This window comes from Paraglaciecola mesophila KMM 241 (assembly GCF_000315015.1).
In the GTDB taxonomy this organism is placed as follows: Bacteria; Pseudomonadota; Gammaproteobacteria; order Enterobacterales; family Alteromonadaceae; genus Paraglaciecola; species Paraglaciecola mesophila.
The window spans coordinates 56,556-250,547 of sequence record NZ_BAEP01000004.1 but is presented as its reverse complement, the minus strand read 5'-3'; the positions used below and the strand labels follow the sequence as shown (position 1 = coordinate 250,547).

The window sequence follows — 193,992 nt, the reverse complement described above, 5'->3', positions numbered from 1 at the left end:
TATGAGCCTTTTTTCGTTTTTAAATGTAGGGTTGTTTAACAGACTATGCTTGATCCCACACCAGTTCTTTGAAGTGTTTACGGCACATAGACTCGTATCTATCGTTGCCGCCGACTTCAACTTGAGCGCCTTCTTTCGCGGCATTTCCCTGCTCATCTAAGCGCACCACAAAGGTGGCTTTTCGCCCGCAATGGCAAATGGTTTTGAGCTCGATAAGTTTGTCAGCCCAAGCCATTAAATAGCGACTGCCTTCAAATGTTTCGCCCACAAAGTCGGTTCTAAGCCCATAAGCGAGAACGGGAATGTCTAAGTCATCAACCACAGATACGAGTTGTTGTACCTGTTGTTTATTTAAAAACTGGGCTTCATCGATAAATACGCAATCTAGCTTTTTGTCGCTGTTTAACTCTGATATTTGCTGATGTAAGTCGCTGGTGCCATTGAAAAGGTGAGCACTGGCTTCTAGGCCAATCCGCGATGCGACTTTGCCAATGCCAAAGCGGTCGTCCAAAGCGGCAGTGAATATTTCAGCGCGCATGCCACGCTCTTTGTAGTTATACGCAGATTGTAATAAAGATGTGGATTTGCCTGCATTCATTGCAGAGTAGTAAAAGTAAAGCTGGGCCATGAAACGCGGGATCCTGAAGTGCACCAAAACAATTTGGCGTTCGTTATTATTTTCAGGGTATGTTAGCGGATCTCGCCATCAAAGTAAGCTATTGAAAGGCTATTTTGTCGTTACTCGGTGACGGTTACATCCGTGACTGGGTTCTGCCATTCGATAAGCTGTTCATTAGGCATGGGTTTAGCAAAATAGTAGCCTTGTAAATAATCTACCCCCATTGCTTTCAGTGCTTGGGCCTGCTCTAGCGTTTCGACCCCTTCAGCGACCGTTTTACAGTTCAGCTCGCTGGCGATAAATAAGGTCGCGCGAATAATGGCTTCGCCGTTGTTCTCTATATTATCAACAAACGATTTATCGATTTTCACTTGGTTCACAGCCAATGATTGTAGTTGTGACAATGAAGAATAGCCGGTCCCAAAATCATCAATGGACACGAGTACATTGCGTTTTTGAATGGCTTCAAGCTGCTGCTTTATCTTCACTTTGTTGTCCACAAATACAGATTCTGTGATCTCTAAATGTAATCGTTCTGGGCTGAGTCCGCTGCTACGCAGTGCGTTATCCAAAGCACGAATAAAACTGTCATCCATGAGTTGAATAACGGACACATTGACCGATACTGCAGCGTTGTGGGCATGCTGCCATTGGCTGGCATCCATGCATGCTCTGTTGAGTACCCAAGCCCCCATTTCTTTAATCAACCCCGACTTCTCGGCTAAGGGTATAAATTCATCCGGCCCAATAAATCGACCAGCAAAATCCCACCTTAACAGGGCTTCAAATGAACAAAAGGTGCTGTCTTTTGCTGACACAATAGGTTGATAGCACAAATACAGTTGGCGTCGCTCTGTGGCCTGTTGCAGGCCTTCTAGAATAACCTGCGTATCGAGCACTTTTTGCTGAAGTTCATTGCTAAACAATGCGGGCGTGCGGTTTGTACTGGCCTTTTGCTCACACATCACTAGATCTGCAAATTGGATAAGTTCAGCAGCCTCGGTGCTATGTTCGGGGCACATGGCAATCCCCACAGTTGCCCCTAAATGTACGCTGTTATTGTTAACCGTAATCACCTGTGAAATACTGGTAATGATCGCACTGGCGATGGCTTGCGCGGTTTGCGCATCACTGTAGGGTAGTGCGACTAAAAACTCATCGCCGTTCCAACGCCCCAGCTTATTTTGATCGGCAAATGCGCCTATCCGTTTTGTGACTTCCTGCAGCACGCTGTCACCCATTTGGTGGCCCATGGTGTCGTTAATTTTTTTGAAACCATCAAGATCGATAAACAACAAAGCCAACTCACTATGACTCTGTGTTGCCCTAGCGGTTAATTTACTTAAAGTTTGGGTAAAGGATTTGCGGTTCATCAATTGGGTAAGCGGGTCAAGATATGACAGCTGCGCAATTTTCTCGGTGCGCTTACTGACTTGCTCTTCAAGGGTACTATTTACTGCGTTGAGTTTATCGTAGGCTTCGCTGAGCTCACGGTTTACCTTATCCAACTGATATTTTTCTTGGCGAAGTTGCTCACTCATCGCCATATTCATATTCTTAATATTGATGGAATCAAGGGTAAATTTGACCGCCTTGGAGTAGGAAAAAACCAAACCGATGCTGAACGTTAACCCCAATGCGCCAAGAATGACGCGATAGTCTTGGTCTGACATGAGCCCAAGAATAGAAATAGGCACTAACAAAATCAGTGCATAGGAAATAGAAATACGAGCGTTGGCGGCTAATACGGACTGCCCGCCGGCAGCCATGGAAGACAAGACAACGATCATGGTCGCAAACTCAAGTAGATTAACCTGATCGAAAGTTAATATGGGTAAGAAGGCCCACACAATGGCGGTGGCGATACAGCCAAAACCAAAACGCTGTTGCGCCGTTTCGCCATCAAAATCATTTCGCGGTTTGATTTTGCGTTGCCAGTAGATGCCATCAAATAAACGAAGCAGCAATACCACTTGCATGCATGCCCACCAAATTTGCTTAATTTCGCTGACTTCAGTGCCTAGAAAAGCAAATGCAAGTACGCTACTAGCTGCGAAAGTGATGGAGCAGGCAGCTCCAGTATTGCTATACAATAGTTTTGCGGCGTCTTGACTATTCAGTGCATGTAATTCGGCAGACGTATTGCTCACTCTCATCCTAAGTATGTTGGCTAATATTGAAGACTCAGTGTGCACAGCGCAGGTTAACCAAAAAGCGGCCATGCACATGTGCTGCTTTTAGGCTAATAATCTACCGTAATTTCATTGAAATAGTAACAATTACGTTACGGCATTGTAGATAAGTACTGGACCAATTTTTCACCAGCACTACGAATGTGCTGCTTGAGGATTGTATCGGCCAGTTCATACTGTTTTTCATTAATCGCATTTAGCAAAGCTTCGTGTTCTTGTTGACTATGGGAGAAATGATCCAAAGTAGTTTCTTGAAAGCCAATGTATCTGGCACACAACAAGTGCATTTGCGCCACCGTATCAAACAACACCGGGCGGCTAGCAGGTAGATATAAACAGCGATGAAATTGCCAGTTTAACTCTCCGTTTAACAACATATCGTCGGGGGAAGTTACTTGCAGTTGTTGCAATATATCCCGAGCTTTACCTAACGTTTGGAAGTTGATATTGCCCAAAGCGTGGTCGAATAACATAGGTTCGATCTGCAAACGCATTAAATATAAGTCCTCTGCATCGTTGGCGTTAAGCGGTCGCAACATAACACTGGATTTGCCATGAGCCACTAACCAACCTTCATTTTTCAAGCGTTGTAGTGCATCGCGTATGGGAATTCGACTCACCCCATATTGCTCAGCTAGCTCGGCCTGCTTAAGAGCGGTTTTTTCAGGCAACTTGCCGCATACAATATCCTGCTTCAACTGCTGATAAAGATTTTGTGTCTTTACATTATGCATAAGTGCTCATTATTTTTGCTGCTTAGCTTGTGTGTCAGATTTAGCTTTTACACTAAAAAGTAACGTCAGCATACCCATCACTAATCCCCAAAATGCAGATGAGATATCGAAAAATGCTACGCCCGATGCGGTCACCAAAAAAGTCAATACGGCCGCGTCACGATACTTAGGATCGTATACTGAGCTCACTATGCTTGCGCCTATTGTACCCAGTAAAGCAAGGCCAGCTAAGGTTGATATTAGCGCGCCTGGAAACGCCGCAAATAAACTGACCACCACGGTGGCGCCCAATCCAGCGACTATATTGAAGACACCCGCCGATATACCAGCAATGTAGCGCTTAGCGGGGTCGATATGGGCCTCTTCACTAGTACAAATAGCGGCGGTAATCGCCGCTAGGTTAAAGCTGAAACCACCAAACGGGGCTAGTACTAAATTGAGCGCCCCGCTGGTGGTGATAATAGGAGATATCGGTTGCTCGGTGTAACCACTGGCCTTTAAAACGGCCATGCCGGGCAAATTTTGCGAGGTCATAGTGACAATAAACAAGGGCAAGCCCACACCGATTAAGAGTGATACATCGAACGTTGGGGATACCCAAGCAGGTCTGGCTGCGGATACGTCTATCGCGCTCATATCAAACATACCCGTATACAAGGCGTACAACACGCCAGTGACTAAAACCAGCAAAATACTAAAGCGAGGAGCCACTCTTTTTGCGATAAAATAACTGAGTAACATGAGGCCAACGAGCATAGGCTCGAGGGTAAAAGAGCTAAAAATGGACAAGCCAAATTGCAGTAAGATTCCAGCTAACATGGCGTTGGCTAACGGCATAGGAATGCGTTTCGTCAGATTGTCGAACCATCCTGAGATACCCGTTATTAAGGTCAATAACGCCACAAACAGAAAGATCCCAATGGCATCTTCGATACTCACTCCCGCAAGGCTCGTCGCCAGCAATGCAGCGCCAGGTGTAGACCATACTATTATGATTGGCCGCCGATAGTACCAAGATAACCCCAAGCACCCAACGCCCATACCTATACCTAGCGCCCACACCCAACTCACAATCATGTCGTGGGTGGCACCAGCGGCTTGAGCGGCTTGAAATACAATGGCTACCGCACTGGCAAATCCTACTAAGACGGCAATAAAGCCAGCGCTGATGGCGGAAAAACTCAGATCGCGGAATAAACTTTTCATTTTGTATACTTTAGTAAATTTGTATACAAATTTAGCATGAGTGAAATATAAAAGAATAGAAAAACTTCTACCACATCGTGAATACGCGCAGCGCTTGGCTGCGCTTATTGCATCATTAGCGGTATTTCTTAGCGAGCAAAACCAGTAACAATGCCCCGATATACATAGTCACGCCATATACCCCAGGAGCAACAGCATAATCAGCTCGTTGCAAAAAAGTAATCGCGATGAGGATCGCCATGGCCGAATTTTGCACGCCCACTTCAATGCCCAGCGTAATGCTATCTCTAGGTGTAAATTTGAACAATAAACCCAAACCGATGCCCGTCATGATTGCCAGCAGGTTTAAGGTCAGTGCACTCGAGAAAACCGCTGCGAAAGAAGACGTCAGGGTATCCCTTTCTTGAATAACAATAGCAACAATCATGAGGAGTAAAAAGGCACTGGCTAAGTGACGAAAGAACGGCTCACAACGAAGGGCTTTTTCAGCAAAATAATGACGAATAATAATACCGATGATCACAGGTATTAAGGTAATAAATATTAGCCCTAGGGTGGTGGTAAGAAGAGAGAAAGATTGTTCTTCTTGCTGCCCAAATTGCATGATCGCAAACTGGATAATAAGCGGGGTAGTGAGCACGCAGATGAGTGAGCTAATAGCCGTTAAACTAACCGATAAAGCTAGGTTTGCCCTGGCTAATTGACTAATAATATTCGAACTGGTGCCACCTGGGCAGGCTGCTAGAATCATAATGCCAATGGCTAAATTAGGCGCTAAATCGAACACGATCGCCAGTGCGTAAGCCAGTGCGGGTAGCAGCATCATTTGGCCGAACAAGCCAACCACTATCGGCAACGGAGCGCGCCATAACTGCTGGAAGTCATTTCTGGTTAAGCTTAAGCCCATACCAAACATGATAAATGCCAAAACGAGGGGAGCTATGTATTGTGTTAAGTAGGATTCAGTCATTATTTATGTATTTCACTATTTTAATTAGACTTTAGGTATCAATGCTATTTACTCATCGATGAGGATTAGTGGTCAGTGGGAACGCTTGGGCGTAAACGGCTGGGTCTTTGTTTCAGGGCTCCCTTATAGCTGATATTCAGCACGAAGTTGTGTCATCAGCGCTTGGTTTGACGCAATAAAGGCATTTAACTGCTCAATAACATCTCGCCGTTTGATAGTAGACAAATGAAAGGTGACTGGGCCATGGGGCAAGCTTTTGGCTAGTCTTACCTTGCTCTGTTGCCCAGACTGGGCCAGTAAGTGGCTGGCAACATGAGATTCAATATCCGCACCGTCGACTCGGTCTTTGAGTACTAAATTAAGTGCTGCAATTGGGGTATCAACTTCTAATAAATGTAGGCGCTTTTGGGCTATGACTTCAAGCCAGTGTTCAGGCGTAAACCCATGGGGGACGGCGAGTGAGCTGAATTTTTCTATTGGGTTAAACTCGCGCTTTTCTAGCACGATAGTACCGCTGCTTGCAGTTATCAATGGCTCGCTTAACAGCTTATGAGAGTCAATTTTTTGGTGCAAAGATTGCCAACCGGCGTTATCAGGATAGACGAATGCTATATTTCCATCTGCAAGTTCACGCTGCAAACGTTTAATGGGATAGGCGCGATACTCAAATTGATGGCCGCTCTGCTTAGAGAAGGCTTCTAGAACGGCCCATGCATAGCCTTTGTCATCTGCTAGGTTGAAATTATAATGAGGGTAATAGTCGATGTCTTGGCAACCGACTATTAAGGTTTCTTGCTCGGAAGCGTGACTGTACCCAATCCAAAAAAGGAAGAGTAACATCCAAGGGCATTTGGTGTTTGGCAACATGCGTATCACCCGATTACTACACAACAGCAAGCTTTTAGCATAGTAGAAAAAGCGATAGTACGGGGTAAAACTAACGTTTACTAATTGTGTCACCTGTTCTAACTCATTTTTGCCAATACGCTAAGCGGCGCAATACGAGCAATATAGCGAAATAATGCCCAAGGCCATGTTGGAACAAAACTGCTATCGACTTCTTTTTCAATGGCCTTGACCATGGCTTTACAGCCGGTCTTGGTATCGACGATAAACGGCACCGTTTTCACTTTCTCATTTATCTCACTTTGAATAAACCCAGGGTGAATCGTGGTGACTTTAATGGGGGTGTTCATAACATCGATGCGAATACCTTCGGTCATTGAGGTAAGCGCGGCTTTAGTGGCTGCGTACACCGTCATCGCTCGGCGGGCACCGCGAACGGCGCTGACAGATGAAATCGTGACTAAGTGACCCGCATTTTGTTCACGGAAAATCTCCATGCTGACTTCACACTGTGCCAGCGCGGAAACAAAGTTAGTGATAGCCGTTTGCTTATTGGCATGAAAATACCCCGTGCCTACCGAGGCACCTTTGCCCATGCCTGCGTTAACTATTACTCTGTCTAGCGAGCCCATCTCTTCGGCAAACCCTTTTATTACCTCAAACACTTGTGCGTGATCGTCCACGTCTAAAGGGCGAATGAAAACATTGATATCAGGGTTAATCGCCAGTAATTCGGCTTTTAGTTCTTCTAGGCGCTCTACGCGGCGGGCACATAGACCTAAGTTTCGGCCCATTTTAGCAAATTCAATGGCCATGCCTTTTCCTAGGCCAGAACTAGCACCTGTAATGACGATATTCTTTCTTGTCATGTTAAATGTATCTCTTTTTAGTTTTTGTTAGCTTATTATTAGAAATCGTTATCGATCGTTATCGATCGTTATCAATCGTTATTTGTACGTGATGAGATGGCGGTTATGGCCCTCAAACGCGGAATGATCATTTAAACTTGATAATACCTGCCCGTGCTTGCTGACAATGATTTTAGTTACCCCCGCATTGACCAATGTCCAGTTCAAGTCCATCAAGTTATTCGCTGGGACCTTAAGTAGCATTTGACTCAAAAGGGCAATAGGGCCGCCTGAGCTGAATACGGCAATATGCTTCGCACCCGGTGCTTGTGCAACTGTACTTTGCAAGGCTTGCTGAATACGTTTCTGATAAGCGGACCATGACTCAGTATATTGCTCGGCAAAATCATCACTTATCCATCTGGAAAACGCTTTATCCACTAGGCTTTGCAATGCCTGGTTAGGCTTTTCCTGTTGAGACAGATAGCGTTTTACGCCATTTGGGGTAGCAAAGTCTCGATCGAGTTGCGCCAGAATATCTTGGTGATCATATTCATTCCAGTCTAAATTAACTGTCATATTAGCGACAATTGGCGCCGGCGCGTGCATGGCGTGCAAACAGGCTTCAGCCGTTTGTTGATGGCGCAGCATGCCGCCACGAAAGACGTTATCGAAAGAGATACCTTTTCGGGCTAAATCCGCACCCAAGTGAGTCGCTTGTTGTTGACCGACGTCAGACAAACAATCGTAGTCATCTTTGCCAAATGAGGCTTGCCCATGGCGGATCAAATAGATACTGGCCATTTAACGTTTTCCCTTTATCGCTTTGCGGCATTGCCACATCAAATAATGCACGAAAAACCAGATGTTCTTAAAGGCCGGGTTATTGGTTTGTTTAAGATGGTAACGATAATAAATTTGCTGGGCGATGGCTGCCAATCTAAACAGTCCGTACACCTCATAAAAAGCGAAGTTATCAACTTTAAAACCGGTTTTATCCAAATAGTAGTCGATGACTTCTTGACGTGAATACATACCGGGCAGGTGGGTAGGTTGACGACGCGTTGATTTGGCAAGTTTGTCATCATCCGCTTGTACCCAGTAGGCTAAACTGTTGCCCAAATCCATCAGTGGATCACCCAGTGTGGCGAGTTCCCAATCAAGTACACCAATAATACGTGTTGGCTCTTGGGCATCGAGCACTAGGTTGTCGAAGCGAAAGTCATTATGGGTTAGGCATATATGCTCGTCACTAGGGATGTTTGCTTTTAGCCAATCACAGATATAATTCGCTTTAGGGACGTTCCACGTGCGAGCTTTTTGATAACGACCAATCCAACCGTCAATTTGGCGTTGGGTATAACCTTCGCCCTTGGCAATATGGCTTAGCTCTGCTGCCTTGTAATCAACCTGATGTAATTCAATTAGGCTGTCTAAGGCGTTTTCGCATAGCTTTCGCGTGTCACTGGTGGATAGGTGTAAATCTTTGGGCATATTTTTGCGCGGAATGATGCCGTTAAGCTTTTCCATTACATAAAATTCAGTCCCTATGATTGACTCATCTTCACAGTGAGCGAGCATTTCCGGCACATATTGATATACCGGCTTTAAGGCGGCCTGCAGTTTATGTTCCCGGCCCATATCGTGAGCACCTTTGGCTTTGGTGCCAGCAGGGCCACGGCGCAAGATTACTTCTGTATCCACGCCTGTTGGGTTGCTATAGGCCAAGCAGTATGTCCAGTTTGATGCACCGCCGGCATACTGAGTCACCTTTGGCACGCCATTTAGTCCTGCAATTTGCTTGGCAAGCCAAGGTGAGAGGGACTCAATATTGAGCTCCTCGCCTTGGCGCACGGTGCCAGCTTGATCTATTTCTGATTGGGCATTCGCGGCTTTGCTGCTTGTCGTGTCGCTCATACTAGGTGTATTTCTTCAGTTCTAAGCGAGTTACCATGCCCATATGTACTTCATCAGGACCATCGGCTAAACGCAGCGCTCGGGCGCCGGCTGCAAATCGAGCCAGTGGGAAGTCACTGCACATGCCTGCACCTCCGTGCAGTTGTACTGACATATCAACCACGTCCTGCAACATTTTAGGCACAGCCACTTTTATTGCAGAAATCTCAGTCATGGCATTTTTAACGCCCACTTCGTCGATTTTCCACGCTGCATGGAGTGTCATTAAGCGCGCTTGATGAATGGCGATACGGGCTTGAGCGATACGTTCACCGTTACCACCGAGCTTAAGTAAAGGCTTCCCAAATGCGCTGCGGCTCATACTACGTTTCATGGCAAGTTCTAAGGCTTTTTCTGCTGCGCCAATCGAACGCATACAATGGTGAATTCGGCCCGGCCCTAAGCGGCCCTGTGCGATTGCAAAACCTTGACCTAACCCTACGAGTAAGTTTTCTTTTGGTACGCGAACATCAGTGAAGTGCATTTCACCGTGACCAGACGGCGCATCAAAATCACCATAGGCACTGAGCATGCGTTTAATTTCAATGCCTGGGGTATCAAGGGGCACAATCACCATACTGTGTTGGCTGTGCTTGTTATTCTCAGGGTTTGACAACGCCATGAAAATAGTCACTTTGGCATTCGGATGGCCTAAACCTGTTGACCACCACTTTTTGCCGTTAAGCACCAATTCATCGCCATCCACTTCTACTGTGGCTTGCATGTTCGTGGCATCAGATGAGGCAACATCTGGCTCGGTCATACCAAACACTGAGCGAATTTCGCCTGCCAGTAATGGCTTAAGCCATTGGTCTTTTTGCTGCTCGTTACCAAAATGGTAAAGCACTTCCATATTGCCCGTATCGGGTGCGTTGCAGTTGAAGATTTCAGAGGCGAATAACACACGCCCCATTTCTTCAGCTAAAGGTGCGTATTCTAATGTGGTCAGGCCTTGGCCTAACTCATCGTCTGGTAAGAATAAATTCCATAAACCGGCTTGTTGCGCTTTCTTTTTGAGTGGTTCGATAAAAGGATGCATCTGCCACTTTGTCCAGTCGCCGGTGGGGTTTAGTTCTTCCGTTTCACGATACATCTGCTCTTCTACTGGGTAAACATGTTCATCCATAAATGCTTTTACGCGGGCAATATAATCTTGAGTTTTTTCACTATGAGCAAAATCCATGATTTATCCTTACTGTTCGTTAATGTCTTACATTGTATGGGTGGAGCATAACGGTATTTTTAAATTGAATGAAATGAAAAATAGTACAGGTATACTATGAATACTATTCATTTTTTCTGGTGCGATTATGGCTGACGTTCACGCTCTTAAAAAGCTCGATCTGAACTTGTTAAAAGTTTTTGAAAGTTTGTATGTAGAACAGAATATGACACGTACCGCAGACGCTCTGCACATTACCCCCTCTGCGGTGAGCCATTCCATTAAGCGTTTACGCGAATGCCTAGGAGACCCATTATTTCAACGTAGTAACAATCGTATGCTGCCCACGCCAGCATGCCAACGAATGGCCCCGCTGATCATTGATAATCTGACCCGATTACGCCAAATAATGCAGCACTGGGGAGAGTTTCAGCCGTTAACCAGTGAGCACCATTTTAGAATTGGTATGCATTACGCGTTAGAGCCGAGCATCTTGCCAGCACTCACTGAGCGACTCGCTTTACTGGCACCGAAGGTGACATTTTCTAGCGTCAGGGTCGATCGCATTACCCTGACGCGTGATCTAGGCGCTGGTCATATCGATTTAGCTTTAGACGTTGCATTGCCGATAAAATCTCCTGTATTGCACCAAAAACTGATAGACGATGAATTTTGTGTCTTGGTGCGTAAAAACCATCCTTTGGGAGAGAGCCTGACCAAGGACGCTTATTTTAATGCCGAGCACATAGGGGTATCGAATCGTTCAAGTGGCGCATCGGTTGAGGACCTACTCTTTCAACAACAAGGTTTGTCACGCAAAGTCGTGATCCGTTGTCAGAACTATTGCTCTGCGAAGGGCATGGTGGCCTGCTCTAATCATTTACTGACGGTACCGCGCAGAATTGCTGAGCATCTTAAGCAAGATGATGTGCAAATGGTCAGTTTGCCCATCAACATAGCTGATATTTCCACGCACCTTTACTGGCATAAAAACACTGAACAGGATTCTGCTCTCTCATGGCTAAGAGCGTTATTTGACGGAATTTTTATAAATTAGGTGGTGTAAATAAGCCGCCGCTATTGCAGCGGCGGGTAGGTTAAATTCAATAAGGTGGTTAGTCGTCGTTGGTTGAGCCAATACGGTGAATGGTTAAATCGGCGCCGTTGTATTCTTCTTCTTCTGTTAAACGCAGCCCCGTGATGGTGTTAATTAAACCGTAAACAATCACCCCACCTATAAGTGCGACAAGAATACCGCCTATGGTGCCAATCACTTGGGCGGTGATACTGACGCCGCCCAATCCACCTAGACTTTCGCTGCCAAAAATACCCGCTGCGATACCGCCCCATGCACCACATAGACCGTGCAATGGCCAAACACCTAGCACATCATCTAATTTTTTACTTTTTTGAACAAAAGTAAATAAGGTGACAAATAGCCAACCTGCTACCACACCAATGGCTAGCGCACCAATAGGATGCACAATATCCGAGCCCGCACAGATAGCCACTAGGCCGGCAAGGGGGCCGTTGTGAACAAAACCGGGATCATTTTTGCCAAATAACCAAGCGGCAATAATACCACCGGCCATGGCCATAAGGGAGTTCATGGCTACTAATCCGCTGATGCCATCAAGGGTTTGTGCTGACATGACATTAAAGCCAAACCAACCGATACATAAAATCCATGTTCCGAGTGCAAGAAACGGAATGTTAGACGGGGCAAAGGCGATGAGCTTTTTGTCTTTAACCCGGCCATTACGCAAACCTAAGAAATACACCGCCACTAGGGCTAACCAACCGCCGATACCGTGTACAACAACTGAGCCTGCAAAGTCATGGAATGGGGCGCCAGTCGTTTGCTCTATCCAGTCTTGCACGCCGTAATTGCCGTTCCACACTATGCCCTCAAAGAAGGGATACACCAAGGCAACGATGACGGCAGATGCGAGTAAGAAAGGGTTAAACTTGGCACGCTCAGCGATACCCCCAGAAATAATGGCGGGAATGGCAGCAGCAAACGTCATCAAGAAGAAAAACTTAACTAGGTCGTAACCATTGTTGGCGGTCAGCTCGCTTGCGCTGCTATAAAATGTGGTGTCGTACGCGACCCAATAACCAATGAAAAAGTAAGCAACACAAGACACACCAAAATCCGTGATGATCTTAACTAATGCGTTGACCTGATTTTTGTGGCGTACGGTACCAACTTCTAAAAAAGCAAAGCCTGCGTGCATGGCAAAAACCATGATGGCGCCGATGAGTAAAAAATAAGTATTAGAACTTTGCACTAATAACTCGGTGGCGCTTGTGACATCTTGCATGTGATATATCTCTGTGTGTCGAATAAATGTTACAGCGAGGTAAATTTCGCGCTCTACCTAATGTTTGCAACGGCTATTTTGTATTCGTTTTTGGTTGCTCAGCTTCGCCTTATATACCCATCTAGGACTTGCTGTGGCAGAATCATACCTTGCGTAACCTAAAGTTTGCATTCGCTATATAGAATTAAAGTACATAGCTCATAAAAATTTAACATTGTGTTTAAAACTAAAGGCTAGTTGTTATTCAAAGTGACTATGTATTACTTGGGTGACATACGAAGTTATGTTTCGAACAGCCTTGAAAGGAGGGTATTCGATAGTCTGAATTTCGATACCTTACTTCCCGAACTTAACAACACTTATAGAGTAAGATAAGTGTTTACTGCTTTGCGAGATAAATCATGAAAAATGATCTTTTAGACCGATTCACAGGCTACTTTGTGGGTTGTTTGTGTGTATTTTTTGCTGCAAACAGCGCGGCAATTGAACTGACTGAAGCTGAGCTCCAGCCTAGTGTTCTAAGCGCTAAGCAACATGAATTGCTTGTTAGCCAGTTACAAAAAGAAGACACGATTCGGGTAATAGTCGAACTTAACCTTGCGACGAACCACGGGGCATCCGCGCTACAATCTGATTCCGAAGGAGCCACCACTGAAACGTCCGCAGAGGCGCAGGAGCAGGCCAATGAGCAATTTGCCTTGCAAGCGATTGCCAGCGCACAAGCTAACTTGCAAGCAACGCTCAATCAATCAGGCGCGGTACTCAAACACAGCTTTACTCACATGCCTTTGGTTGTGTATGACATAGATACTAAAGCCCTGAGTGTGTTAGAAAAATCATCCCAAGTTAAGAGTATTCAAATAGACCAAATTCGTCAGCCTTCGTTGGCACAAAGCACCGATATTATCGGCACTGAAAACGCTTATGAAATAGGAGCAACTGGAGCGGGGCAGACGGTGGCTGTGCTTGATTCAGGTGTTGAATCTGATCACCCTTTTTTAAGCGCTAAAGTAGTGTCAGAAGCATGTTTTTCTACTAATCGCAGTTCGGGCTTTTCTGATTCAGTTTGCCCAAGTGGTAATAATGATGAAGTAGCCCAAGGCGCAGCACAAGCCTGTGATTTCAGTGGTTGTTATCACGGGACCCACGTGGCTGGTATCGTTGCAGGCAGCAGCGAAAACCTGCATGGGGTGGCAAAAGACGCTGACATTATTGCTATTCAGGTGTTCTCGAAAATATTAGACAATGATTATTGTAGCGGTAGTCCGCCTTGTTTAGGCGCTTATGACTCCGACGTTATTCAAGGGTTAGAGCGGGTTTACACCCTGCGTAACACCTATTCGATCCCTGCTGTGAACATCAGTTTAGGCGCTGGTGGCTATTTAACGCAAAGTACATGTGACTCAGCCAATCGCAGTTATGCTAGCGCGGTCAGTAAGTTGAATGATGCGGGGATCGCTGTTGTTATCGCCTCAGGTAATAACGGCTACGGCAATAAAATCAGTGCGCCAGGTTGCGTGAGTAATGCCGTTAGCGTCGGTGCCACAACTGACAGTGATGGTTTGGCTTGGTTTACCAACAAAGCTGACTTTCTTACTCTACTTGCACCAGGCACCAGTATTCAATCATCTGTTCTAGGTGGCAAATACGGTTCTGCGCAAGGCACTTCGATGGCAGCTCCCCATGTTGCGGGCGCCTTTGCAGCGCTGGCTTCTCTAGAAAATACACCAGATAAAACGCAAATTTTAAGTGCTTTATTGAACACAGCTAAAGCAGTCGATTCCGGTTCATTGACGTTTGGACGCATCGCTATTGGGGCGGCGGCCGAAAACTTAATGCCACAGCCTGAAATAGACCAGCAGCTCAGCATTCGAATCAGTGTCGATAACTCAGAAGAGCTATATTTTAATGGTGTGTTGTTAGGTGGGTCCAGCGATTGGAAAACCAGTAAGTTATATAACGTAAATGTGACTCAGGTGGATAACGTTTTAGCGGTGAAAGCGATGGATGTTGACGGCTTGGCCGCATTAATAGCCCAGTTAGATCTTGATGGACAGCCATTTTACAGTGATGAAAACTGGAAAGTGTCCACTGAATTTGTTGACGGATGGCAGCAAACTGATTTCGATGATAGTCAGTGGCAAGCGGCCAGCACCTATGGTTACTACGGCGTATGGCCATGGTATAAAAAAGTAAAATGGTGGCCAAGCAACAGCCAAGCACAGTGGCTTTGGTCAGATGCGCGTTATGACGACAACACTGTGTATTTTCGTTATCACATCACGGCAAGTGACGAACCGGCGCCTGAGCCTGTCATCATCAACGCCCAAGCATTAGTTGCAGGTCAGGTGGGTGAAGCTTACTCCGTGACTTTAAGCGCCAGTGGTGGCAGCGAATCATTCGTATGGTCTGTGGTTAGTGGGGGCTTACCCAGCGGATTGTCGCTAGATGAGCAAAGTGGCGAGTTAGCAGGCACACCCAATGCCGCAGGCGAGTTTGTATTCACGGTTGAGGCAACTGATACCACTGGAGAGCAAGCTCAGCTGGAGCTGAATTTGTCTATTGCTGCAGCGCCCATGACCTCTGAGACGGCGACGATTACTATTTCAGTTGATAATTTCGAGGATACCTATTTTAACGGGGTGTTCTTAGGCTCGTCTACAAACTGGATGTACGCTAAAAGTTATACCGTTGAACTCGTTTCTGGTCGCAATGTACTGGCTGTTAAAGCGCAAGATGTTGACGGCATAGCGGCGCTTATTGCCAAAATAGAGACTGAGCAAGGGGTTATTGTTAGTGACAGCGATTGGAAAATTTCAACTCAAACTTTAGAAGGATGGAACAGCCAAGACTTTGATGATAGTAGCTGGGATAACGCCACTGCTTACGGGGCGTATGGTGCTCAGCCTTGGCGTTCACGGGTAAGCCGGTTGAATGGCTCCGCTGGTGCCAAGTGGATTTGGTCAGCAGATAATGATCTAGATAATTTGGTGTATTTCAGACTGGTCATTGAGCGTCCGTAAATTAGCGCGGTTATCGAACTGCATCGACAAACTATTTTAACAAGCTACATTAGCAAAGCGTATAAAGCCGAACCTAGTGAAAACGAGTTCGGCTTTTTTTTGCTTAGGTGTAACAGCCTAGGTTTGATTTATCACCGTTCCCACCTTCATTCCTCTAGACTTTTTGGTTTACTGACTGCCCAAGTCAGAAAAATGACACCTGACGTTAGTGAGGTGACTTTTTATTCATCAGTCAGAATGTAACATTATGAATATAAAGAAAATTATTACCTTGGCATAATCTCTGCTGAGTAGTGCTATCTGATTCATCGTTAACTGCGCCGCAAGGCTAGCACTAGGTTCTTTCATGATAGGTTCTACCCTTATACAACTCGCCCAAAATAGCCAACAACGCGTTGAGCACACCCCTAAGTCAAAAATCGGCTCAGCCTCAATATTGCAGCGATTGTTACCTCAGTTATGCGTAACAGATGTTCGCGTACGATACCAAGCCATTACGGGTCTTGATTACTATATGCGTGAAGAGACCGAGCGCCTACTAGAGCGAATCGAAACCCACTGTGAGATGATGCAAGACACCGTAATGGCTCACGCTCCAGTGATAACGAATGAAGGTTCAGTGATAACGAATAAAGAGTCAGTGACAACAAATATCAATACCGATCATCAGCCCCATTTCACGCTTAGGTTTGTGGGTAATAAATGTCAACTTGAAGGGCAATATCCTCGCGATTTGCAGAACAAGCTTAACCAAGATACGTGGTTACTTGATGCATTTAGCTGGCTGATGCCAAACTATTTAACGTTAGTGCATTCATTGGAGTTGGTTAAATTTTCATATGCTTATCAACGCAGCCGTTCAAAAGCTGCACACGCGTACGCGCACTTTAATGATGAAAACAACGGCTTGCACCTAGAGGTGAAAGTTGAAGCCGGCAAAGCTCAGTGGCATGTTTTATCTGCGCTGCATAGGTTTCATCTGTAAGCGGCTGCAGCCCGTAAATGTGTGAGACTGTTGCCTATACAAGAAAGACTAAAATTCAAATTCTAGCGAAGCACGCAAGGTATGGTCTTTACTATCGCCATTCAAACCTGCGATAAAGCCTAATTCCCATTTGATCTGCTTTTGCGCTTCGAAACGATGTATCCCCATAAATGAGGGGCCAAGCCCAACAAAATCTTCGGCTGTGTATAACTCAATCGCCGGCTGAATTTCGGGGATAAATCGATAGCGATACTGCAATCTAAACTCAGAATGAAATGAGTTGTCTACTAAATTGCCAAACTTATACACCATCAGGTAGTTACTGGTAACGCTTGAGCGGCCAAACTCCTTTTCTACTAATATGCCTGTAGTAAATTCCCAGCTGTCTTCTTGATGTTCTTTTTCTATCTCGAACAAAGCACCCCAGTCAGCGAAGTACTTACCTTGTTCGGTAAGCATCCATCTGGCTTCTAATTCATATGCGACTAATCCGAACTCGTCTGTTTCGTCACGATCACCTACAAGGTAGGCTTGAAGCGTGAGGCGGTTGTCAATCGAATGACCGAATGACACACGCTGTACTAACGCATTACCCTCATCGTTTTGACGAGACATTATTCGCCACTCAAACTCCTGCTCTAAGGGCAGCACATAAGGGTGGTAAATCTTATCTACCACGTTATTTGATCGGCGCTCTTGAGCTGCGGCTATGCCAGATATCAGCATAGTGACAGCGAAAATGAGCAAAGACTGACGGGAGATCATGTTTGGTTCTCCAAATTTGAAATCTTATGGCGCTGAGAAGATAGTCGAATCGCCCGGCTCACAAAGGGCAGTAATAGCGCAAAAAACAAGGTTGATAAGTAGTAGCTGCTCGGTGCCGCCTCGTAACCGATTAGCACTTTCAATAAGTGCCCATATTCGCTTTCATCTGAAACAAATGCGCTCATATTCCACAGAGGGCCAGGGTCAGCCAACCAATCGATTTGCTGTAATAGCAACACCACGTTGGCCACTTGTCCGGCAATAAATAACGAAAATGAGAGTCGTACTAAGTACAGTCTTTTTACACCGCCTAAGACAACGTCTAATAATATAGCCACGCTGATGCAAATACCTAAGCCTAGGGTTGTGCCAAGTACGATAGGTATCAATGCGTCTTTTTGAAACCAGAACCCCACTACAAAAACCGAAAACTCAGCACTTCGTGGCACAACAAATATTGCTACAACCACACCCGCGAGCCAAAATGCGCCGCTGCGATTGTTGATGACTAACCAGGCTGACATCAAGTAAGCACAGATAAGCGTCAAACTCTTTAGCAATTCATAACCCGCTCCAAAAGCCCATTGACTGATGATGTGTTGATTCAACACCACCACAGCGGCCAATAAAATACCTACTGCGAAACCGAGGGACAATTGTATCCAAGGCGTTCCCACATAAACCCGCAGCAAGCTTAATAAAACAAAAATGGGCAACGCATCTCGAAGAAAAAGGATGACGGTATTAATAAGCATTTGCATACGCCTCTGGCGATATCACTATGACCTTACCCACCGCGCTTGAAGGATGAAACTCTCCGAAAAAATGGTATTCGCCTTCTTCTAAAGGACCTATGTAAACATTGGCCTTGGCATTACCAAAAACGACTTTTTCACGGTTAAGCTCGAAGCTGTCTATTTCTTCGGGAGTGGGATCTTGATTGATAAACACTAACTTTATCTTTTGACCGGAAGGGACAAGCACTTCGGATGGATAAAATAAATGATCCCGAATGGTGATGGTTATCTCAGGCAGGGCAAAAGCGGATGCCGAATAGATGAGCAGTATGATGGTTAAGCAATATCTATACTTTTGCACTGCTTACCTCTTCTTTTCGGGTTTTAGGTAGATGAACTTGCACCGATAAGCCACCTAACTCTGAACGCTGCAAATGCAAAGAGCCGTGATGTAAATTAACAATCTGCTTTACTATCGCTAAGCCTAAACCAATACCTTGCGCTTTTTGCGCCATATGTTTGTTAGAACGATAAAAACGCTCCAACACTTTGGCATATTCATTATCGTTAAGCCCACTGCCGGAGTCGTCCACTTGTATCAGCACATCATCCTCATCTTGTTGCACGATGACCTGAATTTTCCCTTTAATAGGTGCATATTTATGGGCATTACCAATCAGGTTTTGCATGAGTGTCAGCAGGGCAAATTCACTGCTTGGTATAAGTTGGGGCTTACCAATCAACTCAATGGTTTGATGTCTGTTGTCAATGCTGGTGTACATTTCTGAAATCACATTTTGCGCAATGTGATGAGCATCTATTTGCGTACTGTTTGCTTCAAAATACTCGGGATTGGTTCGACTCAGCAAGAGTATTTGATTGATCGCGTGGATCATGCGATCCGTATCTTCGTGGAGTTTGTCTATACGTTGAACATAGCTGTCGCTGGTGGTTTCTTTACGCAAATTATGTAAATTGATTTTCAGTACACTTAAAGGGGTGCGCAGTTCGTGAGCCGCATTAGACGCAAACTGCTGCTCTCGCTCAAAGGCTGCTTGTAGTCGGCTTAATAATGAATTGAGTGTATTGACCATGGGCACTAATTCAATTGCTGGTTCTTGCAAAATCAAGGGTGAAAAATTTCGAGTAGAGCGTCGCTGTAACGCATCTGATAGGCTGCGCAATGGTCTAAGGCCCCTATTGACAGCGAAATAGATAATGACCGCCAGCAACGGGATCGTCATGATAATAGGCGCCATCGCTGAAATGATCATTTTGTCAGCCAGTTCAAAGCGGTTCTGTAGCGGCTGAGCTACCATGACCCAAGTGCGCGCATCATTGAGCATGTGTGAATAGACACGCCAGCGTTTGCCAGAAAAATTCTTATCGCTAAAGCCAGACTTAAACCTGCCAATGCTATGTTGAGGGGTGTTTGTTGAACGTGTAGTCAGGTGCTTTTCTTGCCACAATTGCACTGCTATTTGCTCACCAGCATCAAATGTTTCATTGCGCTGTAATGCGAAAACATGCGTAAAACTCTTGGCTAACGCCATTAACTCGGCATCAAATAGCTCAGAGGATTTATGCATGCTCGAGCGATATCCTTGCAATGCAGCGCTGAAGCTAATCAATATTAATAAGGCGATGAGTAAAAGGGTGAGTTGACGGCGAATGGAGCGCATTAATATTAGGCGCCCACTCGGTTTGTCACGCTGTAACCTACGCCGCGAATGGTTTTAATGAAATCCTTAGGCAGCTTTTTACGCAAATTGTGAATGTGAACTTCTATTGCATTACTCGACAGCTCATCACCCCACTCATACAATTTTGTTTCAAGCTGGCTCTTAGATTGAATACGCCCGGCATTTTCCATTAATGCCTTAAGTAGCATGAATTCTCGGCGCGAGAGTTCTTTCTCATTATTGTCAGCTGTGACCAGATGAGTCGCCAAATCAAGCACTACATTGCCTATGCTAATGAGTGAGCTAGTAGCGGTACCTAGTCGTCGTTCCATCACTCGCAATCGTGCCAGTAGCTCCTGCATATCAAACGGCTTGGCAAGGTAATCATCGGCACCAGAATCTAGGCCAGTGATTTTATCTGTCATGCTGTCTCTGGCTGTGAGAATGAGCGTAGGCAAGCTGTGTTTGTTGCGATGGGCTTGGCGTAGCACTTCAAGGCCATCCATATCTGGTAAGCCTAAATCTAGGATCATTAAAGTGAATTCCCCTGTGGCCAATGCGGATAGCGCTTGGGCAGCCGTGCCGGCACCATTGACAGCATAGCCTTCGCTGCGAAGAGATTGACTTAGGGCATCGCTCAAAGAGCGATCATCTTCAACCAGTAAAATGCGCATTGTTACCACCCTATAATCAAAGTCTCAGCATAAACCTGTTAGCTTAAGTCAACATTAAGCGTCGAAGCGCTCAGTGTTGTTTTGAGGTAACCACTATTAAATCATAAAAAAGGACAATTTTAATACTGCTATCGCAACGAGCATCCTTTAGAATATAGGCCACAAATCAAGATGTTAAGCCCACGTTTTCTAGGTAAATAATTCTATGCCTGATTCTCAAGAAGCAAAAAAACTTAGCAATCAAATCGAAGAGATTAACGAGGCTTTAAACGATGGCATGATAGTGCAAGTGCGCGAAGTACTAAGCACTATGCCATCCTGTGATGTGGCGTTGCTGCTTGAGTCTAGCCGCAGTCGCACTCGCTCAGAAATCTGGCAGTTAATCGAACCCGATCAATACAGTGACGTACTAGAGGATCTCTCCGAGGACGTACGAAACGGTATTATTCGCCAAATGGTGCCTGAAATTCTGGCTGATGCGCTAGAAGAGATGGATACCGATGATTTGGTGGAAACCCTATCTGGCCTGCCTGAGGCGGTATCGCAAGATGCGCTTAGCTCCATGGACGAGCAAGACAGACAACGGGCCGAACAGGCACTCTCCTACGGTGAAGACACCGCCGGTTTCATTATGAACACCGACACGATCACATTGCGCCCTGAAGTAACCGTTGATGTGATTTTGCGATATTTGCGTCTTAAAGGAAATATCCCCAAAGGCACCGATACCTTCTATGTGGTTGACCGTAGCGACCAGCTTATTGGCAGTGTACCAGTGACGGAACTTCTGACTGCACGCCCTGCGGTAAAAGTTGAAAAGTTAATGACCCAAGACTCGGTTGCGGTGCCTGTTGATATGCACGAAAACGAGGTGGCCAGCCTGTTCGAGCGTTATGACTGGCTGTCAGCACCGGTTATTGATAAAGAAAACCGCCTTGTGGGGCGTATCACTATAGATGATGTAGTAGACATCATTCGTGAAGGCGCGGAACACTCCATGATGAGCATGGCAGGTCTTGATGATGAAGAAGATACCTTTGCACCTGTCATAAAAAGTACTAAGAAGCGGTCTGTGTGGTTGGGTGTGAATTTAGTCACGGCATTGATGGCGGCCGCTGTGAGCGATTTATTTGAGGCCACGCTAAGCCAATTGGCGGTATTAGCCATTTTAAACACCATAGTGCCCAGTATGGGCGGGGCAGCGGGTAATCAAACGTTAACCTTGGTTATTCGGGGCATGGCATTGGGCCACGTGAGTGACAGTAACGCTCGATGGCTGATTGGCAAAGAGCTGGCGATTGGATTTTTCAATGGTGTGATTTGGGCGTTGCTTATTGCATCCGTCATTGCGCTATGGAAGCAAGATTTAATGCTAGGTGGAGTCATCGCATTCGCAATGATGGTGAATATGATAGCGGCAGGCTTAGCTGGCGCCATGCTGCCGGTAATGATGAAGAAAATGAATATTGACCCTGCGCTTGCAGGTAGTGTGATCTTAACGACCATTACCGACGTGGTAGGAATTTTTGCCTTCTTAGGCACAGCAACTTGGTTACTTTTATAATTTATGTCTGTGTTATCCCTCGTTTCCTTAACGTTTATCACGCTTATCGCCTTCGCGGCCAACTCTGTGTTTTGCCGACTTGCGTTAGACGAGCAAAATATGGATCCCATGAGTTTCACAGGGTTGCGCATTGCATCTGCGGCCTTGGTACTTGGCCTCATCATGTTGCTTAAATCGCCCAACAGTTTTCGCAGCTTTACGGCGCTAAATGCGTACGGTAGCTGGCGTCAAGCGGGCTACCTTTTCGCTTATGCTGCTGGGTTTTCTTATGCTTACGTGACGCTACCAACCGCTACTGGCGCCTTGATATTATTTGCTGCGGTGCAATTTACCATGTTGTTTGTGGCCAGGTTATCGGGCAACCGCATGAATGCTATGGCCAGCGCTGGCGTAGTAATATCATTACTAGGGTTTGTGTATTTCGTTATGCCAGAGTTATCGTCACCCAGCTTGGTAGGGTTAGTTGTTATGGCATTAGCTGGTATAGCATGGGGTATGTATAGCTTAGCGGGGGCAAAATCGACCCACGCATTAGAGTCTACCGGGTCAAACTTTATTCGCTGTTTGCCATTTGGACTGATATTAATGGCAGTCTTTATGCCAACAGCACGTTTAACGTTTGAAGGTGTGAGTTATGCGTTGGCATCTGGAGCACTTGCCTCAGGCATTGGTTATGCCATTTGGTATCAAGTATTGCCCAAATTAGATAGCAGTGTGGCGGCGGTGTGTCAGCTTTGTGTGCCAATTATTGCAGCCTTTGGGGGGGTATTGTTAGTAGCAGAGCCCATCACCTCACATTTGCTGCTGTCATCGATTGCGATCTTAGGCGGCATGTTACTGGTGATAGTGGGTAAAAAGAAAAGTGTCTAGTTTGCCCATCAATTTATCATATATGTTGGCTTTGGGGTAACCGAGGCAAAGAGCTTATACCAACTCCATTAAATAATTAGCCACTCAGCGAAAATTTAAAGGGACTTAGTCAAGGCGCTTGAATGACGTAATAGTGGTTCTCTTTCGAGTTCGAGCAACGTAGAGAAAGTCCCTTTAAAATTCGCCCGGAGGGAATACCCCTGCGGGTTTTGTACTGCGTTCTCGGTATTTGAAAGGGAGCAACCATTACTATATACCGACGCCTTGTCCAAAATCCGCAGGATGAATTCTGAGAGGGCAATTATTTAATGGAATTGGTATATACATTAACAAAAGACATAAAAAAGGTAGCGAGTTATACAAGATAACCGCTACCTTTGTTGTAAGTGTAAGTGTAAGTGTAAGTGTAAGTGTAAGTGTAAGTGTAAGTGTAAGTGTAAGTGCGTTAAAAGCGTACTTCACCTGCACCATCACTGGCGCAGCAAACATAAAACGTTTCTTGATAACCCGTTTCAGCTTCATATCGCTCAGCAATTAACTGCTGGGCACCAGCGACCATTTCTCTTGGCATGAGAGCAACGATACAACCACCGAAACCGCCACCAGTCATACGTACACCGCCGTGCTCGCCTAGATACTCTGCAAGGGTCGCTACAATAAAATCAATGGGCTTAACCGTGATTTCAAAATCATCACGCATAGATGCATGTGATTCAGCCATCAAACGAGACAAGGTTTTTGCGTCACCAGAGCGCAAAGCATCAGCTGCTTGCAGTGTACGTTCGCTGTCAGACACCACATGGTGAGCACGGCGATACACTACCTCGGGCAGCTTGCCCTTTTGGGCTTGCAAGTCCACCAAGCTAATGTCACGTAGCGCTTTGATACCCAGAATACGAGCAGCTTCTTCGCACTGTTCACGGCGGGTATTGTATTCGCTGTCAACTAAGCCGCGTTTGACGTTTGAGTTGATAATAACCACATCAAGCTCTTTCGGCATGGAGATAAGTTGTGTTTCCAGTGAACGGCAATCTAGCAATAGCGCATTGTTTTGCGCGCCACACGCACTGACCATTTGATCCATAATGCCGCAGTTACAACCCACAAATTGGTTTTCAGCTTCTTGACCATTAAGCGCCACATCAGCAGAGGTAAGCGGTAAATCAAATAACTGACGAAATGTTTCACCGATGGCCACTTCAAGTGACGCAGAAGAGCTAAGGCCTGCACCCTGTGGCACATTGCCTGTTACTACCATGTCCACGCCTTTAAATTTTAAGCCGCGCATCTGCAGATGTTTGATCACGCCACGGATGTAATTACTCCATAGCTGAGTAGGGTGGGGCTCTATGTTAGAGCTTAGTGAAAATTCGTCGCGTTCGTTGCCATAATCTGCAGCGACAACACGCACTAGGTCATCTTCTCTAGGCGTTACAGCCACTAGTGTTTGGTAGTTAATAGCACAAGGTAATACAAAACCGTCGTTGTAGTCAGTGTGTTCACCAATCAAATTCACACGCCCTGGGGCTTGAAAGTGACGCGCGGGTGGTGTTTGAAACACCTCAAGATAAATGGCGTTTAGGTCGTCAATGGCTTGTTGAGAAATAATTTTCATCCCACTAGGCTCCGTTTGATTCGTTGTAATGAACATCACTCAAGGCTTGTAGCTTTTGTGCCGCTTGCTCTGGGGTAAGGTCGCGTTGTGGCTCTGCCATCATTTCATACCCCACCATAAACTTACGCACAGTGGCTGAGCGTAATAGCGGTGGATAAAAATGTGCATGCAACTGCCAATGCTCAGTGACATCAGAGTTATGTGGTGCGCCGTGCCAACCCATTGAGTAAGGGAAAGAGCACTGGAATAAATTGTCGTAGCGGCTAGTGAGTTTCTTAAGGGCTACGGCTAAGTCCGCTTGTTGTGCGTCGTTCATCTCGTCAAAACGGGCACAGCTGAATTTAGGCATTAAAAGTGTCTCGAAAGGCCAAGCTGCCCAATAAGGTACAACAGCAATCCAATGATCGGTTTCGACCACAGTACGCTCACCACTGGCTGATTCTTTCTGCGCATAGTCGAGCAAAAGTGAGCTGTTGTGCTTGTCGAAATAGGCACGTTGGTTGACATCAGCTTTACGTACTTCATTCGGTATAAAGTCATTCGCCCATACTTGGCCATGGGGATGAGGATTAGAGCAGCCCATGGCTGCGCCTTTGTTCTCAAATACTTGAACCCATGCGTGATCCTTGGATAACTCAGCCACTTGGTCACGCCACGTCTGTACGACTTTCTCAAGCGCAGGTAACGGCAGTTCAGGCAGCGACTTATTGTGCGCCGGTGAAAAACAAATAACACGACTGGTGCCGCGAGCGGCTTCTACCGTAAATAAATCATCATTTTCTTGCTCTGACGCAGGTGTGTCTTTCATTAATGCTGCAAAGTCATTGGTGAAAACGAAGGTGTCTTTATATTCAGGATTCACTTCACCATTAATGCGAGTATTACCGGCGCATAGATAACAACTGGGATCGTGCGCCGCGCTATCATTTTGTTGCGGCTTTTCCACTTGACCTTGCCAAGGGCGTTTAGCCCTATGAGGGGACACGAGCACCCAGTCATTGGTCAATGGATTACGACGGCGATGAGAGTGATCTACAGGATCGAATTTAGACATTTAGACACACCATGTTAATGATTGGTTAATTAGTACTATTATATTATTAATGGATTTTAAGATGTAAAGCGTGTTCTGTCATCCCCTAAATCCAAAATTTGTGGTCAAGAGATACAAAAAAGCCTGCATAGCAGGCTTAATAAAATCATCATGTGGGGTAATCACCCCGCAGCAATGTCTAATGTAGTGTTGTCTAGCTAGAAGTTCAAACCAGGATTTAGGCTACCTGGTAAAGTGACTTTTTCTAATTCGACAGATGCAACAGGGTATGCACAGTAGTCAGCGGCGTAATAGGCGCTGGCTCTATGGTTACCACTTTCACCGACTCCGCCAAACGGTGCTGCGCCGCTAGCGCCAGTAATAGGGCGGTTCCAATTGACGATACCCGCGCGAATACGTTGGTAGAAATACTGATATAAATCTTCACTGTCAGACAATAAGCCAGCAGATAAACCAAATTTGGTATTGTTACCCAGTGAAATCGCTCGGTCAAAATCATCGAAGCGAACCACTTTTAACAACGGGCCAAAGTGCTCTTCATCAGGCATCTGTTCAACCATGGCCGTCACGTCAATAATACCTGGGCTTACAAAGCCAGATTCAGTATCTAAGTGAGTCAGTTCTACCAGCGAGGTTGCCCCTAGATCAAGCAACTGTTGCTGCGCCGTTACCATAGCGTTAGCAGCATTTTTAGAAATCATAGCGCCCATAAAGGGTTGTTCGTCAGCGTCGTAATCGCCGACTTTAATGTTTTTAGTCACTTCGATTAGGCGAGCAAGAATGGCATCACCTTGAGCGTTGTTTTCTAAAAACAGTTTGCGAGCACAGGTGCATCGTTGCCCAGAGGTGACAAACGCAGATTGAATAATATCGTGCACTGTAGCGTCAATATCGCTTACATCTTTTACGATTAAGGGGTTATTACCGCCCATTTCTAACGCTAAAATTTTGCCAGGGTGACCAGCGTATTGCTCATGCAATATTTTACCAGTGCGAGAGCTACCGGTGAAAAATAGGCCGTCAAGGTCAGGGTGCGCCGCAAGGGCCTTACCTGTTTCTACTTCACCCTGCACTAAGTTAAGCACGCCTTTAGGTAAACCAGCTTTTTGCCATAACTGAACGGTCTTTTCAGCCACTAATGGGGTTAAGTCGCTAGGCTTGAATACGATACAGTTACCTGCTAACAAGGCAGGTACAATATGGCCGTTAGGCAAGTGACCAGGGAAGTTGTATGGGCCAAAGACTGCTACAACGCCGTGGGGCTTGTGGCGAATGAACGCTTTACCTACAGGCATTGGGTTTTCTACCAGGCCGGTACGTTCTTGGTAGGCACGTTCTGAAATACCAATTTTACCCATCATGGCGCCGACTTCCGTGGCGGTTTCCCACAGTGGCTTACCAGTTTCTTGGGCAATTGTTAAGGCCAACATATCTTTGTTTTCAGCCAGTAGTTCACCGAAACGTTTTACATAAGCGAGTCGCTCTTCAAACGTGAAGGCAGCCCAAGCTAGGGTTGCTTCTCGAGCGCTACTGACCGCTTGATTCACTTGCTCTGCTGAGGCCGATTTAGCCTGCCAAATTTGACGCTTTTTAGCCGGATCGATTGATTCGATATCATGGCCTTGTCCTGCATGCCATTGGCCTGCAATAAAATGGGTTTGCTGTGTCATACATTACACCTTAAATGTTGTCGGAGCGAAGCGGATAAACTCACCATCTTGAATACCAAGATGATCTGCTGCAGCCTGAGAGATTATGGCCTGCTCGTTTGCTTCATCAATATTGAGATACGTGGCAATGGCGCGAAATTCTGTGATTTTCGTGTTGATCACAAAATACTCGGTCTCTGTTGCTGACGCTTTGTCATCAATTCTAACGGCCATTTTACGACTTGCTTGAGCAGTGCGAATATGGGTTAGGTTTGCTTCTACTGTTGGGCCTGCGTCAAAAATATCAACGTAACCTCGACAGCTAAAGCCTTCACTTTCTAGTAGCCTTAGTGCGGGTTTTGTTTTGTCATGCACTTTGCCGATAACCGCTTGAGCTTCTTTACTGAGCAAGCTCACGTAAATAGGGTACTTGGGCATTAATTCTGCAATGAACTGTTTCTGACCTATGCCAGTAAGGTAATCCGCGGTAGGGAAGTCCATTGAGAAAAAGTGTTCCTCTAACCATTGCCAAAACGGTGACTTGCCATCTTCATCACTGATACCGCGCATTTCGGCGATAACGGTTTCTGCAAAGCGCTCTTTGTGTTCCATCATAAATAAAAAGCGCACTTTAGACAGGAAGCGGCCGCAGTTACCCTTGCGCGCAGATTCACGTAAAAACAAGGTGCATATTTCTGATACACCAGTGTAATCGTTGCACAGGGTCAGTATTTCAGCTGTATTGTAAACATCGAGTTCACGGGATGCATGGACCACTTTACTTAGGTGATAGTGATAAAATGCATCGTCAAGGCCAACACTTGAGGCAATTCCACTTGTACCGACTACCTGACCTGTGCTCGTGTCTTCCATTACGAACAAGTAACTCTCATTACCTGGTTGGCTGATGTGTGCTTGAAAAGCCGCTTCAGAATCCGTGATTTTGCTTTTTAACAAAGTTTCATTCACAGGCAAAGAGGTAAACCCTATGCCTGATTCAACAGCAATGTCGTGCAGTACAGCGTAATCGCTGTGCTGTATCGGGCGAATAATGATCATGTTCGCATTCTCTGTGGTGGATTAGGCGTTTACGACAGCGGCAACTGCGCGCTCGAAACGGGCTAAACCTTCCTGAATATCAGCATCGGTCAGGATCAATGACGGCGCGAAACGCACCACGTTAGCACCGGCGACTAAACACATAAGCTTCTCTTTTGCACTGGCAACAAGGAAGTCACGTGCGCGGCCTTGGTATTTCTCGTTTAGGGCGCAGCCTAGCAATAGGCCCTTACCACGTACTTCATCGAAAACATGGTATTTGTCGTTGATAGCCTTAAGGCCTTCGCGGAACTGTTGTTCTTTTTGTTTCACACCGTTTAACACTTCTGGCGTGTTGACAATATCCAGTACTTTTTCAGCTACGGCGCAAGCAAGTGGGTTACCGCCATAAGTGCTACCGTGAGTGCCCACTTTTAAATGAGCGGCAATAGCAGTAGTGGTAAGCATAGCGCCGATCGGGAATCCACCGCCAAGTGCTTTAGCTGAGGTGAGTATGTCTGGTGTGACGCCTAGGCCCATATAAGCGTAGAGCTCGCCAGTACGTCCTACACCTGATTGCACTTCATCAAAGATAAGAAGTGCGTTGTGCTTGTCACATAAATCACGAACACCTTCCACGAAAGACTGTGTTGGGCTGATGATACCGCCTTCGCCTTGTAAGGGCTCCATCATTACGGCGCAAGTACGCTCAGACATTATGGCCTCAAGGGCGCTTAAATCGTTATAATCAACGTGATCAATTGCACCAGGCTTTGGCCCGAAACCATCAGAATAAGCAGCTTGGCCGCCGACGGTGACAGTGAAAAATGTACGACCATGAAAACCTTGTTTGAAAGAGATAATTTGGTCTTTCTCTGGGCCATAGTTATCAAGCGCAAAGCGGCGTGCAAGTTTGAGTGCCGCTTCATTGGCTTCGGCGCCTGAATTGGCGAAATAGACTTTTTCAGCGAATGTTGCGTCAGTTAGCTTTTTCGCTAGACGTAAAACAGGCTCATTGGTCAACACGTTGCTTAAGTGCCAAAGCTTTTCACCTTGTTCTTTTAGTACGTTAACCAATTCTGGATGACAATGGCCTAAAACGTTTACTGCGATGCCACCGGCGAAATCAATATATTCGTTACCCTCTTGATCCCATACGCGCGCGCCCAAACCGCGTACCGGAATAATATCGGCAGGGTTATAGTTAGGTACCATTACTTCGTTAAATAATTCGCGGGTCACTTGCATGTAGGTTGTCTCCAAATTTAATAGCCTAGGGCATAAAATAGACAACCATTATTTCAGATTAAAGCCAGCTTGTCTGCATCGATAACCTAGCTAAGCCCTTATTTTTAAAGGGATTGAGTGAACTTGCAGGAATAGTGAATAAGTATTTAATCTAGGGATTAGGTAAAAAAACAAGAAGTGTCTTCACTTCGCGCCAGTTATCTGGCGATGTTAGTTGTTGAAGTGAATAAAATGGCTTGAATGAATATTTACACTTTTTTCAACGATTTATTCAGTAACCTCTGCTTCTAAGCCAATTGAGCGCATATCAGTGGTTTTTAATACTTCTAACGAGCCCACAGGGAACTTGTATTTACGTAGGTAATCTTTTGCTTCTTCGATGGTGACTAATTCGTGAAACTTTAATATTCGATACTTTGCGTATGCATTGCCTTGCAATAACACAGTGGTTAGAGGCAGCGGCTCTTCGCCGTTTTCTGTAATGGCAAGTTGTTCAAAAGCACCATGCAAAAATAAACGCTGAAAGTGCAAGCCCTGAATAATGCTCGCCGTGGCCTGGGGTACATATTTTTCCAGCATAGATAATAATACATCCCCAGAGGGCTCAACTTTTGTAAGTGCACCATGGCGTTGGTGTTTGAGTGTTTTCTGCGTTTCTTTTAATGCTTCAAGTTGTACTTGATCAAAAATGCGGAAATACAGCTTAACGACCGCTATCGTCCCTAGACTTTGCAGCATTCCAGCGGTGAATGCTTGGTTTTCACTGACATCATGAAAACGTGCGAGGCGCTTACTAGACATTGCCGTAGCGATACATTGTTCCCAAATTCTGCGTTTAATCTGTGGGTAGGGGTCAGTAATTTGTGGGAGGCAACGACGTAAGGTTAAAAGCGGCACAATCATCTTTAGATTTTCGAGCCCGAAAAAGCTTAATGCTACCCGAAGAGTGTCCGCTGTGAGAATTTTACCCTTGCTATCGGTACGTCGATATTTGGGTGAGTTAATCATCTTGAGTAAATCTTTATACAACCAAGGTATTTGTGCGGCTAATACTTCAATGCGCGAAACCGTGCATGCCTTAACGGACAATAGGTCTAAGATTTGTGGAATAACCGCATCGATACTCAATACTTTAGTAACAAGGGCCTCTTGATCAGCCAAAGCTTCAGATAAACGCAGCTCAATATCTCTATGTAATTTTGCCGATACTCGGCCTAAATAATCCTCAACAATTTCTTTATTGGCTTTTTTGTCCTCTCTCGCCTGCTTTTCAACCGCGAGCAATTCTCGGGTAGGAACTATTTTTTTTGAAGATGGCTTTGCGTCCTCATCAGCACGTTGCTGCTTTGCGGCTTTAAGATCTATAAAAAGCTGCTTGAAGCGAGCTTCAACGATGGGAGCTGATGTGGATGATGCAGTCATTTATTGTTCGGCGGACCTTGGTTTAAGTGTATAAATATTTTATTAAGAGTGGATTGTGCCTCACTTTTACGCCAGTTTTCTAGGCTTTAGTTAGTTTATCTGCGGATTCGGTTAGAAAGTTAGCCAAAATTTGCAAACCACTGGTGCTTAACAATGACTCTGGGTGAAATTGCACACCATAAATAGCTAATGTGCGATGTTCGATAGCCATAATCTCCCTATGACCTGCAGTTTCTTCAGGTGCTGTTTCGTCACACCATGCAGTCACTACAACATCTTCTGGTAAGGACTCGTTATCCACAAGCAATGAGTGGTAACGCGTGGCAATAAATGGATTGTCGACACCGTTAAACAAGGCGTTAGCATCGTGAGAAATATAAGAGGTTTTGCCATGCTTTATATTGTTCGCGCGCACTATTTTTGCGCCAAACACCTGAGCGATAGCCTGATGACCCAAGCACACACCCAACATAGGGATCACGCCAGCAAATTGTTTAATGGCATCAAGAGTTACACCTGATTCATTTGGGGTACAAGGGCCAGGGGATAACACTAGGTAGTCTGGTTCTAGTGCGGTTATGTCTTCACAGGTGAGCTCGTCGTTTCGCACGACTTTAACGTCTTGCCCTAGCGTAACAAAGTAACGCGCAAGGTTGTGGGTAAAAGAGTCATAGTTATCAATGATCAACAGCAAAAGAATTCAACGCTCATGTGGTGCAAGCCCTGTGATGACTGGCTCAAGTTTAAAATTTCGCGGATTGTAAAACATTTTACCTTGCTTTGCTGGCGCTTAATCGTTTCTTATCCACCACACACCTGTAGTCTATTTTGTACGGTACACGCTTTATTTAGAGACCTTTAAAGTTAATGTTGTTTTTCATGCGTCTTTGCAACCTGTACAAAATCATTAGCTACAACTATTGAATAGCATGATAATTGTCAATTATGACTAACCGATGCGCCAAGCTAAAAAGTCGATTTTTTTGTCCCTTTATGCTAATTGTTAGACTTTTTTAGATCTTGTGGAATGCCCCCGTTCATACCAAAATTGAGCCATAAGAAAACGCAAGATTATACTAGATAGTGCTGAGCTTACCTCGGCGGACATTTCCGAACTGGTCACAAACAAAGTGAGACAAATATGAAAATATTAGTAGCGGTAAAACGAGTCATTGATTACAACGTCAAGGTGCGTGTTAAAGCAGATAACACAGATGTAGATTTAACCAACGTCAAAATGGCCATGAACCCGTTTTGCGAAATCGCGGTTGAAGAGGCTGTTCGTTTAAAAGAAGCCGGTGTTGCCAGCGAAGTAGTTGTGGTGTCGATAGGAACCAAAGCCTGCCAAGAGCAAATTCGTACTGCTCTTGCCCTCGGCGCTGATCGCGGTATTCAGATTGAACTAGATACATCAGCAGATGCGCTAAGCATCGCTAAATTGTTAAAAGCAGTGGTTGACGAAGAGCAGCCGGGCCTAGTGATCCTAGGTAAGCAGTCTATTGATTCTGATAATAATCAAACCGGGCAAATGTTAGCTGCGTTACTTGACCAACCACAAGCGACTTTCGCCTCAGAAGTTAAAGTTGACGGTGATAAGGTTCAAGTCACACGTGAGATTGATGGCGGTTTACAAACCTTAGAGCTTAATATGCCCGCTATCATCACCACAGATTTACGTCTGAACGAACCTCGTTACGCTTCACTGCCGAATATCATGAAAGCCAAGCGTAAGCCTTTGGAGGTGAAAACCCCAAGTGATTTGGGTGTTGAAGTGAGAAATAACATCACCCTAGAAAGCGTTAGCGCGCCTGCTCAGCGTCAAGCTGGCATAAAAGTTGAGTCGGTGGCTGAACTAGTCGAAAAATTGAAAAACGAAGCTAAGGTACTTTAAGTAGTACGTAATAGGAGAAATGAATATGACAACTTTGGTCATTGCCGAACATGATAACCAAGAACTTAAGCCTGTTACCCTAAATACCTTAGCTGCTGCGCAGCAAATTGGTGGTGACATAGTACTGCTAGTTGCTGGCCATAACTGCCAAAGCGTAGTGGATGCAGCAAAGGCAGTCTCAGGCGTTGGGAAAGTGCTTCACGCTGATGATGCTGCCTATGAGCATCAGTTGGCTGAGAATATCGCTAAATTAGTAACAAGCCTTGCTAGCGGCTACAGCCACGTGCTTGCTCCTGCCACAACCAGTGGTAAAAACTACTTGCCGCGTGTAGCAGCCTTGCTTGATGTGAATCAGATTTCTGATGTAACAGGTGTTGTCTCTGCACAGACATTTTTGCGTCCTATCTATGCAGGTAACGCCATTGCAACTGTCACCTCAAAGGACAATATCAAGCTACTTACCATACGTGGTACTGGCTTTGACGCTGTGAGTGCACAGGGTGGTTCTGCCACTGTTGATGTTATCAGCGAGCAATGTGACAGCGGGCAGTCACGCTTTGTAAGCGAAGAGCTAGCTAAATCTGACCGCCCAGAGCTAACTGCTGCTTCAATTGTTGTATCAGGTGGTCGTGGCATGGGTAACGGCGACAATTTCGAGATCCTATACGGCTTGGCTGACAAACTCGGTGCCGCTGTTGGGGCATCTCGTGCTGCGGTTGATGCTGGATTTGTACCGAACGACATGCAAGTTGGTCAAACAGGTAAAGTGGTTGCACCTGACTTGTATATTGCCGTGGGTATTTCCGGTGCCATACAACACTTAGCCGGTATGAAAGATTCCAAAGTGATTGTGGCTATCAACAAAGATGAAGATGCGCCTATTTTCCAAGTAGCAGATTATGGCTTGGTAGCCGATTTGTTCGATGTTATTCCTGAATTAACCAACCACGTATAGAAACGCAAGCGAGTTAAATTATGAGTGATTACACACACCCTTTAGCAGATGCTGAGTTTGTCCTCAATGAACTGGTTGACTTCGATAAGCTTTGCGCTGACATGGGGCAAGAGGACATCAATGGCGAGCTGGCAAGCGTTATATTGGCTGAAGCTGGCAAACTAGGTAGCGGCGTATTAGCGCCATTGAACAAGGTCGGTGATTTACAACATCCGAGTATGATTGACAAAGACGGCGGCCCAGGTGTGCAAGAAACAGCCGGATTTGCACAAGCCTATCAAGAATACGTGGAGGGTGGTTGGGCATCGCTAACCGGTGCTGAGGAATTCGGCGGTCAGAACCTCCCGAATGTACTTGGTAGTGCAGTTAATGAGGTATGGCATACGTCTAACATGGCGTTCGCTTTATGCCCATTGTTAAGCCAAGGCGCGATTGAGTCGATTTCTCATCACGGCAGTGAGCACTTACAGCAGTCTTATTTGCCTAAAATGTTAAGCGGTGAATGGCCAGGTACCATGAATCTTACTGAGCCTGATGCTGGTACTGACTTAGCTGCGGTGAAAACCAAAGCTGTGCCAAATGATGATCATTATTTGATCACTGGCCAAAAAATTTATATCACTTGGGGCGATCACCAAATGACCGATAATATCGTGCATTTAGTGTTAGCAAGATTGCCTGATGCACCAGCCGGTGTAAAAGGTATTTCACTGTTCATCGTACCCAAATTTAATTTGGATGAAAATGGTGCTCCAGCTGAGCGCAACGATGCTTATTGTGTTTCGTTAGAGCACAAAATGGGCATTCATGGCAGCCCGACCTGTGTCATGAGCTTTGGTGACAATGGTGGCGCGAAGGGCTACTTGGTGGGCGAAGCCCATAAAGGTCTGTCTTATATGTTCACCATGATGAATCACGCCCGTCAAGGTGTCGGTTTGCAAGGTTTAGCAATATCAGAAGCGTCATATCAGCATGCTTTGGGGTACGCCAAAGAGCGTTTACAAGGCACGAATAAAGACGGCAGCCGCTTTACTATTATGAAGTTTCCTGATGTGCGTCGTATGTTGATGCAAATGAAGTCATCTACAGAGGCGATGCGCGCATTGTGCTTGGTGGCCGCAGCAGAAATTGACCGTGGCAATGGGGCTCGAAGTGAGTTGTTTACGCCAATAGTCAAAGGCTGGTGCACTGAGTTGTCTCAAGAATTGACCTACCTAGGTACGCAAATTCACGGTGGTATGGGCTTTATCGAAGAAACAGGCTCAGCGCAGTTCTATCGAGATGCCAGAATTTTAACTATCTATGAAGGCACTACAGGCGTACAGGCACTGGATTTAGTCGGGCGTAAAACCTTGGTTAATAAAGGTGAGGCTTTAGGCGCGCTTTTAGATGAAATTGCCACAGACTTAGCTAAGTTTGATGCCATGGGCGGCCAATTCACATTGGCAGCTCAGCAATGTAAAACGGCACTTGAGTGCGGTATAGCAGCTCGCCAGTGGTTGCTCGATACAGCAGCACAAGATAGAAATGCACCAGGCAGCGCCAGTGTAAACTTTATGATGTTGTTTGGTTATTTGTGTGGCGGTTGGTTAATGGCCAAAAGTGCGATGCAAGCCAAAGCGAAACTAGATGCAGGCGAGGGGAACAGGGAGTTCTTAAACGCTAAGCTGATTTCTGCTCAATTCTTCTGTGAGCATATGGTGGTGCGCACCCAGGCGTGTTTCGCATCGATTCAAGCTGGCAGCGAAAGCATCATGGCTTTACCCGAGGACGCATTTTAAGCTTTTAATTCTTTGATTGTGTTTTGAACAGCCCCCATAGAGAACCTAGGGGGCTTTTTTATGCTCGACGAGAATAATTGAGCCTATTCAACATATAAATATCCGCTTAGTATGAGAAACGATATACTTTGAAATCTAAATGCCCTGCCATATATCGAGAGCCCGTTACTTTCATGCGTCATAAACATCATTCTATTTCAGTTCATTTCGCTCAAGCTATTGTCAAAAGAGCCATTGAAGTGGGCCTGAATGAAACGCAGGTATTATCCGAATCGGGCTTGAGTAAAGCGCTGTTGAACAATAATGAGGTGCGTATCACGCCAGAGCAGTTGAGCCGTTTGATGCAATCTGTTTGGCGAAGTGCAGATGACGAATATTTGTGTTTTGGTAGTCAGCCTTCTCGCCATGGGGTATTCAATTTAATGGCAAAGCAAGTGAGCCATAGTGCAAGTTTGCGGCAAGTGTATCGTCGGGGCACTCGTTTTTATAATTTAGTCGCTGGCGCAACTAAACTAAAATTTGAAGAGCGTGAAAAATACGCTCGTTTTTATCTCGCCTTAGATAAACCCGAACTCGACCCTGAGCATGTGCTCACCGATTTTCTCTTGTTGCTGTGGCATCGCTTTCCGAGTTGGCTGATAGGCCAGCGCATTCCACTGCGTAAAATTGGCTTTATGCATGCAAAGCCCGCACATCACGAAGAATATCGCTTGATGTTCCCTTGTGAGGTGGTTTACCTGCAAGAGAGTAACTACTTTGAGTTTGAGCACGACATCCTTAGCGCTCCAGTGGTGCAAAGTCAGCAAAGTCTGAATGATTACCTTCAGCGCTGCCCACTGGATTGGTTTAAACGTCAGTCTTATTTTCCGGTTTACACCCGCAAAGTATTAAATTATCTAGAAGCGGCTGAGGATATGTCAATTATCAGTATGGCTGATATCGCTGAGCAATTGCACACAACCATTCGCACCTTACGCCGTAAGCTATTAGAAGAAGGTACAAGCTTTCAAGAGCTCAAAGACAGTGTGCGACGAGATGAAGCGATCCATTATCTTAGCCAGCCTGATATGCCTATATCGCAAGTAGGGCGCTTACTTGGTTTTACCGAGGCGGCAACCTTTGCGCGTGCTTTCAAAAGCTGGACGGGCGTTGCCCCCAGTGCTTATCGAAAATCAAAAGCACATTGAAATCATTCTTTATTGAAACTAGCGAATGTCCTCTTTCGCCTAGTATATGACTTAAACTGCCCTACATTTTCGTTCGGGCTTGTAACATACTGGATTGGTTCAAGTTAGTTTATTGGATTTCATTGAATTTCATTGGGTCTCAGTAAATTTGAATGACAGATAGTGTGCTGGACTGTTATCCCAACCTCTCAGTTCGGCGCGCTTGGCGTGCTAACCGATGCTTGATATACCTTGTGTAAGTTAAGCGTCGGTTATTTAAAACCAAAAAAAGCAGCTCTGCGCTGCTTTTTTTATGAATTGCAAATAAACAATAGGTTGAAAATAGCGCGACTGTTACCTTGCTATCAGCCCTTTACTAGCGTTTAAGTGGGCTTGCCACGAATCCAATTGCTTCATAAACTTTGTCTATCGTTTGCTGAGCACGTACTTGCGCTTTTTCAGCGCCTGCTGCCATGATACGGTTTAGCTCGGTTTGATCCTGACGTAGCTCAGTAAATTTAGCTTGAATTGGCTCTAGCATAGCAACGATGGAATCGGCTACATCTGTTTTTAAATGGCCGTACATCTTGTCTTCATATTCAGGCACTAAATCAGCAATCGGTTTGCCGGTTGCACAAGATAGCAAGCTTAACAAATTCGACACACCAGGTTTTTCACTCGTATTAAAGTAAATGCGCGCTTGCTCGTCTGAGTCAGTGACTGCGCGTTTAATCTTTTTACTTATCTTTTTCGGATCTTCCAACAAGCCAACGAAGTTATTTTGATTGTCATCGGATTTAGACATCTTTTTCAGCGGGTCTTGTAAGCTCATGATACGTGCGCCTACTTCAGGGATATACGGGTCAGGAATGGTAAACACATCACCATAGGCATTGTTAAAGCGCGTGGCAACGTCACGGGTTAATTCTAAATGCTGTTTCTGATCTTCCCCTACTGGGACTTGTTTCGCTTGGTAAAGCAGAATGTCCGCCGCCATTAGGGCAGGGTAAGTGTAAAGACCTGAATTAATGTTAGTAATATTTTTAGCAGATTTATCTTTAAACTGCGTCATGCGGTTTAATTCACCCATTTGGGTGTAGCAGTTCATTATCCAAGCTAGTTGTGCATGCTGTGGTACATGTGATTGCATGAATATGGTGCTTTTGCTCGGGTCGATGCCACAAGCCACATATAAGGCCAGACCATCAAGACAGGCATTGTGCAGTGCAGTGGGATCTTGTCGCACTGTGATGGCATGCATGTCGACCAACATATACAGACATTCGTTATCGTCTTGCATATCAACCCATTGACGAAGAGCGCCAACATAATTTCCTAGGGTAAGTTGTCCTGAAGGCTGGCAGCCGCTTAATACAATTGGTTTGCTCATAAATTATTTTCTACTGTTAGTGTCTAATTGGAATTATGTTGGAGAAACGTTGGCTAATTCAGCGCGCATAGCATCGATAACTTGACGATAATCTGGCTGATTGAAGATAGCAGAGCCCGCAACAAACATATCTGCACCTGCTTCGGCGATGGCGCGAATATTATCGACTTTTACGCCACCGTCAATTTCTATTCGGATATCACGGCCACAGGCCTGCACCATTTTCTTCACAATTTGTAGCTTATCAAGAGTTTCCGGAATAAATGCTTGGCCACCAAACCCTGGATTTACCGACATCAACAAAATGTGATGCAGTTTGTGCAGCGTGTAGTCTAAGCAGTCTAATGACGTCGCAGGATTTAACACTAAGCCTGGCTTACAGCCTGAATCGGTTATCAGTTGAATACTGCGGTCAACATGTCTTGATGCTTCTGGGTGAAAGCTGATCATGCTTGCGCCTGCTTTGGCAAAACTGACAATCATCTCATCTACCGGCTCAACCATTAAATGCACATCAATATCGGCGGTGACACCATAGTCGCGCAATGCTTTACATATCATCGGGCCGATCGTTAGGTTCGGTACGTAATGGTTATCCATTACGTCAAAATGGATGACATCAGCCCCCGCGGCTAAAACAGCGTCTACTTCTGCGCCCAGGCGGGCAAAATCAGCTGAAAGAATAGAAGGAGCAATTAAGAAAGGACGCATATAAGCCTCGATTTGCGCAAAAATGTAACTGTACCGAAAAACACGCTTTGACAAAAGTATCAACTTCGCCCCAAAAAGGGGCTTTCGCTTTTTAGTGGTGCATCTCTGCACAGTCTTATCTCATGCCTACTTTTTCCTAAATTTTACATTCTTACTAAATGACTAACAAAATCAATTGTTTAGTTAATTTATGGGTAATTTATTTCGTGTTTAATATTTAGGCATTGCTCTTGCGTAGTTGTAACAAGAATTAACGAAAAATCGAAGTTATCTCAACAAAAATTGAATTAACTAAAATCACATGGAGCACACACACACATGAAAGTATTAAAACTTACCGCATTAGCCGCAGCTGTTCTGGCCAGTTCTGCCGTTAGTCAAACCGTATTGGCAGAAGTGACCGCTAACGCTAGTGTCACCAGTAACTATATTTGGCGTGGTTTGACCCAAACCACCAACGATGCTGCAGTACAAGGCGGTATTGATTACGCAAATGAAAGTGGTTTTTATGTCGGTACTTGGGTGTCTAACGTCAACTATGGTGCAGATGATGTTTATTCCTATGAGCATGATATGTACTTCGGCTTCTCAGGTGAGTCAGGCGATATCACTTATGATGTGGGTTACCTTTATTACAATTATGACAGTGAAGCGGAATTTGATTTTGCTGAGGTATATGGTTCAGTAGGTTATGGTGGCTTAAGTGCAACGCTTTCATTGTTGGCCCACACAGAAGCTGACGAAGGTGAAGGTCGCGATTACGGTTTTGCTGAAGCATCATATATATCTGTAGACTACGGCATGCCAGTACTAAACGGCGCTGAGCTAGGATTTCACGTAGGTTATCATCAAGGTGACTTCGCAGAAGATTTTAACGGTGTACCAGACGGTTATGCTGACTGGGGTATTTCATTAGCGAAAGATGGGTTTAGTTTCGCCGTTACTGGTACCGATTTAGACGAAGTTGAAGTGCCAGGTGAAGACCCGTTCGATAACGATTCAATTAAATTTACCGTTGCTTACGGAATGGATTTTGAGCTTTAATTTCTGAGTTAATGCTTCCGGTTAATTCCGGTTAAGTTACTTCCGGTAAACAGGAAGATAAGATGTAAAAAAATCCGCTGGCCGTAAAGCCAGCGGATTTTTTGCGTTAGCGAATTTTACTAATCCAAGGGAGCATTTTGAATAAAATTTTATCTTTTTAGCGATGAATGAACTGACATTTGAGGTGAACTTTAATCTTGAGACGAAAGTATAATGTATAATGCAACAAAATATTTCGACAAGGAGAGATTATGAGTACTCATTTTAAACGACTAATCGGCTTCGGTGCCTTCGCTTTAGTAGCAATGTTGGCTGTTGGCAGAACGTCGATAAATAACGAGACATTGTTCTGCAGTTGTCCGCAATCAGTGGCGTTTGATCATGGGCTTCCAATGAGTCACCCGATTAATCGATGCGCTAAAGAGCAGGCGGATGTGATCAGCTGGTCTAGCTGGGTAAGTGGTAACTCTACTTCGTATCAAATGCATTTTATCGATTTACTTGAGCTACTTTCGCGCTATGCTGAAGAAACGGATGAGATAAAGCCAAGAGCATAATCAGTATGGATAATACAAAGAGCGGATTGTGGGATGTGTTTAAAAGCGTTGCTGCCAGCGTGTTTGGTGTGCAAAGCAGCGCGAACCGAGAGCGAGATTTTCAGCAAAAATCCTTTGTGCCTTATGTGGTCGTTGGGGTGATTTTTGTTATTGCTTTGGTTATTTCACTGGTACTGCTTGTTTCAATTGTTGTACCCAGCTAGCACGAATTCTACTCCGAACTCTTCTCTGCTAGTTAAAATTTAAGCCTCAACGTGAGGTCGGTTTAATGTACAACGCCAATAACTCACTGACTTTCTTTCTGCCATTTCCTTTTTGACTAATAAACCGACTCACTTGCAGCTCTGAAAGCTGCGCTAGCGCGTAAAGCCGGCGTGTATCGTCTGTATCATGATTACTGATAAGCACTGGAATATCACGTTCAAAAGCCGTTTTGGCAGCAATTAAGGCTAAATTACTCTGTTCTGCCATAGAAAAACCACCTTTAGCATAACTAGCAAAGTTAGCTGTTTTGCTGATGGGGGCATAAGGCGGATCGCAGTAAACCACACTACCTGCGCGGGCTCGGCTAAATGTTTTCTCATAAGATTCGCATACAAAATGTGCTTTCTTGGATTTTTCGGCAAAGAAATACAGCTCTTCCTTAGGAAAGTACGGCGCCTTGTATTTACCAAAGGGTACATTAAATTTGCCCGATAAGTTATAGCGGCATAGACCGTTGTAACCAAAACGGTTCAGGTACAAAAATAGCACCGCGCGTTCGTAGACATCTTCGCTGGCATTGAACAAAGCGCGCATTGCATAGTAAGCGTCGGAGTCGTTGTTCTGCGCTGTGAAAAGCCCTTGTGCATCTTCTATGTAACGTTCCGGCTGTTGTTGCAATATTTTGTATAGGTTTATCAGATCGGGATTTATATCGCTTAATAGGTAGCTGGAAAAGTCAGTGTTTAAAAACACCGAACCTGCACCGACGAATGGCTCGACTAATTTTTTTGCTTCTGGAAGATGATGGTTTATCTGTTCGACTAGCCTGTATTTCCCACCGGCCCATTTCAAGAAGGCTCTGTTTTTCTTATTCGTCATTAATGTGTCTTGTCAGGCCTTGATTTTGATGAAGATAACGCAAAGCAGAGATTGTAACGAGCCAATGGCAAAACAACAATTGGCATGTGGTTTTAATTGGCAGATTCAATTTCTTGATGCACTTTTTGTAACGCTTTAGGGAATGGCGTTGCTTCATGCAACCCTTTGGGCAGCGACGAAACACCGACTAATGCTGCGGCCAGAGACGGGTAATGTTTATTATACAAAAGCACATACCAGTCATTGTTATAGCGTTTGGTTTGGTACACCCATACGTGTTGTTCAATCTTGTTGTTGGTCAAATAAGTCTCAATGGCGCTGCGTACGCTAAAGCCGATCACCTGTAACACATATCCGTCTTGCGGCAGAGCTAATATAGTGGCTTCATCAAATGCATAGTCAGTTGTCGTTGATAACGCGTTAGGGGATGGTGTTTTAGCTGTATCTGCTTGAGGCGTAATATCCGCAGCGAACGGTTTTTGCAATGTGCCAGTTTGTACCATGCCATTCGTTGATTTGGGCTTGGCTGCAAGTTTAGTCGCTTTAGGTGAGCTGTTCGTATCGTCTGCCGGCAATTCATTCGATTTATTCTTGTTGGCATCAATGCGTTCACTTTCACTTTGCCAGTTTGATATGAGCGCGTCTGTTTTAGCCTCCGGCGTAACCTCGGGTTTAGCGACCGCTCTTTCTTCAGTCGCAGCGCTTTGCACAGAAGTATTCGGATTAGACGTTCCTGCTTCTTTTGTGGCAGATGGGCCCGATTCTATATTTTTTTGACTCGTCAACGTGCCTTGGGGCAGCGTATCAACTACTGAAGTTGATGCGGTTTCATCTTGCCTAGCGCCAGACTCTAATGCGCTAATTGAAGATGTTGTATCCCCAGTCTGATTATCACTGTCACTTAAAAGCTCTGGATACTGGGATAGCAAAATGCTGGCAAATATCGCAACAAAGAGCAGCGCAATAACAGGGATAAACCACGGGCGCTGCATGATACTAGGGGATTCAACAGGGGTTGCTTGGTTTCGCTGCTCTATGCGCTGAGCAAACGCTTGTCGTTTATTCGCGATTAACTGCTCTAACTCACTACCAGATATGTTCGCCTCGTGATCAGCCATTGAGCCGGCACTGGCACCGGCATCCACGACTATGACATTATTTTTATCGCCCAAGGCTTGGTAAGTTTGATTTATCCATTGGCGCTGGGCAAATACCAGCACATTGACTTGTCGGTCACTGCCTGCGTGCAAGGTTAAAACAAGCTGCTGCAACTCTTGCAACATACTGGCAGAGAGGTTCTCGCCCTTGGATATACATATCAGTAGTCCTTGCGTAGAGACCGACTGAACGTGTCCAATACCAGGCGTTAGTATCTTGGCTAGGGGAGTGTTGCCAGAATTGGGAGCTAATTTACTGGAAAGTTGTTGTGTCAGTTGTTGGCGAAAATCATTTAGCATCATATTTGGCTTAGCCGCAATGACAGCCACTTCGTCACTGTCATCTTGTTCAGCCAATAGCGCATCAACACAGGTTGATACACTAAAATCGGGTTCAGATTTTACAAAAATGAGCCCCGAAGAATACTGAATTAAATGGCTAAGCCGTTTGTGCAATTCGCTTTGCAAAGGTGTTTACTCAAATGGTTTATTAAAATGTTAGTTCAATAAATTGTTCGTTCGAAGGTACGGGTCTAAAAAGTCGCTCGTTCAAAATGTCGAGCGCTTAAATGAAACCCGTTAAATACCTTGCTAATTTAACAAAGAGCGCAACAGTGTTTCATCTAGCTCAGAGGTAACTATCGCATCGCCAATCGCTTTAGGAACGATAAAGTTGAGTTTGCCCGCTTGCACTTTTTTATCGTGTGCCATGTGCTGCATGAAGGTCTGATAACCCATGTCTGCGGGTGGCGCGATAGGTAATGAAAATGCCTCTGTTAAAGCTATAACACGCTGCACTTCTTCTTTACTCATCCAGCCTTTCATTTGGCCTGCTTTCGATGCGAGTACCATGCCTGCTGCGACCGCTTCGCCGTGTAGCCAATTGCCGTAACCTTGTTCTGCTTCGATGGCGTGGCCGAAAGTATGACCTAAATTGAGTAAGGCGCGAAGTCCTGACTCCCGCTCATCAATAGCGACAATTTCAGCTTTGATTTCACAACAGCGCGCAATGGCATATTGCAAGGCGTCAACGTCTTGAGCGATGAGTTGAGCAATGTTTTGCTCAAGCCAAGCAAAAAATGCTTTGTCGTAGATGATACCGTACTTGATCACTTCAGCCATGCCGGCAGAAAACTCTTTTGCTGGTAAGGTTTGCAGGGTTTTGGTATCGATGAACACGGCTTTGGGTTGATAAAATGCACCAATCATATTTTTACCCAAAGGATGATTAACCGCAGTTTTACCACCTACCGATGAATCGACCTGTGATAACAAGGTGGTGGGTATTTGAATAAAAGGCATGCCGCGCTGAAAACTCGCCGCGACAAATCCAGTTAAGTCACCAATAACGCCGCCACCAAGAGCAATAAGCGTGGTGTCACGCGCTGCGGACATACTAAGTAGCTGAGTGATTACATGCTCAAAGCTGGCCAGATTCTTGTGTTGTTCACCATCGGCAATGACAATTTTTTCAATTTTGATACCGGGTAAGCTGTCAATAACGGTCTGACTGTATAGCGGGTCAACTAGGTCGTTAGTCACCAGAACCGCTTTATCTGTTTTGATGTAATCTGCCAGTTGATTGCCTTGGGTTAGCAAACTCGGCTGGATAAAAATGGGGTAGCTACGCTCACCCAACTTCACTGTTAATGTTGTCATAAGCGCAGCCCTTTGGAGGTAATGTCTAGCTATTACTGATTGATTTTCTCAATGATCTGATTAGCTACAGCGCGGGCGCTTTGCTCATCAGTATCAACAATGTAATCAGCAGCATCTTCATACATTGGGTTGCGCTCTTCGGCGAGTCTGCGCAATACGGTTTCTGGATCGTCTTTTTGCAGTAATGGACGACGTTTATCACGTTGCGTACGAGCGACTTGCTTGTCAATTGTGGTTTGTAAGTAAACCACAATGCCTCTCGCTGATAGGCGATTACGCACAGCTTTACTGACGACAGAGCCACCGCCTGTTGCCAAAACAATACCTTGTTTGTCGGTTAAATCATTGATGACGGTTTCTTCACGAGCGCGAAAGCCTTCTTCACCCTCTAAATCAAAGATCCAAGCGATATCAGCGCCAGTGCGCTTTTCTATCTCTTGATCTGAATCATAAAATTCTAAATGAAGTTCGTCTGCGAGGTGTCTTCCAATCGTGCTTTTACCAGCACCCATCGGACCTATTAAAAAAATATTACGTTTTTCAGCCATTTTTGCTTAGTTCACAATTCTGTTATTTCGGGGGTAGAAATCTATATCGCGGCTACCCTTAAATGGATTAACCTGACCTCGTTGAAATTTCGAGGGCGGGATTATCTCAGCTTTACCCTGAAATTTGCAAGCTTTGTTAAGTCTAGGTGAAATTTAAATCACTCGTGGGGGTGTTTTATGGGAACGGGTACGCTGGCGTTGTTGGCTTGCAAGCCATGTAACTCGCAGAATAGCTCACTCTAGAGCCAGGTCATCAAGCAATATTTTAGGCGTGACAAAAATCAGCAATTCACGCTTTTCATTGACGGTTTGAGTGTTTTTAAACAAGTGCCCAAGGACTGGGATGTCCCCAAGCAGTGGAACTTGGCTTACATCATCAGTCGTCGTCTGCTGAAAAATACCCCCAAGCACGATAGTTTCCCCGTTATTTACTAGTACTTGAGTGCTGATTTCTTGGGTATCAATAGCGACAGCTAAACCTGTTGAAGTATTGACTGTGTCGCCTCGGGTATCTTGGGTAACGACAAGATCCAAAATTATTCTATGATCTGGGGTGATATGTGGAGTGACTTTTAAACTCAGTACCGCTTTTTTGAACTCGACCGAGGTAGCGCCGCTAGACGTGGATTGTACGTAGGGTATTTCGGTACCTTGCTCAATGTAGGCTTCACGTTGATTAGCCACTGTAATACGCGGACTGGCAATAACTTCACCTTTGTTTTCAGATTCAAGGGCGGATAATTCTAAATCTAATATAGTGCCATCCACTAGGCGGGCGACTTGAATGCCAATACTACCCGCTGGATTGGTAACGGGAAGATTCACATTTAGGCGATTATCAATAGACGGCACTACGCCGCTGCTAAGTGTGTCGGCGCCTTCGATAGAGCCAGATGTAGCCGTATCACCAGAGTTATTACTAAAACCCCAGCGCACGCCGAGTTGTTCACCGGCGTTATCGCGCACCGTGACCATGCGTGATTCGATTAATACTTGTTTAACGGGAATATCTAGGGCGGAGATGAGCTTTCTGGCTTCATCAATTGAGGTTTGCGTGTCTCTGAGTAACACTGTGTTAGTGCGTTCATCAACGGCAACACTGCCCCTTGGGCTTAAAATGCTGCTATCGGTATTCTTTAAAATACCGGCTACTTCTTTGGCTTTTGCATAGTTAATTTGCAAATTAGCTGAAATCAGCGGAGCGAGCTGAGCAACCTGTTGGCGGTTTTGCAATTGCTGGGTTTCTCTGGATGCGAGCTCTTCTGATGGGGCGATAAGTAATATGTTGCCTTCTAAGCGCTTATCTAAACCGCGAATTTTCAGAATCATATCGAGTGCTTGATCCCAAGGTACGCCATTTAGACTGACGGTTACATTGCCGCGTACAGTATCCGTAGTCACCAGATTAAAGCCATTAACTTGCGCGATGATTTGCAACACATTGCGCACTGGCACATCTTGAAAATCTAGTGAAATGGGCTCGCCGTTATACACAGAGGTGCTTTGTTGTTGCTCAGTCGCTTGGGGCTTAATGGTCAGCACCAATTGATTTTGATTTTTGCTGTGGGTGAACACAACATCTTCAAGTAAATTGAATTCTAAAACGCTGGCCCCTTTTCTTGCGAGCGTGTCTATTTCGAGAATCGGCGTGGCAAAATCCGCCACATTTAAGGTAAAGAACTGGTCAGGCGCTAGTTTTGTGTCGGGTAGAGTGAGGATCAATTTTCGCTTCGAAGCGATTAGCTGAGGAACAATTCGCTGATTGTCAAAGGTCAAGGTCGCGACGCCGTACCCTTCAATTGAGCGGGTAAACTGTATGTCATTTAGCTGATTAGTGGTCAGCTCGTTAAGGGCAGCAACAGGGTCAATTAGCACCGCATCAGATTGTGCAAGAGTAGGTAAATGCCATAAAGCGCTAAGCGCTAGGGCGAATACGCACAGCAATTTGTTGGAATGTAAAAAGTGGCGACTAGCCATTGTTCTCTCCTGCATTGTCTTTCATAGACAAGGTTGCTTGTTTTTGCTGCCAGCAACCTGTTCCATCAGGCAACATTTCAGTGTAGGTAATTTTTCCGTCTTTAATTGCTGAGACCTTGCCATAGAAAAGCCCAAGATAATCACCTTTGGTTACACGGTATAATCGGCCTTCGTTGGTTTGAATTAAGGCCCAGACTTTATTGCTTTTATTGATGGTGCCAATAAAGGCCATAGCATCTATTCCATAATGCTCTAGGGGCTGTTTAACGTGTGCCGTATTCGGTTGAGGGCAGCTGGACGTTGCTGTTGCCGTTTCTGCTTGAGGTACATTTTTCAATCGTTGAAATGGACTACGCAATTCATTCGCCGAATAGGCAAAGGCGGGTGATGTGGTAAATTCAGGGTAGGGCTCAATATTCACCGGTGTGTTGCTTTTAACATCAGCGATATAGGCGTTTAAATCTTGTTTTTGTTCTGTACAGGCTGCCAGCAAGAAGAGCATTGTAATCGCTATTAACGCTCTCATTTGCGTGCATCCGCTCGTGATTCAGTCAATTCAGCCCGATACGTTTTGGCCGCTAACTTTAGTTTTAAATTGGATAGCTCCTGACTCACTTCAAAATCATGCACGGTCACGATCCGTGGAAGAGCGGCAATATCAGAAACAAACTTGCCAAATGCATGGTAGTTGCCTGTCACTTCGATCTGAATGGGCAGCTCGGTGTAAAACTCCTTCGGGACTTCTTTTTGCCAATTGAGCAATTTAAAAGTAAGACCTGCAGAGGTGCCAACAAAGGTGATGTCATCAAGTAATCCTGGGGTTTCGTTACTGGTGGGTAATGACTTAAGCATTGAAGAAAAGTCTTTTTCTAAGCGCTTTAGTTGCTCCTGATAAGCGGGTAAGTTTACTGCTATGTTGTATTTACCTTGATAACTTGCTTTTAAATCGACCTCTTGTAGTTGGACCTTTTCAAGCAGAGGTAGCTTGTCTTTTACTAAGGTGTAGTAACCCCCGATTAACGCAATGATAGCAACAAACAAGGCAACAACGGTTTTCACCTCAAAAGGCCAAGCGGCGATCTGATCAAAATCTAATTCGTTGAGCTCTTTGAGTTTCTTAACATCAAATTGCATTTATTTTGCTTCCCCTTGTGGTTGATTAAAGTCAGGGGCGACGCTGGGGCTAATGTTAAACTTGAGTTTAAATTCACTCACGGCGTCAGCTGCTGTGGTATCAGCCACAATGGAAGACAACTCACCGTCATTGAACACTGTTGAGTCAGACACATTACGCATGAAATTCGCTAGGCGGTTGTTTGAATCACTGACGCCGTCAATTTCTACGCGGTTAATCGTGCGAGAAAAGCGCGCAAAAGATACTCCCGGGGGCACCACGCGTGCCAACTCATCGAGTACAATAGGCGCTGCATTGCGACTTACTTCCAGTTGTTCGATAAGCGTCATTCGCTGCTCGATCGCGTCTTTACTTTGTCTTATGCGTTTGATTTCGCCAATTTGTGCATCGATTTTAACCAACTCCGCAGTTAAAAACTGATTCCGCCTTTCTTGGGTAACAATAAGGCTATCCATGGCTTTACTGACGGCAAACATCAACAACACCATAGACACGCCGATAGCTACTAACATGGTTAGATAGTTTTTTTTGTGTTGTTGACGCTGGGCTTCGCGCCAAGGCAGCAGATTTATATGTGGCAAGGTGAAAAACTCCTAAATGCCAATCCGGTGGCGATGGCGAAGTTAGCACCGTGAGCGGTGATAAGCTTGGCGCTCTTTTCATCGCTTTGCATATCAGCCAAGGGATTAAAAACCTCTACATTAATACCTAAGTCTTGGGCCAGTTCATCAGCCAAAGCAGGGAATGGGCCTATCGCCCCACAAATGAAAAGGTGCTTAGGAGAAGGCTGGTGAGATGCGCTCACATACATCTGAATTGCCCGAGTGATATGCTGCTGTAAATTTGCATGGAAAAGTACGTAACATTCTTGTTGCCAATTTTCGGGTAAAGAATGGGACACTAGCTTTTGATCGTATTCAACTCGAGTTAAATTAAAGTTCGAGCAGCTGTCTTGAGTAAGCACATCAAGGCCAAAGTTATGCTCTTTGGTGTACAGAATTTTGTCATCTGTGACAGCACAAAACTGCATTTGCGATGCCCCAATGTTAATACAGCATCGAACTTCATCTTTTACTTTGCTTTGCTCATCGCTCGATATGGTATCGCTATCGTTTTCAGGCAATGCTTTATGTGAAAAGTGCATCAACGCGTTAGCAAGGGCGTATACTTCAACGTCTGAAATTTTGGGTTCAAAGCCCACTTCATTTAATAGCGTGAGCCGAGAATCAAGCATATCTTTATGAACTGCGCTGAGTAGCACTTCTACTTTTCCCGAGTAACTAGTGCTGGGGGCGAGCCTTTCAAAATCTAAATAAATTTCTTCAAGTGGGTACGGGATCAAGCTATCGGCTTCCAACTCAATTTGGCTTTCAAGTTCAACATCCGTTAAATCGTCGTCCATGTAGGCAAGTTTATTAATGACGGCTGGTCCAGATACGGCTATCACCACCTGTTTTACTTTCGTTTTCAGGCTGAGTTTTACTTTTTTCAAAGCTTGGCTAAGTGCTTCGTAGTCTTTAACTTCTCTTTCTGCAAAGGCATTGCCATTGATTGGCTCGCAAGCGATTGCTAACACAGTGGTACTTTGCTTGGTTTGCTCAAGCAATATGGCCTTAACATAGCGGGTGCCGATGTCTAGTCCAATAAGGTGCTGCGCTTTTTTAGCCAATAATTTGTTAAACACGTAAGGTTCCGATGCAAATATACAAAGCGGGATGTTAGTATTATTGCTTAATTTTTAATTATTTATGGTTCTTATAACGGTACTTAGGTATAAAATATGAGTCATTTATTGCAACTTGTCTTGGTAATATTGTTTTCGTGAAGTTTTTAAAGCCCGCATTTCTGATTCTTATCCTTGCTTTTGTCGTTGGTGTCGTCACGACTTTTGCCCTTTATTTTTATATGAAACCAGACCTTCCCAGTGTGGATATGCTCAAGGATGTGCGCCTGCAAACACCAATGCGGGTATATACTCAAGATGGCAAACTGATTTCCCAGTTTGGTGTTAAGCGCCGTATTCCGCTTACCATTGAAGACGTGCCACAGGATTTAATTAATGCTGTTTTGGCCACCGAAGACAGCCGTTTTTATCAACACCCAGGGGTTGACCCTATCGGTATGGCGCGGGCTGTGGTCAACCTTATCTTGACTGGTGAGAAAGGGCAGGGCGGTAGTACGTTAACCATGCAGTTGGCGCGAGGTTTCTTTTTAACGAGAGACAAAACATATATACGTAAAATTAAAGAAATCTTTATCGCTTGGCACATGGAGCAATTGCTCACCAAACAAGAAATATTAGAGTTGTATTTGAATAAAGTTGAATTGGGCCATCGTGCTTTTGGCTTTGGGGCTGCGGCTCAAGTTTATTACGGCAAAACGGTAAATCAGCTAACGCTTGCACAAATGGCAACCATTGCTGGGTTACCGCAAGCGCCATCAGTGCTCAACCCTATTAGTCGTCCTGATCGCTCCAAAGTTCGTCGCCGCGTGGTTTTACTGCGTATGCTGGATGAGAAATACATTACTCAAGCTCAATTTGATGAAGCGGTAAATGCACCGATTACGGCGAAAAAACATGGAGCAGAAATTGAATTCTCAGCACCTTACTTAGCGGATTTAATTTGGAATGAAATGGTCGAGTTGTATGGCAAAGAAGAAGCGGAAACCGGCGGTTATCAGGTTTACGCCACCGTACCCTCGTCCACTCAGTTAGCGGCTCAACAAGCCGTTCAGCGAAACTTACATGATTACGATGAGCGCCATGGATACCGCGGAGTTGAGCAACAACTTTGGGTTCCAGTTGATTTACCCGTCAAGCCTGAGGAAACTGCTGGGGTAGAGACCGGCCCCGCTATTTCTAGTGAGCCATGGGACGAAGAAAAAATGCTGAGCTTCCTTGAGGAGTATCAAACATTTGAGTCTATGCAGCCAGCAATCGTAGCCAAAGTGAATGACAAAGATATCACTATTTTTACTCGTGCAGGTCGCTACAGTGTTATTGACTGGGACGGGCTAGATTGGGCGCGTAAATACATAACAGATACTCGGCAGGGCAATGAGCCCGAGAAAGCCAGTGATATAGTTTCAGAAGGTTCGCTTATTCTCATTCGCCAGCGAGAAGACGACAAACATTGGCAACTTACCCAGTACCCAGATGCCAGTAGCGCCTTTATTGCTCTAAACCCTCACAATGGCGCTGCGCAGGCGGTGATCGGCGGCTACAGTTTTTACCAAAGTCAGTTTAATCGAGCGACACAAGCTAAGCGCCAAGTCGGCTCTAATATCAAACCTTTCATTTATTCTTCAGCGTTAGCCAATGGCTTTACCTTAGCTAGCATCATTAATGATGCGCCGATTAACCAATGGGAGCGTGGAACGGGGAATGCTTGGCGGCCTGAAAACTCGCCACCAGAATATGATGGGCCAATTCGATTGCGAGTTGCCTTAGGAAAATCGAAAAACGTGGTATCAGTGCGCTTAGTGCGTGCTGTGGGGCTTGAAAAAGTACGCCAGCACTTGTCGCGTTTTGGTTTTGATTTATCAGAAATACCCAAAGATGAAACTGTGTCTTTAGGTTCGGGCTCACATACTCCATTGGAAGTGGCAACTGCGCTATCCGTGATTGCCAATGGTGGCTTTTTAATACAGCCGCATTTTGTGGAACGCATCGAAGATGATTACGGAAAAGTGCTTTGGAAATCCAATCCAGTGCAAGCTTGCGATCCTTGTGGTGATGCTGATGAAAATGTAGCTGAAACTGAGCCTGAACAGATGATGGACATTGAAGCCATGCTTGCAGCTGAATTAGGCTCAGGTCAATTCGGTCAAAGTGAGGCGATGTCAGCACAAAGCAGCGACTCGGCTGATGCTCCTACACCTATCCGCTCGGCGCCAAGAGTGCTGGACGAAGACAATGCATTCCTAGTGGCAGAAATGATGCGTACAGCCGTAAAAACCAATGGTAATTGGAATAAGAAGACCTATTGGCAAGGTACGGGCTGGCGGGCAAGTAATTTGCTGCAAAGAGCGGATATAGCAGGAAAAACTGGTACCACCAATGATTCAAAGGATACTTGGTTTAGTGGCTTTACCAACGATTTGGTAGCAACAGTTTGGGTTGGGTTTGATGATATGAGTCGCAGTTTAGGCCGCGCCTCACGCAACCAAAACTTGGTTAACAAGAACCCACAGAAATTTAATTTCATTGGCAACGCCATGATAGGTGGCGAAGATGGCGCTAAAGCGGCTGAGCCCGCTTGGATCCGTTTTATGCAACAAGCGTTAGACGGCGTGCCTGAAAAGAAACGTGCTATGCCCACGGATTTGGTGACCACAAGAATTGACCTTGCCAGTGGTAAATTGACTCAGCGCACCGACCATACGTCGATGTTTGAGTATTTCATGCAAGGTACGGCCCCTACGAGCTACGTGAGCGACAGTGAATTTGTCGACCCAGCTGAAGAAAGTAGTGAACAAAGCAAACCACTTGAAGACATTTTTTGAGGCATCATAGGCTCCATCAGAAAGCGCAGGTAGCTACGCAAAGTGGTTGCTGAGTGCTTTCATTAAAAATGCTGCAAAGTGACTCGGTTTGAATTGATATTACCATTTTAGCTTTTCAGCATATTTTTAATATTTCGCGTTTAAATTTTCTGCGAAGGCTTTGTCTTCGCGCCAAACAGGACACTTTTTATGAGTAGCTCAACGCCTAAAAGTGCGTTATACATTCCTCATTCAGGCCCTTCTTTGCTTGAAACCCCTTTGCTCAATAAAGGCAGTGCATTTACCGCCCAAGAACGCGTAGCGTTTAACCTTACAGGCTTGATCCCCCCCCGTTATGAAAGTATCGAAGAACAAGTCGAACGCGCGTATATGCAATATTCAAGTTTCAACGAACCAATCAATAAGCATATTTATCTGCGTGCGATCCAAGATAATAACGAGACCCTATATTATCGCCTTATCCAGCAGCATATTGACGAAATGATGCCGATCATATACACCCCGACGGTAGGGGATGCGTGCGAGCAGTTTTCTGATATTTACCGTAGCTCTCGAGGATTGTTCATTTCCTATTCTGAGCGTCACCAAATGGATGACATTATTCGCAACGCCACTAAGCGTAAAGTAAAAGTCATAGTGGTGACGGACGGTGAGCGTATTCTTGGTTTGGGCGACCAAGGTATCGGCGGTATGGGTATTCCTATTGGAAAACTGTCTTTGTATACCGCCTGTGGTGGTATCAGCCCAGCTTATACCCTTCCTGTCATGCTGGATGTGGGAACTAATAACGAAAAATTATTAAATGACCCTATGTATATGGGAGCGCGTCATAAACGTATTGGCCAAGCTGAGTATGATGAATTTGTCGATATGTTTATCAAAGCGGTCCTAAAGCGTTGGCCTGAAGTGATGCTTCAGTTCGAAGATTTCGCCCAGCCTAATGCGATGCCATTACTTGAGCGCTACCGGGATAAAGTATGTTGTTTTAATGACGATATTCAGGGCACCGCAGCTGTCACGGTAGGGACTATTTTAGCTGCATGTAAAACCAAAAATGAAAAGCTTAGCGACCAACGCGTGGTATTCGTTGGTGCAGGCTCTGCAGGTTGTGGTATTGCTGAGCAAATCATCAAGCAAATGACGAGTGAGGGTATCACTGATGCTCAGGCCCGTAGCCAAGTCTTCATGATTGACCGGTTTGGTTTGGTCACAGACGATATGGAAGGCTTACGGGACTTCCAATTCCGACTTGCGCAGCCATTGGCTAGTCAAGCAACATGGCAAAAAGCGGCGCAATATCCGTCATTGTTCGAAACAGTGAGCCAAGTCAAACCCAGTATTTTAATAGGGGTATCAGGGCAAGCAGGTTTATTCACCGAGCAAGTCGTTAGGGAAATGAAACGCAACTGCGATTTACCGATCATCTTTCCGTTAAGTAACCCTTCACGTCAGGTAGAAGCCCGCCCTGAGAACGTCATTGAGTGGACTGACGGCGAAGTGATTATCGCTACCGGGAGCCCATTTAAGCCTGTGGAATACAAAGGCAAAACCTATCCTATCGCACAATGTAACAACAGTTATATATTCCCAGGGATTGGATTAGGCGTACTGGCAGCCAAGGCTAGTTTGATCAGTGACGAGATGCTGATGGCCACGAGTGCGGCGCTCGCTAATGCGTCACCTCTGGCGAATGGCACAGCACAAGAACTGTTACCGCCACTGACAGGCATTGCGCAGCTAAGCAAGAAGATAGCCTTTGATGTAGGTAAAGTCGCTCAGAAACAAGGGTTAGCCCTAGAAGTGAGTGATGAAATACTCAGTGAACGCATTGAAGGGAATTTTTGGCAGGCAGAATACCGCCCGTATAAACGCGTCAGTATCTAAACCGATACATAAAATGAGTGAAACGCCGCACATATTGCGCCGCATTGGTGCATAGGGTGCGGCGTTTTTTGTTTGCACTTAATCGAACCAAGAACGTCATTAAAATTCCATAGCAAACTAGATTGTAAGTCAGGCACAACCTGCGTAGAATCCGCCTCCGGAGTTGGTCAGGCAATCGCCGCTTGTTAGATATTTCATTAGGGCTTGTACCTAGAGTAATGTGTTAATAAGGGGAGGAAAGTCCGGGCTCCACAGGGCAGGGTGCCAGGTAACGCCTGGGCGGCGCAAGCCGACGACAAGTGCAGCAGAGAGGAAACCGCCTAAGCGCGCAAGCGCCGGTAAGGGTGAAAGGGTGCGGTAAGAGCGCACCGCACCACTGGTAACAGTGTGTGGCAAGGTAAACTCCACCCGGAGCAAGACCAAATAGGATCTCTTACGGCGTGGCCCACGTTGAGATCGGGTGTGTTGCTTGAGCCAGCGAGTGATTGCTGGCCTAGATGAATGGTTGCCCACGACAGAACCCGGCTTATCGACCAACTCCACCTTTATTTTTGTAAGTGAAGCGCTTGCTACACTTATCATTCACTTAAGCGTTTAGCAGCTCAAGTAAGTCATCCCAGGGCAGTGGGCGCGATAAATAATATCCCTGGGCCCAGTCACAGCCTAAATCTCTTAAGTAGGTTAGTTGCGCTTCGGTTTCAACGCCTTCGGCAATTACGCGAAGTTCATAGAGCTTGGCCAAATTTTGAATGAACATCACCATTTTGTTACGCGCCTCACGCTCTGAAAAAAGATCATTTACAAAAGAACGATCAATTTTTAAGCAATCGGCAGGATAATGTATCAGTTGAGTGAATGCGGTGTATCCTGTTCCAAAGTCATCTAAAGCTAAAGATACCCCCAGCTCATCTAACGCTCTTAGGGTCCCTAAGCAGGTTGTATCGCCAGCGACAAATGCGGTTTCAGTGACCTCAAGCTCTACATTCTCAGGTGCAATCTTATGGTGAGACAATAGGCTTTTTACCTGCGTAGGAAACTGCTCGTTGTGTAGCTCTACACCTGAGATATTAATGCAGATCTTTCCCCTAAAATGGTGTTCTGTTTGTAAGATGACGAGCGCTTGTAAGGCATTTTTGATAACCCACAAATCAATCTCTTTTATAAGGCCTGTCGCTTCCGCCACCGGAATAAACTGGTCAGGTCCATGTCCTTCCAACTCGGGGCTTTGGCAGCGAAGCAACACTTCAACGGCCACGACGGTGTTATCTTTACAGTCAAATATCGGCATATAAACCAATGAGAAAAGCTCTTGAGTTAAGGCATTCCTTAAGCCTTTCTCAATCCGCTGGCGTTCATGCAAGGTTTCTGCAATTTTCTGGGTGAAAAATCTAAAGCAATTGCGACCGTTATGTTTGGCGTCATACATCGCCATGTCAGCGTGATGAAGTAAGTTAGCAGGCTCAGTGGCATCATCAGGATAAACGGCAATGCCAATACTGGCGTAAATCATGTGGGTCACATCATCGACCTCAAAACCCCCATCAAAAATATTCAGAATGCGTGTCGCGACGGTGCTAGCATCGAGCGGCTCTTTGATGTTGGGCAGTAATACAACAAACTCGTCGCCGGCTAGCCTTGCTAGGCTTTCTGTCTGAGGCTTGAACAGCTGATCGGTAGGGCGGATAGCCTCCCAAAGTCGTTCACTAAATTTGAGTAGTAGTCGATCTCCCGCCTCATGGCCATATTGGTCATTGACCTGTTTAAAATTATCTAGGTCGATATACAACAAACCAATGCGCTGTTTGTCCTTTCCTGCCCGGGTCAGCATACGCTCTAGGTTAGTTTTAAAGCTCCAACGATTAGGCAGGCCTGTTAATGTGTCGTAATAAGCCATTTGGCGGATATCATCTTCATGCAGTTGCATAATCGTTTGATAGGCTTGTTCCTCAGAGCGCAGGGCAGCTAGACAGATGGAATTCAGTGCCAACATCGTTAGCATGAAGCGAATTGCTTCGGTGAATGAGTAGCTAGTCAACAATAAAGATGACAGAGGCGTAAATAACAACAGAATACTGGCTACGCTGAAAACACAAAACACGATCACAGCAGGCCAAAAGCGATTGATGAAAAGATTGATGGCAACAATGGGGTAAACCCAAAGTATTCCAGTATTACTTTTACCGCCGGTAATGAGTAAGCTCATTGATAAGAAGAACAGTATGCCACTTAGGATCGTGGCGGCTCGCTCGACATTGCTGGTACGCTTTAACAGATAAAGGTTTAGTAGGCCGACTAAGGCGTTAACTATCAATATAGTGCCTAGGATATAAGCACCATCTAATAAGCTAACCCCACCTAATATGAACAGGAACAAGACGCCAATTATGGTTAAAACCTGACATAGCCTGTAACGCCGACTGTGCCGTACTGCCAGCATTTCTTGTTGACCTGCTGTGATTTCACGGGTGTGAGTCATGTTTACCAAGGGATTTATTAAATGTTTATATAAAGCTAATGCTGCTTCACGGTTTTTACTAGCTTGAATTAAGAAGTAATTTTCGCGCTGAGTGGAAATAGATTAAACGACATACCTGTTCTATTCAACAGACGGTGCTTTATTAGAATTTTGTTTATCTGCTTATATTGCATATACCCTATTCTTTAATAATTCCTATTTTCTATATCCGAGAGCCAGTAAAATTGTAGACTTTAGTCTATGTTTTTCGCTTCTAAGCCCATTCCGCTAGCTAATCGCGATACAAAAGTTTACTTTTCTTATTAAGAGCCCACTGCATAGAAGTAACTTACTGTAGGTTTTTATGGTAAAAAAAATAATCGATATGTTCAAAGGAAGAAGATTGAGGGCTCCATTAATTAATTTGGAGCATAAGGATATGTTTCGTCTTGCGATGGAGCATTCAGCCATAGGTATGGCGTTAATATCACCAGACGGTACGTGGCTAAAAGTCAACAAAGCCATATGCGATATCGTGGGTTACAGCGAGAAAGAACTGCTTAAAATTGATTTTCAATCCATAACTCACCCTGACGATCTACGAGCTGATCTCACTTTTTTAGAGCAAATACTTGCCGGTGATATACAAACCTACAACATGGAAAAACGTTACTTCCATAAAAGTGGTCGACTGATTTGGGCTAATTTGACTGTTTCTTTAGTCAGAAATAGAGCACAGCAACCTCTGTATTTCATTTCACAAATTCAAGACATTACGTTGCAGAAAAAAGCCTCTGTAGATTTGTTGCAAGACAAACAAGAAATGGAGGAGTTCGCCTATCGACTTACTCATGATTTACGGTCGCCTTTGAGCTCTATGGGCTGCCTTATGAAGATGATCAGTCAACAAATTAGTAATGGTGATATACCGAGTGCTTTGAAGACAGTTCAAACCTCTTACGACGGACTGACTAAATTAAGTGATTTGGTCAGCAGCGTTTTGGATGTGAGCAAAGTTAAGCTGCAAGAGGAAAATACCCAACCCATTGATGTGTCGGTTATCGTCTGTGAAACACTAGCCGCTCTGAGTAATATGGAAAACTTCGAACGCTTAGATATTGAGACGCGTTTTGAGTACATAGGAACAATCAACACCCAGCCCTATAAATTTACCCAAATAATTGACAACTTCATTTCCAATGCGATCAAGTACCAAGACACGAGTAAGACAAATTCTTTTCTTCGGGTCTTAACTTACAAGCTGAACCAAGAGTTCATATTGGAGGTACATGATAACGGCTTGGGTATTGATGAGGTTTATCGAAAAAAACTATTTCAAATGTTTGAACGCTTCCATCCTGCGGCATCAGTGGGTACAGGGCTTGGCCTATACATGGTAAAAAAAAGTGCAGATTTACTTGGCGCTAAACTGGTTTATGCGGTTCCTGAGAATGGTAAAGGGTCAATTTTTCGTGTGACGCTGCCGCTAGATAACATACCTCCTCTTACTCTGCCTGATAGCGAGATAAAAACGTCGCAACAGTTTGTTCAATAATCTTTGTTATCGGTAAGGAATCAGGTGTTTCAAAGCCAAATAACACCGGATAAAAAACAAATGACTTTAGTTGATAAACGAATTGTTTAGCTGCAAATTCTATATCTTCTATTTGCAGTTTATTGTTAGCTACCCCCTGGCGCAAAAATGATTCAAGGTAACGCATACAACCAAATTGATTACTCGCGATATCCTCGGCTAACGCGGGCTGTTGCAGCATTTGCATAAAGGCTATTTTGGCGATACGTAAAAAGTGAACGGAATTAAGCAGTGAAACCTCTTGTTGAGCAATTTTCGTCAATTGAATATCAATCGCTATTTCGTTGCTAAAGCGCAACTCGTCATCTTGGTTAAGGTGCTCTACCATTCGGATAATAATCGCCTCAAATAGCGCATCTTTGGTCGTAAAGTGATTGTATACGGTACGCTTAGAAGCCTGTGCCGCTTTGGCGATTTGATCCATAGTGGTGTGTTCTACGCCATTTTCAAAGAATAATTGTTCAGCTGCATCTAGGATATTAACGCGTTTTTTATCAGATAACTTCATACTTTCCCTTCCTTTATGGGCTAAATACTACCTGATTAAAAGTAAACTTAATAGTTTACTTCTTGTCTTATTCTGATAAGTTACACTCTGTAGTTTACTTTTTGGTGGGTGAATGAAAACCTTTATTTTGAGCACAATCTCGATACTGATATGTAGCTTTGTAGGAGCATGCACGTTGAACAAAGAATTAGTTGCCACGATTGATAATGAAGAGCCAAGTAGCCGTCATTACTATGACGGAAAATTTCAAAATGCTGTGCACAGTGAGCCGCCGAGCTTGGGTAAAACACTAGGGATCTTCGCTCGCTACTTTACCGAGAAGAAAGTAGATGCCGTGCCCAATGAGCGCGTGCCGGTACAACCTGTTACTCGTGAGCAACTAGATGCTCTAAGTGTTGACGGTGTGCATTTAATCAAGCTTGGTCACTCGTCTATTTTGTTGAAAATGTTTGGAGAGTATTGGCTTATTGACCCAGTATTTTCTGAACGAGCATCACCTTTTTCGTTTATCGGGCCAAAACGATTTGAGCCTACGCCCATAAGCATCGAGGAATTACCGCCAATTGACAAAGTATTGATATCGCACAATCACTATGATCATTTAGATCAAGCTGCGGTCAAAGCACTAAACGCCAAAACGACCTTGTTCTTGGTGCCGTTAGGCGTTCAAGGTGACCTTAAGAAGTGGGGCGTGAGCAATGACAAAATTAAGCAGTTTGATTGGTGGCAAGAGTGGCAGACAAAACATGCCTTAATCGCATTTACCCCTACTCAACATTTCTCCGGTCGCGGCATTGGTGATGGAAATAAAACACTGTGGGGTTCTTGGGTGGTGAAAAGCGATGAAAGGAGCTTTTATTTCAGTGGGGATTCAGGTTATTTTTCGGGCTTTAAAGACATAGGTCATAAATACGGACCGTTCGATGTAACCATGATTGAAACGGGCGCATACGACAAGGATTGGGCAGATATTCATATGACACCGGAAGAGTCTGTACAAGCACATATAGACTTAGCAGGTAAGGTGATGGTGCCTATCCATAACGGTACCTTTGATTTGGCATTTCATCCCTGGTATGAGCCGCTAAACAGAGTGAGGCAAGCCGCTGCATTGAATAAAGTCGTATTGAGTACTCCTGAATTCGGCCAAGTCTTTACGCTTGACGCAGCGCCTGTTGAAACCGTGTGGTGGAAGGAGACGCCTTAGCCTTGAGCCCCCAAAATATCCTTGAGCTGACGAAACAGCCTTTAGGGGAGTAACACGCCTACCCGTGAGACATAAAAAAGCCCGCCAGAGCAATCTAAATTATTCTGGCGGGCTGATGCTCTCTAGCGATAATTACTCTCGTTCAGTCACCGGCACTCGGCCCATTTCATCCAATTTCTGACCTTTCACTAGCATTGATAGTTTACGCATTAAAACGTAAAACACGGGCGTGAATATCAAGCCAAAGAATGTCACACCTAGCATGCCGCTAAATACCGCTACGCCTAAGGCTTGGCGCATCTCTGCACCTGCTCCGGTGGCTGCGGCTAGGGGTAATACACCAAGAATAAAGGCGAATGACGTCATTAGAATAGGACGTAAACGTAGTTTGGCGGCATCGCTAGCAGCTTCATATAAGCCCGCTCCTTCGTGCTCACGGTGGCGGGCAAATTCTACGATAAGAATGGCATTCTTACTGGCAAGGCCAACAAGGACAATTAAGCCAACTTGCGTCAAGATATTGTTATCGAGCCCCATTAAATGCACGCCGACAATGGCGCTTAGCAAACACATAGGCACGATAAGAATAACGGATAACGGGAGCGTCCAGCTCTCATAGAGCGCAACTAGCAGCAAAAACACAAAGACAACCGCGAAGCCAAAAGCCAATATGCCAGTACTGCCTGACTGTTGTTCTTGATAGGCTAATTCGGTCCACTCATAGGTGATTCCGTCGGGCAATATGTCAGCCGCGAGTCGCTCCATCGTGGCAATGGCTTCCCCAGAACTAAAACCTGGCGCAGTACTGCCAATTAAATCTGCCGCTGGATATAAATTGTACCTTGGCACTCGTGAAGGACCTGAGCGATATTCAAACGTTGCCACTGAACTGAGGGGAACCATTTCACCTGACGAATTACGCACGCGAATTCGCCCTATGTCATCGGCTTCCATTCTGTAAGGCGCGTCGGCTTGAGCTGTTACCCGGAAGGTTCTGCCTAGGTAGCTAAAATCATTGACGAATGCGCTGCCCAGATAGATTTCTAGGGCGCTAAATACATCCGATACGGATACGCCTAATCGTTCGACACGTTCACGATCAATATCTGCATAAAGTTGCGGTGTGCTGGTTTCAAAGAAGCTGAATACGGCCGTGGTAGCAGGCTCTTGATTTGCTGCACCAGCTAGCTGCCACATCGCTTGTTCGAGTGCAGGTAGGCCTCGGCCACTCCTATCTTCAAGCATCATCTTGAAGCCACCGCCATTACCGATGCCGCGCACAGGTGGTGGCGGTATAACGACAACATTGGCCGAATCAATAGAGCCCATTTGTGCTCGAGCGTTGCCAAGGACGCTGTCAAATGTCGCGCCAAGTTCAGCGCGCTCATCAAACGACTTCATTATGGCAAAAATAGCCGCTGAGTTGGTTGCATTGGTAAATGTCGCACCGGAGAACCCAGCAAAGGCAACGGCATTTTCAACCCCTTCAATGCTAAGCAATTTATCTACCGCTTCTTGCACAACGGCATCTGTGCGAGACAGCGAAGCACCAGAGGGTAACTGCACGCCAACAATCAAATAGCCTTGGTCTTGTGCGGGAATAAAGCCTTTGGGTACTATGCTAAACATGTAAACCGTAAAGCCCATAAGCAACACATATATGAACGACATGATTGAACCATGGCGGACAAGCTTAGCTACCATGCGCGCGTATTTATCTGAGGTTCTGTCCATACCACGGTTAAACTTGCTCGACAGGTAATGAAACACACCGCTTTTTTCAGATTCATCTTTGTGAGGCTTAAACAACACCGCAGAGATAGCAGGGCTGAGGATCAATGACACAGACACCGAGATAATAGTGGCCACGGCGATGGTAATACCAAACTGACTATAAAATTGCCCTGAAATACCGTCTACAAATGCTGTGGGTAAGAATACCGCGACCAATACCAAGCCAATCGCCAGTACCGCTCCGCCAACTTCTGTCATGGTCTGACGAGCGGCTTTTAAGGGGCGCATACCGTCGGCCATTAAACGTTCCATGTTCTCAACCACCACGATGGCATCATCAACTACGATACCAATAGCCAATACCAGACCAAACAAGGTCAGGTTATTTAAAGAGAATCCAAGGGCGCTTAACACGGCAAACGTACCGACCAATGAAATAGGAATAGCGATGATTGGAATAAGCGCGGCGCGCCAGTTTTGTAAAAATACCATGATTACCAAAACAACAAGGGCTATCGCTTCGTAAATGGTGTGTTCAACGGCGGTAATTGACTCACTGATAAAGTTGGTTGGGTTATAAGCAATTTCATAAGTTAAATCTGGTGGGAAGCGTTTCGCAACCTCAACCATGGCAGCTTTAATGGCATCGGCGGTCTCGATAGCATTCGAGCCTGGGCGCTGGAATACCGGCATTGCTACTGCTTTTTTATCGCCTAAATAGCCACGAGTGGTGTAACTTTCAGCACCAAGTTCAACACGGCCAACATCGCGCAAGCGCACAATTTTTCCGTCTTGGTTTTTGATAATGACGTTTTCAAACTCTTCAGGCTCTATCAATTGCCCTTGGGTTTGCACGTTTAACTCAAATGCAGTTTGCCCCGCATCCACAGGCGCTTGGTTTAAGGTACCGCTGGCAACCTGAATATTTTGCCCTCGTAATGCCGTCACTACTTCGGCGGCTGTCATATCAAGAGACGCGATAATATCTGGATCTAACCAAACGCGCATCGAGTATTGGCTTGCACCAAAGGTTAAGATGTCGCCGACTCCATCGATACGAGATAATTGGTCACGAATTTGTAGCGCAGCATAGTTAGCAATGTAGGTTTGGTCATACGTACCGTTGGGTGAGTACATGTTAACCACTAACATTAAATCCGGTGAATTCTTTTTGGTGGTAATACCTAAACGGCGAACCGTTTCAGGTAATCTGGGCTCTGCGATTGCAACGCGGTTTTGTACCTGTACTTGTGCGTTATCTAAATCCGTTCCTAGTTTAAAGGTAACCGTGATGGTGACTCGCCCATCAGCCGTTGATTGAGACGAAATATATAGCATGTTTTCCACGCCGTTAATTTCTTGCTCCAATGGGGTTGCGACGGTTTTAGCCGCTATTTCAGCACTGGCGCCCGGGTAGGAAGCAACAACTTGTACTGTGGGCGGCGCTATTTGTGGGTACTGCTCAACTGGCAAACTGAAGTACGCAAGGCTACCTATGATTAATACGATAATTGCCAAGACCGAAGCAAACTTCGGTCGATCAATAAAGAAATGAGATATGTTCATTTTATGCGTCCTTTACAGCGAATATTGGCTAGAAAGGTCAACATCTTCTGCCTGAACCTGTGTACCGGGACGGGCACGCATTAAGTTGTTCAAAATAATGCGGTCATCTTGGGTTAAACCAGATTCAATGACGCGTAATTCTTTAGTGTGCAATTTACCTAAGGTAACGAATTTACGATCGACTTTACCTTCACTGTTAACCACAAAAACGAATTTGCGAGACTGGTCTGTACCGATAACAGCATCAGGGATAAGAATTTTTTCAACATTCAATTCAGACAATAAACGGATACGACCGAACAAGCCCGGCACAATAAAACCACCTGGGTTATCTAGTAATGCACGCCCGACAATGGTGCCGGTGTTTTGGTCGATTTGGTTATCGACAAAGTCCATAACACCCGAGTGAACAAAATCTTCTTCATCTTGTAAGCGCACTTTAACCGGATTGGACGCGCTGCGTGAACTTTCACGCTTGTTGGATTGGCTAAGACGAATGTATTTTAGTAAGTCACGCTCGCCAGCATCGAAGTAAAAATGAATAGGGTCAATGGATACGACATTGGTCAGCAAAGAAGCACTGGTTGCGGTGCCATTGACAAGGTTGCCTTCGTTAATTAAATCACGAGAAACCACGCCATCAATCGGTGATTTAACTTCTGTGAATTCCAAATCAAGCTTGGCCGTTTCAACGTTTGCTAAAGCGATATCATATTCATTCTGGCGACGGTCTACTTCTTCTTGAGATAACGAGTTCTTCTTACGTAAGTCTTTTCCTCGAGACAATTCTTTTTTGGCTAACGCAAATTGTGACTCTGCGCTTTGTAAGGCTATTTTAAATGGGCGTTGGTCGATGACGAAAAGCACGTCCCCTTTCTTGACCATTTGACCGTCTTTAAAGTTTACTTTGTCCAAATAGCCGCTAACCCGAGCGCGAATATCCACTTGCTGAGTGGCTTCGAAGCGACCCGTGTATTCGTCCCACTGCGTGATGATTGCTTTTATTGGCGCACTGGTTTCAACCGGCAGGACTTGCGCAGCAGGTGATTGTTGCTCTGATTGCTTTGAGCACGCGGTCACTATGGTCAAAAGTATAGTGGTCAGTAGTAAGGGCTTGAGTAAGCGCATTAAATTAAATCCTCTTTTAGCGTGAGCAACACACGCTTGATGTATAGTGGTTTCAGTTTTCATAGTATGGCTGAATTGGAGTACGTTATTGTTAAAATCGTTGCAAAATAGGTATTTCGACGCAATTTGTTGGTGAAACGCCTAAATCCAATATTTTCTTTTAGCTTGTACTGATAAAGACAGGATAAAGACTAATAAAATCTCAATACTTTGGCCTAAAGGCTAATTGACTTGGCATCCTGTAAAGCAGGTGCCGAGATGGGGACGTTAAGTAAGCAATCAAGAGCATCAGGGTAGAATTGAGTGCTATAAATTCATATTTTTAGTTATATCAATAGGGTAAGCGCTACTTTTTATGTTGTAGCCAAAAATTCTGCTGCTTTTTAAAGTGAAAGTAAGCATAGGCTGACCAATGATTAGGAAGTGTGTCTTTACCTCTAGGTTGCGCGAGTTTTTCAGCAATATTTTGAGCAAGGGTATCAAGGTGTTTTTCCGCTAACGCGCTGAACTGGTTAAAAGCGTCTTCAAAATACAAATTTTGCTGCTGGGGAATAACTGTTTGTTTGCCAGCTGGGTACTCAGGGCTTAATGAGTTGATAATGCGGCAGTGGGGGTCGTTCGCTTTTGGCGGGTTGAGCATATTAACCAAAGCGTAAGCGTAATTTTTTTCAGCCTTATCACTTATTTTCTCGTGGCAAAAAACGACGCCAAAGCCCATGGGGAAATTACCCACAACCTGTTGCAAACTTTGGGCGCTGGTTAAGGTCAATGCGCCTTTTTGAGCGGAATGTAAAACGACTTTTGTGGCTTTTGGTAGGTCTGCAAAATTAAAGTTGGGTTTGGTTGAGAGCACAATCGAAGTATAAATCTGCGCGGCTTTAAGTGCACTACCAACGGCTTCTTTAGGTTTAATCGCACCATTTAACATGCTCAGTAATAATCGTGCGCGATTAGTTTCACTTTTATCAAACCGCTCTTTACGCTCCTTAAATTGAGCAGAGTCATCATTTTCTTCGCTATACTGCCCTTCGCCTAATCCATTATTAGCATAATCAATGGTTTGTTCATGATTCATGATCAGAAGAGGTACACGTACTTCTTTTTCTAAAACACGGTAAGGGTCTTGCGAGCCATCTGAGCCCTTTAATAAGCGTTGAATTTCAGGGTGTTGCATACCGATATCTTGCAACATTGACGCACTGATCAGGGGGATGGCGACATCTTTCTGGAACAAATTCAAATTTTGGGGGGCTTTAGCTGGCTTGGAAAATCTCGACGCTTCATTGAATCGACTGACAACGTACGGGTTTTCAACCTGTTCATTTCTTAGCATTTGGTCCAATAAGCGCAAGCTCAGCACGGCCTTATAAAAAGGCTTACAGCGCTGATGCGTTTGCGCCACCGTTTTTCCCTCTGTAGGGCATGTCAGCAGTAATGTCGCTAGCACTCTAGCACTTTTTTGCTGAGTTTCTTGCCAACTCGTGCCTTCACATAGTTGAATTATCTCAGTACAGATTTGATTGAGTGAAGCAAGACGAGCATATCTTAAACGAGATTGTTTGCTTCTTTCATCGTTAAGCGCTTTTTGGGCTTTATTGTGAAACTCACGAAATTGGTTCTTCTGTATCTCATTTAGGGCTGAGTCAATTGTTCTTCGCTTTTCTTCTACATCCTGAGTGAGCTGCGTTATCGTTCGCGCTTGACTTTGGGAAGATTGAAAATAGATTTCAGCTTGCTCGAACAAAGATTCCTTTGCTTGTGTTGCATCATTTATTTTTGTCACCAACGCACTTACCGATTGAGTAAAAGCGCTATCGCTTGGTGTCGCCATAATCCTTGTCCTGTGTATTAAGTATGCTGCCTAGCTGTTATCAGTTTAGTCGAAAAAAAGAGGAGCAAGTCACTGATTTTGTTTTGCTTTAACTATTTATAACGGTTCGGTAGTAATATTACACCAAATCATAATCTCAGTAATGCCTTAACTTGAAATTTGATGCCATGTGATATTGAATACCAACGAGCTAAACGAAGGAGCCAGCCATTTTGAATCATGTTAAAAAATTTACTTTATTTATATTATTGGGTTTTGTGTTAACTGGCTGTACTCATTCAGTGGCCAGCGAGCCTGATTTAATAGGTGAGATTAGCGCAGAGCAATTATTGGCTCAATACCCAGCATTTCAAGCCGAATACAAAACGTATCAACCAAGCAAAGAGGAACTGGCTGCGGTAGCAGAACTACAAAAAGATACCTTAGTGGTTTTGTTTGGTACTTGGTGTCACGATAGTCAACGTGAAGTGCCCCGTTTATTAAAGACCTTTGACCTAAGCGGATTAGAGGTGCCTAAACTGACGTTAGTCGCCGTCGACCGGAAAAAGACAGATCCTCTGGGCTTAGCAAAGCAGTATGGGCTTAGATACACGCCCACATTTATTCTGCTGAACGATGGAAAAGAGTTAGGGCGTGTCATTGAAAGACCCAAAACCGGCTTGACTCAAGATCTAAAAGCGCTGGCTGCTGCAACTCGGTAGGACGATAGTAGGAGTTGGCCTATCAAAAGGGCAGTACTCGTTATCACTTGTATTGCAATGCTATATAAAAATTGCGATGCGAAGTTGGTAATTTTCAACTCAGTTTTAACCTTTCTGTTCACCCCGTTTCGTTAAACCCATTTTTAATCGAATAGAGTGGGGGAAACAAAAGCCGTAGGGTTGTCGTCCCCTGCGGCTTTAAGCTTGGTGAACCACCAGTGCTAGCGGCTCTTGCCATTGTCGTTTTATTTGCCACTGGCACTATATGAAACGGCTAGGCCGATAAATCGAACTCTAAGGTTATCTTGGTATCAAGCAATTTTGATACGGGGCAATTGGCTTTTGCTTCTTGCGCTATTTTGGCGAATTCGTCTTCGGATATGCCTTCTACTGTTGCGCTCAAGCTTAATGCTGATTGGCTGATTTTGAACCCATCATCTGTCTTATCCAAACTGATTTTCGCTGTAGTTTTCAATTCACCGTCTTCGTAACCTGCATCTGCTAAGGCCAAAGAAAGAGCCATGGTGAAGCAGCTTGCATGGGCAGCACCGATGAGCTCTTCCGGGTTACTGCCTTTGCCGTCTTCAAAACGTGTATTGAAGCCATAAGGGTGGCTTGATAATGCGCCAGTTTCTGTAGAAATACTGCCTTTGCCTTTCTTACCTAGTGGCTTATAGGTTGCGCTGCCAGATTTAACAATACTCATATAATTTCTCCTTCACTGATTTTATTACCAATATGTAGTGGTAACTTAATGGTCTCTAATGACGTGAATGCGATCGTCGCGTCGCTAGCGAATTTGCTATAAGCAATGCAAATGCTCTGCCGGGTTCTCAGCAAACAACAATGGCACACGCAGCGCAGGTTTTAGAGTGATACAATGAATGAAAAACAAATCTATGGGTGTGCTACGGGGTGAAGTTTACAAAGGGTTATGCAAGATTTACTTATACCAATTCCATTAAATAAATAGTCACTGAGCGAAAATTTGAAAGGACTTAATTAAGGCGCTTGAATGAGTTGGCTGCTGAGGCCGCGTTTTGCCTCGTAATAGCCGCGCAATAAACACGCAATATTAACAATGGATTAGCTGAACGGTTCCTACTACGACTTTGAATGTCTGAAATCACCCTTAAGGTTTGACGCACTCTTTAGCGACGAGCGTAACCACCGAGAAACATATCAACCGCAGCGGTGACGAATTTTTCTTGCTCTTCAAGGGGTAAGTTGACCACTTCACCTAACATGCATCGGATGTGATAATTGCCTTTAAGTGCGCCCATAAAGTGACTGGCGGCAATAAAACAATCTTGAATATCCAGCGTTTGCTTATCAACTTGGGTTTGCAAGTAATCTGCTAAGTTACGTATTGAGCGCTCGGTAGCAAGCGTTAAGAATATTTCACGCAGTTTAGGAGTACGCACCGCTTCGCCTATAAGCAGGCGATGTATCGCGCCCACCTCTGGCGAAATCACCATACTAAAAAAGCGCATGCCTATCACCTGCAATGCATCTTTTGGGGTTTTGTGCTGTAAATCACCATAGTCGATTTCACCCAGAAGCTGATCACTCTTACGTTCGATAACGGCATAAAATAACCCCTCTTTATTGCCAAATAATCGGTAAAGGGTAGCCAGTGAGCCGCCAGCTAAAGCAACGATATCTTGCAGACTCGCTGATTCAAAACCTGATTGAACGAAAACACGCGTCGCGGCTTGAATAATTTTGTCACGGCGAATAAGGCCACGTTCTCGTGGTGCATACTCAGTGGTGTTGTTAGCTAGTGGTGTCTTTGGGGGCATGGCTTAACTGTATTAATGAGACAAAATAACCATAACAAAAATTTATGTTATTTGCCTGTTATCAATTGAACGATTAGAAGTGTAGTGTAATATACATTACACTTTAATATAACGCACACAAATTTGGACTCGCCAATGAGGTTAAGAAAAGGTTTTTTGATCGTCGTTTTAGTAGTGCTCGTGGGTTGGATAGCAACTAAAGGCTACGATTGGTACGAGCATGGGCGATTTATTGAAGAAACCGATAACGCGTATATCAAATCAGACAGTATCTCCATTCGAGCTGAAATATCTGGGCGTATTGAAACCTTAGCCGTGCAAGAAAATCAACATGTGCGCCAAGGGCAACTTCTGGTCAGAATTAATGCCAGTGATTACCAAGCAAAATTAGCACAGGCTAACGCTGAGCTTAGCGTTGCCGAAGCCGCGCTTGTTAATGCTCAGCAGCAAATTAGTCTGCAAGATAAAAAAATAGATGAAGCAAAAGCCAATATTGATGCCGCTAAAGCAGAAGTAAAGCGCGGCGAGCTCAATTTAGCTCGCTTCCAAGTTCTAGATAAACAGTCTTTCGACTCCAAGCAGCAGCTACAAAATACCGAAGCTGACGTGGCGGTTGCCAAAGCTAAGCAAGCCCAAGCTGAAGCAGCTTACGCTGCTACACAACAGATGTTTGCTGTGCTAGATGCCCAGAAGCAAAGTGCTGCAGCCAATATCAGTTCAGCTGAATCACAGATTGCTTATGCGCAAAGTCAGTTGGCTAAAACTGATATTTTGGCGCCAAGCGATGGCATAGTGGGTAACTTAGGGGCTCGCACCGGGGGCTTAGTGCAACCGACCATGACACTATTGTATTTGGTGCCGCTTCCTCAAGTTTATGTGGTGGCCAATTACAAAGAAACGCAGATAGGCCACATGACAATCGGTCAGCCTGTAAAGCTCACAGTAGATGCTCAAGATGACGTAGAGTTTACCGGTGTTGTGGCGTCTATTTCCCCGGCCACGGGCTCTGAATTTAGTTTACTGCCAAAAGATAATGCCACTGGAAATTTCAATAAAATCGTACAGCGCGTACCTGTGCGCATTCAAGTCACAGGCCCAAGTGAGTATTTGCATTTACTGCGTCCCGGTTTATCTGTGGTACCTCATGTTGATACCCAAGGCTTCAATCAACAAAGTGCCTATTTGCCTAACGAAGAGGTACTAACCTCGCAACGCGATAGGCATTAACTGAACTGACTAGCACCTGCACCATCTTTCACCGGTACTGCAGAAAATGCTCGCTTGCCGCATACATCAAACCGGTACGAAATATGATAAATCGAGTGGCGTAAATGAGTGATGAAAAAGTGACCGAGATGCCATCGCTGCGTCAGAAGATTGGCTTTGTCGCTGTGATGCTCGGTATGTTTATGGCGATTTTAGATATCCAAATCGTCGCCAGCTCCTTAAATGAAATTCAAGCAGGGGTGTCTGCCACGCCTGATGAAATATCTTGGGTGCAAACGGCGTATCTCATCGCCGAAATAATCATGATCCCGCTGTCAGGTATGTTAACCCGCTGGTTATCAACTCATCTTACGTTTGTGATTTCCTGTGTGGCATTTACCATCGCCAGCGTCGGCTGCGCCTTGGCGCAAACTATTGACCAATTGATTGTTATGCGCGCCATTCAAGGTTTTGTAGGCGGGGCGATGATCCCCATTGCTTATGCTATTAGCTTCAAGCTATTCCCGCTTAGGGTCATGGGGGCAGTACAGGCGGTGATCGGTATGATAGCGACAACTGCTCCTTCAATTGGCCCTACTTTGGGTGGTTACATCACTCAGCACGCAAGCTGGCATTGGTTGTTTTTAATGAATGTGGTGCCCGGAATATTAGCCAGCGCCGGTGTGTGGTTTTACTTACGTATCGATAAACCAGATTTCTCATTGTTCAAAAAAATCGATTTTTTAGGCCTTCTTTATTTGGCGTTATTCTTAGGCCCGCTTGAATACATACTTGAAGAAGGACCAGGGGATGAATGGTTCGATAGCACGCTGATCTTAATGCTCAGTGCGGTATGCGCAATGGGCGCGTTAGGTTTTTTCTGGCGAGCCTTTCGCGTGACGCTGCCCATCGTTGACTTGCGAGTGTTTGGCGATCGCAACTTCGCCTTAGGGGCTTCATTAGGCTTTATTATCGGTATCGCTCTGTACGGCATGGTGTATCTAATGCCGCTGTTTTTAGGCACGGTGCGGGGCTTTAATAGTTTTCAAATTGGCCAGCTGATGTTTGTGACAGGGGCATCAATGTTCTTTAGTGCGCCCATAATTGGTCGGCTATCTGACAAGGTCGATGCGCGTTATATGTTAGCGGTTGGCTTAGTGATGGTGGGCACGGGCTCTATGATGAATGCCAACCTCACGGATCAAGCTGATTTTAACCAGTTTATGTGGCCGCAAATGGTGCGCGGCGTGGGCTTATTGATGTGTTTATTAACGGCCTCTCGTATTGCCATGGGCACCTTGCCAAACAGTGAGATAAGTAACGCAGCGGGTTTATTCAACGTGTTGCGTAATTTAGGCGGTGCAGTGGGCCTAGCCTTTATGGATACCATACGTGATATTCGCGTGGACTATCATTGGGCGCAGCTTATTCCTGCTATCGATAGCAACCGCGCTGTGGTGCTCGAAGAGCTTACTAAAGCTCAGTTAGCTGTCGCTGGCGCGACGAGTGATCCTGCCGCCGCAGCGATTAAGCAAATTGCGGATAGAGTTATGGTGCAAGCGCAAGTATTGGCCTTTAATGATCTATTTCTATGGATTGGCGCTATGTATGCCTGTGCCTTGCCATTGATGTTTTTTATTCGCAAGGCCAAAAACGAAGATACCGGCGGAGCGCACTGATTCAGTGATGAAAGTTGCGGGCTATTTATCGGTTCTACTTATCAAGAGCGTCACATTTCCGTGAGCGTGTTGTTGTAGCATTAAAGGGTGGTTATGAAATCTATTTTATCTGCGTTGATCCTCAGCGTATCGTTTATCTCTTTTCATGTGACTGCGGATGAAACCATCCTGGCTGGTGGCTGTTTTTGGTGTATGGAATCCGATTTTGAAAAATTAGAGGGGGTGAGCGATGTGGTATCTGGTTTTACGGGTGGAACTGCGCGTAACCCAACGTATAACGGTAATCACAAAGGCCATTATGAAGCGGTGAAAATTACCTATGACGCTGAGGTCGTGAGTTATCAGCAAATTTTAGATCATTATTGGGTGAACATTGACCCCTTTGATGCCCGCGGCCAATTTTGTGATAAAGGACATAGTTATTTAAGTGCTATTTTTGTGGCCAATGAACAGGAACGCGCCATTGCCGAGAAAACAAAGAAAGCAGTTGAGGCGCAATTTCCCAAGCAAACAGTGGTAACGCCTATTCTGGATGCTAAACGTTTTTACCCAATTAAAGGCGATGAAATCGCTCACCAAGATTTCTACAAAAAGAGCCCAGTGCGCTACAAACTATATCGCTGGAATTGCGGTCGTGACCAACGCCTTGAAGAAATCTGGGGCGATAAAGCGAGCCATTAATTGCGGTGAGGTTGGCAAAGAAAAAAGGCGTAACCCGAGTCGTCGGGTTACGCCTTGTTTGATCTTAGTAGCGCGGCTTTGACTGCTATCGTGTTAAGACAATTTATTCTTAAAGTCTTCGTACTCAAATTTACGTATCAGCTCAAATTCGCCGTTTTTACGTAAAATGCCGATAGATGGGTGTTCTACCCCATTGAAGAAAGTCGTTTTGACCATGGTGTAGTGAATCATGTCTTCGAAAATAATCCGTTCGCCAATTTGCAGCTCGTGATCAAAACTATACAAATCAATCGCATCACCGGTCAAACATGAATTACCGCCAAAGCGATAGGTAAAGGCTTTTTCATTTGCCTTACCTGCACCGCGTACTTCTGGACGATAAGGCATTTCAAGTACGTCTGGCATGTGCGCTGTGGCTGACATGTCAACGATCGCGATTTTATCGCGGTTTTCAACGATATCGATGACTTCACACACCAAGGGACCGGTTTGCCACGCTACCGCTGAGCCAGGCTCAAGTATCACGTTCAAATGAGGGTGCCGCGCTTTAAAGGCTTTTAACGTGGTAATAAGGTGCTCTACGTCATAACCTTCTTTGGTCATCAAATGGCCGCCGCCAAAATTAATCCATTTAATTTGGCCAAAGTACTGACCGAATTTTTCTTCCACCGCCAGTATAGTGCGCTCGGTGGCGAAGGAGTCACACTCGCAAAGGTTATGGATATGAAACCCTTTAAGACCGCTTAAATCAGCGCCTTTCAGGTCTTTAGCAAGAATACCAAACCGGGAGCCCGGCGCACTTGGATCATACAATTCCGTATCGGCTTCTCTGTGCTCCACGTTCAAGCGAATACCGGGAGACACGTTCGACTGTAAAATCTGTGTTTTATAGCGGTTCCACTGACCAAGGCTGTTGAATGAAATATGATCGACCAAATCCACTAACTGATCGATATCAGCAGGTTTATAAGCGGGTGAAAACGCATGCACTTGCTTGCCTATTTCTTCTTTGCCTAACCGGGCTTCCCATACTGCACTGGCAGTTGAGCCTTGCAGATATTGCTTTACCAAATCAAAAGTGGACCACATAGAAAAGCCTTTTAACGCCAGAATAATCTCGACGCCACTTTCTTGTTGTACTCGTTGCATTAACTGCAAATTGGCTTCGAGTTTGGCTTCTTCACACACATAGCAAGGTGAAGGAATATTAGGGTTTAACATTGGATCAGTCACGGGGGTCTCCGCTAAATAAGGAAAGGGCCAAATGAATGGCCCTAAAATGCAAATGATTGTTGCTATGACTTCTTGCTGAATACGACTTACTTGCTAAACGGGCTTTCGTCACATTCAATTACGTGCCAAGGCAGGCCATGCTGGTTTAGCATGTCCATGAACGGGTCTGGGTCAAACTGCTCCATGTTCCATACGCCAGGCTTCTTCCACTTGCCGCTTAGCATCAATGATGCACCGATCATGGCGGGTACACCAGTGGTGTATGACACAGCTTGTGCGCCCACTTCTGCGAAACACGCTGCGTGATCACAGTTGTTGTAAATAAAGATGGTTTTCTCTTTGCCATCTTTCATACCGGTAATGTAAGTGCCGATACACGTCATGCCTGTGTAACCATCGGCGAGTGAACCTGGGTTAGGCAGCACCGCTTTTAAGAACTCAAGAGGTACAATTTGCTGCCCTTGGAAGTCAATTGGCTCGATGCTAGTCATGCCGATGCCTTCAAGCACTTTAAGGTGTGTAAGGTAGGCATCACCAAAGGTCATCCAGAAGCGGGCACGTTTCAACGAAGGGAAGTGCTTAACGATAGACTCAAGTTCTTCATGGAACATCAAGTATGACGCGCGCACACCAATGTTTTGATAATCCAAATCTTCACGTACGCTCAGGGGATCCGTTTCTTTCCATTCACCATCTTCGAAGAAACGACCGCGCTGGGTGATTTCACGAATATTGATTTCTGGGTTGAAGTTAGTTGCAAACGCTTGACCATGATCGCCGCCATTGCAATCAACGATATCCAAGTAATGAATTTCATCAAAATAATGCTTAGCTGCATAAGCGGTGTAAACGTTGGTTACGCCCGGATCGAAACCGCTACCGAGTAACGCGGTTAAGCCTGCTTTTTCGAATTTCTCTTGATACGCCCACTGCCAAGAGTATTCAAATTTAGCCACATCTTTTGGCTCATAGTTTGCGGTATCCAAATAATGAACGCCGGTTTCAAGGCACGCGTCCATGATGGCTAAATCTTGATATGGCAAAGCAAGGTTGATAACCAGATCAGGTTTAACCTGATTAATCACTTTTACGACTTCGCTTGCGTGGTCAGCGTCAACGGCGAATACACCTTTAACACGGTCAATACCCACTTCTTGCTGTAAGGCTTCGCATTTAGAAACCGTGCGACTAGCAAGATAAATTTCATCAAATAGCTCAGGTAAACGAGCACATTTTTTTATGGTGACAGCAGCCACGCCGCCAGCACCGATAATCAGAACACGAGACATAGGGAGACCCTTATAAATAACAACATGCAATAAAACGCGAATGCTAACACCTAATCATGGGATGTAAACAAAGCGCAGTTAAAAAAAAATGACTTGTCTTTATTTAAGCATATTAAGTCTGCTACATTAATATGCAAATGAGAATTAATCGTATTTATGGATTGAAGCGATTGATTTGTTTCATTGGCTTCAAGTTGAGGTGGGGAATAATATTTATTCATCAACTTTTTATATTTACATTGATTAATTTAACGAATTACTGACGGGAACACCTATGAAAACAATCACCTTTGCCATTACTCACTTCACTGTTGCCTTTAGCGTCGCGTATCTTTTAACGGGTAGTTTTATCGTGGGTGGGCTTATCGCGCTAGTTGAACCAGCGGTAAATACAGTGGCATATATGATTCACGAGCGTATTTGGGAGAATAAACGGTTGCGCAGTGAGCGAAGTGGAACCATGACTAAGAGGTCATCTGCGGCAATGACTATTTCGCATTTCGGGCACAGTCATCAATTAGGTCAAGGTTAATGTCAAAGGCGAATAAATAAAAAGCTCGCGATCAAAAAAGCGCCTTACCCGGACAAGAATAAGACGCTTTCGTTTGAAGAGCTTTACATCGCTCGGTACTGCTTTTTTTATTATAGTTATTATTGTTCCCTGCATTAGATGATCTGGACATCTAATACACCTAAGGCATTGCAACACATAGGCCAACTTTTAAAGTCCTTATTTTTCAGGTGGTTAGAGTAATTTCGAGGGGGAGGCGCGTACAAGAAGCGCCATAACAGTGGTATACTTTAGTGCAATAAGCACCAAATTAGTGAGCAATTTCAATCGTTTACAATGTGTTAACAGAACGAGAGTGTGCTCATACTTTGTTCGGTTTGACTGTTAAGCTCATCGAGTGCAATGCGCATTTGAGCCACGCGAGATTCAATATCACCACTAACCTTTACGAATGGGATCCCGTGAGTGATTAAATATTGATTCAGAAACTGTTGGAACTCACTTCGGTTGGCATCCCCAGAGCGCTCCCACGTGTCATCATAGGGGATATCGTTATCACAGAGTACTACCAAGTCGTAACGTTGCCAGCTGTCTTCGGCGAGTTTGGTCAGTTCAGGCTGCGGGGTTGTATGGTAGTGGCAGGCAAAGTGCCATGTAGTAAAGGCGTTGGTGTCACAGAATAAATAGCCTTTGGCTTTTTGTTCTGCTTCATCTTCCCATTGGTTTTGCACTTGAGCGATATGCAATAATTGCTCAGGCGTAAGACGCCTATCGACCTGATGTTCAATCCAATACTCTCGGCCATATTCTGCAACGGAAATTGAATTAAATTGTTCAGCGAGGGTTTCACTGAGCGTTGACTTACCTGTAGAAGGCGCCCCTAAAAAAACAATTTTTTTGATCATGGAGATGTGTGCTCGTCATATCACTTTGCTTCTTTTCGGGGAAACCCAAATCAACCAAGTGCGTTATCTAAATGTGTAGAGTGCTTTTCACTATTATGGCGACGGAATTCTTTTATCCAAGTATATTGGCCAACACAAGCCATTATTAAGAAGCTGAAATACAAGGCGGAAGTTGGATATAAGCCCTTTTGCCAGTAAAGTGAAATGGCGACAATATCGACAATTATCCACACCGCCCAATTAAACAGTTTGCGGTGAGTCAGTAACCACTGGGCAATTAAGCTCGCGCAGGTGGTAAAGGCGTCAACATAAGGGAAGCTGGCATCGGTATAACTAGACATGACATAGCCAAGTAAGCCCGCACTCGCAATTGCTATTCCTGCCCAGCAGCTATATTCAGTTAAACTCCCTTGTACGGGGGATATTTTCCCTTGCTGATTTTGATTGTTACTCCATACGTACCAACCATAAAGCTGAAAGCCGATATAAATGATATGTAAGCCCATATCGGAATACAGTTTCACATCGAAAAATATCCAGCTGTAAATGCTGACTTGTACAAATCCAAAAACAAAGCTCCATCGACTACGGTTTATCAGCAGAAATACACTTAAAAACCCCGCAACCGTCGCTACCCATTCAATGGTGGACGCCCCAGCAAAACCTTGTATCCATTCTAACCAACTCATGGTGTAAATACCTGTATATCACCCATAAATGATTTTCCTTTGCCGCCATTACCGCCAATAACATACAAGCTATTACCGATCGAGGTGGTGCTAGTGTATAAAGCGCTTTGATAATTGAATGGTGCTACTTGCCAGCGCGCAGTGTCACGTTTTAAAAAGTAACTATTGTTGGTTTCATCTTCATTGCAAAATACCCACAGCGCGTTGTGCAGCCATGCTGCACTGTGGGCGCTGACAGGGTGCGGCAGTGCTGGTATGTTTTGCCATGTATTGCTAGCTACCTTATATTGCTCGACACTGGCTAGGCTATCGGTGTTTTGTTCGCCACCTACAACATAAATGTTTTGGTTATCGGTTACCACGGCTGTAGATTTTGCGCTCGGCATGTTGGCCATCTTTTGCCATTCTTGCTGCAGGATGTGATAGCGCCAAACAGACGCGCTAGGAATGAGTTGATAACCGTTTTGTGCTTGATAAGAAGTGCCACCGAGTACGTACAAGTAACCATCAAGATAAACGGCTTTATTATCTCTCAAAGGTTCAGGGATATTCCCTAAGGTGCGTATTTCATGGGTAAGGGTGTCGAACACTTCAATGCGCTGCTCAACGCGTACCTTATCTTGTTGATGGCTCACACCGCCAAGCAAATATATCGAGTGCTGCCCATCAAAGACCGCCGAAAAGTAACCTCGTGGTAGCACGCTATTTTTAAGCACAGTTACTTTGCCGGTGTTCGGATCGATAATTTCTACATCACTCAAATAGCCTTGCTTACCATATCCTGCAAATACATAAATATGTTTGCCGTCTGTAGCTGAGGCATGGGCAAAGCGCGGTGTCTTCAAGCGTAAAGTTGGGGTGGGGCTTGCCTTTTCAGGCTCGCCAGAGCGCTCAACCATAGATTCAACTCGCGACGAGGTTTTAGGTTCTACTTGCTCGGACGTTTCAAGCGTATCGCTGGTCTTAGCACGTTCTATTTTTGTCTCTACTTTTGTTTCTATTCTTGTCTGTGTGCTGGGTGATGCACCGGGGGAAACTTGAAAGGCGCATCCGGTTATAAGAACAGGCAAACTTAATAACAATAAAAATCGAATGTTAAACAACATACTCGCCATATAGTGTGGTTGAACTGATTATGGGCAGGAATATATCACCTGAGAGGTAGAATGTATCCATTCACAAACAGATGATCTACGTGAGTGCTATTCTCGGGCGCCTTGTAGCCCACCTGTATGCAATAGCAGAATTTTGCTGCCGGCTGTAAACGCCTTTTTAGCCATGAGTTCTTTCACCGCCCAAAAAAGCTTGCCGCTATACACGGGCTCAATAGGAATGCTCAATGCTTCATTGAATGTCTGGCAAAATTGATGGAGTTCAGGTGAAGCCTTTGCGTAGCCATTAAAATGAAACTGGTGGTTAATGTGCCAATCAGCGATAGGCTGAGGTGTTATAACTTGCGATGGCAACGTAGCCCGCGATGACAGTAATTTACCTACCAACTCTTCTAGGTACCCATCACCTTTGAGCACAGCGATTCCGATGATTTTGGTGTGTAATGGCTCGGGTTGATTCATCGCACCATGAATAAGACCGCCTAATGTCCCCCCGCTGCCAACAGGCGTTAATAAGTAGTCATAGCGTTGAGTGAGCTCAGTAATAATGTCCGCCACGCCAGCTAAAGCAAACTCAGAAGAGCCGCCTTCTGGGATAAACATAGCATTAGAGTATTGCTGGGCTAATGAGGCCAAGTACGTTTTGTCATCACGCAGTTGATAGGTTTTGCGATCAACAAATTGCACGTCAGCTTGCCATGCCACTAAATCTTGTAACATAGGCGTAAGATTACTATGGAAGTGACCACGTACTATCGCTGTGAGCTTTATGTTTAAGCTATTGCATGCATAGCCCAGTGCGTGTAAATGATTTGAGTGGCCACCACCAAAGCTGACGATGTGCCGAACCCCAGTGCTAACGGCTTGCTCAAGTGTGTAGCGCAATTTACGCCATTTATTCCCTGATACTATGGGGTGAATAAGATCGTCGCGTTTTACCCATAATTGGTATTCGTTCGCATACTCCCAATCAGGGAATATCTGCTGCTCAGGGGAGGGGAGGGAAATGTCCTGAATAATAGGCGTCAAGCTTAGGGTATTGATCACAAGAGGGTCACAGCTGTCATAAATGCCACAGTGTAACCTTAATCGTCCGGACTGAATAATAAGGCTCTGTTTCTACCCGCTGCTTTAGCACGATATAGCGCGGAGTCAGCCTGTTCAATTAACTCATTCGACTTTTGATTAGGGCGAGGAACAAGCGTCGCGATGCCAATGCTAACCGTGATAGGTATTTCGCCATCTTGATAGATAAATTTATGCTGCTGAATCGACTGCATAATGGCATCAGCCATTTTTTTACTCTGCTGTGGATTGCAACCAGACAGCAAAACAGCAAACTCTTCACCCCCGTAGCGCACCGCAATATCAGTTGCACGGTTAATCGGTTTGTTGATTGCATGAGCAAGGTGCACCAAGCAGGCGTCTCCGCCTAGATGACCGTAGGTATCATTGACCGATTTAAAATGATCTACATCGATGATCAGCAAAGCTATTTCTATTTTATGCCGGGTTGCGTGGTGCCAGAGGTTTTCGAAATACTGATTGAAATAACCGCGATTATAAATACTGGTTAAGGCATCTGTTTGGCTTAGAGTCTCAAGCTCTCTGCGCTGGGCTTGCAACTCAATTTCAATTTCAAAAGAGCGTTTGTATTCCTTGTTCGATCTTATTCCAATTCCAGAAATGTAGAGTAAAAACACCAGCATCATACATGCTAGAGGAAGAAACCCCTCGGTTAAAAATCCGGTTATCATCACTGGCATCATCAATAATGACAAATTCACAAACGCAAACCTGAGTCTTGGGCTAAGAGCAAAGAGGGCACTGACGCTAATACCTGCAGTGGCTAGCATGGAGACGTGAATGATAGGAGTAAAGCGCTCATCGAAGATTGCTAAAGTAAATACATAACCAAGTATGGCGGCTTGAAGTAGCGATAAAACTGCAAAAATCGCAAACCAGAGTCGGAAAGAAAGTTCGTATAACTGTTGTGAGAAAAAATAGTGAATGAGTCGCGCAACACTGATAAAAAACATGCAACCTGAGAGCACATAAGCCAATGTAGGTTGAGCTGCTAAAAAATGTAGAGGCCAAAAAATTACCGGCAATATAATTGCGTAAACGATGACGCCCATCAAAGAGCGTTTCAGTAAGTCGAAGTCTATGCGTTTTTGAATACTTGAAGTGCGAATAACGTCTCACCCCTAAAAGTTACTAATATTGAACGTATTTCACGTTAGCATAAAACCGATGAGCCCTAATGCGAACCCAAACACCCCACCCATTGGTGGAAACCAATGTTTATCGAGTTTCGCTTGTGGGGCAATATCCTGGAAAATCGAATATAAAATGCCACCTGATGCAAAAAGCATAATCGCAGACACATAATCAGGGTAGTCAGCGAGCCAAAAATAACCACTTAAACCCGCCGCGGGACCAAATAAAGCTAGCGCGCTAAAAATGACTAAAAGTCGGTTGGCGCTGAATTTGTTCCCCTCGCGCATTTCTCTAAACGCATTGAAACCCTCTGGCAAATTTTGTAGAGCGATAAGCACAGCAAGTAGAACCGCATTGCTTTTGCCAGTGGCGAAAGCTGCTCCTAAGGCAACCGATTCGGGTATAAAATCGGCCAACATAGCAGCAAGCTGACTGGCAGGGGTATCAATCTTAACCAGTAAAATATCGATAGCCATAAAGCTTAAGCTGCCAGCAATGAAAAACACCAAACTGGTGGTCAGGCTCAAATTAGCAATCCCTTCAGGGACCAGCACCAAAGCCACAGCAGAAAGCAGCGCACCCCCGCCAAATGCAATCACTAGATGACGAAATTCTTCTTCAAACCACTGAGATTGAAAATGTTCGATGCGCGCGATGACAGCGCCAGCAGGCATTGCTAAACCTGCGATTAGCGTGAACATAATGACTAACCAAACATTGTCCATAGATTGCCTTTAGTTGCCCATAAAATGATGAAACGCTAGATAACGAAAATGCATTTTCAGAATATGCGTTATTCTATAAAAATCAAAGTATTAAGATTACCACAGATGAGTTATTTTGGGTCACTAACGGACACATCAAACAGCGAAATTCGCCTTTTGATGAAATATCTAAAGACCTAAACAAGGCTAGGGAAATCGGTAAATTGCGTGATAAGGTCGTTTGGCCTGATATTTATTAATAAGCAACACATTATGACCATTATACTTCTGTGTTTACTCATCGCGGTTTTGATGCCAATTATTGCCAAAGCTCCTTTAACGATAGCGATGAATAAAGAGCAAGGCGGTTACGACAATCGCTATCCACGTGATCAGCAAAAGCAACTCAAGGGCTTTGGAGCGAGGGCGGCGGCAGCGCACGCAAATTGCTTCGAAGCACTTATTCTATTTGTACCGGGGGCGCTGGCTGTGATTGCAACACAATCTGCAGGTCATTTGGCCCAATACAGTGCGATTGTGTTTATTGCAGCTCGTTTCGGCTACTTATGTGCCTATTGGTTTGATATGCATGTTTTGCGTAGCATTTTATGGGCAATTGGCTATATTGCGTCATTGTTTCTTATTTGGTTAGCCATTCCTTAACTGGTTAGAGAATAAACGTGGATACGACAAATACCAACACCCTCACAATCGCTACTTCGCCCGTTACAGGCGCTACCTCACCTGTCGCCGACGCTGTAGCAACTAAAAACAGTGTAGTACTAGAAACGACGGGGCAGTCATTAATGCAGACGGCGCAACATTACCTAGAGGTAGCGCATCAGCATCTCTTTATGGCCGATACCTACATTCAGCTTGGCTTAATTGCTGGTATCTATTTATTAGCATATTGGCTTGGTAGTAAATTACGAAAGGCGTCTAAATTCGTCGATAATCAGCCTGATGCAAAAGACCACCCCATACGACGTATTACTTATCGTATCGACAAAATGCTGTTTCCGTTGATTGCCATTATTCTTTTGAAAGTGGTGAGCGAATTTAGTGCCAGCGTTATAGGGGCTAACTGGATCTTAGATTTAGCGTTAACCATCGCAGTGCTGTTGTTTGTTAATTCAGTGATTAACGTGTGTGTGTCACATCCTATACTCGCCAACTTATTAAAGTGGATGATGCTGCCCTTGTTATTTCTGCATATGGTGGGCTGGCTAGCGGGGATTATTGAAGTACTGCAAGGTTTGAGTCTTAACCTCGGAAATATTGAAATATCAGCCTACGGACTGGCGCGAGTGTTAATTTTTGGCACGCTGTTGTTTTGGGTGGGCCGTGCTTCGAATAATGTGGGTCAAGACATTATACGTAAACAAGAGTCCTTGGATATCCGCACCCGAGAGGTATTCGCTAAGCTGTTTGAAGTAGCTTTGGTCTGTGTTATTGCCTTGCTACTTTTAAATGTGATGGGCATCAACTTAACAGCACTAGCGGTGTTTGGTGGCGCAGTGGGCGTCGGTTTAGGCTTTGGTTTACAGTCTATCGCGTCAAACTTCATCTCTGGCATCATCATACTGCTTGACCGCTCGGTGACCATTGGCGATTACATTGAAATGGAAGACGGCCAAAAGGGCTTCGTAAGGCATTTCAAAATGCGCTACACCACCCTTGAGACCTATGATGGTAAAGACATCATGGTGCCGAATGAGAAGTTCATCTCTAGCACCTTTGTTAACTGGTCTCACAAGAACCCTAAGCAGCGATATCGTGTGGACTTCTCTGTGGCTTATCAAACTGATATTCGAGCCATGGTCGAAATAATAAAAGACGTGGTGGCTGAGCATCCGCAAGTCTTGAGTGGTGATGAATACCCCATTGAAGAGCGGCCAGATTGCGAAATTGATAGCTTCGGCGACTCAGGTGTAAACGTGTTTGTAGAATTTTGGATGGAAGGCATTGATGACGGTAAAAACCGCGTCGGCGGTGATTTAATGTTGTCAATCTTTGAAACGCTACGTGAACACAACATCTCCATACCGTTCCCGCAGCGTGAAGTGCGTGTTCTAAATACGGATTATACGGTAACCAATACCACCAAAAAAAATAACTAGTACGGGTACCTACCGCTGGTAAATAATGGGGGTAGGGCATAACACGCTACCTTGAATTGGGCGTTTTGTTAGGTGTAAGCTGTTTAATTTACGAAGCGTTTCGCTTGGTTATAGGGGATAAAATCTGGTACATCCCCTTTTAACGATTGGGCCTGCATACCTTGCCAATATTCGGCTGTCATTATTTCTCCGTGCAAGGCCTTAAGTTCTTGCTTCAAGTGCTTCTTACCCACTATAAAGTGCTCGAACTGCTCTGGGAAAACATCTGTCGGGCCCACTGAAAGGGTATCGATGGCGTAGGGGTCGTCAGATTTGGGTAAGGTTCTAAATTCACGTTCAGTCAAATAGCAAATTTCGTCATAGTCGTAAAAAATAACGCGGCCACCTCGAGTGATCCCAAAGTTCTTATGTAACATGTCGCCAGCAAATATATGCGCAGCGGCGATTTGTTTAATGCATAACCCTAAATCATTCAGGGCGCTGGTTATCAAGGCAGGGTTGGTTTGCTGTTCTAAAAAGATGTTTAGGGGCGTCATTTTACGTTCTATGTACAAATGTTTAATGATCACTTCTTCGTCGGTAAGCTCAATGCTATTGGCGCAACAATCGAGTAGTTCATCAATTAGCGCTTGCTCAATTCTATGACGAGGTAAGCGAAAATTTACGTATTCATGAGTGTCTGCCATGCGCCCCACTCGGTCCGTCATTTTGACGAGTTTATAGCAGTCTTTTACATGTTGGCGGGTAATTTTTTTACTTTCGGGAAACTCATCTTTTATGATTTTGAACACCACACCGTAGGACGGTAAGTGAAATACCGCCATAACCAACCCGCGGATCCCTGGGGCGATTGCAAACTGGTCGTTCGTCTCCTCCAGATGCGCCAAAAAGTTACGATAGAATACCGTTTTGCCGTGCTTGTACAAACCAAGGGCAATGTACAGCTCGAACTTCTTTTTGTGAGGCAGTAGCTCATGGAGAAAGGCCACCACTTCTGCCGGGTGCTGGGTGTCAGCCATAAAATAGGCACGGGCAAAACTAAACACCACACTGAGATCCTGACGCTCCGTGAGCAAGGCTTCCACCACTATTTTGTGTTTTTCACCTGCGTTTCTCGCTTCAGTAATAGACAGCGGGATCACGAAGGGCAGAGTTTCATCGGGCATACAAATACGCCCAATTAGGTATGCAGATTTACTACGATAAAACACCGGTTTTAACATTTCTACAGTATGCACGCTGGCCAATTGCTCTCTATTCAAACGCGCACGTAACGCCCCATCTAGGTGCTGTAAATCACGCTGCATGTCATGAAAAGCAATATCGAAATGGTATTGACTAAAAATGTCTTCTAACATTCTGCGCACCGTGCCTGAAGTATCAAAACTGTGCACCACTAAATGGCGTTGTAGCCCCGCTAAATAACAGCGTGTGGGCATAATAAACATCATGTCATCATTAATTTTCTGATGTTTAAAAATCCTGCCCAATACGGAGTTATAAAAGGTCTCAGCTAGTTCATATTGAGGATGATCGCTGAGTATTTTTTGATACCGTGTTTTCAGGTCAAGCCAAAATTGGTTGTTTTCTTGATGGGGAAATACCTGCTGATATATTTCGCCCACTGCGTCAGCCAGGGTGCGCTCATAAATAGCAATGCGTTCTTTTACTGCTTTCTGTGTTTCTTGCCACAGGGCTTGTTCAAAACGTTGTTGGGCATCGCGAGTAATTCGTGAATGCCAGCGATAACTTTTATCAAAGCCGTGCAATATTAAATACGCTACTTTATTCAACACGGAAGAATGTGTGTTGTTCACCCAAAACCTACTTATGCTCTAACAATCAATGCGCTACCAATAGCAAAAAAGCTGTTAGGTTGCTATGCAAAATAGATAATACTGCCACGACTTCAAGTTTTGACGCTATTTGTTTGGTGAGTTTATGACCCGTTATTTAGCTATTGGTTTTCCCATATTATTGTGAGAGTCTAAAGTACTGCTGTGTAACATAAAACCGAGTACAGTGGTGCTAAGCCGAGTAAAGTGGGTCTGTGTAGCGTAAACCCAAATTTTGAAAAATCTTAAAAAATGTCGCAACATCATTTGCAAGGGGGGCACTTCCCATGTTGAACAAGATCACCAGCGCATTACCACACCATTTATCGTTTCTTAAACGTATTATTCGTCTCACTCAACAAAATGAGCAGTTCTGTGGTTTATCGATTTCAGGCTCTGCATCTACCAATAACTTGGACAAATACAGCGACTTGGATCTGGTATTGGCGGTGAAACCTCAACATTACGAAGCGCTAGCCAGACAGCGTAAAGAGTTGGCTGCGTCATATGGTGAATTGCTAGGGTGTTTTACCGGTGAGCATGTAGGTGAGCCTAAAGTGCTGATTTGTTTATATCAAGAGGGCGATGAATTACTGCATGTGGATTTGAAGTTCGTTCCATTATCTGAAGTGGTACAACGGGTGGATAATCCGATTGTACTGTGGGAAGAAGACAGTCAGTTAAGCAATATTTATCAAGGCTCAGACGGGCATTACCCTATACAAAGTCTGCAGTGGTATGAAGATAGATTTTGGGTTTGGGTGCACTACGGTGCCGCTAGGATAGGGCGCGGAGAACTATTTGAAGCATTTGAATTTGTTTCGTTTCTGCGCCAAACCGTGATAGCGCCTTTGGCGAAAAAAGCCCATGGGCTTGAACCCAACGGCGTTCGGCGTATTGAACAAAAATTGCCAGAATTGGCAAATGAGCTTAAAGGAATATTACCAAGTATGGATAAAGCCGAGCTCAAGTCTTGTTTATACGCCCTTGCTGATCTTTATATTCATTATAGAGAGATGCTGAGCACAGACCTAGCATCTAAAGGCTTTGACAGCGAACAGGTGAACGTTAATCAAAAAGCGCAGACTGCTTCGTTGACTTATCTAGCGAATATATAACACTCAAAAGCAAGCAGTGCGCTCATTCCTTGAATCTTGATGGGCGTACTGCTTTAGTCATCCATCCGTTTTCTCTACCCACCATAGGCGCAAACGACAATAAGGCACTTGTCCTTTTCATCCATTTTTTGCGTTTTTATGCTTTTCATACAAGTTATTCATGCGGATAAACTGACACTTGAAATCTAGGTAGTGCCTTTCAAAAATTGAGTATATCTACTCTAGATTTCAGCGCTATTCCTCCTATATTTATCAAGCGAATTACGTTTCAGTTGTGCAAAACGGGTGTGCAGCTTAAGGGCACTTACTCATCGAGTAACGCAATGCAAAGCCAAGCCAATAAAAGAATTTGGCTAATATTGAGAGGGCGTCAAAATGAATAAAACCATGTTAATCGGCATTTTACTGTGCACTTTAAGCACTGTTACTTCGAATAAAAGCAACGCGAGTTTACTGGTTTCTGGTGATAGCATAGATTTGTCCGGCACCACGGCCATGTTGCAACCTGAATTAGCTGGTTCAGTTATTCACGATGAAATTTTGTATGACAGTGTTTCCCCTAGTGGAAACGAATTTTTTGTTGTTGGTATTCAAGTGCAGAATCGTGTGGTGCGCTCGAACCTTGATGGCAGCTTAATATTTGCGCCGAGAATTATCTCCAACCTCAACAATACCACTGGAAATTTTCTAATCGACAGGGCGATAATCAACGGCTTCTCTGACTATACACTGGATGTAGAATACCGAACCGATGGTGCAGGAGACCGAGGACCTAATACCGCCTCTCGTTCGCTTGACGCAGACCAGCTTACTTTTGATTTTTTGTTTCCGCTAGTGGTGTCTAATCTCAACCCAACCCCCCAAGAAGACAGTTACTTCTTTTCAATAAACTCGAACGGCTCGGCGTTTACCAACACCGGCACCATGAGTATCTTTGGCCGACATTTAGATTTTCCAGATGAGGTCTTTGAATTAAATTACACTGGTATGGCGGTGCCTACTGAGAGCGGCGTGCAAGTGCCTGAGCCCGCAATGGCCTCACTTTTATTATCGTGCCTCGCTTTTTTAGTCTTTAGAAATCAATCGAAAAAATCTTAAGTGTGATTAGCCTTGGCGCTATCAATTGTTGATGTTAGACAACCAAGGCTCATTTGGAATGCGTGATGTATGTGCACAGGGAAGAACATCTAATACGGTTCTAAACGGATGTGTTTCACCCACCTCATCATCTTGATAGCTAATGATCAACAAGCATTCTACAAAGGCGATGCGCCGAACCAGAAACTTAAATAAATCTAGTGTGGCATGATCTGCCCAGTGCACATCTTCAAAAACCAGAACGATCGGCTCATTTGATGATTCAAGAGCCTGGTAAAAAGAGGAATAAATACTGGTTGTGGAGGCCCCATTTTCCAACAGTTCTAACAACACTGTGGACAATTCAGCGACTATGTCATGCACTGGGCCGAACGGTCTTGGAGTGAGTAGGGGATCACATCCACTCCAATAAAATCTCGCTCTGGCTTGGTAGCTGCGTCGCATTTGTTCAAGAAACGCGGTTTTTCCTATCCCAGCTTCGCCACAGATCAGTGCCACATGACCAGTACCGCTCGCGAGTTTTTCAACGCACAAGTCAAATTGTGAAATGGCACTTTCTCGTTCAACTAGCATTCGCTATCAACCTGAAACCTGTGTCTCAAAGTGTCTGTTCGTTCCACCTTAATAGAGCACTATTAGAAAATCTATTTTGTCTGAAGATGATTGATTAGACTTTGAAGGATTATAAAAACATTAAAGTGACGTGCTTTATAAGGTGTGAATATGGATGTAGTTGACAAAGTCATCCAAATGCATAAGAGTAGACTTTATCAACTAAATGCATTTTTCTCGCTCAGCGAGGATGTGATGGCGATAATCGGCGTGATTATCAAAACCTAGACTGGAACAGGTTCGGCTATTTAATGTCAGATTGGAAACAAGATTTACACAAGACACGCTACGTAATGGACGTGTTATTGCTTATAAGCTTTATGCTTGTTTCGGCCCCTCAAGCGACAGGCCTGACGGGCCATGAGTGGTTGAGTGTGTTGTTTATAGTGCCCTTTGCCGTACATTTGTTACTGCACTGGGATTGGATAAAACAAAGTGCAAAACGCTTTATTCAGCATATATCTGCTAAAGAGCGCTTTAGTTTGGTGTGGAATTACCTACTTTACGTAATGATGTTGCTTGCTACAGTCAGTGGTTTTTTGGTCTCAGTGGCGCTGTTACCAACGCTTAATATTGAATTACATATTCAAGATTTTTGGTCGAAGATCCACCACGATTCCGCTACTTTGATCATGCCGATTATAGGTGTGCATTTGGCCTTACATTGGCGCTGGATAGTAAATTTGACTAAGCGTATGCGAATGAAAGGGGCGAAAGTATGAAGTACCTGCAATACCATTGGAAGTCGCGTACTTGTGCCGTTTTATTGATCTCTGTTGTGATCAGTGTGCTACTGATCTCATTGGAGTTGACCGATTGGGCCGCACAGATTAACCAACAAGGGTACTCACATGGTGGGGAAGGCGGTGAAGGTAATAAAGTACCAAGTTTTCTGAGATATATTTTACCTTTCGTCAAAGAATTAGTTTTGATCGGCGTTCCAATGTTGTTGACGCTGCTGTTTCTGAAGATTTCTAGAATGCTAAAACGCAGTCCAAATCGTTAAACGACCAAGAGGATAGCCCGGTGCTCGAGCTATCTAGTTCTGGGCGTTCTATTAACGGGATATCTAGCACTGCGTACTCCCACTGCGTAAACCATCACTGCTAAGCATTCAGATTTTGCACCGCATTTTTTTGACTGAGCACATCCCTTGTCACTGGCGGCGCTTGGTGTGATTGTCTTTTTGCGAAAAAATTACATCCGGCCAGTAAAAAAGTTTCAATGCCTATTTTTTTTGGGTTGTATTTTTCACCCGTAGGTTTTTTTATCCCCTTGGTTATTGAACTGCAATGACATGGTTACCAATGGCCTTTTTTTTGCACTTCTTTTTTTGCATTCAATATTCCAATAGTCGTCTTGTAAAGCGCTGTTCGCATCGACGCTATTATTTCTCTAATTATGAAGGACTAGTCATGACTGAATCATTCAAATATGCAGGCAATAAAGGCAAAGGCGGTGAACTGCACCAACCAGCCTCAGACACTCACCCCACCATGACCACCGCTCAAGGTTGTCCTGTGAGCGATGACCAAAATTCCCTCAAGGTCGGCACGCGTGGGCCGGGCTTGTTGGAGGACCAAGTATTACGAGAAAAACTCTTTCACTTCGACCACGAGCGGATCCCTGAGCGGGTAGTACATGCTCGAGGCTACGGAGCTCACGGGTATTTCGAGACGTACGAGAGCCTAGAGGATCTTACCAGTGCAGATATTTTTCAGCGCAAAGGAGAAAAAACACCTGTTTTTGCGCGCTTTTCTACCGTAGCAGGTAATAAAGGGTCGCCTGACTTGGCCCGTGATGTTCGCGGTTTCGCCGTTAAATTTTATACCCAGCAAGGGAACTGGGATTTAGTGGGTAACAACATTCCGGTGTTCTTTATTCAAGATGCGATGAAGTTCCCTGATCTGATTCATTCAGCGAAAGCTGAGCCAGATCGCGGCTTTCCTCAGGCGCAAACTGCACATGATAATTTTTGGGATTTCATCAGCCTCACCCCTGAATCAATGCATATGGTGATGTGGGCTATGTCCGACAGGGCTATACCGCGTTCACTACGTTTTATGGAAGGTTTCGGTGTACACACTTTCAAGATGATTAACGCCCAGGGCGCAGAGAAGTTCGTTAAATTCCACTGGAAGCCCAAAGGGGGAGTGCAATCCGTTGTATGGAACGAAGCACTTAAACTTAATGGGGCGGATCCTGATTTTCATCGCCGAGACATGTGGCAAGCGATTGGTCAAGGTGACTACCCAGAATGGGAGTTAGGTGTGCAAGTTTTCGATCAGGAGTTTGCCGATAGCTTCGAATTTGATGTGTTTGACGCCACCAAGCTTATCCCTGAAGAACAAGTGCCAGTGAAGATTATTGGTCGAATGGTGTTAGATCGCGTTGTGGATAACTTTTTCGCTGAAACTGAGCAAGTGGCATTCTGCACCCAGAATATCGTGCCAGGGTTAGACTTTACACCTGACCCGCTGTTGCAAGGCCGCAACTTTTCCTACCTCGATACCCAAGTTAAGCGTTTGGGTGGTCCCAATTTTACTCACATCCCGGTTAACGCGCCTAAATGCCCTATGCGCCATTTCCAGCAAGATGGTCACATGGCAATGAATAATCCAAAAGGTAGGGTCAATTATGAGCCAAATTCGTGGGAGGGGGCCGAACACAATCCTAGAGCATGCCCAGCCCATGGCTTTGAAAGCTCTTCTGAGTCCATGTCCATGAGTGGTGACAAACTGCGTTATCGTTCAGAAACCTTTGCCGATCATTACAGTCAAGCACGTCAGTTTTACATTAGCCAAACGGATATCGAGCAAGCACATATGCAAAATGCTTTAGTGTTTGAACTATCTAAAGTTGAGCATTTAGCGATCCGAGAGCGAATGGTGTCGCACTTGCTGAACATTGACCAGACGTTTGCCAAAAAGGTTGGCAAAGGTTTAGGATTGAAAACTATGCCAAAGGCCGCTGAAGCTGCGCAGAAAGCGCGTCAAGACTTGCCGGTTTCTGATGCCCTAAGTATGCTTAAAAACCCTCCAAATACCTTTAAAGGGCGCAAATTAGGAATACTGCTCACGGATGGCGCAGACGCTGACTTATTTGCTGATATCACTCTGGCCCTGAAAAAAGAAGGTGCTAACTACGAGGTTGTGGCACCTACAGTTGGTGGCGTTACGTTAAGCAACGATGAATTTATTCCAGCTCAGCAGGTCATTGATGGCGGACCATCAGTACTCTACGACGCCGTGTTGGTATTGGTCACCAAAGATGGCGCTAAGCAGTTAGCGAAAATACCTGAAGCGAAAGACTTTGTCAGTGATGCCCATGCTCATATGAAGTTTATCGGGCATACAGCTGCCGCTATGCCATTAACTAAAGCTGCAGGACTGATTGACAAGATAGATGCGGGTTGGCTTGATTTAGAAAGCACTAAACCCAAGTCCTTCGTTAAACAGTTGCGGAATCTGCGCTTTTGGCAGCGTTAAAGTAACTCACGGACGACTGCTGGGATCCACTTCCTTGCATCCTGCCTCATTTCTCGAATTAGTTAAGCCGGTATTTTACCGGCTTTTTTGTATGAAATTTACACACTTTATTCCGCCATAAAAAGTAGTAGTGAAATAATTCGTTTACGAAGTAAATAACTATAGTTAAACCTTTTTGCAATCAATTCTGCGGTTGAACGGGCATCAACAGCATGATTATAAAAGTATTATTAGCATAATCGCTTAAATATTGTGCTCATTCGTTGTACTCTATTGATTCGTGTTGAACTTAATTTTGCTAATTGCTGCTATTAAATTAATATCACACCTATAAAAATAATTATTTACACCCCCCTTTAAACTAGAACACACAAGGCAACAAGCACATGAGAAAATCTAAGTTAAGCTACGCGGTTGTCGCCGCGCTTGCGACCACTTCTGTGTATGCACAAGAAGCTTCTCCTAAAGCAGGCAAAGCAAGCATAGAAACCATCGAAGTTACCGCGACAAAACGCTCAGAGTCTATTCAAGACATTCCCGTGTCAGTTACCGCATTAAACGGTCAAGCGCTGGAAAATCTTGGTGTAGATAATTTTCAAGAGTACGTCGAATTCTTACCAAACGTGATTTTTCAGGGAACAGGCCCCGGTCAGAATGAAATCTATATTCGTGGGGCCGCTACCACACAGAGTAATATATCAGTTTCGTCAGTGCAGGCACTGCAGCCCTCCGTGGCATTTTATTTAGACGAGCAGCCGGTTTCTATGCAGGGGCGAAACCTGGATATATTCGCCACTGACATGCAACGTATTGAGGTTTTGCCTGGGCCACAAGGTACACTTTTTGGCGCTAGCTCGCAGTCAGGTACCGTGCGATTGATCACCAATAAACCTGATCACTCGGGTTTTTCTGCCGGTGTTGATACTAGCACCAGCTTCACCAAAGGCGGTGAAATGAGTAATTCGGTTGAGGCATTCATGAACTTTGCTGTCTCTGATGACTTGGCGTTACGTGTAGCAGCCTATTCTGATAATCAAGGCGGTTGGATTGATAACATTCGAAACGACCCTGCTAATGGCGGCTATATCGGTAGCGCGGTTGTTATTGATAGAATCTCAGGTGGCGTGCTTAGCGACCCTGAAAATACTCCCGTCGTTTCGCCTGAAAACGATGCGTTAGTGGAAGATGACTTTAACGATGCGGTCTACTCTGGTGCGCGTTTTGGTTTGTCTTACATTATCAATGAAGATTGGGATTTGTTGGTTCAACATACTCAGCAAACATTGAGCACTGAAGGTGTTTTCTCCTATGACCCGAATCTTGATGGCGAAACGTCTACCAACCGTTTTGTCCCGGAAGACAACGACGATGAATTCGGCTTAACCACGTGGACCCTTGAAGGGCGTATGGATAAGCTTGAAGTGGTGTATACCGGTGGCTATCTAGACCGTTCAATCGATTCAACCATTGATTACACGGGTTACACTAACGGTGGGCTATTCTCTGCTTATTATGTGTGTAACTACGGTGGCGATGTGGCACCAGAAGATGAAGTTTGCCTAGATCCTACTAAATACTACAAAGAAAAAACCGATAGTACGCGTATGACTCATGAGCTGCGTTTCAACACCTCGAGCGATAACCCATGGCGCGTAACGGCCGGTGTTTTTTATGACGAGCAAGAACTCAATTCTGTAGGTAAGTTCAACATTGCTAACACTGAAAAGTTCGACAATCTCGCACGTACTCTAGTGGGCTCTGAAGGTATTAACTCTAATGGTGGGCCGTTCGAGCCTAGCATCAGTTTTGTGAACGATATTCAGCATGACATAGATCAGATAGCGGTATTCGGCCAGTTCGAATACGATTTAACAGACGATATCACTGCTACTCTTGGTGCGCGTTGGTACCAAATTGAAGATACCTACAAAGGGTCAACGACAACGGTTGACGTTAGCGGCCGTCTACGTGCATTCGGTACTCAAGACCCAGATGCACTAGCGGGTATCGATGGTGGAGTAATCGAAGCAATAGCAAACGGTCAACTTGAAGTTGATTTGTTAGATGACAATGGCACATTGACGGTTGATGATGTTATCTTAAAAGCGTCTGTTGATTGGAAAGTGAATGAAGATGTTTTAGTGTTTGCAACCTATTCTGAGGGCTTCCGTCCGCCAGTAACCAACCGCGTAGGTGGAGGCTTAGCAACCAATCAAACGGGCGCGTTCGAGAACTTCAGAATTCCAGTTTATTCTACTACGGATTCACTTGATAACTATGAACTTGGTATCAAAGGTGACTTCCTAGACGGAATTTTACGTGTCAATGCTACTGCGTTTTACTCTGAAATCACTGATTTACAAACATCGCGTTATGACCCAACCAATATTAGTTTCTTGGTATTCACAGATAACGTAGGTGATGCAGAAATACGCGGAATTGATGCTGACTTAACCTGGTTAGCCACTGACAATTTAGTGATCAATGCCGCATTTAGTATTTTAGATACGGAACTGACACGGATTAACTCTGCACTCGATGGCATCGCGCCACCTGTGGGCAGTAGCCTTCCGTACTCTGCTGATTTTTCAGGCAACATTCGCGCGCGTTACTACCATGAATTGGACAACGGTATGACCGCCTATGTGAACGGCTCAATCAGTTACACTGGTGACCGCTTAGCGAGCATGTCTATGGATGCCTATGCACTTGAAGATGCTGCTCAATTAGTTTACGGCGCAGGAACCGGCCTTAGCATTGAGCAGGAAGCTGATGTTTATCAAGGGGTAACCTACCCGGGCTCCAATGGAGAAGTCATCCAAGGTGGGCGTTACATTCAAGATAGTTACATACTTACTAACGTTGCATTTGGTATTACTAACGACGAATGGAAAGCTGAGATCTTTATTGATAACCTAACGGATGAGAGTGCTATCTTGTATATTGATGCACAGCAATATACGCCTAAAATAGTGTCTAACAGACCACGTACCGTAGGGTTAAGATTGTCTTACGACTTCTTCTAATCTTACTGATGTGCTTAATTTATTAAGCGCAATACGCATATGAAGGCAAGCCTATCTAGGCTTGCCTTTTTTATGTACGGGCATGACACATCACCATTCAGTTTTCGGAGTCGCTACATTGAGTACTAAGCATACGTCCCAAGCCAATCAATCGTTTAATGAAGCGTATAACGGAATAAAGCGACTTATTCAACAGGCGAAATTTAGTCAGGCCATTGCTCTGTGCCATCAGCAGTTAGCGGGGGATTTAACAAACGATAATAGAGTAGAAATACTGTATTTTTTAGTGGTAGCTCAGCGGTTAAACGGGGATTTGGGTGAGGCAATTGAGTCAAATAAAACTTTGCTGGAGGCAAATACTAAGCACGCACGAGCTTGGCAAGAAAACGGCTATTTGTATCTTGCTGCGGGTAAACCACAACAGGCCGCTCAGTCTTTCTACCAAGCGACCCAGCTAAATCCTGCACTGCTGGCCAGTTGGCGCGCATTAGTGCCACTTTATCAGCAGCAGGAAAATACCAAAGCGGTGACAATCAGCCAAGCACAAATAGACTATTTATCCGGGCTACCTAATGCGGTACTAGGTGCTAAAGATTTGATGTACGAAGGCAATTTGCACGCTGCTGACAAAGTTTGTCGTCAGTTCTTACAAGCTAATAAACACCATAGCGAGGCGATGTTGTTGCTCGCTGAAATTGGTATTCAGCTGAAAGTGTATGGCGAGGCTGAATTTATTTTAAGCAGTTGTTTAGCGCTTTACCCTGAACATAAAACGGCGGGGATTGCGTACCTTCAACTGCTAGCAAAAATGGCTAAATTTTCCGAAGCAAAAGCGTTGGCTGATACGCTGCTCGCGGCCTCTGGCGATAACGTAGTACTGTTAAGTGCTAAGGCCAGTGCCATGGTGGGTCTGGGGGAAGTGCAAGAAGCCATTTCAATTTACCAAGGGTTATTGCAACACAACCAAAACCAGCCGGGCATACAACTATTGTTGGGGCATGCGTTAAAAGCGTTAGGGGATTTGCCAGGGGCGATTAGCGCATACCAACAGGCGTATCGCTACAAAGCCGAATTTGGTGACGCTTATTGGAGTTTAGCCAACACCAAAACCTATCGCTTTAGCGATAGTGAGCTTGCTTCAATGGAGCAACTCGTTACCCAACAGAGTATTGGGTTAGATGACAGAGTTCATCTGCATTTCGCCTTAGGTAAGTCATTGGAAGATAAGGGCTCTTTTGATGCCGCGTTTTCACATTATGCCCAGGGCAATCAACTTAAACAGCAACAGATTAACTACAATCCTGAGGTGTTCGAGCGTCAAGTCGCTAAGCAAATCGATACCTGCCAAGCAGAATTATTTGCGCGCTTAAAAGAAGCGGGCGAGCAACGTGCTGATCCCATTTTCATTGTTGGTTTACCCAGAGCGGGCTCAACGTTACTCGAGCAAATACTCGCATCGCACTCTCAAGTTGATGGCACGATGGAACTGCACGATATCCTTGGGCTGGCATCAAAATTACAGGGGCAGAAAAACCAATATCCTCAGGTGCTGACCGATTTGGAAGGCAGCTATTTTGCTCGTTTTGGGCAGAAGTACCTGCAAGACACTCAAGTGTACAGAGCCGGCGCGCCGTTTTTTATTGATAAGATGCCGAACAACTTTCTACACATCGGTTTGATCAAACTTATACTGCCTAACGCCAAAATAATCGATGCAAGACGTGACCCTATGGCGTGCTGTTTTAGTGGTTTCAAACAGTTATTTGGTGATGGTCAGGAATTCTCTTACGGTCTTGAAGACATCGGGCGCTATTACCGCGCTTACGAAAAGCTTATGGCCCATTGGGACACTGTATTGCCTGGGTTTGTACTTAAAGTGCAGCATGAAACCCTGATCGACGATTTGCATGGTCAAGTGCAGCGAATTTTAGATTTTTGTGGATTAGAGTTCGAGCAACAGTGTATCGATTTTCATAAGACTGAGCGGGCGATAAAAACCCCCAGTTCAGAACAAGTTAGGCAGCCTATATATCGCTCAGGTATGGAACAGTGGAAGCACTTCGATACCCATTTAAGCCCTTTGAAAAAGGTCTTAAATCAACCCAAGTAAACCGAATTCAAATAATAAGTGCACCACTTGGGGAAGATGCAAAAGTACTTAATCAATGCGCTTGAATGAAAGCGCTATTCAACACAGAGCCAGATTAACGTCACTCAAATTGGTAATTGAGTAACTCGATGTCTCGTTGATAATGCCGAGCGACGGCTTCTAAGGAGTTATCATTGTAGTAGTGGCGGTAATCAGCTTGCCGATTATTCGCTTTTCGCTTGTGGGGAAGAGATAAAGTCTTTATGCCACAGCGTTTACCAATGGCATTGAAATCCTCATTTAAGGTCTCATAGCGTCCAATGTAATCCACGATAATGTTGCCGTATAAATCGATAAGATGGTCACTTTGTAGCTTAGTCGCGATATCAAAGTGAAAAATATAAGGCCTCTGTGGATCAAACTTATATGTGATGAATTCGTTAAAATTATTTATCCCTTTGAGCAAAGCAGGCTTTTCTCGCTGAATATGATGGTAGGAGGAAACTTGCAGATCCCAAGGGTTACGTACAAATGCAAACTTGAACAGTTGATTGAAAAAGGCATCTGGCAGCATCTCTTTCGCTGTAATGGCACCGCAGTGACGAGGAAATTTAGTGCCAGTAGTATGCCCACTAAAGTTGCTCAATTTATGGCAAGGCAACATAAGGTAGTACATAGGGTCTCGCCAACGTAACTTGTTAAGCACAGAGCGAACGCTTGTACCGCCTGTTTTTGCGATATGTATGTATAGAAATCGATAGCGGTGGTTTAGCAGCATGTTTTCACTCATTTCAACGTCGCTCCAGCGATACTGCCAGAAAGAAAATTTCTGAATCGACATTAACAAACAGCTTACCGAAATCGAATAGCGTGACATGATAATGCTGAACATCTCCACGTTTGTGTAAAGAAGTGGCAGCGTTTGACTTTGAATGAGCCGTGATAGCACTGATAAAGAAAAATCAGTGCTGTTTAAAGGCTAAGCATTGCTGATTAACAAGCGATAACCTTTAGCTAAGAATTTTCTCTTTACGTAATTTGCGCTTAAACGATGCCACCATTTGCTCTTAGTACTTGGCCATTTATCCAAGCGCCATCTGGGCTAACAAGAAATGCTACCGCACGGGCAATATCATCCGGTGTGCCTAATCTTTCTAACGGACTCATTTTAGCCAAGCGGTCGATCAGTTCCTGCGATTTACCATCCAAAAATAAGTCTGTGGCTGTGGGGCCAGGTGCTATCGTATTCACCGTGATGTCCCTACCGCGCAGCTCTTTGCTTAAAATTGCACTCATGGTTTCTACTGCTGATTTTGTCGCTGCGTAAATACCGTACTGTTCGAGCTTTAAACCGACAACACTAGTAGATAGATTCACAATTCGCCCCCCGTTTGGCATTCTGTTAGCTGCCTGCTTTAGGGTATTAAATGTGCCTTTTAAATTGACTGCGATTTGCTGATCAAAATCCTGTTCTTCACTTTGTGCCACGGGCGCATTTTTCATAATCCCTGCATTATTGATTAGTACATTCACAGGGCCAAGCTCGCTTTCTATCGTGTCGAACATTTGGCTAACAGCATCGCTATTTGCTACATCACAACAAATAGCTAACGCCGTGTATCCTGCATCTTTTAGTTCAGTCACCAAGTCGTCTGCGGGCGCTGGATTTTTAGAGTAATTGACTGCGACAGCAAAGCCATCGGTAGATAATCTACGTACTATTGCGGCCCCAATTCCCTTCGAACCACCTGTGACTAACGCGATTTTAGGTAAAGACATAATTAACTCCTGAGTTTGTAATAAAGGCTCAATCAGCTTACAAGGTTTGATTTCGAATAGGGGTGATAGAAAATTAATCTTACAATTGCTGTAGTCAAGTAAGCGCTGTGCTTCTTCACACTCACGCATGCTTAAGTATCTTTGCGTATGGTGCAGCTACTTTTCGCGAGATATTAGGCGTTATTATTACGGCGAACTAGCACTGCATCGATGCTCTGTTTACACGATATATTGTCGTTATGAGCAACAACCTGCGTATTTCAATTTACACAGCAAATTCCATCAAAATTGCATTTGAGAGCGGCGGGTCTGAAATACTCGAGGAAAAACGCCGCTAACTATTTTTGCAACTTGCTAACATTTGCCTTACCATTGTTAACAATTAACTAATCGGGTTGTTTGATAGTCGATGCGTAGCTTTCTATTTTATGTCTTGGGAGTCCTTTCATCTATTGATGTATTTGCCTCACCGCAAACGCTATTTTGGGGACACGTCTACGAGGTCAGCGAGCCTTTACATAAACAGGCCGTGTGGGCCGCAGAGCAAATAAAACTGCGCACTAAAGGGCGCTACGACATTCAGGTCTTCCCGGTTTCTATGCTGGGTAAAGAAGCTGCGCTCAATGAAAGCTTACGTTTAGGCAGTGTCGACATTATTTATACTGGTACCAGTTTTGTCGCTCAGCTATTTCCCCCTTTTGCCCTAACCGATTTACCTTATATCTATGCTAGCTATGAACATTGGCAACGCTTTAATGAAAGTGATTTATTTGATGAGCTAGCCAAGGGCTATGCAGACATCACTCAGGGTAATCAAATTCTGGCCAATAACTACTACGGTGCCAGGCACGTGACCTCTCACGCAGCCGTTCTTGGCCTAGCTGATAGCAAAAACCTGAAAATACGCGTGCCCAACGCGGCGATTTTCAAAATGTTCCCTGTGGCCATAGGCGCCAACCCGACACCAATTGCATTTTCTGAGGTGTATATGGCACTGCAACAAGGTGTGGTTGATGCACAAGAGAACCCGTTACCAACGATAAAGGCCAAAAAGCTGTATGAAGTGCAGCCACATATTAGTCTCACTGGGCATATGTTGGGCTCAAATTTGAGCATCATTAGTCAACGTAGATGGGCAATGCTAAGCGCAGAAGATAAAGATATTTTTAGTACTGTGCTAAGGCAAGCCGCTACCCGTGTATCTGATGAAACCCGCACTATTGAACTTGAGTTGGTGGCATGGTTTGAGGCCCAAGGGATACAGGTTCATCAGATTGATACCCATGCCTTTCGCCAAGCAACCTTGGCCCTTCATAAGCCCTATTTGCCTATCGTAGGGCGCGAAAATTATCAACGTTTGTTGCAGCTAAATAGAGAAGATAAATAAGTATGTCCTCATCTGAAGTCGATACCAGCCATAGTGAACAGCCGGTTGCTGATTTGCCGCTCCATTTAGAAGAAGTGATTAGCCTAGTGATATTTTGGGGACTCGCCGTCTTATTATTCGCACAATTTTTCAGTCGTTACGCTCTTGATGCTTCCCTGGGATGGTCGGAAGAATTGGCCCGTTACTTACTTATTTTACTGGCGTTTTCAGGGGCGAGTATTGCCACAAAAAACGATGCGCATATCGGAGTTATTCTGTTGCATAGATACCTGCCTGACACAGTACTTAGTGTGCTGCAGCTGTGTATCGCTTCGCTTAATTTAGCAGTGGTGCTGCTGTTAACGGGATATGCCAGCCAAATTGGTCTTGCCTTACCGCTTTACACACTGGCTTCGCTGCCTATATCAATGAGTTGGTTTTACGGGCTTATCACGCTGCTTTTACTCTTGATGGCTAGCAGAAGTGTTTTGGTAATGAAGTATCGCTGGCGCTTAATGCGTCAGGCACATATGACTGAGGTGGCGTGAGCATGGTGATAGCCGTGTTATTGATTTCTTTACTGCTTTTAATTGCTAGCGGTACACCTGTGGCGTTTGCTTTATTGCTCGCTTCTTTGTTGGCTATTTTGATTGACGGCGGCGTACCGGGTCTTGTTATGCTGCACAGTATGCTAGGAGGCATGAATAGCTTTCCGCTACTGTCGATCCCTTTCTTCGTATTCGCCGGTGCGCTAATGAATAGTGCAGGAATAACCCAACGTATTTTTGATTTTACCAATGCGCTGGTGGGGTGGTTACGTGGTGGTTTAGGCCATGTGAACGTCGGAGCATCAATATTTTTTGCTGGCATGTCTGGTGCTGCGGTTGCTGACGCTGGTGGGTTGGGTGCGATTGAAGTCAAAGCAATGCGTGACCAAGGCTATGATGCTGGATTCGCGGTAGGCTTAACGGCGGCATCTTCGACAATAGGGCCGATTATTCCTCCTAGCTTACCTTTGATTATTTATGCGGTCATGTCTTCGTCTTCAATCGGAAAACTGTTTGCCGCAGGGGTGATCCCCGGGTTGGTGATGGCGTTAAGCTTAATGTTGATGGTGGCCTGGTATGCCAAAAAACGGCGATACCCAAAAGACCATGGCTTTTCAGTCTCGCGCTGCGCAAGTACCTTTAAACGGGCGTTTCTTTCCCTGATGACACCAGTACTGATTATCGGTGGTATTTTGTTTGGGCTCTTTACTGCTACTGAAGCGGCTATTGCCGCCAGCGCATATGCCTTATGTTTGGGAGGGGTGGTGTATAGAACTCTGAACGTCAAAACCTTATTGAAAGTCAGCATAGAAACCATAGAAACAACCAGTATTATCATGCTGATTATTGGCGCTGCAGCTGTTTTTTCATGGGTGCTAACCACACAACATATAACTACCGACTTCACCCAGTGGATGTTGGCGTTTACCGATAATAAAGTCACGATATTGTTATTGATGACACTCATCTTATTCATAGTCGGTTGCTTTATGGAGACAATTGCCGCCATCACTATTTTGACGCCAGTACTGCTGCCCATTGCAGTCAGTTTGGGGATTGATCCCTTGCATTTCGGGGTGATGATGGTGCTCAATCTAATGATCGGGTTACTTACTCCCCCAGTAGGCATGGTGTTGTATGTGCTATCTCGGGTCACCGACGTTCCTTTTGAAACATGCGCCCGAGCAACCTTGCCCTTCTTGGTGCCCTTGCTCATCGTATTGATGCTAGTCACCTTTATACCTGCACTGACAACGTGGCTGCCTTCAGTGTTATATCCATAGGGTCAACCTTACCGAGAACGGCACGCTTTTAAACTCCAAGAAACTAACGTTATACTGGCCACCCACCTTGATGACGTAGCACCGTTATGAACAACAGCCTGAGTATCCGCGCTTACACCAAGCAGCTTCAAAGCCATATACACCACCGCCATCATCAGCTGGTGCTGCCAGTACAGGGTAGCATAGTGATTGATATGGTCAGCTATAGAGGCAAAGTGACGGTGGGGGAATGTGTGGTTGTGCCAAGCGGCACAGAGCATGGTTTCAAAGCTGATGAAACTGCACGTTTTATTGTGGCCGACTTAACCACATTGCCCGCCCACTTGCTTGAAAGTGGACTGGCTGTATTTTCTATTTCCCCGCCTTTGATGAGTTTTTTATTGTTTGTAGAAAAGCAATTACAGCATCAGGTCGATAGCGGTATTGAGCATTCTATTCTCGATGTTTTTAGCATGTTGCTGAGTCAGCAGCGGGCAACGCATACCCTGGATAAACAAATGCGTATAGTACAAGGTTGGATCAACGAGCATCTTGAACAGCCTCTAAGTATTGACACGCTATCCGCGCTGGCTTGTTTAAGCCCAACGCAATTCAAAAAGCGCTTTAAAGACAGTTTTTCCATGAGTGCTCAGCAATACATTACCGGGCTGCGCATGGAAAAGGCCAAAGCCTTGTTGGCACATACTGACTTGCCAGTGCAGCTAGTGGCTGAAAAGGTTGGCTATGGTGATCTTTCGGCCTTTAGTCGGCGTTTCTCTGTGTATACTGGGTTATCACCTCGCGCATTTGCACAAATTTAATAGCGTCTTCTTAAACAAGCCTTGCGTCTTTTTGGCAAAGTAATCAGTTTACCAATTGTTTATGCTTCTTTGATGATTTGCCCATAACGGAATAAGAAAATGTTAGCGATGCGCTGTGGCTTTACTCAGTATCAAAACGGAGCAATGGCTATTTTATTTGCGGCGGTGCTCTGGGGCACAACAGGTGTGGCAGCAAGCTTCGCACCGGATATCAGCCCATTAGGCATAGGGGCGTTTGCGATGGGTGTGGGGGGGATGATGCAAGCTGCATTAGCCCATCGTAAACTAAAAGCTAATCTAGCCAATCTGTTGCAGCAAAAAGCATTGTTGCTATTGAGTGCGTTGGCTTTGGCGATTTATCCATTGGCATTTTATAGTTCCATGCGCATGGCGGGAGTGGCGGTAGGTACGGTTGTTTCCATTGCCAGTGCGCCTTTATTTTCTGCCTTGTTAGAGTGTCTTTTTAGCAAAGCGTTGCATCTAACGAAGCGCTGGTTAATCAGTGTTTTGATTGGCTTATTTGGGATTGCTTTACTCGCTTACAGAGAACCGCAGGCATCAGCCTTAGCGACTGACGTAGCGGTGAACCTGCAACAGCAAGCCGCGCAGCAGCGACAATTATGGGGAATTGCATTAGGGTTATTAGCCGGCCTAACTTATGCGTTTTATTCTTGGGCCGCGCGCAGCATGATTGATAGCGGTGTGCACTCACAAGCTGCCATGGGAAGCATTTTTGGATTAGGCGCTATGTTATTGCTACCGTCATTATTTTTCACTGGGGATAACTTGTTTAGCTCACCCGCTAATGCTCTCGTATCACTGTATATGGCGGTTATCCCTATGACGTTAGGCTACTTCGCCTTTGGTTATGGTCTTCGTCATGTTAAAGCAAGTAGTGCCTCTTTGCTCACATTAATGGAGCCTGTGGTTGCAGCAATACTGGCCGTGCTGATTATCGGCGAAGTCATTTCGCCAATGGGCTGGTTTGGTATGCTGTTGATTATGCTGTGCTTAATTGCACAAGCCACCGAGAAACCGCCGGGCGTTCCTGTTGCTATTGAGAGAAGCGCTACAACGTGAGTTAGACACTCCTGAACACAGCACGAACTTAATCTATAGAAACTATAGAGAGCATAGGGGACGAGTAAAAAACGGATTATGAATTGACTTTATAGATATTAAATGTGAAATTTCATATATATGAAATATCAAATGTGATGTGGTGTAACAGCCCTACGAATTCACTTTGTCTTAAGTGCAGCGAAAATATGTGCAAACGCTCATCAACCTATTTAGTCAATTATGAAAAGCAGGAGAGTCATCCCTATGGTGGTTATATATCACAACTCCGCGTGCGGCACGTCGCGTAATGTTTTGAAGATCATTCAAGATGCAGGTTATCAGCCTGAAATCATCGAATATCTAGACGAAGGCTGGACTCGCCCGCAATTATTGGGCTTGTTTGCTGCGGCAAATTTAACTCCGAGAGGCGCACTGCGCACCAGTAAATCGCCGGCTAAGGAGCTAGGCTTGTTAGATGAAAGTGTCAGTGATGACACAATTCTAGCTGCCATGCTTGAGCATCCTGTACTCGTTAATCGCCCCATAGTGTGCAGCGAAAAAGGCGTTAAGTTGTGCAGGCCTAGCGAAGCAGTACTCGATTTACTAGAGAAGTGGCCTAAGGGTCCTTATAAAAAAGAAGACGGTGAGTTGATCATTAATGGCATGGGTGAGCGGGTAAAACCCTAACTGCATGAACGCTTGATTTACGTGAAAGTAACAAGCGCGCATAGCGCGCTTTTCATTGCTTTTATAACCTATGAGCTATTACCTACTACCTATAAAAGTAGGAAGCTCATTCGCTGGGTGCCTTAGCGGTGATGGCCGTCGCTTCGTTACTGGCTGTTGCGACGCCTAAATGCGTTTTCAAGAAGGTATCCATTTCGGCAAATAACCGATGACGATTGCGTTGAATAGATAAATAGTGATCGCCATTTTTAAGCTCAACATAGTTAACGTCTTTGTTTAAATCTTCGAGCTCCTCGAACATCTCTCGGCTTTGGTATACATCGACTACCCGATCGTCCTCACCGTGCAGCAACAGCATAGGAATTTTGATGTGCTGGGCGTTATGATAAGGCGAGCGAGCTTCGAGGTCGTTCTCATCATTGCCTATTTGTTTTTTCACGAACTTCCTGTTCAAGAAATAACGACTCTTTCTGACTAAGCGCTCTAAGTCCATCACACCGGCAAAGCTAATGGCACACTGAAATAAATCAGGGCTTTTTACTGCTGCCATCGCCGCCGCGTAACCACCATAACTGGCGCCAACGATACAAATACGTTCTGGATCAGCGATGTTTTCTTTTATCAGCCATTTCGTAGCGTCAGTGATGTCATCTTGCATCGTTAGGCCCCAGCCTTGCATTTGGCTTTCAGCAAATTGCTTTCCATAGCCTGAAGATCCGCGAAAGTTCGGGCGAAATACAGCGTAACCGCGATTGGTGAAGAACGAAGTCCAATAATCAAAGCCGTCATACTCACGGGCGCCTGGGCCACCATGAGGGTGTAAAATTGTTGCAATCGGTCCGTTGGTTTCACTCGGTAAGGTTAAATAGCCCTCAATCTCGGTGCCATCCCGCGCGGTATAACTGACTAATTTATGGTTTGACGGAGTCACGTCCTCTAAACCAGGATATTGTTCAAAGAGCATCACTAGAGACTTCTTAGGGCGATTCCCCAAAAAATAAGCACCGGGTATAAAGTCACTTTCTGTGTAGAGTAAGTAAGTTTCTTCGTTGTCGCTAAAATCAATCAGATAATTACTGGTATCGGGTAGGGCTTTATCTAATGCCGTTTGAAAGTTCTGATAGCTTTCATCCCAGTAAATTCTGCCGGTTGGGCTATTCGCATGGTGGATACCAATGACATCATTGAGCTTTGTAGAATAAATGAGTGAGCCGTCCACATCATAGTCAGGATCCTCGAATATTAATGTAGATACTTGCGTACTGATGTTCATTTTATACAAGGCTTTCTTGTCACCCTTATAAGCGCTATAGAACAATATATTAGGATCTTTAGCGAAGCCTAGCGGATTGATGCTTACTTCTTCAAGGGCGTTATGTTCGAACATCTTTTCCCAATTATCCTCGCCGGGAAGGCGATAACGGATTGACGCATCACCAGATTTATAGCTAAGCGCTTCGCCTAAACGCACGTTACCTTGGCGGTCTGCCATCCAACTACGTACTTGCATTTTACCTTTTTCAACGCGCACTCTTTTACGGGAATAGATATTTAATTTATACACCGATGGCACGTTGGCCACATCAAGATCAAGGGCGATCAATATATGGTCAGGGTCTTCTGGCAAAAAGGAAACAACGGTATCTTGAAATTGTGAGGCATGCTCATTTGAACGGCCAGATTTGGGTCTAAATAAATTTCTTTGTTTAACTTCATCACCGTCTACATCGATGGCAAGTAAGCGTGTTTCAGTGAACTTAACCGATCTTTGTCTACTGGCGAAACGCAGGCTCACTATTAAGGTTTTTTCATTGGCCCAGGTAAACCAATTTACTTTGACGTCTTCATTGTCTGACTTGACCAACATTTTTACTTTATTGGTTTTCAAATCTAAAACCGACAGTACAGATAGTTCAGGGTTGAGATAATTCTTGATAAAGGCGATACGCTCGCCATTGGGGGATATATCGGGCTTGACGACTAACGGCAGCCGGCTGTATTGGGTTGTGGGTAACTCAACACTGTGAGCCGGTAAGATGAGCAACAAGCTCAGTAATGCCAAGACGGCAGTTTGAATATACATAATACTCCTTATTGTTTAATACCATTCCTTAATAAGTACTTCATTGGCGATACTAACACTGACTCCAAGATGATGTCTTCAAAAGGGGACATCGATTATGGGGGATTTAACTTGTTTAGGAATGAGTTGTTATTGAGCGCAGGCAAATGAATGGAATGGTTGGAATTAATTATTCACAGAGTATTTATGTTACCAAAAATAGCCATAAATAATAAATATCTATAAAAATCATTAATTTAACTTGTCGGACTTCTTTACACTATAAAATTAGAGAATACATAACTCATTGATTATTAATGACTTGTTGTGGTGGCTGATTTATTGCTTAATCGCCGCGCGTCCAACGACTTGGGTGTGTGTAAAAAGTTCTTATAAATCAAATGGAAGTAGTAATGAAATTGATATCAGTAAATAAAATATTCTTAATTCTTGGCATTGTGTTATCTAGCGCACAAGCGAGTGCGGCATTAATCGGGGGGGAGCCAGCGAAAAACCTAAATGCAATCAGTTTCACTGAAAGCTACGCAGATGGACTTGGGCGGTATACCGTCACAAACGAATTAGGCAATAGCTATTTAGCCGGCTTTGGCGTTACCAATATTGATACAACGGCAGAGATAGAGACCGTTGAAGATTGGGGCTCATATATTGAGAGTACTGGCGGCGGAAATGTTGGTGACAATTATTTTTACTATTTCGCTTACACGGTCAATGCCGAAAACTGGGCAACGCAAGTGCTTTATATAGAAGAGCCTAATAGCGAAAATGATGGCGGCGGTTTCTACAATCCAGCAGAATATACCGCGCAAGATTTATATGGAGATATCGATAATTTTTTCACCAACGGGGAAAATACCCTAAATTGGTATTCTGCTAATGATGGAGCGCTTTGGGGAGGTAATACTTGGGGTGGTTTCGTATTCAGGGGAACCCAGCCTGCCTCTTCACTTTACGGCATACTAGCCTCTGAAGACCAAAGTACAGCTACGGTTTTCGCCAACGGCATTACGCCGACTAACGTCACCACAACCCCTGATGCGATCAATGTACCTGCACCTGGCGCATTAGGGTTGCTAGCAATGGGCATTTTGGGCACTGTGCTTCGTCGTCGTAAGCAATAGCCCATAGCTCGCAACTTAAATGCCAAATTACCTCGAAAATCTTCTCATAAGTTTTCGTAATTTTGTCGCGAATGACCAAGTAGCTGCAACTATAAGTGGTGTTTGCTTGGTAAATATATAGTCACACGTTATTCACTTTTAACGTTAAAAAATGATAATTCACATGGAAGCAGTAATGAAATTAATCTCTTTAAAACACGTATTTCCCGTTTTATGTTTAAGTGTAACCAGTATGAATACTGGTGCAACGGTTATCGATAATGTTGATAACCTGAATGGTATATATTTTACCGAAAGTTTTCAGGCTAGCTCTGAGCCGAGTAGCGCGACAAACTCTGAGCCCAGTAATGTTGTGCAGCCGTTAGACTCTCCAAATTTAGGAGTGATCTGTGATGATACTATTCTTTCCTCAATACCTTGCGGCGGCGGTGACGATGAAATCGATCCTGGTTATGCGGGCAAAGGGGTTGGAACATACACTGTCACTAACAATCTAGTGAACAGCACATTGGTTGGGTTTGGTATAACGAATGTGGATACCGTGGCATGGATTGACGATGAACTTGATGCTTGGGTTGGAAATCAATACGTTAGCTACACTGCTATGACGATCGATGCATCTAATTGGCAAACTCAAAAATTATACGGTGTAGATGATGAAGTGAACACCGCACAAGATTTGTACGGTGATATTGATGACTTCTTTAAAGACGGTGAAAATACGTTGAATTGGTATAGCTACTTCGATGGGGCATTAGGATATGGTCAAACTTGGGGAGGGTTCAAATTTTATGGCGATGGGCCCCGCTCATCTTTATATGGCATATTAGAAGTTGATGGTTCATCAACCGTGTTCGCTAATGGCATTACGCCGACTAGCGTCACCACAACCCCTGATGCGACCAATGTACCTGCACCTGGCACGTTAGCTTTGCTAGCATTAGGCCTATTTGGCGTTGTACTTCGTCGTCGTAAATAGTGCCGCGTTAAGGCTAAAATTCAATAATTCAAATTGAATCAATTAACGGCAACCGCTTTTTTAGCGGTTGCTATGTTCACTTGATTCACCCGCTATAAACGCTCGCATAACCTTAATCACTTCTTCTGTATGATCCAAAAAAGGTACATGGCTATCCGTATCTATGCTGTGAATACGTAAGTTATCGACATTAGCCTTGATTGCCTCGAAGGTATCTTGCGTAAACGCTTTATCTCGCTGTGACCAAATCAATAAACTCGGCACAGTGATACGGGTTTCTTTACTCGGCCAATAATGAGAGTCGTTGATAGCATCAAATTCGGGTACGTTGGCTTGATACCAATTCACCGCCCCTTGTGCAGCGCCCGGTTGTTGCCATGCATTTAAAAACGCGAGCTTAAAACGCTCATCTACGTGCCCCTCTTCGTATAAGCGGGCACTGCCTCGCCAAATGAGTTCGGGCCCTTTTATGGCAAATAATAGATGCGCGTACCAACTATCCAGTTTATGCATGTAGTGAGACGCTTCCCGCTGGGATGTACTTGTGGATAGCACGTCTAGAAACACGTTAAAGGGTGGGGCGTTGATAATAATCAGCTTGCTGATTAATTCTGGTGATGTTTGCGCAACCGACCAGGCTAGCACACCGCCCCAATCATGCCCCACGAGTATCACCTTGTTATTGCGGGATAACTGCTCGATGAGTTGTCGTACGTCAGTCACCAATTTTTCAATTTTGTATTCAGACACATCAGCCGGTTTTTGACTATAGCCATAGCCTCTATTGTCTGGTGCTACAACCTGATGATCTTGACTGAACTCACTCAATAAAGGATCCCAAGCGCTACCGAAATACGGAAAACCATGCAGAAATAACATCAGCGAGCCAGTCCCTTCTTGAACATAATGTATTCTTATTCCATTGACCGTCGTGTAATGGGCGGTATAGCCTAAATCATTGATCTTAGAACGCTGGGACTCGTCAATGACAGATAACGAGGAATTATCCCGACAGCCTATGGCCATGAGGGGCGTTAATATCAGTATTAATCGAACAATGTAATTAAAGTTCATTATGTTAACTTCTCAGTAGGGACGGCTATCACTGGCAAAATAATATAGCAGGAATAGGTAGAGTTCTGTATTTTTTACTGATTTCTATCTATTTATTGTCATTATGTTGAATACTAAGTTTAGTAAATTCTATTAGTTTTGTTATTGTAACTAATTGTATTTAAAGTAATTTTATTCAGTTCTCTTTCACTGTGAAATTAAATTCAAACAATTAATTTACATGTTAATATTGACTATTGAACATAAAGTCAATAACTTGGCGTTTATTGAATTTTTGTTTAATAGTGCTAGGCGTTTTGAGCGTTAACGTTAAGTACTTACATAAAAAAAGAGCCTAAAAAAGGACAGTCTAAGCATGTTAAAACTCAACAATACACACGAGCCTCAAACAATCGGTACAACTCAAAAAAGCCACATAACCCGCGAAACCCTTGGCGTTTTGTTCGCTATTCCCTTTGCCACCTCAGCTGTAGCGCAGGCGGTTGAAGAACAAACACAAGCACACAAAGTGCCTACAGAATTAGAGATCATCGAAGTCACAGCACAAAAACGTGTTACGTCTTTGCAAGAAACTCCTATTGCGATTAGCGCATTTAGCCGTGCGATGCTTGACGATCAAGACATTGAAGATGCTCAAGACATTCAATATGCCGTACCCAATGCAATGGTATCTAATAACGCAGGCTATAACGTGCGGGGAGTGGGCGATAACGCCATTTCAGCTACTGCGGATCCTGGCTTAGGGGTGCATATCAACGGCGTGTATGTCACCGCTAATACCATTCAGAATGAGTTTTATGATCTTGAGTCGATTGAACTATTGCGCGGCCCCCAAGGGACATTGTTCGGGCGCAATACCACAGCTGGGGTGCTCAACTCGATTACGCGCAAACCAACGGATGTATTCGAAGCGGCACTAACTACGGAAATTGCCAGCTTTAACGGTTTAAGAACCAAGGGGTACGTGAATATTCCTTTAAGTGATGCTGTGCTCCAGCGCTTTGCATTTAATACTGTGAAACGTGATGGTTATACTGAAAATGTGGCACCGAATGTGGGTTTTGACAGCATTGACGGGCGAGATCAGTTTTCAATTCGCAGCTCCACCACGTTTGATTTTAGCGAAAATGCCAATGGCTTTTTATTCGCACAATATTTTAAAGAAAATAGTGATCGTGCACCGCGCACAGGCGTGTTGTGTACCTCTGATCCTGTACTAGGCTGTGATAACGCCACTGTATCAAGTCAGTATCCGAATTCAGATTTTACCGACGGTTCTTTAGCTAACGGCGCTTTGGCCCCCACGTTAGCGGCGCTTGGTTTTGCCACGCGCTCAGACTTTTATAACACCAACTTAGATGGTTCGGCGCGAGTGAATCCCAGCGATCCTCGAAAAGTACGTCAAGACTATCAACCTAGGTTTGATGTCGAAGACTTGCTTATTTCATTTGAGTTTAACTACGACTTTGGCGAACACGTTTTTACTTCTGTCACGGCATACCATGATCGCTCGTCACAAGCATTTGCTGATTTTGATAACGCCGATGGTGCAGACGCGTTATTTATTCCTCAAAGTTTGCTGTTGCCCGAGGGGAGAACAGAGCCTACTACTCGTTATAGCACGGCGCGCTCCAGTGAATCTGAAAGTGAACAGTGGAGCCAAGAGTTGCGCATTGCATCTTTTAAAGACGGCCCATTTAACTATACCGCTGGGGTGTTTTATTTACAGTATGATGCTGAGTCTTACGGGAAATTCTATCAACCTGAAATGACCGCAATTGCTGGCGCGTTGGGCTTACCCGACGAACTAGCACTGTTCAACTTCGATACGCCAGATATTGCAACCACGTCTTGGGCCATATTCACCGAAGCGTATTACGACATAAGTGAAGACTTAACCTTAACCATGGGGCTGCGTTATACCGAAGATGACAAAGAAGTCGTGACCCGAGCGATTTCGCCTCTTTCCTTTTTAGACCCAAGATTTGATATTAACAACAGTTATGTAGATGGCGAGGGGGCTTGGGAGGAGTTCACCGGTAAAATCGGCCTAAGCTACAGCCCAAACCTAGACATGACGGATGAAACATTATTTTTCGGTACTTTATCGCGTGGTTATAAAGGCGGTGGCATTAACCCTGGGGCCAGTGATTCAGCGTTCCCAACTTTTGACCCCGAATATATCAACGCCTTAGAAGTCGGGACCAAAAACACCTTTGCTAAGCGTTCACTGCAGGCCAATGTCACTGTATTTATGTACCAATACGATGGTTTACAGGTAGGGGGAATTTTAGGAGACGGTGCAACCTTTAATACCAATGTTGATGCGGACGTTGCTGGTGCTGAGTTTGAGTTTTTGGCGTTACCAATGGATGGTTTGCGCATCAATCTGAATTTGGCCTTATTAGACTCAGAAATTAACGAAGACTTTTTCACTTCACCGGACATTGCCGATCCCTCAGGCTCAGACCCTGTAAATTTAAACGGTAAAACGCTGACGTTCTCTCCCGAAAAATCCGTGCAATTTGGCATCCAGTACACCCATGAAATCAGCAGTAATTGGGAAATCGCCTACCGGGCGCAAACCTTTTGGCAAGATGAATTCTACAGCCGTTTATACAACGTACCCTCAGATAAGCAAGAGGGTTGGCAGCAAACCGATGTCAGCGTGACCCTAAGGGACATGGACGATGTGTGGGAGTTTGAAGTGTTTGTGAAAAACGCTTCTGATGAAGCCTCGATCACGGGCTCTAGCGTAGCGAACTCGCTGGTAGGTCGTTACCGTACGCCGCTGTATTTAGACCCGCGCACTTATGGGGTGCGCGCGACGTATCATTTTAACTAAGCAGTGAATAGCAATAGAACAGGGGCTTTACGATATTTTTTAATGAGGGCCCCTAATACGAGCCTTTAAAAAGCCCTGCATTGCAGCGCGTAAATTGGGCCCAGGTGCAACATTACCACTGTTCGGTAGCGGTTAATCCTAATCGTACTATTGTGTGTTCTACCGTTGTTTTTTACGCGCGCTCTATTCATTTGATGCATAGGCGCGCGATGAATTTAAGCATTTTATCAATGTAGGATATGTAATTATCCTACGAAAGACGCCGTTGTCTTAATACAAAGGAAGAAACTCGTGGTTAGATTATCGTTAGGTTTATTGTCGGTGCTCACTCTGGCTGGTTGTTCATGGTTCTCAGCTGAGCCAAGCCGGGTTGAAAACCCAGTCGTACGCGGTGTGGATTACGTAGGCATGACGGTGAGCAACTTAGAGCGCTCGTCAGTGTTGTACCAAAAAGCAGCAGATTTAACTCCCTCGGATATCACGCAAATTGACAGTCATCCGGTTGTGAATAGCTTGGTCGGTAGAGATGGCGCAAAAGCGAAAAGCCGCTTACTAACAAGCGTAAATGCCCAGCTTAAATTGACGGAATTTGCGCAACCCGACGCCAAAGCGGCAAATACACCACATCTTGAGGTATATGGCCCTGGCATTGCCCATGTGTGTTATCAGGTCGCTAAGCATACTCACACCTATGAAACCTTTTTAGCAAATGGCGCGACGCCTATTGGCGACCCAGAAATGATCCATCTAAACCCTAAAAACCCTGTTTATTATGCCTACGCTCATGACCCTGATCACATCTTGTTCGAAGTAGAGCACGTAGATGTACAAGCGTTAGAGTTACCCACACCCCCAAAAAATGAATATCGTATTCGCCATGTGTCTTTAGCTACCACCGACATGGATCGCAGCGTGGATTTCTACTCCCACTTGCTTGAAACCAAAGATCCTCGTCGAGCGGGGAGTTTAATAAAACTGTCGGGTGAAAAGCTCGACAAAATAGCAGGCCAAAAAGATGCCGCAATAGAAATGGCTTGGTTTCAAATACGTAATTTAGAATTAGAGATCATCCAGTACCATTCTCCTCAGCCAACGCCATTGAATGCGCCGCGCCCCTTTGATGCATTAGGCTACAACTCTGTCGTGTTTGATGTGACGGATTTGGCGGCGGCTAAAGCTTTGTTGCTAGAAGCGGGCGGCACGATGGTGAGTGATGCACGCCCCATGGACGGCGGTTACATACTGTATGGGCGAGACCTAGACGGCAACCTATTAGGCTTTCAAAAATCTGCAGACGGTTCACCTTACTCTTCACAGCAATTTGCAGATAACGGAATTTAACCAGCTATGACCAACGCTCGGCATTTTAAGTATTACCGATCTATCCTTAGGAGAAAATACACAGCATGATTTCTCGTATCGCACACTGGCTAATGGTGGTTTTGTTTTTATTCATTGGCGTGTTTTTGACTTTGGCCGGGGGCTACTTGGCGTTATTGGGTGGCAGTTTTTATTATGTGGCTGCAGGCATTGCTCTTATTGCCAGCGCTGTCTACATGATTAAAGGCAACACCTTAGCCTACAAACTATATGCAGGCTTACTGTTGGTTACGCTTGTTTGGGCAACCTATGAGTCAGATTTATATTGGTTGGCATTTTTGCCTAGGGTCGCCACTTGGCTTGTGCTGGGCTTATGGTTTATTACGCCTTGGTACCGCGCAAGCCTAAAACCTGCTGACATGAACCGGACTGTTAATCGCAAATGGATAGCGTTACCCATCGGCCTTAATTCCGCTGTTTTACTGTTGAGTGTTTTTCAGGGCTATGAGCATAACGGCACTGGTACTATGCGCCCGCTACCTGACACCGCTGATGTCACGGATTGGCAAAATTACGGCAACACAGACGGCGGTAGCCGCTTCGCCCAATTAGAACAGATAAACACTGATACTGTGGGTAAATTAAAAGAGGTATGGCGCTATAGAACGGGTGTCGAGAAGACGTTCAAGATGACCCCGCTACAAGTGAACGATCTTCTTTATATCTGCGGCGCATCCAATGTATTGATGGCAGTTAACAGTGATAACGGTGAAGAGGCATGGCGCTACGACCCCGAAGCGATCCCTTCTGGTAGCAATCAATATGCAGAAACGTGCCGTGGTGTCAGTTATCACGAGGCGCCAACGGATTACGTCGGGCAATGCCCAACACGAATTTTAGTTGGCACTGTAGATGCAAGATTGATTGCGGTGGATGCTGTTACTGGTGCTCTATGCACAGATTTTGGCGAAAACGGCGCAGTGGATTTAACCCATGGTTTGGGCTTACACGAATTAGGAGAGTATTACGTGACCTCGCCGCCGCTGATTGCTGATGATGTAGCCGTTGTTGGTGGGCTGGTGGCAGATACCCAAGATCTCGGCTTACCCTCAGGTGTGGTTAGGGCATTTAGTGCTATCACAGGGGAATTCGTCTGGGCATGGGACTTGGGCAACCCTGGCTATTATGGCGAACCCAAAGAAGGCGAAATATACACGCCAGGCACACCCAATGTGTGGACGATTATGAGTTACGACCCGGAGCTTGATCTTATCTATGCGCCAACAGGTAATGCCTCACCGGATTATTGGGGCGGCGTCAGGCGTGACTATGACGATGGTTGGTCATCGGCCATTGTTGCGCTAGATGGAGCGACTGGCGAGCCGCGCTGGAAATACCAAACGGTGCATCATGACGTGTGGGATTATGACTTGCCCGCTCAGCCTGTATTGGTGGATGTAGAGCGAGACGGTGAAATGGTGCCCTCAGTGGCGGTTCCTACAAAAATGGGCGATATATTCTTGCTTGATAGACGTGACGGTACGCCAGTGCATCCCATTGAAGAGCGGCCGGTTCCCCAAAGTGAATTATATGGGGAGCGGCTTTCTGCCACGCAACCGTTTTCCCCGCTACCTAACTTTCATCCCTTTAGGCATGAAGAGGACATGTGGGGTTTAACCCCAATAGACCAACTTCTGTGCCGAGTTGAATATAAGATCATGAATTACGAAGGCATGTTTACACCGCCCTCTGCTGATGGCCCACTGTTAATAGGCGGCACTATGTTAGCACCAGGTAATTTCGGAGGCTTTAACTGGGGCAGCGTGTCAGTTGACGCCGACAACGGTTTACTTATTGCTGCGCCGCAGATGTTGGCTCATAGACTCAATATGGTGACCCCAGAACAAGTGGCAAAGGCAGGGCCAATTGCGCAATATCTACTGGGCCCAAATCACCCAGCGGTTAGGATGGACCTTAATGCACCTATGCCTGAGTCACGCGAGGCAGACCCGAATGATCCATACGATCACATGCGTATTAAATATTACGGTTGGCCAGAACCGTTTATGTCTAAGCTGGGCACACGCGTGCCTTGTTTTGAGCCGCCTTGGGCGCGCATCGCCGTAATGGATCTCAACACCAAAGAACTACTTTGGAGCCGCCCCTTAGGCAGTATGCAGCACACAGGGCCATTTGGTATTCGTTCAGGGTTACCCATAGAAGTGGGCGTAGCGGTAAGAGCGGGCACCTTGACCACTCGCGGCGGTCTGACCTTTATTAGTTCCACAATGGATGCCACGGTGCGCGCCTATGATGTGCGCACGGGGGAAATCAAGTGGCACGATACTTTGCCAGGTCACGGCCAATCCACCCCTATGAGTTATCAGTCAAACAAAACGGGCAAACAATATATCGTGGTGACTGTGCCCAATCCCAGTTGGACTTATCCAAGAGATCCAGAGACCAACACTTACGCAGATTCACGCAGTCCACGGGATGGCAAAGGGGGCTATGTTATCGCTTACGCGCTGGAAGATTAGTCAGTGGTACTAACTAGCCTTTTTCTTCTTGCGCCATTTCTTTTTGTACGCAGGTTTGGTTGAGGCAAGGCCTGCAAACTGACTGGTATCGATGCGCTGACTAGCGTTGATTAACTCGCCAATGGTGCGCGTAAGCGGTTGCATAAAATCTTGATAGCGCATTTGCCGCTGAGATATTTTATCCAAATTTGCTTCCCAAATGGCGGTCATATCGGGCTGGGTTGATTCGCTGGGCAGGGCATTTATCAGCGCCTTGCCCGTGGATGTGGCGTGTATTTCCTTGCCATTTTTTTGCATAAATTGGCGCTTAAACAATAAATCAATAATCGAGGCTCTGGTTGCCTCTGTGCCTAAACCGTCCGTGTCTTTAAGAATTTTCTTGATGTTAGCGTCCTGCACATAGCGGGCGATGCCTGTCATAGCGGCAAGTAAGGTTGCTTCGGTAAAATGCTTAGGTGGCGTGGTTTGCTTTTCCACTAACTGAGAATCAATACAATCGAGCACTTGGCCTTTTACCAAAGAGGGCAGAGCAGGCTCGTGCTTAGCTTCACTCTGCTTTGTTAATACCAACCACCCTTTATCTGTGGTGGCTTTTGCTTTGGCTATAAAAGTGCCTCCGGCGATGCTGACGACTGCGGTCTGCTCTTGATATTTATGGGGGCCATAAAACTGCATGATGTATTGGGTCGCAATCAATTGATAAATTTTCGCCTCATCACCACTTAAGCTTGATATAGCCTTGTTGCGGGAGGTGGGAATAATCGCATGGTGAGCATCTACTTTGCTGTCGTTCCAGGCTTTTGACTTGAGCTTGCTATTGGCATTGTCCACAGCGCTTTTCTGGTCAGGAGCATTGGCTTTTATCGCACTTAATACGTTTTGAGCATCCTTGAAATGCTCCACGGGTAAATAACGCGAATCAGAACGAGGGTAGGTAATTAATTGGTGACGCTCGTACAACGACTGGCACACATTCAATACTGCCTTAGGTGACAAGTTAAAGCGTTTCGACGCATCGATTTGCAGCGCCGACAGGTTATAGGGCAGGGGCGGCGGACTTTGCTTGTCTTTCACTGTGTATGATTCGACTATCCCCGGCTGGCCCCGGGTTTTATTGACCACGGTTTCTGCGAGTTTCTTAACAATCACGCGACCTTCTTCATCCTGATAAGGCTCGCAAGCTGCACTTGGCTGCCATTTTGCTGTGAACGTTTGCGGTGCTTGTTCGGTTTGAGTGGCGAGTGTCGCCATGACTTCATAGAAGGGCTTCGACTCAAACTGGGCTATTTCTGCATCCCGCCTGACGACTAAACCAAGTACTGGAGTTTGTACTCGGCCGACCGACAGCACTCCTGAGTACCCGCCGCGCTGGCCGAGTAGAGTGTAAGCACGGGTTAAGTTAAGCCCATATAGCCAATCTGCTCTTGAGCGTGCAAGGGCAGAAATAGACAAGCCGGTAAATTCGCGATTCGGGCGAATATTCGTTAGCGACTTTTTAACCGCATTTAAGTTTAAATCGTTGATAAGCAAGCGCCCAGCGTTATCGATAATATCGCGTTTTACCTTGCAGTAGGTGATGACTTCGTCGACCAGTAACTGGCCCTCGCGGTCTGGATCGCCAGCATTAATCACCTTGGTGGCTGTTTTCAATAAACGCTTTATCACTGATAACTGTTTACTGGTGCCTTTTTTGGGAACCAATATCCAGTCTTGGGGGACAATGGGTAAATGCTGTAGCGCCCATTTTGCATAAGCTGGGTCGTATTTGTCGGGCTCTGCTTGTTCAAGCAAATGACCTATACACCAAGTTACGCAGCCGCCATTTGCAAGCTGAATATAACCGTCTTGTTTCTGTTGTGGGCCGCTGAAGCCTTGCGCTATTGCGCGGCCTAAACTGGGCTTTTCCGCTATATATAGGATCATGAAAATGGTGCTTAAGGTAATGAAGCTGTATGTAAAAACAGTAGTGTAGCAATTAATTTTACTTCGGTGTAGCTAGAGCGATTTGTTTCTCAACGCCATGTCGCTTTAACAATTTCAAAATGCGCCTAGTTGAGACAGGGCGCGCGCAAGGGAAACCGTATTCATAAATACCAAAAAGAAGTGGTTTTTTGTTTTCGCCTTTGTATAATTAATGTTAACAATAAACAATTTTCAAAGTGAGCGCAGATGAAATGCAGTAATGGTAAAAGCACGCAACCAAAACTTATGTCGCGCCGGGCGGCACTTAAATTTGTCGGAGCCGGTGTAGGAGCTGGAGTGCTTGCAGCAAGTTCAGGCTGCGCTCGCTCGTTGCGAAATCAAAAAGCAGATACCGCACTCGCAGAATTGGCGGTAAATACTGACGCTAGCCATGTTACCCAAATGCAGGATAATTGGCAGCAAACCCATGATCGTGTTTGGCTCGGTGGTGAGTTTTGGGCTAACCCGATGGAAGATTGGCAGGTAAAGGAAGGCCATGCTCATTGTATTAATCCTGGTGGCAATCGCAGTGTTCATTCGCTAACGCATCAGTTAAAACATAAACAAGGTAGCTTTGAAATACGTGTACGCTTGCAAAGTCTAGCGCCAAATGAAAACGACGGTGGTGGCGGTGTGCGCCTAGGCGTGCGCAGCGAGCTGAATGAATACCGCAGTAATTGTTTTGTGCGCGAAGGATATGATGTTGGTGTGATTAAAAACACCTTAATTGTTGGCAGCGAGCGAATACCTCTGAAAATTGATATTGCTGATAAACCAGTGGACTTAATCATTATGGGTAAGCCGCAGGTCGGCGCAATGTTACTCGACGTAGAGGTGCATCTTGCAGAAAATCAACGTTTACTTGTGGAGCATTCGTTGCTGGTATCAGCAGATGAAGTGCTCGGCAACGTAGCTCTTGTGAGTAACTTTGCTTTGCCAGCAACTGATTTTCAAAGCGATGCAAAGGAGCACAACGGTAGCCGCTACCGTTTTAGTGACTGGCGTATGGCGGGGAGCGCGTTCGAATATTTACCAGAGCAGCGCTTCGGACCCATTTTGTGGACTATGTATACCTTGAGCGATTCCCAAAGTGAAAAAGGATTTGTGCTCAAACTCAGTGCCTTACTGGGGCCTTTGGGTGCAAAAGATAATCAAAGCGTTGAGCTTCAAGTTAAGCGCCGTGGTCAGTGGGCGTCATTGGGGCACAGCCAAATTGATCCCGCTGCATCATTAGCGAGCTTCACCCACGAAAACTGGGATGAAAGCCAAAGTGCGGAGTTTCGAGTGGTATATAATCAATTACTCAAAGATGGCTCACACACCACAGACATATATTCTGGCACCATTCAAGCGGATCCCAAAGGTCGGCCTTTGCGTATGGCATCATTGACCTGCCAAAACGACTATGCGTTTCCCTATGCTCCGGTGGCTGAAAATCTACAAAAGCTTAACCCAGATTTAGTGTTTTTCTCCGGCGATCAGCTATACGAACATCACGGTGGGTTTGGTTATGTTAGGGCGCCAGCGCAGCGTGCAACACTGAACTATTTGCGCATGTACTATCAATTTGGTTGGTCATTCAGAGAGATAATGCGCGATCGACCCACTGTGTGTCTACCGGATGACCACGATGTATTACAAGGTAATTTATGGGGTGAGGGCGGTGCACCTATGCAACACATTGAACGTGACCCGTCAGCGAGTATTTTGGGGGGCTATATTCAACCTGTGTCTATGGTTAACGTGGTACATAAAACGAATACGGCGCATCACCCAACAGGATTTGATACAACGCCAAATCCAAGCGGTATTAGTAGCTACTATGGAAGCTTGATCTACGGTGATGTAGGATTTGCGATATTAGCTGACCGCCAATGGAAGAGTGCGCCTGAGGGAATTGGCGTTGTAGTGGGGGCAACGGGGCAAAATGAAGCACCTGGTTATGTTAACCCTGATTTTGATGGTCCGGACTTAGCCTTGTTAGGTCAACGTCAAGAGGAATATTTAAAGCAATGGGGCCAGGATTGGCGCGGCCATAAACTTAAAGCGGTGCTGAGCCAAACGGTATTTGCAGGCATTGCGACACATCAACCGCGGCCTGACCGTTATTTGAAGTACGACTTTGATAGCAGTGGTTGGCCGGCCTCGGCAAGAAACAATGCCATCGATATTATGCGCGAGTCTGCAGCGTTACATATATGTGGTGATACGCATTTAGGTACACTGTCGCAATATGGCGTGCATAATCAACGGGACAGTAATTGGGCATTTTGTAGCCCAGCTATTGCTGCAGGTTGGCCGCGCTGGTGGAAGCCCGATGCGGTAGGTTTCGACGTTAAAAATCGCCCCGAGCATGGCTTAGCTAATACGGGCGAATATCTGGATGCGTTCGGCAATAAAATGTACGTTTACGCCGTCGCGAACCCGCTGGTAGGGAAATCGGCCAACCGCTATGTGCAAGCGCATGAAAAGGGCAGTGGTTTTGGTATGATCACGTTTGATATCGAAAAACAAACATATACCTTAGAAGCCTACAAATTCTTGATTGATGTGACTGATAATAAAGCAACAAACCAATATGACGGCTGGCCGGTGACCATTCACAAAGATGAAAACCGTGGTATGAATCAGCTGCGCTAAGCAAAATTGTTGTCGTGTCTTTTGAAAAGGCACGACTCTTTTGCGTCCTCAATCGTTAACTTTTATTCACCTCTGGTATTTTTCGTTAGAACTTTTTGTACATAAATACATCATTTACCCACTTTATTTATTTACAAAACATTTACTTTAGTGCTCGCCTGTGTGCTATTTCACTTTGAATTTTCATAGCCATCTTTATGAAAAATATAGCTATTTTGTTAGTTTTCGATCGTTATCTCGTGGCTTTGGCATGTGTATCGTTTAAGAATTGTCCAATATTTAACTGTGCTCACGTCATTAACAAAGAGTTGACAACTGCTACTCAATTTTGGGAATATGCCCGCCATTGGGGCATATGCCCAATTGAGAATTTGGTACTGGTTTATTGCCTGAGTGCGTTCGGCATTATTGTTCGAAGCAAATCACATCTAGGCCTTAGTACTTACTAACGCTCTACTCGCTATTTGAGTTTCGCGCTGACAGAAATCGACAGCAGGTTGGATAAACAATATGACGTCTCAAACGCATAACAGCAGTATCGGGAATATTAGCGAAGAACAGCTTCCTATTCCTAAACACAAATTAAAAGGTTGGACCCACTTTTTAGGTCTGTACGCTGGTGAGCATGTTGCCGCGACGGAATTCGTATTCGGCGCAACGTTTGTGGCTCTTGGCGCCACCATGACCGACATTTTACTGGGCTTGTTAATCGGTAATATTCTAGCGGTACTAAGCTGGACCTTTATTACTACGCCCATCGCGGTTGAAACTCGATTAAGCCTATACACTTACCTGCAAAAAATTGCCGGTGACTCAATGACTAAGCTCTACAATTGGGCGAACGTTATTATTTTTACTGTTATATCCGCCGCCATGATCACCGTTTCGGCGACAGCAGTGCGATTCGCTTTTGATATTCCAGCTCAGCTCAATTGGTACCCCACCAATGCTTGGTTTGTGGCTATCGTCTTGGCGGTTGGGGTTATCGTGGTGTTGGTGGCTATGTATGGTTTTACCGCAGTATCTAATTTCTCTGGCATTTGTGCGCCATGGTTGCTTGTAATGTTTGTGAGTGGCCCATTAATTTTGATGCCAGCTTTGGCGGACTCTGTTATCGGCCAAACCGGACTCAGTAGTTGGTCTGATTTTATGCACATAGGCAGTATTTCCGTATGGACGGGGCTAGATGCCAATGGTGAGCCTGGTATTGGCTTGCTAGAAGTCATTGGCTTTTCTTGGGCTGCCAACACAATCACCCACTTCGGTTTAATTGATATGGCTATTTTACGCTACGCCCGCAAGCGTTCGTACGGTGTGTGTACCTCGGCCGGCATGTTATTTGGTCACTATATCGCGTGGATTTCTGCCGGTATCATGGGCGCAGGCACAGCTGTTATCGTGCAAAAATCGATTGTGGAATTAGATCCAGGTGACGTGGCATACCATGCATTAGGTTTATCCGGTTTAGTGATTGTTATTGTTGCGGGTTGGACTACGGCGAACGCGAACCTGTATCGTGCTGGCTTGGCTGCTCAAGCCATTTTTAAAGACCATTCACGTACCAAAACGACCTTAACCGTAGGTTTAGTCACTGTGTGTGTGGCATGTTTTCCTTTCGTGTTTACCAAGCTTTTGCCTTTGTTGACCTATGCCGGTTTATTGGTGGTGCCAGTGGGGGCAATCGTGTTCGCTGAGCATTTTATCTTCCCGCGTATTGGTTATACGCGTTACTGGGTGGCATATCGTCAGCTAACACATAGCAGACCAGCTGTTGTGGCTTGGGGCTTGGGTTTAGCGTTTGGTTTTGGCTTAAATGCGTTGGATATTTTGTCTTTCTACTATCTGTTTATACCAACGTGGTTCTTCACCATCTTTGTATATACCGTTATGGCGAAACGTCATGGCGCGGCTGAAGAGTACCCAGAAGAGCAAGCAAAAATGGAAGCGTTCAATCAAAGTGTGGAGCTTCACCAAGAAGAGCAAGCTCGAAACGAACCTGACCCTGTTATACATATATCAAAATTAACCAAGTCGTTACGTGTGATATCGATTGCCAGCTTAGTTGTTACGTTTGCTTTGGCGTGCAACACCATGTTTTTTAGTGCTGACCTTTCTGGCTACGAAGTGAACAGGGACATGTTTTTCAATGTCGGTTTCGCTTGCACACTTATTTACTTTTTCACCGCTTATTGGGCCATGCAGCGTAAAAAAATAGCTGTCGGCGCCAACGTTTAGGACATCATCATGACTATCGAAAACACTATTGTATTAAACCAAGCAAATTTACCGTCATTGCCTAAAAGTATTACCGTTCCAAATTATGACCGTAGCAAAGTGACATCAGGCATCGTGCATATTGGGGTTGGAGGATTTCATCGTTCTCATGAAGCGTTTTATACAGATGAATATATGCAGCAAAGCGGTGATTTATCTTGGGGAATTTGCGGGGTAGGGTTGCGCGAAGGCGACCGTAAAATGCAGTCAATTCTTAAAGATCAAGATTACTTATACACCTTGATAGTCAGGCACCCAAATGGCCAAGTTGAAAATCGTGTAATTGGTTGTTTGACCGACTTTTTACTTAGCTGCGATGCACCGCAAAAAGTCGTCGATAAGATGGCAAGCGACGATACCAAAATCGTGTCTTTGACCATCACCGAAGGGGGATATAACTTCAATCCCGTGACAGACGAGTTCGATTTCACCCACCCTGATGTGGTGCATGACTTGGCAAATCCTGGCTCGCCTCGATTAGTATTTGGTTATCTAGCAGCGGCGTTAAAAGTACGCAAAGACGCAGGTAAAAAGCCATTTACAGTGCAATCTTGTGACAACATTCAGCACAACGGTAATATGACTCGCAAGATGCTGTTGGCCTACGTAGGGCAGTTTGACCAAGACTTAGCTGAATGGATTTCACAAAACGTAGCGTTTCCAAATGCCATGGTTGACCGCATTACACCGGCTACTACCCCTGCTGATATGGCTTACTTGGCCGACGAAGTTGGCGTGAAAGACAACTGGCCTGTGGTGTGTGAACCTTTTATCCAGTGGATCATTGAAGATAAGTTCAGCGATGCCCGCCCTATGTGGGAACAAGTGGGTGCGCAGTTTGTAACCGATGTGACTCCGTATGAGAAAATGAAAATACGTCTTCTTAATGCGGGCCATTCAGTACTGGGTATTCTTGGCTCGATTGAAGAGCAGGAAACGATTGATGGTGCAGTGCAAGAGCCTCTTTTCGCGCGCTATTTACGTTTGTTTATGGACTCTGAAGTCACGCCTATTCTTGACCCAGTGGATGGCATTGATTTAACCGAATACAAAGATGTGTTGTTTGAGCGTTTTGCTAACCCGAACATCAAGGATAACTTGTCGCGTATTTGCTTAGAAAGTTCGTCAAAAGTGTCTACCTTTTTGTTACCGACGTTACTGCAAAATCTTGCGAACGGCGGCGAAATTAAGTGTGCAACACTGGTGATAGCTGCTTGGTGCTACTACAGCGACAAGCAAGTGAATAAAAACGGTAAAGCGCTGGATATTAACGACGTGATGTCAGCTGACTTGCATAAAGCAGCACAGCAAACCGCCAACGATCCTCTAGCTTTTTTGCAGCTTGATAGCATTTTCGCAGAAGTGAAAAAACAGCCTAGATTTGTAACAGAATATCAGAAGCAAATTGAAGCACTTTACGCAAATAGCGACATAAAAAGCCAGATGCAAGACGTTCTAGCTCAAGCCCAGTAAAGCGCGAGTTATATGCCCCGGTTTTCGTTACTTCATGAAAACCGGGAATGCTCGAGGTGCCTTTCTTGTTTTTTTATCCCCTTAGGCAAGTAAATTCCATACCTAACTTGCATCTCACTTGATTCAGCCTTATCTCATTGAAAACAAACTACTGATGGCTTGTTCATCAAATAATACAAAATGAGGTGTTATGTCTGATTTACTGCAAGATTTACAGTGGCGCTATGCAACCAAAAAATTTGATCCAAGCAAGGCGGTTGCGCAAGAGAAAGTTGATTTTATTCTGGAGGCTATTCGCCTAAGCGCGAGCTCTAGCGGTTTACAACCTTATGAAGTGTTCGTGGTCACCAATAAAGATATTCGCGCGAAAATCGTCCCTCATGCATGGGGACAACAGCAAATCGTTGATGCGTCTCATGTATTGGTATTCGCCGTTTGGGATAACTACACGGCTGAGCGCATCAATAATATGTTTGATTTAGTCAATGAAGAGCGCGGCTTTAGCAACCAAGGTTGGGAAGATTATCGCAATATGTTGCTTAATACTTATCCACAGCGGGACGCAGAAACCAATTTTGAGCATGCCGCTCGTCAGGCTTATATCGGTTTAGGTTCCGCTTTGATTGCTGCCGCTGATGCGAAAGTAGATAGCACCCCGATGGAGGGTTTTGTACCTAAAGAAGTTGATGAAATCTTGGGGCTAAAAGAAAAAGGCTTGCGTTCGGTGGTGATTTTACCTTTGGGTTATCGCGCAGAAGAAGGTGATTGGTTGGTGAACTTGAAAAAAGTGCGCCGCAGCGAAGAAGACTTTATCACCAACGTGGCTTAAGGCGTTTAGCAGATTAGGTTACTAGATGAAGTGACGGCAAAGAAGCGTACAGCGCGAGTGGGATAATCCTGACTCGCGTTTTTTATGGGCGTTCGCTAAGTTGCTGTTGTGCCAATGAGGACTGCCTTTCTCTTCACGGGTAAATGTTTATGCAGTGAATATACGCTGTGCATGGGTTGTCAGCCCAGAGGTAACACTGCCGAAATGATCACCAATCACAATGTCTAAATCAGGAAAGGCCGAGTTTATCCATTGCTGTACCACAGGGGACATCGCCGTACCACCTGTGACATAAAGCACGTCTGGTGTGGCACCCGCTTGGGTGATGGCTTCTTTCATTAAGCGTTCAAACTTACTTAGCTCATCGGCAATAGCATCGCTAAGCTGTGCGCGGCTAACGGGTATATCGAGGCCAGTTTCAATATAATGCAAGGGCAGCAGAATATCTTGCTGATCCGATAGCAGTATTTTTGCTTTTTCTGCACTACGACTAACACGCAAGCCAAATTTTCCGTCACGTAGGGTTTTTAAGCGATTCAGCTTTGGGTTGGGGCTGATGCGGCAATACTCTGCAATATCTTTACCCGTTAGGCGCCCGTTGAACTCTTGCTGGGCGGCTACATCGTTAACGCTTACCGCTTGTTTAAACAAATGGTTCGGTACGGGTAAGCCATTATTTAGTACCGTATTTTTACCAAATTCCGGCATGAGCGCCATCAGTGCCAGTTTATTGTCTAAATCGATACCGCCGATACGTTTACCCGTGTGGCTCAAAATACAATCTTGTCTGTCGATTAAGTGCACGTAACTTGGTCCCACCTTGATCATGGAGCAGTCTGTGGTACCCCCGCCTAAATCCAGAATAAGCACCAGCTTGTCTTCGTTTAATTGGCGCTCATAATCATAGGCGGCGGCCACAGGCTCCATCAAAAATTGCACCTCTTTAAAGCCAACTTTAGCTGCGGCGCTATCAATGATGCTCAGGGCTTGTTTGTTGCCGTCTTTACCTAATAGCCCGTGAAAGTTAACAGGGCGACCAATCATAATTTGACTGAGCTCTTGTTGCTTAATGCATTCTGCTTCTTGCTTAATAAAGGCCAACATTTTTTCAACAATGGTGGTGAACACGGCTCTTTGCGTAGCGTTGATGTCTGCCCCTAAAAACGATTTGGGGGATTTAATATAAAAGCCACTTTCGGGATCCGAGACATGGGTAAGCTCAGCCTCCTCCCCGAAGATAAGGTCACCATTGGCCGCAAGCGCTTGCACTATGCTTTGTGCTCGCTGATCGTTAGCTGTGTTTAAGCGGTGTGCTTTACGCAGCTGTTTGCGCGCAATATTCACCAGTTGCTCATGATTGAGTGAAGTAGATACTCGTGGATCTTCCTTTAAAGCGCAGATCTGCTTAGCAATTAAATCCGTAGTTAAATTGGCAGGTGTACTATTGCTGTGTTCAATAAACAGCGATGAAGGTAAACGAGATTTCCCATCTTCAAGGGGAATAAGTGCGGGAGTATTGTTTTCGATAACGGCGATAGAACAGTTTGACGTGCCAAAGTCGAGGCCTGCGAACATTCAAAAGATCCTTTAGGGACTGAGATAATGCCCGGCATTTTAATATAAAGCGTCGCCATTAATTGTTATTTAAATGTTGTCAGTAGGGCCATGATCATCGAATGAACAGTGAATGCACCTAAAGTCTTGGTTAATTTCATTGCAATAAGTATGTCGGGTTGTTATCAATAGCCCAATTAATAAACCCAAAATAAACAGTAGAGTGTGGATATGGATATGAAGAAAGTGGTGTTAGTGGGGGCAGTGTTTTTGGCTGTTGTTTATTTTGGTGGTTCAATGCTGGCGACGCAAAAAGCGGAAGAAGCCATGCAAGCGGTCGTAAATGAAACTCGTGGATTTGGAGCCCAGATAAGCTACGACGACTTATCTGCTTCGGTATTTGGTAGCGTCACGATCGACGATTTGGTGATTGATACCCGTATCGGTAAAGTGCTTATCGATGAATTGTACATTGAAGAGTTTGAGCAAGAACAGAATATGCTGTCTGAAATCGCCATGGAAGCGGACGATATTCGAGTGACTGGATTCCCTATGAATAATTCCCCTAGGGATTTATTTGAAGCCTTTATTTATTTGCTCCAGCAAGAGGGCAATGAAATTGATCTCGCGCTGGCGCTAGAAATTGATATTGATGAGGATGAAGCAGAGTTAGAAGCGCTGAGTATTGATGGTGATAATATCGGCGAGTTGCATGCTTCCATTAAGATGCGCGGCCTTAAAAAACTGCAAGACTTACAAAACCAAAGCCCGTTGTTGATGGGCACCGTCATGCTGCAGGAATTGGTTGTGCATGAAGCATCTTTGTCTCTAGAAGATGATGGTATTTTAGATGCGTTGCTCAATAGCGAAGCGAAGCAAAAAGGTGTCAGTGCTGGGTCCTTGCGAGAATCTGCTATCGAGCGCGGTAAAAAAGCGAAAGACAGAGCAACGGATAAAACTGAAAAGCAATTAGCGGAAGCGGGTATTGCGCTATTAGAGGGGGACGGCATCACTCTCACGCTGGATGAAGATTCACCCGTTAAGTTAGGGCAATTATTTCTAACGGGTAAGCAGGGCATGCAGCGAGAGTTGCAAAAGGCGAAGTTTGATTTAGATATCGATTAAATCCCAGTTTAGCCAACAGGCACACCTAGTGGTGGGCATGTTGGCTTTTAATCTGCTCAGAGTTCGATTCTATAGGCTGTGAGGTGGGGTTTATTGGCTGTGAGGTGAAGTAATGCAACACTATGTTTTGTTTGGTTAAATCGAGAAAAACCGAACTAACGATATTGTGATCACCTGACATCCAGTTCTCATGCTTATGGCTATTCAAGGATACTGCCACTTGGTTAACACCCTTTTTTAACCAAGTTTGCGGTATATGCACATCTTTACCGTATAGCCTTTGGCGTTTAATGCCATTCACAAAAACATGGGCATGACCTTGCAGTACGCCGTCGACTTTATTGTCAGCAGTTATCGCCACTAAGTCAGGGGCGTTTAACAGGTAATTGCCCACCTCCACATGAATATTCACCCCGTCGATAGGGTCGCGAAATGCGCTCAGTTGGATTTTCGGAACAGGTGTGCCTTTGCCGATATCTCGCGCTTTATGCTCATGAATCTCGGTTGATGCTAAGGCCATATTGCCCGCCACGTTAAAAAGTGTGACGGCCATGACGTAGAGCAGGGTTATCATAAAATCTTTGTGACGAATAATGTGAATAACCTTGTGAGGTAAAAGGCGCTGACGTAATGGCATATTAAGCTCCTGGAGGCGGGCCCATGGTCGCCCCGGTACTGCACGATGCAACTGAGTTGTCTTGTAATTGCCCAGCAAAGCGGGTGCCAATAATGTATGGGAACGCCGGTATATAAGAGCCATTTTCTTGAGTGATGGTGATGTGATAATGGTAGCCGCGAATGCTATCGGTATGGCCGTTGTATTGATCTAAGTAGACCCCACCTTGCTCGGTTAAGGTGCTGTTCCAGAAGTAATCTTCGTAATAGTAGCCGTTATCTGCCACCAATTCGTTACCCGATAACGTAGTCACTACATCGTCAAACTCTGGGCCTTGAGTGGCGACCTCGGTGCCTAACGATGCATCGAATTGGTCTATTAAGGTACAACTACGCGCATTGTCAGAGCAACCTGTTACTGAGCTTGACGTATAATCACGTACTTCCCATGCGCTCACGGCTAACTGTCCATCTTCTTCCCAAGGACCATAAATGGGGTAACCGTCTGCTGCGTAACCATAAATAGGTGAGTGTTGATCGCCGGTATCACCGACTAAATCGGCTAAACAGCTGGTATAGAAATGATGATGATAATCGCCATTTGCTGAGTGCCCACCACAAATATCCACGTCATACTGTTCAGCAACAGGGGCGAGGTTGAGCCATGAGCCATCGCTGTTATAACTCATACCATCACCCCAGTTATACACAGATGAGCCATTGACGAACAAGCCAACTTTACCTAAACCGTTTTCGCATTCTTGTGTAGTGGCTTGGGGATTTTTCGGAAAATACACTTCTCGTTCATCTTCGGTAGGGCAAGCAGGGCCAGGAGGCCAATAGCCGTAACCTGCATTACTAGCGCAATTTTGTCCTGTGCTGACGTAACCTACGTCTTCACCAAACTCAACCACATCGCCTACGGATGCAGTTGTTTGCCCAGTGACTAAATCTGAACTGGCTTTTGGGCGATTATTGATACTGTCTATAATGTCTTGGGTCATGGTGACATCGTATTTTGGGATCCCTTGGCTAGTAACAAGGGTATAGTCTGTGTCATCAATGGTTTCATCACTTACGGATTGCACATTTACGAGAACACCCACACCCGTGGTTGAATCTAAAATACGACTAGACACTTCTCCGCTGGTATTGATGATCCACACACTGTCATTTTCACCGCCAGAGTCGTCTTCACTATCATCATTGCCAGCACTTACAGTAACCGACACTGTATCGGTGACCGCATCATTGACTCCATCATCTACCGACACTTGAAATTGCAGCGTTTCTTGATTGGTTACAGTTGGTGCAGTAAAACTGATGTTAGCTGAGTTAGTATCGCTAAGGGTGACGTTGGTTCCAGTTAGTTGAGACCAATTGATGTCATAATTTGTGTCATCGTCTGAAATATTGGCACTCAGGGTAACTGAGTCGCCCGCTACAACAGTTTGAGCCTCTCCTGCCTCTACCACAGGCGACGTATTCACTGTTTCATCAGTTGCACTATCTTCGCTAGTTGATGAATCAGCGCCACAGCCGTTAAGAAACACGCATAGCAACAATACGCTGGTCCATGTGTTGATTGAGGTAAATCGTTTTTTAGCCATTGCTAGACCTTCGAAGGCAGAAATTCAGGCGGTTAATATAACGACATAGTGTGGAGTTAGGGTGCAGAAACTGTGCAGTTCGCGGGGTTTTTTCGGGGGGTAAACGTTAGGACAATGCAGGAAATATCTTTGACTCCCTGCATGCCCTTACATAGATAGGCCTGTTACTCTGCTAAATCGTGATGACTTTTGTATAAACCGGTATTTTTGAACGTGCGCTGGGGGGGTAACTTTTTGGCGACGCTTAACGTTTTATTACCGTGCGTGTTTTTGCGTAAAGTGAATTCATCGTAAATCTGCCCATCAGAGGTGAATGACTGATAGATGAGATTATCCGTGGTTTTGCTAATGATTTGGTAGGTGGGGGTGTTCTCACCAATGCGTTCTAGTGTTACACCGTAGTCACGGTATTCATCCCAGCGCGTAGGTTTAATGGGGTAGGTTTTAGGCCCTGCCACAGAGGTGACAAATACGGTTTTAACCTGCTTTTTTGAGGACGGAATGGCTGTTTTATTAATGTCGTTTTGGGTGCCTATACTACCCCGCGCGTAGGCATGATCGTGGCCTTGCAGCACCAAATCAACCTTGTGCTTTAGCATAATGGGTAAGAACGCAGCGCGTATTTCAGGTTCATCTTGCCCTGGGCTATTTAGCGGAATACCGCATGACGAGAATATAGGGTGGTGCATAGTCACAATGCGCCATTTCGCTGTGCTAGTTTGTAGGGCTTGGTCTAACCATTGCGCTTGAGCGTGCAGTAAATTGATGTCACCTCGAGCTTCGGAGTCAAGTACAAAAACATCCATCTCTGGGTAATGGGTAACGTAGGCTGTTTCTTGCAGTGCGCTAGGTAAAGCAGGAGTTAAGGGTAGGGTAAATTGGCTTTGCCACAACGTAGATAGTGCCCAGGTTTTTTGCGCATTTTCGTGTACTTGCCAATCATATTCATGGTTACCTGCAACGAGCACGGCTGGCAATGTGCGATGAATGAATTGTCCTGCGTTCAGCCAGTTAGACCATTGTTGATCGCTTGCTCCTTCATTGACTAAATCCCCTGCGTAGATGGCGAATTTAGCATTCGGTGCATGTTGCCATGCGCGGCGCAGCACTAATGGCCAATGTGAATAGATACCATTTTGGGCGTCACCGAAGTACAAAAAGGAGAAGTCTTGATTGGTATCAATAGGGGCGGTTTTAATTTGCTGCCACGGAGACCACATACCAGTTGCGCCCGCAACACGGTAGTTGTAATACGTATCGGCTTCTAAATCTTTGAACGTTAGTGAATGGTAATGAACATTGGGCAGGCCTTCATTGGCCTGATAGCGAAAGTGTTCTTGGTTGTTAACGCCTTTCGCCAGAGAAGCGTTATTCGTTTTCGCTACAAACTGAGCCGCGTTTATATCGTAACGCGCATCAGAGTCAGCTTGAACAATTTCTCCGTAGGCTCTGTTGACTGAATTATCGGTACGCCATGTCACCGAAAAACTGTCTGCTGGGGAGACCGTTGGAGTGGCAATAATACGATCCGGCCATTGGGTTGCAACTGGGTGTGGGGTTAACGCTTTAACTGAAACCGCTTCGCCATTAGCCACACTCACGTACAGCAAAAACGTTAGGATAAGAGCCATGCTTAAAGGCTGCGAGAAAAGACGGACTTTCATAAGTAAACCTTTTGCCAAACAAATTAACGGTAAAAAACCCGCCACGAAAAACTGTGGCGTGTTAGAAGAGATATGCTCATGGCGAGCGTTCGTGCTCGCCATGATTGTGAGGTAAACAATGTGAATGACTAATGAGAGGCTAAAACGCGTAGCTAACACCACCGCCGTATGTGGCCGGTGCGCCTACTAAACGCGCCCCACCGTTAAGCTCAAGAAAATACACTTCATCTGTGATGTTGCGACCGTAAGCGTAAATATTTAAACCATTGGCAAAAGTTACATCTAGGCGTACACCGAGTAAATTATACGAAGGAGCTGTATTGCCATCGCCAGCGTTTAAGCGGTTCGACTCTTCACCGTGGTAACTGTAATTCAAACGGGCGTTGAGTTGGGTATTGTTAGTCAGCGATGTTTGATAATTTAGTACCGCCGTTTGACTCCATTCAGGAGAGCCAGGCAATGGGTCGCCTATGGTACTGACCACATCGTTCACACGATTCGAGCTAAATTCTGTGATTTCTGTATCCAGATAAGTGCCGGCAGTATTGAAGGTGATTTTGTGATCATTAGCTTCATATAACGTGACTGCTATTGAGGCTTCTGCACCGCTCACGGTGGCTTCACCCACATTAGTTCTACCATTGGTGTCGTTTGATAGACGCGCCGTTGCTTGCAGCTCTTCAAAATCATATGAGAACAGGTCAAAGGTGAAGTTGATGTTGTCTGTTACGTAACGTGCCCCTGCTTCATAGGCGAGTACTTCTTCTGATTCAAAGGGTTGGGTTTCTTCTTCAGAGAATATCGATGTGCCGTCGAAACCGCCACCACGATAGGCTGTGCTCACAGAGGCAAACACGTTGAGATTGTCATTGATAAAATATTGAATAGCCAGTTTGCCTGAGACATTGCTGTCGTCAAACTCGCGATCCCATGAGAAGTTGGCATCTGTTTTAAAGGTTTCTTCAAAAACCGATAACCCCCATGGATCGGCATCAATGTTTTCACCGCGGAATTTCGCATTGTCTTTGGTGTAGCGCAGGCCACCGCTTATCACTAAGTCGTTTGAAATGTTCCAGTCGATATTTCCGAAGGTGGCAAAGCTATTACGACGCTGATTGTAGGGAGAGCTGTATTGAGATAGCACCGCGTAGCTGGTCCAGTTACTGGTGAAATCAACAGAGTCGTTCATAAAGAAGGCCCCTGCTATCCAGTCAAATTCGCCGCCGGTTGCGTCACTCAAGCGAATTTCTAACGATGTTTGGTCAAGATCATCGTCAAAGTTGTATTGGTAGCGAGGAAATGACGTGCCGTCTCCGTTACCACTGACATTGCGCTCACTGCTTTGCAATGCAAATAGTATGTCGAGGTTTAAGCCTGACTGTAATTGGCGGTTAAAGTCTCCTGAAAATCCGCTCACATCGATTTCATGAGAGTAGTATTCACTGGTGTAAAAATCATAAGGGTCATTACCTTCACCTGCGTTGAGCGAAGGGTTGTCATCTTCAAATGCAATACGGTCATACTGGCGGGTATCACCTCGGTCTTGGCTGGTGAAGTAATGCAGTGTTAGAGAGGTCACATCATCGAAGTCATAAACCGCTGTGCCACGAAAGGCGAATAAATCTGCATCGCCAAATCCGTCGCGCTCACCTGGGTCAGCCACTGGTGGCACAATACCTTCAGTGCCTTGGGGTACAAAGCCGGCGAAGTTGCCTGCGCCTTTACCGTCCATAAAGCCCCCACCTTGTTCCATAAGAACCGCAACGCGAACGCCTAGGTTGTCAGAGACCTTGCCGCCAACCGCTGCTGTGCCGGACACAAAGTCATATGAGCCGTATTCGATATCTGCATAGCCGTTTAACTCTTCACCTGGTGCTCGAGTGATGGCATTAATTGCGCCAGCCGTAGTGTTGCGCCCGTAGAGGGTACCTTGGGGCCCTTTAAGCACTTCAATGCGTTCTAAATCAAAAAGGGGCATGCTCAAATAAGCGTTGGATGTTTGATAAATTCCATCAACGTGTAAGGCTACGGATGGGTTACCATTAGGCTTATAGTCATCGGCGCCACCTATACCACGTATGGTGATAAAGCTGTTTTCAGGGCCACCAAAAGCAGAGTTAATGGAAATCCCCGAGAGGCTATCAATTAAGTCGGTGAAATCAGTTACGCCTTGGGCTTTTAACTCATCTGCGCCTAACACTGAAATGGCCACAGGGGTATCTTGTAAGCTGCTATCACGCTTTAACGCAGTCACAACAACTTCGTCCATCGGGGCTTGATAAGTTGCCGCACGTTTATTTTGAGATTTATTTTTTTGCATCGCTTTTTTGATAACAATCGCGCCGCTGGGCTGTTCATGCGCTTGTAAGCCGCTGCCATCTAATAGTTTTTCTACGGCATTGAGAACGCTCAGCTCACCTGAGGTGGCAACAGCCTGTTTGCCGCTGACGAGGCGACTTGGAGCAATAATAACCGTGCCGGTTTGTTGCGATAATGCGTTCAGTGCTTGCCCAAGTGGCTGTACTGAAATATTAACTTGGGTTTGCTGTGCTATGACGTAGGCGGGTGTCAAAGCAGCGAGGGCGGTACCAAACAGGGCGAATTTAATTGAACGTGCAAGTGTATTCATGATGTTGCTTCCAGTTAGTTAATATAGGTTTCACTAGAAGAGTCATCAGCGCGATATTTTTTTCAGCATAAGTGCTTGTTTCATAAAAACTTCACACAATGAGTCGTTATTTATCCGATGGGAGATGTAAAGGTGTACCAGCAAGGTTTGGCTCTTGCTGGCATTGCACATTATTCTTCGGTTAACACGCTCCGAGTGGCTTCATGGGTGAGTGTTATGGGGTAGGCTGACGCTAATCCGTCTAACATGGGCTCGATTTGCTCGAAGGTAAATGACGCAGTGATAGGTAGTTCGTTAATGCTGTTATCTAAAATAATCACTGGTTTTTTCACGTAACGATTAATATCCATGATGACATTTTTGAGGGGCACGTTATCGTAAATCAGCCGTTGCTTTAACCAAGCAAATTCAGTCTCAGGCTGAAAAACAGTAATAGGTGAGATAAACCTCCCTTGGATATCAGTATGCAGTTGTTCGTTTGGTCTTAGCTGCAATACTTGCTCCCTTTGCTCTGCTGTCTCTGGTAAGTCAGCAACGTCAACCAAACCCCGTTGAACCGAAATTTTCAAACTATTGTTTGGGCTGTATTTCACTTCAAATGCGGTACCACGTACACGTACTTGAGTTTGCTGGGCAGTGACGGAAAATACACGACTAGGATCATGGCTCACATCAAAATAGGCGCTTCCTTTGCGCAAGGTTATGCGTCTCTCGTTGTCAGTAATGGCAACTAGTATGCTCGAATTGCCGGCAAGCGTGATGTCGCTGCCATCACTTAGGGTGATATGGCGGTTTTGCCCTACAGGAGAGGTAAAAGCCGTCTGCGGTTGAGGGAGTGTAAGATGGGTGGTGGTGTTGAATACCCCATTGAACACAAGCAAGGCTACGCTAGCGGCCATTGCACTTAACGCCATTAGTGATTTCGCCAATACACGTGTGGGTTTTGCTTTTGGCACTGTGGCAGGTTGTTGAGCTGCGTGTTGTTGCATCCATTCTACCGCTGAGTCTGTCATGCCTATGGTTTGCCAGACCTTTTGACTGCGAGTGAACGCCTGCTTGTTTTCGTCACTGCTATTGAGCCATACCACAAACTCGTCACGTTTGGTTGCTGTGGTATGTCCGGAATATAAATACGTTAGCCATTCTCTAGCTCTGTCTTGAGGCGACGAAGAGATAGACGCTTTCTGGTATTCACTGTTTTCACAAATTTCATGATTTGTGCAGCGATCGTTATTGTCTTCAACGCGAGAACGATTGCTATTGTTTAGCCCGTTGCCGCTAGAATTTCTCTTTGTATGTATCATGACTTTGGCTCTGTTGAGATATTACTGGGCGACACGTGCGACGAGAACGCTTGATCGTTGGGGTTATTCTCCTGCTCATCAATGCGCTCTAAAATTGCCATTGCCGCGTTTAATTGGCGGCAAATGTCTGCAACGCTCCAACCGGTATCTGAGGATATTTCAGAATATGTTTGGCCTTTGATCCGGGCGCGCATCAAAATGTCGCGTTGCTTCTCAGTCAGCTGTTCTGTGCCCTTTTGTATTGCGGCAATGCGTTGCTCACCTTGCAAAATAGTTTCGGGGCAAACGTCATCACACTGATCTTCAGGGAGTTGGGTATGCTGTGCAATGAAATCACGAGTTTTGCACAAATGCCCTATCGATTTGAGGGTAATATTCATCGCTATTTTGATGATATAGGCTTTGGGGTCTGCTATTTGTTCCAAATCGCGCATTTGGGCAATGCGGCTAAACGCTTCCTGGGCCACGTCTTCTGGCTCTGGTGGACCTGAGCCATAACATTTGTGCAGTATGCGACATACATCACGCCAGTGAGCTTTGAAGAGCTTATCGATTGCATTAGGCGCTTGTATCGTCTTCGGCTTAGATGCTGCGGAGGTTATTTCCAAAGCTTGGGTTTTTACATGGGAGTTTAGGAAAAACAGCGAAGCCTTTTGTAGCGTTTTACTCATTGTGTTTACTCTTACACGCTAAAAACGGACGGATTGTAATAGCGGAGTAAAACAGAAAAATGACAGTTGGTTACTTTAGGCTAATATTCATAAAAACTTCATATTTTTATGACGCACTTTACAGGCTATGCATTTGCTTTGTTGTACTGTGTTTTCGGTGTTTGAAAGGGAGCAACCATTACTGTACACCGACGTCTTGTTCAAAACCCGCTGGATGAATTCTGGGAGGGCAATTATTTAATGGAATTGGCATTAAAGGGTAAAATAAATGCGTATAAAAAAAGCCGGCAAGCCGGCTTTAATTCAAAGTATATCCGTTATTTCTTGAAGCGCTTTCCGACACCAAGACCTAATAGCCCTAAGCCCAATATGGCAAGACTGGTTGGCGCAGGCACGTCACGCTTATCTAACCCAACGACGATGTTGTCAAACTCACCTGCAACACCAGAAGAGATGACGCGAAGTCTGTTAAAAGCTTCGTTTGCGTCAAACGCTATGTTGACATAGACATTTGATGAATCAGCGACCTGATTGCCCGCATTGCCATTTAGCTCAGCTAAAAGCTCGGCGCCAGTTATTTTACCAACTAATACATCGTTCGAGTAAAATTCAAACGAGTTATAAGTGTCTACCGAGCCCCAATAGAAGCCCAAATAATTAACGTTCGAGCCAGTAAGAGAGGGGACAGTAGTACCTATGCTGTCTAAAAAGTTAGTGTAATCGATATCCACGAAGCTATCGACGCCCACTGTACTCGGAGTGGTGTAAGCATAACAAGAACTATCACCAGCAGGCGCAGCGGCTACGTTTCTTGATGACCCCTTGCGCACATTCAACACTGAAGAACCACTTGCTGTGACCATCAATGGTGAATTGATGGCACAACCGTTTGATGAACCAGCGACGTTGTAGCTTTCATCTTGGGTCAAGGGAAGCGCATCGATAGCGGTAGCTTTATCAAACGTTTCTACAAAGTAGCCATCCGACAAAGAGTTGATCGTGTTGTCAGCGTTAATTTTTAGACTCGTTTTGCCCGAGCCATCAGTTGCGGCTTGCCCCCCAAAGGAAATAACCGCAGCATGTGCAGACTGGCTGACTGCCAAAGCAATTAAGGTAGTTTTAAATAATTTTATACTGTTTTTAGTCATTGAATTTTTCATGTGTAACTCCGTTATGCAGCTACATTTACTGCTACTAAAGTATTAGCATAACGCGTGCCAAAAATAAATTATTGAGTATTATCATGATATTGCATCGGGGTCGGTAAATATCTATACCGAAAGCGTAAAAATAGATGACTAAGGTGTACGAAATTTACACTATTAGTGTAAAGTTTTCTGAAGGTTAAATGCTACTAAAAGCTAGTTACATAAAGGGGCTGACGCATATCGCAGAGTGGATGGTAATCAGCTTATGAACACGATCTTTCTGCGAGCTAGTGACACGTGAGAGAATTTTGAATGATGAATGTTGACGTTGGTGTGCAAAGGACTTATTTTCAGGCACAAAAAAAGTCGGCGGACCGACTTTTTTTAACTAACTATTAATCTTACTTCTGCAGTTTTTTACGTAAAGCGAAGCCGATTAAACCTAGGCCTAAAAAGGCCAAACCAGCTGGTGCAGGTACGTCACGATTTGATAAGCCAACCACTATGTTGTCGAACTCACCGGCTACGCCAGATGACACAACACGTAAGCGGGTGAACGCTTCAGCAACGCTGAAATTTATGTTCACGTAAACATTGGACTTATCAGATAATCTGTCACCTTCAACACCACCAACAAGATCTAATATTTCTTGACCAGCAATGCTTTTCACTAACTCGTTAGTGTCAGAGTAAAACTCAAAGGTGTTATAGGTATCGATTGACCCCCAATAAAAGCCTAAGTAGTCAATGCTTGAACCAGCTAAAGACGAATCTATTGTACCGATGTTGGCTAAGAAATTGGTATAATCGATGTCTACGTAACTGTCAGTTCCAACCGTTTCAGGGGTAGTATAAGCATAACAAGTCGTGTCACCAGCGGGCGCAGCTGCTACATTTCTTACTGAACCTGTACGCACATTTAAAACGTTAGTGGAACTAGGCTGAACAAGTAATGGTGAGTTGATTGCGCAACCAGTAGAACTGCCTGCCACATTATAAGCTGTGTCATTTGCAGTCGGTAACCCTGGAATTGCGGTGGCGCTATCGAATGTTTCTACAAAGAAACCGTCGCTGATGGCATTGATAGTATTGTTCGAATTAACATTGGCGCTTGTTTTACCAGAACCGTCTGTGGCTGCTTGACCACCTAAAGTAATAGTAGCGGCGCTAATGTTTTGCGATGCAGTTAGCGCTAGTAAAGCGGCTGCTGATATGAATTTAGCTTTCTTAAATAAACGTGTCATAGGTTACTCCTGTACGACGACCTAACTGCAACTGTTGTGTGTTGTATGCAAAGCATGAACTGAGCCACTTCTTATTATTCCTTTTGATTCAACGTCTTAGACTTTTGGCTAATTGACGTTCAATGCTTGGTGTAAAAAAAGCAGACAGACTTTTTTTGTAGCGTTTCCAACTAGGTACGCCTCAAAACTCGGCATATTATAACTGTGGTTGATTTTTAATCAATCTTGTTGTGTGTAAATATTTTATTATTAGGAGTCAAAGCTAAAGCCGTTTCTATTGCTCAAATGCAAAGGGCAAGATTTCATTCATCGAAAGCGTTTTAATTTCACCTTCGCTGGTGGCCATGTGGACTAGAGTGTCTTTGCTAGCGAATTCAAAAATACGCTGCCGACAACCACCACATGGAGAGCAGAAATGCTCATTTGGGCTGGCTATTAAAATTTCGCGGACTTGCCTGGCACCACCTGCAACCATTGCTGCCAGAGCGTTACCTTCAGCACACTGGCCTAATGGAAAGGATACGTTTTCTACATTGCAGCCAGTATAAGTGTTACCGTCTTCTGCCAGTAAAGCAGAGCCCACTCGGTAATCGGAATAGGGTGCGTGTGCTTTGGCTTGCACATCCAAAGCAGCATTAAAGAGGCTTTGTAAATCAGTTTGTTGCTTATTCAAAATGGTATCGCTTTTTTTCTTAGTAGCCGGCTAGTGTGCATTATTTTTACAACTTGATACAGTAGATTGCAATTTTCGCCTTCTCGTTGTCTTTACATTTATGGGTAAATACGCCACCCTGCCTGTTTACTAAGCATCATTTTCTGGCTGATTCCGCATTTTTATCGCCATCACATTTTAGACCGAGCGTTGCCTACTCTTATGCAAAATAAATTTTTCTCACTGGTATTTTTAGGATTGTTATTAAGCGGGTGTGCTAATAGCAATCAAGCTCAGCAAAGCCAAGCACAGATGAGTAACTTATTACTCGCTGAGCCCGCGCCTATGAGTGTGCGCTCGCAAATGGCGATCGCCAGATATAACCAAATCCTTGAAAAAGCACCGTTAGAAGATCAAGAAAGGGCAGAGTTACTGCATCAACGCGGTATGTTATACGACAGCGTAGGGCTGGCTGGTTTGGCGCAGTATGATTTTGATCATGCTATACGTCTTAAACCAGATATGGCAGAGGCGTATAACTCTTTGGGTGTGCATTACACTCAGCAAATGAACTTTATACAAGCCTATGAAGCGTTTGATGCCACGTTAGACATTAACCCTGATTATGAATTTGCGTTTTTAAATCGAGGGATCGCGCTATATTACGGTGGCCGCGCCGATTTAGCCGTAAATGATTTTAGTGAATTCTACCGAAATGATGAATCAGATCCATATCGTGCACTTTGGTCTTTTATTGCCCATAGTGAACTTGACCAAGCAGATGCATTAATCACGTTAAGTAATAATCGCGAAAATTTAGACGAAGACAACTGGGCGACACATTTAGTCGACCTTTATTTAGGGCGCATAGATGAGCAAGCATTATTAAATGCCCTAATTCAAGGCGTGACGAGTCAGCAGGAACTGACAGATCGCCTTTGTGAAGCGTATTTCTATCTGGGTAAATATAACTCAGCACTGGGTAACCGCGGTGTGGCGTCGAACTACTTCAAGTTAGCTCTTAGCACCAACGTATTTGAATATGTTGAACATAGATATGCGCGACTTGAGCTCGATATGCTTCGCGATAAAGCCGTTGCTGAAAGTGAAGAGCCATAATAGAAGCGCGTACGTAAGAGACGACAAGTGTTAAAAGTAGGCTTGTCGTTTTGTTGTATTGTTTGGTTGTTTGCAGGGCGCAGTGATTCAACTTACTACTTAGCGTTTTTAAATGCGCAAGCGGCGATCCAAGCCGACCCATTTCATTTTTTATTCAAAGCCTATCAATATGGCGACTCAACAGCCTTACCCAAATTAAGCCAAGTTGCTATCCAAAATAACAATGGCTATTGGTTACACTTCACAAAATTAGCTGGCTCAGCCCAAGCTCAGGGATATTTTTCTCACTTACAAGCAAGTAAAAATCGCAGTCGTGCTTCTGAAAAGGCACTTAACTATGTCGCGCATCAAGGTGATGCAGATGCTCAGATAGCGCTTTATCATCATTTTATTGTCAATAATCAACGGCAAAAAGCCCAATACTGGTTGGCAAAAGCTGCACAGCAAGATGCAGGCAGTGCGGTGTATTATGCTGAATGGCTATCCCTGCTTGGCGAAGAAGAAAACGCTGTTGCTTCGTTAAGACAAGCCAAAAAAATCGGTAGCAGTCGCGCAACTGCTTTACTAAATATGAGACGCTCTGAGTCTAGTTTCGCCTCACCAGAGCATAAGTCATCTCATCAGTGTGCCCAGCAATTACAAATGGTGGCCGCTACGCTACATTCTGTTTTGCAGGGGGAGCGTATCAAAGCTCGTTTCGAAACAGACGCTCGATTAAAAGAACTACCCATCTGTATTAATCAGCCTATTTGGCTCACGTCACACAAACTTAAGTGTTCGGCTAACTGGCAGGGAGCTCAGCGCTTAGGTTGTGATATTACCGCATTAAGTGCCCCCCTTTCTCAGCAGAACTTTACCCATATAGTGGTGCTCGCAGACAATGGCAAAGCGAATGTACACAACGGGATTATGTTTTTAGATAGAAAAGATGATTACAACGTCTTTGTGCATGAACTCGCGCATTTTGCAGGCTTTGTAGATGAATATCCCTTGTCATCAGGATTGGCGAATAGCATTTGTCACTCAAATGATGCACCTAATTTAGTGGTGACTAAAGCGGGGCAAAAACCGACTACACAGCGATGGCAAGCTCTAGGAATGAATGGTTCGGCTTTATTGAGCGAATCTCGCACTTGCGATAATCATCCGGCGCAGAGCTACAAACCTACTGAAAAAATGACATTTATGGAATTTTACGATGTCGCTTATATTCCACCTTATTATTTAAAAGTATGGGCCGAACGTTTATTGCAGAAACCTTTATTAACGCCTGCTTACATTAATTTATATCAAGGTTATGAGGCTAAAGGTGAGCCTGTGCACGGCAAGTATTGGCGTGATCGTTACCAGCAGTACCTGCAAGCAGATTAAGTCGGTTCAATTGGATATAACGGGAAGTGTGATTTTTGCTCACACTATCGGTATACTACGCGGATTAATTATGATGTTTGTGGTAACCAACTAAGCACTATGAATCAGGCACTTTCTATCGGCACGGTGGATTATCCGTTCCCAGCAAAACCAGCGCGATTAACTTCTGCTCAGCAACAAGATTACATCGACAGAATTAAACAATTGCTCATTGAAAAAAATGCCACACTAGTTGCGCATTATTATACCGATCACGAAATTCAAGCATTGGCTGAAGAAACGGGCGGCTGTATTTCTGATTCCCTAGAAATGGCACGCTACGGCCGCGATTGTGATGCGCAAACTCTTGTCGTGGCTGGCGTACGTTTCATGGGCGAAACTGCTAAAATATTAAGCCCAGACAAAACCGTAATTATGCCAACTCTTGATGCAACTTGTTCACTGGATATCGGCTGTCCAGAAGCTGAGTTTTCGGCGTTTTGTGATGCACACCCCGACCATACCGTTGTGGTGTATGCCAATACCTCAGCAGCAGTAAAAGCCCGTGCTGATTGGGTGGTAACATCCAGTATTGCCCTTGAAATTGTTGAGCATCTCGACTCCCAAGGCAAAAAAATCATTTGGGCACCTGATCGCCACTTAGGATCATATATAGCCAAAGAAACCGGCGCTGACATGCTAATGTGGCAAGGTGAATGTATTGTGCACGATGAGTTCTCAGCCAAAGCGCTGCGAGACATGAAGCATCTTTACCCAGATGCTGCAGTGTTGGTGCATCCAGAATCACCTGCGAGTGTGGTTGAGCTCGCTGATGCTGTCGGTTCAACGACACAGCTCATCAATGCTTCTCGTACGTTACCTAACGATACGTTTATTGTAGCGACTGACCGAGGCATTTTTTATAAAATGCAGCAGCTTGAGCCAAACAAAATATTTCTCGAAGCTCCAACCGCTGGAAATGGTGCAACGTGCAAAAGCTGCGCCCATTGCCCATGGATGGCAATGAATGGATTAGAAGCGATATACAAAGCGCTGACTGAGACTACAGGTCACGAAATATTCGTAGATAATGAACTACGTAAAAAGGCATTGGTGCCACTTGATAGAATGCTCGATTTTTCGGCTGAGTTGAAAATGAAAGTTACAGGTAATGCCTAGTTAATTTCTAGTACCCAATCGTAATTGAAAGCCAGCAAATGCTGGCTTTTTCATTTTTCGTCCACATAAACAGTATAGAGTTCTGTTTTCATTCGACTATTGAGGAGCAATCATGCCAGATTTAAGCCGTTACAAAGGGATCGTTTTTGATATGGACGGTACGTTAATCGATTCCATGGGCTCTCACGCTGTTGCATGGCAACAAACCTGTGAACAATTTGGTTATCCATATGATGCTCAGTATATTCATGATTTAGGAGGGGTCCCCACACGCCAAATTGCCAAACTGCTTAATGAAAAGCACGGGATGGATCACAACTTAGATAAAGTTGCAGAGTTCAAGCGACAAGCGTGGTTAGCACTCGATGAAAACCTCACCGTGATCCAAGACACATTTGATGTCATGCAGCGTTATAAAGGCATCCTGCAAATGGGGGTTGGCACAGGCTCAGAGCGTGAAAACGCCATTCGTATGTTAACCGAAACCGGTTTACTCGACAGGGTAGAAACCGTTGTCACAGCGTCAGATGTCACCCATGGTAAACCACATGGTGAAACATTTTTAACCGTAGCTAAAAACATGGGCTTGAGCGCCAACGAGTGTGTCGTGTTCGAAGACACCGAAATAGGCAGGCAGGCTGCCCAACATGCAGGAATGGACTGCATCATGGTGATCAATGGCAAAATAGAGCTACCTGTTGCATAAATGCGTGCTAACCGGTTGAATGGTCGTTATTGGACATTAATTGCTTAAATAACAACCGCATCAATCGGTTAATCAAACTAAACACTTGCGCAGGCCAAAGGTTTTCCCTAACATACGCGCCTGCTAAAAAGCTTGTTAGACATTACTAGTAAGGTGCAATACGGTGTCATTGCAGGTAGACAAGCTCAGAGTGAAAAGTTTTACAGAGGTGGGTGAAGCCGGCCTCTTTAGGTGCAAAGCACCGCCCGGCTGAACGGCCGGACATGGATGTACGGACTGGGTGCCGATCATCATGGATGTGTTAACTCTGCGATAGTTTCGAAGAGCAAATGAAAAGTTTTGGAGAGGTGGGTGAAGCCGGCCTCTTTAGGTGCACAGCACCGCCCGGCTGAATGGCCGGACATACATGTACGGACTGGGTGCCGATCATCATGGATGTGTTAACTCTGCGATAGTTTCGAAGAGCAAATGAAAAGTTTTGGAGAGGTGGGTGAAGCCGGCCTCTTTAGGTGCAAAGCACCGCCCGGCTGAACGGCCGGACATGGATGTACGGACTGGGTGCCGATCATCATGGATGTGTTAACTCTGCGATAGTTTCGAAGAGCAAATGAAAAGTTTTGGAGAGGTGGCTGAGTGGCTGAAGGCGCACGCCTGGAAAGTGTGTTTAGGGTTAAACCTAACGAGGGTTCGAATCCCTCTCTCTCCGCCAAATACAGGTTCAGTAAGAACCAATAAAGACCCGCGAGGCAGATAAATAGCTGCTATAGCGGGTTTTTTGTTTCCTGTATCGTCCGTAGTGGTCTTGTAACATCCGTCTTTTATAGTAACATCAGAGGTAACACTTAACCCAATGTTACGAGAGTGGTGTTACTAAAATGGCTAAACTAACAAAACCATTGACCAATACAGAGGTCAGCCAAGCAAAACCTAAAGACAAAGAATATAACTTATCTGATGGGCAAGGGTTGTCTTTGCGTGTTAAACCTAACGGTACTAAGACATGGTTGTTTAACTATTACCACCCACACACAAATAAACGTTCAAATATCAGTTTTGGTACTTTCCCAACAGTTAGCCTCAAACAAGCACGTAACAATAGAGATGAGTCTCGTTCTTTATTAACTCGTGACATTGACCCTAAATCATTTAGGGAAAATGCAAAACGCCAAGCGCAGCAAGAACACAATAATACACTTGAGCATGTTGCAGCTGATTGGTTCGCAGTTAAAAAGCCATCTTTAACACCAGCATATGCCGATGATGTTATCCGCTCCCTTGAAAAACACGTCTTTCCATCAATGGGCAAAACGCCAATTTTAATGGTAAACGCTGTTGATGCTATCAGAGTGCTTAAACCTCTGGCTGCGGCGGGTAGCCTAGAAACAGTAAAAAGGCTTTGCCAACGCTTGAATGAAGTCATGACGTTCGCGGTAAATACTGGTGTTGTTAATCACAATCCACTAGCAGGGATTGGTAAAGCATTTGAAGCACCATCCAAAACGAACATGCCAACACTAAAACCTGACGATCTACCTGTACTAATGAAAGCGTTAAACACTGCCAGTATAAAGATAGTGACTCGTTGTTTGATTGAATGGCAATTACATACAATGGTTAGACCTGGGGAAGCTGCTGGTACTAGATGGGATGAAATAGACTTTGCAAAAAGGTTATGGACAATCCCACCAGCTAGAATGAAGAAAAAGCGTGAACATGTTGTGCCACTAACAGAGCAAGCTATTCAACTGTTAATGTTAATCAAGCCTATAAGCGGTCATAGGGAGTTTGTTTTCCCAGGTGATCGTAACCCTAGAAGCCATGTAAATGAATCAACAGCAAATATGGCATTAAAGCGAATGGGCTTTAATAAAAAGCTAGTGGCTCATGGTTTACGTTCTTTAGCCAGTACCACCTTAAATGAACAAGGCCATGATCCTGATGTTATTGAAAGCGCTTTAGCTCATGTTGATAAAAACTCTGTGAGAAGCGCTTACAACAGAGCCGACTATTTAAAACGACGTGAAAAGCTTATGTGCTGGTGGTCTGATCATATCGAGCAAGCAGCAACAGGAAACATGAGCCTAGCCAATGCCAAGCAAACCTTAAGGTTAGTTAATCAATAACAAAACAAAAGTAGTTTAAAGGATATATAGATGAATAGCTTTTTAATGAATGATGATTTTTACGATGCCGCTTGTAAATTTGAGCAAGCTTATCAACTCTTGGCCTATATCCAAAAAGCAGAAACCAATTTTAAATGGTTTAGACCGCAAGGCGAAATCACTGAAACGTACAATTTGATTAAAGCACTGTTTGAGTATGGTGAGGAGCCAGCCCCACTTGGCATGGTGATAAGCGCATATAAGGGAGTATTAGAAGCAAATACAACATTAGACTTGTTGATACATAACCGCGAGTCAGATCAATACATTGATTGTTCTAACGGTGAGCAAGCTGCATTACAAAATGCCTTGTATGGTGTATCTGATTTGTTTAGTGAAGTTGTTTCACGTATGGAGGCAGCGTTAGGGGTAACTGAGGCGCAAGCCGCTTAGTGCTATATGTTTAAATATCACATCATTTAATGTTGTTTTACTAAGCCTAGGTTAGCTCCCGAAAGACAGTACCCAACTGTTTGGCTTGGTAACTTATTTGGGTTCCGTAGGGGTACGGTATGTCATCTAGTAGTTATCCATCATGGGTGCCTGTATTCGTTTCCAATTACATTGAAATGTATATAACTGAATGGGCCAATCACCCCAAGCAAGACTGTGTTCGAGTAATACGTAGTAGATTCATAAATTTCAATGATTATAACGCCTGTTCTTTTTGGGAGGAGTTTGCAGTCATTAATAACATTGAGCTTGTTGACTTCATTCGAGTGCTGATGCGAGCTGTAAGTGCTAAACCTAATAAAATGGAGTCAATGACTCCAACACAAAGGAAGGTGCATAGAGATAAAATCAGGAAAACAGCTAGACTTCTTGGTGAGTTAATATCAGACACAGTATATGAATCGGTCTTGGATAGAGAATCTTTATCACTGGCTGGTAAGATTGTTAAGACAGTAAATAATGTTGATAACGTTGAACTTCCTGAAAGCACTAAAGGTAGTATTTATTTAGATTGCAACTCTCAAATGGAGATAAGCCAAGTTTTAAAAGCTATTCAGTATGAAGATGAGTACACCATAAACCCTTGGCTTGAAGATTTCCCAGTTGCCATTAATAAGCCAAATGATAAAAACGCCTCTCGCGCTTACTTTGCCCAAGTGCTAGTAAATTACTTTGGGAATAAGACGGGCAACCCACAAAGAAAAGCCGTTCGGCTACTCTGTCTTGTTTTCTATCCAGAACTGCAAGAACTATCTGACTCAGACTTTAGAAGAATTGCTCCGTGGCCTCCTAAAAAAATAGATATTTAACCAATTGATTTTTAATATCTTAATATGATTCTCGCCGTTTTAGCTGAGAATCCCACCTTATAAAAAGTTGTTTCAATAAATAGCCTCCCTGCTGTAGATGCAATTACGTGTCTATAGACGAATAGGTAAGCTAATGAACAATCAATCAATGAATAACACATCTGATCCTTTCCTTAGGATCTCTGACGTTGAAGCGGAGACTGGCCTTAAGAAAAGCACCATATATAAATTAATCAAACAAGATGAATTCCCTAAACCAATTAGTTTGGGTTTACGTGCCTCCGGTTGGTTAATGTCTGAGGTCAATCAGTGGAAACAGGAGCGTATCGCGTTATCACGAGGTACAGACTAATGTTAAGAAACTCCCATTTTTATATGATTGCTAGCAGCGTAAATGCGGCTAACGCGTTCATTGACGATAACAGGATGACCAAGCCGTCTAGGGTATTACTAGAATTTACGCCAAATGACCCACTTTATAAAAACAATCTTTTTACTGTTAGAACGTTCTTCGTAAAGCCCCAAGAGCAAATAACAATATACGTAAGGGAACAAACAGACCGATTCATTAAACACCCGCCACCAGCTTTTAAAGCTGTTTATATCTGCCCAAATTGCGGTGCTGAGTCAAATGCTAGGGGGCAGATTTAATGGGTCTTGATTTCAAACACTTGGCTGATGTTGCGTTGTCGCGCTCACATGATGTAGTTGAACATTATTTACCTGGTGGCAAATACGAGTCTGACGAATACGTAGTGCTAAATCCTAAGCGTTCTGACAGTCGCGCTGGCTCGTTTAAAGTGAATATGGTTACTGGTATATGGTCAGATTTCGCCACAGGGGATAAAGGTGCGGATTTAATCTCTCTTGTTGCTTATGTTACTAACCAATCTCAGGGTGATGCATATAAGGAATTATCAAACTATCTTGGGGCTGGTGGCTTAACCCAAGAACGGCCACCAGCAAAGCTACGACCAGCCAAAGTAAAATGGACACCTATTTTACCAGTACCAAAAGAGGTTTTGGGTTCTTGTCCTACTTCAGACCGCTCATTAGGTAAACCAAAAACGGTTTGGGAATATCTAGACGAATCGGGAGAATTATTGATCAAGATGCTTCGGTTTGAGACAGCCGAAAAAGGCAAAATCAAAAAGAGCTTTAAGCCATTAACTTATGGCTGTTCTGACCAAGGGGAAAAGAAGTGGCTATGGAGGTCTATACCTGACAAACGCCCCCTATATGGATTGCATGAACTAAACAGCAAACCAGACGCAACCATTGTTCTATGTGAGGGGGAGAAAGCCACAGACGCGGCAAAGCAGTTATTCCCATCACATATTTGTATGACATGGTTAAGCGGTACGAACTCCATAGGAAAAACAGACTTTAAACCCATCGTGAGCCGTGATGTATTGATATGGCCTGACAATGATCCCGCTGGCCAGTCATGTGCAAACCAACTGTGTGTACTGCTCAAAGACTTAGGTTGTTCGAATGTTGATGTTATCGACATTACAGCTTTTGAGGTTGCGCCAGTTATCAATGGTGAAAATTCAGTTAGTTTCGGTGATGCTGTCACTTGGCCTGATAAAGCTGATGCCTATGACGCGGTTGCAATGGGTTGGACTGCTCAGCATATTGAATTGCTCAGTGAAACAAAAAAACTAACCATAAATACGCCCACAGCTATATCAACGCACACCCTAGACTCTGCTATCCCTAAAGGCTTTAAAATTAGCGACAGGGGCGTAGAGGCGATCAATTTAGATAATAACGGTAATCAGATTGCTAATCTTATTTGCTCACCACTCAAAATCAAAGCAAGAACGGTTGATGCTGGTGGAACGGGACAGAACTGGGGGTTACTCGTTGAGTTCAATGATTATGACGGCTTAGAGAAAAGCTGGAACATACCAATGAAGCTATTTGCTACTGATAACGGTACGGACATACGTAAAGGTCTACTAGATAGGGGGTTGCGTATTGAGGCTAACAGGGATTCAGGCAGAAAAGTATTACAATACCTGCAAGCAAGTGAGCCGGCTAATCGAGTCGGGTTAGTTTCTAAGTTGGGGTGGCATGGCGAAGTATTTGTTTTACCAGCGGAAACAATAGGCACCACCAGCAAGCCTCTATTGTTTGATAATGATTCCGCTAAAGTAGGTAAAATCTCAGTAAAAGGGAGTGTTGCTGAGTGGCGTGAACATATAGCTGATAAGTGTTGTGGAAATGATTTAGCAGTGCTGGCTCTAAGTATCGCTTTTAGTGCGCCATTGGTGAATATCTTAGGCATGTCAGAAAATATAGGCTTTCACTTCTATGGTGATAGTTCACTAGGCAAGTCTACTCTATTGAATGTTGCTAGCTCAGTGTATGGAGCGCCAGAACACTATGTTAAAGGGTGGAAAAATACAGACAACGCTTTAGAGGATATAGCCGCTGGGCACTCTGACATGCTACTTGCACTAGATGAGATGAACCAAGCAGACAGTCGTATTATCGGAAACATTATTTACATGTTGGGAAATGGCAAAGGTAAGAATCGCTCTGGGGACTATAAAGATAAGGCAACATCAACTTGGCAGCTTGCTTTTATTTCAAACGGTGAAAAAACCTTAGAACAATATTTATCGGACGTGGGGCAAAGTGTTACAGGTGGTATGGAAATGCGCTTTATTTCAATATACGCAAGTCCGCACGAAGACGAAATTACACGCAAAAGGTTAGGGATATTCAATGACAGCAAGGGTTTTGCTGGTGGTGCTGACTTATCAGATTATCTAAGAAAATCCGTTACCAAGTATCATGGGACTGTATTTAGAGAGTTCATTTGTAATTTAGTAGGTGATGGGCGTAAAGAGATTGCGATATTCATGTTGGATATGATTGCAGACTTTAAACGTGATGTACTAGGGGATCAAGCAAACGGTCAAGTCGGACGTGCTGCAGAAAAGTTTGCCGTGGTTGCACTAGCAGGGGAGCTTGCAACAAATTATGGTTTAACTGGTTGGGACCCGGAGACGTGTACTAACGCTGCTAAAAGCCAGTTCAAGGCTTGGCTCAAACGTAGAGGCGGTACTGGCAACATAGAAGAAATGCAGATACTTAAGCATGTTGCCTCTCAAATTGAATTGTATGGTGAGCGGTATTTTAGACGCTGGGACAAAAAGCAGCACGACAACTCTACAGCCATAGATGATCATGTACCTAGTCGCAATGAGCTATGGGGATTTAGGCAAACTGAAACTGTTAAGAACCAATTAGACGGTGATACTACCGACCACGTGTACATCGTAACCAAGCAAGCCTTTGAGCAACAGTTGTGTAAAGGGTTTGATCATCGTCGAGTTGCTACAGTGCTTAGGGCTGAGGGGGTATCAATACTCAGAGATTCTGAGTTACAAAGGAATCGTTTATGTACTCGTGAAAAGCTACCCGGTTACGGTGAGAAAGCGCAGCAAGTATATAAATTTAAAGCCTCAAAACTGACTGAGGTTATCGAGCGCTTTAGCGGTGACAAGGAGCAGTCTTGATGCTAGCCCCTTTTCTAACAGACGAAGAACTAAAGGCATTGTGGTGCCGTGAATTGCCCTTTGATGCTATTGCATTGTATGTAAGGGTATTTTGCTATCTAGACGTTGGAGAGCAATCACCTATATACCTAACGCAGCCAGAAATGACAAAGCTAAACGGCTCAATAAGTCAGAGTGGAAACCTAGTTCCTATGAAGCGTTCTCGGATCCGTACCACGTTAAACCATCTTAAAACTATCCATTTGGTTCAGCCTAGCTCGCCAAAACGCAATGACCAAAAAACCATTGCTAATCCAGTAGAATATATACGGGGCTTAGCTGGTGGCCTTAGAACATTAACACCTACCGAATTCGATATGCTCAACAACCTGACATTGGATTATGCGTCATTGGCGCTATACGTGAGGCTCATACGACCTAAGTTAAATGTTGATTCCTTCTACTCTGTATTCTCACATGCGCAGGCCGATAAGGCGTTGACGTTTGACCCATATATACAGTCGAGAGAGCAGGGAACGGAAGGCTACCGATTAATAAAAACAGCTCTAAGCGGGTTAATCGAGAATGGTTTAATTACTTTGCAGGAAGAGGGAGACAACTATTACATTGTACGATGCAATGTGTGCCAACACTTCAGCGCGGAATGGCTTAAATCACTCACTAAAGAGTGTAATTAGTATGTTTTTTATCCATAGAGTGCAAATGTTTGCACTTTTTTGCACACGTCTAATCGATAGTGCAAATTAGTATCTATTTGATTTATAAGTATTATTACTGGTTATTTGCACAGTTTGCACTATTTGCACTGCAATTCACTGGGGCTGAGTCTATCCCCGTTCCCCGCTGTTAAAATACACATGCGGCCTTTGGCCTCCAGTGCCAACAAACGAATGATTAATAGAGAAGTATAAGAACGTTCTTTAAATGACTATATGACTTAAGTGCGGTTGGTTAATGATGCTCACCAACAGTAACCAGGTGATGACACAGGACAGAACGTTTGGTTAGTACAACCTACTATTAAGACAGTAACTACTTAGTTATCTAAGTGATCTGTGTATATAACCAGTTATATCAATGGTTTTATCTATGTAAACCAAAGAGTTAACAGATATATATTGCAACAGGCCGCGGGTCCTTTGGAGCCATAGCGGTATACGGAGCACAAGGCCCCGAGTTTCTAACAGCTACATGCTAAGTATAGGGGGTTCCGTTTTACCTAAAGGTATTACTCTATATAACTAAATCATTATTAAGTGTTCTCACTAGTTCAATTTAGCCCATCTGTTATTGTAGGCCGCGCTAGCGTTTACCGAAAGGGGCGAGGGGATGCAATCTTAGGGTGACTGTTTTAGAGTGCAAAAAGTGCAAACTGTGCAAATACTATTATCTAGGCCAATAGAATTAAGACATTGATGGTTTGCACTACAGATAAATAGAATGCAAAAAAGTGCAAATATTTGCACTCTATGCGAATTTAATACAGGAAAGTTATGGAAAATTTAGAAACTGAACTAAAGACTGCTGAAAAATATATAGATAAGCTGAGGTTTGATAAGAAACATCCTTGGCATAAAAATTTAGTAACCCTGTACTCTGCTCTAATTGAGTTCTCTGACTCCATCCTCTTATTAGTAAATAATAAAAGAGATATTGCAGTTCCAATAGTATTTAGGTCCTTCTTAGAGGCTTATGTTGATTTTGTAAATTTAGCGAACGATCGTAAATACGGCTATTTTATGGAAGCTAGTTTTCATCACAGTTGGATTAAATTATTAACAGAATCAAATGAAGGCAGCAATCCTTACGTACAGGGTATAGCAAATAATCCAGATTTAAAAAGAATGCTAGAACATCACCAGCATCAACTGTGCAGTCTTAAAGAGCGCAAATATCCCCCCCTAAACGTTTTTAACAAATTTAAGAAGGCAAAGTTGTTAAACGAATATAAAACTATCTATGCGATGCTTTGTTTATATTCGCACAATAACATTAGTGCGCTCAATGATAGGTTTTTAAGGCTGCTAGCCGACGCCAAGACATTCGAAATTGTACTATTCAGAGAGAGGGAGGATAACGAGCTTTTGGCGTTTATAGGTACTGGAGCCATTCAATTGCGGCAGTGTAGCTACTTAATTCACTCTATTTTTGACTCTGGCTACGAGAAGTTCTTTTCACTCGAAGTTAGCCAAAATAATGAAAATTAATGATTTATCCCTGTGGAATCAATATATGGCACGCGAATTAGGATTTATTTTGAACTCGCTTAAAATAATTTTATTGTTTAAGGAACGAAAGTCGATGATTTCAATTTTTGGTAACACTGTTGGTAACATTTTTAGATTTGTATTTTAAAAAACATTATTTTAATCAACTTCTTATGCGTTTAAATTGAATCCCTCTCTCCCGCCATATACCATCAAGGCCTTGCATGACGCAGGGCCTTGTTGTTTCTAGGGTTTAGCGGATTGACCTTGCGTGCCAACTGGTACAAAAGGTTGGTACAAATGAGTATAATGAGTTCTCCTTTCAAGCATCCAAAATCTGGTATTTACCCCCCTCAGAAAAGGTGTTCCAAAACGTCTAGTCCCTATCATTGGGAAAGCTGTCTTCAAACAATCTCTAAACACCAAAGATTTACGTGAAGCCAAAAGCCTAATCATCCCCTTGCTCGCAGATGTTGATAACCAAATACGACTAGCAGAACTGCAACTCACAGACGATAGCTCTCAAGAACTCAGTTTAAGAGACTGTCAGATCATAGCTAACCGTTGGTACGTCGATGCACTAGAAGATATTCAATCTGATCTTCCCTAACTCTGTAGACACTTTTTACTTAGAAACCTAAGTAAGGTAAAAAGTGTTATGAATAAAAAATATCCCGATGAATTTAAAAAAGAAGCCGTTCGCCAAGTGGTTGAAAAAGGCTATTCTGTACCTGACGTTTCTAAACGTTTAGGTATATCAGATAAGTCACTCTATTACTGGGTGACTAAGGCGAAAGTGCCCGCCAGCCAATCGGCAGAGCAAGAAGAAATACGCAAGCTTAAAGCTGAGTTAAAGCGAGTAACTGAACAGCGCAACATCCTAAAGGAGGCCGCCGTGTACGTTGCAAGCGAGTCAAAGAAAAGTACACGTTCATAAAATCTCGACTCAATGTTTATCGCGTTAATACCATGTGCAGGGTGTTAAATGTTCACCGCGGCGGCTTTTACGCTTGGTTGAAAGAGCCTCAATCTAAAGCAGAAAAAGCCAACCTACGATTGCTTAAACAGATCCAAGCCAGTTATGTACAAAGTGGCGGTGTTTATGACAGCCCACGCATCACACATGAGCTGCGTCGTTCGGGTGAATCATGCGGAGAAAACCGTGTAGCCAAGTTGATGAAGCAAGCCAAGCTCAAAGCTAATATTGGCTATAAACGGCGTTATTTTAAGTCGTCTACACCTCATATTGCCGCAGATAATCATCTACTACAGCAATTTGTTGTATGCGAGCCTGATACCGCGTGGGTATCAGATATTACTTACATTAAGACAAATGAAGGATGGCTATATCTGGCTGTCGTATTGGACTTGTTCTCACGCAAAGTGATTGGCTGGTCAATGCAACAGACCATGACGACAGGCATTGTTATTAAAGCACTACTTATGGCGGTATGGCGAAGACCTAAAGCAAAAGACGTTATTGCACATAGTGATCTAGGTAGCCAATATGCCAGTGGAGACTATTTAGATTTCTTAGCCGCCCATAATTTGATACCAAGTATGAGTCGCAGAGATCATTGTCTGGATAATGCGGTTGCAGAAGGTTTATCCACTCGCTCAAGACTGAACGTGTAAAGCGAAAAGTGTTCTCAACGCGAAGTGAAGCTAAGGCAGATTTGTTTGACTACATAGAAGTGTTTTACAATCGAACTCGACTACACAGCCATCTTGGTCATGTATCTCCAGATGAATATGAAAATACATATTCTCAGGCAAGTTAAGTGTCTACGAAACTGGGGAAGATCAGTTGAGCTCTACATTTTCGAAGTGCATTAATCAATTTTGACCGACTTCCTCATTAATAGCGGCATGAGACATATGTTCTTTTCTGAGTCATATAGTGCTCACACCGCCGTTTACAGGCGATCATTGATATCGTTAAGGTAGGTGTTGGCCACCTGTTACACCCATGATCTCAGCGGTGACATAACTAGATTCTTGCGAAGCCAAATACACATAAACAGGTGCTAGCTCAGCTGGTTGTCCAGGCCTGCCAATCGGCACGTTCTCGCCAAATTTCGGTAATTTTTTAGCTGGCTGTCCTCCGCTTTGCTGCAATGGGGTCCAAATAGGACCTGGAGCAACACCATTAACGCGAATGCCTCTATCAATCAGCATTTTTGCTAAGCCCTTAGTGAAACTGGTAATTGCACCTTTAGTTGACGCGTAATCTAATAGACCAGCGGATGGCTGATAACTTTGAATCGACGTACTGTTAATGATACTGGCACCGGGGGGCATATGTTTTACCGCAGCTTTGGTTATCCAAAACATACCAAATACGTTAGTCGCGTAGGTTTGACAGAACTGTTCGGTACTTAAATCTTCTAAGTCGGCGACGAACTGTTGTTTCCCTGCATTGTTTACCAATATATCGATTGAACCGAGATTTTCTGCGCTCTTAGTGACTAAGCTTTTGCAAAAATCTTCATCAGATATGTCCCCAGGGATCCCGAAAGCGTTAATGCCACTCGCTTTTAAAATATCTAGTGTATCGTTTGCGTCCTCTTCTTCACTTGGCAGGTAGTTGATAACGACGTCAGCTCCCTCTCTGGCAAAGGCAATGGCTACAGCTCTTCCAATGCCAGAATCCCCGCCCGTTATCAGTGCTTTTCGACCTTTTAATCTACCACTTCCAAGATAAGTGTCTTCACCATGGTCCGCCTTGGGTTTTAATATTTCATCTAAGCCGGGGTCAGGTTGCTCGCTGTCTTTTTCGGTATCGCTCATTTGATACTGGCTTCTGGGATCTTGTATCGTAAATTGATTGTTTTTCATTATCAAAAACTCCTTCAAACATTGTGTTTGTTATAGGTGGATAGGATCTATTTGGAAGTAATTAACGGCTTGATAATCGATCTGAGTCACGATCATGCCATCTGTCACTACGATGGTTGGGTGTAGATTTGTGTAATGAGCGGATAGTACGATTGAGCTTACGAAATGTGCCATCTACGTGATTTTCGATGGGATCAATATCTACGTGAAGATTATATCTATCTTGGAAAGTTTTCACTTTGCATCTCCTTCTATATTTTAAGGTCTACAACTTTTGATATATATTTTACAGCACTTTAAAATCAGCAATAGATGTGCCAAATGAATGGTTTTGCAGTGAAAGTACTAGGTTTAAAAGGTTTTTCGGAGGCATTCGTACCGCAGCGGAATGTGGGTTAAGCTCGTTCGGAAAATATATTGACAATAATGCTTAATGATGAGGAAAAAATTACACGCCAATGTCTACCTTTGACTTACAAAGAAGCACTTAACTGAATCACGGCCTCGCGGTCCATGCTATGAAATACGTGAAAATCAAGATGCCGATATTAACGAAATTATAAGAGTACAGCGATACCAGTGATGGGGGCCACAGATGTATCGCTGCACTAATTGCACTTATATTAGCGGTGTGAATCGCTTCTTAAAATAGAGTTAATAATTAACCCGCCTAACACTGCTAACCCAGTGGCTTTGACAGGATTGGCTTTAACGTAGGTGCTTACCTTTGTTAGTGCACTCACCGCTTTCTGGCGCTGGCTGGAAACTGCATTATATAACTTGCGCTTTTCGGCTTCGCTTAGGGTGTCCGCAAATGTTTCTGAAATACTATTTTTATCGAATTGATTACTCATGAAGTCCTCCTAGATATGATTGAATTTGCCATGTTAACGACGCAAGCTGTATGCCACTTATGCGCAGTAGGCAATGATGCATCTGAGTGGTATGTGTTTTGTATAGTGTTTACTTTGATGGCAAGAGTAAATAAGTGAACGAGCATTAAGCTCTTTGTGGATTCGTTTTTACACTAGGGTAAAGATACCAGTGATCTCATCATTGCATGGGGATCAGAAAGTTCGAGGTGAATGAAATGGCAATTATTGTTGAAGACTCAATACGAGAACCTAAAGGCAATCCTTTAGGGGAAATTAATGCACAATTCCATCGATTTTATCAAGTGGAGAAAGCAAAGGCTGTTACAAGCATTAACGATGGTGAGGTCATGCTAATTTGCCGTATTGATAGCAGACTTATCGTCAAAGCGGGAAGCGAAGTGAAAGAATATGTCATAAATGATGAACGCTACCAAAACCTAAAAGCGATGAGCCATGCGACTCTAGCGGTATACTATCAATTAAGGCATTCAGTAGATGAAACCACACGTTGTCAGGTTAAGAAGTGGGTTTCACAAATTCGGCAACAGGCGCCGCTCGGACTGGGTAAAGAGGTAGCCGATGTAACCACAAAACTGTTAGAACGAATCAGCCATTCAAATGTGCTACCCCACAGTGCAATGAGCATGTATCAACAAGAGCTAGAGTCGATATACGCTAAATTGATGACTGAAGCGGTTAATGATGAGCTAGATAACCTTGTGAGTAACCTTGAAAGGATCTGCGATGAGACCGATTACCCCAGCTCTAATATTTTTATGATCGTCTTCGGTGGGCACCAACCCAGATACAAGGCACTAGCGCTGCAGATTTTCAAGAAGTGGTTCGCCGGGAAAGAGCAGCATATCTCAAACCGTGAACATCACGTTCGTTATTGTGAAGCGGGTGAGACACTAGAAGACGCTGAAGACTTAGTAGCGACAGCAATGGTAGATAGAGAACTAGCAAAATCAACTATGGGTTACTCGGAGGCGCTGAATAAAGATGTGTTAAGTGCCGTAGCGGAAAAAGCCATTGAAGAGTATTGGTTTAACAACCATTTGCGCTAACAAACTGGTAGTGTGCTGATTCTCTTCTTCTACTTTTCCTTCACCGTTCTAACCCCTTGCAATAATTCATCAGAGCAGCTGTCGCCATGGATGACAGAAATGTCGCCAGTGGTTTCAAGTGCGACGGCACGCACTTGTGTGAGGTCCAAAACATTGGCTTCTCGAAGCTTCGCAATAAGGTCAGTTTCGGCAACACGAGTGGCTTTCAAGGCGGCGTGCAGTATAACCCCATCTTTCACGAGTAGAGCTGGCTGATTTTGCATAAAAGACTCGAACGTTGTTGATTTTTTACGAATAGTGGCGGTAGTGAATTGAACGATGAAGAGCATCGCCATAGAGAGTATTGTCTGCACAAAACTGATCCAGTCAGTTGATTGGCTTGCTCCTGCCAGTAGAGAACCAATGGCGACAGTCATAACAAAATCAAAGTTTGTCATCTTAGAAAATGATCTCAAACCATTGACTCGCACCAGCAACACAACCCAGAACATAGCTATTGCTGTTAACGCCATTGATCGTAAAAAAAGGTCCGCTAGTGGGTCGTTGACAAACATGTTTATCTCCTTGATTACATTGGTTTATGACATGTAAATTTGACTATGAAGAAACTAATTTTATTATGCTAACTATTACCGTGATCCTGATTATTGTGAAGGCGTTTTACGTATAGTTGGTTGGTAATAACAATGAGTAAGACGGTGAGCGGGGCGGCTAGTAACACACCAGCCATACCCACCATACTGGCTAGCAATACTTGAACTAATAGCACTAAAGCAGGGGGCAAGCTTGCTATCTCAGCTTGAAGTATCGGTGTAAGAATGTAACTTTCTACAGTTTGTATTCCAATATATAAAATAGATACGTATAGCAATGTATCAACTCCGGTAAGAATGCTGACCAAGCCAGCGGGAATAAACGCTAATAGCGGCCCAAGGTTAGGAATAAAAGAGAGAAGAGCAGCAATAATCCCTAGTATTAGCGCTAAATCGATCCCCAATGCCCACAGGCCAACAGTTGTAAAAATACCAACCATAACCATTGATGCTAATTTGGCAAGTAGCCAACCTGCTAGGGCAGTCTCGCAATTCTTTAGAAGATCTCGCGCCTTACTCTTATGCGGGGGAGGAACTAAAGTAAGGCCACCGTCGACATACCATTTAGGGTTTATAGATAAGAATATTGCCAAGATGATAGCGAATATGAAGTTTCCCAAGCCATTTATTGTTGATGATAATAAGCTAGAAACAGCATTCATTACTGTGCTCATCTTTGGATCATAGTTGGTGATTTTGTCTAGATTATCGTCAAGCTTTCCGATTGAGCTGAATTCTGTGAACTGTCCTCTAACGTACTCAAGTGCTTCGGGCATTCTATCGACCAATTCATTCGCTTGAGTCGATATTTTGGGAGCAGCGTAAGCCATTAAGAGTCCTAGCAGCAATACAGGAGCTAACATAGAAATAGGAAGCCACACTTTAGCCGTGATGTTTGTCTTTTTCGCGAGCCAGCGAGCTGAGCCGGAAAACATTATGGCAATCAAGATCCCCCCGAAGGCAACAAGGAAAATTTTGCTGTTTTCTATTATCAACCACGTAAGTAACACTACTGCTACGGTCGTAACAGCCTGCACGAGTGTACGCTTTGCAACCAACTTTAAATTCATTGAGACTCCCAGTGCCTAAAATTTGTTGTTTTAGTTATAAATTACATTACGGGTAAGTGACGCTTGAAAGTGATTTCAATCGCGCACTAGCGTGGCCAATATTAAGCCTACTCAGCAAAGAGCAAGCCAAATTGAAAAATGAATGACAGACTGCACTTACACAGTGATGGCTAATTGTTCCGGTTACGTTAATTGGAAGGAAATTCTCAAAATTCAGTTAGCGATGAATGTAAGAATAAAACTCAAAAGCATTCGGGTTAGACGTCAACAATTTAGTAGTGGATTAGCGATGTCCACGAGTTAAAGACACCCGCAGTATGCAGGACCGTCCCTAATTCAATTACTCGATCAATCAAAGAGCAATAACAAGGTGCGAGTAAAATGACGACATTACAAAAGCAGTTTAGCTGGGTCGTAACGTGCCAAAGTAAAGTCATTGGGAAAGCACATAATATTTCCCAAGGGCATTTTATAGAATATCTACAGCACCACGAAAACCAGTGGCGTGAGTGCTTTTTTACACGATTTAGCATATGAAATAGGTAATTTATTCCCATTACTGAAAGCGCTGATTTTTACGAAGAACTCGCTTTGTCCTTATATTACGCCCACTTCAGCCTAATATTTTGTTGCCTACATTAATGGCTCGAAGGTTGCTGTACCAAGGTGTAAGTCAAGAGCAATAACGCTCTCAACTAAAGGAGATAACTATGAGTGATGTAATTACTGGACTATTTAAAAACCCCGCCGAAGCAAGTGCAGCCATAACCATGCTTGAACACAAAGGCTTCAGCGATGCGAATATTTCTTTAGTGGCTAATGATTCAATTACCAAAGATAGCTTCGCCCTGACTGAACATTCTAAATTACCAGAGGGCGTTGCTATAGGTGCTTCATCAGGTGGTGTGTTGGCGGCGATTGTCGGGGGGCTCGCTGCTGTAGGAGTGGTTGCGACGGGTGGTGTAGGGGTACTTGCTAGTGGCCCACTAGTTGCTGCTTTAGCGGCAGGCGGAGCGGGAGCGGCTGCGGGCGGGATTATTGGTGGTGCGATAGGCCTAGCGATCCCTGAGCATGAAGTGAAATTTTACGAAGATGCAATTAAAGAAGGCTCCGTATTAGTCGGAGTGCATTATGACAACAGTGACCAAAAAGACCTAATTAAAGAAACGTTTAAACACTTTGACGACGTGAAAGTCGCTAGCGCGTAACAGTACAACTTACGACGTGGTGGGCCAAGCTCACCACGTCCCACTATTTGTAACCACGCGCATTGCTGCGAGTTTTAAGCCATAAATGCTCTGCACTATCTTAGACTTATAAAAAACTTATCCTTTTTATGCTCTACCCCTGACTCCGTAACTCTGAGAAATCTGCCCTTATTCCGTTGAAGCGTGCAGTGTAGTTCAAAGCTGAAAGCGTTAAAGTTCGCAGAATATGTGTTTAATGACAGCCTGTATCCTTGTACTTCAATCGATAAGGTAAAAAGGTTGAGGCAACGTTCAACTCTCACAATGTTGGCTCTAATTTTTCAGAATGCCATCTGCCCCATATTGTAATTATCAATATTAGATAAATAGATAAAGAACAAATGAAAAATTTACATCTTAGAGAATAATATTTTCCATTTTCGAGTCAAACTTCATCTTGGTTTTTTACCTCTTATTTCTTTCATTACCTTGCTGCCTTTTAACACCGCGAAATTCATCCCCTTGGATAGAACTGGCATATCAATTGAATTGTAAAACTCGTAATTCACAAGATAGTAACGAGTTCAGAAGTGTTATTTTTTTTCAATGAATATTTCTCAATTTCACTGTTATTTCATACTTAAGTTAGAGGGGGAAATTACTTAATGATTTCTCAAAGCGAACTACCTTCATCAATAGAAAAGTTCATTAAGCAGGATGGTTTCCCTTGTGTGGGAGCCAAGATAGCACTCAACAAAGAGCAGATTGTCACGCTTGATTTCGGTGATATTAGCTCTAATCAAAACAATGAAAATATACTCGATGAGCTATATCAATTTATAACAAATTATAATTCCAGTAAGCCCTTGTATTTTAGCTTCGTAGCTACTTTTAAAAATTCGACATTAACGAGTGAAAAAGAATTTGAAGACGCCTTGTGGGATAAGCTTCAAAACTTATACAACCGAGACTCGATGACCCACAAATGGGACAAAAGAGTAAGTGATAACCCGGATGATAGCGAATTTAGCTTTAGTCTCGGCGGAGAGGCATTTTTCATCATAGGGCTGTCACCATTTGCAAAAAGAAGGGCGAGAAGATTTAAACATCCCTCTATCGTTTTTAACCTACACAGCCAATTCCAAGTATTGAAAGAATCAAACAAGTTCACTGCATTAAGGGATAGAATCAGAACAAACGAAGAAACTTTTTCTGGCTCTGCGAACCCAAATTTACACGACCATGGTGTACTTTCAGAAGCTCGGCAATACAGCGGCAGGGCGGTAAGCAACTCATGGAAATGTCCATTCTCAACGAGGAAAAAAGATGATTAACGAAATCAAGCCCAGAAGTGGTACCGCATTTAAAATGAAGAAAGGGGAACGTTTAAAAGTGACAGATCCCTTAGGCCAGCAAGTGGCTGATATATATTGCTTCAATGAACATAATTTGAATGAATTTTTGTCTTCTGGTCGCTCATTAGATTATAACGAATCATTGACATTTAAGGTGGGCAGTAAGCTTTACTCTAATCAAAGCAACGTCATGCTGAAAATTATTGACGATATGGTTGAAGATCACGACTTTTTATTAACGCCATGCAGTGTTGATACATTTAAACACTTCTACCCAAATGAAAAGCCGGTTCCTGGTTGTCATGGAAATTTAGTTAATGCATTTTCTGAATTCGGTATACCTGAGCATTTAATTGGAACGACCTTTAACACATTTATGAATGTTGAGGTGGGCGTGGATGGGAGTTTCAAAGTTCTTCCACCCAAAAGTAAAGCCGGTGATTACACTATATTTGAGGCCTCTATGGATCTAATTGTAGGCTTAACAGCGTGTTCAGCTGGCGAATCGAACAACTTCGAATATAAACCTATTAATTATGAAATTTTGAAGTGAATTTAGTGGTGTGCTCACGGGTAAAACGTAAGCACTCTGTATTAGTTGTATGGAGGTAATTTCAATGAGTGATCCTACTCTTTTGATTTTAATGTATTTTGTCATTCCGGTTTGGCTTTTAGCAGGTGTTGTAGACTGGTTTTGTCATCGACGCAGCAATATTGCAAAAACAAGTGGAGCAAAAGAATCCTTCATTCATCTACTCATGTTTGCTGAAGTCGGGATCCCACTAATACTGGTTCTATTATTCGAGGTTAACGGGCTTATCATTGCTATCAGCATATTGCTCTTTATTCTTCACGAGCTAACTGCACTTTGGGACGTGTCTTATGCGGTGAGCAAGAGACGAGTGGGTCCTGTTGAGCAACATGTACACAGTTTTCTAGAGATGATTCCCCTTCTAGCACTCGTGCTGATTATTGCGCGTCACTGGCCTCATTTTACGTCATTGTTTTCGGCTAATGGTTTTCCTCCTGAACTTACACTTACATTGAAAGATGCGCCCTTACCCACGACCTATTTATTTACAGTGTTATTTGTAGCGATAGCGCTGGAGCTCATACCTTATTTAGAAGAATTTATTCGTGGACTCAGAGCGAAGAAAGCAGCAACGCTTTCAGAGCAGTTCAAACATTAGATTTAATCAACCGTGTATAGGTACTTAAACGATGAGTAAACATGACGAAGTAAAAGATAAAAAAGACGGTGTCCTCAAAGATTCCGAAGCTGAGGCGGCAAGTCCGATTGCAGAGTCTATAGCAGGGGAAGAAGACCCTGGCGCAGCGTTAGAGGAGTTTATTAAAATGGAGAAAGTTGACAAGGATCAAAAAAACAAGAAAGATTAGCTATTACTCTTTAAATCAAATGATATTTAACCAGTAAGGCATTAATAACGAAATGAAAACCCATGAGTTAGCGAGAATTTTGCTTCAATATGACAACGTGGATATTGTCACTAATGTTGGGTATACATCAATGATGGCGGAAGATGTTCTTTTGACTGAGTCAATGCTCAAATTACAATGCCTACTTGATAATGATAAAAAGCCTGAGGGAGTATCAGGTGAACAATGGTTGCTTATTGGAGGTCTGTCTGAATAAGTACCATAGCAGTAGCAATTCAAATACCCCTGACAGTTAAAAATAAATAATTCGACCATTCTAGCAAGTCGCTAAGTGTGAAAAGTAGCCGTTTATTGAGCGGGCTCATTATTCACTGCATCGTCTCTGTCTTGAAATGCTGCTACATTTACGTCGTACAAACTAAGCAATACAAGTCTTGTGCTTGTAGCAGCGTGCAGTGGATTCTCTCTCTCTACCAGATAATTAAAAAGCCCCTACAATTTTGTAGGGGCTTTTTTATTGTTTCGGATTTATAAGGATTTGGTTTGGACTTTTATATTTGGCGATGTTGTCTGAACCGGTCCCCACCCGCATCAGCTCCTGAGGTGATTACGCAATAGGGTGCCTGAAGATATTTCATATCCACGAAACAACACACTTTCGAATCATGAATATTGTTCATGTATTAATGAGTTTAAATCATTTTTATTCATCTAATCTTCCAAGTATAAAACACACTCTGCCGCCAACGTTTGGCTTAACAACTTAAGCTAAGTATTCGGTTAGCAAATTTTTTAAAGGTTCAGCCACGAGGTTAGAACGAGCTATCTCTATTAGGTTTTATTAATAAACGGAATGTCAGGCCACGATGAATAACCATTTTACATTTTCTATTAAGCGCATTTGTTTCGATGAAAATTACCATCCGTCGGACAATACCCGTATCACTACGAATTTCGCTAACTTGGCCAGAGGACAGCGGCGACAACAGAACTTGCGCAATGCTTTGCAGATGATTAATAACCGTTTCAATGCCTTAGCATTTTGGGATAACCAAAAAGGCGATCGTTATTCGGCTGAGCTTGAGATTATTTCTGTAGATATAGACGTTGAAGGGAATGGCCGTACGTTCCCTACCATTGAGATCTTAAAAAGCAATATTTTTGATCACACCACCAACCAGCGTATTGAAGGTATTGTGGGCAATAACTTTTCCTCATATGTACGTGATTATGACTTTAGCGTTATTTTGTCACAGCACAATAAAGGCAAAGCGTCGTTTAGTATTCCTGATGATTTTGGCGATTTACACGGCAAGCTATTTAAGCACTTCGTTAATTCAGATGTGTATAAAGCAAACTTCAGTAAACCACCTGTTATTTGCCTGAGCGTGTCAGAAAACAAAACTTATCATCGCACTGAAAACCAGCATCCTGTGTTGGGGTGTGAGTACCAGCCGAATGATTCGTCGTTAACAGAAAAGTACTTCGCCAAGATGGGATTAAAGGTGCGCTACTTTATGCCTGCAAACAGTGTGGCGCCTTTGGCCTTCTACTTCTCGGGGGATTTGCTCAATGATTACACTAATCTTGAGCTGATTAGCACCATTAGCACCATGGAAACTTTTCAGAAAATCTATCGCCCTGAGATTTATAACGCTAACGCGGTTGCAGGTAAGCATTATCAACCGAATTTACGTCACCAAGATCATTCGCTGACCCAAATTGAATACGATAGAGAAGAGCGAAACCAGCTAGCGGTTGAGCAAGGCAAGTTTGTTGAAGAGCACTTCATCAAACCTTATCAGCCTATTCTTACAAGATGGTCAGCTAACTGCACACTTTAACTTACTGAAAAAGACAGCACTCATATTATGAAAACACTTTTACCTATCACTATCGCTGGCAGCTTGCCTAAACCGTCTTGGCTTGCTCAACCTGAAACACTTTGGTCACCTTGGAAGTTACAAAATGATGAACTTGTTCAAGGGAAACAGGATGCGTTGCGTTTGTCATTGTTAAATCAACAGCAAGCGGGCATTAATATCATCAGCGACGGTGAGCAATCGCGCCAACACTTTGTGACCACCTTTATCGAGCACCTTGATGGTGTAGATTTCGAGAACCGTAAAACCGTTAAAATACGTGACCGCTACGACGCGAGCGTACCCATGGTGGTTGGCCCGGTAACACGGCAAAAATCGGTATTCGTAGAGGATGCCAAATTTTTGCGCTCACAAACTAAGCAACCGATTAAATGGGCACTGCCGGGGCCTATGACCATGGTCGATACCCTTTATGATGACCACTACAAAAGTCGTGAAAAGTTAGCGTGGGAATTCGCTAAAATACTCAATCAAGAAGCAAAAGAGCTTGAAGCTGCAGGAGTGGATATTATTCAATTTGACGAGCCGGCTTTTAATGTATTTTTTGATGAGGTTAACGATTGGGGGATTGCCGCATTAGAGCGTGCAGTAGAAGGACTCAAGTGCCAAACCGCAGTACATATTTGTTATGGCTATGGCATTAAAGCCAATACCGATTGGAAAAAGAGCTTAGGAGCAGAGTGGCGCCAATACGAAGAAATTTTCCCTAAGCTGCAATCATCCAATATCGATATAATTTCACTGGAATGCCAAAATTCACGAGTACCCATGGAATTAATCGAGCTGCTTCGTGGCAAAAAGGTCATGGTAGGAGCCATTGATGTAGCAACTAACAACATCGAAACCCCAGAAGAAGTCGCCGATACGCTGCGAAAAGCACTGCAGTTTGTTGATGCACAAAACCTATACCCTTGCACTAATTGCGGCATGGTGCCTTTATCCCAAGAGGTAACAAGAGCCAAGCTAAATGCGTTAGCTGCGGGCACTGAGATTATCCGCAAGGAACTCTCGGCGTAGCGTTGTTGAATAAGTACTTCAACCCAACGAGCAGGCGCAGTTAAGTGCCTGCTTTATTTTTTATGACAACTTCAATTGCTTAACGCTCTAATAGGTTGCTTAACGCTCTAATAGGTTGCTTAGCGCCGCTAAGCGTCCGGTCACTTCGCCAAACTCCATCATTGTTTCATCGAATATTTGCTGAATCGATTTTGTTTCTTTAATCCGCCCTGCGACTTGGCCTGTTAGGGCTATTCCTGCTTCTAAATCACCGCCGAAGTATACCGCTTGAGTATCTTGAAATTCGCTGAAGATATTCGCTGAACCTTCATTCATAATTCGTGTTGAGCGTTCTGTGCGCAGCGCCCGAAGGGCAGGGCCTGGGCCAGTGCGATTGAGAAATACAGTGTCAGTGGAATCAGCCTTGATGATGGCGTCTTTCCAGTTTTGGTGAACTGGGCTTTCTATCGCGCTCAAAATGCGCGTTCCCATAAGCACGCCTTCTGCACCTAATGCCATGGCGGCGGCCATACTGCGCCCGTCCATAATGCCGCCCGCGGCGACTATTGGCACGTTTACCGCTTCACACACTTGTGGGATGAGCACCATGCTTGATACATCGTCAGCGTTTTTGAAACCGCCGCCTTCACCGCCTTCAACAATAAGACCATCAACGCCCGCTTCAACCGCTTTTAACGCGCCTTTTAGGTGTGGCACAACATGAAATACGGTGAGGCCAGCTTCTTTTAGCTGTGTAGTGTATTTAGTCGGATCACCCGCTGAGGTGGTTACGAACCTAATGCCTTGGTCAATAATGAAATCCAAAATCTTAGGGTCTCGAACAAACGCCTGAGCGATATTTACACCAAAAGGCTTATCGGTTAGGTCACGCATCTTTAAAATTTCTTCGCGAATGACATCAAGCTCACCAGAGCTGGTTTCGATAATACCCATGCCGCCTGCATTTGATACCGCAGATGAAAGTTGCGAGCGTGCAATCCAACCCATGGCGGCTTGAATGATCGGTTTTTCAATGCCGAGCATATCTGTGATGCGTGTTTTGACTCTGAAATTTGTCATGTTTTTTCCCTGAAATTCGTTGCTGAAAAAGCGTGAGTACTCGTTTTTATAGATTTACCTAGCACAATGGTACTTTTTTTCATGAATAGAGCGTCTGTTAGTTGGCTTATCTCAACTTTAGTTATGCAGCTCCTTAAACGACAATTTCTGCGCCGGAAACCCCAATTATCATTATTTTCCATATTCTGTTTTAACACGCTGGGTGTTTATTCATCTCATCAAACTATTTATATTTCCCCACCCCTAAAAAGGGTTTTGTCCATTTCCAACATTAGCGCATCAAGGAGTAGCCTGTGACAACTGCAACAGTAAATTATCATGTGAGAAGCCATGCTCCCCAAGCGTTTCAATTCGACGTGGATGGTATTGTTGGTAATCTTATTTCTCCTGAGTTGATTGCTACTCAAGTGAAGGTGCGAGATTTACGGAATCAAGCAAACGCCGTGAATTTTGCTGAGGATGGGATCTTATTTGTAACGGCAAAATCGAAGGTGGATGAATTTGAAAATGGACACAGCTGGAAAGCCGTATATGAACAAGAGTTAGCACAGTTACTTAAGCAAGAAATCGCTGCGAAAGAGGTGCTAGTGTTTGATCACACTGTGCGCGTTGATGACCCAAACGCTACCCGCAGACCTGCGCGTAATGTGCATAACGATTACAGCGAGGCGGGCGTTAATAAACGTTTGGTTGACATAGTGGGGGCTGAGCGCGCCAAAGAATTTCAACAAGGGCATTATGGCTTTGTGAATGTGTGGCGCCCCGTTGAGCAACCGATAATGTCATCGCCACTTGGCTTTATTCGCCCAAGCTCAATGCAGGTAGTTGACTGGATGAACATCGAGTTGATTTACCCTGACCGCACTGGGCAAATATTAGGGGTGGCCGAAAACCCAGAGCATGAATGGTTCTACCAATCAAAAATGACGCCTGATGAAGCGATTATTTTTAATATTTATGACAACACCGGCCTGCCGCATTTGGCGCATAGCGCATTGGATATGACCAGTGATGTAAAGGCGGCGGTTCCGCGTAAAAGCATAGAAACCCGCACCTTAGTTAAATATTGACTATTGTGCCTTTACGTTCTTTGACGCTATTTTGTGCTTACCCGCAGACAAAGGCGTCAATAGCTAATACAAAGCCTCTTGTGCTTCATACCAGGCCCCCTGTCTTAGCGTCGTATTTAAGATAACGACTAACTTTCTAATGCAGACAATTTTGGCGAATTAGACTTACCTGCCGCGACAATTTGTTGATATTTTTCCTTAAATACAGGGTTACTTTGTATTGCTGACATCATCGCCATGTATTAAACGGCTCTGACTTGATGTCTGCCTCCTTGGGGTTTCCGCAGTCCTTTATAGTGTCTATTATAGTGCCTATTTTTTCGATTCATGGAACCCACACTTACTTTATGGGGGGCTTACACAACGAAACCGCCCGCAGGCGGCAGTGGAGCGTGGTTTGCTCAACCATTTCTCCGATGAGTTGCCATGATGTGCTTGATGCGTTGACTATTATCTAGATGTGGCTGCTGCGCCGTGAACTCTCAGTATCCGAAAGGGGACTACGGAGTATATAGGCGCAACCGCCAATATTCGCACCAGCTGTTAGTCTCTTGTAGCCGCGATATAGCGCTCTACCTTGGCCTCTAACACTGCCAGCGGTTTTGAACCGTCCGATAAAACAATATCGTGGAAATCCCGAATATCAAACTTGTCGCCGAGCGTCGCTTCGGCATGTCTACGAAGCTCCCAGATTTTTTCGTAACCGATACGATAGGCAAGCGCTTGGGCAGGCATACTGGTTGAATAGCGTAATGTCTCAGAAGCGATTTCAGTTTGCGACTGTATAGCGTATTTAGCCATGTATTCACGGGCCTCTTCTAGCGACCAGCCGAGCGCGTTCATACCGGTGTCAACAACTAGGCGTGCTGCTAGAAATATTTCCCCAATGTAGCGGCCGTATAATTCTTCAGGTGTCTCATAAAGGCCCATTTCTATTGGTAGACTGGCAGCGTATTCAGCCCAGCCCTCGGTATAAGCAGTATCTAGGGAATTCTGGCGGAATTTCTGTAGTGCTTTATTTTCATCCTGCGTAGCAATGTGAAAATGGTGACCGGGTAACAGCTCATGGTAGATAAGGGAGCCTGCCCATACCATGCTACGTTCCGGCAAATTCGATGCGTTGTAATAATAGTAGCCAACAGGCTGAGATGCTTTTGGGCCATCGTAATAGCCGTAAGTCATGCCCTCTTCGGCCCCCGGTGGCAGCCGTTTAATCCCATAAGGCGCTTTAGGTTGAGACTTGAAATATTCACCTAATTTTGGCTCAATTCGGTGGACGTATTCTAAGTATCTTTTTTCAACGTCTGCCGCGTCTGCCGCTATAAATCTGGGGTCGGTTTTCAGATGCAGCAAGAATTCTTGGGCAGTTCCTTCAAATCCAAGCTGCACTCGGATTGCCTCCATGCGCTGCGAAATATCTTCTACAGCTGCTTTTCCCCGTTGATGTATTTTTTCAGGGGAAAGGTCCAGGGTCGTCATTGTTCTCACCCACCTTTTGTACACCTCAAGACCATTCGGATATTGAGCGAGGCCGACAGTTTCAGGTGCACTGGCTTCGTATTCTTCTCCTATCACAGCCAATAGTCTGTCGAAACCACCCGTTATGCGATTTTCAATTAACAATTCCAGTGCTTTATTGAACTGGGACTGCTGCTCCACAGAAAGCGCTTCCAGTCGTTTATCGTCGACTCTGATGGCTGAAGGTAAGCCACTTTGCATACCTTCCCATGTCAACCTAGTCGATGGTAGGGCTGGCTTTGGCAAATAGATACCACGCTCAATTTGCCCTTCAACCTTGGCCACTAGCTGGTCGATTATATCTGCGAGTTCGCCTACCAGTTTCAGGTAATGTTGTGCGTCTGAATCGCTAGCGAGGGACTGCGTCTCTAAGGCTTGCAGGTTGGTTTGGAACGCGAAGGGGGCCTGGTAGGCTGTGATGTCAAACACCAACCAGTAATCGTCATCATTCGAGCCATCGTCCTGATTTTGAAAGGCCAATATTTCGTAGGTGATCAAGTCGTCACCCGACAAGGCTAGGCTGTTGATCTCTTTCAGTCTTGCACGATATTTTTGAGCCTGTCGTAATTCCCTGCGGTATTCCTGCAAAGTCCAGTCTTCGAAGCGCTCTATTAGCAACCCTTCCTGTAACCGTAAGTAAGTATAATGCTCAAGGTAATCGACCCAAACGTCGTCAGCCAGGGTACGTAACGCTTTAGTGGCCTGTAACTTGTCTGAGTTTGTGATCTTCGCATCGGTGGCGAGTGACACTGGGCTTTTCTGCTTTTGGGCACAGGCGCCCAGTAAAAGTGTCACTAATATGGCAGAAACAAAAAACAGATGGCGATGAATCTTCATTGCGGTAACTCCATTTACGCGATTGGGTTGGTTTGTAGAGCGTCTTCAGTTTTATTGAACTGACGGCCCATATTGTTAATTACCGCTTGTGGGCGATAATGGCCCCGCAAAAACTGCAGCAGGAAAAGCTAAGACACTGACCTTAAGGAGAGCTAAAACAATTAACTATTCCTCGTGGCAGGTGCCTTTTTGACTTGATCACAATGAATACTTGGCCAATTTACCGAGTTTTAAATATGTAAGTTCAGGCCAAGGGGGGATGTGATTTTGTCTAAAGGAAATATAAGCACAGAAAATGAAATTCGCCAGATAAGCTGTGACTTATTGCTTCAAAGCTAGCCAGATAAGCGTAATGAGCACAAAGGAATGAGCGAGGTTTATTTGAGAAAATAAAAAAGTAAACTTGTATTAGGTTTACCCTTTTAAGTGTAGGCGCATAACTGACCCGCAGTGTTTTTAGCGCTTTATTGTTCCTTGGAGAATAAGCGAAATAAAAGAGGTCAGAGCCGTTGACGCGTTTTGTACTTTCTCGTACTTTTAGCTCGCACTGCATATTGTCTATTGGGAAAATGAAGTAGCGCTGCATAAATGAGGTGGTATTTCATCAAAGTGCTCGTATGAACGCACCTGCTATGGTGTGTTTTCCTAGGGTATACAACCCTACCTTTTTAGCTCTTCACCTTTAACTTTTTTCATTATTCACCTCTGGTTCTTAAACTTAGCTTCACATTTGTTTCATCTTAAAATGGGATCCTTTACTAACCTTAGTAATGAACATTTCTGAGGTACTAATGCGAATTGGTATAACAATAGAGTTGGTATTATGCCGTCTTCTCTTCATTCATTTTTGGAAGGAGTTTTGCTGATGAGTGCTTACGATCCTGATTTTCTTGATGGCTTTCTTTTACCCTTGCCTAGCTTTGCCCCGCACCTTGATGAAAATATAGTGCGAGATGATGATTTAACTGAGCACTATGTGGCTGATTATGTGCACTATTCATTGGTAATGAACGGTGCGCCAGAAAGGCGATCCGCTGTTTACGTGGCACTTAACGTTGATCAGAATAAACACAAGCAAACCAGTCGCAGTAATCGCTGGCGCATTGACAGCCGCATTGGCGATGAGCTTCAGTTAGACAATGCCTATTACCGCAACAATGACTGGGATCGCGGCCATATGGCAAGACGCACCACTGCCGCATGGGGTGATAACGCAATTGACGCCCAGCGCGCGTCTAACGAAACGTTTTATTATACAAATGCGTGCCTGCAACATGCCAATCTAAACCAAGATGAATGGTTAGGGCTTGAAGACTGGGTGTACGGTTTAAACTTAGATAAAGACGGAAAGATCAGCTCGTTCTCTGGCCCTTTTTACGCAGAGTATGATCGTAGTGTGCACCCAAGTGGTCATGCATTGGCATTGGTGCCCGCAGGCTTTTTCAAAATTGTGTGCTTTGTTAATCAAGCAAATAAATTAGAGGTGCGCGCGTTCGTCATGTTCCAAGACGAAAAGGCCTTAGCGGACAAGTCGGGGCGCAGAAAATACAATAACCAAACCTATCAAACCACAGTCACTTACATCGAGGAGTTAACAGGCTTGCAATTCGAGCCAGAGGTTTACCACGCTAACCCTATGAGCCATTGCGATTCGAGCACTCATACCCGCGGGCCGAACAGTGTCAATGGTGAGCCGGTTTTAACGCCTGAGTTAATTGAAGTGGCCAAGCCAACTGATATCCAAAATACGTCAGGGCCGCGGCAAACGGTGAAAGACGATGTGGTGGATATATTTATCAGTGCAGCCATGGTCAACCCTAAAGGCAGCGATAAGGGCAATGAGTGGATAGGGCTGATAAATCTCGGCGCGGATGCTATTGACCTAACAGGCTGGTGTCTGTCTGACAATCAAGACAACGCTGTTGCCGTGGGGCAAGTCACATTAAAGCCGGGTGAATCAAGGGTGGTAAACCAGCTCGGTAAAATTCGACTGGCGAATACAGGGGACGTGATCAAGCTGCATGATGACCAGAAAAACAGAATTGATTGGGTAAACTACACTGAAAAAATGGTCAAATCCGGCTCGCCCGTGCTGTTTTTATCCCCTAGAGACACGCTCGAGTTAGATGTGTGAAGCAAAGGCGTTGGCTAATAGCCAGTAGTAAAATGATTTTTACGGGTTACCAGAGTACTGGGGAGTTTTCACGGCAGGTTACATACTCTTAGGAGTATCGCCCTCGTAACCTGCACCTGTGTTACCGAATTGATACGAAACGGGGTTTGTTGGCGCGTAATGTGCGCTAAAAAGCCCTTAAATCTATAACCTTAGCCATATCGGCATAAATCTTTCATTCTTCTTGTAGTTTCATTTCCGGATGTTAAATCTATTTGTTAAAGTGGCGTCCAGTTTTTGTACTTGTTAGCTATTTTCCGCTGTCTTTTAGTTATTTTACTGAGTAATTACGGTATTTGCAGGTTGGCGACAGGTGCGTTGGTTCTTATTCGTAGGTTAAGGTTGCCCAATGGCAAAAGTGTGTTTTCAAATGAAAGGCACTGCGTTTACTGCAGTGGTGATGGATCTTCAGGCGTATTCCGCGGACTTATTTCGCGCGCAGCTAAAGCAAAAAATTGATACCGCTCCGCAGTTTTTCAATGCGTCTCCTTTGGTGCTCAACTTGGCTTCTTTCGAAGGCCAGCTTGAAGATGAGCAACTTGAACATATTGTTGCTGTGTGTCGTGAAGAAGGTTTGCAGCCGATCGCTTGCAGAGGTGCAACACCTGAGTTGCGCTATACCGTGATGGGTTTGGGGCTTGCGTCACTGCCAGCGGCTAAAACCAGAAGCTCTGAGATCCCGGCTGAACCTGTGCAAGCGAAAGTGAAACAGGTTGAGCCAGAACAAACGGTTGCTGAGCCTGCGCCAGTCGTTCGCCCAAGTAAGGTGATCACTAAACCGGTGCGCTCTGGTCAGCAGGTATACGCAGAAGGTTGCGATTTAATCGTGATGGCGGCAGTAAGCGAAGGCGCTGAAGTATTAGCCGACGGACATATTCACGTTTATGGTCCTTTACGAGGTCGCGCATTGGCCGGCGTGAAGGGCGATACTAATGCACGGGTTTTTTGTCGACAGATGGAAGCTGAGCTGGTCTCGATTGCTGGCTACTTTGTAATGAATGAAAAATTACGTGAGCTGTGCTGGAAAGAACCAGCACACGCATTTTTAGAAGGTGAATCCATACAGGTTGCGGTGATTTAACGGGCATTTCTTGCGAGCTAAGTGATAGCTATGCAAGAACTAAGCGACAACAAAGCGAGAAACGAGCAAGAAACAAATGCCGTCGATAAATACCAATCAGTGGGTTGACTAAAACAGTTAATGAGGGAATGTAGTGGCTAAAATTATAGTGGTAACGTCCGGTAAAGGTGGCGTAGGGAAAACAACGACAAGCGCAGCGATAGCAACTGGTTTAGCGATGCGTGGTTTTAAAACCGTGGTAATCGATTTTGATGTGGGTTTACGTAACCTTGATTTGATCATGGGTTGTGAGCGCCGTGTGGTGTATGACTTTGTGAACGTCATTAAAAAAGAAGCCACACTGAATCAAGCGTTGATCAAAGACAAACGCACCCCAGGTTTGTTTATCTTGCCAGCTTCGCAAACACGGGACAAAGACGCCCTGTCGATGGAAGGTGTGCAAACAGTGCTAGAAAATCTAGCCAAAGACTTTGAGTACATCATATGTGATTCACCAGCGGGAATTGAGCAGGGTGCGCAAATGGCCTTGTACTTCGCGGATGAAGCGATAGTGGTAACGAACCCAGAAGTGTCGTCGGTGCGAGATTCAGACCGAATCATCGGCATTCTGCAAAGCAAATCACTTAAAGCAGAGCAGGGCGGAACGGTCAAAGAGCACTTGTTGCTTACCCGTTATAACCCAGAGCGGGTTGCCTCGGCAGAAATGCTTAGCGTTGCGGATGTTGAAGATATTCTGGCGGTGCCTTTGCTTGGCGTTATTCCTGAGTCTGAAGCGGTATTAAAGGCATCAAACCAAGGTGCGCCGGTTATTTTAGATCAAGAGTCAGAAGCGGGTCAGGCTTATCTTGATGCTGTGTCACGGTTGCTTGGCGAAGACGTCAAACACCGTTTCCTTGAAGTACAGAAAAAAGGATTCTTGAAGCGATTACTAGGAGGTAAATAGTGAGCATTTTCAATTACTTTTTAAAGAAAGAGAAAAAGAGTTCAGCATCGCTGGCCAAAGAGCGTTTACAAATTATTGTGGCGCACGAGCGCAGCAAGCGCCAACAGCCCGACTACTTACCCTTGATGCAAAAAGAGATCATGGACGTTATTCGCAAATATGTGAACATTGACGAAGAGCAAGTGGTTGTTCAATTAGACAACAATGAAGATTGTTCAGTCTTGGAGTTAAACATTACCTTGCCTGAATAGCCATTTATGGCATTTGAAGATACTGAGCGTGGGTCTGCTTCTAAGCGTGGCGATGATATTTGCCACTAGGGGCTCGCGCTCACTTCCTTTCATTTTTGCCCGCTCGTTATAAGCTGATGATGGCAAGTATGTCTTCGTCGTCTTCATCCATCCCGACTTCGGTAAAGCCAAAGCTTTGGTAAAACGACTCAGCCACAGGATTGCTAGGGTTATAGCAAATCTCTATTTCTTGTAATTCCGCTGTTAGCTTTATGTCATGTAGCGCAAGCTCCATAGCAACCCGGCCAATACCTTGTTTTTGATATTGCTCGTCCATCATAAAGCGCCAAATAGATATTTTGCTCGGGGTTTCAGCGACCCACATAAAAAAACCAACCGGCTTTTCATCTAGGTATATGCCACGTGTGGTATAGCCTGTGTGGTATTTTGATTCCAGTAACGACCAGCTATTTTCGGCCACATAATCTTGTTGCGCTTCGCTCACGGCTAGATCGCTTATCTGTTCAAAATTCTCTTTTGTAACCGGTCTTATACTAATATTCATTTCAATCCTTTGATCTTAAGTCTCGTGCGTTAAAACGTTGTTGTGCGGTCGAATACGCTATTTCTAATTAAACAATGTCTAGGGCCACGAGTTCTACGACTGGTTCAATTCCCGCCACTCCAATGGGTTAAGCAGGTAGCACTGCTTGAATTGTTCATACAGTTTTGGGTGGTGGCGTTGCAGTTGTTGAGGCTTTTCAAAGAAAGTTTCTGTGACAACCGCGAAAAACTCAGCCGGGGAGGTTGCGCCATAACTGTCAATCACATCGTCATCACCGTTGGCTAATTTTCGTTGCTGCACAGCAAATTCGGCGCTTAATACCTGTGACCATTGTTGGTACTGCTCGGCTGTGGGTAAAAGCGGCAGGCCGTCCATGGCGGCATTTTCTTCGTCTAGTTTGTGGGCAAATTCATGCATCACTACGTTGTGTCCATCACGGCTATCAAGGGCGCCCTTTAACACGTGCTCCCACGCGAGAACGATTGGCCCGCGATGCCATGACTCACCCGCGCGAGTGCTGGTGGAGGTGACCTGCAATAGGCCATCATGTTGGGTGCTGCTAGCCACATAAGTGTCGGGGTAAACCAAAATTGTGCGAAAGCCTGGGTAATAATTGCCGGGGCGATTGAGCAATAAGGTGCATGCTTGTGCAGCGATTAAAACGCGCACCGTATCGGTGACGTCGAATTCACCTCGGCCAATGATATCTTTTTCATCTAAAAACACCTGAATGTGGCCAACTAGCTTACGCTGTAGTTCCTCTGGCAGGCGTGAATACAATGGGTATTGGGTTTTTAGAATTTGCAAATATTCAGGTGCTAATGGCTTAGCGTTTATTACGGCGCGCCGTGCTTCTTTGCGCTTTAGCTTGCGCTTGTCAAAATAAAACCAGCCCAGCATGATCATTATCGGTAGGCTAAGTAAACAATAAATGAGTATTTGGCGCATAAAGGCTCTTTGCTTTTTTATGTTCTGTATTCAGTTTATCAACTTATTGTGTGATGAGCGTATACAACTTCTAAACAATAATGAGATATAGCGTGGTCGGTTATGATAAGGAAAAGCCTAGCGCTGAAACTAGGCATTTGTTGATGGTTCCGAAGGACTTTTGATTATTTATCAGCCCGCTCTGCAAAGGACTTGATATTGATTTCGGCGACCTTTTCCCATGCTTCATTCGGCACTAGCACTGACATGGCATAGTGGGCGATTTTCCATTGGCCATTGTCGTTTATGAGTACACCAGTTCCGCGAAAGCGGCCCCACTTTTTAGATACGGTGATTTCGTCAAACCAGGCGATGTTTTGCTCTGCTGAGAAGTTGATGTTGCGCTCTACAGATTTGTACGTCCAGCCGGTGCCGCCTGCGAAGCGTTCAGCCACGTATCTGTCTAACGTTTCTGGGCGCGACCAGCGCTCCCAATCATCCGTGCCCATAAATACGCCGGTATCGGTAAACGAGCCCAGATATTTATCTAAATTTGCTTGGCTGGCGGCGTCATGCAGGCCATCGAGTACGTGATTTACCGCTTCGGTGGCTTCACCGACGTTCTTATTGGCGGCCAATACACTGAACGAGCAGCATAGCAGCGCGGCAAGTATGAATGGTATTACGCTTTTTCGTAGCGGGTTGAACATCATAAGTCTCTCCATTTGAATGTGGTTTTTTTAGCTACTGTTTTATCTGTTGTCTTTATTTACACAACGAATTTGTTCTGTTGTGGGCAAGTGTATCGTTGAGTTCAAAATAGAAGCGCAAAGGTAACCCTATGTGCTTTTGCCGCATAGGGTTATCTCGCGCTTAATAATTTACTGGAGTTGGTATTAAAAACCGCCTCTAAAGGTCATGCCTATAGTACGCGGGGTAACGCGTATGCTGGCAGGTGGATCAAACGGTGGGCGACCAATAGCTCTGACTACGCCATCGTCATCAAACATGTTGTTGGCAAACAAGGATATCTCGTAACCAGAGAAGCGAATACCTACGCGCATGTTTGCCACCGTGTAGGCATCCATCTTGCGATAGTTTGAGTTTTGTTCACTGAACTCGGTAGAGCGGTCGTCCGTGTATTGCACATTGACCCAACCGAAGCCTTCAAGATCTGCGTTTAATTCAGTTGAATATTCCGCCGATGTGGTAAAAGAGAACTCAGGTACGAAAGGCGCTGGGTCGCCTTTTTGTGCATCTAGGTTAGGTACGTCGGCATCCAAAGTGGTGTCAATGTAAGCACCGCCAGCCGATAGTACGAGGCCGTCAAGAGGTTTCACCGTGACTTCAAGTTCAAGGCCTTTACTGGTGGCATCTCCAACATTTTCTTTGAAGCCAAAGCCACATTCAAAGCTGCGGCTGGTTTGCATATCGGTCCAGTCAATGTGGAAGTATGTGGCGTTATAGCTTACGGTGCCTTGGGCATCACTGCCTTTTACACCCACTTCGTAGTTCCAGATTTCATCTGGGTCGAAGAAGCGCGTATCGCCGCCGTCACGTTCAACTTGTGCGAGTTCATCGGCACACACTGATTCAGGAATAGCGCCGTTGATACCCCCGTAACGAAAGCCTTTTGCTGCTTGGGCGTAGACTAAATTGTCGCGATTTAAATGATACGAAACATTAAGTTTAGGGTTGTAGCCATCCACTTTACCTTTGGGGCGTGTGTCGCTGTTTGCTTCACCGTTGAACAAGCCTGACTGGTAGAATTCAATCTCTTGTTCCCAGTTAAAGTAACGCAAGCCTGCGGTGATGGATAAGTCACCAATGTCGTAATAGAGCTCTCCGAAAAAGGCATAGGTTTTTACGGTTAAATCATCAAAGCCATAAAATAAATGATCCTCAGGGGCACCAAAAGCGGAAGAGGGCACACCTAAGATGGCATCAGCCCCTGGGACGGGGAAGGTATTTTCATAAAACACATCTTTTTTATCAGCGTACGCGCCTACCGTCCATTGTAAATCGCTGTCGGTGGTTGAGGCTAAGCGCAACTCTTGCACGAACACTTCTGAGTCGGTTAAATCGACCAATTCATGCGGTGTTATGCCCGGCGGAAGGGCTGATTCAAACAATAAATCCAGTGAGCGCGGATTAATGATAGAGCGGTCGAAATAGGAGCTAGAACTGGTTAGCTCAGCCCAATCTAAGTCGTATGTAAGCGTCAGGTTACCTATGTCCATGGTATCGTCGTAACCATCGAATGAGGGATAATCGCGCACAAATAAGGGCGTAGAGTCGATATCAACAGGACGACCATCGTCTGAATAGTCGTGGTGTATGTAACTAAGCTCAATGCTTAATTCGTTAGTGGGGATATATAAAGCCGCTATTTTGGCTCCTTTGGATAATCCATCATTCAAGTCTTTCTCACCAGTTAAGCTGTTATCAATATAACCGCCGTTATCGAGGTAATAACCACTGACGCGCACCGCCAATTCGTTTTCAATTATGGGCACATTAACTAAGGCTTTAACGGATTTATTATTGCTACCGTGCTCGATTTTTGAGGCGCTAAGTTCGTACTTGCCTTCAAATTTAGATAGGTCTGGGTCATTGGACACTAAGCGCACTGTGCCTGTCATTGAGCCTGCACCAAACAGCGTGCCTTGTGGGCCGCGTAATACTTCAACGCGTTTTAAATCAAATAAGGCCAATTCTGGGTTCATGCCGCCCATTGAAATAGGTATTTCATCTAGGTAAATGCCCACTGTTTCTTGGTTTTGGGTATCGTTGTCGTTACCGCCACCGTTGGCTACACCACGAATAGATAAGCGCGTTCGGCCCGGGCCGTTTTCGTAAGCCGTTAGACTGGGCACGACACCGAGCAAATCGGTAAAATCAGCGGCGCCTAAATTTTCTATTAAACCTTCACCCACTACGTTAATACTAATGGGGACGTCGTTCATGGACTCTGAGCGCTTCCGCGAGGTGACAATGACTCGCTCATAGGGTTCAGCTTCTTGCTGCGCCTGGGCCTTACTTTCTTGTGCGTTCAGACTTGTTGCGCCAAGGAATGTAGCGAGCACCAGGGCAATCGGGGAGTAATGAAATACTTTAGCGCTGATTGAGCTAACGTTGTGGTGCAATTTGTGTGTGCTTTGCATGGTGTGTCCCTTTCAATTAATTGTTTTTAGCGATGCCTATCGCTTTCTAGAGTTCGTGCTAACTACCCAACTGACCGACCTGTAAGTGCTCGAGGGTTTATCCCTTCTTATTAATTTAAAGGTGTGTAGCGAGTGAATTAACGGCTCAGTTTCGACCTCTTTTACATGCCGCGCAATCACTTCTAGTACTGGTTAGACCTTGCTCAGGCTAATAAATACGGGGTTTTCGCCAATTATATTGCCCGAATTTATTATTTGTTACAATTTGCATTTTTGGTGCGTTTTTATTCTTTGTGGTGCAGGGGCTAGGCATTCCGCCGCCCGATTTGTTTCAGTACCTCCTCTTCTCTGTGTTTTGTTTACTCGTCAGATCTGTGTTCAATCGCAGTAAAAATGTGCCCTTTGAGGACCCTACAGATTTTTTATGAGTGGTTTTAGTCCGATTGGTACATTTATTGTGATGTGGTTAGTGAATCCTCGCAGAAGGTATTTATCGAAACGCTATTCCAGCAAATGGTATTTAAAAAAGCTCACACCAATGTAAACAGACTAGGAACCACGCACATGAAAACAGCCAACCAATATTTTCGTCCTACTTTACTTAGCGTGTCCCTTGCCGCGTTATTCACTGTTAACCCTGTATTAGCCCAAGAGGTTGATGACACTGCACTAGAAGATGCGCCTGAGAAAATTCAGGTTATGGGTCGCCGAATATCTGAAACCGAAGTGGCGATAGGAACCGGCGAGGTGACTAATACCCTGGCCGTGACTCGGGAAGCCTTGCTGTCAGCCCCAGGGGGGATTTCAGGTTTAAAAATGCTCGAGAGTCTGCCAGGTTTTAATGTGCAAACAGATGGAGCCTTGGGTTTATATGAGTTTGGTAACTCGGTGAATGTGCGAGCATTTAACTTGAGCCAAATGGGCTTCGTATTAAATGGTGTACCTATGGGCCGCTCAGACGCGTTTGGTGGTAGCCCAATTTTCAGATACGTGGACAACGAAAACTTGGCCTCTGTGGTCGCTTCACCTGGTGCAGGGGATGTGTCAGCTCCTAGTTATTCCACACTGGGTCCTATTGCTTCTTACTACTCGGTTGATCCGTCAGACGAGATGGGCGGCATGATGTCACTGACAGTGGGTGATGACGATCTACAGCGCTCGTTCATCAAATTGGAAACGGGTGATATCAATGGTTTTAAAGCGTTTGTGAGCCGCTCGAAAACCGACAGCGATTTATGGCGTGGCCCAGGCACCATCGACCGAGAGCATATTGAAGCCAAAGCGGTTTACGCGTTTAGTGCAGATACCAAACTGTCATTTAATTATGTTTCAAACGACTTTTTTGATTATGACTCACCGTCTGGCACCGAAGCCACGTTTGATAACGACTATCACTACAGCTACCTAGAATCGATCCCCGAAGGTTGTATCGGTGCCATGGAGCAAGTATATGATTTCAATCAGGATGGAGCGATTGACGATAGCGACTTCACCCCTGTTTTCACCGGTAGTAATTGTACTAGTTACTATGAAGACAGAGTCAACGTACGAGACGATCAACTCTACTCGTTGCAACTTGAAACCTACTTAACCGACAACCTACAGTTTGCCGGCACCTATTATTTTGAAGACAAGGACGGCTACGGCGTATCACCTGATTCCTACACAAATACCTTGGGTATTTATGAACGCCAGGCCGCGGCTGGCCTTGATGTGGTGCATCCTCGCGGGGTGCAATATGGTCTTTCTTCGGTAGGTGGTGACCGTAAAGGCTTTGTGGCTGATTTTACCCTAGAGCTTGAAAACAATGTGATTGAGTTTGGTGGTTGGCAGGAAAAAGACACCTACAATCGCACCCAGCAACGCTTGAACAAAACCGGCGGTAGCGCCGATGGGGATGTGATTTGGGATGAAGTCGCCTACTACAGACGTGATTATACTGCAGTACGAGAAACCACCCAGTTTTACCTAAAAGACACCATTAGCTTACTCGATGATGCGTTGAAGCTAGAGCTTGGTATTAAGTCTTTGAGTGTGGATTACACCCTAGATGGCTATCGAGATTACGCGGATTATGAAATAAACAGTGAAGCAGGTTATGGTCCGCAATCTGTGGGTGGGGAATTCAGTAAACACTTTTTACCTTCTATCGGTGCTGTGTATAGCGTAAACGACACGGATCAAATCTTTGCCTCTTACTCTAAAAACTATGCGCTACCCAGCGGCACCGACGATATTTACGATAACGCATTGAGTTTCGAGCCTGAAACGCCTGAGGGTGAAGAAGCAGATAACTTTGAAGTGGGTTACCGTACCAATCAAGAAACGTTTAATGCCGCATTGGCGCTGTTCTACACGCGATTCGATAACCGCCTGTTTGCCAGCAATGTTTTTAACCCAGCCACTCAGCAACCAGAAAGTTTTTACATCAATGGCGGCGCATCAGAAGCCTACGGTTTTGAGTTAAGTGGTGTGTATCAACCCGCGGCATTTAACAAGCAGTTGTATTTGAACGCTAACATTTCCTACAAAGATGCTACCTTGGCAGATGGCTTTGGCAGCAATCCCGAAGGCAGCCGCTTAGCGGACAGCCCAGAATGGTTGATGACCGCCGGTATTACGTATGAGCCTACCGAGTGGTTAGTGGCGAATATGTCAGCGAAATATACGGGTAGTCGTTTTACCGATTACGCTGAAACCTATACGATGGACAGTTACACTATTGTCAGCGCGTACGTGGATTTAGGCGGCGTCAATCCCTTTGGTATGCCGGAAAACGTTAGTCTTCGCTTTAACGTGGACAATTTATTTGACGAAGAAGTATTGTCCTTTGCGTTCGTCGGCTCGGCCTTTTATCGCCCGCTTAATCCACGTAATTTCCAAGCCTCTCTAACCGTGGCGTTTTAATAAATATGAGTAAACATATGTATAATTTTAACAAAAAGGTGCTTTCTATCACCCTAGGTTTGTTGTGCTGTCAGGCAGCAGATGCAGCTGTATCAATAGAAGATGCAACGGCTATTCAGCGCAGCTTAATCACTTTGGATACCCACCTTGATACGCCGGCAAATCTGGTTGTGCCTGGCTTTAATATTCTTGAACGGCATTCCTATGGGCATGATTATTCTCAAGTGGATGTGCCGCGTATGCAAGAAGGCGCATTGGATGGCGGCTTTTGGGCTGTGTATTCTCCCCAAGGCGAGCTGACCAAGGGGGGCTATGAGCAAAGTCGTGATACGGCCTTACTGCGTGCTTTGGCGATTCGCACTATGGTGTCGGCAAACCCACAAGTGTTTGAATTTGCCACTGAATCTGCCGATGCCGCAAAGATTAAGAAGAACAGCAAGCATATTGTGTACATGAGCATGGAAAATGCCTACCCGCTAGGGACTGATATTAGCTTGCTTGAAACCTTCTATAAGTTTGGTTTGCGTATGGCTGGCCCAGTGCATTTCAAAAACAATCAGTTTGGTGATAGCTCCACCGATCCCGGTGGCACACAGTGGGATGGGTTATCGCCTTTAGGCGAAGAGCTGGTGGCTGAGGCCAATCGTTTAGGGATTGTGCTGGATGGCTCTCATGCCCATGATGAAACGGTAAAAGATATGATCCGCTTGTCAAAAACATCGATTATTTTGTCGCACACTGGCAGTAAAGCGATTTACGATCACCCACGTAACGTTGACGATGCTTTGCTTAAACAGTTAGCTGAGTCAGGGGGCGTTATTCAGATGAATGCGTACAGTGAGTACCTTGAAAAATTGCCTGATGACCCAGAGCGTAAAGAGGCCTACAAAGGGTTAATGAAGTTGGTTAAAGAGGGTAGTGAGCGCAGTGTTTTACTGGAGAAGCGACGAGAAATCGATCATGAGCATCCGGCTGTTAAAGCATCATTTGAAGTGTTTATGGAGCACTTCCTTCATGCATTAAACGTTGTTGGGCCTAAGCATGTTGGCATTGGTGCAGATTGGGATGGCGGCGGTGGTGTTGATGACATGATGGATGTAGTTAATCTACCTAAGATCACAAAACGTCTACTGGATGAAGGCTACAGCAAAAGCGACTTAGCAGATATTTGGGGTGGCAACGCACTTAGGGTGTTACAACAAGCTCACGATTATGCTGAAAGCTTAAAAACCAGTAGCAAATAGCACGAGCTAAGGTAACTCAGTAATACGCTCGCCCAATTTAGCTAAGCTTCTGGGCGAGCCGTTTGAGATGTTTTGACGCTGTATAGGTAACAACTAAAAGTAAACCGCGTATGACACGTTAAGAAAGTCTACACCTGGGTTATGGTCATTCAAGCCGCCATTCGAATAGTGCATGTAGCGCAATGCCACCGAGTGATTCATGTTCTCACCAAAATCAGTCACTAAGCCCAAACGGTCTTCAAACTGATAGTGAGAGCCAATATCTTTACCTGCAAACCGGGTGTCTTCTACTAACGAAACTCCGATACCGAATTCCCATCTTAGGGGGTATTTGTTAGCAATGGTCGCGAACTGCTTAGAAATGACCGGTGATATCGCCACAGCGTAATTTGTTTCATGGCGGTTCTGCTCACCCACTTCCCAGAAGTTCATACTGACTTCCCAGTAAATGTCTAAATTTCCCAACCATTTAATTTGTGTTAACTGTGTTGCATAAGGGCGATAGGCTAAACGTATGCCTTGAATGTCATCTGAGCCTAAAAGGTAATCAACCGCGATGCCTTGCTTTGCGGCTTGAGCAGAAGGGGTAACGAAGTAGCTGCCGAGTAAGGCAATAATAATAAGAAGTGTACGCATGTGTGTGTCTCTAGCTAAGTTAATGTGTGACTACTAGATAGGGACGAAAAATCAAAAAAATTAGTTTTATTGCTGCAATAAATCGACTTTACCGTTCGGTAATATCGAACTGTAGTTATTTTTAATAGCCTATTTAAAGAATGTTTACATTATTTTAGTATTCTGATTATATTTATTTACGTATTAAACAGACTATTAATGCATTGTTATGCTGCACATAGCTAAGGCAAGTATTCAGGGGGGTTGGTTCACTATTAAGATGCAACAATGGACCTTGTTAAAATACCCGTTGAAAAGGCTTTTAAACGAAATGAAGCACAATATTGGGAGAACTGCGTGAAGCAGCTCAGTAGTAGCGAGCAAGAAAAAGTAGCGCTTGAACATCAGGCGGCTAAAATTTTTATGCGTTGTTATGAACATGAAAGCGGCCATGAAATCCGGCACCTTTGGCATAACAAGCCGAGAAAGCCAGATGTGTCATGTAAATTAGACGGTAAACGTTTGGATCTCGAAATTGCGCATTTATATGGAACTGAGCTAGAGGCAAAGCAAATTTTGGGGCGTCACCTTGATGACAAAACATGCGCCGAACTTAGGGAGCTAATAGCACATACCGAGCCTGAAGCGCGTTTAGTTAAAGCGTTGAATAGAATATTATTTAATAAGTCTGGAAAGTCTTACCGCTCTGAACGCGTTTGGCTGGTTATTCGTAATGCGCATCCGGCTTGGGATCGCGCGCAAATTGAGGCGCTGCAGCATAAAATTGATGTACCACCTACACATCCATTTGAACAAATATGGATGGTAGGGGACTGGGAAGGAAAAAGCGGTATCATCAAGTTATACCCTTAGCGCTATCGCTAGCACTCGGTTTGCACTTCGATGCAAATAGGTTTTATTTAACACGCCCTAGTTAACGCATTAATATTCATGACCCGTGATCCGCACTTATTGTTGAGCAAAAGCATAGCCAAGCTCACGCCAGCGCTGGGTTCCACCGGCGAGCGAATAGATATGGGTTAACCCCATACGTGTCAGCGATTGTGCCGCCAGCGCGGAACGCCCTCCCGTGCGGCAATATAGCAGTATATTGCGTTGGGCTAACCAATCTAAAGGCTCGATTTCGCCGTGAACTTCGTTATAACCTTCATTATGACCAATAGCCACTCCACTTAGCTTAGCCTCAAGTAGTCCTCGGGGAATAATGTGCGCACCAGGTAACACACCCATCTGACACTCTTCGTCCTCGCGCACATCAATCAGCACGGGGTAAGCATTGGGATCTTTGGCGTATTCTTCGCAGGAGACTTCTTTAATCGTTTGTCGCACTTGTTGGATATATTGGGAATAATCTAATACACGGTTTTGCATCATTGATACCTCAGTAAAGTAAGTTGATTAGCAGCCAAATCGCAACAAGTACGATCAAAGTGGAAAATCCTCGTTTGAGTGTACGTTGGTCCAAACGAGATGAAATGCTTTGCCCAGCCAGCACACAAATAGCGCCGATACTGGCCATTGTGATAATGATGATGGCGTCTAGCTCAACGCCATGCCCACCTACTGCGATGGTAGTGAAAGCGGTAAAGGCGTTGATCACAATAAGCACTAAACTATTTGCAACCGCTTTTTGCATGCCTATACCGGTAAAAAATATCAATGCAGGAACAATTAAAAAACCACCGCCGACACCGACCACACCCGTGATCAAACCCACAGAGGCTGCGGCAGTTAGTAGGGCGCGTTTGCCTGGTGGGGGCGCAGAAACAGAAGTCGCCATTGAGTTGGTATAGGAAGATGAAGACGTGTCTGAGTCAGAGCGTACGGTGCTGGCAAACATTTTATAAGCAGCGATGCACATAATAGCCACTAACAATAGCGTTTGACTGCCTTGGGGTAGCCATATTCCTATGCGCGCGCCCAGTGCAGCAAAAGGCAAGCTAACAATGCCGAAGCTAACCAGAATCGACAAATCCAGTTGCCGATTCCGATAGGCTTTGATGCCGCCCACCGCTGAGATAAGGCCCACGATTAGCATCGAGCTGGTAATCGCGCTTTTTTCATCTAAACCTAGGAATAAGGTGAGGGCTGGCACGGTTAATATAGAGCCCCCTGCACCTAATAGGCCTAAACTTAACCCAATTAATCCTGCACTCAATAGCAACATCAGAAACATAAATTTGTACAAACTTTGATTAATATTGTATATTTGCAATATACGATATTTAAATGCTAATTAGCAAGAGGTAATTTATGACAGTTCAAGTAAATGGTTTTTATCATGATGCAACGGGCACAGTCAGTTACATAGTGTCAGACAGTGAGCGTAAACACGCTGTGATCATTGACAGCGTTTTAGACTTTGATCTTTTTTCTGGGGAAGTGTCTTCTACTTTTGCTGATAAGCAGTTGGCATTTCTGCAGGAAAACCAGCTAACGTTGGACTGGATATTAGACACCCATGCTCATGCAGATCATTTAAGTGCTGCACATTATTTACACTCTAAAACAGGCGTTAAAACGTGCATAGGGGAAGGGATTAAGGCGGTGGAAGCACGCTTTGCCAAGACGTTCAATTATGCACAAGAGGAAGGTCATCGCTTTGACGCGTTTGACAAACTATTACAAGACGGTGAGTCACTGCAGTTTGGCTCAGCCACGCTGGTGAGCATGAGTACGCCAGGGCACACAAGTGACAGCCTTAGTTACATCATCGATGACAATGTGTTCGTCGGTGACACCCTATTTATGCCAGACGGTGGCACGGCGCGATGTGATTTCCCTGGTGGCGATGCAGGGCTATTGTGGGACAGCATAAGTCGCCTTCATCAATTACCAGCACACTATAAAATTTGGGTATGTCACGATTACCAGCCCGACGGTAGGCAACTGCAATACCAAACGACAGTAGCGCAAAGCCAAGCGGCCAATATTCATGTGAATAATCAGGTTGGTAAGGCGCAGTACGTGGCGCTTCGCAACAAACGAGATGCTACGCTTGCGGTACCGAAACTACTTTATCCTTCGCTGCAAGTGAACTTGCAAGCAGGGAAGTTACCTCAAAAGCAGAGCAATGGGCTGCGTTATATGTCTATTCCGCTAACGGACAAAACACAATAGCCGAAGATATGTATCAGCTAAAGATCTGAGGGGATTTCTCAACCTTTTTAGCAATATCTTCCAAGCGTTTTTGATTATTAGGGGCCATTTGGCGACGGGAAAGTTCTGATAAAAACTGCCTCGTATTAATGGTTTTATAAGAGCCCTGTTCAGCTTCAACCAAGCTTTGCAGCAAGTTTAAACTAAAAGCCACCTCCCGAGGGAAGAGCAAATAGGCTTGGTAAAAATCCTGGGTGGCTTTTTGGTAGTCGTGCTTTATGTAATGTTCTAAGCCAGTTTTGTTTAACTTCATTGCTTCAGGTCGGCGCTCGCCAATGCTTTCTTCACGTTTCACAACCTGCATGTTAGCCACGGTAGTCTCATTGCCATCATCTAGTTGAGAAAGACGCATCTTACACAAAGCTAGTATTTCTGAGGCTTTTTCATCGTTACCTATGCCTTTCCACGCAGAAATAGCATCGGTCATCTGCAGCACGTCGCTATCAGTCATGTCATCCATGCCTTCACGATTGAGAAGCTCTGAGGCCTTCTCGATATTGCCCGCCATGACGGCGGCGGCCGCATACAAAAAATCTTTTTTGATGATTAATTTTTGATCGAGGTTTTTACGTCCCGCCGAGCCAATCAGAAATTTAGCAACTTGCAGGGTTTTTTCTCGCTCATTGGCTTTTTTACCTTCAGCTTCTTGTAAATAACAACGGGCTAAATCCAGAGATAGCTCATCGTAACGTTCTCGGATGCCACGATTCGACTCGCGCTTTTTCTCAAGCAATTGAATAGCTTCGTCGTTACGCTCTTGGGCTTGATATATGTATGCTTTGAGGCGGGCAGCAGAGACCGACATTTCACCTTCGCGAATTGCGTTAATGTGATCTTCTGCCTGAGCATATTGATTGGCGTCGATGCAAATGCGGGCCAACCACTCCCGGGCTTTATCACTGGTAAGCTGAGTCCCTGTGAGCGCCAAAAGCATGTCTTCACTTTGCTTGATTTGCCCATCTAGATACAGGCTTTGGATCAGCCCCCACTTGGCCCAAATGATTTTGTCAGAGCTACGCAGTACATCGTTATACACGCTTGCTGCTTCTTTGAAGCGCTTTACTTTTATAAGCAAACGCGCCTGCAGCTTAACCATTTGGCTGCGCATACGAGGGCGACTATTGCGTTCAAGCATGTAGTTCAATTTATCTAACGCGTGAGCGAATTCGTCTTCGTCCATCAGTTTGAAAACGGGCATTAAATAATGGTGGAAATTCAAACATGCGGAAATGTTTTTTTCGATACTGCGAATGGTGTACGGTTTAATAACCAGTGCGTCAGGATGCACATCGACAATTTGGCCAACTATCATGGGCAAGCGATCTGAGGTGATAAAAATAATACTGGTCGAGCTTTTTAATAACCCCTGCTCTTGTAACTCTTGCACCACTTCTACGCCATTTTTGTTTTGGCCTAAATGATAATCCATCAGTAACAAATCGATTCGGCGCAGGCGTGCGTGGGCTTTTAGCTCGCGACCGTTGCTAAAACAGCCGATTTCGCTAAAGCCCATTTCCATTAAATGATTGCGCAGGTTGATACGAGCCATGCCATTGTCTTCAACAATAGCGACCTTGATATCACTTAGTGACATGAAGCGCCTTTCGAATTTTAAAATCTTTTTTCATCATAATCAGTAGCATAGCAAGTAAAAAGAATACGTGTAGTTATTTGCTTAAGGGAAACTTTAATGGCCTAGTTTGCTGAAATACCATAGCTATGTATACAGAAGTTGTCAGTTAATAGAATAAATTATTGAACTGACGTTAACGTAAAGGTAAATTGTTTGGTAATATTGATAACACTTCGTTAACAGTTTTGGTTTGCCGTTAAAATCAAAGCACTTTAAATAGGGCTATTTATGCAACACGTTCCTTTACTTATCAACGGTGAGTTTATTTCATCCCAGTCGCAGCAATTTATCGACGTTACCAATCCTGCGAATAATTCTGTCATCGCCCAAGCGCCCATTGCCACTGACGCCGAAATAGAAGCGGCGGTGAACAGCGCCAAAGAAGCCTTTTTAACTTGGCGAGAAGTACCAGTGCCTGAACGTGCTCGCGTGATGATGCGTTACCAGCAATTGTTAAAAGAGCACCATGATGAAATTGCCACTTTGCTTAGCAGCGAAACCGGCAAAACCTTTGATGATGCTAAAGGTGATGTGTGGCGCGGCATTGAAGTGGTGGAGCAAGCCATGAATGCACCTGCCATGATGATGGGGGAAACTGCGGAAAATGTGGCCCGTGGTATTGACACCTACAGTTATATTCAACCGCTGGGGGTGTGTCTCGGGATCACACCATTTAACTTTCCTGCGATGATCCCGCTTTGGATGTTCCCGATGGCCGTTGCTTGTGGCAATACGTTTATTCTTAAACCGTCAGAACAAGACCCCCTTACGCCCACACGCTTGGCGGAACTGTTCATTGAAGCAGGCGCGCCAAAGGGCGTATTAAACGTTATTCATGGGGGCAAAGACCAAGTGAATAAATTGCTTAACCATGATGATGTGCGCGCAGTGTCATTTGTGGGCTCAGTCCCTGTGGGTCAGCATGTATACAAAACAGCAACCGATAATATGAAGCGTGCTCAGTGTTTCGCGGGTGCTAAAAATCACTCTGTGATCATGCCTGATGCCAACGTAAAGCAAGTACTAAACAACTTAGTGGGTGCATCTGTTGGCGCGGCCGGTCAGCGTTGTATGGCGATTTCTGTGGCTGTATTTGTTGGTGAAGCAAGTCAGTGGATTGACGAACTCGCCCAAATGATAGGGCAAGTCAAACCAGGCTTATGGGACGACAAAGATGCCGCTTACGGTCCGCTCATTAGCCCGCAAGCAAAAGCCCGTGTGTTATCCCTTATTCAGCAAGGTAAGAACGAAGGCGCGAAATGCTTATTAGATGGTAGCGATTTCACGTTACCCGGCTACGAAGAGGGTAATTGGGTTGGGCCTACAGTGTTTAGCGATGTGACCACAGACATGGAAATTTATAAGCAGGAAATTTTTGGCCCTGTTTTGTGTTGCATGGTAGTGGATACACTCGAAGAAGCCATCGCGCTGGTTAATAGCAATCCCTTTGGTAACGGCACTTCAATTTTTACCGCTAGCGGCGCTGCAGCACGCAAATACCAGCATGAAATCGAAGTGGGTCAAGTGGGTATAAACGTACCTATTCCTGTGCCTTTGCCATTTTTCTCGTTCACCGGTTGGAAAAATTCTTTCTATGGAGACTTACATGCCTACGGTAAGCAGGCGGTGCGTTTTTACACTGAAACGAAAACCGTGACAGCGCGTTGGTTTGAGAATGACATTCCCAGTGGTCCCAACATGACCATCGAATTGAAGTAAAGGAGCCCATTATGAATTTTGATTTGACTGAAGATCAACAAGCGTTTGCCGACACGGCTCGTCAATTTGCAGAGCAAGCGCTGGCGCCTAATGCAGCAAAATGGGACAAAGAGCACCACTTCCCGAAAGATGTTATTCAACAAGCGGGTGAGTTAGGCTTTTGCGGTTTGTATACCAGTGAAGAAGACGGCGGACTAGGCTTAAGTCGTTTGGACTCGTCAATTATTTTCGAGCAACTATCCATGGGTTGCACAGCCACCACGGCCATGATGACTATTCATAATATGGCGACGTGGATGATCGCAAAATGGGGCAAACCAGCATTAAAAGCCAAGTGGTGTCCCGATTTGGTCACAGGCAAAATACTGGCGTCATACTGCTTAACAGAGCCGGGCTCTGGTTCAGATGCCGCAGCATTGCGTACCACTGCCAAAATAGACGGCGATGATTATGTGTTGAACGGCTCGAAGATGTTTATCTCAGGGGCGGGGGAAACCGATGTGTTAGTGGTGATGGCGCGCACCGGCGGAGAAGGTCCTAAAGGAATATCTGCGTTTTTAGTGCCAGCAGATGCACAAGGTATCATTTATGGCAAAGCAGAAGAAAAAATGGGCTGGAATGCCCAGCCCACCCGCTTAATTACGTTTGATAATGTGCGTATCAGTAAAGTCAACTTGTTAGGGGATGAAGGCCAAGGCTTTAGTTTTGCTATGCAAGGCTTAGATGGTGGCCGAGTCAATATTGCCACGTGCTCCATCGGCACTGCTCAACAGGCACTGAATACCGCTACTGCATACATGAAAGAGCGTACGCAATTCGGAAAGCCACTCGCGGCCTTTCAAGCATTGCAATTTAAGCTCGCTGATATGGCGACCGAATTGGTCGCGGCGCGACAAATGGTGCGCTTGGCGGCGTTTAAATTGGACAATAAAGACTCAGAGCGCAGTGCTTATTGTGCCATGGCAAAACGTTTTGCCACTGATATTGGCTTTGAAGTATGTAATCAAGCTCTGCAAATTCATGGCGGCTACGGCTACATTCAAGAATATCCATTAGAGCGCCATGTGCGTGATGTCCGCGTACATCAAATTCTGGAAGGAACCAATGAGATTATGCGCATGATTGTGGGTCGACGTCTTTTGGCCGATGACGCCGGCGACATACTTTAAAGCGAGTATAAACATCCTGAGCTATCGGGATTTTTTGCATGTTAGAGTCTGTACTTTAGGGCTTGTATTTGCATCTTAAAAAAGGAGTAGACTGTGTCTGACAGTGTTATATTTCAAGAGCTTACTACCAACAGCGGCATGAAAATAGGGCATGCTACGCTTAATCGCCCCAACGCCCACAACGCGCTAAGCATGGACATGATTCAGTTACTGATGCCGCAACTTCTAGCGTGGCAACAAGACGAAAATATTTGCATGGTGCTATTAGATGGCAGCGGCGAAAAAGCGCTGTGCGCCGGTGGTGATGTAGTCGCTATGCACAACGCCATGGCAAGCCAGCCTAAGAGTATGCCTGAATCATTGCAGGCCTTTTTTACCCAAGAATATCAACTCGATTACCTAATCCATACCTACACTAAACCGTTCGCTGTATGGGGGGCGGGGATCGTTATGGGCGGCGGTATGGGCTTGATGAATGGTGGCAGTCATCGCATTGTGACTGATACGTCGCGCCTTGCTATGCCCGAAATCAGTATTGGTTTATACCCTGACGTGGGCGGCAGTTGGTTCTTAAATAATATGCCTTTGGGTTGCGGCCTATTTTTAGGTATGACAGGTGCCAGTATGAATGCCACTGATGCCTTGTACGTCAATATGGCCGACTACTTCATACCGAATAATTTAAAAACCCAATGGCTTGAAAGTTTGAAGCAAGTACCATGGGGCAATCATAGCGCAGCCAATAGGGACCAGTTAAGTGTGTTATGTGCCAAACAGCATCAACAACATGAGGCCTTGCTGCCAGAAGCAAAGGTCCAGCCTTTGCAAAGCACACTTGATGAGCTAGCTACAAAAACCAGCGCCGCCGACGTGGCTGAGCAGATAATGGCGCTTGATGCACAAGGCGATAAGTGGCTAAGTAAAGCACAAAAGACCTTGCAAGCCGGCTCGCCTATTAGCGCAAGTTTAGTCTTCAGGCAGCTGCAACATGGACAAAGCCTGACTCTAGCCCAGTGTTTTGAGATGGAATTGATAATGTCATGCCGCTGTGGTGAGTTCGGTGAATTCCAAGAGGGGGTTAGGGCATTATTGGTGGACAAAGACCATCAGCCAAAGTGGCGTTATACAAGCATTGATCAAGTGCCGAATGAAACCCTGGTGTGGTTTTTCGATAGTCCATGGCAAGCTAATGCGAATCCACTTCAACATTTAGCCAAGGAGTAATCATGTCATTATCAAACTACAGCATCGCCTTTATTGGTTTGGGCAATATGGGCGGGCCTATGGCGAGTAATCTACTTAAAGCACACGCTAATGTCTGTGTTTTTGATTTAGTACCGCAAACGGTTGCTGAATTAGAAAGCCAAGGCGCACGAGCAGCGAAGAGCGCCGAAGATGCCGTGAAAGGCGCGGATATTGTGATTTCCATGCTGCCGGCGGGTAAACACGTTCAAAGTTTGTATTTAGGAGACAGCGAGCGCGGCAGTGCAGGTTTAATTGACGTGCTT

The 193,992-nt window shown here is 44.7% G+C and carries 161 protein-coding genes, 1 tRNA gene, 1 other RNA gene and 2 pseudogenes (1 of these 165 cut by a window edge); 83 read left to right on the top strand and 82 right to left on the bottom strand.

What is annotated here, in order from left to right; all coding sequences use genetic code 11:
• Window positions 1-43: 43 nt before the first annotated feature.
• From GMES_RS01540 to GMES_RS01495, 10 genes are all read right to left on the bottom strand, one after another.
• A complete protein-coding gene (locus GMES_RS01540; protein WP_006990785.1) occupies window positions 44-628 on the bottom strand; it encodes a thymidine kinase in 585 nt (194 codons plus the stop codon).
• A 110-nt stretch (window positions 629-738) separates the two neighbouring features.
• Window positions 739-2,769 carry a putative bifunctional diguanylate cyclase/phosphodiesterase gene (locus GMES_RS01535; RefSeq protein ID WP_033186650.1) on the bottom strand — a complete coding sequence of 677 codons (2,031 nt, stop codon included), beginning with the start codon at window positions 2,767-2,769 and terminating at the stop codon, window positions 739-741.
• 134 nt (window positions 2,770-2,903) lie between these two features.
• A complete protein-coding gene (locus tag GMES_RS01530; RefSeq protein WP_006990783.1) occupies window positions 2,904-3,545 on the bottom strand; it encodes a GntR family transcriptional regulator in 642 nt (213 codons plus the stop codon).
• Between the two features lie 9 nt (window positions 3,546-3,554).
• Window positions 3,555-4,751 (bottom strand): benzoate/H(+) symporter BenE family transporter, encoded by a 1,197-nt coding sequence (locus tag GMES_RS01525; protein WP_006990782.1) that lies wholly within the window; start codon window positions 4,749-4,751, stop codon window positions 3,555-3,557.
• A gap of 115 nt (window positions 4,752-4,866) precedes the next feature.
• Window positions 4,867-5,721 carry a bile acid:sodium symporter family protein gene (locus GMES_RS01520; RefSeq protein ID WP_039986216.1) on the bottom strand — a complete coding sequence of 285 codons (855 nt, stop codon included), beginning with the start codon at window positions 5,719-5,721 and terminating at the stop codon, window positions 4,867-4,869.
• Window positions 5,722-5,844: 123 nt separating this feature from the next.
• On the bottom strand, window positions 5,845-6,681 hold the full coding sequence (locus GMES_RS01515) for a substrate-binding periplasmic protein (RefSeq protein ID WP_006990780.1): 837 nt from the start codon (window positions 6,679-6,681) through the stop codon (window positions 5,845-5,847).
• A gap of 5 nt (window positions 6,682-6,686) precedes the next feature.
• Window positions 6,687-7,436: an SDR family oxidoreductase gene (locus tag GMES_RS01510; RefSeq protein WP_006990779.1), complete on the bottom strand. Its 750-nt coding sequence runs from the start codon at window positions 7,434-7,436 to the stop codon at window positions 6,687-6,689.
• Between the two features lie 78 nt (window positions 7,437-7,514).
• Window positions 7,515-8,219, bottom strand: a complete 705-nt coding sequence (locus tag GMES_RS01505) for a histidine phosphatase family protein (protein WP_006990778.1) — start codon at window positions 8,217-8,219, stop codon at window positions 7,515-7,517.
• The gene (locus GMES_RS01500) at window positions 8,220-9,332 is read right to left on the bottom strand and encodes a phosphotransferase family protein (RefSeq protein ID WP_006990777.1); all 1,113 of its coding nucleotides are present in this window, start codon (window positions 9,330-9,332) and stop codon (window positions 8,220-8,222) included.
• Window position 9,333: 1 nt separating this feature from the next.
• Window positions 9,334-10,554, bottom strand: coding sequence for an acyl-CoA dehydrogenase family protein (locus GMES_RS01495; RefSeq protein ID WP_006990776.1), 1,221 nt, complete (start codon window positions 10,552-10,554; stop codon window positions 9,334-9,336).
• 127 nt (window positions 10,555-10,681) lie between these two features.
• On the opposite strand from GMES_RS01495, the gene GMES_RS01490 reads away from it, so the two are divergent.
• Window positions 10,682-11,590, top strand: a complete 909-nt coding sequence (locus GMES_RS01490; RefSeq protein ID WP_006990775.1) for a LysR family transcriptional regulator — start codon at window positions 10,682-10,684, stop codon at window positions 11,588-11,590.
• Between the two features lie 58 nt (window positions 11,591-11,648).
• On the opposite strand, the gene GMES_RS01485 is transcribed toward GMES_RS01490, so the two are convergent.
• A complete protein-coding gene (locus GMES_RS01485) occupies window positions 11,649-12,857 on the bottom strand; it encodes an ammonium transporter (RefSeq protein WP_006990774.1) in 1,209 nt (402 codons plus the stop codon).
• Window positions 12,858-13,258: 401 nt separating this feature from the next.
• On the opposite strand from GMES_RS01485, the gene GMES_RS01480 reads away from it, so the two are divergent.
• Window positions 13,259-15,880 (top strand): S8 family serine peptidase, encoded by a 2,622-nt coding sequence (locus tag GMES_RS01480; protein ID WP_006990773.1) that lies wholly within the window; start codon window positions 13,259-13,261, stop codon window positions 15,878-15,880.
• Window positions 15,881-16,226: 346 nt separating this feature from the next.
• The gene (locus GMES_RS01475) at window positions 16,227-16,865 is read left to right on the top strand and encodes a hypothetical protein (RefSeq protein ID WP_006990772.1); all 639 of its coding nucleotides are present in this window, start codon (window positions 16,227-16,229) and stop codon (window positions 16,863-16,865) included.
• 48 nt (window positions 16,866-16,913) lie between these two features.
• Here GMES_RS01475 and GMES_RS01470 read toward each other — a convergent pair whose 3' ends face one another.
• Genes GMES_RS01470 through GMES_RS01450 form a run of 5 tightly spaced genes read right to left on the bottom strand, consistent with a single transcriptional unit; the run spans window position 16,914 to window position 20,723 of the window.
• Window positions 16,914-17,630, bottom strand: a complete 717-nt coding sequence (locus GMES_RS01470; protein WP_006990771.1) for a hypothetical protein — start codon at window positions 17,628-17,630, stop codon at window positions 16,914-16,916.
• A complete protein-coding gene (locus GMES_RS01465; protein WP_006990770.1) occupies window positions 17,627-18,385 on the bottom strand; it encodes a hypothetical protein in 759 nt (252 codons plus the stop codon). The genes GMES_RS01470 and GMES_RS01465 overlap by 4 nt, the downstream gene beginning before the upstream one ends.
• Window positions 18,375-18,728, bottom strand: a complete 354-nt coding sequence (locus GMES_RS01460) for a cupredoxin domain-containing protein (RefSeq protein WP_033186509.1) — start codon at window positions 18,726-18,728, stop codon at window positions 18,375-18,377. The genes GMES_RS01465 and GMES_RS01460 overlap by 11 nt, the downstream gene beginning before the upstream one ends.
• Window positions 18,715-20,049: an ATP-binding protein gene (locus tag GMES_RS01455; RefSeq protein ID WP_006990768.1), complete on the bottom strand. Its 1,335-nt coding sequence runs from the start codon at window positions 20,047-20,049 to the stop codon at window positions 18,715-18,717. The genes GMES_RS01460 and GMES_RS01455 overlap by 14 nt, the downstream gene beginning before the upstream one ends.
• A 5-nt stretch (window positions 20,050-20,054) precedes the next feature.
• Window positions 20,055-20,723, bottom strand: a complete 669-nt coding sequence (locus GMES_RS01450) for a response regulator (protein WP_006990767.1) — start codon at window positions 20,721-20,723, stop codon at window positions 20,055-20,057.
• Between the two features lie 205 nt (window positions 20,724-20,928).
• On the opposite strand from GMES_RS01450, the gene mgtE reads away from it, so the two are divergent.
• Both mgtE and GMES_RS01440 read left to right on the top strand, forming a co-directional pair.
• Window positions 20,929-22,287, top strand: coding sequence for a magnesium transporter (gene mgtE / locus GMES_RS01445; protein WP_006990766.1), 1,359 nt, complete (start codon window positions 20,929-20,931; stop codon window positions 22,285-22,287).
• Between the two features lie 3 nt (window positions 22,288-22,290).
• The gene (locus GMES_RS01440; protein WP_006990765.1) at window positions 22,291-23,157 is read left to right on the top strand and encodes a DMT family transporter; all 867 of its coding nucleotides are present in this window, start codon (window positions 22,291-22,293) and stop codon (window positions 23,155-23,157) included.
• 445 nt (window positions 23,158-23,602) lie between these two features.
• Here GMES_RS01440 and galK read toward each other — a convergent pair whose 3' ends face one another.
• From galK to GMES_RS01405, 7 genes are all read right to left on the bottom strand, one after another.
• Window positions 23,603-24,772 (bottom strand): galactokinase, encoded by a 1,170-nt coding sequence (gene galK, locus GMES_RS01435; RefSeq protein ID WP_006990764.1) that lies wholly within the window; start codon window positions 24,770-24,772, stop codon window positions 23,603-23,605.
• A gap of 4 nt (window positions 24,773-24,776) precedes the next feature.
• Window positions 24,777-25,826 carry a UDP-glucose--hexose-1-phosphate uridylyltransferase gene (locus tag GMES_RS01430; RefSeq protein ID WP_006990763.1) on the bottom strand — a complete coding sequence of 350 codons (1,050 nt, stop codon included), beginning with the start codon at window positions 25,824-25,826 and terminating at the stop codon, window positions 24,777-24,779.
• 197 nt (window positions 25,827-26,023) lie between these two features.
• Entirely contained in the window at window positions 26,024-27,496 is a 1,473-nt protein-coding gene (astD, locus tag GMES_RS01425) for a succinylglutamate-semialdehyde dehydrogenase (protein ID WP_006990762.1), read from the bottom strand.
• 3 nt (window positions 27,497-27,499) lie between these two features.
• Window positions 27,500-28,534: an arginine N-succinyltransferase gene (gene astA / locus GMES_RS01420; RefSeq protein WP_006990761.1), complete on the bottom strand. Its 1,035-nt coding sequence runs from the start codon at window positions 28,532-28,534 to the stop codon at window positions 27,500-27,502.
• 21 nt (window positions 28,535-28,555) lie between these two features.
• Window positions 28,556-29,761 carry an aspartate aminotransferase family protein gene (locus GMES_RS01415; protein WP_006990760.1) on the bottom strand — a complete coding sequence of 402 codons (1,206 nt, stop codon included), beginning with the start codon at window positions 29,759-29,761 and terminating at the stop codon, window positions 28,556-28,558.
• A 267-nt stretch (window positions 29,762-30,028) separates the two neighbouring features.
• The gene (locus tag GMES_RS01410; RefSeq protein WP_006990759.1) at window positions 30,029-31,183 is read right to left on the bottom strand and encodes an HDOD domain-containing protein; all 1,155 of its coding nucleotides are present in this window, start codon (window positions 31,181-31,183) and stop codon (window positions 30,029-30,031) included.
• Between the two features lie 79 nt (window positions 31,184-31,262).
• A complete protein-coding gene (locus GMES_RS01405; protein WP_006990758.1) occupies window positions 31,263-31,877 on the bottom strand; it encodes an anthranilate synthase component II in 615 nt (204 codons plus the stop codon).
• A 447-nt stretch (window positions 31,878-32,324) separates the two neighbouring features.
• Here GMES_RS01405 and GMES_RS01400 point away from each other — a divergent pair, with 447 nt between their 5' ends.
• From GMES_RS01400 to GMES_RS01385, 4 genes are all read left to right on the top strand, one after another.
• The gene (locus GMES_RS01400; protein WP_006990757.1) at window positions 32,325-33,074 is read left to right on the top strand and encodes an electron transfer flavoprotein subunit beta/FixA family protein; all 750 of its coding nucleotides are present in this window, start codon (window positions 32,325-32,327) and stop codon (window positions 33,072-33,074) included.
• 25 nt (window positions 33,075-33,099) lie between these two features.
• Entirely contained in the window at window positions 33,100-34,029 is a 930-nt protein-coding gene (locus GMES_RS01395) for an electron transfer flavoprotein subunit alpha/FixB family protein (protein WP_006990756.1), read from the top strand.
• A 20-nt stretch (window positions 34,030-34,049) separates the two neighbouring features.
• Window positions 34,050-35,810 (top strand): acyl-CoA dehydrogenase family protein, encoded by a 1,761-nt coding sequence (locus GMES_RS01390; RefSeq protein WP_006990755.1) that lies wholly within the window; start codon window positions 34,050-34,052, stop codon window positions 35,808-35,810.
• A 173-nt stretch (window positions 35,811-35,983) separates the two neighbouring features.
• The gene (locus tag GMES_RS01385) at window positions 35,984-36,997 is read left to right on the top strand and encodes an AraC family transcriptional regulator (RefSeq protein WP_006990754.1); all 1,014 of its coding nucleotides are present in this window, start codon (window positions 35,984-35,986) and stop codon (window positions 36,995-36,997) included.
• Between the two features lie 355 nt (window positions 36,998-37,352).
• Here GMES_RS01385 and trpS read toward each other — a convergent pair whose 3' ends face one another.
• On the bottom strand, window positions 37,353-38,366 hold the full coding sequence (trpS, locus tag GMES_RS01380; RefSeq protein ID WP_006990753.1) for a tryptophan--tRNA ligase: 1,014 nt from the start codon (window positions 38,364-38,366) through the stop codon (window positions 37,353-37,355).
• A 33-nt stretch (window positions 38,367-38,399) separates the two neighbouring features.
• Complete coding sequence (rpe, locus tag GMES_RS01375) at window positions 38,400-39,077, bottom strand: ribulose-phosphate 3-epimerase (RefSeq protein ID WP_006990752.1); 678 nt, start codon at window positions 39,075-39,077, stop codon at window positions 38,400-38,402.
• A gap of 318 nt (window positions 39,078-39,395) precedes the next feature.
• On the opposite strand from rpe, the gene GMES_RS01370 reads away from it, so the two are divergent.
• From GMES_RS01370 to GMES_RS01360, 3 genes are all read left to right on the top strand, one after another.
• Entirely contained in the window at window positions 39,396-40,121 is a 726-nt protein-coding gene (locus GMES_RS01370) for a TorF family putative porin (RefSeq protein ID WP_006990751.1), read from the top strand.
• 251 nt (window positions 40,122-40,372) lie between these two features.
• Window positions 40,373-40,678: a hypothetical protein gene (locus GMES_RS01365; protein WP_006990750.1), complete on the top strand. Its 306-nt coding sequence runs from the start codon at window positions 40,373-40,375 to the stop codon at window positions 40,676-40,678.
• A gap of 5 nt (window positions 40,679-40,683) precedes the next feature.
• Window positions 40,684-40,881: a DUF2970 domain-containing protein gene (locus GMES_RS01360; protein ID WP_006990749.1), complete on the top strand. Its 198-nt coding sequence runs from the start codon at window positions 40,684-40,686 to the stop codon at window positions 40,879-40,881.
• A 46-nt stretch (window positions 40,882-40,927) separates the two neighbouring features.
• Here GMES_RS01360 and GMES_RS01355 read toward each other — a convergent pair whose 3' ends face one another.
• The 9 genes from GMES_RS01355 to pilM all read right to left on the bottom strand — a co-directional run bounded on the left by GMES_RS01355 (window position 40,928) and on the right by pilM (window position 49,921).
• Window positions 40,928-41,761, bottom strand: coding sequence for a Dam family site-specific DNA-(adenine-N6)-methyltransferase (locus tag GMES_RS01355; RefSeq protein ID WP_006990748.1), 834 nt, complete (start codon window positions 41,759-41,761; stop codon window positions 40,928-40,930).
• Between the two features lie 92 nt (window positions 41,762-41,853).
• Window positions 41,854-43,386, bottom strand: coding sequence for an SPOR domain-containing protein (locus tag GMES_RS01350; protein ID WP_006990747.1), 1,533 nt, complete (start codon window positions 43,384-43,386; stop codon window positions 41,854-41,856).
• 123 nt (window positions 43,387-43,509) lie between these two features.
• A complete protein-coding gene (gene aroB / locus GMES_RS01345) occupies window positions 43,510-44,577 on the bottom strand; it encodes a 3-dehydroquinate synthase (protein ID WP_006990746.1) in 1,068 nt (355 codons plus the stop codon).
• Between the two features lie 32 nt (window positions 44,578-44,609).
• Window positions 44,610-45,125 carry a shikimate kinase AroK gene (gene aroK / locus GMES_RS01340; RefSeq protein ID WP_006990745.1) on the bottom strand — a complete coding sequence of 172 codons (516 nt, stop codon included), beginning with the start codon at window positions 45,123-45,125 and terminating at the stop codon, window positions 44,610-44,612.
• 234 nt (window positions 45,126-45,359) lie between these two features.
• Window positions 45,360-47,102, bottom strand: coding sequence for a type IV pilus secretin PilQ (locus GMES_RS01335; RefSeq protein WP_006990744.1), 1,743 nt, complete (start codon window positions 47,100-47,102; stop codon window positions 45,360-45,362).
• Window positions 47,095-47,628 carry a pilus assembly protein PilP gene (locus GMES_RS01330; protein ID WP_006990743.1) on the bottom strand — a complete coding sequence of 178 codons (534 nt, stop codon included), beginning with the start codon at window positions 47,626-47,628 and terminating at the stop codon, window positions 47,095-47,097. Before GMES_RS01330 ends, GMES_RS01335 begins: the two co-directional genes overlap by 8 nt.
• A complete protein-coding gene (locus tag GMES_RS01325) occupies window positions 47,625-48,236 on the bottom strand; it encodes a type IV pilus inner membrane component PilO (RefSeq protein WP_006990742.1) in 612 nt (203 codons plus the stop codon). Before GMES_RS01325 ends, GMES_RS01330 begins: the two co-directional genes overlap by 4 nt.
• Complete coding sequence (locus tag GMES_RS01320; protein ID WP_006990741.1) at window positions 48,237-48,818, bottom strand: PilN domain-containing protein; 582 nt, start codon at window positions 48,816-48,818, stop codon at window positions 48,237-48,239.
• Window positions 48,806-49,921, bottom strand: a complete 1,116-nt coding sequence (gene pilM / locus GMES_RS01315) for a type IV pilus assembly protein PilM (protein ID WP_006990740.1) — start codon at window positions 49,919-49,921, stop codon at window positions 48,806-48,808. Before pilM ends, GMES_RS01320 begins: the two co-directional genes overlap by 13 nt.
• Window positions 49,922-50,058: 137 nt before the next feature.
• Between pilM and GMES_RS01310 the strand changes: the two genes are divergently transcribed.
• The 3 genes from GMES_RS01310 to rnpB all read left to right on the top strand — a co-directional run bounded on the left by GMES_RS01310 (window position 50,059) and on the right by rnpB (window position 55,172).
• Window positions 50,059-52,743, top strand: a complete 2,685-nt coding sequence (locus tag GMES_RS01310; RefSeq protein WP_006990739.1) for a penicillin-binding protein 1A — start codon at window positions 50,059-50,061, stop codon at window positions 52,741-52,743.
• Window positions 52,744-52,932: 189 nt separating this feature from the next.
• On the top strand, window positions 52,933-54,627 hold the full coding sequence (locus tag GMES_RS01305) for an NAD-dependent malic enzyme (RefSeq protein WP_006990738.1): 1,695 nt from the start codon (window positions 52,933-52,935) through the stop codon (window positions 54,625-54,627).
• Window positions 54,628-54,786: 159 nt separating this feature from the next.
• Window positions 54,787-55,172, top strand: an RNA gene (rnpB, locus tag GMES_RS21980) — RNase P RNA component class A.
• A gap of 41 nt (window positions 55,173-55,213) precedes the next feature.
• On the opposite strand, the gene GMES_RS01295 is transcribed toward rnpB, so the two are convergent.
• Window positions 55,214-57,103 carry a putative bifunctional diguanylate cyclase/phosphodiesterase gene (locus GMES_RS01295; RefSeq protein ID WP_006990735.1) on the bottom strand — a complete coding sequence of 630 codons (1,890 nt, stop codon included), beginning with the start codon at window positions 57,101-57,103 and terminating at the stop codon, window positions 55,214-55,216.
• Between the two features lie 382 nt (window positions 57,104-57,485).
• Between GMES_RS01295 and GMES_RS01290 the strand changes: the two genes are divergently transcribed.
• Entirely contained in the window at window positions 57,486-58,637 is a 1,152-nt protein-coding gene (locus tag GMES_RS01290) for a sensor histidine kinase (RefSeq protein WP_226990233.1), read from the top strand.
• Here the strand turns inward: GMES_RS01290 and GMES_RS01285 are convergent.
• Window positions 58,588-59,184 (bottom strand): TetR/AcrR family transcriptional regulator, encoded by a 597-nt coding sequence (locus GMES_RS01285; RefSeq protein ID WP_006990733.1) that lies wholly within the window; start codon window positions 59,182-59,184, stop codon window positions 58,588-58,590. The two genes, GMES_RS01290 and GMES_RS01285, sit on opposite strands and share 50 nt — an antisense overlap.
• A gap of 175 nt (window positions 59,185-59,359) precedes the next feature.
• Between GMES_RS01285 and GMES_RS01280 the strand changes: the two genes are divergently transcribed.
• On the top strand, window positions 59,360-60,391 hold the full coding sequence (locus GMES_RS01280) for an MBL fold metallo-hydrolase (RefSeq protein ID WP_006990732.1): 1,032 nt from the start codon (window positions 59,360-59,362) through the stop codon (window positions 60,389-60,391).
• Between the two features lie 132 nt (window positions 60,392-60,523).
• Here GMES_RS01280 and GMES_RS01275 read toward each other — a convergent pair whose 3' ends face one another.
• The 3 genes from GMES_RS01275 to GMES_RS01265 all read right to left on the bottom strand — a co-directional run bounded on the left by GMES_RS01275 (window position 60,524) and on the right by GMES_RS01265 (window position 66,650).
• The gene (locus GMES_RS01275) at window positions 60,524-63,691 is read right to left on the bottom strand and encodes an efflux RND transporter permease subunit (RefSeq protein WP_006990731.1); all 3,168 of its coding nucleotides are present in this window, start codon (window positions 63,689-63,691) and stop codon (window positions 60,524-60,526) included.
• Between the two features lie 12 nt (window positions 63,692-63,703).
• Entirely contained in the window at window positions 63,704-64,819 is a 1,116-nt protein-coding gene (locus GMES_RS01270) for an efflux RND transporter periplasmic adaptor subunit (protein WP_033186490.1), read from the bottom strand.
• Between the two features lie 346 nt (window positions 64,820-65,165).
• On the bottom strand, window positions 65,166-66,650 hold the full coding sequence (locus GMES_RS01265) for a hypothetical protein (protein ID WP_006990729.1): 1,485 nt from the start codon (window positions 66,648-66,650) through the stop codon (window positions 65,166-65,168).
• 212 nt (window positions 66,651-66,862) lie between these two features.
• Between GMES_RS01265 and GMES_RS01260 the strand changes: the two genes are divergently transcribed.
• Complete coding sequence (locus GMES_RS01260) at window positions 66,863-67,351, top strand: thioredoxin family protein (RefSeq protein ID WP_006990728.1); 489 nt, start codon at window positions 66,863-66,865, stop codon at window positions 67,349-67,351.
• A 274-nt stretch (window positions 67,352-67,625) separates the two neighbouring features.
• Here the strand turns inward: GMES_RS01260 and GMES_RS01255 are convergent, their stop codons facing one another.
• Both GMES_RS01255 and GMES_RS01250 read right to left on the bottom strand, forming a co-directional pair.
• The gene (locus GMES_RS01255; RefSeq protein ID WP_006990727.1) at window positions 67,626-68,057 is read right to left on the bottom strand and encodes an OsmC family protein; all 432 of its coding nucleotides are present in this window, start codon (window positions 68,055-68,057) and stop codon (window positions 67,626-67,628) included.
• Window positions 68,058-68,502: 445 nt separating this feature from the next.
• Window positions 68,503-69,153, bottom strand: a complete 651-nt coding sequence (locus GMES_RS01250; RefSeq protein ID WP_006990726.1) for a TetR/AcrR family transcriptional regulator — start codon at window positions 69,151-69,153, stop codon at window positions 68,503-68,505.
• Window positions 69,154-69,288: 135 nt separating this feature from the next.
• On the opposite strand from GMES_RS01250, the gene GMES_RS01245 reads away from it, so the two are divergent.
• From GMES_RS01245 to msrA, 3 genes are all read left to right on the top strand, one after another.
• Window positions 69,289-70,380 (top strand): HlyD family secretion protein, encoded by a 1,092-nt coding sequence (locus GMES_RS01245; RefSeq protein WP_006990725.1) that lies wholly within the window; start codon window positions 69,289-69,291, stop codon window positions 70,378-70,380.
• A 104-nt stretch (window positions 70,381-70,484) separates the two neighbouring features.
• The gene (locus GMES_RS01240) at window positions 70,485-72,038 is read left to right on the top strand and encodes a DHA2 family efflux MFS transporter permease subunit (RefSeq protein WP_006990724.1); all 1,554 of its coding nucleotides are present in this window, start codon (window positions 70,485-70,487) and stop codon (window positions 72,036-72,038) included.
• Between the two features lie 93 nt (window positions 72,039-72,131).
• Window positions 72,132-72,719: a peptide-methionine (S)-S-oxide reductase MsrA gene (gene msrA / locus GMES_RS01235; RefSeq protein ID WP_006990723.1), complete on the top strand. Its 588-nt coding sequence runs from the start codon at window positions 72,132-72,134 to the stop codon at window positions 72,717-72,719.
• 93 nt (window positions 72,720-72,812) lie between these two features.
• On the opposite strand, the gene nspC is transcribed toward msrA, so the two are convergent.
• Together nspC and GMES_RS01225 are read right to left on the bottom strand one after the other, a co-directional pair.
• Window positions 72,813-73,952, bottom strand: coding sequence for a carboxynorspermidine decarboxylase (nspC, locus tag GMES_RS01230; protein WP_006990722.1), 1,140 nt, complete (start codon window positions 73,950-73,952; stop codon window positions 72,813-72,815).
• An 86-nt stretch (window positions 73,953-74,038) separates the two neighbouring features.
• Window positions 74,039-75,241, bottom strand: a complete 1,203-nt coding sequence (locus GMES_RS01225) for a saccharopine dehydrogenase family protein (RefSeq protein WP_006990721.1) — start codon at window positions 75,239-75,241, stop codon at window positions 74,039-74,041.
• 274 nt (window positions 75,242-75,515) lie between these two features.
• On the opposite strand from GMES_RS01225, the gene GMES_RS01220 reads away from it, so the two are divergent.
• Window positions 75,516-75,773, top strand: coding sequence for a DUF2061 domain-containing protein (locus tag GMES_RS01220; RefSeq protein WP_006990720.1), 258 nt, complete (start codon window positions 75,516-75,518; stop codon window positions 75,771-75,773).
• 320 nt (window positions 75,774-76,093) lie between these two features.
• On the opposite strand, the gene GMES_RS01215 is transcribed toward GMES_RS01220, so the two are convergent.
• From GMES_RS01215 to GMES_RS01190, 6 genes are all read right to left on the bottom strand, one after another.
• Window positions 76,094-76,657, bottom strand: a complete 564-nt coding sequence (locus GMES_RS01215) for an ATP/GTP-binding protein (protein ID WP_006990719.1) — start codon at window positions 76,655-76,657, stop codon at window positions 76,094-76,096.
• 50 nt (window positions 76,658-76,707) lie between these two features.
• Complete coding sequence (gene pnuC / locus GMES_RS01210; protein ID WP_006990718.1) at window positions 76,708-77,346, bottom strand: nicotinamide riboside transporter PnuC; 639 nt, start codon at window positions 77,344-77,346, stop codon at window positions 76,708-76,710.
• Window positions 77,343-78,452, bottom strand: a complete 1,110-nt coding sequence (locus tag GMES_RS01205; RefSeq protein ID WP_006990717.1) for a Kelch repeat-containing protein — start codon at window positions 78,450-78,452, stop codon at window positions 77,343-77,345. Before GMES_RS01205 ends, pnuC begins: the two co-directional genes overlap by 4 nt.
• 96 nt (window positions 78,453-78,548) lie before the next feature.
• On the bottom strand, window positions 78,549-79,505 hold the full coding sequence (locus tag GMES_RS01200) for a 1-aminocyclopropane-1-carboxylate deaminase/D-cysteine desulfhydrase (protein WP_006990716.1): 957 nt from the start codon (window positions 79,503-79,505) through the stop codon (window positions 78,549-78,551).
• Window positions 79,506-79,543: 38 nt separating this feature from the next.
• Window positions 79,544-80,596, bottom strand: coding sequence for a GGDEF domain-containing protein (locus GMES_RS01195; RefSeq protein ID WP_006990715.1), 1,053 nt, complete (start codon window positions 80,594-80,596; stop codon window positions 79,544-79,546).
• A 96-nt stretch (window positions 80,597-80,692) separates the two neighbouring features.
• On the bottom strand, window positions 80,693-81,403 hold the full coding sequence (locus tag GMES_RS01190) for a ZIP family metal transporter (protein WP_006990714.1): 711 nt from the start codon (window positions 81,401-81,403) through the stop codon (window positions 80,693-80,695).
• 252 nt (window positions 81,404-81,655) lie between these two features.
• On the opposite strand from GMES_RS01190, the gene GMES_RS01185 reads away from it, so the two are divergent.
• Together GMES_RS01185 and GMES_RS01180 are read left to right on the top strand one after the other, a co-directional pair.
• Complete coding sequence (locus GMES_RS01185; protein ID WP_006990713.1) at window positions 81,656-82,045, top strand: MAPEG family protein; 390 nt, start codon at window positions 81,656-81,658, stop codon at window positions 82,043-82,045.
• Window positions 82,046-82,062: 17 nt separating this feature from the next.
• Window positions 82,063-83,502, top strand: a complete 1,440-nt coding sequence (locus GMES_RS01180) for a mechanosensitive ion channel family protein (protein WP_039986199.1) — start codon at window positions 82,063-82,065, stop codon at window positions 83,500-83,502.
• Between the two features lie 83 nt (window positions 83,503-83,585).
• Here GMES_RS01180 and aceK read toward each other — a convergent pair whose 3' ends face one another.
• Window positions 83,586-85,319 (bottom strand): bifunctional isocitrate dehydrogenase kinase/phosphatase, encoded by a 1,734-nt coding sequence (aceK, locus tag GMES_RS01175; RefSeq protein WP_006990711.1) that lies wholly within the window; start codon window positions 85,317-85,319, stop codon window positions 83,586-83,588.
• A gap of 305 nt (window positions 85,320-85,624) precedes the next feature.
• Between aceK and GMES_RS01170 the strand changes: the two genes are divergently transcribed.
• Both GMES_RS01170 and GMES_RS01165 read left to right on the top strand, forming a co-directional pair.
• Window positions 85,625-86,455 (top strand): aminoglycoside 6-adenylyltransferase, encoded by an 831-nt coding sequence (locus tag GMES_RS01170; protein ID WP_006990710.1) that lies wholly within the window; start codon window positions 85,625-85,627, stop codon window positions 86,453-86,455.
• A 375-nt stretch (window positions 86,456-86,830) separates the two neighbouring features.
• A complete protein-coding gene (locus tag GMES_RS01165) occupies window positions 86,831-87,553 on the top strand; it encodes a hypothetical protein (protein WP_006990709.1) in 723 nt (240 codons plus the stop codon).
• A 21-nt stretch (window positions 87,554-87,574) separates the two neighbouring features.
• Here the strand turns inward: GMES_RS01165 and GMES_RS01160 are convergent, their stop codons facing one another.
• Window positions 87,575-88,126: an ATP-binding protein gene (locus tag GMES_RS01160; protein ID WP_006990708.1), complete on the bottom strand. Its 552-nt coding sequence runs from the start codon at window positions 88,124-88,126 to the stop codon at window positions 87,575-87,577.
• Between the two features lie 290 nt (window positions 88,127-88,416).
• On the opposite strand from GMES_RS01160, the gene GMES_RS01155 reads away from it, so the two are divergent.
• From GMES_RS01155 to GMES_RS01135, 5 genes are all read left to right on the top strand, one after another.
• Window positions 88,417-88,887, top strand: coding sequence for a DUF4405 domain-containing protein (locus GMES_RS01155; protein ID WP_006990706.1), 471 nt, complete (start codon window positions 88,417-88,419; stop codon window positions 88,885-88,887).
• Complete coding sequence (locus GMES_RS01150; RefSeq protein WP_039986197.1) at window positions 88,884-89,171, top strand: hypothetical protein; 288 nt, start codon at window positions 88,884-88,886, stop codon at window positions 89,169-89,171. The genes GMES_RS01155 and GMES_RS01150 overlap by 4 nt, the downstream gene beginning before the upstream one ends.
• 409 nt (window positions 89,172-89,580) lie before the next feature.
• Complete coding sequence (locus GMES_RS01145) at window positions 89,581-91,653, top strand: catalase (RefSeq protein WP_006990705.1); 2,073 nt, start codon at window positions 89,581-89,583, stop codon at window positions 91,651-91,653.
• Between the two features lie 386 nt (window positions 91,654-92,039).
• Window positions 92,040-94,679 carry a TonB-dependent receptor gene (locus tag GMES_RS01140; RefSeq protein ID WP_006990704.1) on the top strand — a complete coding sequence of 880 codons (2,640 nt, stop codon included), beginning with the start codon at window positions 92,040-92,042 and terminating at the stop codon, window positions 94,677-94,679.
• Window positions 94,680-94,797: 118 nt separating this feature from the next.
• The gene (locus GMES_RS01135) at window positions 94,798-96,789 is read left to right on the top strand and encodes a tetratricopeptide repeat-containing sulfotransferase family protein (protein WP_006990703.1); all 1,992 of its coding nucleotides are present in this window, start codon (window positions 94,798-94,800) and stop codon (window positions 96,787-96,789) included.
• Between the two features lie 100 nt (window positions 96,790-96,889).
• Here the strand turns inward: GMES_RS01135 and GMES_RS01130 are convergent, their stop codons facing one another.
• Both GMES_RS01130 and GMES_RS01125 read right to left on the bottom strand, forming a co-directional pair.
• Window positions 96,890-97,546, bottom strand: a complete 657-nt coding sequence (locus tag GMES_RS01130; protein ID WP_039986237.1) for a sulfotransferase family 2 domain-containing protein — start codon at window positions 97,544-97,546, stop codon at window positions 96,890-96,892.
• Between the two features lie 266 nt (window positions 97,547-97,812).
• Window positions 97,813-98,547 (bottom strand): SDR family oxidoreductase, encoded by a 735-nt coding sequence (locus GMES_RS01125; protein WP_039986234.1) that lies wholly within the window; start codon window positions 98,545-98,547, stop codon window positions 97,813-97,815.
• A gap of 409 nt (window positions 98,548-98,956) precedes the next feature.
• Between GMES_RS01125 and GMES_RS01120 the strand changes: the two genes are divergently transcribed.
• The 6 genes from GMES_RS01120 (at window position 98,957) to arsC (ending at window position 104,293) form a co-directional block, all read left to right on the top strand.
• Window positions 98,957-99,934 (top strand): sialic acid TRAP transporter substrate-binding protein SiaP, encoded by a 978-nt coding sequence (locus GMES_RS01120; RefSeq protein WP_006990700.1) that lies wholly within the window; start codon window positions 98,957-98,959, stop codon window positions 99,932-99,934.
• Window positions 99,935-99,936: 2 nt separating this feature from the next.
• A complete protein-coding gene (locus tag GMES_RS01115; RefSeq protein WP_006990699.1) occupies window positions 99,937-100,461 on the top strand; it encodes a TRAP transporter small permease in 525 nt (174 codons plus the stop codon).
• Window positions 100,462-100,463: 2 nt separating this feature from the next.
• Window positions 100,464-101,744: a TRAP transporter large permease gene (locus tag GMES_RS01110; RefSeq protein WP_006990698.1), complete on the top strand. Its 1,281-nt coding sequence runs from the start codon at window positions 100,464-100,466 to the stop codon at window positions 101,742-101,744.
• Between the two features lie 86 nt (window positions 101,745-101,830).
• Window positions 101,831-102,544 carry a helix-turn-helix domain-containing protein gene (locus GMES_RS01105; RefSeq protein ID WP_006990697.1) on the top strand — a complete coding sequence of 238 codons (714 nt, stop codon included), beginning with the start codon at window positions 101,831-101,833 and terminating at the stop codon, window positions 102,542-102,544.
• Between the two features lie 99 nt (window positions 102,545-102,643).
• Window positions 102,644-103,624 (top strand): DMT family transporter, encoded by a 981-nt coding sequence (locus GMES_RS01100; protein ID WP_006990696.1) that lies wholly within the window; start codon window positions 102,644-102,646, stop codon window positions 103,622-103,624.
• A 246-nt stretch (window positions 103,625-103,870) separates the two neighbouring features.
• Window positions 103,871-104,293, top strand: a complete 423-nt coding sequence (gene arsC / locus GMES_RS01095; RefSeq protein ID WP_006990695.1) for an arsenate reductase (glutaredoxin) — start codon at window positions 103,871-103,873, stop codon at window positions 104,291-104,293.
• A gap of 106 nt (window positions 104,294-104,399) precedes the next feature.
• Here arsC and GMES_RS01090 read toward each other — a convergent pair whose 3' ends face one another.
• A complete protein-coding gene (locus GMES_RS01090; protein WP_006990694.1) occupies window positions 104,400-106,376 on the bottom strand; it encodes an alpha/beta hydrolase family protein in 1,977 nt (658 codons plus the stop codon).
• 392 nt (window positions 106,377-106,768) lie between these two features.
• On the opposite strand from GMES_RS01090, the gene GMES_RS01085 reads away from it, so the two are divergent.
• Together GMES_RS01085 and GMES_RS01080 are read left to right on the top strand one after the other, a co-directional pair.
• Window positions 106,769-107,497 carry a PEP-CTERM sorting domain-containing protein gene (locus tag GMES_RS01085; RefSeq protein WP_006990693.1) on the top strand — a complete coding sequence of 243 codons (729 nt, stop codon included), beginning with the start codon at window positions 106,769-106,771 and terminating at the stop codon, window positions 107,495-107,497.
• 175 nt (window positions 107,498-107,672) lie between these two features.
• On the top strand, window positions 107,673-108,476 hold the full coding sequence (locus tag GMES_RS01080; RefSeq protein WP_153811042.1) for a PEP-CTERM sorting domain-containing protein: 804 nt from the start codon (window positions 107,673-107,675) through the stop codon (window positions 108,474-108,476).
• A 60-nt stretch (window positions 108,477-108,536) separates the two neighbouring features.
• Here GMES_RS01080 and GMES_RS01075 read toward each other — a convergent pair whose 3' ends face one another.
• Window positions 108,537-109,550 (bottom strand): alpha/beta fold hydrolase, encoded by a 1,014-nt coding sequence (locus GMES_RS01075; RefSeq protein ID WP_006990691.1) that lies wholly within the window; start codon window positions 109,548-109,550, stop codon window positions 108,537-108,539.
• 355 nt (window positions 109,551-109,905) lie between these two features.
• On the opposite strand from GMES_RS01075, the gene GMES_RS01070 reads away from it, so the two are divergent.
• The 3 genes from GMES_RS01070 to GMES_RS01060 all read left to right on the top strand — a co-directional run bounded on the left by GMES_RS01070 (window position 109,906) and on the right by GMES_RS01060 (window position 116,255).
• Window positions 109,906-112,395: a TonB-dependent receptor gene (locus tag GMES_RS01070; RefSeq protein ID WP_006990690.1), complete on the top strand. Its 2,490-nt coding sequence runs from the start codon at window positions 109,906-109,908 to the stop codon at window positions 112,393-112,395.
• Between the two features lie 291 nt (window positions 112,396-112,686).
• A complete protein-coding gene (locus GMES_RS01065; protein ID WP_006990689.1) occupies window positions 112,687-113,736 on the top strand; it encodes a VOC family protein in 1,050 nt (349 codons plus the stop codon).
• A 65-nt stretch (window positions 113,737-113,801) separates the two neighbouring features.
• On the top strand, window positions 113,802-116,255 hold the full coding sequence (locus GMES_RS01060) for a PQQ-binding-like beta-propeller repeat protein (RefSeq protein ID WP_006990688.1): 2,454 nt from the start codon (window positions 113,802-113,804) through the stop codon (window positions 116,253-116,255).
• Between the two features lie 9 nt (window positions 116,256-116,264).
• Here the strand turns inward: GMES_RS01060 and GMES_RS01055 are convergent, their stop codons facing one another.
• Window positions 116,265-118,178, bottom strand: coding sequence for a DNA topoisomerase III (locus GMES_RS01055; RefSeq protein WP_006990687.1), 1,914 nt, complete (start codon window positions 118,176-118,178; stop codon window positions 116,265-116,267).
• A 246-nt stretch (window positions 118,179-118,424) separates the two neighbouring features.
• Between GMES_RS01055 and GMES_RS01050 the strand changes: the two genes are divergently transcribed.
• The 4 genes from GMES_RS01050 (at window position 118,425) to GMES_RS01035 (ending at window position 125,433) form a co-directional block, all read left to right on the top strand.
• Window positions 118,425-120,857 (top strand): alkaline phosphatase D family protein, encoded by a 2,433-nt coding sequence (locus GMES_RS01050; protein WP_006990686.1) that lies wholly within the window; start codon window positions 118,425-118,427, stop codon window positions 120,855-120,857.
• 510 nt (window positions 120,858-121,367) lie between these two features.
• Window positions 121,368-123,092 (top strand): purine-cytosine permease family protein, encoded by a 1,725-nt coding sequence (locus GMES_RS01045; protein ID WP_006990685.1) that lies wholly within the window; start codon window positions 121,368-121,370, stop codon window positions 123,090-123,092.
• Between the two features lie 9 nt (window positions 123,093-123,101).
• Entirely contained in the window at window positions 123,102-124,604 is a 1,503-nt protein-coding gene (locus GMES_RS01040; protein WP_006990684.1) for a mannitol dehydrogenase family protein, read from the top strand.
• A gap of 190 nt (window positions 124,605-124,794) precedes the next feature.
• A complete protein-coding gene (locus GMES_RS01035) occupies window positions 124,795-125,433 on the top strand; it encodes an NAD(P)H-dependent oxidoreductase (RefSeq protein ID WP_006990683.1) in 639 nt (212 codons plus the stop codon).
• 147 nt (window positions 125,434-125,580) lie between these two features.
• On the opposite strand, the gene yegD is transcribed toward GMES_RS01035, so the two are convergent.
• A complete protein-coding gene (yegD, locus tag GMES_RS01030; RefSeq protein ID WP_006990682.1) occupies window positions 125,581-127,008 on the bottom strand; it encodes a molecular chaperone in 1,428 nt (475 codons plus the stop codon).
• A gap of 210 nt (window positions 127,009-127,218) precedes the next feature.
• Here yegD and GMES_RS01025 point away from each other — a divergent pair, with 210 nt between their 5' ends.
• Window positions 127,219-128,112 (top strand): aq_1923 C-terminal domain, encoded by an 894-nt coding sequence (locus GMES_RS01025; RefSeq protein WP_006990681.1) that lies wholly within the window; start codon window positions 127,219-127,221, stop codon window positions 128,110-128,112.
• A 25-nt stretch (window positions 128,113-128,137) separates the two neighbouring features.
• Here GMES_RS01025 and GMES_RS01020 read toward each other — a convergent pair whose 3' ends face one another.
• The 9 genes from GMES_RS01020 to GMES_RS00980 all read right to left on the bottom strand — a co-directional run bounded on the left by GMES_RS01020 (window position 128,138) and on the right by GMES_RS00980 (window position 139,670).
• The gene (locus GMES_RS01020; protein WP_006990680.1) at window positions 128,138-128,749 is read right to left on the bottom strand and encodes a hypothetical protein; all 612 of its coding nucleotides are present in this window, start codon (window positions 128,747-128,749) and stop codon (window positions 128,138-128,140) included.
• Between the two features lies 1 nt (window position 128,750).
• Complete coding sequence (locus tag GMES_RS01015; RefSeq protein ID WP_006990679.1) at window positions 128,751-130,337, bottom strand: YHYH protein; 1,587 nt, start codon at window positions 130,335-130,337, stop codon at window positions 128,751-128,753.
• Window positions 130,338-130,501: 164 nt separating this feature from the next.
• Window positions 130,502-132,001: a purple acid phosphatase family protein gene (locus GMES_RS01010; RefSeq protein WP_006990678.1), complete on the bottom strand. Its 1,500-nt coding sequence runs from the start codon at window positions 131,999-132,001 to the stop codon at window positions 130,502-130,504.
• A 139-nt stretch (window positions 132,002-132,140) separates the two neighbouring features.
• Complete coding sequence (locus GMES_RS01005; RefSeq protein WP_006990677.1) at window positions 132,141-134,630, bottom strand: TonB-dependent receptor; 2,490 nt, start codon at window positions 134,628-134,630, stop codon at window positions 132,141-132,143.
• A gap of 170 nt (window positions 134,631-134,800) precedes the next feature.
• A complete protein-coding gene (locus GMES_RS01000; RefSeq protein WP_006990675.1) occupies window positions 134,801-135,934 on the bottom strand; it encodes a FecR family protein in 1,134 nt (377 codons plus the stop codon).
• Window positions 135,931-136,605 carry an RNA polymerase sigma factor gene (locus GMES_RS00995; RefSeq protein ID WP_006990674.1) on the bottom strand — a complete coding sequence of 225 codons (675 nt, stop codon included), beginning with the start codon at window positions 136,603-136,605 and terminating at the stop codon, window positions 135,931-135,933. The genes GMES_RS01000 and GMES_RS00995 overlap by 4 nt, the downstream gene beginning before the upstream one ends.
• A 317-nt stretch (window positions 136,606-136,922) precedes the next feature.
• Window positions 136,923-137,765, bottom strand: coding sequence for an Npun_F0296 family exosortase-dependent surface protein (locus GMES_RS00990; protein ID WP_006990673.1), 843 nt, complete (start codon window positions 137,763-137,765; stop codon window positions 136,923-136,925).
• A gap of 389 nt (window positions 137,766-138,154) precedes the next feature.
• Entirely contained in the window at window positions 138,155-138,997 is an 843-nt protein-coding gene (locus GMES_RS00985) for a PEP-CTERM sorting domain-containing protein (protein WP_006990672.1), read from the bottom strand.
• Between the two features lie 274 nt (window positions 138,998-139,271).
• Window positions 139,272-139,670: a cytidine deaminase gene (locus GMES_RS00980; RefSeq protein WP_006990671.1), complete on the bottom strand. Its 399-nt coding sequence runs from the start codon at window positions 139,668-139,670 to the stop codon at window positions 139,272-139,274.
• A 201-nt stretch (window positions 139,671-139,871) separates the two neighbouring features.
• Between GMES_RS00980 and nlpI the strand changes: the two genes are divergently transcribed.
• The 14 genes and pseudogenes from nlpI to GMES_RS22080 all read left to right on the top strand — a co-directional run bounded on the left by nlpI (window position 139,872) and on the right by GMES_RS22080 (window position 154,948).
• Window positions 139,872-140,768: a protease adaptor lipoprotein NlpI gene (nlpI, locus tag GMES_RS00975; protein ID WP_006990670.1), complete on the top strand. Its 897-nt coding sequence runs from the start codon at window positions 139,872-139,874 to the stop codon at window positions 140,766-140,768.
• Window positions 140,769-140,795: 27 nt separating this feature from the next.
• Complete coding sequence (locus GMES_RS00970) at window positions 140,796-142,139, top strand: hypothetical protein (RefSeq protein WP_006990669.1); 1,344 nt, start codon at window positions 140,796-140,798, stop codon at window positions 142,137-142,139.
• A 99-nt stretch (window positions 142,140-142,238) separates the two neighbouring features.
• Window positions 142,239-143,297 (top strand): quinolinate synthase NadA, encoded by a 1,059-nt coding sequence (gene nadA, locus GMES_RS00965; protein WP_006990668.1) that lies wholly within the window; start codon window positions 142,239-142,241, stop codon window positions 143,295-143,297.
• 112 nt (window positions 143,298-143,409) lie between these two features.
• Window positions 143,410-144,003, top strand: a complete 594-nt coding sequence (locus tag GMES_RS00960; RefSeq protein ID WP_006990667.1) for a beta-phosphoglucomutase family hydrolase — start codon at window positions 143,410-143,412, stop codon at window positions 144,001-144,003.
• A 619-nt stretch (window positions 144,004-144,622) separates the two neighbouring features.
• Window positions 144,623-144,712 (top strand) — tRNA-Ser (locus tag GMES_RS00955).
• 166 nt (window positions 144,713-144,878) lie between these two features.
• A complete protein-coding gene (locus tag GMES_RS00950) occupies window positions 144,879-146,126 on the top strand; it encodes an integrase domain-containing protein (protein WP_006990666.1) in 1,248 nt (415 codons plus the stop codon).
• A gap of 30 nt (window positions 146,127-146,156) precedes the next feature.
• On the top strand, window positions 146,157-146,558 hold the full coding sequence (locus tag GMES_RS00945) for a hypothetical protein (protein WP_006990665.1): 402 nt from the start codon (window positions 146,157-146,159) through the stop codon (window positions 146,556-146,558).
• 119 nt (window positions 146,559-146,677) lie between these two features.
• Window positions 146,678-147,427 (top strand): hypothetical protein, encoded by a 750-nt coding sequence (locus GMES_RS00940; RefSeq protein WP_006990664.1) that lies wholly within the window; start codon window positions 146,678-146,680, stop codon window positions 147,425-147,427.
• 133 nt (window positions 147,428-147,560) lie between these two features.
• Window positions 147,561-147,779, top strand: coding sequence for a helix-turn-helix transcriptional regulator (locus GMES_RS00935; protein ID WP_006990663.1), 219 nt, complete (start codon window positions 147,561-147,563; stop codon window positions 147,777-147,779).
• A gap of 298 nt (window positions 147,780-148,077) precedes the next feature.
• Window positions 148,078-150,960, top strand: coding sequence for a DUF927 domain-containing protein (locus tag GMES_RS00925; RefSeq protein ID WP_006990662.1), 2,883 nt, complete (start codon window positions 148,078-148,080; stop codon window positions 150,958-150,960).
• Window positions 150,960-151,637: a hypothetical protein gene (locus GMES_RS00920; protein ID WP_006990661.1), complete on the top strand. Its 678-nt coding sequence runs from the start codon at window positions 150,960-150,962 to the stop codon at window positions 151,635-151,637. The genes GMES_RS00925 and GMES_RS00920 overlap by 1 nt, the downstream gene beginning before the upstream one ends.
• Before the next feature lie 816 nt (window positions 151,638-152,453).
• Entirely contained in the window at window positions 152,454-153,167 is a 714-nt protein-coding gene (locus GMES_RS00915) for a DUF5677 domain-containing protein (RefSeq protein ID WP_006990660.1), read from the top strand.
• Window positions 153,168-153,495: 328 nt separating this feature from the next.
• Window positions 153,496-153,777 carry a DUF6538 domain-containing protein gene (locus tag GMES_RS22950; protein ID WP_307522494.1) on the top strand — a complete coding sequence of 94 codons (282 nt, stop codon included), beginning with the start codon at window positions 153,496-153,498 and terminating at the stop codon, window positions 153,775-153,777.
• Between the two features lie 48 nt (window positions 153,778-153,825).
• Window positions 153,826-154,948: pseudogene (locus tag GMES_RS22080) on the top strand (IS3 family transposase).
• Window positions 154,949-155,105: 157 nt separating this feature from the next.
• Here the strand turns inward: GMES_RS22080 and GMES_RS00900 are convergent.
• From GMES_RS00900 to GMES_RS00895, 3 genes are all read right to left on the bottom strand, one after another.
• Complete coding sequence (locus GMES_RS00900) at window positions 155,106-156,005, bottom strand: SDR family oxidoreductase (RefSeq protein WP_006990655.1); 900 nt, start codon at window positions 156,003-156,005, stop codon at window positions 155,106-155,108.
• A 61-nt stretch (window positions 156,006-156,066) separates the two neighbouring features.
• Window positions 156,067-156,243: a hypothetical protein gene (locus GMES_RS22650; protein ID WP_162832574.1), complete on the bottom strand. Its 177-nt coding sequence runs from the start codon at window positions 156,241-156,243 to the stop codon at window positions 156,067-156,069.
• 385 nt (window positions 156,244-156,628) lie between these two features.
• Window positions 156,629-156,859 (bottom strand): hypothetical protein, encoded by a 231-nt coding sequence (locus GMES_RS00895; RefSeq protein WP_006990653.1) that lies wholly within the window; start codon window positions 156,857-156,859, stop codon window positions 156,629-156,631.
• A gap of 236 nt (window positions 156,860-157,095) precedes the next feature.
• Between GMES_RS00895 and GMES_RS00890 the strand changes: the two genes are divergently transcribed.
• Complete coding sequence (locus GMES_RS00890; RefSeq protein WP_006990651.1) at window positions 157,096-157,947, top strand: hypothetical protein; 852 nt, start codon at window positions 157,096-157,098, stop codon at window positions 157,945-157,947.
• A 29-nt stretch (window positions 157,948-157,976) separates the two neighbouring features.
• On the opposite strand, the gene GMES_RS00885 is transcribed toward GMES_RS00890, so the two are convergent.
• Together GMES_RS00885 and GMES_RS00880 are read right to left on the bottom strand one after the other, a co-directional pair.
• A complete protein-coding gene (locus tag GMES_RS00885; protein ID WP_006990650.1) occupies window positions 157,977-158,501 on the bottom strand; it encodes a DUF421 domain-containing protein in 525 nt (174 codons plus the stop codon).
• A gap of 68 nt (window positions 158,502-158,569) precedes the next feature.
• Window positions 158,570-159,610, bottom strand: a complete 1,041-nt coding sequence (locus GMES_RS00880) for an AI-2E family transporter (protein WP_006990649.1) — start codon at window positions 159,608-159,610, stop codon at window positions 158,570-158,572.
• A 710-nt stretch (window positions 159,611-160,320) separates the two neighbouring features.
• Here GMES_RS00880 and GMES_RS00875 point away from each other — a divergent pair.
• The 8 genes from GMES_RS00875 (at window position 160,321) to GMES_RS00845 (ending at window position 166,450) form a co-directional block, all read left to right on the top strand.
• Window positions 160,321-160,818, top strand: a complete 498-nt coding sequence (locus GMES_RS00875) for a hypothetical protein (RefSeq protein ID WP_006990647.1) — start codon at window positions 160,321-160,323, stop codon at window positions 160,816-160,818.
• A 644-nt stretch (window positions 160,819-161,462) separates the two neighbouring features.
• Window positions 161,463-162,131 (top strand): guanitoxin biosynthesis heme-dependent pre-guanitoxin N-hydroxylase GntA, encoded by a 669-nt coding sequence (gene gntA, locus GMES_RS00870; RefSeq protein ID WP_006990646.1) that lies wholly within the window; start codon window positions 161,463-161,465, stop codon window positions 162,129-162,131.
• Window positions 162,124-162,705, top strand: a complete 582-nt coding sequence (locus GMES_RS00865) for a DUF1989 domain-containing protein (protein WP_006990645.1) — start codon at window positions 162,124-162,126, stop codon at window positions 162,703-162,705. The genes gntA and GMES_RS00865 overlap by 8 nt, the downstream gene beginning before the upstream one ends.
• A gap of 64 nt (window positions 162,706-162,769) precedes the next feature.
• Complete coding sequence (locus tag GMES_RS00860; RefSeq protein ID WP_006990644.1) at window positions 162,770-163,342, top strand: hypothetical protein; 573 nt, start codon at window positions 162,770-162,772, stop codon at window positions 163,340-163,342.
• Window positions 163,343-163,373: 31 nt separating this feature from the next.
• Window positions 163,374-163,550: a hypothetical protein gene (locus GMES_RS22645; protein ID WP_006990643.1), complete on the top strand. Its 177-nt coding sequence runs from the start codon at window positions 163,374-163,376 to the stop codon at window positions 163,548-163,550.
• A gap of 52 nt (window positions 163,551-163,602) precedes the next feature.
• The gene (locus tag GMES_RS22605; protein WP_006990642.1) at window positions 163,603-163,806 is read left to right on the top strand and encodes a hypothetical protein; all 204 of its coding nucleotides are present in this window, start codon (window positions 163,603-163,605) and stop codon (window positions 163,804-163,806) included.
• 610 nt (window positions 163,807-164,416) lie between these two features.
• A complete protein-coding gene (locus tag GMES_RS00850) occupies window positions 164,417-165,394 on the top strand; it encodes a DUF1852 domain-containing protein (RefSeq protein ID WP_006990641.1) in 978 nt (325 codons plus the stop codon).
• A 27-nt stretch (window positions 165,395-165,421) separates the two neighbouring features.
• Window positions 165,422-166,450, top strand: a complete 1,029-nt coding sequence (locus GMES_RS00845; RefSeq protein WP_006990640.1) for a methionine synthase — start codon at window positions 165,422-165,424, stop codon at window positions 166,448-166,450.
• Window positions 166,451-166,549: 99 nt separating this feature from the next.
• Here the strand turns inward: GMES_RS00845 and GMES_RS00840 are convergent, their stop codons facing one another.
• Window positions 166,550-167,509, bottom strand: coding sequence for an NAD(P)H-dependent flavin oxidoreductase (locus GMES_RS00840; protein WP_006990639.1), 960 nt, complete (start codon window positions 167,507-167,509; stop codon window positions 166,550-166,552).
• Window positions 167,510-167,802: 293 nt separating this feature from the next.
• On the opposite strand from GMES_RS00840, the gene GMES_RS00835 reads away from it, so the two are divergent.
• Entirely contained in the window at window positions 167,803-168,579 is a 777-nt protein-coding gene (locus GMES_RS00835) for a CmcJ/NvfI family oxidoreductase (protein ID WP_006990638.1), read from the top strand.
• Between the two features lie 63 nt (window positions 168,580-168,642).
• Here the strand turns inward: GMES_RS00835 and GMES_RS22640 are convergent.
• A pseudogene (locus tag GMES_RS22640) lies at window positions 168,643-168,923 on the bottom strand (IS110 family transposase); the annotation flags it as partial.
• 199 nt (window positions 168,924-169,122) lie between these two features.
• Window positions 169,123-170,934 (bottom strand): DUF885 domain-containing protein, encoded by a 1,812-nt coding sequence (locus GMES_RS00830; protein WP_006990637.1) that lies wholly within the window; start codon window positions 170,932-170,934, stop codon window positions 169,123-169,125.
• A gap of 865 nt (window positions 170,935-171,799) precedes the next feature.
• Between GMES_RS00830 and GMES_RS00825 the strand changes: the two genes are divergently transcribed.
• The 4 genes from GMES_RS00825 (at window position 171,800) to minE (ending at window position 175,382) form a co-directional block, all read left to right on the top strand.
• The gene (locus GMES_RS00825; protein ID WP_006990636.1) at window positions 171,800-173,068 is read left to right on the top strand and encodes a DNA/RNA non-specific endonuclease; all 1,269 of its coding nucleotides are present in this window, start codon (window positions 171,800-171,802) and stop codon (window positions 173,066-173,068) included.
• 388 nt (window positions 173,069-173,456) lie between these two features.
• Window positions 173,457-174,188 carry a septum site-determining protein MinC gene (minC, locus tag GMES_RS00820; protein ID WP_006990635.1) on the top strand — a complete coding sequence of 244 codons (732 nt, stop codon included), beginning with the start codon at window positions 173,457-173,459 and terminating at the stop codon, window positions 174,186-174,188.
• 133 nt (window positions 174,189-174,321) lie between these two features.
• Window positions 174,322-175,131, top strand: coding sequence for a septum site-determining protein MinD (minD, locus tag GMES_RS00815; protein ID WP_006990634.1), 810 nt, complete (start codon window positions 174,322-174,324; stop codon window positions 175,129-175,131).
• Window positions 175,131-175,382: a cell division topological specificity factor MinE gene (gene minE, locus GMES_RS00810; RefSeq protein ID WP_006990633.1), complete on the top strand. Its 252-nt coding sequence runs from the start codon at window positions 175,131-175,133 to the stop codon at window positions 175,380-175,382. Before minD ends, minE begins: the two co-directional genes overlap by 1 nt.
• A 106-nt stretch (window positions 175,383-175,488) precedes the next feature.
• Here minE and GMES_RS00805 read toward each other — a convergent pair whose 3' ends face one another.
• The 4 genes from GMES_RS00805 to GMES_RS00790 all read right to left on the bottom strand — a co-directional run bounded on the left by GMES_RS00805 (window position 175,489) and on the right by GMES_RS00790 (window position 180,017).
• Window positions 175,489-175,926 (bottom strand): GNAT family N-acetyltransferase, encoded by a 438-nt coding sequence (locus tag GMES_RS00805; protein WP_006990632.1) that lies wholly within the window; start codon window positions 175,924-175,926, stop codon window positions 175,489-175,491.
• Between the two features lie 93 nt (window positions 175,927-176,019).
• Entirely contained in the window at window positions 176,020-176,874 is an 855-nt protein-coding gene (locus GMES_RS00800) for a M90 family metallopeptidase (RefSeq protein WP_006990631.1), read from the bottom strand.
• A 164-nt stretch (window positions 176,875-177,038) separates the two neighbouring features.
• Window positions 177,039-177,566 carry a nuclear transport factor 2 family protein gene (locus GMES_RS00795; protein ID WP_006990630.1) on the bottom strand — a complete coding sequence of 176 codons (528 nt, stop codon included), beginning with the start codon at window positions 177,564-177,566 and terminating at the stop codon, window positions 177,039-177,041.
• A 183-nt stretch (window positions 177,567-177,749) separates the two neighbouring features.
• Window positions 177,750-180,017 (bottom strand): TonB-dependent receptor, encoded by a 2,268-nt coding sequence (locus GMES_RS00790; RefSeq protein WP_006990629.1) that lies wholly within the window; start codon window positions 180,015-180,017, stop codon window positions 177,750-177,752.
• 564 nt (window positions 180,018-180,581) lie between these two features.
• Between GMES_RS00790 and GMES_RS00785 the strand changes: the two genes are divergently transcribed.
• Together GMES_RS00785 and GMES_RS00780 are read left to right on the top strand one after the other, a co-directional pair.
• Window positions 180,582-182,924, top strand: a complete 2,343-nt coding sequence (locus GMES_RS00785; protein ID WP_006990628.1) for a TonB-dependent receptor — start codon at window positions 180,582-180,584, stop codon at window positions 182,922-182,924.
• Between the two features lie 17 nt (window positions 182,925-182,941).
• Complete coding sequence (locus GMES_RS00780) at window positions 182,942-184,168, top strand: dipeptidase (protein WP_006990627.1); 1,227 nt, start codon at window positions 182,942-182,944, stop codon at window positions 184,166-184,168.
• A gap of 93 nt (window positions 184,169-184,261) precedes the next feature.
• Here the strand turns inward: GMES_RS00780 and GMES_RS00775 are convergent, their stop codons facing one another.
• On the bottom strand, window positions 184,262-184,804 hold the full coding sequence (locus GMES_RS00775) for an acyloxyacyl hydrolase (RefSeq protein WP_006990626.1): 543 nt from the start codon (window positions 184,802-184,804) through the stop codon (window positions 184,262-184,264).
• Between the two features lie 267 nt (window positions 184,805-185,071).
• On the opposite strand from GMES_RS00775, the gene GMES_RS00770 reads away from it, so the two are divergent.
• Window positions 185,072-185,656: a hypothetical protein gene (locus GMES_RS00770; protein WP_006990625.1), complete on the top strand. Its 585-nt coding sequence runs from the start codon at window positions 185,072-185,074 to the stop codon at window positions 185,654-185,656.
• Window positions 185,657-185,752: 96 nt separating this feature from the next.
• Here GMES_RS00770 and GMES_RS00765 read toward each other — a convergent pair whose 3' ends face one another.
• On the bottom strand, window positions 185,753-186,175 hold the full coding sequence (locus GMES_RS00765) for a rhodanese-like domain-containing protein (RefSeq protein WP_006990624.1): 423 nt from the start codon (window positions 186,173-186,175) through the stop codon (window positions 185,753-185,755).
• Window positions 186,176-186,185: 10 nt separating this feature from the next.
• A complete protein-coding gene (locus GMES_RS00760; protein WP_226990231.1) occupies window positions 186,186-187,019 on the bottom strand; it encodes a sulfite exporter TauE/SafE family protein in 834 nt (277 codons plus the stop codon).
• A 38-nt stretch (window positions 187,020-187,057) separates the two neighbouring features.
• On the opposite strand from GMES_RS00760, the gene GMES_RS00755 reads away from it, so the two are divergent.
• A complete protein-coding gene (locus GMES_RS00755; protein WP_006990622.1) occupies window positions 187,058-187,924 on the top strand; it encodes an MBL fold metallo-hydrolase in 867 nt (288 codons plus the stop codon).
• 13 nt (window positions 187,925-187,937) lie between these two features.
• Here the strand turns inward: GMES_RS00755 and GMES_RS00750 are convergent, their stop codons facing one another.
• The gene (locus GMES_RS00750; RefSeq protein ID WP_006990621.1) at window positions 187,938-189,557 is read right to left on the bottom strand and encodes a response regulator; all 1,620 of its coding nucleotides are present in this window, start codon (window positions 189,555-189,557) and stop codon (window positions 187,938-187,940) included.
• Between the two features lie 267 nt (window positions 189,558-189,824).
• Here GMES_RS00750 and GMES_RS00745 point away from each other — a divergent pair, with 267 nt between their 5' ends.
• The 4 genes from GMES_RS00745 to mmsB form a co-directional block, all read left to right on the top strand.
• Window positions 189,825-191,315, top strand: coding sequence for a CoA-acylating methylmalonate-semialdehyde dehydrogenase (locus GMES_RS00745; RefSeq protein ID WP_006990620.1), 1,491 nt, complete (start codon window positions 189,825-189,827; stop codon window positions 191,313-191,315).
• 11 nt (window positions 191,316-191,326) lie between these two features.
• Window positions 191,327-192,484, top strand: a complete 1,158-nt coding sequence (locus GMES_RS00740) for an acyl-CoA dehydrogenase family protein (protein ID WP_006990619.1) — start codon at window positions 191,327-191,329, stop codon at window positions 192,482-192,484.
• A gap of 93 nt (window positions 192,485-192,577) precedes the next feature.
• On the top strand, window positions 192,578-193,708 hold the full coding sequence (locus GMES_RS00735) for an enoyl-CoA hydratase/isomerase family protein (protein ID WP_006990618.1): 1,131 nt from the start codon (window positions 192,578-192,580) through the stop codon (window positions 193,706-193,708).
• A 2-nt stretch (window positions 193,709-193,710) separates the two neighbouring features.
• Window positions 193,711-193,992, top strand: partial view of a 3-hydroxyisobutyrate dehydrogenase gene (gene mmsB, locus GMES_RS00730; RefSeq protein ID WP_006990617.1) — the start only. It continues 648 nt past the right edge of the window; only the first 282 of its 930 coding nucleotides appear in the window; the start codon lies at window positions 193,711-193,713; its stop codon lies beyond the right edge, outside the window.

Bases quoted from the DNA above. Each gene is read 5' to 3' on its own strand.
- GMES_RS00995 (WP_006990674.1), bottom strand. From the start codon at position 136,605: ATGAGTAAAACGCTACAAAAGGCTTCGCTGTTTTTCCTAAACTCCCAT.
- GMES_RS01070 (WP_006990690.1), top strand. From the start codon at position 109,906: ATGTTAAAACTCAACAATACACACGAGCCTCAAACAATCGGTACAACT.
- GMES_RS01165 (WP_006990709.1), top strand. From the start codon at position 86,831: ATGAATAAAACCATGTTAATCGGCATTTTACTGTGCACTTTAAGCACT.
- GMES_RS01360 (WP_006990749.1), top strand. From the start codon at position 40,684: ATGGATAATACAAAGAGCGGATTGTGGGATGTGTTTAAAAGCGTTGCT.
- GMES_RS01305 (WP_006990738.1), top strand. From the start codon at position 52,933: ATGAGTAGCTCAACGCCTAAAAGTGCGTTATACATTCCTCATTCAGGC.
- GMES_RS01245 (WP_006990725.1), top strand. From the start codon at position 69,289: ATGAGGTTAAGAAAAGGTTTTTTGATCGTCGTTTTAGTAGTGCTCGTG.
- GMES_RS00860 (WP_006990644.1), top strand. From the start codon at position 162,770: ATGAGTGATCCTACTCTTTTGATTTTAATGTATTTTGTCATTCCGGTT.
- GMES_RS00935 (WP_006990663.1), top strand. From the start codon at position 147,561: ATGAACAATCAATCAATGAATAACACATCTGATCCTTTCCTTAGGATC.
- GMES_RS01195 (WP_006990715.1), bottom strand. From the start codon at position 80,596: ATGGGCGTCATCGTTTACGCAATTATATTGCCGGTAATTTTTTGGCCT.
- GMES_RS00825 (WP_006990636.1), top strand. From the start codon at position 171,800: ATGAGTGCTTACGATCCTGATTTTCTTGATGGCTTTCTTTTACCCTTG.
- GMES_RS00805 (WP_006990632.1), bottom strand. From the start codon at position 175,926: ATGAATATTAGTATAAGACCGGTTACAAAAGAGAATTTTGAACAGATA.
- GMES_RS01385 (WP_006990754.1), top strand. From the start codon at position 35,984: ATGCGTCATAAACATCATTCTATTTCAGTTCATTTCGCTCAAGCTATT.
- GMES_RS01005 (WP_006990677.1), bottom strand. From the start codon at position 134,630: ATGAATACACTTGCACGTTCAATTAAATTCGCCCTGTTTGGTACCGCC.
- GMES_RS00865 (WP_006990645.1), top strand. From the start codon at position 162,124: ATGATTAACGAAATCAAGCCCAGAAGTGGTACCGCATTTAAAATGAAG.
- GMES_RS01415 (WP_006990760.1), bottom strand. From the start codon at position 29,761: ATGCAAGTGACCCGCGAATTATTTAACGAAGTAATGGTACCTAACTAT.
- GMES_RS00850 (WP_006990641.1), top strand. From the start codon at position 164,417: ATGAATAACCATTTTACATTTTCTATTAAGCGCATTTGTTTCGATGAA.
- GMES_RS01185 (WP_006990713.1), top strand. From the start codon at position 81,656: ATGACCATTATACTTCTGTGTTTACTCATCGCGGTTTTGATGCCAATT.
- trpS (WP_006990753.1), bottom strand. From the start codon at position 38,366: ATGAGCAAACCAATTGTATTAAGCGGCTGCCAGCCTTCAGGACAACTT.
- GMES_RS01470 (WP_006990771.1), bottom strand. From the start codon at position 17,630: ATGATCTCCCGTCAGTCTTTGCTCATTTTCGCTGTCACTATGCTGATA.
- GMES_RS00915 (WP_006990660.1), top strand. From the start codon at position 152,454: ATGGAAAATTTAGAAACTGAACTAAAGACTGCTGAAAAATATATAGAT.
- GMES_RS01400 (WP_006990757.1), top strand. From the start codon at position 32,325: ATGAAAATATTAGTAGCGGTAAAACGAGTCATTGATTACAACGTCAAG.
- GMES_RS00925 (WP_006990662.1), top strand. From the start codon at position 148,078: ATGGGTCTTGATTTCAAACACTTGGCTGATGTTGCGTTGTCGCGCTCA.
- rpe (WP_006990752.1), bottom strand. From the start codon at position 39,077: ATGCGTCCTTTCTTAATTGCTCCTTCTATTCTTTCAGCTGATTTTGCC.
- GMES_RS00875 (WP_006990647.1), top strand. From the start codon at position 160,321: ATGAGTGATGTAATTACTGGACTATTTAAAAACCCCGCCGAAGCAAGT.
- GMES_RS01105 (WP_006990697.1), top strand. From the start codon at position 101,831: ATGAACAACAGCCTGAGTATCCGCGCTTACACCAAGCAGCTTCAAAGC.
- aroB (WP_006990746.1), bottom strand. From the start codon at position 44,577: ATGACAACATTAACAGTGAAGTTGGGTGAGCGTAGCTACCCCATTTTT.
- gntA (WP_006990646.1), top strand. From the start codon at position 161,463: ATGATTTCTCAAAGCGAACTACCTTCATCAATAGAAAAGTTCATTAAG.
- GMES_RS01540 (WP_006990785.1), bottom strand. From the start codon at position 628: ATGGCCCAGCTTTACTTTTACTACTCTGCAATGAATGCAGGCAAATCC.
- GMES_RS01430 (WP_006990763.1), bottom strand. From the start codon at position 25,826: ATGTCTAAATTCGATCCTGTAGATCACTCTCATCGCCGTCGTAATCCA.
- GMES_RS01215 (WP_006990719.1), bottom strand. From the start codon at position 76,657: ATGATCAAAAAAATTGTTTTTTTAGGGGCGCCTTCTACAGGTAAGTCA.
- GMES_RS01110 (WP_006990698.1), top strand. From the start codon at position 100,464: ATGGTGATAGCCGTGTTATTGATTTCTTTACTGCTTTTAATTGCTAGC.
- GMES_RS01465 (WP_006990770.1), bottom strand. From the start codon at position 18,385: ATGCTTATTAATACCGTCATCCTTTTTCTTCGAGATGCGTTGCCCATT.
- GMES_RS01480 (WP_006990773.1), top strand. From the start codon at position 13,259: ATGAAAAATGATCTTTTAGACCGATTCACAGGCTACTTTGTGGGTTGT.
- GMES_RS01190 (WP_006990714.1), bottom strand. From the start codon at position 81,403: ATGGACAATGTTTGGTTAGTCATTATGTTCACGCTAATCGCAGGTTTA.
- GMES_RS01455 (WP_006990768.1), bottom strand. From the start codon at position 20,049: ATGCGCTCCATTCGCCGTCAACTCACCCTTTTACTCATCGCCTTATTA.
- minC (WP_006990635.1), top strand. From the start codon at position 173,457: ATGGCAAAAGTGTGTTTTCAAATGAAAGGCACTGCGTTTACTGCAGTG.
- GMES_RS00750 (WP_006990621.1), bottom strand. From the start codon at position 189,557: ATGTCACTAAGTGATATCAAGGTCGCTATTGTTGAAGACAATGGCATG.
- GMES_RS01440 (WP_006990765.1), top strand. From the start codon at position 22,291: ATGTCTGTGTTATCCCTCGTTTCCTTAACGTTTATCACGCTTATCGCC.
- GMES_RS01130 (WP_039986237.1), bottom strand. From the start codon at position 97,546: ATGCTGCTAAACCACCGCTATCGATTTCTATACATACATATCGCAAAA.
- GMES_RS00890 (WP_006990651.1), top strand. From the start codon at position 157,096: ATGGCAATTATTGTTGAAGACTCAATACGAGAACCTAAAGGCAATCCT.
- GMES_RS00845 (WP_006990640.1), top strand. From the start codon at position 165,422: ATGAAAACACTTTTACCTATCACTATCGCTGGCAGCTTGCCTAAACCG.
- GMES_RS01160 (WP_006990708.1), bottom strand. From the start codon at position 88,126: ATGCTAGTTGAACGAGAAAGTGCCATTTCACAATTTGACTTGTGCGTT.
- GMES_RS01020 (WP_006990680.1), bottom strand. From the start codon at position 128,749: ATGCCATTACGTCAGCGCCTTTTACCTCACAAGGTTATTCACATTATT.
- GMES_RS01120 (WP_006990700.1), top strand. From the start codon at position 98,957: ATGCGTAGCTTTCTATTTTATGTCTTGGGAGTCCTTTCATCTATTGAT.
- GMES_RS01050 (WP_006990686.1), top strand. From the start codon at position 118,425: ATGAAATGCAGTAATGGTAAAAGCACGCAACCAAAACTTATGTCGCGC.
- GMES_RS01085 (WP_006990693.1), top strand. From the start codon at position 106,769: ATGAAATTGATATCAGTAAATAAAATATTCTTAATTCTTGGCATTGTG.
- GMES_RS00745 (WP_006990620.1), top strand. From the start codon at position 189,825: ATGCAACACGTTCCTTTACTTATCAACGGTGAGTTTATTTCATCCCAG.
- GMES_RS01170 (WP_006990710.1), top strand. From the start codon at position 85,625: ATGTTGAACAAGATCACCAGCGCATTACCACACCATTTATCGTTTCTT.
- GMES_RS00940 (WP_006990664.1), top strand. From the start codon at position 146,678: ATGTCATCTAGTAGTTATCCATCATGGGTGCCTGTATTCGTTTCCAAT.
- GMES_RS01490 (WP_006990775.1), top strand. From the start codon at position 10,682: ATGGCTGACGTTCACGCTCTTAAAAAGCTCGATCTGAACTTGTTAAAA.
- nlpI (WP_006990670.1), top strand. From the start codon at position 139,872: ATGCAAAATAAATTTTTCTCACTGGTATTTTTAGGATTGTTATTAAGC.
- GMES_RS01505 (WP_006990778.1), bottom strand. From the start codon at position 8,219: ATGGCCAGTATCTATTTGATCCGCCATGGGCAAGCCTCATTTGGCAAA.
- GMES_RS00950 (WP_006990666.1), top strand. From the start codon at position 144,879: ATGGCTAAACTAACAAAACCATTGACCAATACAGAGGTCAGCCAAGCA.
- GMES_RS00990 (WP_006990673.1), bottom strand. From the start codon at position 137,765: ATGAAAAATTCAATGACTAAAAACAGTATAAAATTATTTAAAACTACC.
- GMES_RS01485 (WP_006990774.1), bottom strand. From the start codon at position 12,857: ATGCAAGATGTCACAAGCGCCACCGAGTTATTAGTGCAAAGTTCTAAT.
- GMES_RS01295 (WP_006990735.1), bottom strand. From the start codon at position 57,103: ATGACTCACACCCGTGAAATCACAGCAGGTCAACAAGAAATGCTGGCA.
- GMES_RS01265 (WP_006990729.1), bottom strand. From the start codon at position 66,650: ATGGCGACACCAAGCGATAGCGCTTTTACTCAATCGGTAAGTGCGTTG.
- GMES_RS01410 (WP_006990759.1), bottom strand. From the start codon at position 31,183: ATGACTGCATCATCCACATCAGCTCCCATCGTTGAAGCTCGCTTCAAG.
- GMES_RS01205 (WP_006990717.1), bottom strand. From the start codon at position 78,452: ATGTTGTTTAACATTCGATTTTTATTGTTATTAAGTTTGCCTGTTCTT.
- GMES_RS01145 (WP_006990705.1), top strand. From the start codon at position 89,581: ATGACTGAATCATTCAAATATGCAGGCAATAAAGGCAAAGGCGGTGAA.
- GMES_RS01240 (WP_006990724.1), top strand. From the start codon at position 70,485: ATGAGTGATGAAAAAGTGACCGAGATGCCATCGCTGCGTCAGAAGATT.
- galK (WP_006990764.1), bottom strand. From the start codon at position 24,772: ATGAAAATTATTTCTCAACAAGCCATTGACGACCTAAACGCCATTTAT.
- GMES_RS01530 (WP_006990783.1), bottom strand. From the start codon at position 3,545: ATGCATAATGTAAAGACACAAAATCTTTATCAGCAGTTGAAGCAGGAT.
- GMES_RS00960 (WP_006990667.1), top strand. From the start codon at position 143,410: ATGCCAGATTTAAGCCGTTACAAAGGGATCGTTTTTGATATGGACGGT.
- GMES_RS01250 (WP_006990726.1), bottom strand. From the start codon at position 69,153: ATGCCCCCAAAGACACCACTAGCTAACAACACCACTGAGTATGCACCA.
- GMES_RS01125 (WP_039986234.1), bottom strand. From the start codon at position 98,547: ATGTCTTTACCTAAAATCGCGTTAGTCACAGGTGGTTCGAAGGGAATT.
- GMES_RS01355 (WP_006990748.1), bottom strand. From the start codon at position 41,761: ATGACGAATAAGAAAAACAGAGCCTTCTTGAAATGGGCCGGTGGGAAA.
- GMES_RS01475 (WP_006990772.1), top strand. From the start codon at position 16,227: ATGATAGGTTCTACCCTTATACAACTCGCCCAAAATAGCCAACAACGC.
- GMES_RS01270 (WP_033186490.1), bottom strand. From the start codon at position 64,819: ATGCGCTTACTCAAGCCCTTACTACTGACCACTATACTTTTGACCATA.
- GMES_RS22645 (WP_006990643.1), top strand. From the start codon at position 163,374: ATGAGTAAACATGACGAAGTAAAAGATAAAAAAGACGGTGTCCTCAAA.
- nadA (WP_006990668.1), top strand. From the start codon at position 142,239: ATGAATCAGGCACTTTCTATCGGCACGGTGGATTATCCGTTCCCAGCA.
- GMES_RS01225 (WP_006990721.1), bottom strand. From the start codon at position 75,241: ATGTCTCGTGTTCTGATTATCGGTGCTGGCGGCGTGGCTGCTGTCACC.
- GMES_RS00780 (WP_006990627.1), top strand. From the start codon at position 182,942: ATGTATAATTTTAACAAAAAGGTGCTTTCTATCACCCTAGGTTTGTTG.
- GMES_RS01325 (WP_006990742.1), bottom strand. From the start codon at position 48,236: ATGCAATTTGATGTTAAGAAACTCAAAGAGCTCAACGAATTAGATTTT.
- GMES_RS00985 (WP_006990672.1), bottom strand. From the start codon at position 138,997: ATGACACGTTTATTTAAGAAAGCTAAATTCATATCAGCAGCCGCTTTA.
- GMES_RS00800 (WP_006990631.1), bottom strand. From the start codon at position 176,874: ATGCGCCAAATACTCATTTATTGTTTACTTAGCCTACCGATAATGATC.
- GMES_RS00770 (WP_006990625.1), top strand. From the start codon at position 185,072: ATGGACCTTGTTAAAATACCCGTTGAAAAGGCTTTTAAACGAAATGAA.
- arsC (WP_006990695.1), top strand. From the start codon at position 103,871: ATGGTGGTTATATATCACAACTCCGCGTGCGGCACGTCGCGTAATGTT.
- GMES_RS01075 (WP_006990691.1), bottom strand. From the start codon at position 109,550: ATGAACTTTAATTACATTGTTCGATTAATACTGATATTAACGCCCCTC.
- GMES_RS01115 (WP_006990699.1), top strand. From the start codon at position 99,937: ATGTCCTCATCTGAAGTCGATACCAGCCATAGTGAACAGCCGGTTGCT.
- GMES_RS00895 (WP_006990653.1), bottom strand. From the start codon at position 156,859: ATGAGTAATCAATTCGATAAAAATAGTATTTCAGAAACATTTGCGGAC.
- GMES_RS01045 (WP_006990685.1), top strand. From the start codon at position 121,368: ATGACGTCTCAAACGCATAACAGCAGTATCGGGAATATTAGCGAAGAA.
- GMES_RS01335 (WP_006990744.1), bottom strand. From the start codon at position 47,102: ATGGCTAGTCGCCACTTTTTACATTCCAACAAATTGCTGTGCGTATTC.
- GMES_RS00775 (WP_006990626.1), bottom strand. From the start codon at position 184,804: ATGCGTACACTTCTTATTATTATTGCCTTACTCGGCAGCTACTTCGTT.
- GMES_RS01500 (WP_006990777.1), bottom strand. From the start codon at position 9,332: ATGAGCGACACGACAAGCAGCAAAGCCGCGAATGCCCAATCAGAAATA.
- GMES_RS00765 (WP_006990624.1), bottom strand. From the start codon at position 186,175: ATGCAAAACCGTGTATTAGATTATTCCCAATATATCCAACAAGTGCGA.
- mgtE (WP_006990766.1), top strand. From the start codon at position 20,929: ATGCCTGATTCTCAAGAAGCAAAAAAACTTAGCAATCAAATCGAAGAG.
- GMES_RS01080 (WP_153811042.1), top strand. From the start codon at position 107,673: ATGAAATTAATCTCTTTAAAACACGTATTTCCCGTTTTATGTTTAAGT.
- GMES_RS00755 (WP_006990622.1), top strand. From the start codon at position 187,058: ATGACAGTTCAAGTAAATGGTTTTTATCATGATGCAACGGGCACAGTC.
- GMES_RS01055 (WP_006990687.1), bottom strand. From the start codon at position 118,178: ATGATCCTATATATAGCGGAAAAGCCCAGTTTAGGCCGCGCAATAGCG.
- GMES_RS00885 (WP_006990650.1), bottom strand. From the start codon at position 158,501: ATGTTTGTCAACGACCCACTAGCGGACCTTTTTTTACGATCAATGGCG.
- GMES_RS01285 (WP_006990733.1), bottom strand. From the start codon at position 59,184: ATGAAGTTATCTGATAAAAAACGCGTTAATATCCTAGATGCAGCTGAA.
- GMES_RS00880 (WP_006990649.1), bottom strand. From the start codon at position 159,610: ATGAATTTAAAGTTGGTTGCAAAGCGTACACTCGTGCAGGCTGTTACG.
- pnuC (WP_006990718.1), bottom strand. From the start codon at position 77,346: ATGAGTTGGTTAGAATGGATACAAGGTTTTGCTGGGGCGTCCACCATT.
- GMES_RS00830 (WP_006990637.1), bottom strand. From the start codon at position 170,934: ATGAAGATTCATCGCCATCTGTTTTTTGTTTCTGCCATATTAGTGACA.
- GMES_RS01370 (WP_006990751.1), top strand. From the start codon at position 39,396: ATGAAAGTATTAAAACTTACCGCATTAGCCGCAGCTGTTCTGGCCAGT.
- aroK (WP_006990745.1), bottom strand. From the start codon at position 45,125: ATGGCTGAAAAACGTAATATTTTTTTAATAGGTCCGATGGGTGCTGGT.
- GMES_RS00945 (WP_006990665.1), top strand. From the start codon at position 146,157: ATGAATAGCTTTTTAATGAATGATGATTTTTACGATGCCGCTTGTAAA.
- GMES_RS01365 (WP_006990750.1), top strand. From the start codon at position 40,373: ATGAGTACTCATTTTAAACGACTAATCGGCTTCGGTGCCTTCGCTTTA.
- GMES_RS01015 (WP_006990679.1), bottom strand. From the start codon at position 130,337: ATGGCTAAAAAACGATTTACCTCAATCAACACATGGACCAGCGTATTG.
- GMES_RS01220 (WP_006990720.1), top strand. From the start codon at position 75,516: ATGAAAACAATCACCTTTGCCATTACTCACTTCACTGTTGCCTTTAGC.
- GMES_RS01010 (WP_006990678.1), bottom strand. From the start codon at position 132,001: ATGAAAGTCCGTCTTTTCTCGCAGCCTTTAAGCATGGCTCTTATCCTA.
- GMES_RS00900 (WP_006990655.1), bottom strand. From the start codon at position 156,005: ATGAAAAACAATCAATTTACGATACAAGATCCCAGAAGCCAGTATCAA.
- astD (WP_006990762.1), bottom strand. From the start codon at position 27,496: ATGACACAGCAAACCCATTTTATTGCAGGCCAATGGCATGCAGGACAA.
- GMES_RS01275 (WP_006990731.1), bottom strand. From the start codon at position 63,691: ATGAACATATCTCATTTCTTTATTGATCGACCGAAGTTTGCTTCGGTC.
- GMES_RS01060 (WP_006990688.1), top strand. From the start codon at position 113,802: ATGATTTCTCGTATCGCACACTGGCTAATGGTGGTTTTGTTTTTATTC.
- GMES_RS00840 (WP_006990639.1), bottom strand. From the start codon at position 167,509: ATGACAAATTTCAGAGTCAAAACACGCATCACAGATATGCTCGGCATT.
- GMES_RS01450 (WP_006990767.1), bottom strand. From the start codon at position 20,723: ATGCGCATTTTACTGGTTGAAGATGATCGCTCTTTGAGCGATGCCCTA.
- GMES_RS22605 (WP_006990642.1), top strand. From the start codon at position 163,603: ATGAAAACCCATGAGTTAGCGAGAATTTTGCTTCAATATGACAACGTG.
- GMES_RS01140 (WP_006990704.1), top strand. From the start codon at position 92,040: ATGAGAAAATCTAAGTTAAGCTACGCGGTTGTCGCCGCGCTTGCGACC.
- GMES_RS00785 (WP_006990628.1), top strand. From the start codon at position 180,582: ATGAAAACAGCCAACCAATATTTTCGTCCTACTTTACTTAGCGTGTCC.
- GMES_RS01000 (WP_006990675.1), bottom strand. From the start codon at position 135,934: ATGATACATACAAAGAGAAATTCTAGCGGCAACGGGCTAAACAATAGC.
- msrA (WP_006990723.1), top strand. From the start codon at position 72,132: ATGAAATCTATTTTATCTGCGTTGATCCTCAGCGTATCGTTTATCTCT.
- GMES_RS01495 (WP_006990776.1), bottom strand. From the start codon at position 10,554: ATGGATTTTGCTCATAGTGAAAAAACTCAAGATTATATTGCCCGCGTA.
- GMES_RS00790 (WP_006990629.1), bottom strand. From the start codon at position 180,017: ATGCAAAGCACACACAAATTGCACCACAACGTTAGCTCAATCAGCGCT.
- GMES_RS01520 (WP_039986216.1), bottom strand. From the start codon at position 5,721: ATGACTGAATCCTACTTAACACAATACATAGCTCCCCTCGTTTTGGCA.
- GMES_RS01390 (WP_006990755.1), top strand. From the start codon at position 34,050: ATGAGTGATTACACACACCCTTTAGCAGATGCTGAGTTTGTCCTCAAT.
- GMES_RS01100 (WP_006990696.1), top strand. From the start codon at position 102,644: ATGTTAGCGATGCGCTGTGGCTTTACTCAGTATCAAAACGGAGCAATG.
- GMES_RS01155 (WP_006990706.1), top strand. From the start codon at position 88,417: ATGTCAGATTGGAAACAAGATTTACACAAGACACGCTACGTAATGGAC.
- GMES_RS00795 (WP_006990630.1), bottom strand. From the start codon at position 177,566: ATGATGTTCAACCCGCTACGAAAAAGCGTAATACCATTCATACTTGCC.
- GMES_RS01510 (WP_006990779.1), bottom strand. From the start codon at position 7,436: ATGACAAGAAAGAATATCGTCATTACAGGTGCTAGTTCTGGCCTAGGA.
- GMES_RS01525 (WP_006990782.1), bottom strand. From the start codon at position 4,751: ATGAAAAGTTTATTCCGCGATCTGAGTTTTTCCGCCATCAGCGCTGGC.
- GMES_RS01090 (WP_006990694.1), bottom strand. From the start codon at position 106,376: ATGTATATTCAAACTGCCGTCTTGGCATTACTGAGCTTGTTGCTCATC.
- GMES_RS01330 (WP_006990743.1), bottom strand. From the start codon at position 47,628: ATGAGAGCGTTAATAGCGATTACAATGCTCTTCTTGCTGGCAGCCTGT.
- GMES_RS00920 (WP_006990661.1), top strand. From the start codon at position 150,960: ATGCTAGCCCCTTTTCTAACAGACGAAGAACTAAAGGCATTGTGGTGC.
- GMES_RS01035 (WP_006990683.1), top strand. From the start codon at position 124,795: ATGTCTGATTTACTGCAAGATTTACAGTGGCGCTATGCAACCAAAAAA.
- GMES_RS01040 (WP_006990684.1), top strand. From the start codon at position 123,102: ATGACTATCGAAAACACTATTGTATTAAACCAAGCAAATTTACCGTCA.
- GMES_RS00740 (WP_006990619.1), top strand. From the start codon at position 191,327: ATGAATTTTGATTTGACTGAAGATCAACAAGCGTTTGCCGACACGGCT.
- GMES_RS01025 (WP_006990681.1), top strand. From the start codon at position 127,219: ATGGATATGAAGAAAGTGGTGTTAGTGGGGGCAGTGTTTTTGGCTGTT.
- GMES_RS01255 (WP_006990727.1), bottom strand. From the start codon at position 68,057: ATGAGTATTGTTAAATCTGGCAGCGCAACCTATAAGCCACTAGGTAAG.
- GMES_RS01150 (WP_039986197.1), top strand. From the start codon at position 88,884: ATGAAGTACCTGCAATACCATTGGAAGTCGCGTACTTGTGCCGTTTTA.
- GMES_RS01395 (WP_006990756.1), top strand. From the start codon at position 33,100: ATGACAACTTTGGTCATTGCCGAACATGATAACCAAGAACTTAAGCCT.
- astA (WP_006990761.1), bottom strand. From the start codon at position 28,534: ATGATCATTATTCGCCCGATACAGCACAGCGATTACGCTGTACTGCAC.
- yegD (WP_006990682.1), bottom strand. From the start codon at position 127,008: ATGTTCGCAGGCCTCGACTTTGGCACGTCAAACTGTTCTATCGCCGTT.